The sequence below is a fragment of the Chitinophaga sp. OAE865 genome (genome assembly GCF_040546735.1).
Classification (GTDB): Bacteria; Bacteroidota; Bacteroidia; order Chitinophagales; family Chitinophagaceae; genus Chitinophaga; species Chitinophaga polysaccharea_A.
Window position 1 is genome coordinate 1,514,455 of sequence record NZ_JBEPOF010000001.1, and the last position, 230,686, is coordinate 1,745,140.

Below are 230,686 nucleotides of genomic sequence, written 5' to 3' on the forward strand. Positions count from 1 at the left end.
CTGATGTGCTGCAGTTTTTTCCGCATACTTTCCAGCAGGTTATACTCTGCTGCAGGATAACGGGCCAGTATATAACCGGTAACGCTTTGTGCAAGCATACACAATACAGAAGCAACCAGCAACAGGTTCAGGTAAAAAGGTTTTTTGTCGCCGTCAAAAAAATCGTAGTACACCAGGAGGAAAATACTGTACCCGATGGCTTCCAGTATTACCTGTTTCCTGATATCTTTTAATACGGGAGAAGTGTGCCGGCTCATAATAGCGGCAATGTTGCTGCTGGGAGTGGGAGTACTGTCCCAGGCTGATTTTAAAGGATCCATATAATTATAATTTTAAAATATTTTTGATCTTACTTTTAATCCTGTTGAGTTTTACGCCTACGTAATTTTCGTCTATCCCAATGATATCGGCAATTTCCTGGTAGCTCATATCTTCCAGGTATAGCGCGATGATGGCTTTCTCTGCATCGCTCAGCTGTTTGAGCGCGGCAAAAAGCTGGTCCTGCTGCACAGATGTAGGCTGTCCGCTGTTATCGGGTATATCGGGTAAGCTATCGGTATAGGTGATGCGCGGTTGTTTACGCCGGAAGTCCGCCAGCGCGGTATTGAGCGCCACCCGGTAGATCCATGTACTGATGCGTGCATTGCCTGCAAATGAAGGATAGGATTTCCACAGCTGGTAGATCATCTCCTGGAACAGATCCTCCCTGTCTTCCCGGCTGTCGCGGTACAGGCGGCACAACTTATGCAGAATGCCCTGGTGCTGCTGTATCGTATCGGGAAATGCGGATTGGTCCATACAGTTTATTTACCTGGTTAGTTGTATTGCGTGGAAAAAACTTACACTCTCACCAAAAAATATCTTCAATCCTTTACCAGATTACCTTGTTTACTGTTGCCCAGTTGCGGGTAGTGCAGGGGATGCCCAGTTTTTTTTCCAGTCGTGCAATCACATCAAGGGGTTTTATTTCCAGGTTTTTCCTGATCAGGGTATATACTTCCCTGTTGTTCATATGAAGGGTTTCTGCGGCTGATTGCAGCGAGGCTATTACGCCCGGTGCATGCGGGCCGGCATTGCCGGAAAGGAAAGTAATGTATACCTGTGTTGTCTTATCCGGAACTACACCGGGGAACGGCGTGTTTTTTATGACGTTTTCCAGTTCGGATACCTGCCGGATAATGGCGGGCACCTCAAAACCGTAAGTGGCCAGCAACAACTTTTCTATTTTCTCCGATAATGCAGCAGCATTATTGCTGCGGGAAGCAAACATCACATTCCCGCTTTGTATATAGGTGGTTATGTTTTTGAAGCCTGCTGCATCCAGCAGCTGTCGCAGGTGCTCCATCTTCACGATCCTTTTTCCGACATTCACCGCTCTTAAAAAAGCAACGTATCTGGTCATATGGTTATCAACTTTACTTTGTATGTTTGTTATCATGCACTATTTACAGATCATCCACAAATTATACAACTTACCGGAAGATGCCAATCAGGGGTATTCGGAAGCAGAAATTGCAGCACTGGAAAACCGCCTGAAGATTCAGTTACCTGCAACCCTGCGCCAATATTATCTTACCATAGGTAAAAACAAAATGGTGAACGATAGTTTTAACCGTTTAACTTCCCTGGGAGAGATAGGATTTTCGGAAGATGATCACCTGGTGTTTTACGAAGAGAACCAGGCAGTGGTGTTATGGGGGATTGAAAAGGCAGACCTGGGCATGCCAAATCCGCCGGTATACGGTACTTACGACAGTGCCCGGAGAGAATGGTTTACCGATGCTGATACCACCGAACATTTTTTATTGTCGATGGCCTGGTGGAACGGTGCTTTAGGCGGACTTGCCCATACGGCTTTCACCGACCTGGAAGAGGATCTTACACCGGAACGTATTGCCCTTGTTACCGCCAACTGGCAGGAGCAAACCGGTATTTCCAACCAGTTGCTGCGTTTTTTCACCAACGATTATGAAGATATCCTGGTATTCACTACGGAACAAAACGGGCAGGTGAATGGCATTTATACAGGCACTAACCGGGAAGAGAAATACAATGCTATTATGAGCACGCTGCAAATGGAATGGAGCTACCGCATCGACCGCGATGAATAAGTGACCCACCAATACCACCCAACGGTAAGCAGCAACCCGTAGAAAACGCCACCCAATGCGGTGGCCAGGTAATCCATGTTCTTACAGTCGATATGATGAAAATGCTCATTCAGCAATAACACCAGTCCGCTTAAAGCAGCCAGTATGGCCCAGAAGCGGGCTTTCAGCTGCAGGGGTACTTTTGGGAGATTATTTACCCTGGGCAGTTTCAGGAAGAAATAAAGCATCACCAGCAAACCTGCTAGGGAACTGATATATTGCATCAGGTACCACATTTTCATGGGATGACGCGCCACTGTAATATCCCTTTGTAAAAAGTGTATATGTAATACAAATTTTCCTTCCTGGTGTGTGAATGCATCCAGGAAGAAATGGGTAAGCACGCCAATGAGGATGGAGTAGATCACTACAGCATAATGTTCACGGAAATAGGCATCCCAGTTAAACGGCCTGAACAGGTATAACCGGTCGCTGGCCCATGCCGGCAGGTAAGGAATCACTACCGGTTTTACAATTCCGTGGTAGCCGTATGCCAGCAGGATGGCTAACGGTATGTCATATACGAAAATTCCCCACCATTGATGCCCGCCATTGAAATAAGGATTCAGTAAGATGAAGTATAAAAAATCGGGTACCATGCTGCCGATAATTAAACCAGTTGCTGACAGGTATTTGCGGGAGGTATTTGTAAAGGGAACAACAATCGCTGCGTGTGAAATCGTAAATGGCATCTTAGGGAATTGTCTTATAAATTTAATTCAATTTTAATAAATCTTATAACGAAATGTTAATGTTATAATCGTCCATCATTTCCGGTAAAATGTCCAACGCTGTTGCCGTGATTTACACTTATTTTTATTAAGTCTTTGAAAACATAAAAACAATGTGCTATGGCAAACTGGAAAATTGATGAATCACACAGCGAAATAGGATTCAAAGTTAAGCATCTCATGATTACAAACGTGAGCGGATATTTTACCCGTTTTACCGGGACCATTCAAACAGAGAGCGACGATTTTCGTGACGCCAGGATCTCTTTTGAAGCAGCAGCGGATAGTATTGATACACAGAACAAGCAACGAGACGAGCATTTACGCAATGGTGAATTTTTTGACGCTACCAATCACCCGAAGATCAGCTTCGTTTCTAAAAAAGTAAAGAAAATAGATGACGAGAAGTACAAATTACTTGGTGAGCTGACGATTAAAGGGGAAACACATCCCATTGAACTGGATGTATTGCATGGAGGAGTAACTGTAGATCCATATGGGCAAACGAAGGCAGGCTTTGCGCTCAAGGGCCGTCTTCACAGGGCGGATTACGGCTTACGCTGGAACGCCACCACTGAAGCCGGAGGAATTGTACTTAGTGATGAAGTAAAACTTAACATGGAAATACAGCTGGTGAAAGAATAATTTTCACCCATAAGTAAAAATGGCCGCGGAGAAGAAGGATTTCCTTTCTTCTCCGCGGCTATTTGGTTAAAAAAGGAAAGCTAACGCCTATTGGCTATCTTTGTGCTTTCCAATAGCAGCACATGAAATTTGAACAGTATAATATCTCCCCGGAAATAAAGGAAAGTTTAGCAGAAATGGGCTTTAAAAAGCCTACAGACATACAGTTTAAGGCAATTCCCTCCATCCTCAATGGGGACGATGTAATGGCCGTAGCCCAAACCGGTACCGGTAAAACGGCTGCTTTCGCCATTCCCATTCTGCACCGCCTGCAACAGCAGGACCGCCGCTACCGGAAGGGTAAATACGAGGTGAAATGCCTTGTTATGGTACCTACCCGGGAGCTTGCTATCCAGATCGCAGAAGTTTTCCAGTCAATCGCACAGTATACCGACCTCTCCATTCTCGCTCTCGTAGGAGGAGTGGACCAGGGGCCGCAAATTAAAGTACTGGAAAAAGGTGTGGATGTGCTTATTGCCACACCCGGCCGAATGTTCGACCAGATCAACCAGGGACATATTGACCTCAGCCAGGTACAGATCCTCGTGCTTGATGAGGCCGATCATATGCTGGACCTGGGTTTTATCCGGGATATCCGCGATGTGATCAAACACATTCCCCGCGAGCACCAGACCCTCTTCTTCTCTGCTACCCTGAATAAAGACATTAAGGACCTGGCATATTCCGTAGTGAATAATCCTATCCGCATACAAATATCTCCCAAAGATCCTGTTGCCAAAAATGTAAGCCATGCGGTAGCTTTTGTGGAAATGGATGATAAGCGTTTTTTCCTGGAAAGACTGATCAAAGAATTTCCTGAAAGCAAGATCCTCGTATTTGTACGCACCAAAGTGCGTGCAGAACGGGTAATGGCGGCTATGGCCCGTATCGGCATCAAATCCCTTACCATGCACGGTGGCAAGGAGCAGGGCGATCGCCTGGACGTAATGGAGGAGTTCAAAAAAGGTGATATCAAAGTGCTGGTTACCACAGATGTAAACGCCCGCGGTATTGATATTCCCAATGTAGACTATGTAGTGAATTACGACTTACCCGATGTGCCGGAAAATTACGTACACCGTGTAGGCCGTACCGGGCGCGGCGTACAGAAAGGCCAGGCTGTTTCTTTCTGCAGTACAGAAGAAAGGCCCATCCTTGATGAGATCCAGAAATTCCTTGGTAAAGAAATTACTGAAATGAAGATCAATAAAGATGATTACCGGGAAACCATCAGCTTCTCTGAAGATATCCCCAACGATAACTGGCAGCTATTGCTGGATGAGCATAATAAAGAGATGGAGCAGCTGCAGAAGAAAGTGAAGAAGAGAGCAGCGGCAAATTTGAAGAAGAAGGCAAAAAAGAAATAAACAAAACGGTCCCGGCTTAACGCCGGGACCGCCATTCAAACATATTCTCTAAACCTGTAACTATTGTTTTACTGCTTCCACGTTTACAGTGATATCAACAGTAGGTGCTACTGCCCATACACCGGAAGGTAATTTGTCTGCATATTTTACGCCGAAATCAAGACGGTTAATGGTGGTTTTTGCAGTGAAGCCTGCTCTTCTTAAACCCCATGGATCTTTAATCACACCATTGTAAGTAACGTCAAAGGTTACACGTTTTGTAGTGTTGCGGATAGTAAGGTCTGCTAACAATACATATTTATCTCCTGATACTTTTTTAAAAGACACGCTTTTCAGCGTGATGGATGGATATTCAGCTACATTAAAGAAGTCATCCGTTTTCAGGTGCCCGTCACGCTGATCAACACCGGTGGAGATGCTGGAGGCATCTACGGTGAAATCTACTTTTGCATTCTGGAAATTGGTGCTGTCGGCAGTTTCAATGGTACCATTGAATTTAGTGAAATGGCCCTGAACATAGCTCAGGCCTAAGTGCTTCACGCCAAAGATGATGCTGGTATGCGCGGGGTCCGCGTTCCATTTTACCTGTGCAAAGGTAGCGATGCTGGCCAGTACCAGGAAGGTGGTGAAAAAGAAACCTTTTTTCATGATTGTTTTTTTATTGAATTTAGTTAATTGTTTATTTGGAAAGCTGACGGTCAACAGACCAGCGTCCGGCGCCTTTGATGATCAGGGCAATGTTGATACCGATTACCAGTAGGTGATATTCAAATCCTTCTCCCGGTTGTGTACCGCCCCAGTTCATAAAGAATCCGTTGGCAGAGTGAATATTCATGGCTACCAGCATGATAACGGTCAGCATTGCTGCCCATATCCTGGTGGTAAATCCCAAAAGAAGCAGCAGGGAACCGATGCTCTCGGTAAAGATGACAAGAAACGCAAGGATGGCCGGGGTGCCCTGGGAAGTGAAGTAGCTCATAGTGGCTTTGAATCCATAGCCGCCGAACATGCCGAGTAATTTCTGTGCGCCGTGGGGCAACATTACCAGGGCCACGGTAATACGGATAATAAAGGATGTGAGATGATCGTCTGTGCGAAGTATTCTTTTGAACATAAAGGTATTTATTAGCGTTTGTACTTTTATTGTATATACAAGTGTTAGGGCAAAAAAAATCAGTCGCGTAGTTTATCCAGTAATTTGTTGATGGTATTCACTTCTGCTACAGTGAGCTTTTTTGTTAGTTCCAGGTGGCTTTTCTCCATTACAGGATCCAGTTCCTTTAACAAGGCTTGTCCTTTTTCGGTGATCTCAATTTCCACTTTCCTGCGGTTACTGTCGCACTGCTTACGGGTCAGCAATCCCTTTTGGCGGAGTTTTTCCACCAGCCGGGTGGCATTGCTCATCCTGTCCATCATTCGCTCCTGTATATCCAGGAGGTTTAAGGGGCTTGGGCTGCTTCCGCGAAGTATCCGTAATACATTGAATTGCTGGCTCGACAGGTCGTATTGCTTCAGTATCTGTGAAGTCCATACTTCCAGCCAATTGCCGGTAAATATGATATTCAGCATGGCTTTCTGGTATTCGTCCTTAAACCGGGTCTGCTTCAGTTCTTCTTCCAGTTTCATAATTACATTTACAACTGTTGTTTATACAACAAAGGTAGGTGTATTTTTCAAATTACCAAATTTGTGGGTGGAGAATTTGTCTTGGAACACTGATTATGATGATTAGTATGATTTTATTTTTTGGGTAGATAAAAGTGACTACCTGCTGTTGTTTTTTGGAAGCCAGCTTCAGCGGGGATTGGCCGGGAGCATTGAATGCGCTGATTAGTTTGACTTTACTTTTGGGTAGATAAAGAACTTATTTGCCAATCTATTTTGAAGCCGCCCACAGTGGGAAATTTGCCCTGAAACATTGATTACGTCGATTTGTTTGATTTTATCCCTGGTGAGAGAAAGTGATTATATTTTTTATAACCACTAAGGGAGATATAAGCGAATAAAAAGCTCATATCTCCCTTAGAATAAAAAGCCTGATGTTCTATCTCCCAATATCTCCCCTGATTTTACAAACAAAATCTAAAAATAAAATCAAGCTAATCATCATAATCAGTGTTCCAGGACAAACTCTGCTTAACTATTCAGTCCCCCGTCAATTGTCAGTGCAGAACCATTGATAAATCCACTTTCCGGGCCTGCCAGGAAACCTACCAGGTCGGCAACATCTGTGGCGGTGCCATAGTGGCCCAGTGCAATATGCTGGCGCTGATATTCTGCATGAGGGCCATCAGCGGGGTTCATGTCTGTATCTACCGGTCCGGGTTGTACCAGGTTGGTGGTGATGCCCCTTGCCCCCAGGTCGCGTGCCAGCCCTTTATTGAAAGCTGTAAGCGCGGACTTGCTCATGCTGTACAACGTACCTTGCGGCCCCACTACACGGTCGGCCATACAGCTGCCGATAGTGATGATCCTGCCGCCGCTGCTCATATGCCGCGTAGCTGCCTGGGTGGCCATAAATACTGCACGGGTGTTTACGGCCATTGTATGCTCGTAATCTTCCAGGGTATAATCTGAAAATTCTTTCATTACTGCAGTGCCGGCGTTGTTAACGAGTATGTCTATACGACCATAACTGTTAACAGTATGATCCACCGCCGCGATCACCGCGTTCACATCGGCGCTGTCTGCCGCTATTGCGGTCACTTTCTGCCCTTTGGCAGTTAGCTCTTCCACCAGCGCTGTAGCCGGCGCAGCACCTTTTACGTAGGTAAATACTACTGTGGCGCCATCTCCAGCCAAACGTTTTACAATGGCGGCGCCCATACCGCGACTACCTCCTGTTACCAGGGCTATCTTATTTTCCAGACGTTTCATAATAAATGATTTTATGCTGGCAAAACTAGACCGGTTAACCCAGGTAAAGAAGAGGAGTGATAATTGTTAAATACTAACCTTCATGTTAGAATTGGGCTGGAGGTACTTTTCACGGAGTATGTTCAGATGATGTGCCTGGTGCCCTGCTATCGCAAATCCAAGTGCAAGTACCGAAAGTTCCGTTTTCCAGCTCATACCGGTTCTTAACAGTGCTGCTTCTGAAAAATTGTTGAACTGCATAATACTGGCATTACGCACTGCTTTCAGCTCTGCCAGTATTTCTGCTACGCTCCGCTCGTCTATTTCCGCATTGTTGGCATAGTCGTCCTGTTCCATTCCCGGCGGCACCTGGGTGTCTTTCCGCGCAAATAACAAGGCTCGGAAAGAAAATACCCGCTCCGTATCGGTAATATGCTGGAGCACATTCTTCAGGGTCCATTTACCTGGTCCATAGGCGTAGTTACCCAATGGCTCCAGCGCCGCTGCATCTAATTCGTTCAGTGTTTGCAACGACTGCTCCAGCGCGGTTTTAAGGTCAATATCCGGTACAAGGTTGATATAAGTAGAGTAATATCCCGGGTCCGGTTTAATAGCGTTTTTTTTCATCTGGTGAGTTTTAAGGGAGGATGAATATACGAACATTTTCCACCGGTGGCAGACCCTTCGCACGACTTACTCATCTTAATAATATATTTAATATATTTGTATGCGATCGATATATCCTGACTACCTATAACCTCCTTCTATGAAATACCTGTTACGATGCCTGTTGTTGCCGGCACTCATGGGATTGGCCACCGCCCTGCCTGCGCAGGAAAAGAATGATAATATTCCCACCCGATGGGACGCCCGGTGGATCACGGCCGGCGACGCCACCCCTTCCGCCTGCGGCGTATTCCTTTTCCGGAAACAGTTCCAGTTGCTCAATTATTCCGGCCCCTTTATTATTCATCTCTCTGCGGATAACCGTTACCGTTTGTATGTAAACGGCCGGTTAGCCGGCATGGGGCCTGCACGATCCGACCTGGCCAACTGGTATTACGAAACTATTGATATCAGCGCTTACCTGAAATATGGCACCAACATCATTGCTGCGGAAGTAGTGAACTTCGGCCCGCATATGCCACGGGGCCAGTTCAGCAAAGCAACGGGCCTGCTGATCCAGGGACATACGCCCGGGGAGGCGGCTATTATCAACACCGGAACGACCTCCTGGAAGGTAATGGAAGATGAATCCTTACGCCCCGCCCCGGTAAAAACCGGGGATAATGTTTTCTACGGCGCTTACCCTGGTGATAGCATCACGGCACAGTATCATCCCTGGGGCTGGGAACAGCCTGCATATAATGATAGCGCCTGGGAGGCTGCCACAACTGCTGCCGGGGTGGCCCTGCAAGGTCATAGTGCCGGCAGCTGGCCTTTACTTATGCCATCGCCCATTGGCCGCCTGCACCAGGAACGGCAATCGTTCCCCGCTATTGTTTCACAACAGGGCGCAACCGCAGGCATGGGATTGCTGAAAGGCACATCTCCACTAACTATACCGGCTAAACGAAAAGTAACACTGCTGCTGGATGCCGGGCAGCAAACCATCGGCTTCCCTGAAATGCTGATCAGCGGCGGACTGGAAGCAGCCATCAGCATTACCTACCGGCCGGCATTTGCCAGCAGTACGGTGATAAAGGATATAATACACCCGGATGGCGGCACCCGTCGTAAATTCACGCCCTCGGGCTATAGAAGTTTCAGGTATGTGCAGCTGGATATCGAAACGGGGCGGTCGCCCCTCACATTGGTCGATTACTACAACGTATATACGCAGTACCTGTTGAACGACAGGTCGGCTTTCAACGCCGGCGCAATGGCCGATTCGCTGTGGGCGGCCGGCAAAAGAGCCGCACTTACCGGAGCGCAGGATAACCTGTACAATGATCCTTTCAGCGAGCAACTGCAATACATACAGGATGCCCGTATCCAGGGGCTTGCCATCAGTTTTTTTTCGGGAGATGATCGACTGTTCAGAAATGCGCTGGTACAAACGGATCAGTCGCGCATTCCGGAAGGACTGGTCCGTTCACGTTACCCGTCGAACGACCGGCTGGTATCAGTAACGGATGCACTGGCATGGATCGGTGCTGTTCAGGATTATTTACTTTACAGGGCGGATAAGGAATTAGCGAAACAATGTTTTCCCGGGATACGCAGCATCCTCGACTGGGTGGATCGCTACCAGGACCCGGCTACGGGCCTGCCTGGCAGTATGCCTTACGACGATAGTGTGGCATTGTCGCCAGCCACGGGTCAGTACCTGTATGCCCTCCGTCAGGCGGCTGTTATTGCTGGCTATTGCGATAAAACGACCGACTCGCTTACCTATACACGCACGGCCGATAAACTGAGGGAGGTATGGTACCAGCAATGTTATGATGCAGGGAAAGGATTGTATGCAGAAACCGCAGCAAAGAAAACATTTTCCCGCTATACCAATGCCATGGCTGTACTGGCGCAGGCTGTACCACCCCGGCAGGTGAAAAATGTAATGCAGCGGTTACTGGCTGAAAAAACGCCCGGGGAAGAATCGTTGCGCGAAAAGTATTATATTTTTAAAGCAATGCAGGAAACCGGTGTTACAGAAGCTTTCCCTGCCGAATTGCAGTCGCTCGCAACACTGCTGGAACAAAACAACACCGCAGCTTACCAGGCAAATGCTGCTGTGGCCAATCTTTTCCTGCTGGGTATCACCGCAGGTATACAACCGGCTTCCTATGGGTTCAGAACAGTATTGATTGCACCAGATCCCGGCACATCGCCGCAGGTAAAAGCTACTATGGTACACCCGGAGGGTTTAATTAAGGTAGACCTGGCATTTAAAAATAATCGTGTAACCGGCACCGTTATAGTCCCGTTCGGTATAACCGGCAAATTCCGCTGGCGTGGTAAAGAGATCACTTTGCATGGTGGCCCGCAGGAAATTTCGCTCTGATCGCGAATTTTGTCTTGGAACACTGATTACGCTGACTATACTGATTAGTTTGATTTTATTTTTTAATTTTATAAATTATTAAGGGAGATAAGAGCGAATACCACTCTTATCTCCCTTAATAACTATCGCTTTCATCGGATTATGCAGATTTGCCTTATTGCTATTTTTTAAGGAAAGGCATAAACGAACATATCCGCTTATCTCTAAAAATCCCAAAAAATAAAATCAAACTAATCAGTATAATCAGCGTAATCAGTGTCCAAGACAAAATTCGCATCGCCGAAGGCGATCTACGCGCGCTTTTTCTTCGCGTAGAAATAATTTATCGCCAATGCGCCAATGCAAATGAACAATCCAAAGAATTCCCGTGTTTCTTCAATCCAGGGTTTGGTAGCTTTCATGGTTTCGGCAAGGTTCTCTGCATTGTGTTTGGTGAACCAGTCTTCCACACCGTTCTGGTCAAAGAACTTATATATGGCGTAGGCCAGGTATACCAGTATACCCGCAATATACCATTTCGGGTAAAAGCGGTTACGCGAAGCCAGCCAGCAAAGCAGGGCACTGTAAAGGTAGATGGGCATCCATATGTAAGGATCAGGATCGTTATACTGTAAGCCTGCAAACAAAACAAACATCAGGCAAAACACAACATTCAATATTTTCATGACGCAAAAATTAGGGCTTAAACATACACAAAAGAATTTCAAAAGCATATTCCTTGTATTATTTTATCCCGGCAGTGTGGAATAGTGGAATAACAGTCTGCAATTTTGTCACTTTTAAAGAAAATGTTAAAAGACCACTTGTTTGGGCTAAAATAATGTTATATATTCGGTTCATTACATCGTTCCACGTGAGAACCAAAATCTGAGATTGAAATGTTTGTTACTAGAGCAAAAGATTCTCACTTATTTATTATTGTATTGAATTCACTATCGTAAACAATTAAACAACAGTCGGATGACCTAAATCAGCTTGACCATTAGTGTTTGTTTTATAGTTCATTCATTCTTTTAAAATCGTAGTTTTTGTTTAACTGTTGATCGGACACTATTTTCTTTTTTGACGCCGTGTAGCGCATCATGCACGGGTGATAAAAACTAATGCTTTGTATTTATTGAAAATTAACCTGCTGTAAAAATGGAATACAGCGGGAACGGGTTCTGTATGCAAAGTTGTGACTGTTCAATAAGGTGACATATAGATAGGAATCCTTATTTACTAACAATTTTTCTTAAACGTTTCCCTTAAATCACGTTATGAAAAAGCAATTTTACCAGGCACTCGCTGCACTATGCGGCCTCTTGTTGCTATTAGCCGGCAACAATGTATCAGCACAAACAAAAGTTACGGGTAAAGTAACCGACAAAGCCTCCGGCAATGCGCTGCCAGGCGTTACCGTGTTTGTGAAAGGCAGCAACCGGGGTACTGCCACAGATCCTTCCGGAGCCTTTTCCCTTATGGCCAAATCAGGTGAAACACTCGTGTTCTCCTTTGTAGGTTATGATCCGCTGGAAACAGTGATAGGATCCGGTCCGGTAAACGTTTCCCTAAGCGAAAAAGTAGGCTCGCTGGAAGAAGTAGTGGTAACCGGTTATGCCAGCCAGAAAAAGAAAGACCTTACCGGTTCGGTATCCATTGTAAAAGTGGAAAATCTTACCAAACAACCTACCTCCCAGATAGCCAATCAGCTGCAGGGACAGGTGTCGGGGGTAACCATTCTCGGCTCAGGCCAGCCGGGCCAGGAGCCACAGGTGAAGATCCGTGGTGTAAACACCTTCGGAAACAATACACCATTGTATGTGGTAGACGGAGTACCCATCTCCAACCTTACTGATGTAAATCCCAACGACGTACAAACCATGCAGGTACTTAAAGATGCAGGCGCTGCCTCCATCTACGGTGCCCGTGCTGCCAACGGCGTTATCATCATCACCACCAAAAGAGGAACCGGTAAAGTAAAGGTGTCCTACGATGGCTACTATGGTACACAACGTCCTAAAAGCGGAAATGTATGGAACATCCTCAGTCCGCAGGAACAAGCCAACCTGAAATGGATGGCCATTGCCAATACTACTCCGAATCCTGTATATAATGATGAACAATACGGCTCCGGCGCAACACCACGCCTGCCCGATTATATCGCTCCGCAGGGCGCAATGGAAGGTGACCCGGGCACTGATCCATCTACCTATTTCGTAAATCCGAATTATAAAGTAGCCAGTGATGTGGATGCGTTCCACCGTATCGTAAAGGCCAATAAATCAGGTACCGACTGGTTCCACGAAATATTTAAACCAGCCCCCATCACCAGCCACAATATTTCGGTAGCAGGTGGCGGCGATATCGGCAGTTACTTCTTCTCGTTCTATTACTTTAATCAGCAGGGTACTCTAACCAATACATATAATAAACGTTATGCTGTTCGCGCCAACAGTACCTATAACATTACCAATAATATACGCGTAGGCGAAAACCTGGAATACTCCCTTATCAATAACCCGCAGATCGGTGCTCTCACAGAAGGTAGCGGTATTGGTATGGCTTTCCGTGAAATGCCTATCATTCCTGTACATGATATTAAAGGCAACTATGCAGGTAGCTTTGGTAAAGGTTTGGGTAATGCCCGCAACCCCGTTGCCATCCAGGACCGCTTCGGTACTACCAAAACACTGGCTAACCGCTTGTTGGGTAACGTGTTTGCAGAAGCAGATATCCTGAAACACTTTACCCTCCGCACCAGCTTCGGTGGTGAGATCTATTCCTTCAATAATCATAGCTTCACTTTACCTGAATACGAAAATGCTGAAAACAATAAAGTGAATTCGTATACGGAAAATTCAGGAACCGGTTACGACTGGACCTGGACCAATACCCTCACCTATCACCAGAACTTTGACCAGGTACACGACCTCAAAGTGCTGATAGGCACAGAAGCATTCGATAACCAGGGCCGTACCGTTGGTGGTACCAACCTCGATTATTTCACCTTTGATCCCAACTTCACCAACCTCAGTACAGGTAGCGGCACGCCTACCAACTACAGCGGCCGTTTCTCTGATGGATTGTTTTCCCTCTTCGCAAGGGTAGACTACTCCTACAAAGACCGCTACCTCCTGGGCGCACTGATCCGCCGGGATGGTTCCTCCAGGTTTGGTTCCTCTAACAGGTATGGTAACTTCCCTGCCGTAAGCGCTGCATGGCGACTTTCACAGGAGGAATTCATGAAGGGTATCAGCTGGCTCTCCGATCTGAAGATCCGCGGAGGATGGGGTATCATGGGTAACCAGATCAACGTGGACCCGCAGAATGCCTTCACCGCTTACGGGTTTGAAAAAGGAAACTCCTTCTACGATCTGAAAGGTACCGGGAACTCCATTTTACAAGGCTTCTACCGTACCCGTATCGGTAACCCCGATGCAAAATGGGAAAGCAACGTGAACGCCAATATCGGTATAGATGCGACCCTCTTCAAAGGCGCCCTGGAAATAACAGCAGATTACTATCGCAAAGATGTAAGAGACCTGCTGTATAACCCTGAACTGCCAGGTGTTTACGGTATTGCCAATGCTCCTTATGTGAACGTGGCCCAGATGAAAAATAAAGGGTTCGACTTCTCCGCCACCGCTAACCTGAATCTTACCAAAGATCTCAAACTGGACCTGAACGGTAACCTCACTACCTATAATAATGAGATCGTGAAAATATCTGATGCTGCTCCTTATTTCGACCAGGAACAACGCAGGTTTAACGGTACTTTCATTATCCGTAATGCCGTTGGCCAGTCTATCAGCGAATTCTTCGGTTATAAGGTAGATGGATTCTGGAATAGCCAGGCAGAAATTGATGCAGCAAACGAGGCTACCAGGAAACAATATAATGATAACTCACTGGTATACCAGACAGACACTAAACCCGGCCGCTTCAAATATGCCGATGTGAACGGAGATGGAAGGATCACAGAAGCCGATCGTACTTATCTCGGTAATCCTAATCCAAAGTTCAGCTATGGCCTGAACATCGGTCTTACTTATAAAGCCTGGGATTTCAGCATGTTCATATATGGGGTGCAAGGTAACAAGATCTGGAACCAGGTGAAATGGTGGACAGACTTCTATCCTTCATTCGAAGGGGCAAAAAGCAAAACAGCACTGTATGATTCCTGGCTGCCAACACGTCAGAATGCAAAAGCGCCTATCCAGGAAACATCTCCTTCTTTCAGTACATCCAATGTACCTAACTCCTATTTCGTGGAAAACGGTTCTTACCTGCGTGCAAAGAATATCATGCTGGGATATACCATCCCAAGCAATGTGCTTCAGAGAGTGGGTATCACAAAATTCAGGGTTTATGCGCAGGCGGCTAACCTGTTTACCATCACCAAATACTCAGGTATAGATCCTGAAATTACCGGAGGTACCAGCAACTTCGGCGTGGATGAAGGAGCTTATCCCAATCAGCGTCAGTACCTGCTCGGTGTGAATGTAACATTCTGATAATTTTTTCCTGAAAAGCAAAATTGAGAAAAATGAAAACATTACGATATTTAAGTGTAACACTTGCGTTGGCTGCAATAGGGATCAGTGCCTGTAAAAAGAGTTTCCTGGAACGGGCGCCTCTTGGATCTCTCAGTGATGAAATAGTAGCAAATAAAGCCGGTATCAACTATTTGCTGATAGGCGCTTACGCGTCGCTCGACGGACAACAAACCGCACAGGCAGCCCTGGGTGGCGGTGGCCCATGGGAAGCTTCTCCTACTAACTGGATCTATGGCAGCGTGGCCGGTGGCGATTCCCATAAGGGTAGCTTCAGCGGCGACCAGCCAGGTATAGACCCTATCGCAAAATTTACAGTAGACCCAAGCAATGGTTTTTTCAATACAAAATGGAGGGCCGTATATGAAGGCGTGATCCGCTGTAATACCGTACTGGCAAAAATTCCACAGGCAACGGATATGAGCGATGCGGAAAAAACACAGGCAGCTGCGGAAGCCCGTTTCCTCCGTGGCCACTACTACTTTGAGCTGAAAAAAATGTTCAATAAAGTACCCTATATCACAGATACTACTGTGGAAGTGCGTGTTAAAAATGATAAAGATATCTGGCCCTTTATTGAAGCCGATTTTAAATTCGCCACAGATAACCTGCCGGCTACACAAAGCGACGTGGCAAGAGCAAATAAATGGGCTGCTCAGATCTATCTGGCTAAAACATATCTCTACCAGAAAAAATACACAGAGGCAATGCCGTTGTTCGACCAGGCTATCGCATCAGGTGTTACTTCCAATGGTCTGAAGTATAAGCTCACAGACAGATTTGAAGACAACTTCGATGCTGCTACAAAGAACAACTCAGAATCTGTATTCGCTATCCAGATGACAGCCAACGATGGTACCAATACCATCGCCAATGCAAACCAGGGCGAAATGCTGAACTTCCCCTACAACAGCCCCTTCGGCTGCTGCGGATTTTATCAGCCTACCCAGGACCTCGTAAACTCTTACCGCACGGACCCGGCTACAGGCCTGCCAAATCTCGATACCTGGAATGCTAACCCGGTAAAGAATGATCAGGGTATCGTTTCCACAACACCGTTTACACCGGAAACAGGAACGCTGGATCCACGCCTCGACTGGACCGTAGGCCGCCGCGGAATACCTTACCACGATTGGGGTAATCACCCTGGTGCCAACTGGATCAGGGACCAGAAATATGCTGGCCCTTATGCGCCCAAGAAAATGGTGTACTGGCAGTTTAACCAGGACAAATACAAAGATGCACACTCATGGGCGCCGGGATCTGCTATCAACGTATTGCTTATCCGCTTCGCAGACGTAATCCTTATGGCGGCTGAATGCCACGCCCAAACCGGTGATCTGCCGGGAGCCACTGCCCTCGTTAACCAGATCCGTGACAGGATGATCAATCACCCTGAATACTGGCTGCATAAATACCTGGATGATACCAAACCAATGTTAGGATTTGATCCTACCAAAATGGCTGCGAACTACAAAATAGGCAGGTACACTGCTACCTTCGGCAGTAAAGACCAGGCATTAAAAGCCATCTATTTTGAACGTAAACTGGAGCTGGCTACAGAAGGCCACCGTTTCTTTGATCTGGTACGCTGGGGCATTGCGGATGTGGCGCTGAACGCCTTCATCCAATATGAATCAGCTATCACCGACGACCTGAAAGGCGGGCATTTTACAAAAGGTAAGAATGAATACTTCCCCATTCCTCAGCGTCAGATCGACCTAACTATGGTAGGCGGACAAAGAGTACTGGAACAGAATCCGAATTATTAACAGCTATATCTGTCGCTTTTTTAATTGAACGAATGCAGCGGATCTTTTTCGCTGCATTCGTTTTTATACAACATTTTAGTACTTTACAATGCCCGTTAAAATATTCACCGATGACCAATCAACCAATGAGTAACCGGTATTGTCTCGCCGCTTTATTTTTTATCGTCACCAGTCTTGTCATCGGTATCAGTTGCCACACACCCACAAAGGAAGAAAAAGGAAAAGCACTGGCAGATAAATATTGCTCCGGTTGTCATTTACCCGTTTCCGCGGAACTGCTGGACAAGGAAACCTGGCTGAAACATGTGTTGCCTGCTATGGCCCCCAAGCTGGGCATAAAAGTGTGGGGAGAGAATTCCTATTATCCACCGATGCCCGGCGATAAACCAGGGCTTATTTCTATCCAGGACTGGGAGCTGTTGGTGGAGTACTATAAAAACACCGCTCCTGAAAAACTACCGCCTGCAAAAGCGCCGCAGCCGCTGCAACGCGACTGGTCCATTTTTACAGCAAAGTATCCCGTACTCAAAGATACAATCCCCGTAGCTACTACTATGGTGGCATTTAACCCGGATAACGGCCATCTTATGACCAGCGATGGGCTCTCCAATACCCTCACGCAATGGGACCAGGATTTACAAACCGTTAACATCCGCAATTTACCATCTCCCGCTGTCGATATACTCTTTGTAAAAGATACTGCCGGGCAGCAACAGGCCATCCTTACTGAAATAGGTAATATGCGGGCATTGGATGCGCCCGCTGGCATTATTACCAGTGTACAACCCAATGATCCGCAAAGCAGACAGCACGATCTCATGGCTTTTCTCAAACGGCCGGTGCAAACCCTGCAGGCTGATTTTGATAAAGATGGCCTGTCCGATTTGCTGGTATGCGCATTCGGCCATAACCAGGGGGGGCTTTACTGGCTGAAACAGCTGCCGGATCACAGTTACAGGCAGTTGCCTATCCGGGAAGTGCCCGGAGCTATTCACGCAGAAACAGGCGATTTTAACCACGACGGCTATACGGACTTCATGGTATTGTTTGCCGCCGGCGATGAAGGCATCTGGCTGTTTGAGAATGATAAGAAAGGAGGCTTCGTATCTACCAACCTGCTGAGATTCCCGCCACTCAATGGTTCTACCAGTTTCCAGCTGGCCGATTTTAATGGCGATGGTAAACCTGATATACTATATACCTGCGGTGATAACGCAGATTTTTCCATGGTGCTTAAACCTTATCACGGAATATTCGTCTACCTCAATGACGGGAATAATAAATACAGGGAAGCCTGGCATTACCCCGTGAATGGCTGTACAAAGGCGGTGGCTGCGGATTTCAATAAAGACGGTAAAACCGATATCGCCTCTATTGCCTTTTTTGCTGATTTCCGGCATCAGCCCGGGGAAAAATTTATTTTCTTTGAAGGTGGAAATAAAGCGCTCATGTTTACGCCCCATTCACCGCCGCTCGACAAAGAAGGCAGATGGATCTGTATGGACGTAAAGGATTATGATCACGATGGCGACCTGGATATTGTACTAGGAAACTACGCACAGGGTTTTATCATACTTGATGATTATAAGCCTGACTGGAAAGAATATCAGCCTTTTATAGTATTACAAAACAATGTCGCCCGTTAAATGCAACGTAAAAATCGTTTGTTTATTTGGAATGAAAGGAGACAATATGTATCTTACGGCCGTATTTATTGCTACGTGCATTGTTGCTTGTTACAGGTCTAAACTTATAGAGAAGAGAGCTCATATATTACAGATCTTTAAAGTACCATCGTTCTTGATCAGTGTTTTCCCAACATATACCTTATTGCATCGTGTCTGCCGTCAGAGACGCCGTGCTGTAAAGATATCCTGATGTATAATCAGGTTTTAGAATGGCGGAAGGAGAGGCAGTAATGCCTCTCTTTTATTTAGATGCCCTCCCTATCGTTCAACCATTGATGTGAACGGTTTTATCTTCTTTTTTTGCCATCTATCATAAAAAAGCGGCCCGATTCTGAAAATCCCATTATTACTGGTTAATTTTATTGGGAAATCAGCATTATTAGTTTAAATAGGATATGTCAGTGGCTGAATATGTATACGATCAGGATAAAGTGAGCAAGCTGCTTAGCACGGTCATAAGAAACAATGGAAACGAAAAAGCAAATAACTGGTTGCAACAGCGGTTGCAGCTACAACAGCAAACCGGTGCCATCCCGCAGTTTAATCAAACTTTCACAGCTATTCCGCGTTTCACAGGTAAAGAGATGATCCGTATTTCCACAACGGAAAGTGAACAGCTGCAGGCATTGTTGCCTTCATTTTTCGTACAGGGCTGGACGTTAGACCGCCTTGCGAGAGTATGGTGGCTGCTGCAATTGCCGGTAACCAACAAATCTGCGTACCTGGAAGTAGTGGAAAACCTCTTCAACGCGGCGGAAATGAATGAGCTGGCGGCCTTGTACAGTGCCCTGCCCCTGCTGCCATGGCCCGAAGAATGGACTGCGCGCACCTCGGAAGGCATCCGTTCCAATATAGGTATTGTGCAGGAGGCCATCATGCTCCGCAACCCTTACCCGGCAAAATACCTGTCGGAGGCCGCCTGGAACCAGCTGGTAATGAAAGCCATTTTTACCGATAAACCACTACACCTGATCATCGGCCTGGACGAAAGAGCTAATGCCGCACTGGCAGCGATCCTGGTCGACTTTGCCCATGAAAGATGGGCCGCCGGCCGGACGCTGGATCCTATGCAATGGCGGGTGCTGGTGAACTTTGTAGGAGAAGCCAACTTTGCAGATATCACCCGCGTATGGCATTCTGTGAACAGCACAGAGAAAGAAGCCGCCGCACTGGTGTGCGCCCAATGCCATTATCCGCCTGCTAAGGCTTTGCTGGCCACCGACCCGGCATTACAGGCTGAAATTCAGGCTGGTAGCATAACCTGGGATACGCTGGCCCAAAAAATAATTAAATAACCAACAATAAAATTGATCAGATTATGTGCGGAATCCATGATTTAACAGAGAAAGATCTCCAACCACTTACCTATAGCCCCGCTTATCTTAATAAAATAAAAGGCATGCGCTTCTTTGATCCGCATGTACATATGACGGCCCGTACTACAGACGATTACCAGGCAATGGCCGATGCCGGCGTGGTAGCCATTATTGAGCCCGCATTCTGGTTAGGACAGCCCCGCACAGGTGTTGATACCTTCCGCGATTATTTCAGCAGCCTCCTGGGGTGGGAGCGTTTCCGTGCTTCCCAGTTTGGTATCAAACACTATTGCACCATTGGCCTCAATTCCAAAGAAGCCAATAACGAAAAGCTCGCTGAAGCCGTAATGGAAATATTACCACAGTTCATTTATAAAGAAGGCGTAGTGGGCGTGGGCGAAATCGGTTTCGATGACCAAACCCCCCTGGAGGAAAAATACTATCGCGCCCAGCTGGAACTGGCCAAAGAAGCCGGTTTGCCCGTTCAGATACATACTCCTCACCGGGATAAGAAAAAAGGCACCCAGCGCAGTATGGACATCGCACTGGAGCACGGACTCGAACCTCACATGATCATTGTAGACCATAATAACGAAGAAACAGTCAAAGAAGTACTGGATCGTGGCTTCTGGGCTGCATTTACCATCTATCCTTTTACCAAAATGGGGAATGAGCGCATGGTAGCTGTAGTTAAACAGTACGGAAGTGAGCGTATTATGGTGAACTCCGCTGCCGACTGGGGCATCAGCGATCCCCTGGCCGTTCCTAAAACCGCCGCTTTAATGCACGAAAGTGGTATTGACTCGAATGACATTCATTTGGTAACTTACACCAATGCTGTAAAAGCCTTTGCGCAGAGCGGTCAGATAAACGAAGCGGATTTTGATGTAGCAGCAAATATTGATCAAAGTGAGAAATTTAACGGAAGCTCTATTTTGCGCGGAGGACAACAGCCTCGAATTGATAAAAACACAACCATCATCCGGTAACGGCCTGACAGCTTCGGTTCTGCTGGCAATGAACCATGAAAACCTAATTACACGGTGAGTTATATTGTTAGCAAATTGATCGGATATCTGCGCCTGATGCGACCAGCCAATATCGTAACTGCAATAGCAGATATATTGGCTGGCGTTGCTATTTCGGCCTATTTTATAAATGTTACGTTCAGTACTGTTACGCTGGATCTTATCCTCCCGGTTGTATGCCTTTGTCTTGCAACCATTGGCCTGTATGGCGGCGGTGTTGTTTTTAATGATGTATTTGATGCGGAACTGGATAGCACGGAACGTCCTGAAAGGCCCATTCCCAGCGGGGTTATCACAAAAACTCAAGCCGTTATACTTGGCAGCTACCTGCTCCTGGTGGGTATCCTCGCTGCCTTTTCGGTAGGCCGCCTCACGGGTTATGCCGGATGGCTCGCCATTGGAGTGGCCGCCTCGGCGCTCATTTATGATAAATGGGGAAAACACCATGCACTGCTCGGCCCGCTCAATATGGGCCTCTGCCGCGGGTTTAACCTTCTCCTGGGTATAAGTATTGTGCCCGGTATGCTGGAAATATACTGGTGGATGGGCTTTATCCCCATTCTCTATATTGCGGCAGTAACCAACATCAGCAGGGGAGAAGTGCACGGGGGCAGTGTTAAAAGTTTACGCCTTACCGCTGCCTGCTATGCCGCAGTATACATTACAATGGGTATCCTGGCCTGCATACATCATCATTTCTGGCCGGCACTCCCGTTTATCCTGCTGTTCATTATTATGATTAATGTACCGCTGTTCAGGGCTATGAAAAATCCTTCCGGGCCAAATATCGGGAAAGCGGTAAAGGGTGGCATCATTGCATTGATTGCCATGAACGCAGCCTGGGTGGCGGCTTTTGCTACCATTCCTTTTGCAATAGCAGTCATACTGCTGTTACCAATATCACTGGTGCTGGGAAAACTTTTTGCCGTTACCTGACAACAGCAGGCGGATACCGTGCAGCTGCACGGTATCCGCTGGTTGGCGCTGATTCATCCGGCTTCACAGTTCTCCAATCTTTTTCATGGCCTCAATATCCGGCGCTCTCATACCATCCTGTGGAAAGAAGTAGCGCAGGCCTGTCTATTCCACTATTCCCCTTTTCAGGGCCTCTTTCACTAGCCCCGCGGTATTCTTCACTGCCAGCTTTTGTGTAAGGTTTAACCGGTGTGTTTCTACCGTGCGCAAACTGATGAACAACAGGTCGGCAATCTCCTGGTTGGAATACTCCTCTGCAATCAGCTTCAGGATCTCCTCTTCCCTGCGGGTAAGCGGGATCTCATAGCTGCTGCGCTTCCGGCCGGCAATTGCTTCATTGAGTAACGGGTGTTTTACAGCATCGTCGAGGAACCGTTCACCGGCATGTACTTCCTCAATGGCGCGAAGAAGTGTTTCAGGATCTGTGCTCTTTAATAGGTAGCCTGCCGCGCCGTTACGCAACATCTGTTTGATATAGTGCGGGTCCATAAAGCTGCTCAGCGCAATCACTTTTATATGCGGGTGCTTTTTCTTCACCTGTCTGCAAAGCGATATGCCGTCTATTTCCGGCATCTGGATATCCAGTAACAGTACATCCGGCTGCACGGCCGGCAAAGCCGCCATGAGAGCCCCCGCCCGGTTACTTTCATATACTATGGAAATATGTGGAAAAGGCGCCAGCATCGCTTTAATACCGCTGATCACCAGCAGATGGGCGTCTGTTATAGCCAGTTTGATACGCATGTCAGGTAAAATTAAAAAGAGGCTGCATCTCCGCCGGTTGCATAATAGTAGTATTGAATTGCATGTAGGCGGTAGTGCCGCAACCCGGTATAGTCGTAGGGGTTAGATGCCCGTTCAATGAAAAGCCGGCCAGGGCTTTATGATAGCCCGGTCCGCTGCCTGTTTGAATACAACAAATAAAAAGTAATATTCTCAGCATTTCTGATTCACTTTTAATCATTACAATAAACAACCCGGCGGGAAATAGCTGGAAAAGCGATCACCCGCCATCGCAGTGCGTTGACGAAAGCTCAGCATGCAACAAAAGATGTGAAATACAACCGATGTTACAGGGTTAACAACACGGGTATCCCGTGTTTCTTTTTTGGTCAAACAATCTAATCTGGGCCTCTGGAACTGTCATTATTTTCCGCAGCGGCATAAAGTTCTGTATTTCTCTTTTAATACACAACAGCAAACGGGACGAATGAAAGTAGGAATGGGCATACGTATAATCCCGGCTGCCGGAATCGCCCGCCGGTAAGGATTTGACAGGCGCGCTATACAGACAGGTAGAACTACGCAATTTATAAAATAATGGTTTATACCGTAGGAGAAATCCCTTACCTCAGGCTTTTTGCGTGCCGTTGAATTGTTCTACCGGCTAACCCCAAAAAAACAGGCTCTGTTCCCCTGGGCCTTTTTCTTGTGAAAAATCACGTTTTTTCTATGTACTTTTAAAGGCTATAGTTTTTTTTAGTCAGATGATGCGGATTTAGCCATGGAATATATTCAACAAAACTTCGATGTCAACTTCTCTTACGGTGTTTTCTTCAGCAGCAATTTATTCGATCCTGCCAACACCTGTTTAGCTACCTTCCTGGAATCAAAAGCAGAGAGTGCATACGTAAAAAAATTACTGGTGATCCTGGATGGCGGCGTAGCCGCTCACCATCCGGAGCTAACCCAACAGATCAATCGTTATTTTCAACAGGTGCGCGGCTTTCAGCTTGCCCCTGAAATTATTACCATCAGTGGCGGAGAAGCTGTAAAAAATGACCTGCCCCTGCTGTTCAGCCTCGTGGATGCCATCGATAAATATGGTATCGACCGCCACTCTTACGTGATAGGCATTGGCGGGGGATCCCTGCTGGACCTGGTAGGATTTGCCGCCGCTATTTCACACCGCGGCGTAAAGCATATCAGGATCCCTACTACCGTGCTGTCGCAAAATGATTCCGGTGTAGGTGTGAAAAACGGTATAAACTATAAAGGGAAGAAAAATTTCCTCGGTTCCTTTGCCCCACCCGCTGCTGTATTCAATGACCCGGTGTTTTTAACTACGCTTGATCCGCGCGACTGGCGCTCCGGCATGGTGGAAGCCGTGAAAGTAGCGCTGATCAAAGACGCTGCATTCTTCAACAGCATTGAACAGAACGCAATAGCGCTTACTGCGGGAGATATGGCAGCTATGCACGACCTGATTTACCGCTGCGCCGAATTACATATTCAACATATCGGCGGTGCAGGCGATCCGTTTGAAAGCGGCTCCTCACGTCCGCTCGACTTTGGCCACTGGAGCGCACATAAGCTGGAACAGCTCACCAACTTTGAATTGCGCCACGGGGAAGCTGTGTCTATCGGTATTGCGGTAGATAGCGTGTATTCGTTCCTGTTAGGATGGCTACCCGAAGCTGATATGCATCGCATTCTTACCGTGTTGAAAAATATGAAGCTGCCGGTATGGCATCCGTTGCTGGAAATGCAGGATGGTAAACCTTCTCCGGTAGTAGCCGGATTGGAAGAATTCCGCGAACATCTCGGCGGCCGCTTAACCATTTCCCTGTTGCGCGCAGTTGGAAAAGGAGAAGAAGTACATGAAATGGATCTTAACTTATTATACAAGTCAGTAGACATCTGCAAAAATAATCAGTAATGAAAACAGCTGCGGGACATCTTACCTACTGTACAAATATTCACCCCGGCGAAAACTGGGTAGATCATTTTGCACAACTGAAAAAATTTATACCTGCCATTAAACAACAGGTATCGCCGGATCAGCCGTTTGGAATAGGATTGAGACTGGCTAATACCGCCAGCCTGGAGCTGAGTAAGGAAGCGGCTTTGAAGGAATTTCAGCAATGGCTGAAAGAAGAAGATTGCTATGTGTTCACGATGAACGGGTTTCCTTATGGCGGCTTTCATAATGTAGTGGTAAAAGACCAGGTACATGCGCCCGACTGGACCAGCGCCGATCGTGTGGCTTATACCATCCGCTTGTTCAGGATCCTGGCAGCGCTGCTGCCGGAAGGAATGGAAGGCGGTATTTCCACTAATCCACTTGGATATAAACACTGGTGCAACCGCTGTGAGGAGGAAAAGAATTCCTACACGGAAAGCGCTACGCTCAATATGCTGCTGGTACTGGAGCAACTGGTACGCACACACCGCAGCGGAGGACCGCTGATGCACCTCGATATTGAACCGGAGCCTGATGGCATGATGGAAAATACCAGCGAGTTTATCAACTGGTACTTCAATGACCTGCTGCCTGCCGGTATCCCGTTTGTCAAAGAGAAATTTAATCTGGAAGATGACCAGGCGGCGGCTGATATCATTAAAACGCATATTCAGCTGTGTTACGATGTTTGCCATTTTGCACTGGTATACGAAGCGCCCCAGCGGGTGATTGAACGGATGCAGCATCACGGCCTGAAGATCGGTAAGCTGCAGATCAGCGCCGCACTGAAAGCCGATATGCCGGCGGATACCGCCGCCCGTAGCATGGTAACAGATGCATTCCGTAAATTCAATGAGCCCGTCTACCTGCACCAGGTTATCGCAAAAAGAAATGATGGCACTTTTATTCATTATCCCGATCTGCCGGAAGCCCTGGCAGATGAAGGAAATCCGGCCGTAACAGAATGGCGCTCCCATTTTCATGTGCCGGTGTTCCTGGATAAGTTTGAAGTACTGCAATCCACACAGGAAGATATCAGGCAGGTGCTGGCTATACAACGTGAACAACCTTTTACCACGCATATGGAAGTGGAAACCTATACATGGGACGTATTACCGCCCGCATTAAAACAGGAGATGTCTTTGTCCGTTTCCCGTGAACTGAACTGGATAAGAACGCAACTGTAAGCCATCTTGGAATTGTGCGCCCGGAATTATAGCTTTATGCCGGAATTGCAACGGCGATCGAATTTATGAGAAAGACAGTAGTAATTGATGTAGTAGGGCTCTCCTCTTCTTTGCTGGAGCACCTGCCTTTTTTAAAGGCTTACACACAACAGCGCCACATGGCCACTGTGATGCCTATGTTACCCGCGGTTACCACGGTGGTACAAAGCACGTACCTTACCGGCGAATGGCCCAGTGAACATGGAATAGTAGGCAATGGCTGGTACGACAGAACCGATGCGGAAGTTAAATTCTGGAAACAATCCAACAAACTGGTGGATGCCCCAAAAATATGGGACCGCGCCAGGAAGCTGGATCCATCCTTTACTGTTTCGCAGATGTGCTGGTGGTACAACATGTATGCGAACGTTGATTACTCACTTACTCCCCGTCCCAATTACCTTTCCGATGGCCGCAAAGTGCCGGATTGCTACACAACCCCGTCTACGCTGCGGGATTACCTGACGGAACAACTGGGTAGGTTCCCGCTGTTTAATTACTGGGGCCCGACTGCCAGCATCAAATCAAGCCAGTGGATTGCTGATGCATCTATCCTCACCGATAAATTATACGATCCCACCCTCACTTTTATTTACCTGCCTCACCTGGATTACTGCCTGCAGAAATTCGGACAGGACCCGGTAAAAAATGCAAAGGAGCTGGCAGAGATAGACGCTGTATGCAAACAGCTGATCACTTATTACCAGCAAAAGAATTGCGATCCTATCGTACTGTCGGAATATGGTATCACCAATGTGAATAATCCCATTCATCTCAACAGGATACTGAGAAATGAAGGCCTGCTGGCACTGCGCGTGGAAAATGGCCTTGAACTGCTGGATGCAGGAGCCTCAAAAGCCTTCGCCGTGGCAGACCACCAGATCGCGCATATTTATATCAACGATCCTTCCTGCTATAAAAAAGTCCGTACCATCCTGGAAAATGTTCCGGGGGTAGAACTGGTGCTTGACAGGGAAGGCAAACGTCAGCATCACCTGCATCATGCCCGCAGCGGCGATCTCATTGCAGTTGCAGATGCCCGCAGCTGGTTCACCTATTACTACTGGCTGGACGATAACAAAGCCCCCGATTTTGCCAGGATCGTGGATATTTTCCGCAAACCCGGCTACGACCCGGTGGAAATGTTCATGGATCCCGCCGACCCGTTCATCAAGCTGAAAGCGGCAGGAAAATTGCTCAGGAAAAAGCTCGGTTTCCGCTACCTGATGAACGTGATCCCGCTGGATGCCACCCTTATCAAAGGCTCTCACGGCAGGTTGGAAGAGAACCCCGGCTACCACCCGGTGATAATCAGCCCCCAGCCCATTGCTACACCACAATTACAGGCAACGGACGTTTACGGTGTAATATGGAAGCAGCTCACCGGCGAATAGCTAACTATCTGGAATACAATCGTTTATCATTTTGCAAGTGATGTAACCGGGGTAGAAAAAGCACCCATCACTCAATGACAACCAATCAATAGCCGATCAAGTCCACCTCCGCACCACATAGTCTCTGCATTTACCGCATGCGCTAAGCATATGCCATTCATGCCCGGGGCATACGCGAAGTTTGTCTTGGAACACTGATTAGGATGATTACGATGATTAGCCTGATTTTTACTTCCTGAATTCTTTTATAAGATGCGATAAAAGCGGTCACACTTTCGTCTCCCTAACTATCTTCAAATGTTAAAACTAAATCAGGCTAATCATCGTAATCATCCTAATCAGTGTTCCAAGACAAATTTCGCGCTCATCAAAAAAACTACACATCCCTGATTTATTTTTCTACATTCATGCAACCGATTGTTTTTTATGCAAGAAAACGACAATAATAATAACGTTATGGAAAGAAGAGATTTCCTAAAAACCGGTAGCATGGCTGGTTTGGGAGCAGGATTAACTATTCTGAATTTCCCTGTATTCGGGAAAAATGCACCCAGCAATAAATTAGTGCTGGGAGTAATGGGGGTTAACTCCAGGGGCAACTGGCTGGCCCAATGCGCCGCCAAACTGCCCGGGGCCGAAATAGGCTATGTATGCGATGTGGAAGACGGCGCCATTGCCAAAGGCCTGAAAGCCATTGCAGGAGCGCAGAACCGTAAGCCGGAGGTGATCAAAGATATCCGCAAACTGCTGGAACGGAAGGATTTTGATGCGCTCCTCGTGGCAACCCCTGACCACTGGCACGCTCCTGCGGCAATTATGGCCACTGCTGCCGGCAAGCACGTGTACGTGGAAAAGCCCTGCGCCCATAATCCGGGCGAAGGCGAGATCCTGCTGGCAGCTGCAAAGAAGTATAACCGCCTCGTGCAAATGGGTAACCAGCGCCGCTCCTGGCCCAATCTTCAGCAGGCTGTAAAAGAAGTGAAAGAGCAAAACGTGTTAGGCAAAGTGTATTATGGCCGCGGGTGGTATGTGAATAACCGGGAGCCTATCGGTATCGGGAAAAAGATCCCGGTTCCTTCCACGCTCGACTGGAACCTGTGGCAGGGGCCCGCTCCCCGCCGTGATTACCTGGACAACATTGTTCACTATAACTGGCACTGGCGCTGGCATTGGGGCACCTCCGAAACCTGCAATAACGCCACCCACGAACTGGACTGCCTTCGCTGGTTTATGGATGTGGAATTCCCTACTAAGGTCACTTCTGCCGGCGGCCGTTATGCCTATGCTAAAGACGACTGGGAAACGCCGGACACCCAAACCCTGAACTTCGAATTTGAAGGAAATAAAGCCATCGCCTGGGAAGGACGCAGCTGCAGCCCCTTTAACCTGGAAGGAAGCGGCCGCGGATTTGCCTTGTTTGGTGAAAACGGCAGCCTGTACAACTCGGGTGGCGATAGCTACAAGCTCATCGATCCGAAAGGGAAAGTGATCAAGGAGGTAAAACAGGCCGCTAATCCCAACCAGAGCGTAACCAACACCGTAAGCCCGGCCGGCGAGTTTTACGACGCCGTGCATATCAACAACTTCCTGGAAAGTATCCGCGGCAATGCCACTCTTAATTCAGAGATCAATATAGGTTATCGCAGTACGCTGCTTTGCCTGCTGGGAAATATTGCGCAGCGTACCGGCCGTATCCTTCATACCGATCCATCAAACGGCCATATCCTGAACGATAAGGAAGCCATGAAAATGTGGGATAGGGAATATGAAAAAGGCTGGGCTCCCAAAGCATAAATAAACATCTTTCTTCCGGGTAATAGTCACAAAAAAACTGAGAAAAATACTTTGACTGTTACCCGGAATTCTTATCTTTGTCAAACTATAAACCCTTTCTCCTATTTGGTTTATAGGCTAACAATAAATATAATAAGTTGTTATCCCCCATAACTTTTAGTTATCACTACTATTAATTGCGATCCCCTAATTTTGGTCTACCTGTAATATTTATAACCAACCACACCAACCACGAAGTTGCGCATTCCCGGAGGGATGAATTGAATGGAATTTTTACAACAATCTCAGTACCTGCCAGTATTGCTGATAGGGCTTATAGTAGGTTATTTGTCCGGTTTATTGGGAAAAGGGGGGAGTGCTATCAGTACGCCAGCTCTGCAGATCTTTGCCGGCGTAAACCCGTTTTTTGCCCTGGCATCGCCGTTGCCGGCCTCCATTACCAGCACATTATCCGCCACGGCGGTATATAGTAAGGAAAAGCTGTTTAACAAACGCGTGATCCTGCTGAGCGCGGCTTTCGGCGTTCCTGCCACTATTTCCGGATCATGGCTCAGCAGCTACCTGCCCGGTAAAATGCTGATGATCATGACAGCCCTGTTTATTATGATAACGGGTATGTCGCTCATGTATTCCTTTATGCGGAACAAGCCTCATGATGAAACAACGGTATCATCTGAGCAGGTACCTGCGGGTAAACTGCTGATAGCCGCATTGTTTATCGGTTTTTTATCGGGGTTACTGGCAAATGCCGGGGGAATATTGTTCAGCTCCTTTTTTATAAAGAAATTAAAAATGCCTATAAAGCAGGCGCTGGCCTGTGCGGTGGTTTTATCAGCTATTTTATCGGTACCAGGCGCCTTAACTCACTGGTGGCTGGGGCATATAGATTGGAATATCGCACTGCTGCTGTCACTTACGGCATTCCCTGCTTCTTACCTCGGAGCTAAAACAGCCGTGAAAATGAAAACTCCTGCCCTCGAAAAATTATTTGCACTTACCCTTATCGTATTCGGTGTATACGACATCTTCTTTACCATCATGAAATAATCAGGCGTGGGCTTTCATCTTATGGATGGCTTCCTGTTCATATGGAGGAAGTGTGCTCACTATAATCTCGTAGGCATTCTGCAGGAAGTTTTCCAGTTCAGTGGCTGGCAGCGCATCCTCCTGTTTCAGCTGTACCCAGTGATAACGCGCCAGGTGAGGGGCCGGCACAATACCAGGTCTGGAGATCAATTGATGGAACTGGTGCTGGCTGCACTTAAAAGATACACTGTGGGGCGGCTCCAGGGAAATCATGCAGAATAACTTTTCGCCTACATAAAAGCGCAATTCATTGTCCCACTTTTGTTCAGTGATGACAGCCGGAAGTGACCGGCACAGATCAAGGGTATGATCAAACATAGCAGCAGGTTTTAAAGAATAATTATTAGGGCCGTTTTTTTAGGACGACTTGTGTCAATAGTTTACAGGCACAGACTAACATATCAAAATATGAAGTATGTGTGGTTAACGTAAATCTAAGCTGTAAATAGTGAATGAAACTGCACTATAAAAATAGGGAATAAAAACCAATCGCGAATGTTAAAAAGATTTTCCTTCCGGCAGGGAATTCTTATACCTGCAACCATTGCGGTTTTGAGGAGAAAATGGATTTCTTTCTTAATCGAAATTTAATCCGGTATATAAAAGGGCTTCCGGCTTGTACAGCTGCCTTTTTGAGTGGCGGTACAAGCCGGAAGTGAAGCCAGGTAAGCTTTTTTATGGCTGAGCCGCCGCCCAGCGCGCCATTTTCTGCTCCAGTACGGATAGCGGCACACAGCCGTCTTTCAACAGCTCATCATGAAAAGAGGACAGGCTGAACCGGTTGCCAAGCGAGGCTGTATACTGGTTCCGTAACCCGCGTATCTTCAGCTCCCCTATCTTATAGGAAAGCGCCTGCCCGGGAATAGCCATATAGCGCTCAATTTCAGCAGTAGCTTCCTGCGTGGACACGGGCTCATTGTCCATCATGTATTTGATGGCCTGCTCACGGGTCCAGCCCTTGGTGTGCATACCAACATCCACGACTAAACGAATAGCACGGTGAATTTCATCCGTTAAACGTCCAAAGTACACGTATGGATCAGTATACAGTCCCAGCTCTTTTCCCAGGCTCTCACAATAGAGGGCATAACCTTCGCCATAGGCGCCAATCCAGGAAAACCGCCGGAACTTAGGCAGGGAGTCATTTTCCTGTTGCAGTGAAATCTGGAAATGGTGACCGGGAATGGCTTCATGTAAAAACAAGCATTCCATACCGGTGTAAGGAAAGCTGTTTGCATCCAGGATAGGTACGTAAAATACACCTGGCCGGGTACCATCGGCGCTGCCCTGCATATATTCGGCAGATGCGGAAGCAGCCCGGTAAGCTTCGGTTTGACGGATCTCGAATTTTGTTTTGGGAAGATGACCATACATTTTTTTTACACCAGGCATGATCTTGTTTTCAATAGCTTTGAAGGAGTCCAGGATGGCCGCGGGTGTTTTAAAGATGCGCAGCTTTTTATCGCTGCGTACCGATGCAAAAAAGGCCGGCAGATCGCCTTTGAAACCCGTGCTGTTCTTCACTTCTTCCATTTCTCCTCTTATCCGGGCCACTTCTTTTTCTCCCAGGGCAAAAATTTCTTCCGGGGAAAGACTGGTAGTGGTCCAGCTTTTTATCAGGAAGGCATAATAGGCCTTGCCGTCGGGGATATCCCCAATGCCGCTGCTGTTGCGGGCCTTAGGCAGGTATTCGTGCTGCATGAAGTCGCGCAGTTTGGCAAACGAAGGCAGTATATATGTTTCAATGGCCGTATTGTAATCCTTTGCCAGGCTGGCTTTGGCCGCAGCGTCCAGTGAGTCGGGTATGGTTTTCAGCGGAGCATAGAATACATTGCCGGCGGTATCCTTTTTAGCAAGAGCCGCTACCTGTGGTATTACTTTTACCACCAGGCTTTTGGGCAATACATAGCCGGTGGCCATCCCCCGGCGCATATTGGCAATGGCCGTATCGGTCCATACTGCAAAGCGCTCCATACGATGCATAAAGTTCTGGTAGTCCTTTACGGTTTTAAAGGGCTGGGCGGAGGAGCCGGAACCCAGTTGCGCCAGGGTAAGGGGCAGGCAGGTGAACTGCTGCACAGGCATCAGGTGGTCATGAAAGGTAAGCGCCTCCCGGTTGATGCTGAATTCGCGCTGGAGCATATCGTACGTAATGCGGTCGTTGCCGGAAAGTGCAGCGGTATCAATCCCTTTAATAGCCTGTTGATAGCTGGTATAAAAAGAATCGAGTTTTGCGCGGTAGCCTTCACTGATGTCTATAGGCAACTGGTCGTTATATTGATTTTCCCCATTCTGGGTGGCCTGTAATGGATTGAGGGCCATACTTTCGTTGTAATACCGTTCGGCCAGGTGGCGCAGGGAGTCCTGCATGGCTTGCGGATTACCATGATTTTCCGGTTGCTGGCAGGCCCCGGCCATCAGGGTGGCCCACAGGAAAAGAGCCCCTTTTTGTTGTAACATTTTCATATTAATGTGTTGTGAACAGGTAGTAATTTACCGTTTTATCCAAGAAAAAAAGCATTCCGAAGAATCGGAATGCTTATTTAGAACAGTGAACAATGAAAAAAAAGATAAAAAATATTATTTAAGATTTTTTATACGAATGCTTTTGAAAGAAACTTCATTACCATGATCCTGTAAAAGGATGTGCCCTTCGGGCAACAGGCCAAAGTTTTTCCAGTTTTTATACTTGCTGATGGCCACCAGATCCTTGAAGGCCTGGGAGCCCCGCTCATATTCCAATACTTTAAATCCATTTAACCAGTGCTCAACGTGGTTATTTGGATACACAATAATACGACCTTTGTTCCATTCTCCAATAGGGTTGATGGCACGTTTTTCCTGTTTTCTTGTCATGAGGTCGTAAAGACTTGCCAAAGTACGGTTTCCGTCGCGTCCCAACTTGGCATCCGGGTGCCTTTCATCGTCCAGTACCTGGTACTCCAGCCCGATGGCCGACTTGCCGCCTGTCTCGTAGGCCTCGCTTACAAAGTATTTTACCCCGCTATTGGCGCCAGGCGTGAGCTTGAAGGAAAATTCCAGTTCAAAGGCACTGTATTGTTTTTCCGTAATGATATCGCCACCACTGCCTTCTTCATCTCCTGTAGAATGACCAATGGTAAGCACGCCATTCTGCATGGTCCAGCCGGCAGTAGGGAAGTTCTTTTTATACACACCCCTCCAGCCTTTGCTGGTTTTTCCGTCCCATAACAGCTGGTAGCCGTTTTTCTTTTCCTGGCCGGAAATAGTGTTATCCACATTGTTTACAACGTAAATATTGTCGTAGGGCGTATACTGGGAAGCTGCCGGATTTTCTATCAGGCGGATATTTTTCCAGTAGATATTTTTGTTTTCATCTGCCGCGTTTTTACCGATGCTGTGCACCTGTAAAGCAATGAAACCCTTTGGCAGCGCAGTGTCTACCAGGTGGGCGGCAGGCACTCCGTTTACCCAGGTACGCATTTCGTTGCCCCGGCATTCAATGCGGTATTTGTTCCAGCCGTCTTTTTTGAAGGCGTTCTGCCCTGCAGGATTCAGTTCCATAGGATATTGCCAGCCCCTGCGGCCTTCTTCATAAATACCACCGCTCCATTTACGGTCGGAGGGATCAATCTCCATCTGGTAGCCAAACACACGGCCATTCTGGTAATCCGCCCGGCTTTGGCTGCGGAACTGGATGCCAGAGTTGAACTCCTTACCCAGCTTGAATTCCAGCTCCAGGATAAAGTCGCCATACTCCTTGTCTGTAGCCAGGAAAGAGTTTGGCGTGTTCTGTACCGTGGTGCCCACGATTTCGCCGTTCTGCACATTATATTTTGCTTCTCCCCCCAGTTGTTTCCAGCCTTTCAGATCTTTACCGTTGAAAAGTTGCTGCCACTGGGCTTTCTGGGCGAAAAGGCCACCATACATACACAGTAGGGAGCCACATAAAAGGATCGTCTTTTTCATAACTAAAACGGAATAAGGTGACCAAAATAAACAATGAAAATGATTTTTACAACCGATTGCAAAAGATTAATCTTATTTTTTATTTTTTATGAACATGATAATCTGATCAATACGAGGTTTGACAGAATTATAATTAAAAATATTTCTGCAAACGATTGCAGCAATGTAAAAATATCTTATTTTGTTTCCCAATAGTCCACGTAGCGAAAACCAAAATCGTCAGGCCAATACTCTTTATCTACAATCATTATAAACTACGTTATGAAAAAAATTTTTTCACGTCTAACTTGTATAATAGCATGTTTGCTATTTTATCAACTCATCCAGGCACAAAGCAACCCGGTTACCGTAGAAGGTAATGTGCTGGACGCTCAGAAGCAACCACTGGTTGGTGTAACAGTGGCCATCAAAGGGAAAAATTCAGGTACCCAGTCGGATGGTAACGGGCATTTCCGCCTTAAAGTTGCAGATGCTGCCAATGCAACGCTCGTATTTACCTACATCGGATACACCACCTATGAAGAAGCTGTAAAAGGTCGTGCAATCGTTTCCGTAACTCTGCAGGAAGACAGGAAAAAACTGGAGGAAATAGTAGTAGTAGGATACGGTTCACAGAAGAAAAAAGATGTGACCGGGTCTATCTCCTCGGTGGGTACCAAAGCCATCCAGGATGTGCCGGTTACCAACCCCCAGCAGGCGCTACAGGGCCGTGCTCCAGGGGTGGAAGTACTTAATAACAGCAGCAAGCCCGGCGATGAGCCCACTGTGCGTATCCGCGGCAGCCGCTCTCTCAGGGCCGGCAACGATCCGCTCTACGTGGTAGACGGTATTCCTTACGCTGGTACCCTCAGCGATATCGGCACAGGAGTAATACAATCGATGGATATTTTGAAAGACGCCTCTGCAACAGCCATTTATGGTTCCAGGGGCGCCAACGGCGTAGTGCTCATTACCACCCAGAAAGGTAAGGAAGGAAAACCCGTGGTTTCCTACAGCGGCTCCTATGGTTATGTACAGCAGCTCGGTGAAACAGACATGATGGATGCCTCCCGCTTCATCGAAATGCGCCGCGAAGCCAACCGTACCATCGGCAAATACGATGATGCCAACCCCGATGCTTCCGACAAGAAAATTTTTAATGCCGTTGAATACGCCAATATCAAGAAAGGCACAAACGTGGATTGGCAGGACCTGATGATCTCTCCGGGATATCAGACAAACCATGGCCTCAGCGTAGCCGGCGGTACAGAAAGAACAAAATACACCGTGGGACTTGGCTACTTCAAAGACCAGGGCGTACTGAAACTGCAGGATTATGAGCGTTATAATTTCAATATAGGCATCGACCAGATGATCGGCAACCGCGTTCGTGTGGGAGCCACCCTGTTGGGCGCTTACAGCGAACGTAACGGCGAGACCTATAACGGTATCGATAATGCCCTGAAAATGCTGCCCATTGCCGCTCCTTACGATGATAACGGGAAACTGATCACTTATCCCACTGGCGACAGCCAGCAGCCTAACCCGTTACTGGATTATGTGCCTGGTAACCGCATTGAATTAATGAAACGCTTCCGCATCTTTACCAGCCTTTTTGCAGAAGTAGAGATCATAGACGGTCTGAAGTACCGCCTCAATGTAGGCCCGGATGTTCAGAATTACAACTATGGCCTTTTTCAGGGTAAAAACAATACCAACCTGCTGATCGGCGGCGGCGATGCTACGGCCTCCAAAGGGAACGCCGCTACCATGGCGTATACCATCGAAAACATCGTTACCTATAACAAGGAGATCAGGAAACATAACATAGGCTTCACCGGTTTATACAGCGTTCAGCGCCAGAACGTGGATATTTCTACTACCAACGTGAGAGGTATCCCTGTAGAAAGCCAGCAATATTATAACCTGGGCCAGTCGCTTAATGTAACAGGCGTAACCAGCAGTCTCAGCTCCTGGACCATCCTTTCCTATATGGGCCGTTTGAACTATGGATATGACGACCGTTACCTCCTTACCCTCACTCTACGTGCAGATGGATCTTCCAGGTTTGCACCCGGAAAGAAATGGGGTTACTTCCCTTCCGTTGCAGCAGCATGGAATATGGTAAATGAAAAATGGCTGAAAGGGCAAAAAGTACTGGATAACCTGAAGTTGCGCGCCAGCTTTGGGCGTATTGGTAACACCGGTATTAATCCCTACGCCACCCAGGGTAACCTGAGCAGGATCCCGTATTCCTTTGGCAACAAAGGTGTGCTGGGTTTTGTTCCCCTGGATCTGCGTAATCCCAATCTCACCTGGGAGTCTACCACTTCTACCGATATCGGCCTCGATTTCGGGTTCCTGAACGGCCGTATCACCGGTGTGGTGGAATGGTATAATCAACGCACCACCGACCTGCTCATGCCACAATCGCTTCCTTTCAGCAACGGGTTCAACGAAGTGCTGATGAACCTCGGTACTTCCCAGAACCGCGGTTTTGAATTTGGTCTTGGGGCTACCATCATCGACAATCCCAATGGATTCAGCTGGAAAATGGATGCTAACCTGTTCCTCAACCGGTCCAAGATCCTTTCGCTCGGCGATGGCAGAACAGCCGATATAGGCAATGCCTGGTTTGTTGGCCAGCCTACCTATGTGTACTATGATTTCAAGAAGATCGGCATATGGCAGGATAAAGATGCCGCACTGGCTAAACTGTACAATGTGAAGCCAGGTGAAATCAGGTTGGAAGATGTAAACAAGGATACGCTTATTGATGCCAAAAACGACCGGCAGATCCTGGGTTCACCTCAGCCTAAATGGTCGGCAGGCACCACTCAGCGCTTCTCCTACAAAGGATTTGAATTATCGATCGTAGCCTTCGCACGCATCGGAAGCATGATCAAAAGTGATTTCTACCAGAACTATAACACGCTGTTTGGCCGATATAACAACCTGAACATCGACTATAATACGCCAGCCAATCCAACCAACGATTTCCCGCGGCCCAATGCCAACCAGGAAAGACCGAGCAATTACCAGTCGCTCAGCTATTTCGACGGCTCGTTCTTTAAGATCAGGAACATTACACTGAGCTACGCCTTTTCAGACGCACTCGTGAAAAGCATGCACATGCAGGATTTTCGGGTGAATGTTGGGGTAAAGAACCCAATGATCCTGGCGCCTTACCGTCAAACCTGGAAAGGAGTTGACCCGGAAGACGTAAATGTGATCGGCATTGATGCCCCTGCCACCTGGATGCTGCAGTTCGGAATAAATGCCAAATTTTAAATCAACCATCTTTAAAAGAAAACGTTATGAGAAATATAATTCCTGTCATCATACTGCTGGCCCTTGCCGCCAGTTCCTGCAATAAAATGCTGGATGAAAAGATAATTACCAACGTAACAGATGATTTCTATAATACCAAGGCGGGTTTTCAGACGGCCGTAAATGGTTCCTATGTGTCTATGCGCAACTTCTACAGTACCGAACGCGGTATGACGCTCACCGAAACAGGCACAGATATCATCACCAATGGTTCTGATGGTAACTATAAATTCACCAGTCAGTATACTTCACAGCTGGATTCCCGCTACGATCATGTAAGGGAAGTGTGGAACAGTTTCTATCAAACCATCAACACCTGTAATGTGGCAATTGACAGGGCAGATAAGATCACCGACCTCGATGAAGCCACGAAGAAAAAGGGCGTGGCAGAAGCGAAGTTCTGCAGGGCACATTATCATTTTGTGCTGATGGAGATGTTTGGTGATATACCGTTACGCATGAAGGAGAACACAGAAATTATAAGAGAGGCGTACCGCGACTCGGTGTCTGCCGTTTATGATGCTGTGATCAGCGATCTGCAGGCCGCTGCCGCTGATTTACCCACCACACAGGCTGAATGGGGACGTGCTACCAAGCCAGCTGCAGAGCACTTGCTGTCGAGAGTATACCTGACCCGTGCTTCCTCTCCCCAGGCAAAGCCCGGCGATTATGCCAATGCCGCCAAATATGCCGATATGGTGATTAAGAACTATGGCTTTAAATTGCTGGCTGATGTTGGACAGGTATGGGCGCAGGGTAAAGAAAACAATGACGAAACCATCTGGGCGGCGCAGTATACTACCGATCCGCTGTATGGTTATCCCGATAACAATGCCTGCCGCTTTTTCCTGATGCAGTACGATGTGCTGAAAGGAATGAAGCGCGATTTGCCCAACGGTACGCCCTGGAAGCGTTTCAGACCTACAAAGTTCCTGCTGGATACGCTGTATAAAGACAGGGTTCACGATGTGCGTTATGAGAAATTTTATACCGTGCTGTGGAGAACCAATGCTCCCATCGATAACCTGAAAATGGGAGATACGGCAGTGTACCTCCCGGGTTATGATGTATCCGACGCCGTGATTGCCAGTAAGCCTTACATGCTGGTGCCACCAAGATTATACACAGAAAAACTGTATCCTTCCCTGAATAAATTTGCAGATGCCCTTCGTCCGGATAACCAGGCCTCCGGCGTAAGGCCCTTTATTGCTATGCGCCTGGCAGAAGCTTACCTGATAGAAGCAGAAGCGCTGATGATGGATGGCAAAAAACAGGAGGCTGCCGATCTCGTAAATGTGATCCGCTGGAGAGCTGCACGCATTGGCGCTACCCCGGCTGAAACACAGGCTAACCGTGATGCCATGACTGTATCAGCCGCCGATATGAATATCGATTTTATCCTGGATGAAAGAGGCCGTGAGCTTGTAGGCGAACAAATGCGCTGGTTTGACCTTACCCGCACTCATAAGCTGGTGGAAAGGGTAAAGCTGCATAACGAAGATGCCCGTAACAATATCAGGTTAACACATATGCTGCGTCCTATTCCACAGGATCAGATAGACAGATCAGTGAACGAATTCCGGCAGAACCCGGGCTACTAATCGTTTTCCTTTAAAAAAATGCAACGGAGATCATACCCATGGTCTCCGTTGCATTTTTTGCTAAATGCTAAATGCTTATCTTCAGTAAGCCTTTTTTAACACAATAAAACCCTCTTTCTATGGCACAGAAAAAGATATTATTACTGACAGGAGATTATGCAGAAGATTATGAAACAATGGTTCCGTTCCAGATGCTGCAGATGATTGGGCATGAAGTACACGCGGTTTGTCCCGATAAGGCAGCCGGTGAAAAAATTAAAACGGCGATCCACGATTTTGAAGGCGACCAGACCTATAGTGAAAAACCGGGACACGGCTTTGTGTTGAATGCTTCCTTCAATGATGTGGCCGGTGCTGATTATGATGCACTGGTGATAGCCGGTGGCCGGGCTCCGGAGTACCTGCGCCTGAACAAAAATGTGCTGGAACTGGTAAGGCATTTTTTCCTGGAAGATAAACCGGTGGCAGCTGTGTGTCATGGAATCCAGATCCTGACGGCAGCCGATGTGGTACGCGGGAAGAAACTCACGGCCTACCCCGCAGTGGCTCCTGAGGTTACTGCATCCGGAGGCACTTATGTATCTGTGAATGTGTACGAAGCGGTAGTGGATGGAAAGCTGGTAACAGCACCTGCATGGCCGGCTCATCCGCAATGGATCGCGGCATTCCTGCAGGTACTGGGAACCAGTATCACACTATAATTTTCCTGATGTATAAATAGCTGATTAAAAAGTAAATAAAGAAAATTTAAATTATCTTTCAGCGGATTTTCAAATTAAACTGCCATTGCTTACCTTTGCAGCCAAATTCAGGAGGCTATCCCTGCATTGGTCATTGATAATTTGTAATTCGTAATTGATTTTTATATATGTCCGGACAGCTTAAAGAAGTTCGTAACCGAATCAAGTCTATTCAATCTGGTCAGCAGATCACTAAAGCCATGAAAATGGTAAGTGCTGCTAAATTAAGACGTGCCCAGGACGCTATCATGCTGATGCGCCCTTACGCCGTGAAGCTCCAGGAAATGCTGCAGAACATCGTTTCCAACAGCGAAGGCAATATTGACACGCCACTGGCAGCACAGCGCCAGGTTGAAAAGGTATTGATTGTGGTCATTACTTCAGACAGGGGTTTGTGCGGAGCCTTCAACTCCAACCTGATCAAAACAGCAAAACGCGTGATCCGCGAAAAGTATGCGGAGCAGTTTGAACAGGGCCAGGTTGAAATCTTACCAATTGGTAAAAAAGGATATGATCATTTTGTACAGAACGGTTATAAAGTAAATGACAGGTTCTGGCAGCTTTTTGGCAATCTTACTTTTGATCATGTGAAAGAAGCGGCTGCCGTAGCCCTGCAGGGTTTTATAAACGGTACCTACGATGCTGTTGAAATTGTTTACAGCGAATTCAAAAATGCCGCTACCCAGATATTTGTAACAGAACAGTTCCTGCCGATTGCAAAAGTGGAAAGTACAGATAAAGGTGGTCTGAAAGCAGACTACATCTTTGAACCGGAAAAAGATACCCTGATCGCTGAACTGATGCCTAAAATACTGAACACCCAGTTCTTCAAAGCCATCCTGGATTCCCATGCTTCTGAGCACGGCGCCCGTATGACTGCGATGGATAAGGCTACGGAAAACGCCAGCGAATTGCTCCGTTCCCTGAAGATCTCTTACAACCGTGCCCGTCAGGCGGCCATCACCACCGAGCTGACAGAAATCGTGAGCGGTGCTGCGGCATTGGCGAACTAAGCTGTTGAAGGGTTTATTAACACTAAGTCAACAACTGAATTAATATTTTCAGATTAGGGTCAAAGACTGTATTTTCGGTCTTTGACCTTTTTTGTAAATCCACATCTCCTGTTTAACGTATGGAAATATCACAGATCATCCCGCACGTGGAAGCATTAATTTTTGCGGCCGACAGGCCGTTACCTTTGCTGGAAATAGTGGATCTGCTCAACAATGCGCTGGCTTTCCTGGAAGACCGCACCAACCTGGACCAGGTGGAAGCCGCTATGGAAGCCATCAGGGAAAAATACAGCTCTGAATTTTATGCTTTCGAAGTGCGCAACAGCGGGGGAGGCTACCAGTTCCTCACCAAAAAAGATTATTACCAGACAGTAGCCCAGCTCAACGGGGATAAGTTCCTGAAGCGCCTTTCTACTGCTGCCCTGGAAACCCTTGCTATTATCGCTTACCGGCAGCCGATTTCCAAAGGTGAAATTGAATATATCCGTGGGGTGAGCACCGATTATTCTATCCAGAAGCTTCTGGAAAAAGAACTGATCGTGATCACCGGCCGTAGCGAAGATCAGCCCGGAAAGCCTTTGCTGTATGCCGTTTCCCGCTCTTTTATGGACTATTTCGGGATCAGTTCCGTAGCAGACCTGCCCAAACTGAAAGAATTATTTGATGAGGAAATGGTGCAGCCTACGCTCATCAACGATGATACCGCCACCTTAGGACGAGGGGAACATGGTACTCATACCGCCGAAACTGCCCATTCGCTGATGGTATCGGAAGATGGGGAGCTCCTGGATCCCGATCGTCAGCTGGAACAGCTCACATCGCCTGATGCAGAAGAGGAACCACCGGCTTCGGAGGATGAAGAAGTGGAACCGGACGATGAGATTGTTCGCTTTGATGATATTATTGAAGAGGTGAATGAAGAATTGGGGGAGGAAAGCGAAACCAGCCTGGCAGAAACAGATGAGGCAGATGAAGATAGTGAAGATGAAGACCCTTATGCCGTAAAAGATACAGCTTCCCGTGCCAATGATGAAGAAAGCGAAGACCCGGATGGTATTGTTGAAGATATCATCTCCGGAAAAGAAGAAAAAGAAACAGAAGAAGTAGCAGAACAGGAAGAAGAAGAAGAAGAAGAAGAAGAAAAAGAACAGGAGGAAGAGGAGGATAGTGATGAGGAGGAACCTGACAGCACAATGGAAGATGCCATTTTAGGAGAAAAATTACTGGAAATAAGCGGGCCGGGCATAGAGTATGATGATGAGGAGGAAGAGGAAGATGATGAAGATGAGGATGATGACGACTACGATGACGAAGATGAAGACGAAGACGAAGAAGACGATGATGATGAAAACGACAAGAATTCCGGAAAATAAAAGCAATTCCAAATAAAAATAGCGGCTCAAAGGGCCGCTATTTTATTAAAAAAATCATTGTAATCATTGTAATCCTGAGTCAGACAACCTCCGCGGCTATTACCCGCGCAAAAAGCCCACTCAGCAGCTTATCGGCCTTACCCGCTACGGCAATAATTTCTTCTATGGAAACAGGGTGCAGGTTATCGGGATCGCATTCGTCTGTTACCACTGAAACGGCTGCACAGGGTAATTGCAGTTGGTTGGCCACAATTACTTCCGGTACGGTGCTCATGCCTACCAGGTCTGCGCCAATCATGCGGAGAAAGCGGTATTCCGCCCTTGTTTCCAGGTTGGGTCCCATAACGGAAACGTATATACCTTTTTTTAACGTGGTACCCATTGAAGCAGCAGCGCTTTGCAGTTTACTGCCCAGTTCCGGGTTGTAAGGGCGGCTCATATCCGGGAAGCGGGGACCATAGGCAGGTGCGTTGAGGCCACGGAGGGGATTTTCCGGCTGCATATTGATATGATCATCCAGCAGTACCAGGTCGCCTTTTTTAAAATCGGGGTTCATACCGCCGGCGGCATTGCTGAGCAGCAGCTGTTGGATGCCCATTGCTTTCATGACGCGTACGGGGAAAGTGATCTGTTGCATCGTATAGCCTTCATAGTAATGAAAGCGGCCCTGCATAGCTATTACCGGTGTATTATCAATATGTCCGAGGATCAGGTGACCTTTATGCGATTCCACGGTGGATTCCGGGAAATGGGGGATCTGTTGGTAGGGAATGGAATGCGCTATTTTGATATGATTTACCAGTTCCCCCAGGCCGGTGCCTAATACTACGCCAATGCGCGGCTGTTCAAAGGAAAAGGATTGCAGATAGGTGGTAGCCGCAGCTATTTGTTGCAGTAACAGGTCCATACGTTTGTTGAATTTGCTGCAAATTAATTCCCTTTGCGCGCAATCAGGTAAAACAGTGGTGGAAAATATCGTTTAAACCATAGCAGGATCTTTTCTTCCCGGGCAATCAGCACTATTTTTTTTCGTGTATGCATGGCCTTTAGGATCTTCCGGGCGCAGAGGTCAGCAGGAATACCGTTTGCCTGGCCGGGGTCCATTTGGCCGTAAGGTTCACCGTTGGCGGTAATAGCGGAATAGGTGATAGGAGTGTGGATGCGTCCGGGGCAAACGATGGTAGTATATAAGCCGGGGATGGGTTGTTCTGTTTGCAGTGTTTCGAAATAGCCCTGTAATGCGTGTTTGGCGGCATTGTAGCCGGAGCGCCAGGGATATCCCATAAGTCCGGCCATACTGCTGATCACGATGATCTGTCCGCTGCCTGTTTGCCTGAAATATGGCAACAGGGCTTTAGTGAGCATTACGGCGCCGAAGAAGTTCACTTCCATCAGCTGGCGGATGGCAGCTACGGAGGTATCTATCAGTTTGGAACGTTGTGTAACGCCGGCATTGTTAACAAGTACATCTATTTTCCCGAAAAACTGCAGGGCGCGTTGTGCGCCTTCATTTACCTGCGATTCGCTGGTAATGTCCATCAGGAGTATTTCGCAGTGAGGTGTATGCTCCAGGCATTGCCGGCGCACTGTTTCCAGGGCAGGCTGGTTCCGTGCGGCGAGGATCAGCCGGGCTTTTTCCTTTGCCAGCAAAAGCGCCAGCTCATGGCCTATACCCGAGCTGGCGCCTGTGATCAGTATTACTTTATCTGTAAAGTGCATTTAACCGGGTTACGATTTTAAAGGCACCAGTCTGATGTTTTTCCATCTTACCTTGATACCGCCACCGGAATGGATCTGCAGGGCTATCTGGCCGTTAGCTGCGCCAATCTTTTCATCTTTCAGGGTGATCATTTCGTGGCCATTGAGCCAGGTGGTCACATTATCGCCCTGTACACGCACTTTCATGGTGTTCCATTCTCCCATTTTCAGGTATTTTTCTTTTTCCTTGTCGGGTTGAATGAGCCATCCACGGCCATATGATTCGTAAATACCGCCGGTGTGCATATCAGGAGGGGCTACTTCTGCCTGCCAGCCGGTAATTTTGGTGCCTTCCAGTGAAGAGTGGAAGAATACGCCGCTATTGCCGTTGGCTTCCTGTTTGAATTGAACGGTTAGCTCAAAATCCTTGTACTGCCCATCGGTGGCCAGGTAGCCATATTCTTTATCCGGGCCGCTTTCGCATATCAGTTCGCCGTTTTCCACATACCATTTCTCTGTACCGTATACTTTCCAGCCATCGAGATTTTTACCATTGAATAAAGACTGTGCTTTTTGGGCAAAGGCACTGCCGGTTCCCAGTAACAGGGCGGCTCCAAGTAGACAATTGAAAAAGGTTTTTTTCATAACACTGCTAAAGTTTAGTGATTGTTCTGTAAAAAAAAGTCCCCCGGGTAAACCGGAGGACTCCAATATAAGTTCAAATTCCTGAATTATTAAATCAGAAAACTATCTTGCTATATTCACTGCTCTTTTTTCACGGATCACAGTTACTTTAATCTGGCCGGGATACTGCATTTCTGTTTGTATCTTATTGGCGATTTCGAAAGAAAGGCGATCAGCGTCTCCATCGGACACTTTATCGCTTTCTACGATAATACGCAGTTCCCTGCCGGCCTGGATAGCATAGGCTTTTTCCACACCATCGTGGGCAAGTGCCAGGTTTTCCAGGTCTTTGATACGTTGCAGGTAGCTCTGCATGATTTCACGGCGTGCGCCGGGGCGTGCACCACTGATAGCATCGCAGGCCTGAACGATGGGAGAAATCACATACTGCATTTCCATTTCATCGTGGTGGGCACCGATAGCATTTACCACGGCGGCGTGTTCCCCATATTTTTCAGCGAGCTTGGCGCCGAGGAGGGCGTGGCTCAGTTCAGTTTCTTCATCAGGTACTTTACCTATATCATGCAGCAATCCTGCACGTTTGGCTAATTTAGGGTTCAGTCCCAGTTCTGCTGCCATTACCCCGCAGAGGTTAGCGGTTTCCTTGGAGTGCATGAGCAGGTTCTGGCCATAGGAAGAGCGGAAACGCATCTTACCTACCAGGCGTACCAGTTCTTTATGCAGGCCGTGGATACCCAGTTCAATTACGGTTCTTTCACCGATATCCATTACCTGTTCTTCCAGTTGTTTCTTGGTTTTTTCCACCACTTCCTCGATACGTGCAGGGTGGATACGTCCGTCCTGTACCAGGCGTTGCAGCGATAAACGTGCAATTTCACGGCGCAGCGGGTCAAAAGAAGATAATACGATGGCTTCAGGGGTATCATCCACGATCAGGTCTACACCGGTAGCCGCTTCAATGGCGCGGATGTTACGGCCTTCACGGCCAATGATCTGGCCTTTGATCTCGTCGCTTTCCAGGGTAAATACAGTGATGGTATTTTCAATGGTTTGCTCTGCGGCAGTACGTTGAATGGATTGGATGATGATCTTCTTGGCTTCCTTGTTCGCTTTTAACTTGGCGTCTTCAATAATTTCCTGGATATGAGAGAGGGCCTGTGAGCGGGCTTCTTCTTTTAAACTCTCTACCAGTTGGTGCTTCGCTTCTTCTGCTGTTAAGCCGGCCACTTTTTCGAGGCGGCGGATATGCTCTTCCTGGTGTTTTTCCAGTTCGGTGCGTTTGATGGTTACCAGTTCCATCTGACGGTTCAGGGTTTCCTTGATAGCGTCATTTTCGTTTAATTGCTTCTGGATTTGCTCATTTTTCTGGTTTAATGCCTGTTCTTTCTGTTTGATACGGTTTTCCGATTCTCCCAGTTTCTGGTTACGCTGCAATACGTCTTTCTCGTATTCACTTTTTAGTTGCAGGTATTTTTCTTTGGCTTCCAGTAATCTGTCTTTCTTAAGATTCTCTGCACTGATCTGTGCATCTGCAATGATTTTCTTAGCCTGTAGTTCAGCTTCATCTATCTTATGCTGCGTATTTTTGGCAAAAATCACCTTACCTAGCACAATCCCAATGATCAATGCCACTACTGCAGCTATTGTCGTGATAAGTGTAACATCCATATGAATTATTTATACTTGATTTATGTAGTATTCTCCTACCCATATCGCTGCTAAAACACGACAGGGGCGAGAACTGACCCGCGAAAATACAAAAAAATAGCAGTTAAAGCGTCTTTGATACGTGATAATTAACCAATTAGCTAATTCATTGTTAAGCAATGGGTAACGTGATCAACCCAATGCCTGGTTGATAATTTCTTCCAGCTTTTCCAGCTTCTCCTGCAAAAAAGGTGCAGTGCTAGCCTGGGCTTTACCGCCGCTGGTTACAGGATGTGTGGCGTACATGATAAGGGCCATAGCAATATAGTCCTGCAGGTCTTTCCCTGCATATGCTGTTTTAAAATCGACGATCTTCTCATTCACTTCTTTCATAATACGACGTACTTCCGCTTCTTCTTCCGGTTTGATCTTGATCCGGTAAGAGCGGTCGGCTACTATGATGTTAACGGGAATGAGTTGCTCCATGATGTATGATTTTAGGTTAGCTGTTCAGCAAAGCAATGCAGCGGTCAATTTCTTTAATGTAGTCATTGATCTTGCCGCGGATCTCTTTTTTGAACGCTTCATCTTCTGCTATGGTGGTAGTGGTGCCCTGGGCAGTAGATGCAATTTTCATCAGTTGCAGTCTTTCTTCCAGTCCCTGTACCGCCTGTTGCTGCCGTTGCAGCTCCTGTTGCTGTATGCTTACTTCTTCTTTCAGCAATGCATTCTCGGCCTGCACCTGCTGGAGTTTTTTGACCAGCAGGTGCAATCTTTCTTCTACACGTTGAATGTATTGCTCCAGAACCATTTCAATATACTTATTTTCTTATCTCCGCCTGTAACTGTGTTTCAAACGTTTTGATAAGTTTGTCCATTACACCATCAATTTCCTTATCTGTAAGTGTTTTCTGAGGGTCCAGGAAGGTAAAGCTCACGGCGTACGACTTCTTATTAGCCCCCAGTTTTTCACTTTCAAATACATCGAACAGGTTTACCTGTTGTAACAGGCCGGATTTCACGCTGCGAGCTGCTGATTCCACTGCGGCAAATTTTACCTGTTTATCAAGCACCAGCGCCAGGTCTCTCCGTACTGCCTGGAATTTCGGTATTTCCTTGTAAAAGTTATCACTTTTTTGCAAGAGTCCCAGTATTTTATCCCAATTGAAGGTAGCATACCATACCGGCTGGCGGATATCAAACTGCTTCAGTTTAGCCGTGGGCACGCCTCCCAGTGTAACTACCACCTGGTTTTTTACCTTGATGTCCCACGACGGCATCAGGCCCGGTTCAGTGCTTTCTGCCCAGGTGAACTGCTTATAGCCCAGTTGCTGCAGGATATTGATCACAAATCCTTTCAGGAAATAGAAGTCGACCGGACTGGATTTGTGCATCCAGGTTTCCGCTGTTTTTTTACCGGTGAGATATAGTACAAGGTGATTATTTTCACCATAGCCTTTTTCCAGCACACGGTAGGTTTTACCGAATTCGAAGAAAAGGAGGTCTTCGTTTTTGCGGTTCAAGTTATGGGCAACGCTTTCCAGACCGGTTTCCAGCATGGAAGGGCGCATGATATCCAGTTCCACGGTAAGGCTGTTCATCATTTTTACCGCATGTTCCAGTACCTCCGGTGTATAGTATTTACTGTTGGTGATAGAGTTGGTGAATATTTCGTTAAACCCGTTGCCGGCAAGATAATCAGCAATTTTCTCCTTCACCCTTTCCGCATCCGGCTGGGCGGAGACGGCCGGGGAGATGGCAATTTTAGACGGGATCTCAATGTTATCAAGTCCGTCGATCCGCATTACTTCTTCCACCAGGTCGGCCGGCAGGCTGATGTCCGGTTTACTGAAGGGCACGGCTACACGCAGGCCTTCCTCGGTTTCGGACAGGATATCGAAGCCCAGGCTGCGCAGGATATTTTTGATCCTGGTATCAGGATAATTGCCACCGCTGAGTTTACGGATATAGTTATACGTAGTTTCCACCTGTGTTTTTACTTTAACAGAGGGATACACATCAATGATCTCAGAAGCTGCTTTACCGCCGCTGAGCTCACAGATGAGATCAGCCGCGCGTTGAAGGGCAAACACCACATTGGAAATATCCACCCCTTTTTCAAAACGGGTGGCGGCATCAGTCCTCAGCCCGTGCCGGAAAGAGGTAGTACGGATCCCGCCTGCACTGAAAAAGGCGCTTTCCAGGAAAATATTATGGGTGGCATCTGTTACGCCGGAATACAATCCGCCAAATACGCCTGCTATGCACATACCTTCGCCGGCGCCGTTGCAGATCATCAGGTCGGTAGCGTCCAGTTTCCTTTCTTTTTCATCCAGTGTAACAAAGGGAGTGCCCTGTGGCAGGTTTTTCACTACTATGGCATTGCCTTTTACAGCTGCAGCATCAAAGGCGTGCAGGGGCTGGCCGGTTTCATGCAAAATGAAGTTGGTGATATCCACGATGTTGTTGATAGGGCGAACACCGATGGCGGTGAGCCTGGCTTTCAGCCATTCCGGGGATGGGGCTACCTGTACGCCGGTAATTGAAATTCCGCTGTACCGGGGGCAGGCATCTGTGTTTTCAATGGTAACGCTGATGGCCAAAGGCGTATCTGCTTTAGGCAGGGCCTTTATTTCCGGCAGTTTTACCTGGTATTTATGTGTTTGTTCTATATTATTAAGGAAAGCGCAAACGTCTTTAGCCACGCCGATATGGCTCATGGCGTCCATGCGGTTGGGAGTAAGCCCTATTTCGAAGATGTGATCCTGTGCGGGTTTAAACACTTCGCTGGCGGGAGTGCCCGGTTGCAGGGAGGCATCGAGCACCAGTATGCCATCATGGCTGTTACCCAGGCCTATTTCGTCTTCTGCGCAAATCATTCCCTGGCTTTCTTCTCCACGGATCTTTGCTTTTTTCATGGTAAGCGGTTCGCCACCCAGCGGGTAGATGGTGGTACCAATGGGGGCTACCACTACTTTTTGCCCGGGGGCTACATTGGGAGCGCCGCAAACTATATGCAGGGGCTCACCGTTGCCGGTGTTGACGGTGGTGAGTTTCAGCTTGTCGGCGTTGGGGTGTTTTTCTGCCGTCAGTACTTCGCCGATCACTAATCCAGCCAGACTTCCCTTTACCGCCTCAAATTTCTCCAGGCTTTCCACCTCCAGTCCAATTCTGGTTAAAATGGTAGATAGTTCCTCCGGTGTAGGCTTTACCGGTAAATATTCACATAGCCAGTTGTATGAAATCGTCATTTATCTGCTCGGTTTATAAAGTGGCGTAAAGTTAACAACTAGAATTGATTTTCAGGCTTTGCGGCTTATCCACTTTGATTCTTTGGATTTAAAAACGCCAAAGAACCGCCATGGTGCTGTATTTTTGCAGGATGTGGAAAATCTTTTCTCACAATGTGTGTGAATAATCAGACCTTTGCATGGGAATTTCCTGTGTTTTGGTGGATAACCATATTGCTGTCAGTGGACAACTGACATTTTGCTTGTGGATAACCTGTGTATGGGGCTTAATAAATTTAATAACGAAAGAGAGGGCATTAATCGGAAAAATGCCTTTACCTTAGTTTGCTCGGCTTGAAAAAGTTTACAATTTCTTAACGTAGCTATCACCCTATAGAATGCGGGAAAATGCAGATATCGATTGTAAAAACAAAGGAAAGGCCCATTGACAGTAACCTTTTATTAACTTTTTTTAATACACTAACCATAAATGGATCTCAATCTTAAGAAGGACCGCAATGTGCGCAGAAAACCGTCCATTGATGTGTCATCCTTGGTGTATGGCAAGATACCACCACAGGCTAAAGAATTGGAAGAAGCTGTTTTGGGAGCCGTAATGCTGGAAAAAGGTGCATTCGACACCGTTATCGAGATATTGAAGGGAGAGTGTTTTTATGTAGAAGCACACCAGATTATTTTTAGTGCCATGACCCGCCTGGCGGGTAAGTCGATGCCGGTGGATATCCTCACCGTTACAGAAGAGCTGAAATCGATGGGCTTACTGGAACAGATCGGCGGACCATTTACCGTTATGAAGCTCACCAACATGGTGGTGTCTTCCGCAAATATTGAAGCGCATGCCCGTATCATCCTCCAGAAATTTATTCAAAGGGAACTGATCCGCATTTCAGGGGAAATCCTGACAGAGTCTTATGAAGACACGGCGGATGTGTTTGACCTACTGGACAGCGCGGAATCAAAACTATTTGAAGTCACGAATAATCACCTCCGTAAAAACTACGATTCCATCGACCGTGTACTGGTGAACACCATGAAGCGCATCGAGGACCTGCGGAATAAAGGAGATGATATCACCGGGGTACCCTCCGGTTTCCCATCACTGGATAAGGTAACCTATGGCTGGCAGTCTACGGATCTGATCATCATAGCAGCCCGTCCGTCGGTAGGTAAAACCGCTTTTGCGCTGAACCTTGCGCGCAACGCGGCCCTTCACCCCCGCTTCCCGAAAGGGGCAGCGGTATTCTCCCTTGAAATGTCATCCGGCCAGATCGTACAACGTATCCTCTCGGCCGAATCAGAAATAAAGCTGGAAAAGATTTCCCGTGGTAAGCTGGAAGAATATGAGATGAAGAAGCTGATGACCCATGGTATTGAACGCCTGGCAAAAGCCCCCATCTTCATTGACGATACCCCGGCCCTCAACATCTTTGAGCTGCGGGCCAAATGCCGCAGGCTGGTGCATAACCACGGTGTAGGTGTAATCATCATCGACTATCTCCAGCTCATGAGCGGCAGTGGCGATGGTAAAGGATCCAACCGTGAACAGGAGATCAGTAAAATTTCCCGTGATCTGAAAGGACTGGCAAAAGAGCTTCAGGTTCCGGTGATTGCCCTCTCGCAGCTGAGCCGTGATGTGGAAAAGCGTAAAGACGGTAACAAAATGCCCCAGCTGAGCGATCTCCGTGAATCGGGCGCCATCGAGCAGGATGCTGACATGGTAATGTTCCTGTACCGACCTGAATATTATGAAATCAATACCAATGAAATGGGCGAATCCAATAAAGGTGAAACCCACGTTCGTATAGCCAAGCACCGTAATGGTCAGCTGGATACTATCAAACTCAGGGCTGTACTGGAATATCAGCGCTTTGAAGATGATGGCAGCCTGGAAAACCCCGGCGGAGGCAGTCCATTCGCAGGAATCAACCGGCCGCAGCAGGGCGGAGGCAGCAACGACGAAGCGAAGCTGTATATCCAGAAGGGATCCAAGATGAATGACATGAACTTCGATGAAGGATTTGAAGATGCACCATTTTAGCGCATAAAAAAGATATTGCTAAAGGCCGGCATCGAGAAGATCGCCGGCCTTTTTTATACGCGCGCGGATTTTGTCTTGGAACACTGATTACACTGATTACGCTGATTATGATGATTTCGCTGATGTTTTTTTAAAGTCTTTTAGAACTAAATCAGCAGCTATTTTTTTGAACACTGATATGATGACTACGCTGATTTTTTTTAAAATCTTTTAGAACTAATTCAGCAACTATTTTTTGGAACACTGATATAATGATTTCACGGATTTTTTTTAATCTTTAAAACTAATTCAGCAGCTATTTTAAAGATCTTAAAAGGTGTTTCTTAAATTAAAAAAAACATCAGCGAAATCATCATAATCAGCGTAATCAGTGTTCCAAGACAAAATTCGCGCTTAATACCAGAACAATCAATGAAACAGCTGTATTTAAAGTACAAAGGACACTACAAAGACAATTTCAGTTTAGCCTATCCGGTAGTTATATCCCAGTTGGGACACACGTTAGTAGCATTATCAGATAGTATTATCATTGGTCATACCGGGAAGGTACCGCTGGCAGCGGTATCACTGGGTAATGGTTTGTTCTCCGTATTTATGGTGGCGGGTATAGGTATGTCTTATGGCCTTACCCCGCTGATTGCACAGGAAAACGGGCGTGGCAATAAAGGCGCCATCGGGCATTTATTGAGTCATAGTCTCATTATTAATATGATAGTGGGCGTGCTGTTGTCGGCTGTAATTTATGCAGGCAGCGGCCATTTATCTTTCCTGCACCAGGAGGGGGATGTGGCGGATCAGGCAAGGCCTTTCCTGCGTTTCCTGGGCTTTTCCTTTATTCCGCTGATGCTGTTCCTTTCCTTTAAGCAGTTTGCAGAAGGACTGGGCTTTACCCGCCAGGCCATGAACATCAGTATCATTGGGAATGTGCTCAATATCCTGATAGGGATCACCCTGGTGTACGGCTTGTTCGGCCTGCCCCGCATGGGTGTGATCGGCGTGGGGATTGCCACCTTTACAGACCGCCTGGTTATGGGGATCACCATGGCCATTTATGTGTTGCGCGCACCCCGTTTTAAACCCTACCTGCAATCGTTCGGGTTTAAAAACCTGCAGGCGGCTGCCATTAAAAAGATCCTGGGCATAGGCACGCCGGTGGCCATGCAATACCTTTTTGAAGTAAGCGCTTTCAGCGGCGCCGCCGTAATGGTAGGCTGGATGGGCGCTGCGGAACTGGCCGCCCACCAGATTGCGTTGAGCCTTGCTGCAATGACCTATATGATGGCCAGCGGTATCTCTGCAGCCGCCGGTATTAAAAGCGGCAATAATTTCGGGAAGAAAGATTTCCGGGAATTGCGTTTGTCTGCCATAGCCAGTTATCATATGGTGTTGTTGCTGATGGGAGCCGCTGCATTGTTGTTTACATTGGGTAACCGCCTGTTGCCATCTTTCTATATCCAGGATCCGCAGGTGATTGTGATCGCTTCCCGTTTACTGATCATTGCTGCGTTTTTCCAGTTGTTTGATGGTATGCAGGTAGTGGGGCTTGGTATACTGCGCGGTCTGGGCGATGTGCGTATCCCTACCGTGATCACCTTGCTGGCTTACTGGGTACTGGGTATTCCTTTGGGTTACCTGTTGGGCATCAAACTGGGCTATGGTGTGGAAGGCGTATGGTGGGCGCTGCTGCTGGGCTTACTGGTGGCTTCCCTGCTGTTGTTCGCACGGTTCCAGATCAAAACAAAGAAACTGTAACGCGGATATCAGTCTTCCTATATTATCTTCGCAGGTCAGGAGAATTAAAACCACCATATGTCAGTTTTTTATGCGCCGGAAATACAGCCGGATGCCACAGCATATACTATGAACGAGGATACATCCAAGTATTGTATCCAGGTGCTTCGTCATGAAAGGGGCGATGAGGTGATACTGGCAGATGGGCGGGGCCATAAATTTACCGCGGTGATTACCGACGATAACCGTAAGAAATGTGTAGTAAAGGTAATATCATTCGAAACGGTGCCTGTTCCTGCCAGGGCGTTGCGGATCGCTATCTCTTTCACGAAAAACGCGTCGCGTATAGAATGGTTCCTGGAGAAGGCTACGGAGATCGGTATTCAGACCATTATCCCGTTGGTGACCCAGCGTACGGAGAAAGAAAAGATAAAACCGGAACGGCTGCAGAATATCCTTGTATCAGCTATGCTGCAGTCGCAGCAGTTTTATTTACCGGAGCTGCAGGAGCCGCAGGCGTTTGATAAACTGGTGAAGCATAATAAAGACCCGCAACGGTTTGTTGCGCATTGTTTGCCGGAGCAGAAAACCCCGTTGCAACAGGTGATGCAGCCCGGGAAAGATACAATTATACTGATAGGACCGGAGGGGGATTTTACGCCGGAAGAAATAAAACTGGCGCTGGAAGAAGGTTTTGTTCCGGTATCACTGGGTGATACCCGCCTGCGTACAGAAACGGCGGGTATGGTGGCGGTAACGCTGATGAATGCCGGTTACTGACGTAAGCCTGCGCAGATCTTTTTCACAATAGTTGGGCCTTCATAAATAAAGCCGGTATAAACCTGTACCAGTGCGGCCCCTGCATCCAGCTTTTCCTGTGCGTCTTCAGCAGTGAAAATACCGCCCACTGCGATAATAGGAATACTGCCCTGGCTATGGGTATGAATATAGCGGATCACTTCTGTTGCTTTCTTTTTTACAGGCAGGCCGCTGAGTCCACCGGCACCGATATCATTTACTTCCGCAGCGGGTGTTTTTAATCCTGCCCTGCTGATGGTGGTGTTGATAGCTACAATACCTGCCAGCTTTGTTTCCTTTACAATTTCAATGATATCATCCAGCTGCTCGGTAGTAAGATCCGGTGCTATTTTAAGTAAAATGGGTTTGGGTTTTATTTTCTGTGCATTCAATACCTGCAGGTGATGCAACAGTTGTTTTAACGGCTCTTTTTCCTGCAAGGCGCGAAGGTTTGGCGTGTTGGGAGAACTTACGTTCACCACAAAATAATCTACGCCATCGTATAGTGCATGAAAGCATTTTTCATAATCGCTTACCGCTTCTTCATTCGGGGTCAGTTTATTTTTCCCGATGTTGCCGCCTACGATAATATTGGATTTTTTGCGTTGCAGTCTTTTTGCGGCGGCTACGGCTCCTTCATTGTTAAAGCCCATACGGTTAATAAGGGCCTTATCTTCCGGCAGGCGGAACAACCGTGGTTGCTCATTTCCCGGCTGGGGCAGCGGCGTTACAGTACCTATCTCCACAAAACCAAAACCGAGGCAGGTAAGTTCATCAATATACTTTGCATCCTTGTCGAAACCAGCCGCCAGTCCTACCGGGTTAGAAAATTTAAGCCCGAATACTTCGCGTTCCATGCCCGGGGTTTTAACGCCGCAAAAGGCATTCAGGATATTTTTTCCCAGCGGTAACGAATAAACTGTCTTAATACCACGCATTACGCTGTGGTGAATACTTTCCGGCGGATAGCGGAAGAGGAATTTTTTGATCAGGTTGTACATTGCGGGAACAAAGATAAGCATTACCCGGTTGGGAGCAAGAAGGGAGGCGAATTTTGTGGATGCAGGTGCAAGAACAAAATTCGCGCAAGTAAAAATCCTTCCTATATTTGCCGTTCATCATGCTCGAACTCCAGACATTTGAAGCATTATTTAAGGAAAACCATGCTCATTGCCTGGCCTTTGCCACCCACTACACCGGGGATTCCCATGTAGCGGAAGAGATAGTACAACAGGTATTCCTGCGTTTGTGGGAAAAAAGGGATACTATCACTATTACCGGGCCGGTAAAAGCATATTTGTTTTCTGCCATCCGTAATACCGCCATCAGCCAGTGGCGCAAGGATGTTGTGCGTTCTGAAAAGGAGAACGGGTACGGGAAGAGCAAAGAGGTCACTGTTGGTGCAGGGGAAGAAGTAAAAGAGCTGGAACGGCTGTACCGGCAGGCACTGGAAAGGTTGCCGGAGCGCTGTCGCGAAGTATTTATTCTCAGCCGCCAGCAGCATATGAAATATGCAGAAATAGCGGAGGCAATGAATATCTCCGTAAAAACGGTGGAAAACCAGATGGGCAAAGCATTGAAGATCCTCCATGAGGAATTGAAAGAATACCTGCCATTGCTGACAGGGTTCCTGTTTTGAAAATATTTCCGGACGCATAGGGGCATCGTTATTTCCCGCGCGTCTTATTAATATATTACCGCCCCGGGGCGACGACTGTAAAAACTTACAACAACAGATGACACCATCTTTTCCTAACGAGGCACTGCCCGACGAGGCGCTGTACACCTTGCTCTGCAAGTATCTGCTCGATGAAGCGGACGCGGAGGAGCGTGCGTGGGTGGAAGAATGGAAGGAAAGGGATCCCGGTAATATGGCCCTGCTGGTATCATTGGGAAAGGTGCTCGATACAGCTGCCGCCAGTGAAAAAACGGTGGCTGCAGATACCGGCTACGCCTGGTCGCAGCTCAGGGAAAAAATAGATGACAAGCCGGCACTGATCGCCATTAAGCCCAAACCACGTTTTACCTGGCTGAAAGTGGCCGCTGTATTACTGGTGGCTTTGAGCACAGGATGGTGGTTCCTCGCACGCAGCAAGCCGGAACAGGTATATGCCGGCCCCATAAGCGCAGTTTTAAGCGATGGTAGCCAGGTGCAGCTGTCCGGCGGTGCGAAGCTGGCGCTTGCAAAGGGCTTCAGCAGCAATAACCGGAAAGTAACACTTACCGGTGCCGCCAGTTTTGATGTACAGGGCAGCGCGGAAAACCCGTTTGTGATCATCCTCGGGCATAATGAAGTAAAAGTGCTGGGCACCCGGTTTATGATCAACTATGAACCTGGCGCCGCCACCCTGAAAGTGCATGTAAGCAGTGGAAAGGTAATGGTGATCAATCATGATAAGAAAGACAGCGTATTGCTTACCGATGGTATGTTGCTGCAGAGCGATGATAACAGACCTTCTTTCCGTATCGCATCTCATGTAACTGATATGGGTAAAAGGTCATTGTCTTTTCATGATACGCCGCTGGAAGAAGTATTGCATACTATTACCGAAGTATATGATATCAAAGTGGAAGTAATGGATACCGACCTGCTGAAGCTCCCGGTACAGGCTAACTTCACGGATGAGTCGACAGAAGAGGTGATGAAATCGCTGGCACTTATGCTGAATGCTTCATATGAAAAAGTAAACGACCGTCAATACAAATTAAAATAGGTTTTAGTCCTCAGCCAGAGCTGTAGTCACACTTTCAATTTAGCTATATTATGTCGTTAGCCTTAAAACTGCTGACGGGAATATTGATATTAAGTTTTCCCCTCTCTGCATTTGGGTGGGACTGGCAAACAAGAGTAACGGTAGTAGTAAAAGATCAGCCCATTGAGGCGGTATGTGGATTACTGGAAAAAGAATATGGTATTCATTTTTCATACAGCAGGGAACTTGTTAACCTGTCACGGAAAGTTACCTTAACCATCCATCAGCAACGTCTTAAAAAGGTACTGGATGAACTGTTTGCCCCCGATGATATCCGGTTTGCCCGTGTAGGCGAACAGGTTGTGCTATCGCCAGCCCAACACAGCAGCCGTACCATCAGCGGCTTTATCAAAGATGCGGTAAGTGGTGAGAACCTGATCGGCGCCACAGTATATTCGCCTGTGCTCAAACAGGGCACTACTGCCAACCAGTATGGATTTTATAGTTTAACCACGGTAAAAGATACCAACAGCCTCGTGATTTCTTACATAGGTTACCAGCCTTTCGTGCAAAAGGTTGCTGCAAAAGGTAACCAGATGATCAATATTCACCTGCAGCCCCTGGGTAGTTTAAAGGAAGTAGTGATCAGCGCAAAGGAAAATGTAAAATTGCAGGAGCAAACCCAGATGAGCAAGGTAAACCTGAACACCTCTGAGCTGCAGGCCATGCCCCGCTTACTCGGAGAAGTGGATGTGATGCGCACACTGCAATCATTGCCAGGTGTGAGTGGTGGTGCGGATGGCGCCGGTGGCCTGTATGTACGGGGCGGGGGCCCTGATCAGAACCTGGTGCTGATAGACGGCTCCCCGGTATTTAATTTCTCACATTTCTTTGGGGTATACTCCCTGCTGAATGCCAATGTGGTAAAAACAACCGATCTGTATAAAGGCGCCTTCCCGGCGCGTTTCGGCGGCAGGATCTCTTCCGTAGTGGATATTGCCATGAAGGAAGGCGATATGAAAAACTATCACGGAGATGCCTCTATAGGGCTGATCGCCGCCAAGTTTAATATAGAAGGACCTATTGTAAAAGATAAAACCTCGTTCATGTTATCTGCCCGCCGCTCATATCCCGATCTCTTTATAAATGCAGCTTTTCAGGCAGATAATACACTGGGCTCCGGTGGCAATTTCCAGGCTTTTTTTTATGATATCAACGCGAAGGTGAATCATATTTTTTCCTCCAAAGACCGCCTGTTCCTCAGCTTTTACCGGGGAGAAGATAACCTGTTACTTAAACAAACGGTGGATGATACTTCATATGCCAGTAACCCATCGAAGTATGTTGGCGAGAAAATGAAATTTCATGTGGGCTGGGGCAATACCATTGCGGCTATACGATGGAATCATATCTATGGGCCCAAACTGTTTTCCAATATCACGTTGAATTATTCGCAGTACAAATTTTTCACGGAGCTGGAACATAAATATACGCTGGCGGTTTCCGGTGAAAAGTCGGATGTATATGGAAGATACAGTTCCCGTATGGCCAACAGCGGCGGGCGTATAGATTTTGATTACCGGCCTGATCCCCGCCACTCTATCTGTTTCGGAGCCATCTCCACTATGCATAATTTCAAGCCGGGGAGCTCCGTATTTGAAGATAAAGACAGCCACGTTACACCCCTGGATAGGCTGGATGAATCGCCGGAAGTAACTGGCCTGGAATTGTCGTTGTACGCAGAAGACAACTGGCAGATCAAGCCCGACCTCTATGCAAGCATCGGGTTGCATGCGTCGGGGTTCCTGGTGGAAGGGCGTTCTTACTATTCGCTGCAACCCAGGCTGGGGCTGCGTTACCTGCTTCCGCGCAATTGGGCGGTAAAGGCGGCATACACGCATATGAACCAGTATATCCATTTACTTTCCAGTAACGGTACCTCATTGCCTACCGATATATGGGTGCCTTCCACGCAGAATGTGGCGCCTATGTTTTCGAAACAGGTAGCCGCGGGTGTGGCAAAAACAACGGCTAACCTGAAGTATGAATTTTCATTGGAGGGATATTTCAAATCCATGCACAACATGATTGAAAGTAAGGAGAGCAACAGCATTCTTGTCCCGGTTGAAACGCGCTGGGATGAAAATGTAACGGTGGGTAAAGGCTGGAGTTACGGTGCAGAGCTGATGCTGCAGAAAAAGAAAGGAAGCACCACAGGATGGGTGGGATATACGCTGGCCTGGTCTACCCGGCGGTTTCCGGGTATAAACAACGGGGAAATTTATCCTTACAGGTACGATACGCGCCACGATATTGAACTGGTATTGGTGCAGCAACTGGGACCGCACTGGGAGTTTTCCGCTTCCTGGCATTTTAACAGCGGAATGCCGTTTACCTTGCCTGTATCGGGGTATGCAGGCACAGATGGCGCCTCGCCCTGGGAGCCCGGCACAGGTAATACGGGCATCGACCGGTACGATAACCGGAACAATTACCGGGGAGCAGCCGTACACCGGCTGGATGTAGGCATTACATGGAGCAGGCAGAAAAAGCGGTGGACCAGGAGCTGGAACCTGAGCGTGTTTAACGTATACAACCGGAAGAACCCATATTACTATTATATCAGTGCAGATCCTGTGCAACAGCAGCGTTATTTGTCTAAAGTAACTATCCTGCCCATATTGCCCAGTATCACTTATGCGATTAAGTTTTAAAGAGATGTGTATGAAGCAGTTTTTCGTAGGTGCGATCGGGTTATCCATGCTGTTAAGCGCATGTGAAAAAAGGGAAGAGATCAGTTTGCCTTATGAAGGCGATAAAATTGTAGTGAACACGTTGATACAACCGGATAGCGTGGTGTATATCCGTGTAACGCGCAGCGTGCCTTCCAGTGTGTATGACGATGACGGGTATAAAGATATTCCCGGCGCCGCTGTGACCCTTACGGCCGGTGATGAGTCTGCATGGCCCCTGCAAACACAGGTAATAAAAGGACTTTCTTATTATGTGTCGGACCGGAAAGCGGTGCTGGGGCTGCAATACAAGGTAGCGGTAACGGCTCCGGGCCTGCAGCCGGTAACGGGCGCCGATACCCTGCCGGCGGCGCCACTGGCCTATAATGCCGGCGCACAGCGCGGCAGCAGCCGGGTAGAGTTTACCTTGAAAGATCATCCCTCCTCAGCGGATTACTACCGGGTAAGGATCTATATGACCGATGCCGCCACCGGGCGGGGTACATTCCTGTTGTTCAGGCTGGACCCCGCCTTCAATAACAGCCTGGCCGATTTCTTCTCCAAAGACAATTACAACAGCCTTATCATGAATGATAAACGCTTTAATGGAAAACAGGTAACCTTTGTTTTGCAAACAGTGGAGCCTATCATAAATGCCGGTGAAATGACAGTGGAAGTAAGTGCGCTTACCTATGGCACTTACCAGTATCTCAATACACTCTTCGCCCAGCGGGAATCCGGTAATGTTATTACCGGTTCGCCTGTAAGGGTGTTCAGTAATGTTACAAATGGCTATGGTATTGTAGGAGGCATCAATACCCGGAAGATGGTGTTTAAAATAGAGTAACAGCCGGTTAAAAATAAAGCCCCCTTCTTCCAATGATATTTGTAAATAAGATAATATCACGGTAAAAGGCTTCTTTGTTTATGGAAAGAAGTATGCTTTAAGCGTTTTCTTCCCTTATATTAATACTTCGCTATATTTTTGTTACCCCGTTTTTTCTTTTAAAAACCTCCCTATTTTTAGGATATATATTTTTGTATGCCTGAACAATTCCCCGTTGATCTTATTCATCGGCTACGTACTGGTGATTTTAAACTATTTGAGCTGATTTTCAATACTTACTGGGAAGAACTGTATGCCTATGCAGCTAAAGTAACAGGTAGTGAAGAGGATGCACGGGACATCATACAGGACTTGTTCACCAGTATCTGGGAGCGCCGGCAGCAGCTGGAGCTGCATACCCATGTCCGTTATTACCTGTTTAGCGCTGTGAGGAAGCAGATCCTCCGTAAGTTCCGCGATGACGGATTAAAGGAAAAGCACCTGGAAAAATTTGTTACCCATAGCGAGCTGCGCTCAGAGCTTACTCTTAATACCCTGATCCATAAAGACATCCTGAACCAGTTGCAGCAGGATCTTCAGCATTTACCTGAAAAAGAAAGACAGGTATTTGAGTGGTACCATTTTGATGAGCTGAGCATCAGGGAAATAGCCATGATGCATGGTACGGCCGAGCAAACGGTACGTAACCAGCTGGGAAATGCCTATAAGAAAGCCCGGCCGTTGCTGAACCGCCTGTTAATGTTCCTATGATTTTCTCCTCCCGTGTTACCATAATGTTAAGCCGTTAATCCCAATAGTTAAAAAGGGTGGTTTGTGGAACTTAGTTATAAAACACCACACCTTGATCCGATCAAAAATAAATGCACTCATCAGCAAATACCTGGATAGCAAAGCTACCCCGGAAGAAGAGCATTTGCTTGACAGCTGGCTGGATGTACTGGCGGAAGATGCCGGTCCGGTAAATGAGCAGGATGCACGCAGCAGGGAACAGCTGCGCCGCAGCATTTTAAAGGTCATAAAAGAGCGTACAGGTCAACCTGCTACTATCCATACCCTGTGGAGGAAAATAGCCGTTGCTGCGGCTGTATTGCTCGTAATGGGCATAGGCGGCTGGTGGGTAATGAATAACAGGGCAGCACAAAAAGTAGCATGGCTGGAATTGCATACGGCCATAGGGGAAAAGAAAATGTTGTTGCTGCCGGACAGTAGCTGTATCTGGCTGGGGGCCAATGCCATACTGAAATATCCCGATCATTTTACGGGCGACCGGCAGGTGCAGCTGGTAACAGGAGAAGCTTTTTTTGATATAGCACCGGCTCCGGGCCACCCGTTCAGCGTTATTACCGACAGTTTACAGGTGCAGGTACTGGGCACCTCGTTCCATATCAGGGCCTATCCTCAGCAGTTGCTGGAAATAGGTGTGAGCACCGGGAAAGTGAGCGTTCACAAAGATGGCCAGGTAATGGGCATCTTAACCGCTAATCAGCTGTTGCAGGTTAACAGGAATAACTATACTTTCTCCAGGCTGTCGGTATCTTCGCCGGATATCAATGGCTGGAAGCAGGATAAAATTGTGTTCGATAATATGCCGGTGGAGGATGTCTTAATGTTACTTGAAAATTATTACCCGGTGAAGTTCCACGTTAAAAGGCCTGTTGACAGGCAAATTAGCGGATCGCTCAATATGCACTTAACGATTACGCAGATCATAAATGTACTGGAAGATCTTACGGATCATCAGCTGAAAATAACATCTGCCGGCGCAGGAAATTACTCTATAGACCAATAAATATTTATTCCCTGAACTGAAATTAAAACATCCGTTTATGAATGTACGTAGTACTCACTTGCGTACAAGAAGCTCTGTGAAACAGATTTTTCTTGTAGCGCTTATGCTGTCGCTATGCGGTAGCGTCATGTCCCAGCAGAAAACGGCCACTGTGCAGGAGCTGCACATTAATGCAGGCCCGCTTGCAGATGCGCTGAAACTGCTGCAGCAACAAAGCGGCGCCGATATTGTGTACGACGCAGCTTTATTAAAGAACCTGTCGGTGAAAACACAGGACTTCCGTTCACAGCCAATAGAGGAAGTGCTGCGTGCTTTACTGAAAGGAAGCGGTTTCCAGTTCTCCGCAACGGAAGGCGTATACATCATTAAAAAAGAAAAGAGTAAAACCACTATCACCGGTAAGGTATCCGATGAAGAAACCGGTGTGGGCTTACCAGGTGTAAGCGTAATGGTAAAAGGAAATACACAGGGCAGTATCACTGATCCCAACGGGGCTTTTACCCTGCAGGCTGATAATACCGGCGATACCCTGCTATTTACTTCCCTTGGATATAAATCTACCCGTATAATTTTAAACGGGCAGCAACGGGTGGCTGTTAAACTGAAATCAGATGCCAGCCTGCTAAGCAGCGTAGTGGTAGTAGGATATGGCTCTACTACCAAAGGTGATCTTACCGGCGCGGTGTCGCATGTGGGCGCAGAGAATTTCAACACCGGTGTGTTCAGCTCACCGGAGCAGTTGCTGCAGGGAAAAGTGCCCGGCCTTAATATTACCCGCAGCGGTGATCCTAATGCCACGCCAGCGGTGATCCTGCGCGGTCCTTCTACTTTCCGTGAAGGAGAGGCGCAGCAGCCTTTCTATGTAATTGATGGTGTTCCCGGCGCCAATATTCAATTGGTATCGCCTTCAGACATTGTATCGATGGATGTGCTGAAAGATGCAGCCTCCACGGCTATTTACGGCGCCCGCGCTGCCAATGGCGTGATCATGATCACCACCCGCCGCGCAAAGCCCGGCCAAAGCTGGATCAGTTACAATGCCTATGTAGCCAGCGAACGTATCTCCAATTCCATTGGCATGATGTCGAGCAGTGAGCTTACCAAATACCTGCAGGACAATGGAAAAACGATCACACCTGCATACGACGATAAAGCCAACAACAACTGGCAAAAACTGGTAACCCGCAATGGCTTGTCGCACAGCCACAACATCTCCTTCGGAGGCGGCAACGAAAAAACGGTATTCGACGGAAGCGTGAACTACCTGCAGAATAATGGTATCATGAAAACGTCGTCACTGGAACGGCTAAACGTAAGAGCCAACCTGGAACAGCGTGCTTTCAACGACCTGTTAAAACTGAACCTATCTATCAGCAACAGTTTAAGCACACAGAACCAGATCCCTGAGCTGGTGTTTATGAACATGCTGAACTATATGCCTACCGTGAATATATTCAACCCGGACGGCACTTATAAGGAAGATTTTTCACGTACCCGCAACTATCTGAACCCTGTGTCGCTGATAGATAATAACAGCGACCGTACCAAAAACAAGATCATGCTGGGAAATGCCCGCGCTGAACTGAAACTATTGCCAGGATTGCGTTATACCCTGAACGTATCCATGCAGGATGAACAGATCAACCGCGATATTTATAACAACCGTGCATCCGGCCTCGCACAGGGCGTTAAAGGAAGGGCTACCCGCAGCGCCTATACGAATTCAAGGAAAGTACTGGAAACTTATTTTAACTACGACCTGCTCACCGGGAAACATGATCTGCGCTTACTGGCCGGTTACTCCTGGCAGGAAGACCGCCGTGGCGACGGGTTTCAGACCTCCAACCAGGGATTTGTATCAGACGCTACACAAGGCGATAACCTCGGACTGGGAAGCCCTGTAGATGGATTCCTGCCCAATTTTGGCACTACCCGTATCCAGACGCTGCGCTTTATCTCTTTCTATGCAAGAGCCAATTACCAGTACAATGAAAAATATCTCCTCACCGCTTCTGTGAGAAGGGACGGCTCTTCTGCCTTTGGCGCCAATAATCGCTGGGGCTATTTTCCCGCTATATCCGGCGCATGGAAAATCAATAAGGAAAGCTTCCTATCCGGTGCTTCCTGGGTAGATGACCTGAAACTTCGTGCAGGCTATGGCGTTACCGGTAACTCCCTCGGGTTTGATCCGCTGATCGCTATTCTCCGGTATGACATCACCGGAAAATTCTATAACGATGGTAAACTGATAAATGGGATCGGCCCGGTACAGAATGATAACCCGGACCTGAAGTGGGAACGCACAGGTATGGCGAATATCGGGATCGACTTCAGTACACTGAAAGGCCGACTGGGACTGTCTTTAGATGTTTATGACAAGCGCACCACGGACCTGATCTATTCCTACAACGTGCCTACTACACAGTATTTTGTTCCTACCATGCTGGCCAACGTAGGATCTATGAGTAATAAAGGCATTGAGCTGCAGGTGAATGCAGTACCGGTGAAAACAGCGCATTTTACATGGACTTCCTCCGCCAACATTGCACATAACAAAAACAGGGTATTATCTCTCTCCAACGATATCTTCTCCGTAAAATACCTTGAAACTGCTGAACTGGGCGGTCGCGGGCAATCCGGCAATAAATCACAACGGGTAGAAGCCGGTTATGCACTGGGCTCATTCTACCTGTGGCAGTACCTCGGTAAAAATGCCGATGGATTGTCGCAGTACCAGGGCTCCAAAGGAAACGTGATCACCGACCCTGCTTCCACCGACCGTGTATACAGCGGAGATGCACAACCTGCTTTCACTTATGGCTGGAGCAACAGCTTTACCTGGCGTAATTTTGATGCCAATATCTTTTTGCGCGGCGTATCGGGCAACAAGATACTGAACGCCACCCTGGCCAACCTGAATGCACCTAATGAGGCAGGAAGCATCAATATCCCGCAGTATTCACAGGGCGAATCGCCCAATGATACCAAAGCCTCTTTTATTTCTTCCCGGTTCCTGGAAAACGGTTCTTACCTGCGGCTGGATAATGCTACCATTGGTTACAGTATTCCAATGGAAAACAAGTATATCCGTAAACTGCGTTTATACGTTACCGGTAATAACCTTTTCGTGATCACGAACTATTCGGGCATTGATCCGGAAATCAATATGGGCGGACTTACACCTGGCATTGACAACAGCAATTTTTATCCAAAGACCCGTTCTTTCCTCTTTGGCTTAAATGCAACATTCTAAAAACTGACGGTTAAAAACAGCTACATGAAAAATATTTTTATCACTGGAATGACAATTGGTTTTACGTTACTTTCAGCATGTACCAAGCTGGATGTGGATGTGGAATCCGAATACATAAAAGAAAATTTTCCTACTACGGCGGATGCATTCATCTCCGCCTCCGGGCCTATTTATACGCAGCTCAGCAGCGGTTATGCGGTGGATTACTGGCGTATGCAGGAACTGTCGACCGATGAGGCAATTATCCCCGCACGCGGCGGTAACTATGTGGATGGTGGTGTGTATATGCAGCTGCACCGGCATTCCTGGACACAGGACCATATCACCGTGAAAAATGTATGGCAATGGGCTTTTGGCGGCGTAAATACCTGCAACCGCATTATCACGCTTTTTGAAAAGGCACCCGACAGCGATTCTAAACCACGAGCCATAGCAGAAGCAAAAGCAATGCGTGCCTTATATTATTTCTACCTGATGGACCTGTACGCCAAAGTACCCATCATTACTACCTTTGGAGATCCTACGCCACCGGAACAATCGACCCGTGAGCAGGTGTTTGATTTTATAGAGAAAGAACTGAAAGATGTATTACCATTGCTGAGAGCTGAAACAGGACAGGTTACCTATTCCAAGCCTACCAAATGGTTCGCTTTTGCACTGCTGGAAAAATTATACCTTAATTCAGTTGTGTACACCGGCAAACCAAGATATACTGAAACCGTAGCCATGGCAGATAGTATTCTTGTTGGTAAGAAATATACGCTGGATGCTGATTACGCCAGCATTTTTATGCCGGATAACGGGCCTAAAATCACTGAAACCATTTTTGCTATTCCCTATGATGGAAACGTGATCAAAGGCAACCAGTTCTCCCGCTTTGGTCTGCATCCTAACCTGGTGGTGAAGTATTCCCTGCCCTTCCGCCCCAGTATTGCCATGAGCACTATTGGTTCCTTCTATGAAAAGTTCAATTTAACCGATGATGTACGCAATAATACCTGGCTGGAAGGACCACAGTTTAATCCCGATGGGTCGCCTATTATGATTAGCACTACTAACAAAGGTCTGAACGATAAGTACACCGGGCCTGAACCGGATAAAAAGATAAACTGGCAGCTTTCCTTTTCAAAAGAGATGGTGCTGCGGGTGGATTCTTCTATGGATATCGGGAATGATGAACTGGCTAAGGCGGCCGGGGTAAGATCCATCAAATATTATCCTGATAAAAATACCGAGCCTTCCGAACGGAACTCCAATAATGATGTGCCCGTTTTCAGGCTGGCAGATGTGTTGCTGATGAAAGCGGAAGCCATCCTGAGAGGCGCCGCAGCCACTGCTGTAAATGGAGAAATGCAGGATGCTGATGTATTGGTGAACAAGATCCGTACCCGTGCGCATGCCCCGCAGGTAAGTGGTATCAACCTCAACAGCCTGCTGGAAGAGCGCGCCCGGGAAATGGCCTGGGAAGCGTGGCGCAGGAATGACATGATCCGTTTCGGTGCTTTTGAAGGCACCTGGGGCTTTAAAAAAGATGCCAATACCCTGCACCGCATTTATCCAATTCCGGTAGATGAAATAACGCTGAACCCCAAGCTGGTGCAGAATGCGGGCTACTAAGCCGCCTTCGGCGATTGTCTTAGAACACTGATTTTGATGATTTCGCCGATTTTTTATAAAAACCAGGAGGCTGTATCATAAATAACTTTTACCCGATTTTACTCGGGTACTGGGTGGAGCAAATTGTCGTATATGCGATTCTCACACCCATTAAGTTAGTTATGATACAGCCTCTTAACTATTACAACACAAAAGAATAAAATCGGCGAAATCATCAAAATCATCAAAATCAGTGTTCCAGGACAACCGCCGGAGACGATTTTCCCTTTTGCGTAAGTCGTTTTCCTGATCCGATCATTCTACCCCGATTTCCTGCTATATTTTTGTGAGATGTAATAATACCCCGGAGTTATTAGCTGTATATAGTTTATGCATCCGTTGTTTGCTACCTCCATTTTCAGAGGTAAAGAGTGATGAATTTAAGTCCTGACAGCGGCCCTGAACCGGCCGCTGGAGGCACAAACCCATAGCCCATGTGTAATTACCAGACATTATACCACGGTGCTGCAGGATATGTAATCCGCTGCCCGCATTGCAAAGGTATCCAGTTGGCCTTTGGCACCACGGTTGTTAACCTTGATATCACTGAGTTTGAGTGCTTCAAAAAAATGGTCGGCCGCTTATCAGAAGATCATTATCATGCGTCAGAAAACGAAAAGATGATTTGTTTGCCCCTGCCGGCCGATCATGTAATGATGCTGGTAACTCCCGCTGAAATTACTGCGCTGGCAAATATAACAGCGGAGGTACAGGCATTGATCGATGCTTACAATATCCTGGAAACTTCCTCCGGATGCGAATCTGCAGGTTAATGATGAAAGCCGCCGCCTTCTTTCCGTGAAAGCGGTTTCCTCACCGGATTTTCTTCCAAATATTTCACGCAGCGCGTGCAGCATATCCGGACGAATTAAAAAGACCGGCAGGCATATGCATGCACCTGTGCCGTGATGACATTGGGCTCCGCCGGCATGGTGCCCGGTAAATACGCTATTGCTGTATTTTCATCTCCCAGGATAAGACAGGGCAACAGCGTAAGGGCGCAGAAAGCCATCCAGTATATTTCCGATAAACTGAACGCCAACATTTACGCCGGAAAATAGTCCATATCACTGGAAAGGTAATTGGTGAACAGCGCCCGTACTGCCGGGGCTGTTCACCAATTACTTTTTCCCCGTTAATTCGTAAATTCATAAAACAAGTTATCACTTTAACATGTTTTAGAGCTATGGACGTAAAGGATTATTATAAGATACTGGGAGTAGAGAAAGCGGCAACAGCTGAACAGATTAAGAAAGCCTACCGTAAACTGGCGGTAAAATATCACCCCGACAAGAATCCCGGTGATAAAGCTGCTGAAGACAAATTCAAAGAGATCAATGAAGCCTACGAAGTGCTGAGCGATCCCGAGAAGCGGAAGAAGTATGACCAGTTCGGGGAAAATTATAAATATTATGAGCAGCACGGGGGCCGGCCGGAAGATTATGACTGGTCGCAGTTCGGTGGTGGCGGCGGACAGCGCCGCACATACTCCTATGGCAGCGGCGACATGAACGATATGTTCGGCGGCGGGGAAGGCAATTTTTCCGATTTCTTTGAACAGCTTTTTGGCAGCCGGTTTTCAGGGGGTGGTGGCCGCCGGCAGCAACAGGGGCCGGGCAGGGGCCGTGATGTACAGGCAACAATGGAAGTATCCCTGGAAGATGCATACACCGGCGCAACCCGGCAAGTGGAAGTAGGGGGCAGCAGGCTCAATATTAAGCTGAAACCCGGACTGTATGAGGGCCAGGTGATCCGCTTAAAAGGAAAAGGGCATCCCGGTCGTAAAGGCGGTGAAAATGGCGACCTGCTCATTACCATTCAACTGTCAGCAAATCCGCAGTATGAACTGAAAGGGAAAGATATTTATACAGATTTGGCAGTGCCTTTGTATACAGCTGTACTGGGAGGCAAGCTAACCGTCAATACACCGGGCGCATCCCTGAACATGAATATCCCGGCAGGAACAGACAGTGGCAAGGTTTTCCGTTTAAAAGGCAAAGGGATGCCTGCTTACGACAACAGCGGACCCGCAGGGGATCTATATATTAAGGCAGTCGTACATATTCCGTCGAAACTTTCCGACAAGGAAAAAGAATTGTTTCAGCAACTTTCACAATTAAATGAGAATGGTCATGCTTAAACTTTTTGATTATCTGGAAGAAGTGATTTCCACCGAAAGAATCTCACAACTTAATAATCCACGCCTGCTGTATACCGCCAGCGAAATTATGCAGGAACTGGGATACGGGCAATCGGGTATGGAACAGGAACCGCTTGACAGGGCCATGCATGCCTGTGCCGCCCTGAACATACCGGTGGACTATAATTTCAAAAAAGTATACTGCTTCAGGGACGGTGAGCTAACCACCGACTGGCAGCTGTCTGAACTGGCTACCTACCTGTTCATGATCAACTGTAACCCACTGAATCCTTTTGTGGCGAAAGCCCAGCTGATATTTATGATGAAAGACCGGGTATGAGAGACATCAACCGGACAGGCATCCTCATAGTGGTGATAATGGGCACTACTATGGCAGGGATAGACTCGAGCATCGTTAATATATCCCTTCCCGTTATGAGTAAGCAGTTCAACTGTACGCTCGACGAAATTGAATGGGTAATTACCGTATACATGCTGAGCTTTTCCATATTGATGCCGCTTACCAACTGGCTGAAGAACAGGATCGGCTTTTTTAATCTCTATATTGGCGCCATTTCCCTTTTTACCTTAGGGTCTTTAATGTGCGCCTTGTCTACCAGCCTGGATTCCCTGCTTACTGCAAGAGTGGTTCAGGCCCTGGGAGGCGGGGCCATGGCGCCCACTTCTATGGCCATCATTTCCTATGTGTTCCCCGCCAGGGTGCGGGGGACAGTGCTGGGATGGTGGGGCCTCGGCAACCTGGTAGGTCCGGCTATAGGCCCAACGCTGGGAGGAATCCTCACTGAAAAATTCGGCTGGCCCTCTATTTTTTATATTAATCTTCCTATCGGGATCCTTACTGTGGCGCTGGCTTTCCGTTACCTGGGTGTGCTGCGGAAGCAACCCAGGCTGAAACTGCCTTTTGATCTTACGGGGTTTGTAGCGCTTACCATCTTCCTGGTTTGCCTGCAGTATGGAGTGGCGCGGGCGGAGGTAGTAGGCATTACCTCTCCCGGGATACTGGCCACTCTGGGTGTGGCAGTAATAGCGCTTGCTTTTTTTATCTGGATAGATAAACATAAAAAAGAGCCGATCATCAACCTTAATCTGTTCGCCAATTATTCTTTTGTGAGTTGTATCCTTGTTACTATATCGCGGGCTGCTGCACTGTATGGCGGGTTATTTCTTATGCCCTTCCTGTTGCAGGAGCAGATGGGCTTTTCTGAGGGAATGTCCGGCCTGCTGATATTACCTAACTCTGTATTTATGGCCGCCATGATGCCTTTCGCAGGACGCTGGTCTGATAAACATGGCTCCCGGGAAATATCCATGCTGGGAATAGCCCTGCTGGCTGTGTCCATGTACCTGTTTGCCTTATTGGATAAAGGAAGCAACCTTACCGCAGTGATCATTGCCATGACGGTGAGAGGCTTTGGTATGGGGCTTTTACTTGCCCCGCTGAATGCCGCTACATTGAGCGCCGTGCGGCCAAGCGAGGTAACCATGGCTTCTTCTGTCAGTACTTTGATGCAGCAGGTAGGCGGGGCCATTGGTATTGCCGTACTGGCCATTGTTACCCAGGCTGCCTATAATAAACATGTGCTGGCAGGACAGGAAGGGCATTACGCGCATCATCTTGCCCTGAAGCAGGGTTTTCATATTTCCCTTTTTATATTACTGATAACCCTGATCCCCGCCTGGTTCCTGCCCCGCAGGAATGTGGTGTTGAAAGATATGGACACTCATATTGATACCTGATACTTTAGTGCATGATTATTGGTGGAGATAGGTTAACTTTTCCGGCACTTATGGCAATAAATGGTAAGAAGCACATATTGATGATCGATGATGATGAAGATGACTTTTTCCTTGTAAACGCTTTATTACAGGACATTTCACCCGATCAATACGTTTTACAGTGGGTTTCTTCGTATAAAGAAGGCTTGCTGGCAATTGAAGCCCGGGCGCATGATCTATACCTGGTTGATTACCGTCTTGGTGCCTACACAGGTATTGATGTGTTGCATCATTTCCGCAACCTGGGATATAAAGCCCCCGTTATTTTATTTACAGGCAAAGGCGATTATCTTATAGATAAGGAAGCCATGCAGGCAGGTGCATCCGATTACCTGGTAAAAAGCGAGATCAATGCGGCCCTGCTGGAGAGGGCCATCCGTTATACGCTCGATAAATTCAGCCATCTGCAGACAATCGAAAAAAGCGAGAAACGGTATTTCAGCATCTTCGAAAAATCCAACGATCTAATCCTGCTGGCAGACTGTGAGCACAAGATAGTAGCTGCCAACCCGGCAGCCCTTAACGTGCTGAAATATGAAGAAACGGAGCTGTATAACACCCATCTCCGTGGCCTGTTTGCAGACCAGGGGGTAATCAGTGATTTCCTGGATCAGCTTTGCGGGGAAGGAGGAGTGGTGCAAAAGGAGTATGTATTCCGCAGTAAATCAGGGCAGCAGCTGGATGTAATGATCAACGCCTCATTGCTGGATGAGAAAAAACAATTATACCTGTGCATCATCCAGGATATTACAGCCCGTAAAAGGAAAGAAAGAGAAAAGCAGCAACAGGAAAAATTTGTGATTACCGGCCGCATTGCACGGCTTATTGCACATGAAGTGCGCAATCCGCTCACCAATATCCTGCTGGCAGTTTCCCAGCTGAAAACAGAACCAGTGGCTGAAACAGAAGATGCCGCGCTGTACCTGGACATCATGGAGCGCAACTGCCACCGTATCAACCAGCTGGTAACAGAACTGCTCCAGTCGACACGCATGTCTGAGCTGAATATGGTGCCACTTGGCCTGAACACGCTGGTGGAAAAGGCGCTGGACCTTGCGGCAGACAGGTTGCAGCTGAATGCTGTTACGGTGACTAAGGAAATATGTGAACCGGATTGTATGATCCTGGCAGATGAAGACAAGATCCTCATTGCTTTCCTGAATATTATCATCAATGGTATTGAAGCAATGAAAGCGGGGGAAGGAAAGCTCGGTATTAAAACATGGCAGGATACCGAAAAGGTATTCGTTCGTATAGCCGATAACGGTAGCGGTATTTCCCCACAGAACCTGGCTAAACTGTTTGAGCCATTTTTTACCAATAAAACAAAGGGAACAGGGCTTGGACTAACCGCTACCCAGAATATTATACTTCAGCACAAGGGCACCATTGCTGTGGACAGCGAATTGGGAGAGGGAACCAGCTTCCTGATGAGCTTCCCGATAGCGGGGGCGAACGAGAGCGAGTAATGTTGCAGCCGGCAAATACGCAGAAGTATCTACCGGCTGCAGCTATTTATATATCTTCTTCTTCCGACTTAATACCTGTTTGTGTAAACACGATCTTCCGTTGTTTATACAGGTTGCCGATCGTCATTTTGAATGTTTTCTTGCTCATACCAAAAAACTCCTGTATCTCTTCCGGGGAGGATTTATCATGATACGGCAGGTAGCCGTTATTTTCCTGCAGCAGGCGAAGGATTTTTTCCGATTCATCTTCCACTTTATTAAACCCGGGTTTACCGGCAATCACATCTATTTTATTATCTTTGATCTGTCGGATAAAGCCTGTTAATTTTTCGCCTGTTTCCATAGGGCGGAATATATCGCTGTGATGCAGTATCCCTGTATGCTGATTGTTGATGATCACCACGTACCCGATATCTGTGCGGCGGTATACCACCATGTTTACCTGATCTTTTTCCTTTACGGTAAGGTTTTCATTGCTGAGGTAACGGTCAATTTTTTCTGTAGCAGCAATGCGGCCGGTCAGCTCATCGATATATATTTTCACCAGGTATTCCTGCCCGGGCACCATGCGGGTGAGCTGCTGCGACGACGCCACAAAGAGGTCTTTCATCAATCCCCAATCCAGGAAAGCGCCCTGTTTGGTAACACTCACTGCTTTCAGCATCACAATGTCCCCTGCAATCCCGTACGGGCGCTGGGTAGTGGCAATCAGCCGGTTTTCAGAATCGTGGTAAAGAAATACTTCCAGTTCATCACCCACACGGGTACCATGAGGCACAAACCTTGCCGGCAGCAGGATTTCCTGGTCCACGCCTTCGAGGTATACCCCAAAATCAGCTTCTTTTTTTACCCTTAACAGGTTGTATTCACCCACCTTTATCATAAAAAACGATTAATTGTCCGGCTGCAAGTTACTTATAGATTGCCGGATTACGGGAATCATATTCTGCTTACTTTTGCAAACACCAGATATCAGGCAATCCTTGTAATTCCCGGGTATCCGGTCTAAACCAACCAAACCATCTTATGACGATTTTATCATTCACCCTGATCCTCCTCTGCGGGGCCTTTATGGCCGGGCTGCTGGGGTCGCTGACCGGGCTTGGCGGCGGCGTTGTGATCATTCCCCTGCTAACCCTGGTGTTTCATGCCGATATCCGGTACGCCATTGGTACTGCTTTGGTGGCTTCCATTGCTACTTCCTCCGGCTCTGCTTCTGCCTATGTAAAAGAAGGTATTACAAATATCCGGCTCGGTATGTTCCTGGAAATTGCCACTACCACCGGAGCTGTTGTGGGCGCACTGATAGCGGTGTATATGCCCACCAATGTAGTGGCTATCATTTTTGGCCTGGTCCTCATTTTTTCTTCCCTGATGTCGTTCCGTAAAAAAGTGGAATTCACCGCAGAAAAGGACGATAGCAAAGCAGCGGAGCAGCTGCGGCTCAATGGCAGCTACCCTTCTGCCGGCGGGATAGTTGATTATAAGGTGCATCATGTGCCTGGCGGCTATTTTATGATGACCTTCGCCGGTGTAATGTCGGGGTTGCTGGGTATAGGTTCCGGCGCGTTGAAAGTGCTGGCAATGGATAACATTATGCGTATCCCCTTTAAGGTGTCTACCACTACCAGCAATTTTATGATTGGTGTTACAGCTGCCGCCAGCGCGGTGGTATACCTGCAGCGGGGATATATTTCCCCCGGGCTGTGTATGCCGGTTGTGTTGGGCGTGCTGGCAGGCGCTTTTGCAGGCTCACGTTTGCTTGCCCGCGCCAATGTAAAATGGTTACGTATAGTCTTCAGCGTAGTGATCGGTCTCCTGGCGCTGCAGATGATCTACAATGGTGTCACCGGAAAACTATAAGCTATGAAACAGGTATTATCAAAATATTTCCGCGATAAGGATGTTCAGCAGCTTATTGGTAAGCAACTTCGTATAGGCGTTATAGTTTCCAGCATTATCGTATTTATCGGCGGAGCGATCTATCTTGTTCGTCACGGGCATGAGCAGCCCTCCTATGCCGATTTTACCGGTGTAAGGGAAGGACTGACCAGCCTTCCCGGCATCTGGCAGGGCGTAATGGAAAACAAAGGTATGAACATCATTCAGCTGGGAATTGTGCTGCTGATTGCTACTCCTATTATTCGTATAGCCTTTTCAGTGATTGCTTTTTTAGTGGAGAAGGATTTCCTTTACGTTGGTATTACCCTCCTGGTGCTGGGCATCATTCTCTTCAGCATGCTGGGCGGAATAGCGGGATAAAATCCGCATCGCCGCTAAAGCGTAACAGCTATTACTGTATCGATGCTGTCAACAGCGGAGGCTGGAACGTTGATGACAAGCTCGTCGCCGCTGGTGGCGGAGGTAAGCTGCCTGTTGTTGGCCAGCAGGCGGATGCTGGTTACTTTGCCCTTTATACCGGGAACATGGAGCTTCCCGTCAGCGGGCCAGTTGAAAACATGCAGGTACAGCGTGGTAGTGTTACCTTTCACCTTTTGCGTACAACGTCCCCAGGATAAGGCTGGTAGCGGGCTTCCTTGGGTTTCATATATAGAAGCGCCGTTTACTTTCATCCAGCGGCCAATACTTTTCAGTGCGGTTATGCTGCCTTCGGGGAACCGGCCCAGTGCGTCCGGGCCCACATTCAGGAGGTAGTTACCGTTTTTGGAAGCGATGTCTGCCAGGTTTCGTATAAGCGTTTCCGTGCTTTTCCATTTCTGATCGTAATCTTTATATCCCCAGGTACCGTTCATGGTCATACAGGTTTCCCAGTCGCGGCCATCCAGCTCCGACTGATTGGGAATCTTCTGTTCAGGTGTTTTATAGTCGCCGGGAAAGTTGGGGCGCTTTAAACGGTCGTTTGTAATGATATTGGGTTGCAGTTTCAGCACTTCCTGCAGTTTTTGTGCATATTCGTCGGTCATATTGGTAGGAGTATCCCACCAGAGCACAGCCACTTCGCCGTAGTTGGTGAGGAGCTCTTTTACCTGCGGCACGGCTACTTTATCTATGTAGTCTGACATGGTAGCGGAGGTTTGCAAAGGATCCCAGTGGCCGGTATGCGCCTGCGTGTAGGCGTCTATCTGAGCAGAGTCTGGGTTGGGCCAGCCTTCTGTGGCTACTTTGCGGGCAGCGGCCCCGCCGGGATTATTCCAGTCCTGCGCCTGTGAGTAATAAAACCCGAGTTTGATGCCGTATTTCTTACAGGCGGCGGCCAGCGGCGCCAGTATATCTTTGCCGTATGGCGTGGCATCAACGATGTTCCATTTGCTGGCGGCAGATTTGAACATGGCAAAACCATCATGGTGCTTGGCCGTGATCACAATATATTTCATGCCAGCGTCTCGGGCTGTTTTTACCCATGCGTCTGCATCATATTTAACAGGATTGAATTGTTTGGCGAATTGCTGGTATTCCAGCACCGGTATTTTACCGCGGTTCATGATCCATTCTCCGCCGCGTCCCACCTGGTGGCCTTTGTAGTTACCGGCCAGTACGGCATAGTCGCCCCAGTGAATGAACATACCGAAGCGGGCGTCCCGCCACCACTGCATGCGCTGGTCGCGGGTAAGGGTGTGCTGCGCGTGCAGAAGCGCTGTGGATAGGAGCATCATCAGGAATAGCATCACTTTTTTCATAAACATATGTGGAAATTGACATTGTTATTGCAAACGATTGCATAATCTATGTAAAAATAAGCGCTTGGCGCGCCGGTCTTTTTCAATTCACATAAATATCTATAAAAAAAATGGTCCCGGATGGGCTGATTTTACCGGAAACTGGTAGTTTTTTAGTTGGCTCTTTTATCCCGGGAAGGAATAAAAGAGCCAACCGGGGAATATATTTATTGGGCCGCTTCCATTTCGCGGAGTTCCAGTACCTGGGTGGTCCATGCACGCAGCTCATCGCAGAGTGCCGGATTGTTCAGGAGTGATTGTCCGTAGGAAGGGATCATTTTCTTTAATTTTATCTGCCATGCTTCTGTTTCCACGTCTTCATTAAAGCAGCGTTTCAGCAGGTTAAGCATAATGGAAACAGCGGTAGAAGCACCGGGAGAGGCGCCCAGCAGGGCAGCAATGGAGCCGTCGGCAGCACTCACCACTTCAGTACCAAATTCCAGGATGCCACCATGTTCAGGATCTTTTTTAATCACCTGTACACGCTGACCGGCAATTTCCAGTTCCCAGTCTTCCATTTTGGCCTCGGGGAAATATTCCCTCAATGCCTCCAGTCTGTCTTCCGGCTTCTGCCTTACCTGTGCAATCAGGTATTTGGTGAGCGGAATATTATCGAGGCCGGCAGACACCATTGGTACAATGTTGTTGGCTTTGATGGATAGAGGCAGGTCCATAAAGGAGCCGTTCTTCAGGAACTTGGTGGAGAACCCTGCATAAGGGCCAAACAGCAATGCCCGCTGTCCGTCGATCATACGGGTATCAAGATGCGGCACAGACATAGGAGGCGCGCCCACAGAGGCTTTGCCATACACTTTTGCGCGGTGCTGTTCAATTATTTCGGGATTATTGCAACGCAGCCATTGTCCGCTTACCGGGAAACCGCCGAAACCTTTTCCTTCCGGGATATCTGATTTCTCCAGCAACGGCAGGGAACCGCCGCCGGCGCCAATGAATACGAATTTGGTGTTGACGGATTGTTTTTCGCGGGTACCACGGTTCTTTACCTTGATGGTCCAGCTGCCGTCGTCTTCTTTTTTGAAGTCGCGCACATCATGGTTGAAGTGCATGGTTACGCCTTCCATTTTTTCGAGGTGACCGAACAAGGCACGGGTCAGAGCGCCAAAGTTCACGTCTGTACCCATTTCCATGTGTGTGGCCGCTACTTTCTGGGAGGCATCGCGGCCTTTCATTACCAGGGGCATCCAGTTCTTCAGCTTCTCCGGATCTTCAGAATACTCCATCGTTTTAAACAGATGGCACTGCTGCAGGGCATTGTAACGTTTTCTGAGGTAATCCACATTCTCTTCTCCCCAAACAAAACTCATATGGGGAACGGATTGTATAAAATCGTGCGGATTGGAAATGATGTTATTTTCTACCAGGTATGACCAAAACTGGCGTGACACTTCAAACTGCTCTGCAATGTTCACCGCTTTTTTAATATCTACTGATCCATCCTGTTTCTGTGGCGTGTAGTTCAACTCGCAAAATGCAGAGTGCCCTGTGCCTGCATTGTTCCACGCATCGGAGCTTTCCGCAGCTGCCACGTCCAGTCGTTCAAAAATTGCAATGGTTAACCCGGGTTCCAGCTCTTTCAGGAGCATTCCAAGTGTGGCGCTCATGATCCCGGCGCCGATTAAAACCACATCCGGACCTGTTCCAGCTGTACTCTTGCTTCTAAACATAACCCCATTTTTATTCGAGGTGCAAAGTTACAATCAAAACATTTATGCGGGTAGAATAAATTGATCGTTTTACTACACTTTAACAATATTATTACAATTCTTTCTGAACGGATTGAAAGTTTTGAATTTGTTACATGGATATATATTTTTATCTTTTGGTTAAGCATTTGGCAATGAAATAATTGACTACCCGGAAAGTTTATTTTTATTCTATGATGAACAGACGCCTGTTTTTAAAAGGAGTATCCGCAGCAGTAGTTATTTCTGCCTGCGGCAAGATAGTAAAGGCCGTAACTCCCCGGCACTTCGACAGTAAAACCGTTTTTCGCTTTGCCGTAGGGTCCGACTGGCACTACGGAGAGCCCAAAACCAATTACGACCAGTACTTCCTGGACCTTCAAACAGCTTTCAGCCAATTCCACCGGCAATACCCCTGCGAGTTTTTTACGCTCAACGGAGATGTGATCCATAATGATCCTGCCCTGTTGCTACCCGCAGCAGCCAAACTGAAACAGCTGCATCCCAGACTGCTGGTAACCCACGGGAACCACGACATGGTGCCGGCTGCTGCCTGGGAACAGGCCTGGGGAATGCCTCTCAATCATGATATGGTAATTGGCAACCACGTGATCCTGCTTGGTAATACCGCAGACGAGAAGGGAAAGTATATCTGTCCCGATGTTGACTGGTTCGCCCGTAAACTGGAGGAATATAAAACAGCTCAAAATATATTCATCTTCCTGCATATTACCCCGGTAAAATGGACAGACAACGGCCTGGATTGTGCAGAATTCCAGTCGCTGATCCGCAAATACCCTAATATCAGGGCCATTTTCAACGGGCATGATCATGACCAGGATAGCGTGAAGATGCTCGACAACTGCCCCATTCCCTTCTTGTTCGACGGCCATGTTGGCGGTAGCTGGGGCGTAGGCTATCACGGGTTCCGGGTAGTGGAGCTCAAAGAAGATGGCAGCCTGCTCTCCTTCATCATGAATCCGCTGAAGCGACAGAATGAACAGGTTTTTCCGAAAGTTTAGCTATTTTGCCGGACATTCGGGATGCTAAAAGAAAATCTATGCTGGAGGAAATTGAAAAGGACTACGGGTTTACCTATCCAACGCTGTACAAACAATTGTATAAGGATGGTATGCTGAACTGGGGTGAATTCGGGGAAGACTGGCTGGATAAGGTATATCCCGCGATCAAAACTGCGCCTCCATTACTGCTATACGCCAATGATCTTGAAATAATGTCTCTTTCCACAGTGGAGGAGGAAATGGATGAAGGGCTGCTCTTTGCAGACCCGGTACACCGTTTTGTTCCCTTTGCCATGAGTGGCGCCGGCGACTGGTTTGCTTTTTACTATAACCTGCAAAACGGTGATGATGTGCCCATTGTGCAGGTGTTTCATGATTCCAATGAAGCCTGCATCCTTGCCAAGAACCTGCAGGATTTTATTTTCCTGCAGATGCTGGAAGCTGTAACAGACCTGGATCCCAGGAATCCTTCCCTGATTGCCCATGGCAACATGAAAGAAAATTGCCGCAACTTCCTGCGTACACACGCCCCTTATCTGACGCCGAAACAGGCCGGGATTGTAGAAGCTGTATATGATTTTGGAAGACTGACCAATGTGGCCCTGCATGAAATTGTAGAGAAAGAAATGAATTTTGAATGGCTGGATAGCAGCTTCCCGTACCAGACAAGAGAATAACAGTTCTGCCCAGCATGTGAGCGCATGCTGAGCAGGCCCTGTATATTCTAATCTTTGTAAAAATCTATCAGCGAGCCGAAATACTGTTCATTCCAGCCGGCAATAATATCTTCATAAGCTTCATCCGGGATATTCACATGTTTCAGCTCCACATCTGTTCCCTTGGGAGATGGATGCAGCTTGATGGTTACTATGGAAGGGTTTTCTTCTTCCTCTTCCTCATCTTCCATAAAATACCATTGCTGCACAATCTTTTTATCCTGTTCAAACTCCAGGTTCTTACCCACGATGCTCCCTTCCCATAAAGAGAATTCAGTGCCCGGCTCTGTCGACATTTCCGCTACTTCGCCTGTCCATAACTGGATAGTGGCGGGATTGGTAAGTGCAGCATACACTTCCTCGGGCGGCGCTGCGAGCATAAAATGTTTTTTGTAGTCTTTCATGCTTTCAAAGCTACTGAATTGACGAATTATTATTTACTTTCCTGTAAAATTTGATCATATGCAATTAACCAAACTGATCCCGAATATCTTTTATTCGGATATGAATGTGGGCTTGCAACTATTTGTGGATACGTTGGGTTTTTCAATGGCTTACCGGGATGATAATGCAGAGCAGCCTTTTTGTATTATCAAGCGGGATACACTGGTGATCCACCTGGTGGAAAGCCATGAATGGGCGATCAAAGACAGGCCCCAGATAAGATTGGAAACAGATGATATAGAAGCAGCATACGCGCTGGTGAAGGGAAGTCACCCCGAACTGCTGCACCCCAACTTATCCGAGATAAAGCTGCAACCCTGGGGGGCGCTTGAATTTGCCCTGAGAGATGCCGAAGATGTGTGTGTTATCCTTCAACAACCTTCCTGATGTTCATTTCCGGCCGTTTATTGTCCATTTCCGGACGGGGAAAGCCGTGTGTATGCCCCGAAATCCTTTGTGGATAAGGGGGTGCAACTATGGCGGCCTTCTTGTGTCTTTAGGGTGTCCATTAAATCAGCCTAGCCATGATCAGGAATTATCTGAAAATCGCCTTTAGAAACCTGTTGAAGAACAGGAGTACCTCCTTTATCAACATTTTCGGCTTATCTGCCGGTATGGCTGTTACGATGCTCATCGGGCTGTGGATATGGAATGAGCTGTCGTACGATAAGTACCACGCCAATTACGACCGTATTGCTTCGGTGTGGCAACGGATGACGAAGGGCGACGAAGGAGGAGCCTTTAATTCATTGCCCATTCCTCTGGCAGCTCATTTACGCAGCACCTATCCCGACGATTTCAAACAGGTGGTAATGTCGGCAGACGGTATACATACTCTTTCAGCGGGCGATAAAAAGTTTACCAGAAGCGGTGTGTTTACAGAGCCTGGTGGTCCTGAAATGTATAGTATTAAAATGTTGAAAGGCACGCGCAACGGCCTGAAAGAACCAGCATCTATATTGCTCTCCGCCAGCCTGGCGAGCGCTTTGTTTGGCGACAAAGACCCGATGGACCAGCTGGTGAAGATGGATAATAACCGTCACCTTGTGCTGAAGGTAACCGGTGTATATGAAGATCTCCCCGAAAATACGTCTATCAGCGGCACCGACTATATTGCGCCATGGGCACTGTTTATTAATAACTGGACCTGGATTGGCGATATGAAAGATAAGTGGGACTTCAATGCCGTAAAGCTACAGGTACAGATAGCCGATAATGCCGACATGGATAAGGTATCCGCAAAAATCAGCAATGCACTGGCCTCTCACATCACCCTGGACCCGGGTGTGAAAGAAGAACTGTTTCTTCACCCGATGAGCAAATGGCATTTGTATTCTTCTTTTGAAAATGGTGTGAACACAGGCGGACAAATACGTTATGTGAGACTATTTGGCATCATCGGGCTGTTTGTATTGATGCTTGCCTGCATCAACTTTATGAACCTCAGCACCGCCAGGTCTGAGAAACGGGCAAAGGAAGTGGGGATCCGCAAGGCTATTGGCTCCATGCGCCGGCAGCTGATCTGGCAGTTCTTAAGTGAATCTGTACTGGTGGCATTCTTTTCTTTTGTTTTATCTATACTGATCGTATTGATAGTACTACCCTGGTTTAACCAGGTGGCCAATAAGCATATTGGCATTTTATGGGGAAGCCTGGTATTCTGGTGCATAGGTATTGGCTTCACCCTGTTCACGGGCTTACTGGCCGGCAGCTATCCCGCGCTTTACCTGTCGTCTTTTCAACCGTTAAAAGTATTAAAAGGCACTTTCAGGGCCGGCCGCTTTTCTGCCCTGCCACGTAAAGCCCTGATAGTGGTACAGTTTACAGTATCTATTATTTTAATCATCGGTACTATTGTTATATACCGGCAGATCCAGTTTGCGAAAAATCTCCCTGTGGGATACACCCGTAACGGGCTGCTTTCCATACAAATGACCACCCCTGAAATTTACCGGAATTATAACGTGATCAAGCGCGAACTGATAGCTTCAGGCATGGTTACCGCAGTGGCAGAGTCGCAGGGGCCGCTTACAGATATATGGGCAAGCGCAGGCGATTATAAATGGAGAGGGCAGCGACCCGATCAGATGGGTGGGTTTAACGTGATCGGAGGCAGAATGGATTATGGTAAAACGGTGGACTGGAAATTTATTGCGGGCCGGGATTTTTCTGAAGAATTTGCTACTGATTCCATGGGACTGATCCTGAATGAAGCTGCTGCAAAGTATATGGGATTTGATAACCCAGTAGGAGAGATTATCCGTAAAGACAGCCTGGAGTATCATGTACTTGGCGTAGTACATGATATGATCATGGCCTCTCCATACGAAAAAGTTCAACCCGCACTTTATTACCTGCTGAAAGAGCCCGGTAACTTTGTGAATATAAGGATCAATCCTGAAGTGAGCACTGGTAAGGCAATGGCCGCTATTCAGAACATCATGCAGAAATATAATCCTGCTGCACCGTTTGAATACAAATTTGCCGATGAAGAATATGCAAAGAAGTTCAGTGAAGAAGAACGTATTGGTCAGCTGTCTACCTTCTTTGCCCTGCTGGCTATCCTCATCAGCTGCCTGGGCCTGTTTGGCCTTGCTTCCTATCTTGCAGAACAACGTACCAAGGAAATAGGCATCCGCAAAATACTGGGCGCTACTGTATTCCAGTTGTGGAAAATGTTGTCAAAAGATTTTGTGGTGCTGGTAAGTATCTCCTGCTGCCTTGCTATTCCCGTGGCCTGGTATGCGTTAAATAAATGGTTGTTGAAATACGAGTATCATACTACGATTGTATGGGAGATATTTGCATTCACCATGCTGGGAGCTTTGCTGATAGCTTTGCTCACGGTGAGTTACCAGGCGGCAAAAGCCGCGCTGGCCAACCCGGTAAAGAGCCTCCGGGCAGAATAATTTTTCTTTTCCCTGTGCGTTAAAAAGGGTATTTTTATTGAATATCCTCAACCTGCATTGAATAATGAAAAACGCCCGGCTGTTTGTTGCATACCTGTTCAACTTACTGTTCATAGCTACTAACGGCCATGCACAAACGCCTGCGGCATGGATACGCATTAACCAGCTCGGATACCTTCCGGGTGGCGTTAAAGTAGCTGTATGGGGCAGTAAAGGAATAGAGCAACCCCGCACATTTGAGCTGGTGGCTGCCGGTTCGGATAAAGTGGTTTTTACCGGTAGTACAGGTAAGCCTTTTGGTGCTTACGGTCCGTTTGATCAAACCTGCCGGCTGGATTTCTCCGCGTATTCATCTCCCGGAAAATATTACCTGAAAACAGGCAGTACCATTTCTCCTGCTTTTCGTATAGGCGATAACGTTTATGCCGGCGCGCCTGATTTTTTACTGCGTTATATGCGACAGCAGAGAAGCGGCTTCAACCCAACGCTCATGGATTCCTGCCATACGCACGACGGGTATACCATGTATGGCCCTATGCCCGACAGTACGCATATTGATGTAGCAGGCGGCTGGCATGATGCTACTGATTACCTGCAGTATGTAACCACTTCTGCTAACGCCACCTTTCATTTACTGGCCGCTTATCGTGATTTTCCTGGTGTTTTTGAAGATAGATATTCAGCCAATGGCCTGCCTGGCAGCAATCATATCAGTGATGTGATGGATGAAGCAAAATGGGGGCTCCACTGGTTACTGAAAATGCATCCGTCGGATCACCTGATGTTTAACCAGGTGGCCGACGACCGCGATCATAAAGGTCTTCGCCTGCCGGGAGAAGATAATTTTTATGGTAAAGGCTTTGAACGGCCTGTATACTTTTGTACGGGCACGCCGCAGGGATTGGGTAAATACAAAAACAAAAGCACGGGTGTGGCTTCCACAGCCGGAAAATTTTCCAGCGCATTTGCATTGGGATATGAGCTGCTGAAAAACACTTCGCCCGGTTATGCAGCGTTGTTGAAAACGCGCGCGTTATCTGCCTGGCAAATGGGAAGGAAACAACCGGGTGTATGTCAAACCGCATCGGTATTGTCGCCCTACATTTATGCAGAAGATAACTGGACGGATGATATGGAACTGGCGGCTGCACAGTTGTACAGGATCACCCGGGAAACACAGTACCGCCAGGCTGCCAGTGATTATGCCGCCGGGGAAAAAGTAACGCCCTGGCTGGGCGCCGATACCGCCAATCATTACCAGTGGTATCCCTTTATCAACCTTGGGCATTATGCACTGGCGCAACAGGATGCAGCAGAAAAGGCACGACTCACTGCCTATTACGAAACCGGTATTCAAAGAGTTTGGAGTAAAGCAAAACAGAATGCTTTTTACCGCGGTATTCCATTTATCTGGTGCAGTAATAATCTCACCACGGCATTTGCCATCCAATGTTACTGGTACCGGCAACTGAGCAATAAAAATACTTTTGAGGCCCTGGAGCAGGCGAATATCGACTGGCTCTTCGGCTGTAATCCCTGGGGCACCAGCATGGTGTATGGATTGCCAGCCAATGGAGATTTTCCATCAGACCCGCATGCCGCTTTTTCTGCTATTGGCCACTATCCGGTGGATGGAGGACTGGTAGATGGCCCGGTGTATACCAACATCTATAAAAACCTGATCGGTATCCGCTTATCGGCGCGTGATGAATATGCTGCTTTCCAGAGTGGCCTTGCTGTGTATCACGATGACACAGGCGATTACAGCACCAATGAGCCCACTATGGATGGCACGGCTTCCCTGGTATACCTGATGGCGGCCAAAGCGCAGGAAGGGGCGGGGAAACGCCAATACGATCACGGAGGCCTGATCCGGGGAGATAGCAGTAAAAAACAACTGGTACTTGTTTTTACAGGAGATGAATACACGGACGGTGCGCAAGTGATCCGGCATACATTGCAACAGCAGCATATAAAGGCAGCATTCTTCTTTACGGGGAAATTTTATCAGCAACCCGCTAACCAGGCGCTCATCAGGCAATTGAAAGCAGATGGCCATTACTTAGGCGCGCACGGTGATCAGCATCTTTTGTATTGCGACTGGCAGCGCAGGGACAGTTTGCTGGTCACAGAAAAACAATTTACGGATGACCTGCAGGCCAACTACGCGAAAATGGCAGCAGCAGGAATTTCAAAAGAAGAAGCACCCTGGTTCTTGCCGGCATATGAATGGTACAACGACAGCATTGCTGCCTGGACTGCCAATGCAGGTTTGCGGCTGATCAACTTTACTCCGGGAACACGTTCCAATGCAGATTACACCTACCCTGAGCTGGGAAAACAATACCGTACATCAACGGAGATTTATCAATCCGTTCTGCAGTTCGAAGCCAGCCATCCTGCAGGATTGAATGGGTTCCTGTTGCTTATGCACATCGGTACAGATCCCCGCAGAAAGGATAAGTTTTATAAGCGCCTGGATGCGCTGATCACCGTGTTGAAGCAGCGGGGATATCATTTCAATTCATTGAGCCAGGTGTTGCAATAACATTATGCTCTTTTGGTGGCCTGCTGATTTTTAGCGAACTTAATGTATTGAGAATACACATAAATGCAGGAATCAAAACAAAGGTAAAGACAACCAAAAACCAAGAACTGGTAGTAATTGAATACTACATGTGACTGTAAATCGACCAAACTTAAACCCGCTAAATTTTTTCTATGAGCTTGTTTCTATTGAAAATGGCTAAAGGCCGGTCCTTTTTGCTGTTTCTGTTCATGAACGTACTGGCTGTCACTGCCTATGCGCAGGTGAAGATTTCCGGCCAGGTTACAGATAACCAGCAATCGCCTATTCCCGGTATAACTGTGGTGGTGAGAAATACAAAACTGGGCGCCCAAACAGATGGCGAAGGGCGTTACACCATCAGCGGTAACCTGCCGCCGGGTAACTACACGCTGGCTTATACGGGAATTGGTTTTGCACCTGGTGAAAGGGTATTGGTGGTAAGCGCCGGTACGGCCAGTTATACGCAGAACATCCAGCTGACCGCGGAAGTATCCAAACTGGATGAAATTGTGGTAACCGGTACTTCCGAAGGTACTACCCGCAGGCAGCTGGGTAACTACATCAGCACAGTAAAAGCCGATGAGCTCAGTAAGAGCGGTTCCGGCAATGTGCTGGCAGCCCTGCAAGGTAAAACTGCTGGTGCACAGATTTCCCAGAACTCGGGAGACCCTGCCGGTGGCATCTCCGTAAAGCTCCGTGGTATCAGTACTATATCCGGTTCTACAGAGCCTTTGTATATCATCGACGGAGTTATTATCGATAACTCTACCACGCGTGTAACCAATGCCGATCCGAGCTACAGTGTTGGCGGCGCTGCTGATCCGGCGGGAGGCGCAGGGAACAACTTTGTAGGGAACGTAGGACAAAGCCGGATTTCAGACATTAACCCGGCAGATATTGAGCGTATAGAGGTATTGAATGGCGCCGCAGCCGCAGCTATTTACGGTTCCCGCGCCAATGCCGGTGTGGTACAGATCTTCACAAAAAGAGGTAGCGCAGGCGCGCCGGTAGTTAATTTTTCCACCTCCTTTTCAGTGAACCAGCTACGTAAAAAACTGGATGTAAACCGGGCGCCGGTCAAGTTTGGCGGATCGCCGGACGATTCCACACAAAATATCCTGACACCCGCCGTTCTGAGCACTACACCGGTGAACAGGTACGACTACCAGGATTACATTTTCCGCACGGGAGTGGGAACTGACAATAATATATCCGTGGCCGGTGGAAAAGACAAAACAAAATATTATGCTTCCGGCAGTTATTTCTATAACCAGGGCATTATCAATAAAACGGATTTCAGCCGGTTTAGTTTCCGCCTGAATCTCGACCAGGAGCTGGCCAGCTGGATCAGCTTTAACGCCAGCCTGAACTATGTGTACAGCAAAGCCAACGAAAAGCCTGATGGAAATACTTTTTATTCTCCCATGAATGGCGTTACCATTATTGGTAACTACTACGATATACAAAAACGTAATGCCCTGGGACAATTGATGAAAGTAGGGGAACGTGGCCGTGTAAATCCTGTTTCCATTATGGAAGACTTTAAACAACAGCAACATGTAGGCAGGGTAATTGCCGGTGCAGGAGTTAAGCTGCGGCCAATTAAAAATCTTACGGTAGATTACCGGCTCGGCATTGATAACTACAACCAGGAAGGCACCACCTTTATGCCTGCATTCTCTTATTTTGTGAGCCCCGGTTTTTACGGCGGCGGACCTACCCTGGATCCTGCACAAAATGGTTATGCCAGCGCGGGTAATAACAATTCTTTCCTGATCAACCATGATCTTAATGCTACTTACAACTGGGATATCAGTGATAAGCTCAGTTCTGTAACACAGTTAGGTTACTCTGTACAATACCAGCGCATGCACTATACCCTGGAACAGGGAAGAGGGTTGCCACCTTTTGTGCAAACGGCAGATAAGGCAACTACTATTATGCCCGGTGCAGATCAACGCACGGAACTGTCCATTTCCGGTGAGTATATCCAGCAGAACTTTAAATACCGTAACCAGCTGTTTCTTACCGGTGCGCTGCGTGTAGACGGATCATCCGTATTTGGAGTGGATGAAAGGAATCAGCTGTATGCAAAGGTGAGCGGCAGTTATGTAATATCCGGTACCGATTTCTGGGAAAAATCAGCGGTATCCAAATGGTGGAACCTGTTGAAGCTAAGGGCTGCCTATGGCGAATCAGGTAACCTAACCGGTATCCCGGCATATGGCCGTTATAATACCTATAATGCCACCGCTTTTATAGGAGCCGCGGCTTTCCAGTCGCCCTCCACCTATACCAATCCCGATGTGAAGCCAGAGAAGCAAAAAGAATTGGAAGTGGGTACGGACCTGGCATTCTGGGACAATCGTATAGGCCTCTCCGTTAACTATTATCACAAGCGGGTGGAAAACCTCCTGATCAGTCGGGCTGTGGCGCCTACCAAAGGTTACTCTTTCTACCAGGACAATATTGGCACCTTACAGAATACCGGTGTGGAAGCAATATTGAATATCATGCCGGTGAAAACCCCCAACTTTACCTGGAATCTTACTGCTATCTATAACCGCAACCGCAATAAAGCGGTAGATATAGGGCAGGCGCTCATCCTGTACAATACGGTAGGCGGCGCCCCGGTAGGTATTGCTGCCGGGGAACCGATCGGGTTTTTCTATGGCACCTTTTTCGCCAGGGATGAAAATGGGAATCAACTGAAAACGCCCGCCGGTATACCAGTTACAGAAGCCGGCAAGCAAAACACGCCGCTCACCTATACAGTAGCACGCGACCCTGCCACCGGGTTACCACCGGTCGGCGCTACTGCACTGAATAAAAAGATCGGTGATCCCAACCCCGATTGGACCGGTACGCTCACCAGTGATTTCCAGTATAAAAAACTCGGGCTTCATATACAGGTAGATGCTGTACAGGGAGGAGATGTGTTCAATGCCGATTGGAGAACCAGGCAAGGAGTGGATAACGGAAAAGTAGCAGAACAGGAAGACCTGGGGCTGCTTCCGCGTGGCTTTATCGCAGGTAATTATAACATCCAGGAATGGAGGATTGACGATGGCTCCTTTGTGAAGCTGCGGGAAGTAGCTTTCAGTTACAGCTTTGGTAAGCTGAAAGGACTAAGTGATCTTACAATTAGTCTTGGTGGCAGGAATCTTATTTCCTGGGACAACTATAAAGGATATGATCCGGAATTGAATGCAGCAGGGCAAAGTACCGTATTGCGCGGTATTGATTTTGGTGCGGTGCCGGTACCACGAAGTTATAACCTTGCTATCCGTGCAAAATTCTAATCACAAAAAAAGAACAACATGAAACGACATATTCAATATAGCACTATCGCCATCGCTTTACTCTGCACTTTCACAGCGTGTAAGAAAGATTACCAGGACCCCTCAGGACCCTCATCGGAAGGCGCTTACAGCTCACCCACTACATTAGCCAATGTAGCAGTAGGATTACAGACCTGGTACTCAAAGAACCGGGAAAGCCTCTTATACACCACCGTCACTTCCGGTAGTTTGCTGGTAGGGGAAACTTTTGTTACCAATCCGGGCAATACAGATGAAGCACAAATTGGAGCAGGGGGAAGTAAGATTCTGACCACTAATGTAGTGGTAACCGGGATGTGGAATGTTTCCAATAAGATCAGGTATGAAGCAGACAGTGTTTTACGCCGTACGGCGGCCATTGTTGAAGATAAAAGCTTTGCCAGCGGTTTGATTGCCTACACCACTATCTTTAAGGCACTGGCCATTGGTGTACAGGCCAATTTCTGGGAGCAGGTACCGGAAAATACCAGTACGCCTGTATTGTCGTCCGGTGGTGTAAAATTTGTGCCAGCGAAACAGGGGTATATAATGGCTGTTGCGGCGCTGGACAATGCCATCAGTACTGTAACGGCCACGCCCATAGGAAGCAGCTTTTTAGCCAATATACCCAAAAACGTGGACATCATTAATACTTTGTATGCCCTGAAGGCACGATATGCATTGTGTGCCGGCGATTATGCGGCAGCCATCAGCGCAGCTGATAAAGTGGACCTGAATGTAATCTCGACTCTTTCTTTTAATCCGCAGATCACCAACCCGATCTTTGCATTGGTAACAGCTACGAATAATATCTATAACGTGGTCGACTCTACGATGGGTTTACCGGTGCCCATCCAGCCGGATCTTGCCGACAAACGGATACCATTCTATATTGCGAGGCCTGCAAAGCCAAGGTTCAATATCAATGGTTTTTTTGCGGGCAACCTTACCGCTGTTCCTATTTATCTTCCCGGTGAAATGTTGCTTATTAAAGCGGAAAGTTATGCCAGGCAGCATGATATTGTTAATGGATTGCTTTACCTGAATAAAGTTGTAACCAAAACAGCTTCCGGAGATATCTATGGCGTTGGCGCATCACTGCCTCCCGTAACTGCAGCCACTGAAGCAGAATTGCTGACATTGATCTATAAGCACCGGAGAATAGAATTGTTTATGAACGGCCAGGAGCTGGAAGATAGCCGCCGGTTTGGCAGGCCCGTGGCAGAAAGGAAACGGAACTATTTCCCTTACCCGTTTGTGGAACGGAATGATAATCCAAATACACCGGATGATCCGGCGTTTTAGTAAAGCGCAGTTCTGGTTGCCGGGGGAGGTGGCAACCAGAACTGGTTTTTTATAGAAAGATATCTATGCCTTTAAAACTAATGATGTGTTTTTCGTTTTTGTTGGCAGTTATATCAGCTGATGGACAGCGACCGGAGGATAGTATATATTCATTTGTAGAAGTGCCACCGGCTTTTCCGGGCGGAGAAGCTGCATTGATAAACTACCTGGCAAAGAACATAAAATATCCACCCATATCAAAAGAGAAAGAGGTTGCGGGCCGTTCCCACATACGGTTTATCATTGATGCACAAGGTTGTATTTATGATGTAAAGCCTACAGATGCAAATAAAGTAAGCGCGTTGGATATTGAAGTAATGAAGGCCATAACAATGATGCCTGCATGGAGACCAGGGACGAACAAAGGAAAGAAGGTGGCAGTGCAATATTTCCTTCCGGTTTTTATTGATCCTCGGGAAGAATAGATTTATTAATCCTCTATATGGATTATTTCCATAAAAGCATCTCATATCTGATTAATTAATCCGGTATGAGATGCTTTTATTTTTTGTTTTATTATACTGATACTATATGCTTGCAGACAACAAATTAAATATTGTGATTACCCGACACCGGATGAGCGATTAAATGCTTATAATGATATATTAAACGAGTTAATAGAAGCAAGATTTTATAATTTCTGTTTAGGAGCAGAAGCAGAAAAATTATCGTTAAAATATAATTATGAGAATAATGATATTGTAGCTGAAAGAAAGGAGATGTTAAAACAGAGAGACAAGTTGTTTGGGAATAGTTCCAGGTTGGGCGTATTGTATCCTGATACCGCATTACGTCCATGTTTTTCCCCGGTTAGTGTGTATAGAGCCTCAATAGACTCCTGCTCCCGTTCATTCTTACAAGAGATATTCTCTTTCTCAGATCAGCCGGAATTCATTATTGATAGTTTAAATCGCCTGCAGCAAACTTACAGGGCTGCTGATTTTAAGAGTTGTTTTGCCATGATCAGAAGTATCAGGGAGATAGACACTACAAGGTTTTGTATTGGCCGGATAAGGTTATCGGCCATCTGCTTTGACAGACAATATACCCGGGGAATTTTATACTATGAATTCCGTTGTGGCTGGTTATGTGCCAAAGGTGAGGTATTGGCCATTGAAAGAAAAGCCGGCCGTTAGCGGATTGGAAATAGCTATGCGAAGTGGTTTTTCCGAAACTGCCAAAGCAAACTGAGGAACACAATCCACCGTTGTGGTGTAGTTTTTGATTTGGCGTTTTGCTATTAGTGAATAGCATTCATCCTAAAAAACTGATGTCATGAATAGAAACAGACTTTCAGCCAGTTTACAGGCAGGACTTAATAATCAAATGACCCAGGAGGCACTTGCAGCGCAGATATATTTGTCGTATGGCGCCTGGGCTGCAAGCGCAGGATACAATGGAATTGCCAATTTCCTTTTTCGTCATGCAAACGAAGAACGTAATCATATGATGAAATTCCTGGAGTATATCCTGGAAAGGGGCGGGAAGGTTGAGATAGCTGCTATCCCACAACCACCTGCTGATCCAACCAGTGTACAGCATTGTTTTGAGCAGGTGTTTCAGCAGGAAATCAATAATACTGCCGGCATTTATAAACTAGTAAAGATGAGTTTCGATGAAGGAGACTGGGCTTCATGGAATTTCCTGCAGTGGTTTGTGAAAGAACAAACGGAAGAAGAAACCCTTGCATTGGGCTTGTTGGATAAGATTAAAGTAGCAGGTGGTGAACGGGCTACAGACGAGGCGTTGTATGCGTTAGACCGTGACCTGGAGAAACAGCCGGATGAGGCCGAACTGGCAGAAACAAAAACTGTAGAGAACCCATAACGAAAGGGCTAATCATAATGTTATAAAGCAGGGGCAACAATGTAACCCCTGCTTTATAATTTATTGTACCCTGCAGGACGACATCTTATCGTTTGCCGAAGGGCTTAATGCTGTAAAGTCGGGAGTGTCGCTGGTGCGTGTCCAGGAGCTGCCCGAAAAGTTATCATCTCCATACATAATCAATGTTCGGCCGGCGGGTATTTTAACAGAAGAGGCCCAGTCGTTGGGAACTCCCAACGCAGCCAATTGAGACATGGTATAATTGCCAACAGGCAATATCTGGCTGGCAGTACCGCCATAATTGGTATTCTGGTAAAAAGTTACGCCGCCTGTATTTACCACATGAGGAGTGGGATGTGCCCATACCAACGGTGTTTGTCCTTTGATCATTTTTGCGGCGTCACCCACCAGCCGTAAGTAGAAGTCGGATGATACATGTACCCCATCCGCATCCAGTGTCAGGAAGTATTGATTGGTAGGAATCATCGACGCATCTTCCGCAGCTTTGGCAATAGCAGTAGCTTCATCGTATTCATCAAACATACCCACATATACACTTGGTATTCCCTGGTTCCTGATATTGGCGAATTGCTGCCATATGAAATCTCCATGCAATCTTGGGATCTGGTTGGGTGCACCGCCTTTCCAGTTGGACCATGCGAAGCCAGGAAACGCTTCGGCCTGATAATCAATTCCATTACTGTTGCAGTATGCAAAATCGGCTGCAATGGTGGATACATAATTATTGGCGCCGGTAATATTGCTGAAGGTGCCGGTTGCCCAGGGCATGATCATATTGCTGGCGTTATAGGCGGGTAAGTTTGCCGTTTGGGTACGCCAGTCGCGCGGTCCGCCAACAATCACGTAACAACCCTGATCTTTGAACCAGTTAATTACATCTGTCCAGGAAGTAACGTTACCCGGACGGTTCGTTACACCTACACCCCATATGCAAACTACGGGTTTGCCATTTTGTTTGGCATAGGCTGGAGAGGAGGTAAGGTGAAGGGTATTTACGATCACATTTGTCCAGTCGGGTTTTATTTCTGTCTGAAAATTTGTCCATCCGGAGATATCGTACATCACATAAAACTTGCGTCCGTAGGTTTGTGCGGCAGCCATTACCTTACCGGCAATCCCGTCTTTTTGCGGGGTACTTTTACCAAATCGTTGCATAGCTGCACAGTCAATACCGTATTGCTGCATCCACATGAAATGCGTATTCACGGTTTGATCGGTCCAGGACGAGAATAACTTCGCAGGCTGACCATTGCCCAGGTTGGCATAACCGGTTTGAAAAGTAGCGGTATATTCTCTTGTATCGGGCCACAGCTCGAATGTTTGATTACCTGGTGAAGGAGGGAGGCCGCCGGGAGTACTGCCCCAGTGTATCCAGTTATTGGAAGGGGAGCCATCATTTTTGCAGGCAAACCATCCCTGGTAGCCAACTACCAGTTTTCCTACCACATCGCCTACCGGCGAAACGGCCATGGTACGGATACCGCTTTGGGTATGCGGGTTGGCAGGATCATCAGGTTGTTTTAGCATGTCTTTATTGGAACAGGCTATACTGGTCAACAGGAGGCAATGGTACCCCAGCTTTTGCATAACACCGGGCAGGGTGTTGAATAAGGAAATCATTTGTTTCATGAATTTGATTTTGATGATGGTTTATAAGTGGAATTGTATAGTACAGTTTGTTCAGGATGCCGGGTAAGGCAACACGTTATACGGAACATGGAATTTGCATCAGGATAGCCTGTATTTTTAAGAGAGGAAAATTAGCTATAGCCTGTTGGCAGGCCTAATAATATAACCGGAAAATAATGGTGCAGTAAGGTAGAATGCCAGTGGTAGCGGAATTAATAAGAAATATATTTTTCTGCTATATAATGCTGTCAGACCCGCTTTTACGCTATTAATATATTTGTTAGCAGCTGTGTTAATTTGTTTGTTAATTGGAGTTTAATCCGTAACTTATCTATATAATAATAAATGAAAACACCCAATCCCTCAATAATAATAATATGATACAGGATCCGGTTAAATCCCAGCCTGCCGCCACCTCCAGCGCAGCTGCGCATAGCCATAATACTGCTGGCATTGCCCGGCATGCACCTAAGGAACAACCTGCAGCCTCCGGCCCCTTTGCAGTAAATCCGGGCGAAAAATTAATTACCTCTCCCTTTCAGCTGAAGCCCGCCGGAAAAGAAATATTCAAGGCAACTCAGTTGCAGGCGGCGCCTTTCCAGCTGCCAGTAAATACGGCCGCGGTGGTACAGCGGATAGAAACGATCACTGAAAAACAGATACCAGTGCAAACGCATGGCAACTGTGGCCTGTTTTCAATTATTGCGGTAATGCGGGCAATGGGATTTGATGAAGCCGTGCAGCAAAAGATGACAAAAACAATGGATAAATTCACCTCCCAATCACCGGATACATTTGTAGGGGAGATTTTTAACATTGATCTTATGTTGCAACTTATTAATAGTAATCTTAAATATGAAGGTAAGCAACTACTGACTGCAAGAACTGTTAGTTTTAAATCCCATAAAGAGCTTAAAAAAATACTGCATACCTATAATGCCATTCCGCAGGTTTCTTTGCTGATAGGTTATTCGAAGCCGGATGAATATGATGAGTATTATAGAAAGAGAGGAGAGTGGATAGGTAAGCTCAACGAAGGCGGAGAAAAATTGGAAATAGCTAAAAGTGAGATGGATGCAGCATTGGAAACAAAAGTATCGCACAAGGATTTTATTCCCCAACATGCTCATTGGGGAATGATCAACGGTATGGAAGGCCCCGAAATGGTAAAGATTGCAGACACTATTGAAGAACATTCTCCTGACGCAAAACATGGATATAACACAAATTTCCGTACTGATAAGCTCTTTAATTCAAACATGAGCCTTGCATCCGGAAAGTTTGACTGGTCAAAGTTTTTAGATTCGGATAGGAATAGAGTTGAGTATAGAAAAATGAAAGGTACAGAGAAGGTCAAAGATCTTTCGCACAATGAACGTTATAAAAAGATTAAAGGAGATAAAATGGAGGAGTCCATGGATCTGAGCGGAAAGCTTGTAGTGGTGGAACTTACCGCGGAAGGACGGGAACTACTGGCTGCAAAGCCGGTTGCCGGTGAAAAAGGGGCGAAATAATTATGACTAGAGCAGTCCATGCTGGCTGGCAGCCTTGATAAGCGCTGCTACATTTTTTACCTGTAATTTCTGCAGCAGGTTTTTACGATGATTTTCCACAGTGAATTTGCTTAAAAAAAGCATTTCTGCAATACGCCTGGTGGTGATGCCGGAAGCAATGAGTTTTAAAATTTCCTGCTCTCTCGCGGTAAGCACCGGAGCATCATTCATATTCTTTAATCCCGGCCTGGCGATAATTTCTTTCACAGCGTTGCTGAATACGATCTGGTGCTGCAGGGCATCGTGGATGCCACGGACCAGCTCCTCTATAGATGCATTTTTGAGAAGGTAACCACTCGCGCCGTTTTCCAGCATTTTCATAACAGCGCTGCGTTGATCATGGTTGCTCAATGCCAGCACAATAGTATCGGGTGCTTTTGTTTTGATGTCCTTACACAGGTCCATCCCGTTACCGTCCGGAAGGATAATATCCAGTAACACCACATGAACAGGGTTACTATTGAAAAATTGAAGAAAGTCATGGACGTTGGTAAACGTACCTGCAATTTCAAATGCTTCTTCCCCTGAAAGCACATTCACCAGTCCCTGAAGCACTACGGGATGATCGTCAAGAATGGCCAGCCTGTATTTCGGTTGTAACATACACTTCAATGTTTATGGAAGTACCAGGTTGATTGCCATTGGAAAGGATATCTATTTTACCATTCAGATAGGCGACCCGGTTTTTAATACTGATAAAGCCCATGCCCTGGTTTTCATGCAGAACACTTTCATTGAAACCGTTGCCATCATCTTCTACAGTAATAAAAAATCTGTTGCTCCGCTGGTTACATTGCAACAGTATATTTTTCGCATCGGCATGTTTTATTGCATTGGTTAATAGTTCCTGGGCAATGCGGTAAATGATCACCTGTTCTGCCTGCGGAATATTTGGCTGGATGTCAAAGCAAAGGAAGCGGACGGTTGTTTTTTCTGATTCAAATGTATTGCAAAGATCCTTCAATGCAGCTTCCAGCCCCAGTCGTAATAACATTTCAGGCATCATATTGTGGGCAATCCTCCTTAGTTCTGCCACAGATGTATCCATCTGACCGATAACATTGTCCAGCTCCGGCCGTTGACTGCTATTTGCGCTGCCGGCAATTTTGGAAAGATTGATCTTCGTTGACGCCAATAACCCTCCCAGGCTGTCGTGAAGATCCCGCGCTACCCGTTTCCGCTCTTCTTCCTGGCCTTGCAGCATTGCATGCGAGATCTTTATCTGTTCCTGCTGGAGGGCTGTCCTCTTTTTGTTTTTATAAAAGAAATATCCCAATAGTAAAACTGCCAGTAAAAGTACACTTATCAAGCCCAGCGACCAGCTTAACAGGACGGTTCGCTTTAAGGCATAGCTTACTTTATCATTGGATGCGTTTAATTCCACAATTTTCCGTTGATTTTCTGCATTCCTGAATTTTATTTCAAGCGCATTGATCTTTGTTGTCAGGTTGCTTTGCGCAACACTGTCGCTTAAATAACTATAACGTTTCAGCCATACGAAGGCTTCAGGAATATTTTTCAGATCTTCATAGGTAGCCATCATGCCATAGTACAATAAGAGCCGGTTAGCAGAGGTATTCATAAATGGCAGCCTGCTGTAAAGATCAAGACCTACACGGCGGGCCTGGACCAGGTCTTTCTTATTATACAGCGCATAAAATTTTTGCAGCAATAGGCGTTGTTCGGGATATGCCTGATGCAGTTGCTGCGCAAGCGCAATACCTTTTTCTGCCACTGCAAGCGACTGGTCAAATTTTTCGGCAATGGTAAGCCGCATACTTTCTCCTGCATAGTAATCCAGCCACTCACTTGCCTGTGGATAAGGCGCCAGCAGTACCCTCATGCTGTCTATGTACAAAGCGGCATTAGCTGAATCGCCCGATAACGAATAGTTCTCTGATAAGGTATGATAAGCAGTAGCGAGGTAGCTGGTATTTCCTTGCCTGTTCCGTAACGTTTCAATAGCAAGTTGCAGGTATATTTTAGCTTTGGCATGCTCTCTCAGGTTTTTAAACCCATAGGAAAGATCGAGGTAATTCTTCCCCAGGTAAAGCTGGTCGCCTGACTTTTGCGCCAGTGGTATTGCCTGGGTTACAAGCAGGTTCACATAGGTTTCAGGGTCATCTTTATCGAAGTGGAATACCCGTGCGTAATCGTGCCAGCACATAGAACGGAAAAGTAAAGCCTCTTTGCCGGGAAACCTCTTTAATATACTTTCCGCCTGCATGAAAAGTTTAGCGGCTGAATCGGGCGCTGTGGTGGCAAGTTGCCGCCCTTTGTAGTATACAGAAATGCCTTCCAGGAAGGGGTGCCCTTTACTGAACCCTATTCCAAGCTGCGCATATTTTTTTGATAGCGTGGAGTCTTCATCTGCCCATTCATCAGACAGGAGAAAGCTCACACGGGCTTTGGTACTATCATTTACTGCCCGCTCAAGAATATGGGCAAGACTGTCTTTATCAAATCTTCCCGGCGCTTGTTGGGCGTTGCCCCGGGTAACAGACAGCATAAGAATAAATACGAGGGTAAAAAGTTTCATAACAATTCGCAAGTTGTTACATATAACCATAATAATAAAGATACATCAGAAGAATGACTGAAAACAGCTATATACAAAATGACCATTTCACGGCATTGCCTGCTCTTGTTTTCGTAAGTAATTTCGTTCCACGCACTGGCATAAAAGGTTTGAAGCGATTGTTCTCTAGCTTTTAAAGATTCATCTTATAACGCCAGGCGCCTAATTTAGTCAGCTTGCGCTGCACATAAACAAACGGGGTAGCCGAAAACCGGGTTAATTCAGAGTAGGCTAATTACAAATTATAGCATATGTACAGAAAATTATCCATTGTAAGTATCCTGTTCGCTGCAATGCTCACATCATCCTGCTCTAAAGATAAGGATGATAATCCAACATCCGTTACACACAAGGTACAGTTTAAAGCTACAGCTACGGCTGGGGGGAGTATTAGCACTGCTTCCTATGGGGTAGATGGCGACGCTCATACCGCCACCAATCTTAGTGGTACTTCATGGACCAGCCCTGAGCTTACAGCTCCCGCCGGCGCATATAATGCTAACATTGTGGTAAATGGAACCGGTACCGGTAATGCTTCCACGCTGAAGGTGGGAATTTATGTAGATGATGTATTGAAGAAAGAAGAAACGGCCAGTCCGGGTACGGTATTATCTGTTCTTCTTACGTATAAATTTTAATGCGACAAAACAGCTTTTCATGCAATACCTGAAATATATATCCGCTGTAATTGTTCTGATGTTTTTTTCTTTTACCGGAGGTGCACAGGCAAAGTTAGAGAAGAGAATGAAAGAAGCGCTGGAGCAGCGTTATAAGGATGATAAATATTATGCGGATTTTCAAAGAGGTATTTATAATAGGGAGAACTGGAAGAATTCATGGGTGGGAGTAAGCCTGACTGATATTTACAAAAAATGGGGCGCTCCTACAAAAGCTTTCCCCGATGGAAGCGGGGGCCAGGTGGTGGTGTATGAAAAAGTATCCAATTATTCGGGAGGTAGCTATACCCCGGGATATACCATTACAGGATATAATGTTTTCGGACAGGCCGTGAACTCGGAAACAGTGCAGACAAAAGATACACGGTGGGCCAGCCAGTATGTTGAAACCACTACTTTATATGTAGATAAAAACGGCATTGTTACTAAAGTAGACAATAACATAAACAGCTCTCGGTCCGGTAACTACTTCTGATATGAACAACGTATTTAAAGCAATATTTACAGTTACACTGTTGATCTTAACTTTTTCCGGGCACTCACAGGGTAAGTACTTTGAGGTGGTTATTGAGAAAGGAACATATGGAAATTATGGGATGATAAAGCCCCTCAATGGCCAGTATGATGTGAAGCTTTCCTATAATGGCAAAAAACAACGGCAGCTTTTGGAAGGTATCCTGGAGTACCTGAAAAACCGTCCCACTCTGAAGATTGATACGATACTCAACGGTGGTACCGTTGTGGTTTACCGCGATTTTGCCACCATCGGTAACAAGCAAAACTGCTTTGCCGATCTCACCGGGCTTATCTATATGTTTGCGGTACCCGAAGAAGGATATATTTCCATCCGCGCCGGAGGTAACTCCAAAATATATGCTTCTGTTTTCGATGCAAAATTGCGTATCAGCCCCGGAGATGACGTAGTTTCCGAACAGGATGTACCGTTTAATGAATTTAAATTTATACAGCCCACTGATGGCCGTACACAAAGCGCTGTTTCGCCGCATGGCGGCCTTTTAGGACAGGCAACTTCACGTAAAATCAATTATAAGCTGGCTTATCCCGACAGCATCTTTGATCCGGATGGAAAGGTCGTAAATGCAAATAATAAAAAAATCATTGAAACTTTCTTTGATGGATATATAGCAGACCTGGATCAGTTTCTTAAATCGAAGTTTAGTATGAAGTAACCGGGTGGTAATTATCTTACCTGATTAGAAGTTATCAATCAGGAATATTAATACTAATGTTTTTGCTTAGATTTTCTACTTATCCAGTAGAAAATCCTTTTCTATTTTTTCCGGGTTTTAATTAGTTTCGTTTCACTGAAATCATGATATCGTTAACCTTACCACATGCCTTATGTGGTCTATTGATGCAGTATTTAATAACCCAATAGAACTTTTATTTACTAATTAAAACCCAAACCCCTCAAACATGAAAAAACTGTTTGTACTGATCCTCGGAGGATCACTGGCATTTGTTAACCAGTCCTGCCAGAAAAGCAACATGAAAGATTCGTTATCTACAGAAACAGCCACTACATTAAAGTCGGGTGTTAGCACCAAGGCAGCAGGTTCCTGTTATAGTGCTACTTATGTTGATACCTGGCATTACGCCACACCACAGTTGTATATTTTCCATGACAACCAGTATGCCCGTTATGATGTGCTGACGAATACCTATAAAAGCCTTAATGGTATTGGCAATGGCTATCCAGGTGTACCTTTCAGTAGTTTTGATGCTACTTACGTTGATACGTGGCATTATGCAACGCCGCAGCTGTACATCTTTAAAGGTAATCAATATGCACGGTATGATATCCTGACGAATACTTACCAAGGCCTTAACAGTATTGCCAATGGTTATCCTGGCGTTCCATTCAGCTCCATCGACGCTGCTTATGTTGATACATGGCATTATGCAACGCCGCAGCTGTACCTGTTCAGCGGCGCGCAGTATGCCCGTTACGACATCCCGACAAATACTTTCATGGGTTTAAACAGCATTGCGAATGGTTATCCGGGAGTGCCTTTCAGTACCTTCGATGCAACTTATGTTGATACCTGGCATTATCCTACACCGCAATTATACATCTTTAACGGTAGCCAGTATGCCCGTTACGACATCCTCACCAATACCTTTATGGGTGTTAACAGCAATGCCAACGGATATCCTGGTGTGCCTTTCTGCCAGTAATCCATGCCGGTAGAATGAAGAAGAAAGCCTCTGCCATTGGGTAGAGGCTTTCTATCAATCAATGATCATCATCTCCGTTTAAAGCAATTATCAGTAGAGCAGCTGAGATATGCTCCGCCAGGATTGTTTGTCTTGGGTATGAGTACCTGGCCGCAAAAGAAGCCATCACAAATGCAGCGATAGACCATGAATCAATAGGTCTTTTAATGGTTGTCAATAATTATGAAGATATGAAACACCCGGAAGCGCTATGATTGCCCGTGATCCGGCCGAAAGAATTTCAACCCCGTTAAAACCATTTCTTACCAAATGACAAGTCCTCCGTCTATTTTATTATTGTCTTTTGTAATAGAAATTAAAATCACTTAAAATGAACAGGACAATTTTTATTACAGGAGCATCATCGGGATTGGGAAGAGCTACGGCAAGGTTGTTTTCAAAAAAAGGTTGGACGGTAATTGCAACCATGAGAAATATTGAAGGGACAGAACTTGCGCAGTTGCCCAACGTATACCTTTTGGAGTTAGACGTTAATAACCCGGAACAAGTTATTGAAGTGATAAGAAAAGCTGAAAAAATCAGTCCCATAGATGTATTGTTCAATAATGCGGGTTATGTTTTGGCAGGAGCATTAGAAGCTATAACAGATGAACAATTAGATCATCAGCTCAACACCAACCTGCAAGGTACAATCCGAGTTACAAGAGCTTTACTTCCCTATTTCAGAGGAAGGAAAGAAGGATTAGTTATTACGACAACATCTTTGGGCGCCTATATCCCCGAACCATTCATGGCTGTATACAGTGCAACTAAATCTGCATTGGAAGCCTGGACAGAAGGAATGTATTATGAATTAGATCGCATAGGGATCAGGATTAAAACTATAGTCCCCAGCTTTATGAATACTAATTTTGTTGAAAATGCCAAAATTGCACTTCATCCTGCTTACCAGGAAAACCTGGAGAAAGTCATTAACACATTTTCTAACTCAGAAGCAGGAACAAACGCAGATAATCCGGAAGATATTGCAATAATTGTTTATGAGGCTGTGACCGACGGGAAAAAACAATTGCATTACTTTGCAGGTGATGACGCAAATACAAGATATCAATCGTTGAAAGAAGACGGAATAGATGTTCTAATTGATGCAAGGAGTAAATCCATTTTTGAACAGTAGGAGCTATGGAACAGTTAATTAACTATTTATTGCAATTCGGGCAACTGAATCAAAAACAAATAGATCTGATTGAAACCCGGGCCTCAGAAAAATTATTATCTAAGAATGAATATTTTTCCGAGGCGTGGAAAATAGCCCGACAAATTGCTTTTGTTCAGGAAGGCGTTTTAATGATTTGTTATTATAATAACAAAGGGGAAGAAACTGTTCACCATTTTATATGTGAGGATCATTTTGTGGTTGATTTGGAAAGTTTCAACCACAAAATTCTTTCAATGATCTATATACGGGCTGTTACAGACTGCAGATTGATTACATTTACTTTTGAAGATTGGCAGGAGCTCTCTACGACTATTATTGACTGGAATGCGATTATCAATAAAATTACCATCAAAACATTATTGGATAAAGTTCATATGGTGCAGCCAATGGTCATGCTGGACGGGAAAACAAAATACTTGAATTTCCTTAAAAACTTTCCGAATCTGGCCAATAGAATTCCGCTTATATATCTTGCCTCATATTTGGGAATTACGCCAACTTCGTTAAGCAGAATAAGAAGAAATATTCGCTAGAAACTATGGAGTCCTGGCGTGGGAGAATGGTATCGTTACAAAAATTATAGTTAATCAGAACGGACAATTTGAATGGAAGGGATTTAAGTAAAAGTCGGATCAGCACCTCATGCCAATGCAATGAGGTTAGCAAATGTATGTTGTATATCTGCTGACCATAACGCTCACTTTTTAAAGTTTATCTATCTGAAAAAAACAAGAAACCCGTGCAAATACCAGATTTACGCGGGTTTCTTTACTTAAACATTCTTAGCTGAATGCTGTGTGAATAGCCCTATGGATCAAAACCCGAATCACTTTATATGTGAAAGATATGAGCGAGTAACAAGGGTTATATTTTCTTGCCAAAATGAATATACAACTCCATATACACTAACTTAATAGCCTTGGATCAACGCCACGGTTTTTCCTACTACCTAAAGAAGATGATTAAGCAACGGGCAATGCCCCTCCGTCGATGAGATAATTTGCACCGGTAAGATAAGCAGCGGCAGGTGATACTAGAAAATATACCAACGATGCAACCTCGTTTGGCTCTGCCATCCTGCCCATCGGTATGCCTCCAATTTCACGCATTAAATGCTGGAGAGCCTCATCAGGTGTCAGTCCTGAGGAGCTGGCAATTTGCTGTATGAATTTTTCCATTGGCGGTGTTTTAGTTGCTCCCGGAGATACTGTTAATACCCTTATTCCCTTACCGGCAAGTTCATTCGCCAATGCTTTGCTATAGCTATTCAGGGCGGCCTTGGCAACTGCATAGGCCATATTATGCTGCCACAGAGGAAGCATACCGGAAACGGAAGACATATGAATGACAACACCGCTTTTTTGCTCAAGCATTTTAGGCAACAGGGCTCTGTCCAGCCGTATAGCAGCGAGCAGATTCAATTGAAGCTCACTCTCCCAATGCTGATCGGTCAAAGCACTGAATCCGCCACCCGGAGTGGTAAGTCCGCCGATATTATCAACCAATATATCAATCCCTCCAAACTTTTCATTAATGTCCTGTGCCAGCTTCGTTACCTGCTCCGCTTGTGTTAGATCCGCTGCAATAAAATGATGATCAGAATTGCTTTCTTCTGGCGGGTTTCTGGCCGTGACAATAATTTTAGCCCCTGCCTGTTGTAATCTGTCTGCAATTGCTTTTCCGATACCTTTTGTTCCTCCTGTTACTAAAGCCGTTTTGCCTGTGAGGTCCTTGTGCTCATTTTGTTTGTTTTGCATTTTGTTGTCTTTGCTGATGTGATACAATGAACTAATGAAGCAAAGGTCGTTTGCAAACAACAAAGCAGGGTAACGAAAAACAATGCAATTGTTACAAAAATCAAATACTCCTGAATTGGGTAGGGGTAAGCTGCGTATATTTTTTAAAGAAGTTATTGAAGTGTGTTTTCTCCTTGAACCCCAAAGCAAATGCAATTTCTGAAACAGCTTTATCTGTATGCTTCAATAATATTTTGGCCTCTAACAAAATCCTTTCCTGTATGATCACTGAGGTCGGCTTATGCAGCACTTCCTGGGATACCTTGTTCAGGTGGTTCACATGAATTAACAGCCGCTTGGCAAAATCGGAGGAAGAACGCAGGCGCATCGGAGCATTACCATCGTCTATTGGGAACTGCTGTTCCAAAAGTTCGATAAACTGCCTGGCAATCTTTTCAGAAGCACTGGAAAGCCTACGCTCAGCACTTTTAATTGGTTGCGCTTTTACGGCGAGGTGTATCAGCTCATAGACTAAAACCCGCATTCTGTCGTATTTGTATGCGTAGTCAGATATCCAGTCAGTATACATGTCTTCAAAAAGTTGAGCTGCCTTATGCGCCTGCTCGTCACTAAGTTCAATGACGGGCATTCCATCTGGCTTGAATACCGAATAATCTTCCGGATTGCCAAAATGATGGAAAAAATTTGCCGTAAAAATGCAGAAATGACCCCGCTGTTCCTCGGTAATATGTTTCCAGTTGTAAGGAACGCGGGGATTGGAAAACAGCAGGGCCTGCTTTTCGATGTTAAAATTTTTGTCAGAGTAATGAACCTGGTTTCTCCCTGCTATCAGACAGATTTTGAAATATGCTCTTATATTGTACGGAATAGGTTTCAAACCACAGCCTTCCACCGAGTCAAATTTGAATACGTTAAAATGACCTATTTCTGCTTTGAAACTATCCGGAATTGATTCGAACCGTTCTTTATAAAAATCTTCTATGGTCTGCAACTGGATCATAATATGATATTACGAAAATAAAATCATAGTAGGCAATGTGCAGGATAGCAAAAACAGATGAGGTTACCAGGGAAACTTACGGTACAAAACCTGAAACATCTGCTAAGGTATCTGAAGAGATTAAGCGAAATTTAAACTGTGCAATGTAGCTGTCGATATTATAAGTATGAATTTCTGGGGTAATAATTTACCAGGGAATTTCCCCTGTTCCAGGATTAGTTTCTTCACTGAAAAATTTACCGGTTGGACCGTTCTGGTCAATCAATGCGTACTTTACAATCCGGCTTGCCACGGCATCTAGGGGGCCACCATTGTTAAAGGCAAAATCAGTACTGGTATATCCCGGGCAAACTGCATTTACTTTGAAGGGTGTATCACACAGTTCGTAAGCCAAATGAACGGTATACATATTCAGCGCCGCTTTTGATGCCCCATAAACCGCATATTTTGCATAATCGTATGCTGGCCAGTTCGGATCACTTTGCAATGAAAGAGAGCCTACCCTGGTAATACGCTTTTAGGATTGCTTGTCACTTCCTTTAAGCGATTTTACATAGTTTCAAGCAAATACTAAAAAAAGTACCCTCAGTATCCAGGAAAAGATTTAACTCATTAAGTGCTGTTGTGCGGAAAGGTCGGTAATGAAACAAAACCTGGTAGTGCTGGTCTTCCTGCAGGTAAGAGGTGCTGGTCACTTTCACGGGGATGACCTGCCCATTTTTGCAACGCAGCGATGACCAGATATCCCTGCCAGCAGGCTGTCTGTCGGCTTGTTCAGCACTTTTTCGGGCGTATGGCCGCTCCATTCCAGGAAACATGGATTGGCGGCCTTTATCAGGCCGGCCCCGTCTGCCAGGAGTATGCCCTGGGTAGCATGGTTGAAGAGCAGCTCAAAAGCTGGTATGTGTGCCGTGCTTATGATGGCCATGGGTCTGAAGGGGGCTGTTATAAAAATAAGGGATCCATGGTTATAAAAATACAGATTGTCCGATTTTGGACAATCTCTTTGCGTAACTGGACAAGTTTATCTTAATTAGTAAAATTATTATTTTGAAATAATTGCGAGTGATCGTATTGATCACCGGCAGTCTTACCGTGTTGATACTTCTAATTATCTTAACTATGAAATCCAATCCTTCAAGCTTTAAAATGTGGTTCATAAAAAAATCATGATTCAGGAGGGTAAAAAATCGATATGGAGGTCTCTTTACGGTGATGTTCGATTAACCTGATTTGTATATTATTATTTTGATATATTTAACTCTATTATTCATGAAAAAAATATACTTCTATGGACCTTTTTATGGTTGCAGGAAGTGTTCTGTTTTATAACTGTAAAAGAATGATGTTCCTGATACACAAAAGAAGGTCAGGTAATGAGTGTAGCATAATATGAGGATTTAACCCCCTTTAACCCATTTTAACAACCATAATTAATCTTCCATATAAACCCATCATAAAAAATGAAACTAAAAGCACTTTTTGCAACCATCTCCATAGGATGTATTGTTGTTACATCATGTTCGAAGAAAATGGACTTTAGGAATTCTGAAACTCCCATAACATCAGCTGCGGAAAGTGATCTTCTTTCACAGTTTAGCCATTTGAAAAAATTTCCGGAAAGTCCAATTCAAATTTATTCTTCTCCGACACAATTTCAATCGCTATTGAGTCTTGTAAATCAAGGTAAAAAAAGTTCAACAATTGTTGGAGATAGTATGTGGGCAAACGGTACAGGCCAGTCGTTGTTAGCAGAATCCATTAAACAAACGGTGACTGAAGGAAGTAAAGATATTGTATTTCCAGGGAGTATTTTTAAAGGGAGAATCGCTATCAACGCTGTTGTATACGCCATTTCAACCCGATTGGGATTATACCCCTCTGCCGGTAGTAGTTAGTGTTCCATTTCCGACAAAGAACGTTTCAGATACGTTACTCCCAAGTACAGCCACTACTCAAGAATTTATCAATAGTGCGCTTGAGCAAAGTGATATGTTGGGCAAGCAATTCCAAAGTTTCAGTTATGAAATGAGCCAAATTACAAATTATAGTCAGCTGAAGCTGTCTTTCGGTATCAATTTTAACCTTGGTACATTCCTGACTGTAGGCGCCAAATTTGATAAAGAGAAGGTGAAGAAAACGACTGCTTTAACGGCGAAATTCCTCCAGGAAAATTTTACATTGACTATGAATTTGCCACGTAAAGGGCAATTAATAGATAAAGTTGCTGATCAAAGTATTTTTAAATATTCTCCTGTTTACATTAATAGCGTTACTTATGGCCGCTTGGGTATAATGTTGGCAGAATCGAATTATTCTTATGACTCGTTAAGTGTTGCATTTAAAGCGGCTATAAAATTTGGTAAAGACAAAGCAAATGGAATAAGCGCCAATATTGATGTGAATAAAGTGAAAATGATTGACGAAGCTGAGATTAAAATCTTTATAGCCGGCGGCGATGGAACCTATGCTGTTAAAGCTATAGATGGATTTCAGGGTTTCGTAGATTTTATCAAGCTCGGAGGTGCTTTTGCAAGAGATAATTATGGAATTCCTATTTCTTTTACAGCCAGATATTTAAGTGATCTGTCACCTTATAAATCAATATTCAAAATTGATATGAATAATTAATGGGCTGTACTATGTATCATCGATATGTCTTTTTAATTTCTGTAGCACTCACGATGTTTTTTTTGACCAGTTGTCAAAAAAAGACAATAGATAAAGAAGGGTATAATAGACAAAACACCTGGTTGATGGCGATGGTTCAGCCACCTGCTACTGCTACTGAGGGCCCGCGGATCCGGCAATACGTGACTGATGAGAATAGTGATTTTATATACCTGGGAGCGATCTTAAATGGACAGGAGCTTATACAAAATGAGAGCTATATTCCAATTGGCAGCTATACGAAGCTGCCAATCGTTATAACAGGAACATTCAATGCAAAAGCGATGGCCGGAACTATCTTAGAAAGACCACGCCTGTCAACATACAGACAGAAAATAAGAGATCTGTTTTATGAAGACCCAACTATAATTCAATCTGGTAGTTTTGAATATTCCTATAGGCCGTTTACTAACTATGACAGCTTGAATAATGAATTTGCAACGTCAAAAAAAACATCCAAATTCTTTTCTAGTTCAAGTAGCAGCATAACTAATACTGAAAAAAGTATTTCTAAACAAACGGGGTTGGTATTACAGTTTATTCAGACATACTATTCAACTACAACCAATTTGCCCAGGGCAAATGAATTGTTGTCAAAAATAAGTATTGATAGCATGGTTGCTGCTCACATGGATCCAGTATATATTAATAGTATTACTTATGGCAGAATGGGAGTTATAACAGTTGAGTCTAATTACTCCTACGAAGAATTGTCAAGTGTTTATAGTTCTGTAACTAAAAAGCTATTTAAAAAAATGACGGAGACGGTTACAAAACATGAAATTGATGTAATCAATGAATCAATAATCAGGATATATATTATCGGTGGAAGTGGATCCTCAGGCGCACTTTCAGTTATAGGGTACAATAGCTTATCCTCTATTATTACAAGTGGAGATATTCAACCAAGCGTAGATAATCCTGGAGTGCCCATTTTCTTTTCAATGCGTTATTTAAAGAATTTTTCGCCTGTTACATTTTTGTATTAAGATAAAAATTACTTGTATGTTAAAGTTCTTTATGAAAAACATGATAGTAGTTGGCGGGCTCGTTTCGCTGATGAGTTGTGGGAGAGAGAATGACCGCATCGAGCCAGTAATATCTCCATTGCCTATAGATTCAGTAACAATGTTATCACCAATTACAGAATTGATTAATGCCGATGAGTTAATAAAAGACTCGGTTTGGAAAGATGGTATTAACCATACGGTTCAAATAAAAATTGGGCCGAAATTTGTTTTGCATTCTTTATCCAAAGAAAAGATATTTCCCGGAGCCATTGTAAGTAATAGTAAACTGTTGGCAATAGAGTGGCAGAATAATTATTTTGAATATCAACCTGTAGTTTTATCCATTGCTGACATTGGCAGTGAGGAATTTAATCCATCGTATGAAAATTTTATATCTGTAATAAATTACTACAAAGCGAAGAATACTAAGCCGTTCATAAGCGCCTCTATAGATGGTGAAGGGAGGGCGTTCTCAACTTATAGTGACCTTGTTTTAGTAAACGGTTATAAAAAACAACCTGTGGAAAACTGGCTTACGATTAATAATAGGCAATCTAAACGTAGAAAAACCGGCATAGTATATCTTTTTAAAACGGTGGATTGTAGTGTTTCCATTGGAGTACCAAGAAAAGGTCAGCTGATTGATAAGGAGAAATATGCACAACAAATAGAAGCAGATACTTTGAGCTATGTCAATCAGATTGATATTGGGAAAAGAGGAGTTCTTACTTTTATGTGCGATGCCGCATATGATGTGGCTCAAGCTATTATTGTAAAGCTGAGAAAAGGGGAATCGCTTAGTTTAGAAGAACAAAAGGTTTTGCAAGATGGAGAAATTGGATATTTCCTACAAGGCTATCAAGATGCCAAAATACCCACAACGAATAATGCTGAAATTGTTAAAGAAGTTTACAATACTATTAGGACTACTACTTCATTGGGAGATCCAATAGCATTTTTTGTTCGAGGCGTTAAGGATCTTTCTCCGTATAAGGGAGTTGCTCAAATTGATATAATAAGACAGTGATTTAAAAAAGTAATAAAAGGCACTTATGGAGGATTCTCCCGGCTATAATTAGCCAGATAGAGTGCGTGCGCTTAAACCCTATAATCTACAATGGAAAAAAAAGTAGTCTTTTGTCTTTGTTTCGTACTAATTTCTCTTTTTTCTTGTCATAAACAAGAATTGGTTGGTGATATTCAACCCGACAACATGCCAGGTTTGCGTGCAGTGGTTCCGTCTGTTGTGAGGATAGATGCAAGTCCGCTTCTGGCAGGAAGTATACAGCCCATAACGAAGAGTACCTCCGGCCTTAATAAATTAAGTTCAAGCTTTGGTGGTCCGCTTGCGACAACTAATGCAATAGGGCACACGATTGGGTTAGTGCATATTGATAATGATTATTTTTGGAATGAAGACAAAGCTGGTAGAACTTTTGAGGGTCTTTCAGACGAGCAGGTAATTTTACCCGAAACGGCTCTTGATATTATTTATCCCGGCTCAATACTTAAAGGTAATACGGTAGATGATCAATCGTCGATCGTTCCAGTTGATCCATCCAGCTATACCCCCAAGCCGATTGAAGTTTCTGCTACCATTGCTGCACGCAAGGTTTATGATCAAATAGCTCCAGACTATGCTTCTTTTGAAAACTTTAAGCAGCGTACCCTGGCACAAGAGGTTCCTTCCGAGCAGAATATGTCCTTTAAAGTGGATATCAAAACCTTTATGAACTATAATGAACTTAAATATTTGTTCGGTTCAAATGCTAAAGTGAATGCATTGTTCTTTTCAAATACTTCAGGATCATCTGCAGATACTTATAAAGTTACCAGGAAAACAGGTTTGATGATGAAATATACGCAGGAGAATTTTACTGTTGATATATCTACCCCCGAACCGGGGGAGCTTTATGAGCACCTGGACCCATCGGGCTTAAATGGTGCATCACCGGTGTATGTTAGTACTGTTACTTATGGGAGAATGGGTATCCTGGTTGCGGAGTCAGACAACACTTCTGAAGATGTGGCAAAAGCCTTTCAATCGGCATTTAATGCTTTTGGTATTGTTGGGGGTAGTAAGAGCATAACTGAAAGCGAGAGGAGTATTATTAATAGTGCTACCATGAAAGTATACCTTGCGGGAGTACGAGGAGGAGATGCTGTAAAAGTAATCAACGGATTTGAGGAGTTCGTGTCGCTCATCAAGAATGGAAAATTCTCAAAAAATGCACCGGGGGTACCTATCAGTTTTAAAATGAGATACCTTACCAATCATCAAATTGTTAAAACTCCCTTCCAAATTAATATTGCTTTTGACCAGGTGTTTTTAGAAGTAAAAGGATTGGTACAAAATAAGTTGGGAGCCATATTTTTTGCTTATGCAGACATTAATAAAAACATACCTGTTATGCTTCCCTCCAAATTTGAAGTTAAACATAAATTCCTTTTCTTCTGGAGTCCAGGAGGCACTTCTTCTCCGCAGGATTCATATGTGCGAAGTATTGTAGGCTCTGCGTTTAATATCCCTCGTCTTTTATATATAAAGAGTATGGATTATCCAGCAATGGTAATAAATATTAGTTTACTTGAATCACCACAATATAAAATAATAGGGGAACCAACTGTTCAATATTGGAACGGGACGAGCATTGTATATCCTTCAAACGCTATTTTGCCTCCTGCCTCATATGAGTATTAATGTTACACAACGGTATGTTGATTTTTTAAGTTTCATATCCTGAAAATGATGAAATATGGCATAAAATTGGTATATTTACTGATTGTATTGATAAATTTTAACTGTACAAAAAATGACATTTCGAAGCCTCTTCAAAATTATTCCAAATTAAATGACTCTCTCTACAAATATGCTCAGGACGTTTATCTATGGAACGATAAATTACCTCACTATAGTGTGTTTTTAAGTCAAAATACAATAAAGGGCAATACAGAAGAGGACATTTTACGAAATGAAATCTTTGCCATTTCAAAATATGCTATTAATAATAGTACTGACAAATCGTACGAGTTTTTCGGCAAATTACCACTTGAGCCAAAGTATTCGAGAATTGTGGCACATCAAGTAAGTTCTCAAAGTGAAAGAAATTTTGGAATTTCTTTAGTGGCATACAACGATAGTCTCTTTGTTCAATACGTAATTCCAGGTTCTCCAGCAGATAATGAGGCCCTTAAAAGAGGAGATAAGATATTGAAAATAAATACACAAGCAGTGTCATTCAACCTTTCTTTTGAAGCATATTTAGAGCAAAGCTTAAAAGATGACCGGCTGGAATTAACTGTTGTAAGAAATGGTGTCGAAGCTGATATTTTGCTTTTTAAAGAATATTATAATGCATCACCTATAAACCATCTCTCGCTCTTAAATGAACAAACAGGGTATATCTCACTGCTCCAATTTTCTAATATTTCGGCAGCACAACTTCAGGATAAGATTAATTTTTTAGGCGGCATAAGTAGCTTGATTATTGATTTGCGATATAATAACGGCGGCTTTGTGAATTTGGTAGAAGAGTTAGCCAATCTTTTAATACCATACTCATTCAATAAACAAATTATGCGAAAGGAGAGGTACAATACAGTTATGCAATCAGGCTTGGCATTCTCTCTGTTAAGCCAACCTTTAGTGAAAGATGATGGTACACCGATTTATATTAACGGGCATGCCGCCAGCCTTTTTGATATTGATTATTCAATAGATGCAAATACTTATTTCTTTAATAAGAAAACTGGTATCCCCGATTTGAAAAAAATCGTATTTATTGTAAGCGATAAAACGGCATCTGCAAGTGAATTGTTAATATCCATTTTGAAGCCATACATTAAAACTAAAATTATAGGGGTTTCCTCCTCTGGCGAAAGTAATGTCAGAACTTTTGGAAAGCCTGTTGGGTTCTTTAAGCTAATGCTCGGAAGGTTTGACCTGTATTTATCTATGTTTCAAAATTTCAACAAAGATGATGAAGGAGGATACTATGACGGAATACCGGCGGACGTAACTGTAATAGATAATGTGAGGTATGACTTCGGAAGTATCGCTGATGAGTCTGTTAAAATGGCTTTACATTTTATTGAGGGTGTAAAAATTGATTCCTTAAAGCAAAACTCCCGCTCCAGCATTGGACTGAAAGAAATGAAATCAGTTGCCCCCGGACCTGAACTGTTAATTAGAAGCTTCTAAAATTTGACTATGAATGACTTAAACTACATAAAAGATTATACAAATAAGGATCAACATTAATAGCCTTTTGTCTTTATTTTACTGCTATAGAAACTGGGTTGTAGTATACACACATTCATTTCTACTCTTTATTAGAAAAAAGAAAAGCCTGGCTATTAGCCAAGCCTTTCATAAAGGAAAACTTAATAATTATTTTGATATAGTTAAGCAGTCATCACATTGGTTGATATTGTTTAAGATCACTCATGATTTTTTCCATCATTTTATTCTGATCCATAAATTCATCAAAATCCCACTCCAGTCTATGTTTTCCATAGATAGGGCTTTCTACTGTCCATGCAATAGTAACCTTACCAAAGGTTTGTAATAGCCTATAAAGAGTAGTACCACCACTACTATGTATTCCTAATAAAACAGAATCTGCTGTAACTTGAAATATTTTAGTGTTTGTATGACCACTTAATAGAAGGTTAAGCAAAACCCTGTATTTAAGTGGATGTAAAAACAGGAAAAAGCTGCCTGTAATGAAACAAGCAGCCTCTAATATTTTTAGTTAGAGTTCTTAAACTCTTTGTGGTTGTGATCTGCTGGCTAATGCCTCAGGTCTGTACTCATAAGTATGTGCTAAGGTCATTATTTCTCCAGTAGATTGTACTGTGTATTCATAAGGCTCACACTCAACTTTTTCAATAGTTCCTTTCATTGTTGTTCCAATTAAGGTCTGTGCCATATCTTCATCAAAAGTTGATGGAATACTACACTTCTTAGCAGAAAGAAAGAATTTACCTGTAGTCTGTGATTGTATCATTTCAACATCTCCTTGTAAGGTCAATGCCATAAAGGCTTTACCATCTTTTTTCCTCTGTGTAGCAGAAATAATTGTTACCATAAAAAATGATTTTAATGATTTAAGTGATAGGATTAGGAGGACAGTGGTATGCCCAAGCCCAGAGGAAGGAATGGGAGGTGATTATAACTAAGGTTGTAGGGTGAGGTCCCCCCATTTGTCGGGTCAGTGTGAGATAGAGAAAGCCGGGCTATTGAGGTCCCCCCATTTGTCGGGTCAGTGTGAGATAGAGAAAGCCGGGCTATTGAGGTCCCCCCATTTGTCGGGTCAGTGTGAGATAGAGAAAGCCGGGCTATCTAAAGATACAAAACTGATGGGAAAAAGATGTCCTTTCTGATGCCGTTGGTTTATATTCTACTGCCGCAAAAGACGTCTTTTTATCATCAGGATTTATTTTTATTTCTACCATCTCAATATTCGTTCTGTTTGCAATTGGCTACAAACTGAGCAGGTGTTAGCTCGTTTAATGAGCTATGTGGTCTAAAGGTATTATACTCTTGTACCCAGTTGCTAATTTTCTCATAGGCATCATCCAAGGATAAGAACCAGTTTACGTTTAAGCACTCATCCCTGAATGAACCGTTGAAGGATTCTATGAAAGGGTTGTCTGTAGGTTTACCTGGTCTAGAATAGTCCAGGACAACCTTGTTTTCATATGCCCATCGATCAAAATCCTTCGAGATAAATTCACTTCCATTATCGACTTGTATCCGTTTTGGGACGGTGCCATTCTCCCGCTTAAGAGTTTCCAGAGCCTCCACTACATCTATCCCCTTGATGGATTTCCCGACCCGGATCGCATGGCAGTAGCGACTAAAATTATCGACTATAGTTAACGACCTGAATTTACGTCCGTCGAAGAGAGCATCGGCTACGAAATCCATGCTCCAACATTGGTGTAAATTAGTGATATTGGGTCTTTCCAGACGGTGTGCCGCTGATTTATTCCTTCGTGGTCTTTTGCTGCGTAGGTTAAGCCCTTCTTCTTTGTAGATCCTATGAATCCTTTTATGATTGTCCTTAAACCCCTCTCTGCGTAACAGTATGTAAATCCGCCACATCCCATATCTGACCCTCGCCTCTGCAATCTCGCGCATTCGTTGGCGAAGGTGCCGATCTTCTCGGCGGCGCGAACGGTAATGCCAATTGGACCAGGGCATGCAAACTACGCGGCAGGCTCTTCGAAGGGATACCTGGTAGTCGGCAGTTAAATGGGTTACCAACTGCCGTAGTTGACGGGTTTTCAAAGATTTTTTTTTAGCACATCCTGCAACATCTGTTTGTCCAGGCTTAAATCTGCGACAATCTGCTTCAGCTTCGCATTTTCGTCCTGAAGTTGCTTCAGTTGCCTTAGCTCACTCATTCCAAGTCCTCCATACTTTTTCTTCCAGTTGTAAAAAGTAGCTTCGCTGACACCCATTTGCCGGCATACTTCTTGGATCTTTACACCACTGTCCGCCTGCTTAAGCGCAAACACAATCTGGCTTTCGGTAAATTTTGTTTTTTTCATGAGCAATCTTTCATGTTTAAATTATGAATTATTGCCCGATTTCTCTACTTTTCAATGGCCCGATTTATTGGGGGGAGGTCACTATCTAAAGATACAAAACTGATGGGAAAAAGATGTCCTTTCTGATGCCGTTGGTTTATATTCTACTGCCGCAAAAGACGTCTTTTTATCATCAGGATTTATTTTTATTTCTACCATCTCAATATTCGTTCTGTTTGCAATTGGCTACAAACTGAGCAGGTGTTAGCTCGTTTAATGAGCTATGTGGTCTAAAGGTATTATACTCTTGTACCCAGTTGCTAATTTTCTCATAGGCATCATCCAAGGATAAGAACCAGTTTACGTTTAAGCACTCATCCCTGAATGAACCGTTGAAGGATTCTATGAAAGGGTTGTCTGTAGGTTTACCTGGTCTAGAATAGTCCAGGACAACCTTGTTTTCATATGCCCATCGATCAAAATCCTTCGAGATAAATTCACTTCCATTATCGACTTGTATCCGTTTTGGGACGGTGCCATTCTCCCGCTTAAGAGTTTCCAGAGCCTCCACTACATCTATCCCCTTGATGGATTTCCCGACCCGGATCGCATGGCAGTAGCGACTAAAATTATCGACTATAGTTAACGACCTGAATTTACGTCCGTCGAAGAGAGCATCGGCTACGAAATCCATGCTCCAACATTGGTGTAAATTAGTGATATTGGGTCTTTCCAGACGGTGTGCCGCTGATTTATTCCTTCGTGGTCTTTTGCTGCGTAGGTTAAGCCCTTCTTCTTTGTAGATCCTATGAATCCTTTTATGATTGTCCTTAAACCCCTCTCTGCGTAACAGTATGTAAATCCGCCACATCCCATATCTGACCCTCGCCTCTGCAATCTCGCGCATTCGTTGGCGAAGGTGCCGATCTTCTCGGCGGCGCGAACGGTAATGCCAATTGGACCAGGGCATGCAAACTACGCGGCAGGCTCTTCGAAGGGATACCTGGTAGTCGGCAGTTAAATGGGTTACCAACTGCCGTAGTTGACGGGTTTTCAAAGATTTTTTTTTAGCACATCCTGCAACATCTGTTTGTCCAGGCTTAAATCTGCGACAATCTGCTTCAGCTTCGCATTTTCGTCCTGAAGTTGCTTCAGTTGCCTTAGCTCACTCATTCCAAGTCCTCCATACTTTTTCTTCCAGTTGTAAAAAGTAGCTTCGCTGACACCCATTTGCCGGCATACTTCTTGGATCTTTACACCACTGTCCGCCTGCTTAAGCGCAAACACAATCTGGCTTTCGGTAAATTTTGTTTTTTTCATGAGCAATCTTTCATGTTTAAATTATGAATTATTGCCCGATTTCTCTACTTTTCAATGGCCCGATTTATTGGGGGGAGGTCAATATAGTTATTAATTAAAACAGCTTGCTGGCTGTCTCCTGAAACCTTTACAGCTTTGCCATTCCAGAGTTTTTCATCAATAGAAAACCCAGTGGAAAATTCATATCTATCATGGTTTACTACAAGTCTTGCATATATAGGAGCAAGGTTTTTCTTGTTTTTCTTTTTCAGTTTGGCAAAAAACAAAATGTCCACTCTGTTTTCCATGTTTTTAAATTTTTGGAGTGAGGAATAAATGTGTAAAAAATTAGAAGTGAGGAAGTTAGGGGCAATAAAAAGTCCACCAGAGATTTTGGGTATGTCCACCAGATTTTCCATCAGAGTGATAGGAAAATCATATAAGATAGGAGAGGTTAAAAACAAAAAAGCCCTACCAGACTTGTATCTGATAGAGCAATTCATTTGTTAAGTGACCCCTTCGGTACGTTTTTCGAACTTTTTTATGGAAGATTTAAAGAGGCTTGCAAGCATGGTTGTGTAGTAAACAGCCCTGCCTGCGGGCCTTTTCTGTATATGATTATTTGTGAACCTGAAAAATTGTGCAGTATGGCAAAGTTATCATGTGAAAGAGCCAGACGGATGGATCTGGTCGATTACCTGGCCTCCCTTGGTCATCATCCCCAAAAGATTAATAATTACGATTATTGGTATTTATCCCCACTGAGGACGGAACGAACGCCTTCTTTTAAGATCAATCGCCGGCAGAATAACTGGTTTGACCATGGAATGGGCAAAGGAGGGAATCTTATCGATTTTGGAATCCTATACTTTAACTGCTCCGTTTCGGATCTGTTACAACGATTGACCTTAGGCGGCGCGCCGGATTTTTCTTTTCACCAGCCTACTTCTTTTGCTAATGAAAAGAAAGAAGATAAAATTATACTGCTAACCACCCGCCAGTTGACTAGCCCCACCTTATTGGACTATATACAGAAACGGCGTATACCCTTGGAGGTTGCCCGGCATTTTTGTGAGGAGGTGGATTTTCTTCTATACGGTAAGAAGCATACCGTAATCGGATTCCGTAATGATACCGGCGGCTATGAGCTGCGAAGTGAACATTTTAAGGGCAGCAGCTCTCCCAAAGATGTAATCTTTATTAATAACCATACAGAGCAGGTTTCCGTATTTGAAGGCTTTTTTAGTTTCCTGTCTTTTGTTGCAGCCACCGATCACGCGGTATTACTGTCAAATTGTCTTGTTCTTAACTCACTTTCTTTTTTTGAAAGGTGCCGCCCACTTATGGAACGGCACAGGCAAATTCAACTGTTTTTAGATCGTGATGCCGCTGGTTCCGCCCATACCCAATTATCCCTGAATTGGAATAGTAGCCTTTATGTAGATCGCAGTGATTTTTATCAGGGACATAAGGATTTCAACGATTGGCTTATCAGCCATCACCACACCCCAAAAGAAAGCCACCGAAAAAGTAAACGGCTTTAAATCGCGTAGGTAGCCAGCTATGTTTTGGTAAAACCAAAACTACTGGCTCACCTCATGCTACCGCATTCAGTGAGTAGCTTTTTTCATGCTATCGCATTCAAAAATCTAAAGTGAAGTTGACTATGACGCAGGAGAATAAACAAACCAAAAAGAAAGTTGGCAGACCCTCAAAAGGGATCAAAAAAGATCAATTTCTGGCCATCAAATGCAATCAATGGGAACGATCCATTATTGAAGCTAAAGCTAGTGCCTCTAATCTAACCATATCAGAATACCTACGGAAAATGGGTGTTACCGGCAAAATTGACAGACGGGAAAAGGTGCTTCCTAAGGAAGTATTAGAGTTAACCGGCACACTAAACCACCTTGCTGCTAACCTCAATCAAATTGCCAGAATACGGAACGGAATAGAGCAATTATCCCTAAAAGAACTATCGGAATTGAAAGCACAATCTGGTGATCTAAAGACATTGGCGGAGCAGATTAAAACACATTTCTTATGATAGGTTATGTAGGTACGGGAGGTTCTTTCCTGGGCTGTATTCAATATTGCCTGAATGATAAAAAGGAACTTTCTGAAAAACAAAAGGCCGATCTCTCACAGAAAGACGGCCTAAAACATCATGGCCGGGCGGAAATTCTATCTTATAACCGGTGCTTTGGCAACCCTAAAGAGTTGGCCCAACAGTTCAGAGATGTGGCTAAATTAAGTAAGCGGGTAGAGAAACCGGTGTTCCATTTTTCGCTTCGCCTGGCTCCAGGTGAATCCCTTAGCCGTAACCAACTCGAGGAAATTGGGCATGAATGTGCAAAGGAATTCGGGGTGGCTAATAACCAATATATCTGCGTATTGCATAAGGATACCAGCGAACAGCATATACATATAGTGGCTAACCGGGTTGGTCTTGACGGCAAAGCAGCCAGCGATAGTAATAGTTATAAGCGGATGGCGGCTCTTTGCCGGAGGTTGGAAAAGCAATATCAGCTACGGGAAGTACTAAGCCCCAAGGCTTTTTTAACTCCCAATGAGCGGTTATTACCCCGGAATGATTCACGAAAAATTCAACTACAAAAAGATATACGCCAAGCTTTGATTGAGGTTAATAGCTTTGATCAGTTTACCACAAGGATGAAAGAATTGGGTTATACCATTCTGAAAGGCCGGGGTATTGCCTTTATTGACAGTAAGAAAGTGAAGATTAAAGGTAGCGAAGTGGGGTTTTCTTTATCCAAGATTGAGCATGTACTGGCTTTAAAACAAAAGCTAAATAACAATCTGGCAGAGCATGAGAAGTATAAAAAGGCTACAGAAGAGAGAGTAAAAAAGCATAAATCTACCGGGTATCGGTTGTCATTAGATGTAAAGTTTGAATCAATGATCGGGCAGTCACCCTTTATTCCGACCATAATGGAAGCAGCTAGCTTATTGAGTGTACTTTTAAAGTCAGAACTGCCTTTTGAGTTGATACCCTATGAGTTGACAATGGAAGGGTATAGAAATAGGAAAAGAAAAGAACGCTCTAAGGGCAGAAGATTGCACAATTAACTCCTGAGAGGGACAAATATTATAAACTTGATTTATATAGTGTAACGATAAAATGCTCAACGTAATATTTGCCAATAAGGGCAAAAATTCTTAATTTCACGGTAAGAAAAACTACGCTTGAAAATAATGAACGTGTCCAAACGGTAACGCATACTTTATGCTAAATCCAGGCGGACACATTTTTTTTGTTCCTTAATATAGAATTTTAAAATACTATGAATTGAACATATTCTTTATATGAAGAACTTTTGTATTCCAATAAGAGTTTTTCTTTCGAAATTTGATAAATTTCAAGTATAACTTTAGGATCTTAAAATCTAGCTCGTTCCGTGACTTTGTGCTTAATTTGTTAATGAAAGTGGAATATCTGTTTCTTGTGAGAATATGTTTAGGATCGAAGTAATCTATAAAGTATTTAAGCAATATTCCAAATAAAATTATTTTCTGTCTATTTTTCCTATTGCCGGAATTTGCCAGGACCTCGTCAAGTTTCAACATTATTTTTCTTAGCCCGGAATCAGCCTTAGATAACTCATTACTAAATTCATATAGTGATAGGATACTAAGCCCTTGTGAGGTATATTTTAGCATAGCATCGCCAATTATTCGTTGTGTGGAACGGTCAATAATGCGATTGTTTCCTTTCGATTCAAAAGCTATTAAGAACTTCAGGAACCGCTTCCCAATTCGTACTTTGGCTATTTTGCTAAAGCTGCTTTCATGCCTCATTACTGCGATATTGCCCCAAAAGGAAGCAAAAAGATATAGCGTATAGATTCGCTCGTTATTGTCCATTTCTTGATCAAGCCTTACAGAATAAGTTCCCTTAAAATCTGTCTTAATCATATCAAATAACTTGCTTAGCAATTCGTCACTTGTTATGAGAATAGCGTCTATATTTTCAAAAAATACTTTTTTGGCTCTAATCCTGTCAGAAAAATATTTCTTTAAGTCTGGATATAGGAACTGCGCTATTGGGAATATAGCTGTGCCTACTAGTATCCAAAAGGGTTCCTTGTGATTCGAGATAAGATCCGATAAAATTGATTTCAAATGATATTTTTTTATTCAGAAAACCAGCTTTCTGGAATAAGGGCATTGTCCTTATCCCATCTAGCATTATCAATCAATTGAGTGCCTTTAATATCCCCCCAGATATCGTGGCTGGCATGTTCTAATATGATAACCTGGACTTTTCTGTTGGTTCTTTTTCTGAATTCAGCAACCGCTTGAAAAATAGCTTTAACCCGTACTAGGTCATCAGAGTCCTTTTGAGCTTGCTCGTTATCTTTAATTGCCTCGGGGAAATAGGCTTGACTAGGTTGATCTAAGAATATAAAGGAGGGAACATGATTGTTCAATTTTAGAGATAGGCAAAACTCATGTATAGCTAACAACGTGGAAATGTGGAAGCCCATCCAATTCGATCCACTACCAATTTCCCACAGATAATCTTCCTTTCCGGTCTTAGGAGACGAGATCCTTAATGTTAATTCTTTTATATCCAGCCTGGTAGGATTAGAAAAATTTTCAACTTTTAATATTTCCTTGTAAAGGATAATATTTTGTGAAATTCGTTTTAAAACATCCTCTTCCAGATGTTTATTATTTGTTTGATTTATTAATATTTGTAGGCGTTCTATTTCCAGTGATAGTTCCTGCAAACGCATCATTAGGTTACTATCTTCATTTATTTCATTAAGGTTTTTTAAATTTTGCTCAATTCTCCCAATATACCTATATGTATTTTCAATACTTCTCTGTTGCTTTTCTATTTGTTCGTTTTGTCTACCAAGATTTTCAAGCTCATTCCTTACGTTATTTAATGTTTTTTCTACTTCAGCAATTTCCCTCTCAAGTATTGTCGCTTCTTTATCTAATAGACCTCGAGTCTCATTTAAATTAGCAAGCTTGGAGTTCAAGTTCTCCGAAATTTTTATTAGTTGGTGGATATCTTTATTGCCTTTTTCATGGATAGACCCACAAACAGGACAGGTATTTTCCGATTTTAATTTTTCCTTTAACCAGCCATTGTATGCTAATTCTAAGCGGCCTCTTTGACTTTGGACTGCAGATCTATAGCCCAAAGTAATTTCATTGAAATTTCTTATCTGATGAAGTCGATATTTTCTATCGTCAATGTCGTCGAGTAGTCCTTTTTCCTTTTTCTCAAGCCTGGTTTTATAAGCAATTATTCTTGAGGAAAGCCCTTCTGTATATTGAGGGGATAGAATTTGATTAGGTCTAAGAATTTGACTTAGGTGAAATACGTAGTCCTCCAATTTCCAGTCATCTTCAGGAAATGGTACGTTTTTTAGGATACCGAGTTCTAATGCTTGTAAATAGTTGGCCTTTATTTCTGCGTCCCATGCATTTTTTATTTTCTTTTTTTCCTCTAAGATTCCTTGAAGTCTTCTATATTCATCTTTTAATAGTTTTTGCCTTTTCTGATGTTCAAGAGTTTCATTCCTTATTAGGCCTAATGCAAGGGGGAATATTGTTTGGAGTTTAAATCTATGCTCTATTGTATCTGCCTTATAAAATAAAGTATAGGGATTGGCTATTATATGCTGTGGTTGAAAGCAAAATGCTAGAAAATCCTTAAAGCTTGGACGTTCCTCATATGCTTTTTTGTCTAGTTCGTTATCCGAGAAGTCTAAATTAGGAAGGCGACTCAATTGATTTAGTCTATTTACAACTTCTTTACTAGTTCTATTGGATTGTAGTATTTGCTGAGGAATGTTCAATTTAGTTCCTTCATCATAATACATTTCAGATGTTGAGTAGTTTACTCCTGGTTCTTTCCTACATAGTAATATATGTGTATTGTTGTGTTTGACTAGTATGCCAAACCATTGAGTACAATCTCTAATAGGGCCAACAGGAATAGCGCATTTATTACTCCCAAAGCAGTAGTCTACTATTGGGATAATTGAAGATTTTCCTGTTTGACTATCGCCTACAATGACATTTATTTTGTTGCCGTTAAAGTTGATTTCGCGCCTTGTTTCACCCAATTTTTTAGGCCACAGAATAACCTTTACTATTTTTATATCCATTTTAGAACGAGATGTTTAGGGATAAGCACAATTCATTTATAGGATAGAGAGCAAACCATTTTCCAATTATACGCGAGGCTCTGATGATTTGTTGATTCTCTGCAAAAAGGAAGTCGGGAATCGCCTGTCTTTTGTTTGACGGTATTATTTCTCCGGAGGCCTTATTGTATTGCAGAATATTTGTTGAAAAGCCAAGGTTTAGTGATCTTAAAGTCTGAGGATACATATCAATCATTCGACCTTGTAAACCTACAGGAATATCTCTGTTTTCTGAAAGTATGGTAAGAAATCTGGGCTTCGTTATGCTCTTTACTTGCGTAATGGCTGCGATACAATTTTCATTAAATATTAGGGGTAATACTGGTAAAGTCAATGGAATTGTGGGGCCTTCTTTACGGTCAGTAGTTGAATAATATGAGCGAGTAAACGAAAGCAGAGCTGCTGCTCCTATAGCGTAATTCTGAATGGTATAGAATTCATTCATAGGGATTATTATTAAAATAAGTTAGTGTTATAGGAGGGATACCAACCGACAATAAGATCATCAGCAAGTGTATGATAGCTACCCCTGGTAAGGAAATAATTACTTGTTTCTACACCCCCGATTTTGGCATTATGGTCCATTGTTTCCAGATAAATGATTTTGCCAATGTCAACAGAAGTTTTGCCCGAATATGTGAGTTGAGATTTTTTATAAATGATTTCCCATCTCTTTTTTAATGAATCGTGCATGTCGTCAATTTCTGTTTGAGTGACAAATCCTTTTCTAGCTAATTGGGTTTTTTTCCTCGTGCTATTAATGTAGTCTGTTATAGCCTCTTTGATTTCATCAGGTGTACTATCAATTAATTGTAATTGCTTTACATATATGTTGCTATTGTGGCTGTTCTGTACTTCCAATGTAATAGATGATGCATTTATAACCACTTCGTTTATCATTTTTTGTCTGATAAAGGAAATTGCATTGTTTTTTACTCTGATGAAAGCATCTCGTTCCACCAAGGCAGGTCTTCTATTTTTCCAGGCGCTTACTACTTCCTGGAATAGCCAGCCTAAACATTTGTGAATTATGAAGTCGATTAGTTCTGGGTCGTTCTCGACTATTTGTAGATCGGAAATTAACTGGTTTCTGAATCCAGGGTCGCAGATATTTGCACCGGAGCTAAACTCTATATGTTTGATTACAGACTTTAGGACATTATCATTAAAGCTAAATATTTTTGTGGCTAGTTGTTTCACGTCGCCATTCAAAGAGTCAACTGTTTCCCTTATAAGATTTATGCAGACATCAATTTCTATTGGAGATTTGGCATTACCTATTTTTTCCGCCAGTGAGTTATTAGAGGTCCGGTTTGTAACTAAGTAAAATTTAGTCATGTTAATATCTAGTTCTCCTGCTTCAACTGCTTTTAGCCAGATCAATAAAGTTTTCCAGAGGTCCGGTCTCGAGGGTGCAAATGGAAAACTTGTAGTGGAACTTTTGTCTTGTTCATGTATTTTTCCTCCATTAGATAAAGTAATCACTACATCATCCTCAGTTTCGATGCCAATAATAGTATTACTTGGAGAACTAGCTAACCAAGACATTGCTCGTTCTAGTTGGAAAAAATATCCGAGTGCTTGTCCTGAAGCAGTGTGATCAGATAATGCCATAGATACAGATTAGTAGATGAGGTTGACTTTACCAAATATAGCTAGAATATATATGTTTTTTAATATTAATTGCTTATTTATATTTTATAATGTATATATACATGCTATTGAAAATAAATAACATTTATGACATTGCCTTGCTATCTGGAAATTTAACTATTGTACCTAACTGCTGTTTGATAGCATTCCTACATTGAATTTTATAGTCCTCGTCTTTTGATTCTTGGATGTATCGTGTGATCGTAAATAGGTCACTTGTTTTTACTAAAGCTATTTTTTCCCTCTCAGCCCCTCGTTTACATTTGTCTGTAAAATCTAAAGTTCTTGAGGATGGATCCATAAGCCTTTGCGGATTGCCGAATAAGATTCCAAATGCTTTCTCGCTAACCTCTTCGCGGGCAAAGTCTTCATTCAAGGCATCTTGTAGTTGTCGGAATTTGGAGATGTCAATGTGATTTGAATCTTTTCCCTCACATTCTCCAATAAAACGATCGCCTTCGGGAGAGATGATTATTTGATCAAGCTCCAATTTTCCATCATCATAGCCTTCTGCGGAGTATCCTAATATTTTTAGTGCTTTTGTTACAGCATGCTCCAAAGCATGTCCGGATTCAAAAAGTAAATCCTTTATTACCTCTTGCTCCGCCAAACTTTGCTGCAATTCAGTGATGTCTTTTTGTATTTTAAGTAGCTTTTCTTCATTCTTAAGTATCAAATTTTTTGTTGCTGTTGCCTCAATTAGATTAAATGTTTCATTGAATACCCAAGCAGGAGTAGGTGTTTTTTCTCTGTCGGACTTCATAGCCTTACTTATTTCAGCCAATATTTGCGTAAATCTTCTCCCCCAAATTATGGCCTCTGCGGTCCATTCGTCATCGTTGTCATAAAATTCGTCAGGAAAGGTAATGGATGGAATTAGAACAAGGTTGCCTTTCCCTATTTTTACCGTATGACCTAAAATTTTGTCTTTACTCTTTGTCGTAAATAATGGAGCCTTTGCATTTTCATTGGGAGTAATGCTGATTTCATATTTGAGCAGATTTTTGCAGTGCTTAAATAGATTAACCACAATCTCTGAGCTTGGAAAAATAGCTTTTCCGGTTACAGAAGTAAAGTTAAAGTTGCTAACAGGTAAGAATTTATAATTATGACACAACTCTACGGTGTGAGTAGTTTTCTGATTCTTCCCTGCTCCACTAAATAGCTTTTGGCCCGTATGAATGAAGAATTCACTTTTTTCTGTTAATACTATGAATATAGTTTTCCCTGAATTTAGCCCCGTTAGAATCTCACTTTGCCAATGTGCTAGATGATCTAATATTTGGAATGAGGAATTAGAACTATATAAAGGTTTTCCTTGATAGCTCGGAGGATAATCCAGTTGGTAACTATATTTGCTGAGATTTGGGTCAATGATTATTATATCGCCATCAGACAACGAACTTTTACTATTAAAGGGTATATAGTTGTCTTCATCCGATGGAAAATAGAAGCCTACACTTACGATTGTCTCCATGATTATTTTGCTATGCTAAGTGAGAATTAATTAAATTATTATTTCCCCTTTAATCGATTTGACTTTTTATCATATTGTACTTTGGTAGCGTTGATTAATAAGACTGCTATAATAGTATCCTCCACTCCAATCAACTCCGCCATCTTCATTATCTCCTTCACCGTAAACCTTCCGCAATCAGCCTGCCTTTTCGTAAAATTATTATAATTAATCCCCATGTGCCTGGCCATCGTCGACGGCGGCATAATATCAAAGATTTTGTTGAAATCCGTGATGCCACCGCGTTCTATCAATTCCTTGATCGCATTATATCGTTTATCTTTCGCCATACATTTAAAGTAGCAAAAAATATCCTAAAGCATAATGATTTGGTTATTAATAGTAATCAATTTGTTTAATTTTAATTATCAAAATGATTATCATTAGTAGCATTTCATTTGAAATGTTCCCTATCTTTGTTCTGTTATTGCGCCTGAAAACACCATTTTAGGCATAACTGATAAAAATATTAGCTTTGCGGGGCTTCTTAAAGAATATCCGCATTGCCATCGTTCTCATTCTCTTACGCCTTCGGAAGCCAGGGAATCGAGTAGGGCGGTGCCTGCACCATATTGGCGCAGGCTCGCTTGTTGGTTACCTGGGCTTCCGAAGGCGTACAGGTACCGCAAGTTGAGTTCTGCGCTAATTTTTTTGCGCAGTGGTCAACTATTGCCTAACCATCAACCACTCTCTTTATGCAACGGATGATAGGACCACAACGGGATAATATTCTAGGTGAAATTTATTCAAAGCTAATTGCACTGTCCCATACCTTTCGTGAGAAAGTGGAGGAAGAGTGTGGCTGGAGTACGCCAACTTTTTACCGCAAACAAAGGCTAATTACAGGTTTAAGCAATGCTGAAAAGGAAAAGATTGCAGAGGTGTTTGCAGATGTGATTGACAGTATAGCAGAAAACCGGGATAAGTATCGCCGCGCCAATTGGTAATTTCAAAAGCAAGATTGTTGTTAATAGGACTATTCCCATAAAGGGGAGTAGCGGGAGTTCTTTGACATATTGAGAATAGGATACCTGCGGAGTGGGCCTCCGTAGGAAAGGACTATATGCGTTCTATATATCGTTCGATACTCTTCTTTACCTCTGTAATTTTATATTCAGGGAAGGAGGTGGATAGGAATTTTTCCAGCGCTGCTGCTGTTCCTGGCTGCCTCCATTCGAAAACGGGAAAGCTGATTAAGCCTGTAGGATGCTGTTGTTGGATGAAAGCAACTAAGGGAATATAAGGAGGAGCCAAGTAGATAGCGTTTTCAATCATTTTATCATAGAGTTCAGGTTTGAAGCTTTTTTTAAAAGTTCCAATGATCTGCATCGCTGTTAAGCTCTCATATATCGCCCTTACCATTCCTGCATAACTGGAAATGCCCTCATCCATAAAGAAGTCTACAAGGTAGTCTTTAAAACGTTCGTCCATTGGGTCCAATAGGTCGGTCGCTAAATACTTATACTCCTGGGCAAACTGGTCAAGGGAGAACGTATCGGTGTGTTTATCGACAATATATTCAATCAGGCGGCTTTCCTGTTCTTTGATCTGTTCTATGCTTGTTTCCAGTTCCGCATATTTGGGACGGCTAAATAGATCAAAGTAGTAGCTTTTAAAGAAGATAGACTTGCGGTCAAAGGTCACCTGCATGTACAAGGGATGAACATCTTTGCCTTGAAAACGGACCGGCTTAATCCGTTCATTGAAATACGGTTTGTAAGTGACTTTATATGTCTTTGCCAATGTTTACTTCATTTTACCTTCCTACACGAATTTAAGAAAAAAGTTTTACCAAAACTATATTTTCATCAAAACTTTCGTATATTAGTATTCATAGCCCTGCTCTATGGGGAAATTGTGGTGGTTAGTAATGTGAAAATGAAAATGGGTTATGGAAAGAATGAAGCCGGACACGGCAGTAGAAATACTGCGAAAGCATGGATTACAGGTAAGCAGGGAACAGGCCGTATTGATCTTAGAATTTATGTACGCTATGGCAAAAATTGCGATAGCTCAATGTTTACGTGATGAAGACAGCAGACATTTACATTCGGGTAAGTACAGACGAACAGGCGGAGAAGGGTTATAGCCAGCGTAATCAGGAAGAAATGCTTCGCAGGTATTGCGAATTGAATGCTATCCAGGTACGCAAGACTATATACGAAGATCATTCCGCCAAAACCTTTAACCGCCCGGAGTGGCAAAAGTTGCTGGTTGACTTACGCAAACATAGAGGTCAGGCGGATTTAATTCTGTTTACAAAATGGGACAGGTTCAGCCGGAACGCTGGTGACGCCTACCAAATGATTAGCCTGTTAAGAAAAGTAGGAGTAGAACCGCAGGCTATAGAACAACCTTTAGACTTATCTGTTCCGGAAAACAAAATGATGCTGGCGTTTTATCTCGCGGCACCAGAGGTGGAAAATGACCGCAGGGCATTAAATACCTTTTCAGGTATGCGCCGTGCAAAGAAGGAAGGCAGATGGATGGGAACAGCGCCCTTTGGTTACGCCAATAAGGTTACAGAAGTCGGCAACAAAAAATATATCTCCCCTAAGCAGCCACACGCTGAAATTATCCAATGGGTATTTGAAACATTAGCGAAAGGTATATTTACTACGGAACAGGTTTGGAAGCAAGCCAAGGCAAAAGGACTAGCTATTTGTAAGAATGGCTTTTGGGTGCTGGTGCGTAACCCGGTTTATTGCGGACAAATTTTTATTCCAAAGTACAAAGAGGAAGAAGCGCATTTCGTGAAAGGACAACATGAACCAGTTATATCAGAGGCTCTTTTTTACGAAGTACAGGATGTATTAGACGGAAGGAAGAAGAAACAGCGGTTACAAATTGAAGTAGATGAAAATCTGCCGCTTCGTGGTTTCCTTGTTTGCCCTCGTTGTGGAAGGGTGTTAACTGGCAGTGCGTCTAAAGGGAAACGCAAGTATTACCATTACTATCACTGTTCCTCGTCTTGTGGTTCCCGATTTAGGACAGATGCGGTCAACAGCCTATTCATAGTAGAGCTGAAGAAACTGGTACCACACCCAGGCATGATAGAGATATATAAATCAGCTATTATTAGTGAGTATAACAGCCAGACTAAAGACCAAATGAATGGCCGCCGGTTGCTATTAGAACGACTGGAAGAGTTAAACAAGCAGTTGGCAATAGCAAGGCGCTTAATGCTAAAGGAAGAAATTACCGCTGCGGATTACCGTGAAACAAAAGCAGAGTATCAACCTGAAATAACATCCTTAGAGGCACAAATTTCGAACTACTCAACTTCTTCAAACAAGATTGACGATCTGATTAACAAGGCCGTGGATAACGTTTCCAGAATGGACTGCCTGTATGAAAATGGCACCATAAAAGAAAAACGTCAGATCGTGTGTTCGATCTATCCCGAAAAATTGATTTTTGACGGATTTAGTTATCGAACACCCCGCATCAATGAAGCGGTTAGTCTGATATGTACGCTGGACGCAGCTTTCGGGGAAATAAAAAAAGGACATTTCAGTAATAATACCGAAATGTCCTTTAAGGTGACCCCCCTGGGGCTCGAACCCAGGACCTACTGATTAAGAGTCAGTAGCTCTAACCAACTGAGCTAGGGAGTCTTTCCACCGTCTTTGTTAAAAAACGTGAGCGCAAATTTAACGGATCTTCTGAATATTTGTGTACTTTATTTAATTAAATTTGAGAAGAAGGACGAAATGTGGATAAATATCAATTATGTTGATAATCTAACCGTTAGCTCATTATAAAATTTTTTTTCATGCAAGAAGCGTATATAGTTGCCGGCTACCGCACCGCGGTGGGAAAATCCAAAAGAGGAGGATTTCGCTTTTACAGGCCCGATGATCTGGCTGTAGATGTCATCACCGGGTTGTTGAAGTCCTTGCCTCAGCTGGATCCTAAGCGGGTCGACGATCTGATTGTAGGAAATGCGGTACCGGAGGCAGAGCAGGGTTTACAGATTGGCCGTATGATTTCTGTAAGGGCTTTGGGTATTGATGTGCCGGGAATGACGGTGAATCGCTACTGCGCATCCGGCCTGGAAACAATTGCTATTGCTACTGCCAAAATACAAACCGGGATGGCCGATTGTATTATTGCAGGAGGTACTGAAAGTATGAGCCTGGTACCGGTGGCGGGTTGGAAAACAGTGCCCAACTACACTGTGGCCAGTACTAATCCTGATTATTATATTGGTATGGGACTCACCGCTGAAGCAGTGGCTAATGAATTCAAAGTAAGCCGCCAGGACCAGGATGAGTTCTCTTATAAATCACATCAGAAAGCGTTGAACGCTATTCAGAACGGCTATTTCAAGCCAGGTATACTGCCCATTTCCGTAGAAGAGGTCTATGTTGATGAAAAAGGTAAAAAGCAGAAACGTTCCTATATCGTTGATACCGACGAAGGGCCGCGTGCAGATACTTCCCTGGAAGCGCTGGCAAAGCTGAAACCTGTTTTCGCTGCCGGTGGTTCCGTTACAGCAGGTAATTCTTCCCAAACTTCTGATGGAGCCGCATTCGTGGTAGTAATGAGCGAGCGCATGGTGAATGAGCTGGGACTGAAGCCGATCGGGCGTTTGGTAGCATGTGTTTCCGCCGGGGTGCATCCGCGGATCATGGGAATAGGCCCTGTAGCCGCAGTGCCAAAAGTATTGCAACGTGCAGGCAAATCATTGCAGGATATCGACCTGGTAGAGCTGAACGAGGCCTTTGCTTCACAGTCTATTGCCGTTATCCGTGAGCTGGGCATCAATCCGGATATTGTAAATATCAATGGCGGGGCTATTGCCTTAGGACATCCGCTTGGATGTACAGGGGCCAAATTAACTGTACAGTTGCTGGGCGATTTAAAAAGATTAAATAAGAAGTATGGCATTGTTACTGCCTGTGTGGGCGGTGGACAAGGCATTGCAGGTATCATTGAAAATATCAACTGATAATACCGGTCAACTCACCTTAATACTAAAAAAGGAGCCATTGGCTCCTTTCTTTTTTTATGTTTCATTTATTTCCAATGTACTCAGGTATTGATATACCGGCAATGGAACCCGTGTGCAGTCCACAAACACGATACGGTGCGGATTATCAGGCCGGCGCAGATCAATACCGAATTGCGCAATCATTCTTTCAAAAAAGAAATCACGTATTCCTTTCGATCTCCCGTTCTCATATGTATTAAGGCAGGCCCGCGATATTCCCAGCATATTACTCATTTCATGTTGTGTTAGTTTTAGCGATTTGCGGATTATTTTTATTACATGGTGATTGTACAATTGCATGGATTAGGTTTAAAAATGTTACAAAAATGTGCCACTGTAACAATTATTGACTATATTTGTATTGTAATGTGTAAGTGATTGATCTTAATAGTGTTGAATTGATACAGGTAACAAATTTTTGAGAAATAGATTTTCATTTTGAGCATTGCATGCCCGTTACCGGAATACCGGTAAAAAAGTAGTGGAAAGGCAATCACATTAATTACAGATACTAACAACTATTGGAATAACCCGGTGTAGAAAAAAGAAGCGTGGGATAGCGGGGTGCGAGTACCAACCGGCAGGTCGCCGGATCTTTAAAAAAATCCATCATTGATATTTTTTGTTGTAAGACAAAAAAACCAAAGGGGCTGTCTTTCTTTGCAGGAACGGGCAGCTCCCTTTAGGTTATAGTATATTTTCAAAATTAATGGATTTTAACGGATGAAGCAAATAAAATATTTTGTAAATAATTGATTCAGAATGATATAAATATTGTTTAAATGATAATTTAAATATCAGGATGATATAAAAAATATCATCCTGATTCTTTTAATTAAGATAATATCACTTTCTTTTTTATTAGATTAAAGTTTTTATTAATTTGGCGGTATAAACGGCCCCTAAGCCATCAACCATATCGCTTTATGGATCGCAGACAATTCCTTACCTTATCACCTGATCGCCATCAAACGCGGACTGCCACTGCTATTGCCCGTACTGCCACCGGAATTACTCCATATACCGGCGCCTGGGATACACTGCAACGCATTCACCTGCTGAAACGTACCCTGTTCGGGGTTACACCCGCAAACGTCAATGCCTTCAGCAGTCTCTCTATGCAACAGGCGGTAGATACTCTCCTGACCGCACAGCCAGATCCATTACCGCCCGTTAATAACTATGGTATCGATGATACCGGCGTTACACCCGGCGCAACATGGGTCAAAGCTCCACTCGGCGATGAAATGCTTGAAAGGAAAAGGATTGCGTCCTATAAAGCATGGTGGACAGGCCAGATGATTAACCAACAGGCAAGCATACACGAAAAGATGGTGCTCTTCTGGCATAATCATTTTGTTACAGAAACAGGCATGGTAAACGATAGCCGTTTTCTCTATCAATATAATCTGACCCTGCGCCAACATGCCCTCGGTAATTTCAAGGCGCTTACCAAAGCTATCACCCTGGATCCCGCTATGCTGGTGTATCTCAACGGATACCTCAACTCCAAGGGAGCTGCTGATGAAAACTACGCAAGGGAACTGCATGAACTTTTCACCGTAGGAAAAGGGCCCGATTCACATTATACGGAAGACGACGTAAGAGCTACCGCACGCGTGCTCACCGGCTTCCGGGTCGACAGGGCCAACATCGTAAGCCTGTTCGATACTACTCAACATGATCTTGGCAATAAAGAATTTTCAGGGTTCTATCTTAATAAAGTTATCTCTGGGAAAACAGGCCAGGAAGGCGCTAAAGAACTTGATGATCTCCTGACGATCATCTTCCTGCAACCGGAAGTAGCAAAGTTTATCTGCCGCAAACTGTACCGCTTCTTTGTATATTATGATATTGATGCAGCCACGGAACAAAACGTCATAACACCCCTGGCAGATATTTTCCGCAGCAGCGGTTACGATATTAAAGTAACGCTCAATGCACTGTTTACCAGCGAGCACTTCTTCGACCCGCTCAATATGGCCTGTCTTATTAAAAGCCCGGCCGACTTCTGCGTGGGTATCTGCCGCGAATATGGCATTCCCTTTCCGTCGGACTATACCAATCAATATAAAGCATGGGCAGTGGTGCACGACAGGGCCGCCGCTATGCTGCAGGATTTCGGAGATCCCCCATTAGTGGCTGGGTGGGACGCCTATTACCAGGCCCCCGCATTTCATGAACTATGGATCAATACAGACACCCTGCCCAAACGCAACCGTTTCAGCGATGGCCTTGTAAGCGCCGGCGGGTTCAACGGACTTCGTATAGATACACTCGCTTTTGCCAGCCGGCTTCCGCACCCGGAAGACCCGGTAGCGCTGGTCAATGATTCTCTCGATATACTTTATCGTGTAGGCGTTTCCGATACTGTGAAAGGATTCCTGAAAAATAAGATTCTCCTGAGCGACCAAAGTCCCGATAGCAACTATTACTGGACCCAGGCCTGGAACGCCTGGAAAGCCTCACCTACAGACGCCTCCCTGAAAGATAACGTGGAAAGCCGCCTCCAGGCACTGTATAAATACATTATGGACCTGTCTGAATATCAATTATCCTGATAGCAGAAAAACCTTTTTATGAAAAGAAGAGACTTCCTGAAATATACAGCGCCAGCTGCTATCCTGCCAACTTTAATCAATGGCTTTGCTGTTAAAGCCTTCGGTTCATCTCCTATGCTGGATGCACTTAGTACCGCGTCTGCCGATAATGATCACGTACTGGTGATGATCCAGATGACCGGTGGCAATGATGGGCTTAACATGGTTGTCCCACTGGATATCTATGGTAAATACCAGGCTGCACGTTCAAACATCGCCATACAGGAGGGGAAGGTGCTCCGGCTCGATAACTACACCAAATCCGGCCTGCATCCTGCTATGACGGGCATACAGAAATTATACAACGACGGAAAAGTAAGTATCGTTCAAAGTGTGGGATACCCTTCTCCCAATTTTTCGCATTTCCGCGCTACAGATATATGGCTCACCGGCTCTAACTCCAACGAAGTGCTTACTACCGGTTGGGCAGGCCGCTATCTTGATACACAATACGAAGGATTTCCTGATGGATACCCTAACGACAAAGCGCCGGATCCACTGGCTGTTCAGATAGGCTCTATCGTATCACCCGCTTTCCAGGGACCGTATGCCAGCATGGGCATCGCTATTACCAGCGCTACAGATTTCTATAACCTGATAGATGGTGTTACAGACCCGGTTCCCAATACCAAATGGGGAAAAGAGCTGGAATATATCCGCCTGATTGCAAAACAAACCAATAGCTATGAAAAAGCTATTACTGCTGCTGCTAAAAAAGTAACCTCACAAGGCGCTTATCCCGCCAATAACAGCCTGGCCGAACAACTGAAAATAGTGGCGCGCCTGGTGGCAGGCGGACTAAAAACAAAGCTCTATATGGTAAGCACCGGCGGTTTCGATACCCATGCCAACCAAACAGAGGGCGGAGATACCAGTAAAGGCGGGCACGCCAACCTGCTTGGTGGCGTTTCAGATGCTATCAAAGCCTTTATGGACGACCTGAAAGGACTACACGCTTCCCGCAGGGTAGTGGGCATGACCTTCTCCGAGTTCGGCCGCCGTATTAAATCAAATTACAGTATGGGTACGGATCATGGCGCTGCTGCTCCCATTATCATTTTTGGAGATTATGTAAACCAGGGAGTGCTGGGAAATTCTCCGGCACTGCCAGATGCATCCTCTGTAATAGATAATATTCCTATGCAGTACGACTTCCGCTCTATCTACGCATCTATCCTGGAACAATGGTTCTGCGTGGATCAGACGGTATTGAAAACTATTCTCCGGGACGATTACCAGCGCCTGCCTCTTATCAGCGGCGTAGCCTGCGGTACCATTACCGGCCTGCCGGACCTCGATACGGAAGATAAAAAGCTCATCACCAACTCACCAAACCCTTTCGCAAATTATACTACGGTTACCTATGTTACCGGCAGCGGCAACACATTGGTTCAGATCTTTGACACTACAGGCCGCCTCATTGGCATCCCCGTGAATAAAGTGCATACCCCCGGTACCTATACCTTCACCTTTGATGCGCATAACCTGCCCAACGGCATTTATTATGCCCGCTTCCAGAATGGCCCGGTACAACAGGTTCGCCCTATGCTCAAAGTAAACTGACCTTATAATTTCATTAATATTCGTGCAACGCTGTTGCAAATAGATGGATTTTGCTACCTTTGCCTCCGTGTACAAACGCTATCTGCATAAAATATTAGCAATTATTCTCCTGGGAGTATTTATTGTAAATACCGTCCCAAGGGAGTTTATACACGAATTTGCAGGTCACCACGATACGGCAGACGCCCTCCATCAACATGGCGGGCTTAGCATCTCTGAACAACACCGGCACTGCGATTTTCTGCAGATTGGCGTAGAGCCCTACGAGTTATTTGTTACTATATACATACCACCGGTCCAAAAAGTAATCTGGATATTTTCACCGCTTACGTTACCGGAAACCACTCACGTACCATACTTCAATCTCACACCCAGAGCACCGCCTGCCTCCCTGGCCTAGCTTTTTTATTGCAGCGTGAACCACCTGTTCACGTTGGGTATTCATTTTTACAGATTCTATACTTTTCAGATATGCATTATTTGCGTGTATTTATACTCGGGCTTTGGAGTGTAATGTTACTGGCGTTACCAGCTGCCTATGCCGGTACTAACCCCGAAGATGGGGAATATTCAAATTCACTGACCGGTAAAGTAGTGGACAAGTCAACCCATATGCCACTGCCGGGCGCTACAGTTTACCTGCCGGATCTTCGCGTGGGCGCTGCTGCCGATGCACAGGGAAATTATACCATCAAAAATCTGCCAAAAGGAAAATATGTGGTAGATGTACACTACATCGGTTATGCCGCTTATAGCGCTCCTGTAGCGATATCTGGCGCTACCACCCAGGATTTCGAGCTTGGTGAAACACTGATAGAAAAAAATGAAATCGTTATCACAGGCGCCAACCTGGCTACATCTGCCAGGAAAACACCTACGCCCATCAGCGTGATCCGCCGCGATTATCTCGACGACAACATCTCTACAAATATTATAGATGCGATAGCAAAAGTGCCGGGTGTTACACAACTCTCTACCGGGCCAGCTATCTCCAAACCTTTTATCCGCGGTCTTGGTTATAACCGAGTAGTGGTAGTAGGAGACGGTGTGCGCCAGGAAGGCCAGCAATGGGGAGATGAGCACGGTATCGAAATAGACGACTACAATGTAAGCAGGATAGAAGTACTGAAAGGCCCGGCTTCCCTGATCTATGGATCTGATGCGCTGGCAGGTGTGGTGAACATTGTTCCGCCGGCACCGCTGCCTTTGGGAAAAATAAAAGGTAATGTGGAAGCCAACTATCAGACCAATAACGGGCTGATGGCATACCATGCAGATATTGCCGGTAATAACAATGGCTTTAGCTGGGGCGCCTTCGTTACACAAAAGCAAGCGCACGATTATAAAAATAAATACGACGGCTACGTATTTAATTCCCGCTTTAACAATACCAACTTCGGCGCTAATATCGGTATCAACAAGCAATGGGGATATTCTCACCTTTCCTTCTCATCCTTTAACCAGCACTTGGGCCTGGTAGAAGGTGACCGCGACAGCAACGGCGATTTTGTGAAACTGATCAATAACAACGGCACAGAGGAAGAAGTACCGGTAACTGGCAGCGATAATAAATCCTACAGTATGACGGTGCCCAAGCAGCAGATCAATCACCAGAAAATAGTATGGGACAATAGCCTGTACCTGCATAATGGTGGCCGTATTGGTCTTACTCTGGGATATCAGCTGAACCAGCGCCGCGAATTTGGCGATGTGCTGGCGCCATCTACACCGGAACTGTACCTGCACCTGCAAACTTTTAACTATGCGTTGAAGTATTACCTGCCCGAAATGAACGGCTGGCAAACAACCGTAGGTGTAAATGGGATGCAGCAAACCAATCAGAATAAAGGAGAAGAATTCCTGATCCCCGCATACGACCTGTTCGATTTTGGCGCATTTGCAGTAACCAGCAAAACATTCAATAAGCTCACCCTGACCGGAGGCGTACGTTTCGATAACCGCTCGTTGAATTCCAAATCACTGCTTCTGGACGCAGATGGCAAACCTGCCAATACCGGTGATACAAAGTTTGACGCCTTTAAGCGCAACTTCAATAATGTATCCGCCAGCGTTGGGCTCAGCTATGAGGCCAGTGATCAGGTGGTGCTGAAGCTCAATGCAGCAAGAGGTTTCCGCGCTCCGAACATTGCAGAACTTTCCGCCAACGGCGTGCATGAAGGAACCATCAAGTATGAATATGGCAACCAGGATCTCAAACCGGAGGTAAGCACACAGGTAGATGCGGGCGTGGATTTTAACACCGAACACGTTTCCCTGTCGGCCAGCCTGTTTTACAACCATATCAATAACTTCATCTTCTCCCGCAAACTGTTCAATGCAGCCGGCACGGACTCCATTCCTGCCACAGATAACGATGAAGGATATGCTGCGTTTAAATATCAGCAAACAGATGCCAACCTTTATGGTGGAGAGCTGATGCTGGATATTCACCCGCACCCGATCGACTGGCTCCATTTTGAGAACACTTTTTCTTATGTAAGAGCTACTACTGCTAACAGTTCCGACTCTACGAAATATCTTCCTAATATCCCGGCAGCACACTGGTTGTCTGAATTAAAGGGAAGATTTAAGAACGTAGGAAAAAGCCCGCTGAAGAATGCCTATATAGGTGTGCAGATGGATCTGAATTTTGCACAGAATGACGTGTTCTCTGCTTATGAAACAGAAACCCCCACTTCCGGTTATACTCTCTTTAACGCCGGGTTGGGCAGTGATTTTGTAAACAGGAAGAATAAAACATTGTTCTCCCTGCATTTCGCAGTCAATAACTTAACAGATGTGGCTTACCAGAATCACCTGAGCAGGTTGAAATATGCGCCCATCAATGAGGTAACCGGCAGATCTGGTGTATATAATGTTGGCCGGAATTTCAGTGTGAAACTCGCAATCCCGATTGATTTTAAATAGTGTTAATGGTTTCTTTTAAAAGGCTCCTGCATCCGCAGGGGCTTTTTTTATGCCGGTTGCTGTTTCTTTTACGGAATCTGCTATCCTGGTATAGGTAGCCTTGTTATTTTTTATTTTAAAGAAGATCTTCCGGGATGTTGCAGGTATTGTATTGATTCCTACTGCAGTATCCGTTCCCGTTATTATCAGTTGGGGGACGGGGATAACGGTATCGCTGGTATCTATAGCCCGCATATAATTGATCAGCCGCCTGCCTTCCCTGGTAATATGAATGGTTTGCATACCTGTTCCGGAATTGGCAATAGATGCAGTTATCCCCGCCGCCTCAAATATGGCGCTATCGCTGTTAATATTTCCACTGGTAAGGGTAAAGGGCGCTGGCTCCGCCTGTACATCCGATATAGCAGCAGAAGCAGCTCCGGAAGAGGTTTTGGTGGCCGGCTGCTTGCAGCTCAGTATTAACACAGGGAGCAGTAATAAGGTTCTTTGCACGATGAGTAACTTATTTGAAAAGATAAAGCTATTAAATTTTATGGAACCGGTCATTGTCCACCGACTATATATAAAGGTTACTTATGTATTAATTATAGCAATAACATTATAATATTTGATGATTTGTATAATTTTACAGGGCCGGAGGCAAACTCCCTGCAGGCGGGCTTGATAAGTAAAATCGTTTTTCCGGTACAAATACCGCCTGGTTTTACCATTGATGTAAAAATTTAGTTGAAATATTGATAGATTTTGTAGTTTAGAGGATCATTACTTAAGTAAGTGTCAGATTGAATGTCCTGCCAGGAGGAACAGTTCCCTCAGTTTTCAAAAATTGGTTTTTGTATTAAGATTTTTCTGACCACCATTGGTTCAGATTTTGGTTGAAAAAGAAAGGGGCTGTTTTCACAGCCCCATATTTTTTTCGGTTATCTTATTTTAATGTTGATGTGTGGGCTTATTCAGCTTTGCCGTTTCCTCATCATAGTATACAAAGAAATACAGATAAATAGCTCTGGACAACCGCATCAGCCATGGTTGTATAAGCACCAGCAACACCCCGTTCACGCCAAGCCATATAAAAATGCTGTTATCTCTCCAGGTTAATCCAAAAAACAACCAGAACCAGATCAGGTTAAATACACTGAACGCCACTGATAAAGCATAACTAACATAGCCTGTTCCAAACCAGAAGCCCGTTTCCAGCTCATATTTCTGTCCGCATACAGGGCAGTTATCGTACATGTTGAAGATCTTCGAAAACCTGAGGTGAAACGGGTTCTGATCCCTGAACATATCTCCTTTCCTGCATCTGGGGCATTTCATAGTCAGCATGCTAACAAAATAATTAGGGCGCCTGGGCTGTTGTGTACTCATCTTACAAAATTAATCAATTACTTCTTAGTCACCCAAAGCGCACTATACCGCTTCTGTTTTGCGCTCGCCGATCTGTTGTCTCCACATGGCATAATACAGGCCTTTTTCAGCCACCAGGTCTGCATGTTTGCCCACTTCTACGATATGTCCTTTTTCCAGTACATAAATACGGTCGGCATGCATAATAGTGCTGAGGCGGTGTGCAATCATCACGGTAATATGTTGCTTGGTGGCCGTTACTTCACGTACCGTTTTGGTAATTTCTTCTTCTGTAATGGAATCCAGCGCTGATGTAGCTTCATCAAATACCAGCAGGCGTGGTTTTCGCAGCAGTGCCCTGGCAATGGATAAACGTTGTTTTTCACCGCCGGAAATTTTAATGCCGCCTTCACCAATTACTGTTTCAAGTCCTTTGTCGGCCCTGGCCAGTAAGGAATAGCAGGAGGCTTTATCCAGGGCTTCCATGATGTCTGCATCGCTGGCTCCGGGATTTACAAATAACAGGTTTTCGCGGATGGTGCCTGCAAAAAGCTGGGTATCCTGCGTAACAAAACCTACCTGATGGCGCAGGTCTTCCATGTCTACGTCGTTGGCATCTACCCCGTTGTAGTAAATATGCCCTTCATTTGGTTTGTACAAGCCAACCAACAGCTTTACCAGCGTGGTTTTACCGGATCCTGAGGGTCCTACGAAAGCAATGGTTTCCCCTACATTTACGGAGAAGTTCACCTTATCCAGGGCTTTGGTGGCCGCAGTGAGGTGTTTAAACCCTACCTGTTTGAACAGCAGTTCATCAATATGCGTCACCTTTACAGGGTTGGCGGGCATTTCCTCTACCGGCGTGTTCAGGATGCTCTGGAAATTCAGCAGCGACACCTGTGCCTCGCGGTAATTCAGGATAATATTGCCAAGTTCCTGTAGCGGCCCGAAAATGAAGAAGGAATACAGCTGTAGTGTCATCAGCTGTCCTATGCTCACTACATCACGGTAAATGTAAAACAGGAGCAGGAACAGGATGGCTGAGCGCATCAGGTTCACAAAAGTGCCCTGTACAAAACTGATACTGCGGATGCTCCGCACTTTTTTCAGCTCCAGTAACAGGATCTTCATGGTAGTGGAGTTTAAGCGCCTGATCTCCTGATTGGAGAGGCCCAGGCTCTTTACCAGCTCGATGTTCCGGAGTGATTCTGTGGTAGATCCTGCCAGTGCGGTGGTTTCCTTTACAATTGTTTTCTGTATCACCTTGATTTTCCTGCTCAGTACACTCATAAGGATGGTTAGCAGGATACAGCCGGTGAGGTACACAAAAGGCAGGCTCCAGTGCACCGTGATGGCGTATACCATCACAAATACCACACCTATCAGCGATACAAAAAGCACGTTTACAAAGGCGGTTATGAATTTTTCACAGTCAACCCGTACCTTCTGGAGGATAGCCAGCGTTTCACCACTGCGCTGGTCTTCGAACTGCTGGTAAGGCAGGCGGAGTGAGTGTTTCAACCCATCGGTATACACCTGGGCGCCGAATTTCTGCACAATAACATTCACAAAGTAATCCTGGAAAGCCTTGGCTATCCTGGACACCATTGCCACACCTATGGCTGCGGCCACCAGTAACAGTACCCCTGTAAGGTACTCGTTCTCCGGCCGGAATAGCCCGTCTTTAAAAGTTTTTGGATGAGAAGCGAACCTGTCAATGATCCATCCGAAGATCATAGGGTCCATCAGTGAGAAAAGCTGGTTAATACTGGCCAGAGCCATTGCTAATACGACCAACCATTTATATCTCTTCAAATAATGCAGTAATAGTTTCATATATCCGTTTTCCTGAGGTGCAAAGTTACTGTATGTTGCCACATATTTCGGGGAAAAGTACTGGCTATTTTAGTCAAAAAACGCTAACTTAATATTAAGTTCTTTGTAAAGACACAGGTGAGATATCTATTATCTAAATAAATCTCCACATATGAAAACGTATGATGAAAAACATATCAAAAACATCGTACTGTTAGGTGCACCCAAAAGCGGCAAAACTACCCTCTCTGAAACCATGTTATTTGAAGCCGGCATCATCAGTAAACGAGGCTCAATTGAAGAGAAAAATACCGTGTCCGACTACCACGATATTGAGCATGAACGGGGAAACTCCGTATATGCTACCCTGATGCACACTGAATGGAAAGATTATAAGATCAATATTATAGACACCCCCGGACTGGAAGATTTCATAGGGGAGGTAATTGCAGCCATCCGCGTATCTGATACAGCTGTTCTCCTGCTTAATGCCCAATACGGGGTAGAAGTGGGAACGGAGCTGGTATGGGATTATGTGGATAAATACCGGAAACCCACCATACTGGCCGTTAATCAGCTGGATGCGGAACTCGCCAACTTTAATAAAACAGTGGAAGATGCCGTTCGGGTGCTCGGCAGCCCTGTTACTATTATGCAGTATCCCGTTAATACCGGTCCCGGGTTCAATGCCATCATCGATCTGCTGAAAATGACTATGTACCGCTTCCCGGAAAGTGGTGGTAAACCCGAAAAACTCCCCATCCCCGATAGCGAAAGGGAAAGGGCTGATAAGCTGCACAATGAGCTGGTGGAGAAAGCCGCTGAAAATGATGATACCCTGATGGAGCTGTATTTTGAAAAAGGTAGTCTTGATGAAGATGAGCTTCGCCAGGGTATCAAGATAGGTATGCTCAATCATCATGTATTTCCCCTGTTCTGCTTATCCGCTAAAAATAATATGGGCAGCGGCCGCCTGATGGGATTTATCGATAATGTAGCCCCCGGTGCAGTGGAAATGCCTGCGGAAACCACTACCGGAGGCAAATCTGTTCCCTGTGATCCTGCAGGTCCGGCGGGATTATTTGTTTTTAAAACTTTACAGGAGCCGCATATCGGCAGACTTACCTATTTTAAAGTGATGTCGGGAGAAGTAAAAGGCGGTATGGAGCTGTTCAACGAAGCAGGCAATACTACCGAGCGTATCAGCCAGCTGTTTATTGCAGACGGGAAAAACCGCAATAATATAGAACGCCTCCGGGCGGGGGATATAGGCTGCACACTGAAAATGAAAAACACGGTCACCAATCAGACACTGGCAGAGAAAAATTTCCCCGGGCAAATTGCTCCTATCGATTTTCCTGTCCCTAAAGTGCGTGTAGCCATTGAAGCGAAGAACAAGGCCGACGATGAAAAGCTCAGCGAGGTACTGGCGGAAATTCACATGGAAGACCCGACGCTGATTGTGGAGTTTAACCGGGAACTGAAACAGGTGATCCTCCACGGACAGGGAGAACTGCATTTACTTGTTACCAAATGGCGGCTCGAAAATATTTATAAAATGCAGGTGGCATTCCATGCGGCAAAAATACCCTACCGTGAAACCATTCAGAAGCCTGCCCAGGCTTCCTATCGCCATAAAAAGCAATCCGGTGGCGCGGGCCAGTTCGGAGAGGTATTTATGAAAATAGAGCCCTGGTATGAGGGTATGCCGCCCTATAAAGAGCACACCGTGCGCGAATCTGAAGAGATAGCGTTGAACTGGGGCGGCAAACTGGTATTCAACAACTGTATCGTAGGGGGCGCTATTGATAGCCGCTTCCTGCCATCCATTCTCAAAGGGGTGATGGAGAAAATGCAGGAAGGGCCACTTACCGGCTCGTACGTACGCGATATACGTGTGAGCGTATACGATGGTAAAATGCACCCGGTGGACAGTAACGATATTTCCTTTAAAATAGCCGGGATGATGGCTTTCCGCGAAGCCTTCCACCAGGCGGCCCCGCAGCTGCTGGAGCCGGTTTACGACCTGGAGGCGGTGGCTCCGGATGTTATGATGGGCGATATTATGAGCGAACTGCAAACGCATCGGAGCATTATAACGGGAATGGATACACTGAATGGTTACCAGGTTATCAAAGCACGAACGCCACAGGCGGAAATAGACAAGCTGTTTGCAGCGCTGCGTAATGTTACCCAGGGCAAAGCCAAGCTAAAGTCCCGGTTCGCCGAATACGCGCCCGTTCCCGCAGAAATGCAGCGGAAACTGAGTGAAAGTTATAAAGAAGATCTGGGTGTGTAACCGCCACAGGCGCGGATTTCATTTCAGGAAGAAGACCTGGATGTAATCGCCTGATAATTGCAGGGAAGATTGCTCCTGCCGAACTTTTGTTGGCCGAATGGTGAAAGGAACATTGCTGCTTTGCATCAATGCCACCATAGGCCACATTCCCAGCAGTGTTTATTTGTACCCAGGATTATGTTGGTTATAATTTTGGATTTTACTGTATTCTTTTCACCCTGTCCTAACTTAGTTCCCCCAATTTTCCCTGTCAAGGCTTCTGAACTGTATGGCTTCGGCCATATGCACAGGTTCTACGCTACGACTTCCTTCAAGGTCGGCAATTGTTCTGCTTACTTTCAGTATCCGGTCGTAAGCACGGGCGGATAGCTTTAGTTTCTCCATGGCCTGCCCCAGTTGTTCCCTGCATTTATCACTGATCACGCACACCGTTGCCAGCAGGCGGCTATGCATTTGCGCATTGCAGTAAATCCCTTCATAAGCGGCAAACCTGCTGGCCTGGATAGCCCTCGCAGCAATCACACGTTCACGTATATACGTACTTTTCTCTGCGGCATTGGTCGACGACAGGTCCGCAAACTTCACCGGCGTTACTTCCACGTGGAGGTCTATACGATCCAGCAGCGGCCCCGATACTTTATTCAGGTATTCCTGTACCTGCCCGGGAGCACAGGAACATTCCTTATCCGGATGGTTGAAATAACCGCAGGGACAGGGATTCATAGATGCCAGCAACATGAAACTGGCGGGAAAGTCGATAGCCGTTCTTGCCCGGGAAATGGTCACTCTTCTTTCTTCTACCGGTTGCCGCATTACTTCCAGCACCTTCCGTTTAAACTCAGGCAGCTCATCAAGGAACAGTACACCGTGATGTGCCAGTGAAATCTCTCCCGGCTGCGGGATGCTGCCGCCGCCTACCAATGCGGCATCACTGATGGTGTGATGCGGGGAACGGAACGGGCGGTGGGTGATCAGTGAAGTGTGCTCCGGCAACTTACCGGCCACGGAATGAATTTTAGTGGTTTCCAGTGCTTCCTGTAAGGTGAGTGGCGGCAGTATGGTAGGCAGTCGCTTTGCCAGCATGGTTTTGCCGGCTCCGGGCGGTCCTATCAGTATTGCGTTGTGACCACCGGCAGCGGCAATTTCAAGGGCACGCTTGATCTGTTGCTGGCCTTTAACTTCACTGAAATCCATACTGAAGCCGGCCTGCGTGGAATAGAACTCATCACGCCGTGCTGAAACAGGCGTAAGACTACCAGGATCATTCAAAAAGTTAATGGCTTCGGAAATATGTGAAATGCCATATACTTTCAAACCATCCACCATAGCCGCTTCCAGTGCATTTTGTTTGGGCAGTATAAAGCCCCGGAAGCCGTCTTTCAACGCCTGCATAGCTATGGGCAGCGCGCCTTTAACAGGCTGGATGGTGCCATCCAGCGAAAGCTCTCCCATAAGCACATAGTGCTCCAGGTGAATGGGCGATACCTGCCCGGAAGCGGCAATAATACCGGCGGCAATGGGCAGGTCGTACGCTGCGCCGGCCTTGCGTATAGCCGCAGGCGCCATATTTACCACGGTCCGCGTTCTGGGCATGCGCAGTCCCATGCACTGGATAGTGGACTCTATACGCCGTTCGCTTTCCTTTACAGCATTGTCCGGCAGTCCGACAATGAATAATTTATTGCCTTTGGAAGATACATTTACCTCTATGGTAATGGTAATGGCATTTACGCCAAGGATGGCGCTGCCGTAGGTTTTAACAATCATATGGATATCTGGGTTAACAGGTACGAATATAAGCATTTAACTGTTGGAAAACGTTGTTAAGCTCCCGGCAGTTAAATGCTTCCTGTTATTTTATCTGCGTAAGCAGATCCAGTACCTTCTCTCTTTTAAGGATCAGGTAACCAATTTTTTCTTTGGCGATTCCATCTTTCAGCAGGTAAGTAAAATGAAGGTCATCATCAATAACGGTCGACTCAAAATACTTGAACTGGATCCGTTTTTCATTGCTCAGTTCTTCCGCTACTTCATACAGGTGTGTGGAAAGGATGAACAGGCAGTTGGTGCTTTGAAGGAACCCCCTGATCACGGCCAGGGAACAATTCCGGGCGTCTTCCACATTAGTGCCTTTAAACATTTCATCGATCAGTACCAGCCAGTTTTTACCGTTGCTGATTTGAAGGATGGTATTTTTGATGCGTTGTACTTCACTGTAAAAATAACTTTCTCCCTTAAAAATATTATCCTGTACCTGGATGTTACTGAAGATGCCGTGAAAGAAGCTCAGCTCCATATCTTTTGCAGGCACGCCCATGCCTATATGTGCCAGGAACACGGCCACTCCTGCGGCTTTGATAAAGGTAGTTTTGCCGGCCATATTGGCGCCGGTAAGAAACATGAAATGAGCTGCTTCATCGAGCTTTACATCATATGCCACGGGCTCGGGAAGAATGATATGATAAAGTTGTGTGGCTTTAATAACCGGTCTGCTGCTGCCGGAAAAAACAGGGAACTGCAGGTTGAAATGCTTAATGGCCTTGGCCATCGCATAGAAGGCATCCAGCTGCTGGTAAAGGGTTACCAGTTCCTGGATCACTTTCCTATGTTTCTTCCGGATATAATTATCATAACGGAGGATCTCTACAAAATTCAGCTTGCCTTCTTCATCAGCTTTTAAAATATCATAAAATTCTTTTTTGGTGAGCAGCTGCTGTGCCCTGTCCAGCAACACTTTCAGCACAGTTGGCGTTTCATCGGAATTGAAGGCATTGATAAATGTGCGGAAGCCTTTCAGTAATATTACCAGTTGCGTGAAAGAGAATTTGATATAGCCATAATCAGGCGCATAGATAGTTTTATTGAGTACCGCATGAAGGTATAAAGCAATGCCTTCGGTACTGGAAATAGGCTCAATCTGCGCATCCATATAGTTTTCCACCACTACTATGGTTCCGTTGGAGATGATAGACGGCCAGTTGCTCTCCCGTTCCAGGATGTATTGCAATGCACGCTGCCTGTTCTTAATGGCATTGATATCGGATAAAGGATTGCTGTAGAGTTGCCGCAGGTATTCACGGCCGCCGGCTGTGGTAGTGAAATCAAGGCGGTGGAACAGGGAGAATTCTTCGTCGCGGTTAAAAATAGACAGGTCGTAGTAGGATGTTTTGTCCAGTTGCATGCAGCATCTTTTTGGTGAATATACGGTGGAAGATGCAAGGATAGAAAAATTCCATAAGAATTGAAAGGCTGTGCCGGCATTACCGTAAATGCAGCCATCCCGGCTGCATTTACGGTAGCAAAAATATTATCGGCTGAAGGCCAGTCGCTGCCCCAATACGTTCTCATTAAAAACGCCGTTGGCATAGGCGAGGTGGCCGCTTACAAAAGTATGTGTTACCGCAGCCGGGAAAGTATGACCTTCAAACGGGCTCCAGGCGCATTTATAATGAATATTCTCTTTGGTAACATTGGTCTGGTCCTGCAGATCCACTATTACGCAATCGGCATAATATCCTTCTCTCAGAAACCCTCTTTCCTTTATCTGGAAGCAGATAGCGGGAGCATGGCTCATTTTCTCCACCACTTTTTCCAGGGAGAGGTTACCTTTCTTTACATATTCCAGCATCAGCAGCAGGCTGTGTTGCACCAGCGGAACGCCGGAAGGGGCCTGCAGGTAAGGCTGTTGTTTTTCCTCCCAGGTGTGGGGGGCATGATCGGTGGCAATAATATCCAGCCGGTCGTCCAGGAGTCCCTGCCAGAGTGCGGTTTTGTTGTCGGCTGATTTAATGGCAGGGTTGCATTTGATCAGGTTGCCATATTGGGCATAATCATCTGCGGTGAAGTGAAGGTGATGAACACATACTTCTGCCGTAATCCGTTTTTCAGCCAGCGGCAGCATATTACCAAACAGCTGGAGCTCCCTTGCTGTGGAGATATGCAGGATATGCAGGCGGGCATTGTGTTTTTGTGCAAACTGGATCGCTACCAGGGAAGATTCAAAACAGGCTTCTACGTTGCGTATCAACGGATGATCCGCTGCGGTGAGGCGATCCCCTTTTTCCCGCTGGTAGGCTTCCATGTTGGCGCGGATAATTTTTTCATCTTCGCAATGGGTGGCGATCAGCAACTCACTGTTCGAAAATACGGTTTCTAGGGTGAGGTAGTTATCTACCAGCATGTTGCCGGTGGAAGACCCCATGAATATTTTTACGCCGCAAACACTTTCTTTTTTGGCGTTTGTTTTCAGTATTTCTTCCACATTATCATTGGCGGCTCCCATAAAGAAGGAGTAGTTGGCCAGCGAATGTTGTTGGGCAATGCTGTATTTATCTTCCAGCAGTTCCTGTGTGAGCGCAGCTGGTTTGGTATTGGGCATTTCCATAAAGCTGGTGGTACCGCCGGCTACTGCAGCGCGCGCTTCAGTATAAATATTGGCTTTATGGGTTAAGCCCGGTTCCCGGAAATGCACCTGGTCGTCTATAACGCCCGGTAACAGGTGTTTGCCTTCCCCGTTAATTTCAGTGTAGTTACCGCTGATGGTGATATTTGGCGCTATTTTTTCAATGCGGTGGTCTTTGATCCATACATCCTGTACCGTGGTGCGCCCTTCGTTTACCACGGCTATATTCCTGATGAGGTAGTTTTGCATGGCGCAAAGGTAAAAAAATCAGCGTAATCACGGTTGATCAGTCTGATCCTGAACAAGACAAGCCGCCGGAGGCGATCATAGATCTATCCCTCCAAATGAATCGAAAACACGATCATTCTTGATTGCAGTTTCTCCACCACATTGGAATACCGCAGGTTGGGGTCTTTCACGTGTACATTGCCAAAACCGTTGCTGATCTTAAACTCCGGGGCAAAAATGAAGCTCTCGAAATAAAATTCAAAGCCGGCGCCGGCTTCATAGCCATAATCGCTCTTCCTGATCTTTACAAGATCTTCTGCCCGGCGTAAACGGGCATTGGAAGCAAGGTCATAATCATATTTAAGGCCCGCAATAGTATAAACGCGCATATTGCCTATGCGGTCTGATTTAAACTTGATCTGCAGGGGGAAGCTCAGTAATATAGACTCGATCTTTTTATCCGTATCCTGGGGTTTCGGGTAAGTCTCCCGGTAGTAAAGGTTTTTGGAAGCAAATATAAGCTGCGGGTTGAAGCGCAGGTCAAAATGCTCACTCAGCCTGGCATTGGCCAGCAGCCCCAGGTTAAACCCCATAGTTTTCAGCGGCTCCGCTATCATTATAGAGTCATCGGCCAGGAAAGCGGGGGAATGCTCCAGTTTGAAATACGACTGGTTTGCGGCCAGCGTAATACCAAAATAATAGGGTTTTGCATCGTGTTCCAACATATTCATCTGGGTTTGCGCCCTTGCAGGAAGTACCCCGAATATAATGAATATCAGCGCGTAGCGCAATAAATGGAACATATGCCGAATGTTAGCGTTTTGCATGTAACGGCCTGGAAACGGGTATTGGTTAAAATAGTTCGCATTGCTTCACCCTGGGGAAACGCTTTCACAGATTCCGGCAGGTAACTGTAAGCCGCCTGGCTTTTGGCTACCCACTTCCCGATCAGGGGAGTAACATAACGAAAATACGAATTATATAATTGTTTAATAGGAAAAACTGTGGGATTCGAAAACTCAAGTATCACCAATTTACCACCCGGCTTTAAAACCCTGTACATCTCAGACAATCCTTTCTCCAGGTTCTCAAAATTACGCACACCGAATGCCACTGTTATGGCATCAAACGTTTGATCGGGAAAACTTATTGTTTCGCTATCGCCGGCTTGCAGGGTTATTTTGTTGCTTAACCCCGCTTTCAGGATCTTTTCCCGCCCGTGGCTCAGCATTCCCTCAGAAATGTCAATTCCCACAATTTTGTCGGGATGCAGCCGCTTTTCCGCCATAATAGCAAAGTCGCCCGTACCGGTAGCCACGTCCAGCATGAGTTTGGGCTGAAGCGATTTCAGGTACGCCAGTGCCTTTTTGCGCCATATAATGTCGATCCCGAGCGACATAAAGTGATTAAGAAAGTCGTAGCGGTAAGCAATATCATCAAACATGGTCGCTATCTGCTCCTTCTTGCTTAATTTTGATCCTTCAAAGGGAACGATCTTCTGAACATTTGCATTTTCTGACATAGTGCGCAAAGTTAAAGAAATGTAGTCATGTGACAGTATGCAAAAACAGGGATACGGGATTTTTAATGGAACAAAGCAATATCATTATGATTATTAAATCAGCAGAATATCTTATCAGCAGCCCCAGTTGGGAGAAATGCCCCAACCCCATATGGCCGGAATACGCATTCATCGGCCGTTCAAACGTTGGTAAATCTTCGTTGATCAATATACTGGCTAACAATGAAAAACTGGCCAAAACTTCCGGAACACCGGGTAAAACACAAATGATTAATCATTTTGCCATCAATAACGCCTGGTACCTGGTAGACCTGCCCGGCTACGGATTTGCCAAAAGAAGTTTGTCGCAGCGCCGCCAGTGGGAACAGATGATCGAAAATTACCTGCGTAAACGGCCCAACCTCGCCAGCGTATTTGTGTTGATCGACAGCCGCCATCAACCACAGAAAATTGATATTGATTTTATTAACCAGCTGGGAGAATGGAATGTGCCGTTCAGCCTTGTGTTCACTAAGGCAGATAAAAGTACCCAGGCGGAAGTCAGTAAAAATGTAAAAGCATTCCTCAATAAAATGAGGGAAACCTGGCAGTTCCTCCCCCCTAACTTTATTACTTCTACCGTGAAGAAAACCGGCAGGGATGCTATCCTCACTTACATCGATGAGCTGAATGCACAATTCCGGGCCATCGCTTAGTAATGCTTTCTTATATACACATTATTGTTACCCCGGTATTCCGGGGTAATTTTTTATATTTATTTGTTTATCTCAGCCAGTGATGGTATTTTTTGCTTAAATACTGTTGGAATGCCGGATATCGCAGATGAAATACTGTGTAAAAAGATAATAGAGCAGGATGAAGATGCCTTCAGGGTGCTATACGAAAAATACCGGGATCACATATATGGCTATACCATGAAGCTTTGCGGGTTACCGGAAGTAGCATCCGACGCAGTTCAGGAAGTATTTATGAAGATATGGGTAAAAAAAGATACCCTGAACCCGGAGCTATCTATCAAATCTTACCTCTATACTACTACCCGCAATTATGTATTTGATTACCTGAGAAAAGCAGTACATGACCAGAAATTCCGTGAATATTTTCTGCAGATCTATACAGAAGATACCGGCCTTATGGACGATATCCTTTACACCAGGCAACTGGAAGTCATTAAAATGAATGCCATTGCCCGGCTACCGGCCCAGCGTCAGCTGATTTTCAGAATGAGCAAAGTACAGGGCTGCTCTAACCAGGAAATAGCAGATCAGCTGGGCATTTCCGTTAACACCGTGAGAGATCAGCTGGTAAAAGCCTCCCGCTTTGTAAGACACTATCTCTGCCAACACGCCGATATTTCGATTATCGTTACCGCCTTTTGCCATATCATCCGTTTCTGAAAAAATATTTTCAGGAACGATCGTCTTTTAATGTTATCCGATCGTATTAGTGTTATGTCAACCGTGAACAATGGAAGAAAGTAAGGAACGGATCAGGGTTCTCTTTATTAAATTAACCAAAAAGGAATGTACCCGGGAAGAGCGGCAGGAGCTTCTCGCCTGGTTACAGGAAAACCCTGCGCCGGAGTATTTGCCGGAGGTGGAGGATTTACTGCAGCAGGAAAACTGGCCCGTAATGCCGGCAGATACAGCCAACCGGGTTTTCACCGCCATTATGCAGCATACACCATCCAAACCGGTGATCCCGCTGTGGAGAAGAACCGCGTTCAGGGTGGCGGCGACCCTGGTACCGCTTGTTGGCCTGGCAGCCCTCGTATTGTTCTTTTACAGGGATAAAGATAAACGCCACTTTGCGAATAACACCCGCCAGGTGCAGATCATACGGCTGGAGGATGGTACCGTGATAAATCTTAACCAGCGCAGCAGCCTCACCGTAAGCACATCTCCCGGTAAAAATAAACGCAGGGAAGTATGGCTGAAAGGAGAAGCCTTCTTTACCGTGATGCACCAGGCTGGTAATCCGTTTGTAGTACATACTGCCAGTGGTATCGATGTAAATGTACTGGGCACTGCCTTTAATGTGAGCAGCATAGACAACAACGCTGCGGTAGTGCTGAACGAAGGAAGCGTAAAAGTTAACACCAGCACAGGAGACGCACTGCAGCTACATCCCGGTGAAATGGCCGATTACAGCGCAAGTACCAGAATGCTCACCAGGCTGAAAGTAGATACCCTCTTCCAGACATCCTGGAGATACAACCTGATGGCATTCAAAGGAGAACCCCTGAGAACAGTGATGCAAAAACTCGGTGAACAATATGACTATGAAATAACATTTGATCAGGAAGAAACAGAAGAATTACTGTTTACAGGTTACATACCGTCTGATAACCTGCAACAGGCCATTGCTACGATAGAACAGTCCTTTAATTTAAAATTCATTTTACAACACAGAATCATCCGTGTAAGCAACAAAAAAATCCTTTAGAGACAACCAAAACTTAGTTATGAAAAGAGTTAAATCAATCAGTACCCTACTGATAATGGTCACCGCTTTGCTATGCTGTTTGCAATGGTCAGAAGCACAGAAATTAAAAGCGGGTACCCCTGAAAACAAAGTAAACGCTGTACCACTTATTACCGTGATCAATGAACTGGAAGCAAAATTTGATGTACGCTTTAGTTACAACACCAACCTGCTGAAAGGAAAAAATGTGCTCCTGCCAAACACAAATACCTTCCAGGCGGATAATATTGAAAGTAACCTTAACAAGTGTATGGCGCGCGCTTGGATTGGTATGCAGGAAAATCAACGGAAAACTATACGTGGTAAAAGCGGAAGATGCCACTGATGCAAAGTCCGTACAGGCTGCAGCCGCTAACACCGCGCCATTGCAAAGTATTAAAGGTTCGGTAAGGGATTCTCTGGGTAATGCATTGCCAGGCGTTATTGTTCAGGTGAAAGGTACTTCCAAAGCCGCAATTACAGATAAAGACGGCAATTTTTCCATCGATAATGTAAATGATGGCGATGTACTGTTGTTCAGCTTCATGGGCTATACGCCAAAAGAATATACCGTGAAAGGAGAACAGTCTGTTCACATTGTGCTCAGCGATCAGGCCATCAGTATTGACCAGGTGGTGGTTACTGCGCTCGGTATCAAACGCCAGGAAAAAGCCCTGGGATACGCTGTGCAACGGGTAAAAGGAGAAGCGGTACAAACCGTGAAAGGAGTAGATATAGCTACTTCCCTTACCGGCCAGGTATCCGGCCTTGTGATCAAGAACTCCACGGAATTTTTTGCGAAACCTACTATTGAACTAAGAGGGGAAAGCGCTTTACTGGTAGTAGATGGTGTACCCTATGGTAATATGACTTTACGCGATATTCCTACAGATGATATAGAAAGCCTCGATATCCTCAAAGGGCCCACTGCCTCGGCATTATATGGCTCCAGGGCTGCCGGTGGCGTAATCCTCATCACCACAAAAAAGGGAACAGGTACAGGGTTATCTGTAAACGTGAACAGCAATACCATGTTCCAGAGCGGCTTCCTTGCCATACCTAAATCACAAACTTCTTACGGCCGTGGTCAGAACGGGAAAATTGATAACGACTATGTATGGGGGCCCAGGCTGGATGCAGGAAATACGGCCAGGGACTGGAATCCGGTTACCAAACAGTTTGAAGACAACAGGCCGCTGAACTCCATAGGCAAAGATAACCTGAAGAATTTTATGGAACTGGGCATTGTTACCAATAACAACATCAACGTGTCTCAAAGTGGTAAATACGGCAGCTTCCGCGCTTCCCTGAACCATATTTACAATAAAGGACAGTTCCCCAATGCCAAACTGAATATGTATAATTTCACCCTGGGCGGAGAATTGAAGGCTTCCGAAAAATTCAGCCTCGAAGGACATATGGGCGTAAGCAAGCGGATGGCCCCACAGATATGGGGAACCGGCTATGGTAACCAGGGATATATTTACCAGCTCACCATGTGGACCGGCCCCGAATACGATATCCGCCAGTACCGCGATTACTGGAAAACTCCCAATCAGACGCAGAACTGGATGTACACCAATTGGTACGATAATCCCTACCTCATTGCCTACGAAAAACTGGATGCCATTCAGCAGAATACTACCAATGCAAGTCTTACCGCCAATTATAAATTCACCCCGGATCTGAACCTGCTGGTGCGCATCGGTTATGATGTTTACAACAACAAAGAGACCTTTACCAACCCAACCGCCAATATCTATTCTACCCGCGGCGGATGGAATGCCCGGGGATTATACAGTATCAATAATACCTGGGGCTGGAGCACCAACGATGATGCCATGCTTAGTTACAATAAAAAGGCGGGCGACTGGAACTTCGAAGCAATGGTGGGCGGAACTATTTATTACTGGGTGGATGAAGGACTGAAAGCCTCCACGAAAAACGGGTTAACAAGCCCTACTTTCTTTTCGCTCAACGGCTCTGTAGAACCGCCTACCTTCACGCCCGCCTATAACAGCAGGCAGGTGAACAGTTTGTATGGAAGAGCTGCTGTAAGCTGGCGTAATACAGTGTTTATTGACGCTACAGGGCGTAACGACTGGAACTCTGCACAACCGGCAGACAACAGGGCATATTTTTATCCGTCCGTTGGTTCCAGTGTGGTATTGTCTGAGTTATTTAAGATGCCTGCATTTACTGACATGTGGAAAATACGCGGTTCCTGGGCCACGTTTAAAACTCCCGCAGATGTGTACGACATCAACCGCCTGTACTCTACTGTTACGGGCGCCTGGAATGGCACCAATTCCGCCAGTTATCCCAGCAATCTGCTGGGCATAAACCTGCTGCCCAGTTCACAACGCACCTGGGAAATTGGTACTGTCGCTTACCTGTTTAAAAAGCGCCTGAATATAGACGTTGCCTATTTTAATAAGTATTATTACAACCGGCAAACTTCCGTTTCTATTCCCAGCTCCTCGGGCTTCCTCAGCACACTGGTAAATACATCTGAAACCTATGTAAGGAAAGGCCTGGAAATTACTGTTGGCGGTACTATAATGAAGAAGAAAGATTTTCAATGGTTATCTACCATCAACTGGTCCAACCAACACCGTTATTATGTAGACCTCGATCCTGTATACTCCGCGCAAAGCCCCTGGGTGAAGAAAAAGGAAAGACTGGATACCTATACAGATTATTACTGGCTGAGAGATCCGGATGGCAATGTAATACACAACAGCGGCTATCCCGTGAAAAGCGATTACAAGAAAAAGTACGGTTACAGTGATCCGGATTTCAGCTTCGGTTTTATCAACACCTTCTCCTATAAGAATTTTACCGCATCACTCAATATAGATGGCCGTATCGGCGGATTGATGTACAACTATATCTATGATAAAATGTGGGACTCCGGCACCAATCCTGAATCCGATAACCAGTACCGTTATGATGAAGTAGTAAACGGTCTTACCAACTATGTAGGACAGGGTGTAAAGGTTACTTCAGGAAGCGTGACTTACGATAACTTCGGCAACATTACCAGTGATACCCGTAAGTATGCCGTAAACGATACCGAAGTATCTTACCAGAACTATGCACAGAACTTCAGAGGCGGTGATTATGGCGTGCAAAAGAAAACCTTTGTAAAGGTGCGTGAAATATCCGTTGGATACCGGTTTCCTGTCACTATGCTGGCGAAGAGCGGTATAAAAAATGCATCTGTTTCACTCACTGCACAGAACCTGTTCCTATTCACCGCTTTCAAATTTTCAGATCCCGATGTGGATGATGAAAACCTGAACTCGCCATCGCAACGGATGCTGGGTATCAATTTCAGAGTAGGGTTCTGATATCTTTCAACATCAAAATAAATCTCATGAAAAATAATTCATTGAAATATATACTGGCAGTATCCTTTACAGCCGCGTTGACTGCAGGCTGCTCAAAATTTGACAAGATCAATACCAACCCCAATAAAACCACACAGGTGAGCTCCGCTATGCTGGCCACCAATATGATCCTGAGCATTACCAGGTCTGATATCAGTACCACCAAAAGCTTTATGCAGCCTTACCTGCTGGGCAAATATCTTACCTGGGGAGAAGGACAGGAGAGCTTCCAGTATAACCGGTTGGGCAGAACCAATTTTAACCGGATCGCATTGCTGCGTAACGTACCACCCATGATAGGTTATGCGCCGGATGAACAACTCCGGAAATCCTATAATGCCTTGGGACATTTTATCAGGGCCTGGCAATTTTTTCAGACCACCATACAGGTAGGCGATATTCCTTATTCACAAGCAGTAAAAGGAGAGTCTGAGAATCTTATTCAACCTGAGTATGATACACAGAAAGCAGTGTTCCTCGGTATACTGAATGAACTGGATAGCGCTAACCTGCTTTTTGCAGAGGGTAACGACTTTAGCGGCGATCCTGTTTATAACGGTAAAGTAGATAACTGGCGCCGGCTGGCCAACAGCTTCGAATTACATGTGCTGATGAACCTGTACAGGAAAACAACTGATGCGGATCTGAAAGTTATAGAACGGTTTAAAGATATAGTGGCCAACAGACCGCTGATGCGTTCCTATGCAGATAATTTTGCGCTCACCTATACCGCTGCAGCCGGGCAAAACTATCCCTGGTCTGATGTACCGGCTGGTTCAGGTAACTCCTTTGTGAAATCCAATTACACCATGCTTACTGCCACGCTGATAGATCCGCTGAAGGCATTGCATGATCGTCGTTTGTTTTACTATGCCAAACCTTCGCCAGTTAAAATTGCAGCAGGTAAAACGGCAGATGATTATGATGCCTATGTAGGCGCAGAACCGTCTGATGCGTTTCCTGCTTTGCAATCTGTTCGGTTGTCTAAAGATTATTCCGATCTGAACAACCGCTATGTGAACCTGGTAAATGCAGAACCGGTAAGTGTTTTCAGCTATTCCGAATTACAGTTTGTATTGGCAGAAGCAGCGCTGCGCGGATGGATTACCGGCACACCTGCGCAAAACTATTATGCAGCCGGCATCACTAATTCCATGAAATTTACAGCAGCATATACACCGGATGTAGAAGACTATCATCACAATATGAAAATGGACGACAGTTATATCCAGGGCTACGTAACATCGGTGGCGCTCACGGGCAGTATGCAGCAGCAGTTGTCGCAGATCATTACACAAAAATATCTCGCAGGGTTCCTGCAGGGAGCAAACTACAATGCCTGGTACGAGCAGAGAAGAACAGGTTATCCTGTATTCAAACTGAATGCAACCACTAACCTGAATACGCCTGCCACGCAGTTTCCCGTAAGATGGCTTTACCCTGATAATGAGCTGAGCTATAACAATGCGAATCTCAACAATGCTATCCAGCGGCAGTTCAGTGGCAGCGATAATGTGAACAGCGTGATGTGGTTATTGAAAGATTAAAGCAAGAAGGGGGATGAAAGCGATATTCGTTTTCATCCCCCTTCTTAATAATAATTTTTTCATCAGTAAGCTACTTTACCATACGTCATTATGCAGGCATCTGAAAGATTGGGGGTTAGAATGATCGCATCGCTTTTAAAAGTGACGAAGAACTGATTGCTTTCGCCGATTGTCAGCACAGTTTCGTTGTTAACCTGCTTAATATGAAACGTGTCGGCGTTTTCTTTTACGTCATTGACAAATAATGTATACTGATTGCCATGGAAAACTATTTCCTGCTTATTGGTAACAGCTGCGCCTTGTCCGCTGAAACATCCTTCAACTTTTGCCAGCCGCCATTTTCCTTCTACGGAAGTAAGCAGAGGAGCGTCTTTCTTTTTACAGGCAGAAAAAACAGTTATTAAAAACAGGACAGGGAGGAAATAATAAAATTTCATAACAGGAGATTTGGATGTTATTAAAACAACAATTTCCAGATAGTGTGATCAGTTAAATATTTTATTGTTGATGATCGTTTGATTGATCTTTTTTTCAAAATCTGCAAAATAAGCAGGGACTGGTCCAAGGGGTATATCTAAATAAATTTCAGTGCTGTCTGTTGGATTTTTTTGTACATATATAAATGCCCGGTAAGGAGCATCAGTTGCGCCACGCGAAGAGTAAATATTTGGATCGGCTTTGATAGCTGTTCTTGGAAAGCTGTTTAGATAAGGCTTCAGGCTGTCATGCACATTACGGGGCAATTCCCTGGTGCTTTTCTCATTGTTTTTTTGAGTAATCACGTAGCTGCCATTTGCTGTGATTTGCAGGGTTTGGCTTTCCACATTGGGAACGCTCCAGCCTCCGTCAAAAACAAACAATGAGGTGGTATCAGGTGCTTCCACCATATCTTTTTTGCAGGAAAGCGCGCAGAGAGACGCCAGCAGCAATACGGCTGCCAATGATTTTGGTAGTATCATATAGAATGGGTGTTTATTGAATGTATAGCGTAGAAACCAGCGAAAAGTTACAATGGAAAGAGGGGATTGTATAGCTTGATAAGGGGAGAAAACGCCACCTGACGTGGTAGCACGTCAAAAAATTGGAGAGAGGTACAAAAAACGGGGCGCCTTAGTTCACTATCTTATTGGCGCAGCTGCTGCTGGCAAAGGCTTCGGGTTTGGCTTTAAAGGCAAAGCCCATCCCCAGGATATAGCCCATTGCTTCCCGCAGCGCCAGGTTGCTTTTGAACTGAGGGTTGGTATTGATGTCTGCGTGCACTTCCATGTCTACATCATATTCTGTAAACAGGTCGCACAGTTCATACGCAATTTCAATACTCTTGGCTACTTCTACCAGCATGCGCTCTTTGATAGAATAGCGGTCTTTGGTTTTTTCATTGTGAATAAACATAAATCCGCCATGACCTTCACGGAGGAATACGATCACAGTGGCGAATTCCGTATCTACTCCTTTTACCTGGGAATCGGTTCCGATGCACACTTTCAGCCGGAATCCCTTTGCGGTTTCGCGGACGATGGCTTGTCGTACTTCTTCCTTTACCGGAAGGTGGATAACCTCTCCATTAAATCTTCTCCATTGCATACATGTATATATTAAGGGTGAACATGCGTAATTGGGTTATGCTATAATGCCTGCCTGCTGAAGTAATGCCATGCGCTAATTGGGTCAACAATATGGAATGCGTTCATCGGGGATAACAGCAATATATACGAATATACGAAAAAGCTGTTAGCAATAACCAACAGCTATATATTAAAAAAAACAAGAAGATCCAGAGTGGAGGAGGGCTAGAATTGTCCCGTGCTGAGCATTACAAGGGTACATGCCTCAACCGGACGGATATTATGCTGCCGGGCAATATCTTCCAGCTCCGGGTTTTCTGCACCTGGATTGAAGATAATGCGGTTGGGCTGCAACTGTAATATATAGTCGTAATATTCTTTCTGTGCCAGCGGGTTCAGGTACATGGTCACAGTATCTACTTTTTCAAGCGGCGGATGTTCGGTGATTATCGGCGTATCACCAATGGCAGCCGCACGTTTTCCGATCGCTACTACCGGGTGCCCTTTGGCCTTCAGCCGGTTCACGGCCAGGTGGCTGTATCTTTCCGGGTTAGGCGATGCGCCCAGTACCACGGTGAGCTTTTTATCATTATTGGTTTCCATACTGCTAATTTACGAAATTCAGGGCAGGTGATAAGCGCTCCGGGCTTTTACAGGGGAAACGCTGATATGGCTGTTTTCGTATAGACGGGAGGGTGATTACAACTGAAGGGGAACCGCTTTTTCCCGTAAGGCAATAATGCTTCTTCGTATAGCTAACACGGTTATTGCCAAGTATCAGTCCCGGAAGAAGGAGAAACGTACTGATTGCAGCAAACCCCTGCAAAACATCTGTACATGCAGGTGTATGGATAGGCAGCCACTTCTCTTGCCCGGACCAGTAATACAAACAGTGCCACATTGCATAGTAAAAGGGTAAATATCGACTGTGCAAATCACTGTCAGTATTCCCTGGATAATACCGTCTGCTATGTAAAACGGTTTCATCTTTTTGGTATTCCGGATTTTCGGAGAAATGGAAATATATTTCCAAATATTATTTGATCAGCTTTAGCAGGCTGCTATAGAACCAGCTTTCTTCTGATTTGATAAATGCGCCGATGGTTTTATCTGTTTGCTGCGCAAATTTGGTGATGTTGGAGATGGAATCCTTAAAGGCTTTCATTTCTTTGTCTTTGGGATCACCCTCTGCCTGCTGCAGCTGTAACAGCACTTTCATAATGGGATCCAGCTCGCGTTTCTTTCTTTCACGGGCTATATAGGTAGCTACTTTCCAGATATCTTTTTCTGCTACAAAGAACTCCTTTCTTTCCCCCGGGATCAGGATACGTTCTACCAGGCCCCAGTTAATCAGTTCCCGCACATTCATATTGGTATTTCCCCGGGAGATGTTCAGTTCCTCCATGATATCATCGGCACTTAAGGGATCAGGCATTACCAGCAATAAAGCGTGAATCTGGGCCATTGTACGGTTAATGCCCCATTGGGCGCCCAAAGAGCCCCATGTTTGGATAAACTGCGCTTTTGCTTCCACTAAATTCATGTAGGTCGTTATTTTATAGCGTTTGACGGTTTACAGGATCAAATGTATACCAGGTTTTTGAACTTTCAAAATATAATGAAACATTTTACCGGTGAATGACGGGGCGATCAGCGGTAGGCATCAATGATATTCCCGTTGTTCAGGGCACAAAAAAGGCGGAGTATTCACTCCGCCTTTCGTATAGCTATTACAATTTTTTATACCAGCATGGTCACCGGGTTTTCCAGGAAACCTTTCAGGGTAGCCAGGAAGCGGGCGCCTACAGCTCCATCCACGCTTCTGTGGTCGCAGCTCAGGGTCAGTTTCATAATGTTGGCAGTTTTTATCTGGCCTTTTTCCACTACCGCAGTTTCTGTGATGTTACCAACCGCGAGGATCGCTGAATCCGGCGGGTTAATGATCGCAGTGAATTCGTCGATGCCCAGCATACCCAGGTTGGAGATGCTGAAAGTATTACCGCTGAATTCCTGTGGTTGCAGTTTCTTGTTTTTGGCTTTATCGTACAGGCCCTTTGCATCACTGGCAATCTGGCTCAGTGTTTTCTGATCTGCAAAGCGGATCACCGGTACTATCAGGCCTTCTTCAATGGCTACCGCAGAACCAATATGTATGTGCTGGTTTTCGCGGATAAAGTCGCCCATCCAGCTGCTGTTCACGGCAGGATGCTGACGCAGTGCCATGGCAGCGGCCTTGATCACCATATCATTGAAGGAAATCTTAACAGGGGAAATTTCGTTGATGGATTTACGGGCTTCTATCGCCTTATCCATATTCACATCTATTTTCAGATAGAAGTGAGGCGCACTGAATTTGCTTTCGCTGAGGCGTCTGGCAATCGTCTGGCGCATTTTGGTCAGCGGAATATCTTTGAAGCCTTCCTGGCCGGCAGGTACAAAGGCCGGAGCAGCTGGCGCTGTACCGGCTTGTGCAGCAGGAGCCGCTTTGGCAGCAGGAACATAGCTATCCACATCTTTTTTGATGATACGGCCACCATCGCCGGAACCCGGAACCTGGCTGATATCAATACCTTTCTCTTCTGCCAGTTTCTTTGCCAGCGGGGACGCTTTTACGCGGCCATCAGTAGTGGCAGTTGCAGCGGGGGCCTGGGCTGGCGCCGGAGCAGGAGTACCGTTCTGGGAAGGGGCCGGAGCGGATGCAGCCTGGGCTGGTGCAGCGGGGGCTGCGCCTTCAGCTGCCAGGATCGCGTCTACATTAGTACCCGCTTTACCCACAATGGCTATAATACCATTCACTTTGGCGGCATCGCCTTCTTTTACACCTATGTATAATAAAGTACCGTCGGCATAGCCTATAACTTCCATGGTCGCTTTATCAGTTTCCACTTCAGCCAGTACATCATCGCTTTTTACAACGTCGCCTACTTTTTTATTCCAGGCAACTATTTTACCTTCTGTCATGGTATCGCTCAGGAGCGGCATCCGGATAACAGTAGCATTTTTCAGTGCTTCTTTTAATGCAGCATCATCAGCCGGAGCGGCAGCGGCCGGAGCAGCCTGTGGAGCAGGCGCCGGTGCGGCGGCAGCGGGTGCAGGAGCGGCAGCATCTTTTTTACCTTCGCCTTCCAGCAGGGAGCTGTAATCTTCTCCAGGTTTACCTACAATGGCAATGATCCCGTTTACCTTAGCTGCTTTCCCTTTCTCAACACCTATATAAAGGAGGGTTCCTTCTACATAACCCATCACTTCCATAGTAGCCTTGTCTGTTTCCACTTCAGCTATAACATCGTCTGCTTTTACTGTATCGCCCACCTTTTTATGCCATTCCGCAATCACCCCTTCCGTCATCGTATCACTCAAAAGGGGCATTCTGATAACTTCTGCCATAGTGCTTTATTCAAAATTTTGTTCAAACCTACATGTTTTTGCGCAAAAACGCAAAGAAGGAATTGTAAACTGTTTAAAAATGTCTGTCTATCCTTAATATTTAATCAGCGTATGTACGCTAGAAATCCAATTCCATGTTAAGCCGGTCTTTCAGCTCTTTTACCAACGGGTATTTCTCTGCCATCTGCTGGAACTGCTCCCGGCTGGAAAGCGGGGCCGGACCAATATCCTGTACCTGTTGGCTTTCATCCAGCTGCAGGGTGAGCACAATGGCGGGATTGTTGAATTTCTTCTTCAGGAACTCTGCAATCACCAGCTTTTCTTCTTCCATAAACCGGAACTGTACAATGTTCCGGCTTACTATTCCTACTTCGGCAATACCCAGTAGCTTCAGCTGGGCCAGCTGCAAATTGCTTACCACCGTCATTTTGTTGGCCTGCCGGTACAGATCAATAAATTCTTCCCAGTACACATGGATAGCTCCCATGGTAATAGGGGTGGATTGCACCTGGGTGGTGCCCTGCTGTTTGGCAGCCATTGCCTCTTTCATAGCGGCAAGCCCGGTCAGTTTGCCTGCCGGGGCCGTGGCGGCTGCTGAACCGGAAGTCCCGGCAGCAGGGGAGGCCACAGGAGCCGTGGCCTGAGCTGTTCCCGGTGAACTGGTAGCGGGTATACTAGCGGAAGGCGCCATAGCAGGCGTATTAATCACTCCCGTATTTCCATTGGAAGAAGGTGTAGCGGGCACAGGGGCCGGTGGCGGCGTTTGGGCAACCGGCGCAGCCTGAACCGGCGGAGTTTGTACCGGTGTTTTTTGCACCGGTGCTGCCACCGGTATGTCTACCGTTAAACGGGGGCCTGCTGCTGCAATGCTTTCTGTAGTGGCCGGAATACCGGTAATGGTTTTAGCGGTTACCGGCTGGGGCTGGGCAACAGGTGCCCGCAGTTTTTGCGGCGGAGAGCCATCAGCTACCAGCTTTTTTTTTGAGACCTCCCCGTTGCTGTCGTCACTCACCAGCGTTACAGCCTGTTGCAGGAAACACAGCCTGATCAGGGCCATTTCCACATGCAAACGCTTATTACGTGCCATGCGGTAATTGATCTCGGTTTCATTCAGCAGGTGCAGGGCGGTGATCAGGTAAGCGGGGCTTACCTGGCCCGACAGCTGTTTATAACGCTCTTTCAGGTTACCGGAAACCTCTACCAGGTGAAGGGCCTTATCTTCTTTACATAACAACAGGTTACGTAAAAATTCCGCCCATCCGTTCAGAAAATTATCTCCTTCAAAACCCTTCTGTAAAATTTCATCAAATATCAGCAGGGCATTGGCTACGTCCTGTTGCAACACAGCCGTCATTACCCGGAAAAAATAATCGTAATCAAGGATATTGAGATGTTCCAGGGTATTCTGGTAGGTAAGATGCCCGCTTGTAAAACTTACGATCTTATCCAGCGTACTCAGGGAATCACGCATACACCCGTCGGTTTTCTGCGCTACCAGGTGCAGGGCATCAGCTTCTGCCTGGATATGCTCCTTATTACATATCTCCTGCAAATGGTCTACCGTATCCTGTATGGTAATACGCTTGAAGTCGAAGATCTGGCAACGGCTCAGGATGGTCGGCAATATTTTATGCTTTTCCGTAGTAGCCAGGATGAAGATCGCATAAGACGGCGGCTCCTCCAGGGTTTTAAGAAAAGCATTGAAAGCCGAGGAACTGAGCATGTGTACCTCATCTATGATATAGATCTTGTACTTTCCTGCCTGCGGCGCAAAGCGCACCTGTTCCACCAGGGTGCGGATGTCATCTACAGAGTTATTGGAGGCAGCGTCCAGTTCATGAATGTTGAATGAACTGCCCTCATTAAACGATTTGCAGGAATGACACTCATTACAGGCTTCCCCATCCGGCTGCAGGTTTTCGCAGTTAATGGTTTTAGCCAGGATACGGGCACAGGTGGTTTTCCCTACTCCACGCGGACCGCAAAACAGGAAGGCATGTGCCAGCTGTTTATTGCGGATGGCATTTTTGAGTGTGGTGGTAATATGTGCCTGTCCTACTACTGTTGAAAAGTTCTGTGGACGGTATTTACGGGCTGAAACGATAAAATTCTCCATATGAGTGCTACGCTTTCGCGAGCGCCGAAAATACGCACAAATTCAGTAAGAGAAAAATGCGCAGCAGTAACGGCGCTTTAACGGGTCTATTCTCCCGGTTCCAATGATAAAACAAACTCCAGATATGACTTTTTTAGTAATATGATGCTGTTGCTAAAATATTCCATCGTGGCTGAACTGATTTCATGTAGCTCCTGGATGGCTGCATAATCCGGTACCATATCCTGCATAAAAGTGCAATCACGCTCATTGAACCACTTTAATCTTTCTTCCATGTCTTCAGGGAAATTCAGAAACAGCTTCCCCTGCCGGATGTTTTCCATAACCATCCGGAATCCCCAGCACTCGGCCGACAATTCATCAAACAATGCCTGCAACGATTCCATTTCTTGTCCGCCGGAATTAAACAACAGGCTGATACAATGAATGATCCGTATCACCTGTTCATTCAGCTGCCGACTGGCTTGCTGGTACTGCAGGATTTCTGTGTATTTTTCCATAAGCAGAACGGCCGTAGCCTGGCTGCGCTGCATAGCTATGTTGTAGTGATATTGAAACGCCTGCTGGTCGTGCTGCTGAAGCCACATCTCTTCAGCGGCAACATGTGTGGATAACATCCTCGCCAGCTGCCTGGCGCGTGCTGCGCTGTATTTTTGCCCGTCAAATTCAAAATAACTGGTCTGGAACTGCCCATTGCTGATGGCCTGAAGGGTTTCTGCATCCTGGCGGTCGCGGTAAAAAGCCCGCATTCTTGTAATGTTATCCGGATGATAGAGGTCCTGGAAGCTACCTGTCTTTATTTCCGCGGGCGTAAGCATCCGGGTGAACTCCCCGCTAATGCCGGCGAACTCCCTGTTATCATAGTACTCATTAAATGCCCTGGGATACTCGTACAACCGGTGACGGTGAGAAAGTTCTTCAATATACGTGGCCGGCGATATCTCAGTAAGCGGCGCTTCACCGGCATGCGTCGTAAAATTATACACCAGTGAAGTCATTTGTTCCTGGATATTTTCCGGCTCGTTAAACAGGTCCCAGGCGCTGGTGCTCACAGGTTTGCACTGTACCCCCGCTGCCAGATAATGCGCTTCCCGCGCTTCCCGCGAAAGATGTGAGGTCCATTGTTCCCTCAGCTGTACCCGGCTCTTGAGAAATGTCTGGAAATAATTGTCGGTAATAACCGGCAGCCCGGCAGCATCCAATGCCAGGTGGTTCTGGGAGGCATGATACCGGATCATGGCGCGTTGTGCCATAAAAATATTGGAAAAGCGGAGTGTCCTTTCTGCAAGGTCCGGTAATTTATGAAAACAGTGATCCAGGCAATAACCGCCCATTTCCTGCCTTCGCAAACCGCTTACCGCTGTTTCTGTACTGGTAAGACCTACAGCTACCGTATCTGCATAGTGCTCCATTTCCCCGCTCAGCTCCAGGTACTGCCGGTTGATGACAGCATATATTTTCCGCAATACATATTGCATACCGTTCAGGATCCCTGTAGTAATGTGCGCAAAAAAATTCAGCGGGCTGCTCCCCCTGCTCCAGCGCAGTTCTATTTCATTCCAGCGGTCATTTTCATACAGCATGCTATATAACATTTTGTTCAGCGCATAGATATAGCTGCCAAGCTTCATACTACGCTGCGAAAAATGCGCAAATTCGTGCGCCAGCAGCATTTTGAACTCACTCACATTTACGCTGTTGATCAACCCTAAACCAATTTCCAGGTTTTTTCCCGCCGGCCAGAACAAACTCAGGAAGCTCGAATGATAGAACACCGCGGTATTCATGTCGGGTACAACGAATATCTTTTTAGGAAAACTGATGCGCGTATCTTTTACCAGCCGCGTAATAAAGTCAAATAAACGGGGATGATGATCCGGAAAGATCTGTGTACGGTAAGGACTAACTGGGGGACGCTTGTTAAACAGAAATTTTATCAGAAAAAATAAGACCATGCCACCCAGTACAATAAAACTGAACCCGGTGATGCCGGTACTCCAGGCCGGATAGGCACGGAATAACATGATCCCTCCCCATATGCAGGCAACAGCCAGGGCGATGGCTGCAAATAATAATACCACGTAGAGAATAAAGAACAACACAACGTAGCTGATGGCTTTCATTACTTGTTGCCTAAATAATAACGTGGGCTCAATAAGTGCCAGATCCGCGTTATCAGGGCACTCAGGGTATAAGTTGGTCATAACAAAATGTCAGGTTAGATGCGGTCGTAACAGCAAAAGGGATTTAAATGTAGACAGTATCATAAAATTATTCATCTCCCAAAGGATATCGGATATTGATACGAGACATATTATTCCCCCTTATTGTAATGGATCCATAGCAATTACTTTTTAATATTATATTATGGCTGATATATTGATCCACATGCTCTGAAAGAGCACTGTCTGCCCGAAGACAGTACCCTTTTACTGTTAAAAATATACTTATCTTCTTATCCAAGTATCGGGTGTCTTTTATAGGGAGCCGTACGGTCAAATAAATAGCGGTAGGTGACCAGTCTGCGGGAAGGAACAGCGCCGAGGCTTTCTGCCACATTTTGCATTCTCGGATTAAAATCGCCGATCCATTGCATTTCATATTCTTCGTAGTTCGACTTTCCGCCCTGGATTAATTTTGCGCCTTCCACGATCATATAGGCATCTACGCCCTTTCCCTGGAATTCAGGGATGATACCAAATATAATCCCTACCATCTTTTTGCAGTAGCCGGTTTGTTTCAGCCACAGGAATTTCAGCTTTTGTAACAAACCAAACCTGCCGTTCATATGCTTAATATACTGGTTCAGATCCGGTAGGTTCAGCCAGATAGCAATGGGATCTTCGTTATAGTAAACAAACCAGGCAATTTTTTCATCCAGCAGTGGCTTCATCTGTTTAAACAATACCAAAGCCTGTCCTTTTGCCATTTCCTTACCACCCATATGCTGTGCCCATGCCTTGTTGTATACGATGCTAAAGGCTTCTGCAAAACGCGGTAGTTCGTTTTTACGGATATGCACCGCCCTGAATGCAGGATCCGCTTTAATTGCAGCATGCCGGCTGAAAAATTTCGGTTGCAGCTGATCGCTTACCTTCATTCCGTAACAGATCTGGTTGAAAAAAAGCTGGAAGCCGTACTCCTCAAATAAACGTATATAGTAGGGAGGATTGAAGTTCATGCAGTATAATGGCTCATGAAACCCTTCTGTGAGCAACCCCCACCAGTTATTCCGTTCCCCGAAATTGATGGGGCCATCCATCGCGCCCATCCCTCTTTCCTGCAACCACTGCCTGGCAGTATCAAAAAGCAGGTTGGCGGCTTCCTGCTGATCTATACAATCAAAGAAACCCACGCCACCTACCAGGCATTCGTCTCCTTTGGTCTTATATTTTTTATTAACAAAAGCGGCAATCCTGCCGGCTAACCTGCCTTTGTCATCTTTTAAAATCCATCTGATGCATTCACCATGACGGAATGCCTTGTTCTTTTCAGGATCAAAAACACTGTTAATATCCTTATCCAGCGGCCTTATCCATCCGGGTACATTCTTGTTTAATTCCACATGCACGTCGAGAAATTGCCGGGCTGTCCGTTCGTCATTTACAATAATCAATTGCATTGAAACCGTTTATACAAATGTAATAAAAATGCATTGGCATTATTTTTTCTTCTTTCCCCGGTATGAAAAGAAGCTACATTTATCCCGCTATCCTGTTCCTGCTTATTGTGGTATTCAGCCTGGGGTACTGCCAGCAGCAACGTTATGTCCGTAAAGTACTGTCTGAAAACCAGCGCCTGTGGAACGAGAACCGCGATCTACGTAAAAACCTTGACCAGTCCGGGGCCGTGTCTCAGCAAATTACCAACCACCAGGAGCTCCGTCAGCGGGTAGCCGGCCAGTTTATTGAGCGCAGGGCGTATTACCGCCGGAATTGGCAGCAATTTATCGCCGTTACCGCCGGGGATTACCGCACCGGGCTGCTTGGCGGGATCAAAGATCTGGACATTATTGTGAGAAATCAAACGGAATATGCGCTTGATAATGTGGTTGTCAGTGTATCCTATATGCGTAACAACAACGAGGTTTTTAAAACGGAAAGATACACCATCACCAATATCCCCGGGAAAGGCACCCGCAGCATTGCCGCCTCCAACAGCCGCAAAGGCAGCAAGGTAGCTGTAAAACTGGTGAGTATTACCAGTCAGCCGATGAACTTCTGCTGGGCGGCTGATAAGCCCGTTCCCGCAGGTAATCCGGATCCGTACGAATGTGTGCCATCCGTGAAAAATGCAACCGAATAGCCACCTGTACCACACGGGATAATCAGTAACTTCACCGCATGATCCGGCTAATACCTACTACCATCGCCAGTGAAGCGATAAAGAATTTATATGAAGAAGCTTTCCCAGAAGAGGAAAGAAGGCCCTGGGATCAGCAATTGATGCTGATAGCGTCAGGAAAGTTACGGTTACTGCATATTGTAAATGACGATACATTCGCGGGCTTTATATTTTTCTGGCGTCTTCCCGGTTTCAGTTTTATAGAGCATTTTGCCATTCACCCCGGAGCGAGGGGAGGTGGTGCAGGCACGCAGGTAATGTTGCTGATGGAAGCTGAGCTGGGAGGGATTGTACTGGAAGTGGAACCGCCGGTAACGGAGCAGGCTATACGTAGAATTGGCTTTTATGAGCGGCTCGGTTACCAGGCATTTACAGAGCCTTATCACCAGCCTTCATATTATCCTCAATATCCGCCATTGGAATTGCGCCTGATGCAAAAGGGATTATCGCCAGGTACGGCCACTTTTCAAACTGTAAGGGACCGGTTATATAAATACGTTTATAATAAATAAAAAAGTACGGATAATATCCAGGGCATTAATGATGTAATCTCACAAACATCTTTGCCGCTGTTATCATCCGTACTTTCGTCATATATCCAAAGGTGGTTTATCCTACACGTGAAGGACGTTCACCCTGCTGTCTTTCCTGTGGTTGCCTTTGCTGCTGCTGTTGTTGTTGCTGTATTCTTTGCTGTTGCTGTTGTTGCTGTTGTTCCCTTACTCTCTGCTGTTGTTGCTGTTGTATCCTTTGCTGTTGCTGTTGCTGCTGTTGTATCCTTTGCTGTTGCTGTTGCTGCTGTTGTATCCTTTGCTGTTGTTGTTGTTGCTGTTGTTCTCTTTGTACCCTTTGTTGCTGTTGTTGTATCCTCTGCTGTTGTTGCTGTTGCTGTTGTTCTCTCACCCTTTGCTGCTGTTGTTGCTGCTGTATCCTTTGTTGGTCTTGTTGCTGTTGTTGTTCTCTTTGAACCCTTTGCTGTTGCTGTTGTTGCTGCTGCTGAATTCTCTGCTGCTGTTGTTGCTGTTGTATCTGTTGTTGTTCGGCAGTTCTGTCTGGTGTTATTCTCGATGGCCTGTTAAAGTTGCCTGGATTATTATTGTTATTAGCCGGATTCACCGGTTGTGTAGTACCTGTTCTCACCCTTCCGTTATTGTTACCAGGGAAGTTATTACCGGTATTGTTATTGGCCGGCTGATTCACTTCACCGGGGCGTACCCTGTTACCTCCATTATTATTGTTGTTGCCCGGTTGGGTAACAGTATTTCCGGGTGTAACACGGCCGGGACGGTTGTTATTATTGTTATTTATTGGTTGTACCGGTCTTGTACGGTCTATCTCACGTCCTCTCTGGATAGCGGCAGCATCCGGGCGGTAAATACGTAACTGGTTATTTTCAACCCTGCCACCAATTGGTCTGCTGGTGTTTTCCACTCTCACAGGGCGTATAGCCTGGCCTGAATAACGTTGTACCTCGTTGGCACTCGGGCCGGCATATACTCTTCTGCCACCGTAATTATTGGTGTTATTGATAACAGTGGTGTTGTTGATAATAGTTACATTCCTGCTGTTATTAACATAGTAGTTATTGATCCGTGGGCTGTTAATGTACTGTCGTGGTACAAACGCCCAATAATTGGCTGGTGCATTATAAGTATACTGTGGCCCCATTGGCGCCCATCCATAGTAGTCGCCGCCGGATCTCCAGCTTACCCATGCCGGTGCCCAGTCGTAGCCTGGTACCCACATCCATCCCTGGAAGTCGTCATATAACCAGCGACCATAGTGGAACGCTGCCCAACCCCATGCGAAATCAGATGCCCAGGTCCAGCCGTAGTCGGTGTATACCCAGTGCCCGTTTGTATAGTAAGGCCTGAAGTCTGGCCCTGCATTAGGGATCCACACCCGGTCGTACCCGGGGTAGCTTGCCCAGCGGCCATAAGGGCTCAATTCGTCGTAAAAGGAAATAGATCCGCCCACCTGTACCTGCGGTCCGCTGGCATAGGAAGAGCCATATTGATCATCGTATGCCGGTGCATATGTAGATGCACAACTGCTGACGAAAAAGCCCAAAAATAAAAGTGATATTCCTGTATGTTTTAATAAACTGTTCATAACTCCTGTTTTTTAGTCCTGTAGGTATTGTTTTTTGTAAGACCCTGGAGATGTAATGAATGCTTTGTAAAGATTGTCTTTATATCAACAAGCATTTTTAAATGGTTTGTGAAAAAGTATTAGAAGGCGGAATCATTTTAAATTGTTAAAGGATTATGTTAAAATTTTTATAACGCGCTTTGCTGCAGTTACAGCGCTATATATGCTATCAGACAAAAATGGTTCCAAATTCGTAATCGCTGTAATAGCTTGCGTTCCAGCGGATAACAGAAGCATATATGGAATAATAAAACATTCCTGTAATATTCCATCGGTTGCATTGATATATGCTTAGCTTTTAACTGGGATCTTGTCGTACAGTCGTTACGTTTAGTGTGTTTCACAGTAATGTTTCATGTACAGGATAACATGTATAAACGCAGGCGGGGAGAGGGATAAGAAGGAAATGATAATTTTGGGGCGATGCGGGGCAGTAGAGGCACTGATGTGCCGAAGTAAAATGCCGGAGCTCTCACCCCGGCATTTTGTACTTACACGGTGTATTCGCCCACTTTAGTGCCGTCATCTTTCAGCATGGTGAGCACCAGTTTCTGCTGATCGGCTTTTATTTTTATCAGTGTACGATAACCATCTTTTGGTCCGCCGCCAATAATAAGCGGGTATTCATGCTCTCCTTTTACAGGCGCATATACGCCATATTTGTGGGTATGGCCGCAAATAAGGATATCAATTTTATGTTTGTTGAACAGGCTGCCAAACATCTCGCGGCAATGTTTCACGCCGTGCCAGTCGCCGGAATGGTAATGCGGAATATGCATCATTACAACTTTATGCTTTGCCTTTCTGAAAGCAGGACTTTGCAGTTGTTGCTCCAGCCAGCGCGCCTGTTGCTCGCGGTAGGCATCAAAATCAACGATGCCTGCATATACCGGGTGCCCGTCTTCCTTATCTTCTCCTGTGTCCAGTACAATGGCCGACACAGGGCCTATGTTAAAAGTGAAATAATTGTTGTGGCCGGGATTGTCGAAGTACTGGTGCCATTCCCTGGCGTATTTCCCGCGGGTTTCATGGTTGCCCCGTACATACATGAACGGCGTTTGCGTGGAAAAGGTATCGCCGCAGGGAGTGAGCATATGGTCAATGATCTGTTGCTCGTCTGATTGGTAATCGAATACATCTCCGTTAAAAAACACGAAATCGTAAGGGTCGTTGCCGTTCAGCTTCATCAGGTGGGGAATAGAAGCAGGACGGTCGTGGATGTCGTTGATAATCACCCAGGAAACTTCCTTTTTCTGCGGATCGGGCGCGGTAAAGGTATAGGTGGCGCTTTCTATGGTATCGCCATAGGTAAGCTTATAAGGTTCAAACGACACAATATCTTTTGAGCAAACCTTGTAACTGTACTTTTTTCCGGGCTCCAGCTGTTCCAGTTCTATGCGGTGCAGGCGGTTATTGGCATCTACCAGCCCGTTTGTAACGCGGTGAGCCTTTTTATTCAGCTGGCCATCTGTTCCGTATTCCACCCAGCTGTAGCAGGGACGGCTGGTAAGCCACATCACTGAAATGGTATGCGGCCCGGGATACTGAAGATAAGGTTTACAGAGGAAGGCATGCTCAGGCCCTGCCGTAGGGGTAGTTCCCGGAAGTATAGCCGCTTTGGCCGCAGCCGGTACAATGCCGGTGATGCCCAGTAATCCTGCTTTGGAAAGGTTGCCCAGGAATGATCTCCTGGATTGTTCACTGTTTGACTTTATCATATTTGTATATTATGTATATATCAGGATAGCGGCTAAAAATAGCAAAGGAATTAAGAAAAGAAAGCTATTTTTATATGAATGGCGCCTGTAGCTTCACGTTATTTATGAATAATGAAAAAATATAATTTGATAGACTGCGCTTTACATTGCCGGGGCATAAAACTTTATTAATGATAAAATCGGTGAAAAATGCGGTGGGAAAAGGTTTTTTTTCGTCGTTAGCGTTTTGATTTTCATCCATTAACTATTACCTTTGCGGCAAATTTGGGAACTGTACGCTATAAATTGCTGCCGTTTTTGAACTATTACATTTTAGTATTTTTATAAACCTCTTTAAAAATATGCCTAACACAGGTAAGATCAAACAAATAATCGGTCCCGTGGTGGACGTGCACTTTGATGACAAATTGCCCGAAATCTACAGCGCATTGGAAATTACCCGCGAAAATGGTCAGAAAGTAGTATTGGAAGTACAGCAGCACCTGGGTGAAGACAGTGTTCGTACAGTGGCGATGGACTCTACAGACGGTATGGTTCGTGGCATGACCGTAGTTGATAAAGGCGCGCCTATTAAAATGCCAATTGGCGACCAGGTTAAAGGACGTTTGTTCAATGTGGTAGGTGAAGCAATTGACGGCTTGGGTGATGTTGATGCTTCAAACGGTTACCCGATTCACCGTGAACCGCCTAAATTTGAAGATCTCGCTACTGAAACAGAAGTACTGTTCACTGGTATTAAGGTAATCGACCTCATCGAGCCATATGCAAAAGGTGGTAAGATCGGTTTGTTCGGTGGTGCCGGTGTAGGTAAAACAGTATTGATCCAGGAACTGATCAACAACATCGCAAAAGGTTACGAAGGTTTGTCTGTATTCGCCGGCGTCGGTGAGCGTACCCGTGAAGGGAACGACCTGATGCGCGAAATGATCGAAGCGAACATCGTTAAGTACGGCGATAAGTTTAAAGAATCAATGGAACACGGCGACTGGGATGTTGCCGCTGTAGATAAAGAATTACTGAAACAATCACAGGCTACGTTTGTGTTTGGTCAGATGAACGAACCACCGGGAGCACGTGCGCGTGTAGCCCTGTCCGGTTTAACACTGGCAGAATATTTCCGTGATGGAGATGGTTCCGCAGGTGGTGGTAGAGATATCCTCTTCTTCGTAGATAACATCTTCCGTTTCACACAGGCAGGTTCTGAAGTATCCGCACTGTTAGGCCGTATGCCTTCTGCGGTGGGCTATCAGCCAACACTGGCTACTGAAATGGGTCTGATGCAGGAACGTATCACCTCCACTAAAAATGGTTCCATCACTTCCGTACAGGCGGTTTACGTACCTGCGGATGACTTAACGGATCCGGCTCCGGCAACAACCTTCTCCCACCTGGATGCTACCACCGTATTGGATCGTAAGATCTCCGATCTTGGTATCTATCCTGCTGTGAGCCCGCTGGACTCTACCTCCCGTATCCTCACACCGGCTATCGTAGGTGAAGCTCACTATAACTGTGCACAACGCGTGAAAATGATCCTGCAACGTTATAAAGAGCTCCAGGATATCATCGCCATCCTCGGTCTGGATGAACTGAGCGACGAAGATAAGCTGACAGTATCCCGTGCACGTCGTGTACAGCGTTTCCTGTCACAACCTTTCCACGTAGCAGAACAGTTTACCGGTCTGAAAGGCGTACTGGTGCCCATCGAAGAAACTATCCGTGGCTTTAACATGATCATGGACGGTGAAGTAGATGAGTATCCGGAAGCAGCTTTCAACCTGGTAGGTAACATCGAAGCAGCTATTGAAAAAGGTAAGAAATTACTGGAAGCAGCGAATAACTAATTAAGTCAATGATCCCGGTATTGCCGGGATCATTACCCTTCACCATTTACGATCATAACATGCTATTAGAAGTATTAACACCTGAAAGAAAAATATATGCCGGAGAAGTGTACGGAGTACAGCTGCCGGGCATTGACGGTTCTTTTGAAATACTGGATAAACATGCGCCATTAATTGCAGCCCTCGGAAATGGTAAAATGAAAGTGCTGAAAGATAAAGCTCACTCCGAGTTTTTTACCATCAGCGGCGGATTTGTGGAAGTGTTGCGCAATAAGGCTACCGTACTCGTAGAAGGCGCTGTAGCAGTGGAAAAATAAGCATACCAGCAAAAATATAATAACCGGGCCGGGTAAGAATACCCGGCCTTCGTTTTGTCCTAACTATTCCAATCTTAGATGACCCGGTGAAGGACAGGATTGCCCACCGGGATTTCCTCTCTATTCATTATGTACAATACATTACCGGTACGGCTATACGAGACATCCGCAGTAACTACATGTACATCAATAGACAACCCTATCAAGGCTGTATATATTACCTAATGAATATGCCTTTGACGATAATCAGTTAGTGATCAGGTAAAATTCTGGTATCGGTCTATAGAAGGAGCAAAAAATTTCATGGGTTTTGCCTTCATAGGTGTATCTTATCGGTTATTTACTTACCTGAAAACGGGCTATGTAGCTGGTTTGACCTGCCAATTACTTTAGCAAGATATTTAATTTGTTTTAAATAAACAGCATTCATCCTGTTCATTTTTCACTTTAAATAACGGCCCCAGCCCATGTTGTTCTTTTTCAGAATATTACCATTAATTTAAGGAAGGATCAATTGGGTAGTTTGCCATCATGGCAAAGGTACTGCCAAGATTTTTAAGGGATTGCTGCCATATTTGCTGCTCTCTGCGCTCAAATATCAGGGAAGTATCGCTGTCAGACAAGATCCAGGATTTGTCCTTCACCTCCTCATCCAGCTGCCCTTCGGTCCAGCCGGAATAACCAATAAAGAACTTTACCCTGTTGGGCTCCAGTAAACCCTTATTGATAGCATTCACCACCTGGTCAAATTTACCTCCCCAGAACACCCCAGGCAATATCTCCTGCCCGCCGCTGATCAGCTCCGGGTGCCGGTGCACAAAATGAATGGTATCCGTTTGTACAGGGCCTCCATAGTAAACAGGAATATTAGTGATCAATACCTCCGGCACAAGATCACTAAGCGTTTGATCAAACAACTTGTTAATTACAAAACCAAAACTGCCTTTTTCCTGGTATTCACAAAGAAGTACTACCGCGCGCGCAAAATTCGGATCTTTCAAAAATGGATCAGCTATCAGCAAAATGCCGGGCGACAAAGTTACCATAGACAAACAATTTTATAGCCTGTTCAAATTTAACTAAATGATTGAATAGTAAAGAAAAAAGAAAATAAGGAGGAAAAAAAGTAGGGAAAATAAAAAAGGAGGCTAGAAAACCTCCTTACCATTTTATCAACCAAAATCTAAATCGCTTATGGAACGAATCCACATCGATGTATGTAGAAAGTTTAATTACTTTGTTATGATCCTTAACTAATCAAAATTAGTACCAGATTCTGAAGCAAAGGTAAGGAAAGAAGCAATAATAAAATCAGCAATACCCAGTTAAAATTACGTTAAAGTGATATTGTATTGCGAAAATAACGCACAGAGGCAGGATACGGCCTGGAATTTTGTATCATAGTTGCTATAGCAAACATCTTTTTTAACATATTTTAATATTTCTATGCACTTATCTTTGAGATAATTAAAGCCTGATAAAAACTTACATGATACCACTGAAGAAGATTTTCCCCGTTATCGTTGTACTGATCACACTGTCACTGTTAGGCATTATCTATATTCAGGTCAGTTGGATCAGAAGTGCTGTTCTCATCAAACAGGAGCAGCTTTTTCAGCGCGCTATCAATATGACCCAGGATGTATACAACGACATGATGTACCGCCGGCAGGCTGCAGTGATGTTTAAACTGGACGCCAAAGAGCCACCGGCTACTACAAAAGGATTCAGCCTGGATATTAACCGCGTGCCTTACCAGCCACCGGCAGTGAGCGACTTTTTTACCGTGCAGGAAGTGAGGCGTTGTATCCAGTCCAATATGAGGAAAAATCACCTCGATTCCACCAACTTTGAGTTCGCCATTCTTGGGATAGTGCCCGGATCCGATCTGGCCAATATCAAGATGCAATCTGCCGGCTTTGTGCAGATGTACCAGAAAAGCCAGGAAGACAGCCTGAAGAGGCTCAACGACTATAAAGTACAGGTAATCAATCTTACTGAACAAACTGATTTCAGCCCAAGAGTGGAACGGCTGATGATTGTTATGCCTGCCGATGATTCTATTGCCAAACAGTTAGGGATCATGATCTCCGGAGGTGTACTGTTCACCATGATCATTATTACCGCTTTTGCGCTTACCATCCGCACCCTGCTGAATCAGAAAAAACTTTCGGAAATCAAATCCGATTTTATCAATAACATGACCCATGAACTGAAAACACCGCTGGCTACTATTTCACTGGCCATCGACGCTATCAGGAATGAGAAAGTCATGTCAAAACCGGAAAAAATCCAGTATTTCTCCGGCATCATCAAGGAAGAAAATAAACGGATGAACAAACAGGTAGAAAGCATCCTGCAGTCTGCCCTCCTGGAGAAAGATGAAATAGCGCTGAAACTGCAGGCTACAGATGTACACCAGGTGATTGAAAATACCGCCAACAACCTGCAGCTGCAGCTGGCTGCAAAGAACGGCTCGGTAAGCCTCCAGCTGGATGCCATCAATCCCGTTATTATGGCAGACGATGTTCACTTCTCCAACCTCATCTTCAACCTGATGGATAACGCGATCAAATATTCCAATGATCAGCTGGAGATAAGGATTCAAACTTATAATACCCGTAAAAGCCTGTTCATCGTGATTGCCGACAACGGTATCGGTATGAGCCGCGATACTATTTCACGTATCTTTGAAAAGTTTTACCGCGCACATACCGGCAATGTACATAACGTGAAAGGTTTCGGCCTTGGGCTTACTTATGTTAAAGCCATTGTAGATGCACATAAGGGAAAAATTAAAGTGGAAAGCGTGGTAGGTAAAGGCAGTAAATTTACCCTCGAATTTCCACAGGAATTAGATAAAGGCTAAAGCATATGATACTGAGTGAAAAAGAAATACAGCATTTTAAAAATCCTATTGCAGTTCCGGGCCTGGGCATCACCATGCAGGAAAAACTGAAAGAAGCCCGCGTACTGGTAGTAGGCGCCGGCGGGCTCGGAAGCCCGGTGGTACAATATCTCAGCGCCAGCGGGGTAGGAGTGATCGGCATTGCAGATTATGGAGTGATCAATGATGAAGACATGCATCGGCAGCCTATTTATCAGATGCAGGATATCCGCAAACACAAAGCGAAAATGGCAGCCAGCCGGTTGTGGGCAGTCAACCCGTATACAAAACATTATCCCATTCTCATGCAGGTAAAACCTGAAAGCATTAACATGATGCTGGTGGGATTTGACCTGGTGATCGACTGTACCCAGCACCTGCCTACCCACCTGGTGATCAACGATGCCTGCCTGGTACATAATAAACCGTTTATTACCGGGGAAGTGCATAACTGGATGGCGTGGTTCGCCGGTTTTAATATGCCTTTGCCGGATGGCACCACCTCCGCTTCTTACCGTTGTGCATTACCACTTACGGAAGAATACCGCAATTTCGATGCAGGCGCCCTCGGAGCTACTCACGGCGCCCTCGGCACCCAGATCGTTTGCGAAGTGATCAAATACCTGATCGGTGTTCCGCTGGGTATTGCCGGTAAATTTTATGGTATCGACTACCTGCATAACCAAACCATCGTGCACGACCTGCAACCCGACACCGCGTTGATTGACAGCACCCGTGCAGCCGGTGTTCTCACCGCAGAAGAATATGGTCTGGAAATAGTCCCCGATGTGGAGGACTAAGGATACTGCCCGCCTTCGGCGGGGAAATTGTCTTGGAGCAGGATTACGCTGATTATACTGATTAGTTTGATTCTAGTTTTTATAAAAGATTAAGGGAGATAAAAGCGAATCAGCTTATATCTCCCTTAATCTTTTATAAAAAATAAATAAAAAACAAAATCAAACTAATCAGTATAATCAGCGTAATCCTGCTCCAGGACAATTTAAATCGCCGAAGGCGATCCCCTCCGCTGCATTAAACTTCCGCAAGTACCGTTTTGGCGCCTATTTTCAGTTCATGCTTCACGCCCAGTTTAAGGGAGTAGTTCTCCGCCTGGTGCCCACTGGGAAAGCCAAAGCAAACGGGGAAGTCGTAATCTTTAACGAGGTTGCTGATAATTTCATACTCCGACTGCCCGAAAGGCGTATCCGTTTCCTGACCATCTGTGAAAGCGCCTACCACAAGCCCGGCCAGGTTATCCAGCCAACCGGCGCGTTTCAGGTTATACATCATACGGTCCACATTATACCGGTATTCACCGATATCTTCCAGCAGCAGGATCTTTCCTTTTGTATTGATCTGTGATGGTGTACCTGAAAGGTTGGCGAGGATAGACAAATTACCGCCCACCAGTATGCCGGTGGCCCTTCCTTCCCTGTTCAGCGGATGTGCCGGTGCGGAATAACGGTAGGTTTTGCCCCGCAATGCTGCCGCCAGACTTTCGGTATATTCATTGTCAACTGTAGCGGGAGTAATACCGCTGCACATCATGGAATGCAGTGTGGCAATGCCTAAACGCCTTTGTACATGCGCATGCAGTGTAGTAATATCGCTGTAGCCGCAAAGCCATTTGGGGTGCTTCCTGAAACGAGTGAAATCCAGTTTATCTATGATGCACACCATGCCATAACCACCACGGCCAAATATAATCGCTTTTATTTCAGGATCGTTTAGCATATCCTGCAGCTCTTCCAGCCGCAGCTCGTCCGGTGCGGAGAAATTGTGAAAGCTGGTTCCCACAGTAATCCCCAGATGCACCCGGTACCCCCAGGAAGTGAGTACGCCACGTGCATACTCCGCCGCCTGCAGATCCATTTTGCTGCTGGAGCAGGTAATTCCGATCAGATCACCTTTTTTCAAATATGGCGGAATTTTTACCATTGTTCCTTTTGTTTACCTTTGCAGATTAGTTAGCGTAAATTCATTCTTTTTTCGCCGACTAAGGTGATAAATTGTTATGGTGATTCCAAAAACAATCATCGATTTAAAGTTTATTTAAGCATTCGTTAAGAGAATATGGCAAAATTTAATAGATATTTAATAACTGCGGCATTACCGTATGCCAATGGCCCGGTGCACATCGGACACCTTGCCGGCTGCTATCTGCCTGCAGATATTTACGTACGTTATTTACGCGCAAAGAAAGCAGATGTAAAGTTTGTTTGCGGTACAGATGAGCACGGAGTTCCCATCACCATCAAAGCAATGAAGGAAGGAGTAAGCCCCCAGGATGTGGTAGATAAATACCACAAAGTGATTGGCGACAGCTTTGCTGCAATGGGTATTTCCTTCGACATTTTTGCCCGTACCAGTGCCCCTGTACACCATCAGACCTCGCAGGATTTTTTCCTGAAGATGTACAACGATGGCTTGTTTGAGGAAAAAGAAAGCGAACAGTTTTTTGACCCGGAAAAGGAAATGTTCCTGGCAGACAGGTACATTATAGGCACCTGCCCCAACTGCGGTAACGATAAAGCATATGGCGACCAGTGTGAGCGCTGCGGCAGAACCCTCAGCCCCGACGAACTGATTAACCCGCATTCCGCACTGAGCAATGCGCCACTGGTGAAAAAGAAAACCAAACACTGGTACATGCCACTGCAGAATTATGAGCCGTGGCTGAAGGAGTATATCATTGACGGGCATAAAGAGTGGAAGAATAACGTATACGGTCAGTGCAAAAGCTGGCTGGACAGCGGCCTGCAAAGTCGCGCTATGACCCGCGACAGCAACTGGGGTATCAAAGTACCCCTGCCAGATGCAGACGGGAAAGTATTGTATGTATGGTTTGATGCACCTATTGGTTATATCTCCGCTACAAAGGAACTGACCGAAAACTGGGCTGACTACTGGTGTAAAGACGATACCAAGCTGGTACACTTCATTGGTAAAGACAACATCGTTTTCCACTGTATCATTTTCCCCGCCATGCTGAAGGCGCACGGCGGATTTGTATTGCCCGATAATGTACCGGCCAACGAATTCCTTAATATTGAGGGAGAAAAAGTATCTACCTCCCGTAACTGGGCAGTTTGGGTAAATGATTATATCCAGGACTTTCCTGATCAGCAGGATGTGCTGCGCTATGTATTATGCGCTACTGCTCCGGAAACAAAAGACAACGACTTCACCTGGAAAGATTTCCAGGACCGGAATAACAGCGAGCTGGTAGCCGTATTTGGCAACTTCGTGAACCGCGCCATGGTGCTGATGCATAAACTGTGCGGAGGGAAAGTGCCGCCGTTACATCCGGAGTTCATCAACGACGGCGACACGGAAATACTGAAAGAATTTGCCCTGGCAAAAGAGAAGATAGAAACCAGTATCGAAACTTACCGCTTCCGGGAAGCATTGTCTGAAGTGATTGAATTTGCGCGTAAAGGCAACCAGTACCTCCAGAAGAATGAGCCCTGGATCCTGGCCAGTGTACTTGATAAGCTGAAGGCAGGGGAACAGCATTCGAAATACCCGCAATACGAAGAAAAGGATATGGCTTACTTACAGGGACGTATCAACATCTGCCTGCACATCGCATTGCAGATGACCGCTAACCTGGCCATCTTCTCTCATCCGTTCCTGCCGTTTACAGCTAAAAAGATCTGTCACATGCTGAAGGTGGTAGACCGTATGCTCGAATGGGACAATGCAGGCAGCGACAAACTGCTGAGTGTAGGCTATTCCCTGCGTCCGCCGGAACTGCTGTTCAAACAGGTGGAAAATGAGCAGGTCACTGCACAGGTGGAAAAACTCCATGCCGGTTTAAAACAGGCGATGGATGCAGCTGCAGCAGCGGCTCCTGTTGTGGAGGAAACACCACCGGCCCCTGCAAAACCCGAAATTCAATACGATGATTTTGCCAAGCTTGACCTGCGTGTAGGCACCATCCTGCAGGCGGAGAAAGTAGCCAAGGCAGATAAGTTACTTAAATTGCTGGTAGACATCGGCACAGAACAACGTACTGTTGTTTCCGGTATCGCCATGCACTTCAACCCGGAAGATATTGTAGGCAAACAGGTAACCCTGGTGGCCAACCTGGCCCCCCGCAAAATGCGCGGCATTGAAAGCCAGGGCATGATCCTCATGGCAGAAGATAACGGGAAGCTTATTTTCGTGAACCCCGCTGAAGCGGTAAAGCCAGGCAGTGGAGTAAGCTGAAACCAGCCAGGGTAGCTTGATTCCCGATCAAGTCCACCTTCCCTCCGCATCACCTCAATGTATACAGCAACGGATACGCCGTGTGCAAGCAAGTGTAAAGCAGGTGTACACCGGGTGCAAAGCAATGACAAAGAAAGCAATGACAAAGAAAAGATTAAGGGAGATAAAAGCGAGTATATATTCGCTTTTATCTCCCTTAATCTTTAAAAATCCAAAGTAATCAAATCAGCTTAATCAGTTTAATCCTGAGTCAGACAAAATCCGCATCGCTGAAGGCGATCGCCGGTACAATTTTGTATCGGCTTTATTTTTATATGTGGATTATTATATGTTTATCTCCCTGCACCTGAAATATCCCTCAAATTGTTAAGCTCCTGCCCATTTTAACCGCCTTTACAAAAAAGTATTACAGAAATCGTATGTCCCCTGATGGTGGAACTCCAAAAAATGCTAAATTCAGGGATCGGTAAATTTAAGTTACAAATGCTGGAAGCTCCGCGTAAGCCGACAGCTAAAAGCCAAAGCAATGAGACACATCAACAAAGTAGCCGTTTTAGGTTCGGGGGTAATGGGATCAAGGATCGCCTGTCATTTTGCAGGTATAGGCGTACAGGTGTTACTGCTGGACATAGCGCCAAAGGAACTCAATGAGGCGGAAAAGAAAAAGAACCTGCCACTGGATCATCCGGCCGTGAAGAACCGGATTGTAAACGAGGCACTGCAGGCAGCTGTTAAATCCAACCCTTCGCCCGTTTTTACCAAAGATGTGATCAAACGCATTAAAACAGGCAACTTTACTGATGATATGAAACGCCTGGCGGATGCAGACTGGATCATTGAAGTAGTGGTGGAAAACCTGGATGTGAAGAAAAGCGTGTTTACCCAGGTGGAACAATTCCGGAAACCGGGTACACTCATTACCTCCAACACTTCCGGTATCCCCATACACCTGATGACGGAAGGCCGCAGCGAAGATTTTCAAAAACATTTCTGCGGTACCCACTTCTTTAACCCACCCCGCTATCTCCGTTTACTCGAAATAATTCCAACACCACATACAGATCCCGCCGTGGTTGATTTCCTCATGCACTACGGTGATCTTTTCCTCGGAAAAACAACCGTACTGTGTAAAGATACCCCGGCATTCATCGCCAACAGGGTAGGTGTATTCTCTATCATGGCCATTTTTCACATCATGCAGGAAATGGGCCTGGGCATCGACGAAATTGACGCACTCACCGGCCCGGTAATAGGCCGTCCCAAATCCGCGACGTTCCGCACCGCCGATGTGGTAGGAATAGACACCCTGGTGAAAGTTGCCAAAGGCGTGATGGAAAACTGCCCGCAGGATGAAGCCATCGGCATCTTTAAAATACCTCCATTCCTCCAGAAAGTAGTGGAGAACAACTGGCTGGGAGATAAAACAGGCCAGGGATTTTATAAGAAAACAAAAGGCGAAGGCGGCAGCAAGGAAATTCTTACGCTGAACCTTCAAACAATGGAATACGGCCCCAAGCAACGGGCAAAATTTTCCAGCATTGATGCTGCCAAACCCATTGAAGACCTGAAACAACGTATTAAAGCACTGGCGGGAGCTTCAGACAAAGCCGGTGAATTCTACCAGCAGTTCCATGCCTTCCTTTTCTCTTATGTATCACACCGCATCCCTGAGATAGCAGACGACCTCTATAAAGTAGACGACGCTATGAAGGCGGGTTTCGGCTGGGAAATTGGTCCCTTTGAAACCTGGGACCTGCTCGGTGTGGAAGCATCCGTAAAACTTATTGAAGCCAAAGGGCTCACCGTGGCTCAATGGGTAAAAGATATGCTGACAAAAGGCATCAACAGCTTCTACAAAGCAGATAACGGCAAGAAATTATATTACGATATAAGTACGCAGGCCTATAAATCATTACCCGGGGAAGGACAGTTCATTATCCTGGAAAACTTCTCCAATAATATAATCTGGAAAAACAGTGCCTGCAGTCTTATTGATATAGGCGATGGCGTAGTTTGTTTCGACTGGAAAACAAAAATGAATACCATTGGCGGGGAAGTGCTGGAAGGTTTGAATAAGGCGGTAGACCGCGCTGAGAAAGACTTTCGAGGACTGGTAGTAGGCAACGAAGGCACTAACTTTTCTGCCGGCGCCAATGTGGGTATGATCTTTATGCTGGCGGCAGAACAGGAATATGATGAACTGGACATGGCCGTGCGCCTTTTCCAGCGCAGCACTATGCGTCTCCGTTATTCCTCCGTACCGGTAGTGGTGGCGCCACATGCGCTTACTTTGGGCGGTGGTTGTGAAATGTGCCTGCATGCGGATAAAGTACAGGCTGCGGCCGAAACCTATATAGGGCTGGTGGAGCTGGGCGTGGGCCTGATTCCCGGCGGCGGTGGCACCAAGGAAATGACGCTCCGCGCCAGCCTGGAATTCAAAGAAGGGCGTATAGAAGAAGAGCCCCTGAAAGATTATTTTATGACCGTTGCCACCGCTAAAGTGGCCACTTCCGGTTTTGAAGGGTTTGATATGGGCGTACTGAAAAAAGGACATGATGAAGTAACCATGAACCTCAGCCGCCTCATCGCCGATGCCAAACGCAGCGTAATAGCGCTGGCCGACGAAGGATACACCCGCCCCGTGGAAAGAACAGATATCAAAGTAATGGGCCGCGGTGCTTTAGGAGCCTTACTGGCTGGCGTATACGCCATGAAGTTCGGTAACTATATTTCAGAACATGATCAGAAAGTGGCCAATAAACTGGCTTATGTAATGTGTGGCGGGGATCTTACAGAAGCTTCTTTTGTAAGCGAACAATACCTGCTGGATCTCGAAAGGGAAGCCTTCCTGAGTTTGTGCGGTGAACGCAAAACGCTGGAACGCTTACAAAGCGTGATCAAAACCGGCAAACCGGTACGAAATTAAAAACTGTTATTTCAATGTATGGGAAATGTAGTGAAGATTAGCCATAAGATCATTCGCTGCATTTCCCTTTTATTTTCATCTTTTTAGATTAATTCCCGTGCCAATTCTATCCTTACAGAATATTTCCAAAAGATATGGAGCCGTACAGGCATTGTCAGGTGTATCCTTTGATGTGCCGGCTGGTAGCGTGTTCGGTATCCTTGGGCCTAACGGCAGCGGTAAAACCACCCTGCTGGGTATCGTTACCGATGTGCTCAGGCCGGATACAGGCAGTTTCACTCTTTTCGACAGGGTTCCTTCTGCCGCAGAACGCCGGCAGATAGGTACGCTGCTGGAAACGCCTAATTTCTATCACTATCTCAGCGCATATAAAAACCTGGAGATATCCGCTGCTATTAAACAACGCGGTAAAGACGACATTGCAAGGGTACTGGAAATCTGTGGCCTCACGCAACGGCAGCACTCTGCTTTTAAAACCTATTCGCTGGGTATGAAACAGCGGTTGGCCATTGCCGCTGTACTGCTCGGTGATCCGGACGTATTGATCCTTGATGAACCTACCAACGGCCTCGATCCCTCTGGCATTGCCGAAGTGAGGGAACTGGTGCGCAAACTGGCAGATAGTGGCAAAACCATTATCCTGGCCAGTCACCTGCTCGATGAAGTGGAAAAGGTATGCACGCATGTGGCCATTTTAAGAAGCGGTAAATTATTGTTGTCGGGGCCCGTAGATACAGTGATCAGCCGGAACGATTTCGTAGAAATGGCCGCGGCGGATCTTCCCGCGCTCTGCGCGGTAATGCTGAGGTACCCGGGTTGTACGGGCGCCATTATACAGGGTAGTATCGTGAAGGCTTCGTTTGCAGAACTACCCAATCCTGCGGCTATCAACAATTATTGTGCAGAGCAGGGCATCTGGCTCGGCTACCTGCAGCTCCGTAAGAAAAGTCTTGAAACCGCATTCCTGGAAATCACTAACATCAGCGCATCATGAAACAGATCATCTATACCGAATGGCTCAAAGTAAAGAGTTACCGCACATTTTGGGTAATGCTGCTGCTGGCGCTGGTGATTATTCCCGCAGGCAATTTCATGGTGGCCGATAAGTTCAGCGAAAACCTGGAACAGGTGAGCAAAATGTTTGGCAATCCCTTCAGCTTCCCGGAAGTGTGGCTCACCATGGCTTCCATGAACAGTTATATTTCCATATTGTTTGGGCTGTTGCTGATCATACTGGTAACCAATGAATACACTTACCGCACCAATCGCCAGAACGTAATTGACGGATGGGAGAGGAGTCAGTTTGTATACGCAAAGTTATTCTGGCTGGCAGCTATCTCTGTGCTCACATTGGTAGTGGCTACCATCAGCGCCACTCTGATAGGAGTTATATACGGCAATAAGCCTTTTAGCCTGGAAGGATACCAGTACATGCTGTATTACTTCCTGCAGTTTAATGTGATGCTTATCATTGCCCTGTTGATAAGCGTGCTGGTAAAGCGGGCGGGGCTTGCTATTGTGCTGTTTATTGCCTACAATATGATGCTGGATCAGCTGTTGTCTTTTCTCGTGAAAAGATACATAGGGCCGGTAGGAGGCTTGCTGCCGCTGCAAAGCGGCGATGAATTGCTGCCGTTTCCGCTGGTAGGTAAAATGGTGTCTGCCAGCGATCAGTATGAAACCTCTGTATACATAACGGCCATGATTGCCTACATCGCTTTAGGCATCTACCTGGTTTTCAGGAAAATATTAAAATCCGATCTGTAGAAATATCCATATATTTCACATTCTTTTAAAGCGAAATGTTTAGCAGAGAGCTTAAATTTGTTGAGTAAAGCTAAAAGGTGAATTATGGCAAAACAAGAGCGGATCATACTGGTAACAAACGATGATGGCATCACGGCGCCGGGTATACGGGCGTTGATAGAAGCAGTGAAACCTTTAGGCAAAGTAGTAGTGGTAGCACCCGACAGTCCCCAATCGGGCAAGGGGCACGCCATTACCATCGGTATTCCGCTGCGTCTGGAAAAGGTGGATATCTTTGATGGGATAGAGGCATGGCAGTGCTCAGGCACACCGGTAGATTGTGTAAAGCTGGCCCGTGATAAGATCCTGCATGGTAAAAAAGCAGATATCTGTGTAAGCGGTATCAACCACGGCGCCAATCACTCTATCAATGTGATCTATTCCGGTACAATGTCGGCAGCCATGGAAGCAGCTATTGAAGGTATTCCCTCTGTAGGCTTCTCCTTCCTGGAATACAGCTATGATGCAGACTTTTCGCTGCCCAAAAAAGTGGCGCAGGAGGTCACTAAAAAAATGCTGGCATCCGACCTGCCCCCGGGTACCTTGTTTAATGTGAATATCCCGATAGTAAGTGAAAAGGAATTTAAAGGACTGAAGATATGCCGTCAGGCTGATGCTAAATGGGTAGAGGAATTTGATGAGCGCCGGGATCCGCATGGTAAAAAATACTACTGGCTCACAGGAGAATTTAAAAACCGCGATAACGGACAGGATACGGATGTATGGGCATTGGATAATAACTATGCCTCTATTGTACCGGTGCAGTTTGATCTGACTAATTATACATTGAAAAAGAAGCTGGAAGAAGACTGGAAAGATCTGTGAACATTCGTTATATCGCCATTATAATTACAGTATGTTAAAAAAAGACAATCTTCCGTTAGGAATTTTACTGGGGTTTTTAACACCCCTGTTCGCGTTTTTCCTGTACTATTTCTTTGTTATCAAACCGCATAACAATGTGGGGCTGGGACAATTCCTCGGTATCCTGAAAGATAATAAGCAGATGATCCCGAAGCTTACCAGCATCTGCCTGTTACTGAACGGACTGGTGTTTTTCCTGTACACAAGGAAACGGCTGGATATTACTGCCAAAGGTATATTCCTGATGACCATGCTGTATGCCATTGGCATATTATTACTTAAACTGATCAGATAATTTTAATCAGACAATATTGAAATATTACATTATTGCAGGAGAAGCGTCAGGTGATTTGCATGGCGGTAATCTTGTAAAACAATTAAGACAATTAGATACGTCTGCGGATATACGCAGTTGGGGGGGCGACCTGATGGAAGCTGCAGGAGCCAAAGTGGTAAAGCATTACAAGGAACTGGCCTTTATGGGTTTCGTGGAAGTGGTGATGAACCTGCGCACTATCTTAAAGAATATAGAGATCTGTAAAAAAGATATTACCGCTTTTAAGCCCGATGTGCTGGTACTGGTAGATTACCCCGGGTTTAATATGCGCATCGCCGAATGGGGAAAGCAGCAGGGTTTTAAAATTGTGTATTATATCTCCCCGCAGGTGTGGGCCTGGAAAGAAAACCGGGTGAAAAAGCTCCGGCAATATGTAGACAAGATGTTGTGCATCCTTCCTTTTGAACCGGAGTTTTATCATAAATGGAATTATGTAACAGAGTATGTAGGACACCCTTTGGTAGAAGTAATTAAAGCGGCCAAAGAACAGCCTACAGATGCCCCTTTATCAGATAAACCGGTTATAGCTGTGCTGCCGGGTAGCCGTAAACAGGAAGTAAGTGTAAAGCTGCCTATTATGCTCACTATGGCCAAACATTTCCCGCAGTACCAGTTTGTAGTGGCACAGGCGCCCAGTTTGGATGATCATTTCCTGGAAAGCCTCACCGGGCAGCATCCCAATGTATCCATGGTAAAAGGACAAACCTATAAGCTATTGCGACAGGCAAAAGCTGCACTGGTTACTTCCGGAACCGCTACACTGGAAACAGCTTTGTTCGGCGTTCCTGAAGTAGTATGTTACAAAGGAAATCCTATTTCTTACTTCTTCGCAAAACACCTCATCAAAGTAAAATATATTTCCCTGGTAAACCTGGTAATGGATAAACTGGTGGTGAAAGAACTGATCCAGCACGATCTTACAGAAGAAAACCTGTTGAAGGAATTAAATGCGTTACTGAACGATGAAGCTGCCAGGAGCCGCGTCATGAAAGACTATGCGGAACTGTGGCATAAACTGGGCGAGAAAGATGCTTCCCGCCGCGCTGCGGAAGTGATCTACGAATACGCAGTTGCCTAGTGTCTCCTGATAAGCCTGATCACCATAATGATAATGGCGATTATAAAAAGTAACAGGGAAATTCTGTTCATCCCGTGCATCATGGCCACGTAACGTGTTTTTGGTGCATTGGGATCTTTTTTGCCTATATACAGGTACCTCAATATTTGTTTCCAGATACTTTTCATCTCCCAAAGATCGAAAAATCAATGCTATTTTTGGTCCTTCTGAAAAAATAGGACATGAAATATTTACTGTTAACAGTGGTACTGTTTTTAACCCTGTTTACCAATGGAATAGCGCAAACCAACCCCATGCTCAGCGGCTGGGAATTTTCCCGGGCCGATGAGGGCATCTGGCGGCCGGCCACCGTACCAGGTACCGTTCATACCGATTTGTTGGCACAGCATTTAATTCCTGATCCTTTTGTGGGTACCAATGAGAAAGCCGTACAGTGGGTAGATAAGAAAGACTGGCAATACCGCAAAAGATGGCATATTAAAAAACAGGAGCTGAGCGCAGAAGTAATAGAACTGGAGTTTAAAGGGTTGGATACTTATGCAGATGTATACCTGAATGAGCATTTAATCCTGCAATCGGCAAACATGTTTGTTTCGCATACGGTAAATGTGAAAGAGTGGCTGGTGGCCGGCGACAATGAATTGCGCATCCTCTTTAAAAGCCCTATCAGAACAGATATGCCGAAATTTCTGCAAGACAGCATCATTTATCCTGCAGGTAACGATGCCAGCGATATTCCTTTAAGTATTTATGCCCGTAAAGCTCCTTATCATTACGGCTGGGATTGGGGCCCGCGATTGGTTACATCTGGTATCTGGCGTCCGGTAGTGCTGCGGAGCTGGAATAAGGCAGTGATCCGCGATGTATACTGGCAGCAGCTGCAACTGGATTCTGCCAATGCAGACATGCAGGCGGAAGTAATCATTGAAGCTGCTGTTGGCGGGGATTATACCCTGCAGGTAACACAGGGAAAAAACACAGCTGCACTGGCCAAACTGCCTGTTAGCCTGCAGGCAGGCACCAATGTGATAAAAGTACCTTTCTCCATAAAAAAACCAATATTATGGTGGCCCGCCGGCATGGGCGATCCTTACCGTTATGAGCTGCAGGCAAGCCTGCTCAGTAATAAGAAAGTACTGGCGGCACAAAGCAATACGTTAGGGCTGCGCACTATTGAAATAGTGAACAAACCGGATAGCTTGGGTGAATCTTTTTATGTGAAAGTAAACGGGCGCCCTGTGTTTATGAAAGGCGCCAACTATATTCCCCAGGATAATTTCCTGCCGCGCGTTACAGCAGCAAAGCAGGAAAAACTGTTCCATGATATATTGATTTCCAACTTTAACATGGTACGTGTATGGGGTGGTGGAATTTATGAAGATGATAATTTTTACAGGTTGGCAGATCAGTATGGGATACTGGTTTGGCAGGATTTTATGTTTGCCTGTACCCTTTATCCTTCCGATCCGGCGTTCCTGGAAAATGTAAAACAGGAAGCGGCAGATAACATTAAACGTTTGCGCAATCATCCTTCGCTGGCGTTGTGGTGCGGCAACAACGAAATTGCAGTAGCCATTAAAAACTGGGGCTGGCAAAGCGGTTATGCCTATACAAATATGCAGTGGCAAAGTTTGCAGCAGGGGTATGATAAATTGTTTAAAGAAGTGCTGCCTCAGCAGGTAGCTACGTATCAGCCGGGGGCTTTTTATTTTCATTCTTCCCCCATCAGCAACTGGGGCAAACCGGAAGACTTCACCAAAGGCGACAACCACTACTGGGGTGTATGGCATGGCATGGAATGGTTTGAAGCATTCAATACGCATATACCGCGCTTCATGAGCGAGTATGGCTTCCAGTCCTTCCCCTCTATGGAAAGCATCCGCACATTTGCCACGAAAGACGACTATGATATTTTTTCCAACGTGATGCAGGCCCACCAGAAAAGCCCGGCAAAAGGCAATACCGCCATTAAAACATATATGCTGCATTACTACCGTGAGCCAAAGGATTTTCCCTCGTTTGTTTATCTCAGCCAGGTATTACAGGCCGAAGGAATGAAAGTAGCCATAGAAGCTCATCGCAGGGCCATGCCATATTGTATGGGCACCCTCTACTGGCAGCTGAACGACTGCTGGCCGGGCGCTTCCTGGTCCGGCAGGGACTACGACGGTCGCTGGAAAGCATTGCAGTACTATGTAAAAGAAGCTTTTAAGCCACGGCTGGTATCCAGCGTTATTGAAAACGGGCAGCTGTGTACCTGGCTGGTAACAGATGAGTATGAAGGTAAAGCTGATCTGCTGATGAAAGCCGTGGATATAAATGGAAAGCTGATCTGGCAGAGAGAATTAAAAGACATCTCCGTAAAAGCGAATACCAGTGAAAAATTGCATGCCATCGATACCGCTGCTGTTTTGCAGGGAAATAACCCGGCAAGGGTAATATTCTATGCGCAACTGCGAATAGACAATAAGGATATGGAGCGGAATATCTTTTACTTTGCTCCGGCGAAGGAGATGAACCTGGAAGTGCCCCACCTAGATATTGTAACCAGTAAGGTGGCTAAAGACAAAGGCATTGTTTATATCCGTTTGAAAACAGACAAGCTGGCAAGAAATGTTTACCTGTCGCTGGACAATGCCGCAGCAACAGATCATTTTGAAGAAAATTATTTTGATCTGCTGCCGGGTGAAACCCGGACCATCCGGCTGCAAACAGGGCAATTGCCCGAAATCGTTCACCAGGGTTTGAAAGTAACTACTTTAGTATCGTCTTATAAAAACTAACAATGAAAAAGAAATACCTTCTCTTACTGGGATTTGCGCTACTGGGCTTCAACAGCCTTCAGGCACAGCATGAAGAACCGCCTTATGTGCCTGAAACAGACCAGGCGGTGGTAAAAAAACTGGACGAGTGGCAGGACTGGAAATTCGGGATGATCATGCACTGGGGCCCATACTCCCAATGGGGCGTGGTGGAATCCTGGAGCATCTGCCCGGAAGATGAAGGTTGGACACAGCGTAAGCCGGCAGGCATTCCTTATTACGACTATCTGCAGAAATATGAGGCGCTGGGGAAAACTTTTAACCCGGTTCATTTCAACCCTGAGAAGTGGGCAAAAGCAGCCAAAGATGCAGGGATGAAATACCTGGTGTTCACTACCAAGCACCACGATGGCTTCTGTATGTTTGATACGAAGCAAACCGATTATAAGATAACAGCGGCAGACGGAGCTTTCAGCAACAACCCACGGGCTAACCTTGCCAAAGAGGTGTTCCAGGCTTTCCGTGAAGAGGGGATCCATGCCGGGGCATATTTTTCCAAGCCCGACTGGCATACGGAATACTACTGGTGGAGCTATTTCCCGCCAAAAGACCGTAACCCTAATTACGATCTGAAGAAGTATCCTGAAAGATGGAACCAGTTCAAACAGTACACCTATAACCAGATTGAAGAGCTGATGACCGGCTACGGCAAACTGGATATCCTCTGGCTGGATGGCGGCTGGGTACGCCCTTTGAAACAGCAAACCAAAGAATCATTGTCCTGGAGCCAAACCGCTCCGCAGGACCAGGATATAGACATGGGTAAAATTGCATCCATGGCCCGTAGTCATCAGCCAGGGCTTATTGTGGTAGACCGTAGTGTGCATGGCCCTTACGAGAACTACCGCACTCCTGAGCAGCAGATCCCTGATAAGCCGCTTAGCTATCCCTGGGAAACCTGTATGACCATGGGTAGTTCCTGGTCGTATGTACCGGGCGACAAGTACAAATCCGTAAATGTGCTGATCCATAACCTGGTTGATATTGTGGCCAAAGGCGGTAACTACCTGCTGAATGTGGCGCCCGGTCCGGACGGGGAGCTGCACAACGATGCTTACACCACCATGAAACATATCGGCGAATGGATCCATATAAACGGGGATGCTATTTATGGCACCCGTGCAGTAGCGCCTTATAAAGATGGTAAAGTATGCTTCACCCGTAAAAAGGATGGCAGCGTGTATGCTATTTACCTGCTGGATGAAAATGAGCCATTGCCTGCCACGATCTCTTTCAAAGGCCTTACGCCTGCCAGAGGCGCCCGCCTGCAACTGCTGGGAGCCAATAACAAGCTGGTGTGGAAAACTACAGCGGCGGGGGTGGAAGTGAAAATCCCTGCATCTCTCCGTAATAAAGGGTTTCAGCATGCGGTAGCTATTAAAATACCGGCTGTGGAAAAGATGTGATTATGATGTGAATTAGTGTTGGTAAAACAAAAAAGAGATGGGCGCATTACCCGCGCCCATCTCTTTTTTGTTTTATAGTCGAACTGATCACAAATGGTAGCTATATGAACAGAAACCCAAAAGTCTTGCTTGTTGAGGATGATAAGGCATTCGGCGGTATTGTCAAACAGCACCTGGAACAAGCCGGTTACACCGTTGAGCATTGTTTTGATGGCGTGGATGCCTGGAACCTTTATTCAAGGTCCAAATACGATATCTGCCTGATCGACATTGTACTTCCGAAAATGAACGGTTTTGAACTGGCAAAGGAGATCCGGAATGTTACCATGCTTACGCCCATTTTTTTCCTGTCGGCCGAAAAAACCGGGGAAGAAGACCGTATCAGCGGTTTCCAGCTGGGAGGGGATGGTTACCTCGTAAAACCATTCAGTTTTGAAGAGCTGGTAAAAAGAATGAAGGTGATCCTGAAATGGACCCGGCCCAACCGCACCGAGTTGCTGGTAGGGCATACTGTCGACAACATCACTTTCCATTACCGGAAAATGAAGATTTTTGAAGCCAACAGCAAGCTGGCCAGGGGGAGAATTTCTCCCATTGAGGCTAAAATGCTGCGGTATTTCCTCAGCCGCCCCAATATCATCGTACAAAAAGACGAGGTGTTGCTCCGGGTATGGGGGAAAGAAGATTTTTATGCCAGCAGGAGTATGGACGTATTCATTGGCCGCGTCCGCAGGTTACTCAAACTGGTGCCCCGCCTTGAGCTGGAAACTGTTTATAACGTAGGTCTCCGGCTGAATGTGCCGGAAGACATTCTGCCGGTAAAGATCACTGTGCCCCTTCATTGATTTATTTTTTCCCTGCTGAATAATCATCTGTCCACTCTTCCCGGTATCCGCCGGGTAAGGGTGGCTGTTTTTTGTCAGACACTGCTTTTTTCTTTCAGATTATATTAAATCGTAACTTTATAGTAATGGAAACAGTGGTTGTACAAAAATATAATTTAGACGAAGAGCAGGAAAAGAAGGAAATCGTTCGGCATTACCGTGCTTTATTGAGGGCGTTGAAACCCCGTTTGAAAAAAGGCGATAGGGAGCTGGTACGTACTGCTTTTGAAATGGCAGCAGATGCACACAAGGAAATGCGGCGTAAATCCGGGGAGCCTTACATATTGCATCCGCTGGCCGTAGCGCAGATCTGCGTAGAGGAAATAGGCCTGGGCGTACGTTCCGCCATATGTGCCCTGCTCCACGATACCGTGGAAGATACCGAAGTAACACTGGAAGATGTGTCGCGCGAGTTCGGGAATGAGATCGCACATATCGTTGACGGTCTCACAAAAATATCTACCGTAATAGATTCCAGTACCAGTACCGCACAGGCAGAGAATTTCAAGAAGATATTACTGACGCTGGCGGATGACCCGCGGGTAATCCTTATCAAGCTGGCAGACAGGCTGCATAACATGCGCACGCTCGATAGCATGAGCCGGGAAAAACAGCTGAAAATAGCTTCTGAAACCGTGTTCATCTATGCGCCGCTGGCTCACCGTCTCGGGTTATACAATATCAAATCCGAACTGGAAGACCTGGCGATGAAATATACAGAGCAGCAAACCTACCGTGAAATAGCCAAACGACTCAAGGAAACCAAACGTGAGCGTACCCGCTATATCAACGAATTTATCAAGCCTATCAAGGAAGTGCTGCAGGAAGAAGGATTTGAATTCGAGATTTACGGCCGTCCGAAATCAATCCATTCCATTCATAACAAGATCAAAACAAAAGGCGTTGCCTTTGAAGAAGTATACGATCTTTTTGCCATCCGTATCATCCTGGACTCTCCTATAGAAAAGGAAAAGGCGGATTGCTGGAAGGTATATTCCATTATTACTGATTTTTATCACCCCAGCCCCGAAAGGACCCGCGACTGGCTCAGCAACCCGAAATCCAACGGCTACGAAGCGCTGCATGTAACGGTAATGGGCCCCAGCGGTAAATGGGTGGAAGTGCAGATCCGCTCCAAACGCATGAACGATTATGCGGAAAAAGGAGTGGCCGCCCACTGGCGGTACAAGGAAGGCAGCAATGCCTCCGCCCAGCAGGAATCCAAATTCGATCAGTGGTTTACCCAGATCAGGGAAATCCTGAACAATCCCGATTCCAATACGCTCGATTTCCTGGCCGATTTTAAGAGCAACCTCTTCACAGAGGAAATTTATGTATATACCCCCAAAGGGGACCTCAAAATATTGCCCGTAAATTCTACTGCACTGGATTTTGCCTACTCTATCCACAGTGCCGTGGGCAACAAATGTATTGGCGCCAAGGTGAACTACAAACTGGTGCCCCTGAGCCATAAACTGCGCAGTGGCGACCAGGTAGAGATCATTACCTCCAATAAGCAGAAGCCTTCGGAAGACTGGCTCAACTTTGTGCTTACAGCCAAAGCCAAATCCAAGATCAAGGATGCGCTGAAGGAAGAAAAGCGTAAAGTGGCCATGGACGGGAAGGCTGCGCTGGAGCGTAAGTTGTCGCATATGAATATTTCTGCCAGTCAGCATAATATCAATGAGCTGGTTCAGTTCTACAAACAGCCCTCCCCGCTGGATCTGTATTACCAGGTGGCAGTGAGGAACATTGACCTGAAAGAGCTGAAACAGTTTTCTGTACTGGGCGATAAACTGGAGCCGCCAAAACCGGTGAAAGTGCCGGAGCATGTACCGGAAGAACATGTGAAACATCAGCTGCCTTCTAAAAAAGATGCAGAGCTGATCATTTTCGGGGAAAGCTCAGATAAGATCGCCTATAAACTGGCGAACTGCTGCCGCCCCATTCCCGGCGACGACGTATTTGGCTTTATCACAGCCAGCGAAGGATTGAAGATACACCGTACCAATTGCCCCAATGCCGCCCAGTTACTGGCTAATTATGGCCATCGCGTGGTAAAGACCAAGTGGGTGAAAAACCGCGAAATTTCCTTTCTTACCGGTTTGCGCATCATCGGTATGGATGATGTAGGTGTAATCCATAAGATCACCAATATTATTTCCGGTGAACTGAAGATCAATATTTCCGCCCTCAGCATTGAGTCGAAAGAAGGCTTATTTGAGGGGCTGATCAAGGTATATGTGCACGACAAGGAAGAACTGGATGAGCTGGTAGAAAGGCTTAAAAAGCTCGATGGCATACAATCCATCCAGCGCCTGGAGGAATCTTAGTCAGACCTGTAAACAACGGATAAAGAATTATTGGCCATGGGAAGGTTTCTTGCTGAAATCTTCCCATTTCTCTGTAATTACGCCGGGGAATTAGTAATTTGTTTGTAATTCTTAATATTCGCCTTAATTTTGCGACTTCTTTTAAAGCAACAAACCTCCGATATTTAATTAAATCATTATGGTAGACGTTTTGTTAGGCCTGCAATGGGGCGACGAAGGCAAAGGTAAGATTGTGGACTATTTTGCCGGCAGGTACGACGTGATTGCCCGTTTCCAGGGTGGACCAAATGCTGGTCATACTTTGTATGTAAACGGTCAGAAAGTAGTATTGCGCACCATCCCGTCAGGTGTATTTCATGATAAGACCATTAACCTGATCGGTAACGGTGTGGTGCTGGACCCTGTAGCTTTCAAGAAAGAAAGTGAAGATATTTCAGCTCTGGGAGTAGATCTGACAAAAAATCTGTTTATTGCTGAAAAAACGCATATCATTGTTCCTACTCACCGTGCACTGGACAAAGCTTCTGAAATAGCAAAAGGAAATGATAAAATAGGTTCTACTTTAAAAGGTATAGGCCCCGCTTACATGGATAAAACCGGTAGAAACGGTTTGCGTGTAGGTGATGTGTTATCCCCTGATTTTAAGGTACACTACGAGAAACTGAAGCAGAAACACCTGCAGCTGTTATGCCAGTATGATATAAATGAATTTTCAGAAGATATTGCCAACTGGGAAGCTGAGTTCTTTGAAGCTATTCCTTTCCTGCAGAAAATGAATGTGGTAAGCGGTGAATATTTCCTGAACGAACAATTGAAAGCAGGTAAAAAGGTTTTGGCCGAAGGCGCCCAGGGAAGTATGCTGGACGTGGATTTTGGAACTTATCCTTTTGTTACTTCTTCCAATACCATTTCTGCCGGCGTTTGCACCGGTTTAGGTATTGCACCACAGTGGATCAAAGAGGTAATCGGCGTTACCAAAGCGTATTGCACCCGTGTTGGCAGTGGTCCTTTCCCTACCGAGCTGCATGATGCTACCGGTGAACAGCTGCGCTCCGCAGGTCATGAATTTGGCGCAGTAACCGGCCGTCCGCGCCGCTGCGGCTGGATTGACCTGGTTGCACTGAATTATACCTGCATGCTGAGCGGCGTTACCCAACTGGTAATGACAAAAAGCGATGTACTCGACGAATTTGATGAAGTGCTGGCCTGCACTGCTTACGAAATTGACGGAAAACAAACAAAGCAATTGCCCTTCCAGCTTAACGGTCTGGACATTAAACCGGTATGGGAAACGTTTAAAGGATGGAGTGATAAAACTTCTACCTGCCAGCAGTTCAACGAGTTACCGGCTGAAATGAAAGCATTTGTTGCAGCAGTAGATACCTACCTGGGGGTTCCCGTGAAATACGTTTCCAACGGACCTGGACGCGATCAGATCCTTGAAAAGTAAAAGCAAAAAAGTAAGGAAAAAAAACAGCAAAAAAAATTTGGCGAATAAAAAAAACTATTAAAACTTTACGGCAAAGAAATAAGGTAACCTATTATGAAATCAAAATCTGATAAAGAGAAAGAGACCAAAAAAACTACTTCTCCTAAGACTGCAAAAGACGCTCCCAAAGCTGCGGCCAAGCCTAAGAAAGAGGTGGATGACGATGATGATGAGGAAGATGATGAAGATGTGAAACCTTCCAAATCTGCCTCAAAGAAATCAGATAAGTCTGCATCCAAATCCAAACGCAAAGACGACGATGAGGAGGATGATGACGATGCAGATGATGATGACGACCTGGATGATGCCTGGGAAAAAGGAGAGGATGATGATTATGATCCTGATTTTGAAGAATTTGACATGCCTAAGTCAAAAGGTAAACGCGGCCGTCCGAGCACCGGCAGCAAGAAAACCGATGACGACGATGATCTGGGTATCGATGATGAATTCAAAGATATGGATCTGTTCAACGATCGTTTTGATGATGACGATGACGATTTTTAGTTGTGATCTGATTGGAAATTGCTCTTTTGCAAACTCTTGACGCGAGATTTTTAAGTACTAAAAACACGATTGTTATCAGGATTTTCCACACTTTTCCGGTTGATGATCAGAAAATATTTAAGCAACAAATGTTGGATTGGGGAAACCAGTTCAACATTTGTTGTTTTTTAGACAATAATAACTACTCCTCCCCTTGGGGCCGGTATGAAGCCGTACTCGCCGCAGATGCGTTGCATAGCCTCGAAATAAACGCCGGTAACGCTTTCCCCGCTTTACAGCAGTTTCATCAAACACATGGCGACTGGCTCTTCGGGCATCTTGCCTACGATCTTAAGAACGAAACAGTACCGGGCCTTCAATCCGGGCATTACGATGGCATCGGGTTCCCGGATATGCATTTCTTCGTGCCCCGTGTGATCATACAACTGCAAAATGAACAGGTGCATATCGGTGGGGAATCTTTCACCAGAGAACAGGCACAGGAAATACTCACCGACGTTTTACAGACACCTCCGGGTGCAGCACAGGTGGTTACCTCCTCAGTACAACCGCTGCAAAGCCGCCTGGATCACCAACACTATATTACCGCAGTGAAAAACCTGCAGCAGCATATTCTGCAGGGCGACTGCTACGAGGTTAATTTCTGCCGCGAGAACTTTGTCGAAAATATAAGCGTACATCCCCCTGCCTTATTCACCCGGTTGAATAATCTTTCGCCATCGCCTTTCGCCGCATACTACCGCCTGCATCAATGTTACCTGGCCTGCTCCAGCCCTGAGCGGTTTATCCGCAAAGAGGGAAGTACCGTTATCTCCCAGCCTATTAAAGGCACCAGCAGGAAAGATGCGGATCCAGTTAAAGACAGGCAGTTGCAGCATGACCTGCTGAACAGCGCAAAAGAACGTGCGGAAAATGTAATGGTGGTAGATCTTGTACGCAATGATTTGTCGCGCACGGCCATGCAGGGAACAGTGGAAGTAATTGAGCTTTTTGGCATCTATTCCTTTGCACAAGTACATCACATGATCTCTACAGTTTCTGCGCAGATATCTCCCGGAACCCCTTTCACAGAAGTTTTGCGCAACGCTTTCCCAATGGGCTCTATGACGGGCGCGCCAAAGATCAGGGTGATGCAGTTGATTGAACAATATGAGCAAACCCGCCGGGGACTGTATTCAGGCGCCGTAGGATATATTACGCCGGCAGGTGATTTCGACTTCAACGTGGTGATCCGCAGTATGCTGTATAACGCCGGCAACCGTTATCTCTCTTTCCAGACCGGCTCCGCTATCACTTTTTACAGTGATCCCGAAAAAGAATGGGAAGAGTGCTTACTGAAAGCCGCTGCTATGGAAAAAACCATTACCGGCTGAATAACTGTTCCATCGCCTCGTTGATGGTAGGATAAGAATACTGGAAACCGGTCCGTTGTATTTTGTCGGCGGAAGCCTTTACACTTTTCAACACTTCCACACTCATTTCTCCCAATGCCAGTTTAAGGGCAAAAGAAGGCACATAAGTGGTCATAAAGCTCTTGCCTTTGGCCATCCGGGCCATGCTGAGAATCAGCTCACGGTTGGTAACGGGGTTAGGTGCCACTGCGTTGTAGATCCCTTCCAGCCGGTCGTTTACAATGGCGTTGAAGTATAGCCGTACAATATCGTGGATATGTATCCAGGGAACAAACTGTTCACCGGATCCAAGTATGGTGGCAAATCCGAAGCGCAGCGGTTTGTAGAACTCCTTTAAGGCGCCGCCATCCTGGCTGAGCACAATGCCTGTCCGGAAAATTACCAGCTTTTTATCAAGCCCGGTTACTTTGGATATACTTTGTTCCCAGGCCTGGGTAGTAGTGGCCAGGTAGTCTGTTGCAGGAGGGTCTGTTTCTGTGAAAATATGATCTGAGTACTCTCCATAGAACCCGGTTGCCGACGCGCTGATCACTTTTTTTACCTTGTTGGGGAAGTTTTTCAGTGCGGTATAGATCAGTTCACTGCTTTTGGTGCGGCTGTCAGTAATTTCCTGTTTGCGTGCCGCTGTCCAGCGTTTTTCACCCACATTGGCGCCCGCCAGGTGTACAATATAGTCTGCCTGTTGAATGGCTTCTTTGTCTATTGTTTGCGTTTCTACATCCCAATGGGCATATGTAACACCCCTGTTGCTGCGTTTATCAGGGCGCCTGCTGAGGATAATCACTTTATAGCCGCGCTCCAGCAACAGCCGGGTTAATGCCGTCCCTATAAGCCCCGTTCCACCGGTTATAATAACGGTATCCATTCAATAATAGCTGCTTTTAAAAAATAATTTAATAAAAATACACAATAAATCGGGCCTTTTGGAATTTATGTAAAAGCAGGGCTTACCGGCTTTAAATAGACAAGTTAATTTCTGAATTTTAATGTAAGTTTGAAAATGGCATCAACAAACGGGCCATCTGCATTATCATAAAAATAATCTGAAATCTATATTACCGCATGCATACGCTATACCGCCTACAATTATTATTGCTGCTGCTTTTCGCCGGCACAGTAGCAATGGCACAGAAAATAACCTATTCTGAACCGGAGAAGGACGACTATAAAAGCACCGAATTTGAGATTATAGGTAAAGTAGCAGGCAATATACTGGTGTATAAAACAGACCGCGGCGACTATGTAGTGTCTGTTTATGATAACGGGATGCAGCTGAAAGAAAGGGTGAAACTGGACTTTCTGCCACGTAAAGTGATCAGTATGGACTTTGTGGCCTATCCAGACAGGGTGCTGATGATTTACCAGTTTCAGCGTAAAGACGCTGTATATAGTTTCTGCGCTACCATGTCGCCCGATGCAAAATTTGCAGATGCACCCCTCCTGATCGATTCCACCCGCATTGGTATGTATTCCAAAGAAAATAAGGTATATTCTGTGGAAGTGTCGGAAGATAAAAGCCGTATCATGGTATATAAGATCAACCAGGATAACGAGAACAACAATATATTCTACACCTTCCTGTACGATAGCGCCATGAGCCTGGTGAACAACAGCCGGCTCTCCATGCCCATGCAAAAAAGGCAATTCCTCAGCAATTTTAATCTTACCAATACCGGTGACCTGATCTTTAACAAACTGGAACGTACCTCCAACCGCGACTATGTCATCAGCGGAAGCATGATAGTGAAACGCCCGCTGGTCGACAGCTTTGAGGCATCTCCTATGGCGCTAAAGGCACAGCTGCTGGATGAAGTGAAAATGAAGCTTGATAACAATAAGCAAACGGCGCTTGTTACCGCTTTTTATTATAAACAGAAGAGGGGTAACGTGGAAGGGCTTTACCTGTATAAGTATGACTACGCCAACTATAAAACCATATACGAAAAATCGCAGGTATTCCCCGACGATCTGAAAGCCAATGCCCGCGGTGAATCCAGCACTAACGCTGCTTTTAATGATTATTTCATCCGTAAGATCATTAACACCAGCAACGGCGGGTTCCTGCTTACGGCAGAATCATTTTCCACTTCTTCCCGCTACCAGCCCTGGAACCGGTGGAATTACATGTATGGCAGTCCCTATGGCGGTATGTATGCCCCTTATTATTACTCACCCTATTCTTCCATGTATTACAACCCGTACTACTGGAACAATTCGCAGGGATTACGCTACCATTACGATAATGTAGCGGTGCTTTCCTTTGATGATGAAGGCAACATGCAGTGGAATAACTTTGTACATAAAAGCCAGTTTGATGATAATGCAGACCTTTACTTGTCGTACCTGATGGTAAACGTGGGCAGCGAATTACGTTTTCTGTATAATGAACTGGACAGGAGAAGTTATATGTTAACAGATGTTAGTCTGGCCCCGGGAGGTAAAGTGAATCGCATGCCTACCCTGCGTAACCTGGACAAAGGTTTCACCTGGATGCCCCGGTATGGCAAACAAATCAGCGCCCGTACTGTGGTGATACCATGCATTTACAGGAATTATATTTGCTTTGCTAAAATTGACTTTTAATCACACCTTTGCACTGTGATAAAATTTTTTCGCTCAGGCAATCCGTTAACGGTATTGCTGTTGTTAATATACACGCTGGTTGTTAAGTTTTACTATCTGATCCATCCGTCCACTTACATGGCAGACGGATCAGAAGGGCTTTTGTATCACCTCCTGGTGAAATGGATGGCAACATTTACCGGCGGCAGCCCGCTGGTATTTACCTCGCTGGCAATATTGCTGCTGTTTTTACAGTCGCTGCTCTTTACCCGTATCATTAATCATCACCGGTTATTTCCCAAGCCCACCTACCTGCCGGCCATGTGTTACCTGCTGTTTACTTCCATGCTGCAGAGCTGGAATGTATTTTCGCCGGCACTGATCGTGAACCTGATCATGTTATGGGTATTTACAAGTATAACGGAATTGTATACACGCACCTCTGCCCGTGATGTGGTGTTTAATATCGGGTTTGCCCTGGGAATAGGCGGGCTCTTTTATTTCCCGTCTGTTATATTCTGTTTCCTGTTGCTGGCCAGCATGCTCATTATGCGTGCCTTCCGGCTGGCAGAATGGATCATCGCCGTGCTGGGGCTGATTTGTCCCCTGTACCTGATGGGTACCTACCTTTTTCTTACCGGCCAGATGACCCTGCTCCGGAAGATCCCGAATATGGGAGCTTCCCTGCCTATGATCAGTGATTACAAGGTGTGGGGAGCCATGGTCGCATGTTTGCTCTTTTTTGTGATAGGATGGCTGCTGTTGCAGCGCCCGCTTAAAAAAATGCTGATACAGGGCCGTAAAATATGGGCCGCATTGATCATATATGTACTGGTAGCCATCACGGTACCCTTCTTTAATGTTCACTTTTCGGCAGCGTACTGGGTCCTGGCAGTTTTGCCGATCTCCATGTTTGCCGGCAACGTATTCTGGTCGGTCACCAACGACACATTTGCCAACATTATCCACTTCATTGCCCTGGCATATGTTATCGTAATGCAATATTTCAGCTGATTTCCTCATTTTAAGGGCCTGAGTACCAGTATTTTGTTAAATCAGGACAAACGGCAATGGAAAATTGCGAACGGCGAAGTAATTTTGTCCTTTCCCATTAGTTTTGTCATTCGTAAAAATGGTGGCAAAAACGAAGGAAAAAACGTTTTAAAAGCATTATTTACATATAAACACAAAACATTTTCAGATGAAATTTGGCGTTGTCACCTTTCCCGGTTCTAATTGTGATCATGATATGATTGATTCCCTGCGTAACGACCTCGGGCAGGAGGTTATAGAACTGTGGCATAAGGATAAAGACCTGAGCGCATTCGGTACGGAAGATTGCATCGTATTACCCGGCGGTTTTTCCTTTGGCGACTATCTGCGTTGCGGCGCTATTGCGAAGTTCAGCCCTATGATGCAGAGTGTGATCGAATTTGCCAACAAAGGTGGCCGTGTAATTGGTGTTTGTAACGGTTTCCAGGTGTTATGCGAGGCAGGTTTGCTGCCAGGCGTATTATTACAGAACCAGCACCAGCAGTTCATCTGCAAAAATGTATACCTGAAAAGTGAAAACACCACTGCATCCCTTACCAAAGATGTAGCAGGCAGGCCGTTAATCATCCCTATCGCACACGGAGAAGGCCGTTACTATGCAGACGATGCCACCCTGGATGAGCTGTTTAAGAACAACCAGGTATTATTCCGCTATTGCGATGAGTTTGGCAACATTATTGAAACTGCTAACCATAACGGCGCCATCCGTAACATAGCCGGCATCTGTAACAAAGCAAGAAATGTTTTTGGTATGATGCCCCACCCGGAAAGAGCTACAAGTCTCGCCCTGGGAAATACAGACGGTCAGCTGATTTTACAAAGTCTTATTAATAATAACTAGATAGATCAAATCAACCAACCAATTAAAAAGAAAAGCATGAAAAAATTATTAACAGCACTGGCTTTATTTGCCCTGCCTATCCTGGCAAGCGCGCAGATAGAGAACCCGGTAAAATGGAGCTTTACAGCGAAGAAGGTGAATGCCACTACCTACGAAGTACACGCTACTGCCACTATCGATGCCGGCTGGCATCTGTATGCACAGGAAGCAGGGGAAGGCCCGGTACCAACCTCGTTTAAATTTGCTAAAAACCCACTGGCCACTTCTGTAGGAAAAGTGGAAGAAGTAGGCAAATTGCATAAATCGTTCGACAAAAACTTTAACTCAGAACTGAAGTTCTACGAAAACACTGTCGACTTCATACAAAAAGTAACGGTAAAAGGTAAAGCCGCTACCAAAGTAAAAGGTTCAGTAGAGTTTATGGTGTGCGACGATCATCAGTGTTTGCCTCCCAAGGAAGTGGAATTTGCAGTAAGTGTTGGAGGAAAATAAATTGAATCCGGTAACTGATAACAATACTCGCAAAACGAGTTCCTCAAAAGGAACTCGTTTCTTGTTTTCTCAGATTTATATTATTTAAAGCCTATTGACTATATGAAGCATTTGCTTTCATTTCTGATACCTGTCTTTGCCCTCTTTGCATTTCATGCAAACGCGCAGGACGCAGACCCGAAGCCTGTTAAATGGCAGTTTTCTGCAGAAAAGAAAAACGACCAGGAATATGCGCTGCATCTGAAGGGCACCATAGATAAAGGTTGGCTCCTGTTTTCCACTACCATGGGAAACGATGATCCCAATACCAGGGTAGCGCTGGATAGCAGCATTAAAGCCACTATTACCGGTATCACGGAAAATGGCAAACTGGAGAACCGTAAAGAACCATTATTCGATAATCTCGAGATCAGATATTTTGAGAACGAAGTGGAACTGGTAGCGGCGGTAAAAGCCACCGGCCCCGTATCAAAACTTTCCGGCACCATTACCTACATGGTATTGAAAGGAGAGGATGCAGTACCGGAAGAATCTACTTTCAGTGTACCGGTAGAAGCCCCAGCCACTGCCAAAGCAGCTGCTGATACTACAGGCGCCCCGGCCGCAAACGATGATATAGCCGATGATGATGCTTCCAATAAATCTTTGTGGTGGATCTTCCTGGCCAGTTTTGGCGGCGGGTTTATTGCACTGATCACCCCTTGCGTATTCTCCATGATCCCTATTACAGTGAGCTTCTTCACCAAGCGTAGTGAAACCAGGGCACAGGGGATTAAAAATGCATTTACTTATTCCCTGTCTATTATTGTCATTTATACACTGCTGGGTTTCCTGATCACAAAAATTTTCGGGGCAAGTGCGCTGAACTCACTGGCCAGCAATGGTGTTGCCAATATGATCTTCTTTGTGATCTTCCTGTTGTTTGGATTCTCGTTCCTGGGGGCTTTTGAAATAAGCCTGCCCAGTTCCTGGGCTAATGTGTCGGACTCAAAAGCAGGTATGGGCAGCATGTTAGGTATTTTCTTCATGGCGCTCACACTGGCCATTGTGTCTTTCTCCTGCACGGGTCCTATTTTAGGCAACCTGCTGGTACTGGCTGCCAAAGGAGGTAACTCCGGGCCGCTGATAGGAATGTTTGGTTTCTCACTGGCACTGGCTATACCATTTTCCTTATTTGCGCTGTTCCCCAGTTTGCTGAATAAGATCGGTAAATCCGGAGGCTGGCTCAATGCCGTGAAGGTAACATTGGGCTTCCTGGAACTGGCACTGGCGCTGAAATTCCTGTCGAATGTGGATATGGCTTATCACTGGAACCTGCTCGACAGGGAAATATTCCTTGCGCTGTGGATTGCCATTTTTGCGCTGCTCACGCTGTACCTGGTGGGTAAGCTGAAGCTGAGCCACGACAGTGATGTTCCTTTCCTCACCGTTACCCGTCTTTGTTTTGCCATTGCAGCCTTCACCTTCACCATTTACATGGTGCCTGGTATGTGGGGCGCGCCGCTGAAAGGGATCAGCGGATTCCTGCCGCATGAAGGCTCACAGGATTTTAATCTCAATAAATCACTGGTCGATATCCAGGCATCCCTGGAAAGTGGTGCCGGAAGCGGCGCCGGCGGCAATAATGTGAATGTGGTGAAGCCAAAGAAACTGGTAGATATCCTGCATTCGGAAATTCCGGGTGTCGAAAACCTGTTCTTCAATTATGAAGAGGCCCTGGAAGCCGCTAAGGTGGCCAATAAGCCGTTGATGCTCGACTTTACGGGTCATACCTGTGTGAACTGCCGTAAGTTTGAAAAATCGGTATTGTCTGCACCTGCGGTAATGAAAATCCTGCGCAACGATTTCGTGGTGGCTTCCCTGTATACCGATGAGAAAACCTCCCTGCCGGATGAAGAGAAGTATGTGTCTAAAGCAACCGGTGAAAAGGTGAATAACGTGGGGCAGCGGAACCAGGATATTGAGGTAACTAACTTCAACCGTAACTCACAGCCTTACTACATCCCGGTAGACCTGGAAGGTAAGCCGCTGGCAAAGAAGGGCTATGGTTATGATCCGAAGGAAGACGTAGATGCTTTCGTAAAATATCTCGAAGACGCAAAAGCAGAATTTGCAAAACGTCATGCGAAATAGATAACTGTTTAAAAAAAGAAGGCCGTTTGTATCATACAAACGGCCTTCTTTTTTTAAACAGTTATCAGAATGCATAGCTGATAAGTTCTGCGCCGCTAACTTTCTCCTGCTGGCCGGTGGTAAGGTTTTTAACGCTTACCAGGTTTTCCTGTAGTTCAGATTCACCGAGGATAATCACATAGGGGATGGCTCTTTTGTCAGCATATTTCATCTGTTTATCCATCTTGGCCGGTTCATGAAATAATTCGGCTGCAATTCCCTGCCGGCGCAATTGCATCATGTAGTTGAAAGCTGCGCGGGCGCTGGCTTCTCCCAGATTAAGGAATAATACTTTGGTAGATTGTTGCGCGGTTTGCGGGAATAATTTCAGTTCTTCCAGTACATCGTAAATACGGTCAACGCCAAAGGAGATGCCAACACCGGAAATACCAGGAAGCCCGAAAAGGCCCGTCAGATCATCGTATCGGCCGCCGCCGCCAATGCTGCCCATTTTCACGGCAGGCGGTGCTTTTACTTCCACGATCATACCGGTGTAGTAATTGAGGCCGCGTGCCAGTGTTACATCAATGATAGGGGCGGTATTGAAAGTGGCATAGCCGGAATTGAGCACAAATGACAGTTCTTCAATACCTTTCAATGCAGTTGCGGAAGATTGCAGGAGTGTTGTCAGCTGCGCCAGTTTTTCTTCGCTGCTTCCGTCGATGGCCAGGAACTTTTCGATGGTATCAATATCAGCACCAGTTAACCCCCGTTCCTGTAATTCTTTTCTTACGCCGTCTGCGCCTATTTTATCCAGTTTATCTATGGAGATGGTAATATCGGTAAGCAATTCAGTTTTGCCGATCACTTCCGCGAGGCCAAATAATATTTTACGGTTATTGATGCGGAGCTCATATCCCTGCAGGCCTAATTTAGTAAGTACAGTATCGTAGATCAGCAGTAATTCTACTTCATTAAGTAAGGAGTTGCTGCCTACCACATCAGCGTCGCACTGGTAGAATTCGCGGTAGCGGCCTTTCTGTGGCCGGTCTGCCCGCCATACCGGTTGCATCTGGTAGCGTTTGAAGGGAAGGGCCAGTTCGTGCTGATTCATTACCACATAACGTGCAAAGGGAATGGTGAGATCGTAGCGCAGGGCTTTTTCGGTGATAGCGGCCACCAGTTCCCTGTTGTCGTTGGCTTGCCGGGCTTCGTCAAAAATCTCTCCGTTGTTCAGTACTTTGAACATCAGTTTATCCCCTTCCTCCCCGTATTTCCCGGTGAGGGTGGACAAATTTTCCATCGCGGGTGTTTCCAGCGGCTGAAAGCCGAATACTTCGAAAGTTTCGCGGATGGTCTGGAAAATATAGTTACGTTTTCTTACTACTACGGGGCCAAAATCACGGGTGCCTTTAGGAATACCGGGCTTTATCATCTCAAAAAAATATTAAAAGTTTTATGGTTGCTGGTCTGCGATGTTTTCGCAGGCCTCATATATCATTTTATAAACAGGAGCAAACAGTGCATCATCAAACCAGGGATCAGGAACATCCTGCTGATCCGGTAACAGGAAGGCTACTTTTGCTTTATCAGCGTTGTTACGGGCCTGCCGCAATACATCAGCATAATTATTCCGGTCCATAACATAAATGCGGTCAAAGGTATCAAAGTCGGTGGTCCGGAACTGCCTGCCCCGTAACCCGGTGATGTCTACACCATTTTTCCTGGCTTCCTTTACGGACCGGTGATCCGGCGGATGGCCCACGTGCCAGTTACCGGTGCCGGCGGAGTCAATTTCCCATTCCAGTCCCCTTGCTGCTGCGAGGTGCCTCATGATCCCCTCTGCCAGCGGGGAGCGGCAAATATTGCCCAGGCAAACCATCAGTATCTTCATGCGGATGAATATTTGAATATCAGGCCGCAAACCTACAAGATATTATGGAAATGTGCGTCTATTTGCATCTTTTAACGGTAACAGGGAAAAAAAACAGAGATTTTCAAGTTATAGAGAAATATTTACTGCAAACTGTAATAATCAGTAAATGATCATATTTTAAATCAAGAAATTACAACATGTTGAAAAAATGCCTCAGATTGCGGTTGGACAAGTAAAAGAGTGCGGTTTTAAGGCAGTTTTTTAACATTCTTCTAAAATTCTCTATACCCGATTAAAAAATTATTTTTTGTATAATTGTAATTCGCAACATGGAAACACACGAAGAACAAACAAGCAGACGGCAGGAAAACAGGTATCGGCCAATGGGTGAGCTGATCAGGGGAATATTCTTTATACTCTTTGGCTTGTTCGCAATTTTTGCGGAAAAGCTGGGACTGGGAGAATTCAGATTATCCCCGCAGATGATGAGTATTGTTGGCGCGGTTTTAATAGTCTACGGCCTCTTTAGGGTTTATAACGGAGTGAGAAAACTTTTTTTTAACAGGAACTAAAGAGGTGTGATATGTTTTTCAGTTTAGAAAGAATGAATGCTGTATATTTAGCAGCTATTATATTGGTGATGGCCTCGTGCGGGCCAAATCCCAATGCGAAAAAACTGGATACGGCAACAGAAGGCACCATCCATATCAGTGTGGATGAAACATACAAGCCGCTGATTGATTCAGAGATAAAGGTTTTTGAATCGCTGTACCCGAAAGCACATATCATCCCTACCTATAAACCGGAGGCTGATTGCTTTAAAGATCTTTTAAATGATAGTGCCCGTTTGGTAATCGTTACCCGCGATTTCAACCAGCAGGAACGCGACTACTTCAAGCAGATTAAAATTACGCCTAACAGCCTTTTACTTGCCTGGGACGCACTTGCGCTGGTAGTAAATAAAGATAATCCTGATTCTGTGCTGAACATGGAACAGGTGAGAGGGATCATGGATGGCACCAACGATGAAAGGAAATGGCAGCTGGTGTTTGATAATGCCAACTCAAGCACTGTGCGGTATATCATGGATTCCATTAATAAGGGTAAGCCTTTGCCAACCAATACAATGGCTGCGAAAACAAACCCGGAAGTGGTGGATTATGTAACAAAAAACAAGGACGCGATTGGTGTAATAGGTGTTAGCTGGATCTCCGATCCTAACGATTCATTGTCAATGGCTTTTACACGTGAAGTATCTGTAGTAAGACTAAGGGCAGATAATGGTTCGGAATTTGTTAAGCCATACCAGGCCTATATTGGTATTGGCACCTATCCGTTAAAACGCGGCTTCTTCTATTGCCTGAAAGAACCATATCATGGTCTTGGCAGTGGATTTGCAACCTTTCTCGGTAGTTATGAAGGGCAGCTTGTAATGAAGCAGTTCCGGTTATTCCCGGCGAGATTGAATGTAGTATTCAGGGAAGCCAACCTAAAGTAGAAGAAAAACACAACTAAAACTAAAAAACCAGATTGCATGAACAAACGGAAAAGTTTAATCGTAGCATTGCTTTGCGCCGCCTCAAGCGGTGTGATGGCCCAATCTGTGGAAGACGGACTGAAAGACCTGTATTACGGTAAGTACCTGTCTGCCAAGCAGAATTTAGAGAAAGTGATTGCGGCAAAGCCTACGGAAGACAAAGCGTATTATTACCTCGGTATAGCCCAACTTGGTATGGAGGACGTTGCCGGTGCAACAGCCACTTTCCAGAAGGGTTTACAGGCGGTTCCTACCTCTGCTTTACTGCAGGTTGGTATGGGGCGTATTGACCTGCTGAAGGGAGATGCTGCTGCCGCTAAAGCCAAATTTGAAGGTGCCAGCACTGCCACACAGGGCCGCGACGGAGATGTTGCCCGTGCTATTGCCGATGCCAACACCGAAATCAAAGGTGGCGACCGTGCATATGCACTCACTGTAATGGAAAAACTCCTGAACAATGAGGGCCGTAAGAAAAAAGAACAATACACGCCAACTGCAGCCGACTATATTGAACTGGGAGATGCTTACCGCTTCCTGGGTGGTGAAAACGGTGGTAAAGCCATCACTACTTATGAGAAAGCACTGGAGCTTGATCCTAACAACGCTGAAGCAGTAATGAAGCAGGGTTTGGTGAACTATAATGCCAGGCTGAAAGCTGAAGCAGTGGCAGATTATACCAAAGCTACCAACATGGACCCTAAATATGGCCCGGCTTTGTATGAACTGTTCCTGTTCTATACTACTCCTAAGAAAGATCAGCTTTCCTGGGAAAATGCAGCACAATACCTGGAAAAATACATGGCGGTAGCCGATCCTGCCGATAAAACCAAGAATGAGCTGCTGGCAGCTTCTATCTCTTTCTTCAAGAAAGATTATGACGGCGCTATCAGCAAAGGTCAGGCAGCATTGGCAGGCGCCAGTGATGCCTATAAGAACCAGTTGGTACTGCTGATCGGTGACTCTTACCTCCAGAAAGGTGATTCCCTGAATGCGCAGAAAACAATGGATGCTTATGCGCAGCAAGTTGGAGAAAGCAAACTGGATTCTGCAGATTACAAACTGTTGTCAGCCATCTACATGAAGCTGAAATCTTCTGATTCTGCTACCCAGGAAGGTTACACCAATAAAGCGTTGGGTTACCTGGAAAAATATGCTAACTCAATCACTGCAAAAGATCCAGAAACATTCCTCCAGATCGCCGATCAGCTGAAAGCAGCTAAAAAATATACTGCTGCTGCAGAATGGTATGAAAAAGCGAATGCACTTAGCGTTGCAAATAAGGAACAATTACAGGCAATCGACTACTTTAACGTAGGTATTAACTACTACTATGGCGCTGTAACCGCAAAACCAATTGATACTGTTCTCCTCGCCAAAGCAGATTCTGCTTTCCAGAAGGTAATCGAAGTAAAACCAGACCTGGGAACTGGTTACTACTGGAGAGGTCAGAGCAATTTTGCGAAAGATCAACAGGCACAGGCTGGTGTTGCGAAGCCTTTCTATGACAAATACATAGAAATGTCTGAAGGAGATCCTGCCAAAAACAGGAGCACCCTGATCAATGCTTACACCTATGAGCTGTTATACTACTACTTTAAGGAGGATAAAGCCAATGTTAAGGTTTATGCAGATAAACTGACTGCTATCGATCCTAATAACATTTCTGTTAAGCAGATCACCGAAAACATGGCCGCCCGCGAAAAACCAGCCGCTAAGCCAGCTGCTAAGCAGGGCCAGAACAAGAAATAAGCATTATTTGCATATAATTGCTAAAAAACCTCCTGTACTCACAGGAGGTTTTTTAGTTTCCGTTTGGTGAAAAAAGATAATATTTTAACTCTTAATAGATTTGATAATTGGTCAACTTACAGTATTTTTGCGCATTCGGACACTGTTTTTATCGGGAAGCTTATGTATACAGAAACTGTATTTTTGTCAGCAACGACTACTCCTTTTAGCTATTTCCCTATAGTACTGCAATTAATTGCTGCTTTAGGTTTCGTTGGGATCACGATGTTAGCTACTCACTTTTTAGGTCCTAAACGCAAAACCAGCGACAAGCTTATTAACTTTGAAAGTGGTATCGAGCAAAAGGGCAATGCCCGTCAGCCGGTGGCCATCAAGTACTTTCTGACCGCTATTCTTTTCGTGTTATTTGATGTGGAAGTAATCTTTTTCTACCCTTATGCGGTTAATTTCAGGGAATTGGGATGGGAAGGCTTTACCGCTGTGCTGATGTTTGTAGGCTTCTTTTTATGTGGGTTTATCTACATTACAAAGAAGGGTGCACTGAAATGGGAAGATTAATTAACTCTTTAAATTAAAACCAATGGCTCGTCCGGTTCAATATAATAACAAGGTGAAGATGGTGGAAATCCCCGAGGGATATTCCGGTGAAGGGTTTTATGCCACCTCTTTTGACAAGGTGATAGGTTTGGCGCGTAAAAACTCTATCTGGCCTTTACCATTTGCTACCTCCTGCTGTGGTATCGAATTTATGGCTACCATGGCCGCTACTTACGATATGGCCCGTTTTGGGGCTGAACGTATGGCCTTTACGCCGCGCCAGTGCGATTTGCTGATGGTAATGGGTACCATTTCCAAAAAAATGGGACCTATTGTACGCCAGGTGTACCTGCAAATGGCAGAACCACGCTGGGTAATGGCCGTGGGCGCCTGCGCTTCCAGCGGTGGTATATTTGACACCTATTCTGTATTACAGGGGATCGACCAGGTGATTCCGGTAGATGTGTATGTGCCGGGATGCCCTCCAAGACCGGAAGGTATCATTGATGGCTTCATGAAAATACAAGCCCTGGTAGGCCAGGAAAGTCTGCGCCGCCGTAACTCCGACAGGTATAAAGAACTGATGGAGTCTTACGGGATCAAGTAAGCAGAGGGGAATGGTTAATTGTAAATCGTAAATTTCAAATTGTTAATGTCTTTAACAAACGAACGCATACAGCAACGCCTGACGGAGAAGTTTGGAGATGTGCTAACCGGCTTTGAAGAGCCGTTTGGGCTGCTTACCCTCACCGCACAGAAAGATTATAACCTGAAAGTAATGCAATTCCTGTTTGATGATGAGGAATTGCGTTTTCGTTTTTTAACGGATATCACTGCTGTGCATTATCCCGAACGGAAGAACGAAGAACTGGCAGTAGTATATCACCTGCATAACCTGCAGGATAATATCAGGCTCCGTCTGAAAGTTTTTGCACCCGTAGCCAAACCAGACGTTTTTACAGCTACCAAACTGTATGAATCTGCCAACTGGATGGAAAGGGAAACTTACGATTTCTTCGGGGTCAACTTTGTAGGGCATCCTAACCTGATCCGTGTACTGAATGTAGACGAAATGACCTATTTCCCCATGAGAAAGGAATTTCCGCTGGAAGACTCCATGCGCATCGATAAAGATGATGAGATGTTTGGAAGGGGAGGAAATCTTTAATACAACGAGGTTATGTTAGATCAGAAACAACATATAAAACTGCCGGAAGGCTCTATAGAAAAAGATACGCAAACGCTTAACCTGGGCCCTACACACCCGGCCACGCATGGCGTATTTCAAAACATTCTGGAAATCGATGGCGAACGTATCGTAAGCGCTGTTTCTACCGTTGGGTATATTCACCGTGCGTTTGAGAAAATTGCAGAACGCCGCCCTTATTACCAGATCACACCACTCACAGACCGCCTGAACTATTGCTCAGCCCCCATCAATAATATGGGCTGGCTGCTCACAGTAGAAAAGCTCCTCGGCATTGAAACGCCTAAAAGAGTGGATTACCTCCGCGTAATCATCATGGAGCTGGCCCGTATAGCCGATCACCTGATCTGTAGCTCCGTAATGGGAGTAGATACCGGTGCATTAACCGGTTTCGTATACGTGATGACCTACCGCGAACTGATCTACGAAATTTACGAAGAGATCTGCGGTTCCCGCCTTACCACCAACATCGGCCGTATTGGCGGATTTGAAAGGAATTTCACACCGGCTGCCTTTGCAAAAATAGAACGCTTCCTGAACGAATATCCCGCTGTGCTGAAAGAGTTTGAAACCCTGCTTACCCGTAACCGTATTTTTATGGAACGTACACAGGGTGTAGGCGCTATCTCCGCAGAAAGAGCACTCAGCTACGGCTTTACCGGTCCTAACCTGCGCGCTGCCGGTGTGGACTATGATGTACGCGTGGCCAATCCATACAGCTCTTACCAGGATTTCGACTTTTCTATACCGGTAGGTACTACCGGCGACAGCTACGACCGTTTCCAGGTGCGTAATGCCGAAATGTGGGAAAGCATCAGCATTATCCGCCAGGCGATGGATAAACTGAAAAGCCTGCCGGCAGATGTATACCACGCAGATGTACCTGCTTATTACCTGCCTGAAAAACAGGATGTTTATACAAAAATGGAGGCGCTCATCTATCACTTTAAAATAGTGATGGGAGAAGCAGATATGCTTCCCGGTGAAGTGTACAACGCAGTGGAAGGCGCGAATGGGGAACTTGGATTTTACCTGATCAGCGATGGTGGCCGCAGCCCTTACCGGTTGCACTTCCGCCGTCCCTGCTTCATTTACTACCAGGCCTACGCCGAACTGGTACAAGGCTCTATGCTGAGCGATGCGATCGTTTGTATGAGTAGCCTGAACCTGATTGCAGGTGAACTGGATGCGTAGTTGCACTATTGAATATTTCGAAGATTAAAGCTGAATAAAAAATGGCTGTGGTTCAATTTTCTGAAGAGAAACTGAATAAAGTAAAAGAAATCATTGCACGCTACCCGGAAGGGAAGCAGAAAAGTGCGTTGATACCGGTGTTGCACCTGGCTCAGGAAGCATTTGGTGGATGGCTGAGTGCAGAAACAATGGACTACGTTGCTACTTTACTGCAACTGAAATCAATTGAAGTGTATGAAGTAGCTACCTTCTACAGCATGTTTAACCTGAAACCAGTAGGCACCTATTTATTTGAGGTATGCCAAACAGGTCCATGCATGGTAAGTGGCTCCGATCAGATCATTGATTACATTAAAAGCAAGCTGGGTATCGGCGTAGGTGAAACTACCGCCGATGGGCTGTTTACCCTTAAAACGGTTGAATGCCTCGGCGCCTGCGGTTATGCTCCTATGATGCAATTGGGCAAACATTACAGGGAACACCTTACGCCGGCCAAAGTAGATGAAATCATTGCAGAATGCAGGTCTAAAGCAAACGCGAACTGATGCATCCTAAAAACAACATGATCGTGCGTGTAAAGGAAATGTATCAGCGCCACAAATTATTAATAGCGGAAGCTATACTGCTGATGTTGTTACTCACAGCACTGTGGCGGATCGATAACTGGCTTGTTTCCGTTATTTGTGGGGTCAGTGCAGGACTCCTGTTCTACAGGCTGGCAGAACGCATTTCGCAACACGGCATACGTAAGGCATAAAAGATATACACAAATCTGGTAATGGCGCCGGGAATACCGGTAACATTACACCATAAGGAAGACAATGGGACGCAAATTACTGTTAGATAAAGCACATATTGAAGGCATCCGGTACTTTGATACCTACCGGAGCAACGGCGGTTATGCTGCAGCTGAAAAAGCGCTGAAAACCCTGGGGCCGGACGGCGTACTGGATGAAGTGAAGAAGAGCGGCCTTAGAGGTCGTGGCGGTGCGGGGTTCCCTACCGGCCTGAAATGGAGTTTCATTGCCAAACCGGAAGGCGTGCCACGCTACCTGGTTTGCAATGCCGATGAATCGGAACCAGGTACGTTCAAAGACCGCTACCTCATGGAATTCATTCCTCACCTCCTCATTGAAGGATTACTGATCTCCAGCTTTGCCCTCGGCGCTAACAGTTGCTATATCTACATCCGCGGCGAATACGCCTGGATCCCGGATATCCTGGAACAGGCCATTGCAGAAGCAAAAAATAAAGGCTGGCTGGGTAAAAATATCCAGGGCAGCGGTTTTGATCTTGAAATATATGTACAACGCGGCGCCGGCGCCTATATCTGCGGTGAAGAAACAGCCCTGATAGAATCCCTGGAAGGCAAACGCGGTAATCCCCGTATTAAACCGCCATTCCCCGCGGTGAAAGGCCTGTGGCAGTCGCCCACCGTGGTAAACAATGTGGAAACACTGGCTGCAGTAGTGCCTATTATCAATATTGGCGGCGACGAATATATTAAATACGGCACCGGCAAATCTACAGGTACCAAGCTTATCTCTGCCTGTGGTAATATCAACAAACCCGGTGTTTATGAAATCGAAATGAATATATCCGTAGAGGAATTCATCTACTCTGATGAATATTGTGGAGGTATCAAAAATAATAAAAGGCTGAAAGCCTGTATCCCCGGCGGTTCTTCCGTACCGGTATTACCTGCTAACCTGCTGCTGAAAACTGCAAAAGGCGAAACCCGGATGATGACCTATGAAAGCCTTGCCGACGGCGGGTTTGCAACAGGATCTATGCTGGGTTCCGGCGGATTTATTGTAATGGACGAAGACCAGTGTATTGTTCGTAACACCCTTACCTTCGCACGCTTTTATCACCATGAAAGCTGCGGCCAGTGCAGCCCTTGCCGTGAAGGCACCGGATGGATGAAGAAAGTGCTGCACAACATCGAGTATGGTAAAGGCAAAATGAGCGACATCGATTTACTGTGGGATATCCAGCGTAAAATAGAAGGAAACACGATCTGCCCGCTTGGCGATGCAGCAGCATGGCCGGTAGCAGCAGCCATCCGTCACTTCCGTGATGAATTTGAATGGCATGTGGCAAATCCCGAAGAATCACAGACCCGTAACTTCGGCCTGGCCCATTACGCAGATCCGTTGCCGGTACCAACTCCAGCAGCGGTATAACGGGTATGTATCTACTGAAAAAAAGAATCTATATATAACAAACGTTGCTCCCCGCGAGCACAAAAGATATTAAGATGGCGGAGGAAATAAAATTATTTAAGGTTAAGATCGATAACATCTCTGTTGAGGTGGAACCCGGTACAACCATACTGAATGCGGCCCGGAAGATAGGAGGAGAAGTAGTGCCGCCGGCCATGTGTTACTATTCCAAACTGCAGGGCAGCGGCGGTAAATGCCGTACCTGCCTGGTAAAAGTATCCAAAGGCTCCGATGCCGATCCGCGCCCCATGCCTAAACTGGTGGCCAGCTGCCGTACTACCGTAATGGATGGTATGGAAGTGGCCAACATCACTTCCCCGGAAGTGTTGGATGCACGTAAGGGCGTGGTGGAATTCCTGCTGCTCAATCACCCGCTGGACTGCCCGGTTTGTGATCAGGCGGGAGAGTGCCACCTGCAGGACCTGAGCTACGAGCACGGCGCCGACAGCACCCGTTACGAGTTCAAACGAAGAACATTTGATAAAGTAGATCTCGGCGATCATATCAAACTGCATATGACACGCTGTATCCTTTGCTACCGTTGCGTATACACAGCCGATCAGCTCACAGAAAAACGTGAACATGGTATCCTGGGCCGTGGCGATGCTTCAGAAATCAGCACCTACATCTCCCAGTCGCTCGATAACGACTTTATCGGTAACGTCATCGACGTTTGCCCGGTAGGCGCGTTAACCGATCAAACCTTCCGCTTTAAAAACCGCGTGTGGTTCCTGAAACCGGTAGATGCGCACCGTAACTGCGAAAATCCGAAATGCTGCGGTAAAACCGTATTGTGGATGCGTGGTGATGAAGTGTTCCGCGTAACTGCCCGTAAAGATAAATACGGGGAAGTGGAAGATTTTATCTGCGATACCTGCCGTTTCGATAAGAAAGATGCAAAAGACTGGATCATTGAAGGTCCGCGCAAAATAGAACGTAACAGCGTTATTTCCCAGGGTCACTACGTAAATACCGTAAAACCTAAAGATCCGCTGGTGGAAGTACTGGATGGAAGACAACCACGGTTGTTATTTGATATCCACTCTGAAAGCAAGGTAAACAGGCCTGATATCGAACTGTCGAAGATCGACGGACCTGCTCACTCTGATGATTTTAAGAAGTAACAATCGTAATTACGTGTAAGTATGACCTTATTAAGCATAGATTGGTTTTTTATAATTGAAAAAGTGCTCCTGATATCGGGAGTGCTGGTACTTTCACTGGTAGTGGCCATGTATTCTACCTGGGGCGAAAGAAAGGTAGCTGCCTGGATCCAGGACCGCTTAGGCCCTAACCGCGCAGGTTTCATGGGATTGCTGCAACCGCTGGCGGATGGTGGTAAGCTCTTCTTTAAAGAAGAAATCATTCCCGCCAATTCCAACCGCTTTCTCTTTATACTGGGGCCCTCCATCGCTATGCTGGTAGCCTGTATGACCAGCGCCGTGATCCCCTGGGGCGATTCGCTGGTAATTGCCGGCCGCACCGTTTCCCTGCAGATCGCAGATGTGAACATCGGGATACTTTTCATCTTCGGCGTAGTGAGTATGGGCGTATATGGTATTATGATAGGCGGCTGGGCATCCAATAATAAATATTCCCTGCTGGCCTCTGTTCGCGCAGCTTCGCAGATCATTTCCTACGAATTGCCAATGGGACTGGCACTGATCGCATTACTGATGCTCACCGGTTCCCTGAGCCTGAAAGATATTGTAGAGCAACAGCGTCATGGTTTATGGAACGTGGTGTATCAGCCATTAGGATTTTTTATTTTCCTGGTATGCGCTTTTGCAGAGTGTAACCGCGCTCCGTTCGATTTACCGGAAGCAGAAAACGAACTGAATGGTGGTTATCACCTGGAATACTCTTCCATGAAACTCGGTTTCTTCCTGTTTGCGGAATATATCAACATGTTCATCAGCTCCGCGCTCATCTCCACCATGTACTTTGGAGGCTACGCCTTCCCTTACATGGATAAACTGGGCCTGGATCCGAACATGGTGACTATCCTCGGGTTCCTGGCATTGTTTGTAAAAACACTGTTGTTCATTTTCTTCTTTATGTGGGTACGCTGGACGGTTCCAAGATTCCGTTACGACCAGCTGATGCGCCTGGGATGGAAGGTGATGATCCCGCTGGCACTGGTAAATATGTTGATCACCGGCGCCCTTGTATTGGCCCGTCAACACTAATTATTATCTGATCAAATACACACAGAACGTGTGGATTAAATAAAGCATTCATTATGCAAGCATTAACTAACAGGGCAAAAGCAGTAGACCGCCGGCCAATGACATTGGCCGAGAAGATGTATATCCCTGCTATTGCCAAAGGTATGGGTATCACTTTTAAGCACCTTTTTCAGAAGAAAGCGACTGTTAGCTTTCCTGAAAAAAAGCGTGATTTCAGCCCCGTATTCCGCGGGTTACATGTGCTGAACCGGGATGAGGAAGGACGCGAAAGATGCACCGCCTGCGGATTATGCGCAGTGGCCTGTCCTGCTGAAGCTATCACCATGGAAGCAGCAGAAAGAAAAGAAGGGGAAGAGCACCTGTACAGGGAAGAGAAGTATGCAGCGAAATATGAGATCAATATGCTCCGTTGCATTTTCTGTGGTTTTTGTGAAGAAGCTTGTCCGAAAGATGCTGTTTATATGTCTGAAACATTTGCCCCGGCAAACTATCAGCGTAAAGGCTTTATCTATGGAAAAGATGATCTGCTGATTCCTCATCCGAAAGAAGGCAAATAATATTATTCACAGCGCACATTTAGCTAAAAATACAATAGTCAAACATAGCAGAGATGGGAATGAGTATACAACAAATAATTTTCATGGTGCTGTCGGTCGTAGCGCTGGTATCAGCGTTGGGCGTGGTATTGAGTAAAAATCCTGTAACGAGCGTGTTGTGCCTGATCGTAACATTCTTTACCATAGCGGGGCACTACATCATGATGAACGCTCAGTTCCTGGCAGTAGTACATATCATTGTATACGCGGGGGCTATCATGGTATTGTTCCTGTATGTACTGATGCTCATGAACCTGAATGCTGAACTGGAGCCCCAGAAACGGAACTGGCTGAAATATGCCGGCGCTATCAGCGGCGGTGCATTACTGGTGGTACTGGTAGCTGCATTGCGCGATGCCAGCATGCCGGCCCTGAGCACAAATGCTACTGATATCGGGTTGATCAAAAATCTCGGTATGATCCTGTTCAAACAATATGTGGTGCCGTTTGAAGTGAGCAGTATCCTGTTCCTCAGTGCAATGATCGGCGCCGTGGTAATCGGTAAAAAAGAATAGCCATACGGATTGATGATCCGTAATTTCTAACTCGTAATTTATTTTATGCCTGTTCAATATTACATATTCCTGAGTATCGCCTTGTTTTGTATAGGTGTGATGGGTGTTCTGATGCGCAGAAATGCGATTATTATTTTTATGTGCATAGAGCTGATGCTAAATGCAGTGAACCTGCTGATGGTATCATTTTCCAAGATGTGGGCAGATGCAGGCAGGGTTGATGCCGGTTCTGCACAACTCTTCGTATTCTTTATAATGGTGGTAGCGGCTGCGGAAGTAGCGGTTGGACTGGCTATCATTACAATGGTGTACAGAAACACACACTCAGTAGATATTAACATTCTTAACAGGCTGAAAAATTAATAATTCTGCTTTCTCAATTATTAAATTTTTCGACGTCGTAAATAGAATTGATAAATGATTAATCTTGTTTGGCTGGTACCATTTTTACCATTATTGGGTTTCCTGGTGAATGGATTGGGACGCAGATTTTTATCCAAGTCCCTGGTAGGATTTGTTGGCAGCGGCGCCGTACTGGCGTCCTTTGTGATTAGCTTATTAATATTTCTGGAAGTTAAAGCCCCGGGATTTTCTGCACAAACAGTTCACCTGTTTGATTTCATATCTGTAGGCTCCCTGCAGATTCCTTTCGCCTTCCAGGTAGACCAGTTAAGTGCCCTGTTCCTGCTGGTGATCACCGGCGTTGGTACACTGATCCATATCTACTCTACTTCTTACATGCACGAAGAGAGCGATGAGAGCTTCGCAAGATATTTCGCTTATCTCAACCTGTTCGTCTTTTCCATGTTAATACTGGTGCTGGGCGCCAACTACGTGATGATGTTCATAGGCTGGGAAGGTGTTGGTCTTTGTTCTTATCTCCTCATCGGTTTCTGGTTTAAAAATACCAGCTATAACAACGCTGCTAAAAAAGCATTTGTGATGAACCGCATCGGCGACCTTGGTTTCCTGATCGCCATCTTCTTTATGATCATGCAGTTTGGAACAGTTACTTTTCCGGAAGTATTTGCCAAAGCAGCGCCACTGGGTATGAACAACGGCATTATCACTGCTATTGCCATGCTGATGTTTGTAGGTGCAATGGGTAAATCTGCACAGATTCCTTTATACACCTGGTTGCCGGATGCAATGGCCGGTCCTACGCCGGTATCTGCCCTGATCCACGCCGCTACAATGGTTACAGCGGGTATTTACATGATTGCACGCAGCAACGTGATCTATACCCTGGCGCCGCATATCCAGACGGTGATCGCCGTTATCGGTCTTGCTACTGCCTTGTTTGCAGCCTCTATTGCACTAAAGCAGAATGATATTAAGAAAGTGCTGGCTTATTCCACCGTGAGCCAGTTAGGTTATATGTTCCTTGCCCTGGGTGTGGGCGCTTACGGAGCTGCCGTGTTTCACGTAATGACACACGCTTTCTTCAAAGCCCTCCTGTTCCTCGGTTCCGGTTCCGTGATCCACGCAATGGGCGGTGAACAGGATATCAGGAAAATGGGCGGACTCAGAAAATTTATGCCTACCACTGCCTGGACATTCTTTGTAGGATGTCTGGCCATTGCAGGTATTCCAGGTTTCTCTGGCTTCTTCTCCAAGGATGAGATCCTGGCAGAAGCGTTTGCCAACAACCCCGTTCTATATGTACTGGGGCTGATAGGTGCGCTGATGACGGCTTTCTATATGTTCCGTTTATATTATATCACCTTCAGCGGTAAATTCCGTGGCACGCACGAACAGGAGCATCACCTGCATGAAAGCCCCGCTGCCATTACCATTCCATTGGTGATCCTGGCAGTACTTTCCGTAATCGGCGGTTATGTTGGTTTACCGGAAGTTTTTGGAACAAAGAATATGCTGGCAGAATACCTGGCGCCGGTGTTTGCACCGTCTGCGCCTTTTGCTGTGGAACATCACCTGTCGCACAACACTGAATGGTTGCTGATGGGCGTGAGCAGTGTACTGGTGATTGTATTTATCCTGCTGGCACGGCAGAAATTCACGAAGTTTGAAGATGCAGGTCAGGAAAGCACTGGTTTGGCAAAAGTGCTCGAAAACAAATGGTATATAGATGAACTGTATGATACTATTATCGTAAAACCATTGTATGAATTGTCCCGTTTCTTCCGCGATGTTGTGGAAAAAGCAGGTATCGACAAACTGGTAAACGGTGTAGGCCGCGGCGTACAATGGGGCGGTCAGCAGATCCGCCTGGTACAGAACGGACAGGTAGGTTTTTACATCTTTGCGATGGTCATCGGTATGATCTTATTATTTGTGATCGGATTCTTATTATAAACCAATAGCAGAAGTTACAAGCGCAGATAAATTATGTTGACAGTTTTATTAATATTGATTCCTTTCATAGCGGGCCTTATTGCATTTGGTCTGAAGGGATCCGGGCCAAAAGTGCTGGGCATGATCTCATCGCTGGCAACAGTGGTGATAGCAATTGGATCGTGGTGCCGCTTTCGTACTGCTCCCGACAGCCTGAACTTTGTTGCCAACTGGATTCCACAGCTGGGGAGTCAGTTCCATGTTGGATTAGATGGAATGGGTGTGATGCTTTGCTTACTTACAGCGATTGCTTCCCTGCTTGTTTTCATTACTATTTATAACCGTAACTACGAAAAGGCGAATGTCTTTTATGGTTTGATGTTATTATCGCAGGCCGGCTTAACCGGTGTATTCACCGCTTTTGATGCCCTGCAGTTTTATATATTCTGGGAACTGGCCCTGATACCTGTTTATTTCCTCTGCTCTTTGTGGGGTGGTGAAAAACGGATCGCCGTTACCTTTAAATTCTTTGTGTACACTTTCCTGGGCTCGCTGCTGATGCTGGTAGGTATTATCTACCTTTATTCGCAAACCCCGGATCACTCTTTCAGCTGGGCTTCCTTCACCTCCATGCAGGTGAACCCGGAAGACCAGAAATGGCTGTTCTGGTTGTTCTTCGTGGCTTTTGCCATTAAGATGCCGGTATTTCCGTTTCACACCTGGCAGCCAGATACCTACGAGCAATCGCCCACGCCTGTAACCATGATCCTTTCCGGTGTAATGGTGAAAATGGGTTTGTTTGGCGTGATCCGCTGGCTGCTGCCCGTATTGCCGCAGGGTGCAGCTATGTGGTCTGATGTGGCTATTGTACTCTGTATCATCGGCATTATCTACGCTTCCTGCATCGCCATGGTACAAAACGACCTGAAACGGTTAATCGCTTATTCTTCCATCGCCCACATCGGTTTGATGTGCGCAGCTATTTTCGCCAATAACGAACAAAGTCTCCAGGGGATCATGGTACAGATGTTTAACCATGGTATCAATATCATCGGCTTGTGGATCATCGTGGAAGTAATCCAAAACCGCCTGGGTATTAAGAACCTGGACCAGATGGGTGGCATGGCGCAGAAAGCGCCGCGCATGGCTATTTTCCTCGTTATTATCAGTTTGGCTAACATCGGTTTACCACTCACCAACGGTTTCATTGGGGAGTTCCTGATGTTTAGCGGGTTGTTCCAATATAATCACTGGTTTATGGCATTTGCCGGGTTAGGTATCATCCTTTCTGCTGTATATACCCTGGGTATGATTCAGAAGGTGATATTTGGCGAGGGAAATGAACTGACCGCAACTACTACAGATCTGCAGCCGGGTGAAACACTGGCTCTGAGCCTGGTAGTGATCATGATCATAGTGCTGGGCGTTTATCCCAAACCTATGCTGGACCTGGTGAGCGGCACATCTGAAGTGGTAAGTAAATTATTCTGATCTTCAGCTGTTAGCTGAATACCGGAATGGAAAAATTTGTAACGGGGTTTTGTAACGCAAAAATATGAATGCACTAATTTCTACTGCTTTATCGGGCGTTGTACTGATGTTTGTTGGTTTATTTGTACGCAATAAGCAGCATATTAAATTTTTTGCCATCGCGGCCATCCTCATAGCATTTATTGCTAACCTGGCGCAATATCCGGCCGTAGAGCATGGCGGGTATATCATGTATGGCATGATTGAAGTGACCAAATTTGGTGTGTTGTTCAATGCTGTAGCATTGGGCGCCACCTTGCTATATTTCCTGTTATCAGGCAGTGAGTTTGAAAAGGTAGGAGAGCATGTGGCCGATTATTTCGCCCTGATATTTTTCATACTGGCGGGTATTTCGCTGGCCACCTCATTCAGCAACCTGCTCATGTTGTTCCTGGCGATTGAAATTATGTCTATCCCGCAGTATATCCTCGCGGGCGCTGATAAAAAAAGCCTGAAAAGTAATGAAGCTTCCCTGAAGTATTTCCTGATGGGCTCCTTCTCTACCGGTATCCTGCTCATGGGTATTACCCTGATTTATGGCGCTGCCGGCACTTTCGATATTTCGGGGTTGGGACTGGGCGCGGAAAGCGTACATCCGTTGGCGTTATGCGGTATCATCCTGATGGTATTTGCACTTGCTTTTAAGGTATCTGCGGTTCCATTCCATTTCTGGACACCGGATGTATATGATGGTTCTCCCACTGTGTTCACTTCTTTTATGTCTACCGTTGTAAAAGCAGGTGGATTTGTGGCTTTCCTGCGGATGTTCCACAGCAGCTTTGCCGGCGGTAACATCAGCGAGCACTGGACACTGATCCTTTCCATTATCACTGCTGCTACCCTGGTACTTGGTAACTTCAGCGCAGTATTCCAGCAAAGTGTGAAACGCATGCTGGCTTATTCCAGTATCGCACAGGCAGGCTTTATGTTGTTTGCCATAGTGGCAATGAACAACAGGGGCGCAGAAGGAATTATCCTTTACGCTGCTGCCTACAGTATTGCCACCATTGGTGTGTTTGCAGTGCTGATGAAACTGAAAGATTACACCTTCGAAGGGTTCAACGGCCTGGCCCGCAAACAGCCTTTACTGGCCGGAGCGGTGGCAGTGTTCCTGTTTTCCCTGGCAGGTATCCCGGTAACCGCTGGTTTCTTCGCCAAATACTTTGTTTTATCTGCAGCTATTGAGCACGGTCATATTCTATGGCTGGTGCTTATCGCGGTATTGTGCGCCGCCATCAGCGTATACTATTATTTCCGCGTGATCATCGCCATGTATTTTAAACAGGGCGAACCGGAAGTAGAAGCTGTTTCCGGTGGCTTTAAAGCAGCCCTGGTGCTGGCTATAGCCCTGGTGCTGGTATTGGGCCTGTTCCCTAACCTGTTATTATGCTGGCTGTAAAAGCCGTTAGCTTATAAATTAACCGGGAAGACCGAAGCGATTTAAATGATCCGCTTCGGTCTTCTCTTTTATACAACACGCCGTTCATCCCAAATTGAATGGATTAAATAGGTATATTACGTTAACTTTATAGGTAACCCGTTATTATGCAATCAAGAGATATTTTTTCCCTGGCATACCGTTCTGTAACCAGCAACAAGTTGCGCACAGGCCTTACTGTGTCTATCATTGCATTGGGTATCACGGTGCTTGTAGGGATCCTTACGGCAATCGACAGCATGAAGAGCAGTATCTACAGCAGTTTTGCAAGTATGGGCGCCAACAGTTTTTCTATCCGTAACCGCGGGATGCAGGTGCATATCGGGGATGACGACAGGAAGGCTTCTAAAGGAAACAAGAATATAAAAAAGGTAAAAAAATCCAACAGCAATAAAATTATCCGTTACCAGGAAGCCGTAGCATTCCGCGACCGTTATACGTTTCCTGCTACCGTTAGTGTGTCTTTCCAGGCTACCGGTATTGCCACCGTTTACAAGGATGATAAGAAAACCAATCCAAATGTACAGGTAATAGGAGGTGATGAGCACTATCTCCAGATCTCCAATTATGAAATTTCACAGGGAAGGGATTTTAACCAGCTGGATGTACAATCCGGAAGAAATGTAGCGATACTGGGAGTTGATGTAGCGGAAAAACTCTTTGGTAAGCAATTAAAGAATATAGTGAATAATACCATCCGGGTAGGGGATATCCGCTACCGGGTAATAGGTGTACTGGCGTCTAAGGGCAGCAGTAAAATGATGAGTGCAGATAACGTGGTGATCACCACGGTGAATAATACCCGCAGGGTATTTAACCGCCCCAATGCCAGTTACCAGATCGCAGTGGCCGTGAAAGATATTAAGCAGATGGATGCCGCCCAGGGAGAAGCCATTGGGCTTTTCCGCATTATACGGGGATTGAATATCAATGAAGAAGATAATTTTGAGATCAGCAAGAGCGATAGTATCGCAGAAATGCTCTTTTCCAGTTTGGGTAAGGTAAACCTCTTTGCTATTGTGATAGCTTTTATTACACTGTTTGGTTCTGCTATCGGGCTGATGAATATAATGCTGGTGTCTGTAGCGGAAAGAACGCGTGAAATAGGCGTTACCAAAGCGCTGGGAGCTACCAGTCATGTGGTACGCACCCAGTTTCTGTATGAGTCCATCATTATCAGTGTGATGGGGGGACTGATCGGGGTATTTGTGGGAATGCTGCTGGGAAATATCGTTTCTGCCCTATTGGAATCTTCCTTTATTGTGCCCTGGTTCTGGATTTTTGTGGGAGTATCTATTTGTGCTGCAGTAGGGCTCGTTTCCGGTTTATACCCTGCCTATAAGGCTTCTAAATTAGATCCTATCATTGCCTTGAGATACGAATAATATTTTATTATCTTGTTGTTTTCCATGTTCATGTAAAACAACAGCTGTATGCCCTTATTAATTGTTATTGCGGCCATTCTTTTGCTGGTAATACTGGTTGCCTGGTGGCGTTTAAATACTTTCCTCTCTTTCCTTATAGTGTCTTTGCTGATGGGGCTTGCGTTGCATATGAACGTAACAGACATCACGCAGTCTATTCAAACCGGTATTGGTAAAACACTTGGTTCCCTGATTGTTGTCATTGTTTTCGGCAGTATGCTTGGAAAGCTGGTGGCGGAAAGTGGCGCGGGGCAAAAGATTGCCGGTGGTTTGATGAACCTGTTCGGGCCAAAGTATGTGCAATGGTCGCTGATGCTTACGGGTTTTATAGTAGGCATTCCTTTATTTTACAACATAGGGTTTGTATTGATGGTGCCCCTGATCTTTACAGTAGCAGCACGTACAAAATTGCCGGTAGTGTACCTGGGCATCCCCATGTTGGCGTCTCTGTCAGTTACACACGGGTATTTACCGCCGCATCCTTCTCCTACTGCTTTGATACAGCAGTTCCATGCAAATATGGGGCTTACTTTGTTATATGGCTTTATAGTAGCTGTTCCTGCTATCATCCTGGCAGGACCGGTGTTTTCACGTTTTCTGAAACACTATACCAATCCCCCGGGGCAAATGTTTGTGGCGCCTCCCATTCCTGAAGAGCAGTTACCAGGCATGTTTGTAAGTCTTTTTGCCGCGTTGCTGCCGGTATTTTTGCTGGCCATTACCGCTTTGATGAAATTATGGATATCTGCAGATACATTCTTTTTCAGGTTGGCTAACTGGTTGGGAGAGCCATTGATAGTGATGTTGCTGGCAGTACTTAACGGCATGTATTTACTGGGGTTAAGAAGAGGCATGCCCGCAAAAAAAGTAATGGTGATAATGGATGATGCCGTACGTGATGTAGCCGTTATTATCCTGGTAATAGGAGGCTCCGGTGCGCTTACGCAATTGCTGCACGACAGTAAGGTTAGCAGTTACATTGCAGCCACATTGCAGAATATGCACCTGCACCCGTTAATACTTGCCTGGGGAATAGCCGCCATTATCAGGGTGTGCATTGGATCTGCAACAGTGGCAGGCCTTACCACTGCAGGAATTGTTGCGCCAATGATAGCTGCTTCCGGTGTAAATGCCAACCTGATGGTATTGGCTACGGGAGCGGGCAGCCTGATGTTTTCACATGTGAATGACGCCGGTTTCTGGATGTTCAAGGAATACTTTAACTTAACTGTAAAAGATACGATCAAAACCTGGTCGGTAATGGAAACCATTGTGTCGGTAACCGGATTGATAGGATGCCTGATCTTAAGTTTGTTCGTATAACTTCAAAGAATATACGTAGTTAAAAAAATATTTCTTATGGAATGGTACCGGCTTACAAATATAGCGCAGGTTGATTCTCCTGCGATCGTTATTTATGAAGACAGGATAAAGGAGAATATCTCATTGTTAAAAACAATGATCGACGACGTACAACGTTTACGTATACACGTGAAAACGAGTAAGATCGCCGAAGTGGTGCAGCTGATCATGGAAGCAGGAATAACAAAGTTCAAATTTGCCACCATTGCGGAAGGAGAGATGCTGGGGATGGTAAATGCAAAGGACGCATTAATGGCTTACCAGCCGGTAGGACCAAAGATAGTACGTTTACTTGAGCTGGTGCAGAAGTATCCGCAAACTGCGTTTTCATGTGTTACAGATAACGTTGATGCCGCGCTGGCTATCAGTACGGTTTTCTCCGCACAGGGCCGCCGTTTGCCGGTGTACCTGGATCTGAATGTTGGGATGAACCGGACTGGTATTAAACCCGGAGGGGAAGCGCTGGAACTGTACAAATACCTGGATACATTACCAGGTGTGGTACCGGTAGGGCTGCATGCCTACGACGGTCACCTGCATGATACGGATATGGATATACGAAAGGAACGCTGCGATGCAGCATATGCACCCGTTGCCGAATTGGCGGAATCTATTGTAAATAATGGTTTTCCACAACCGGAAATTGTTGCGGGCGGCACGCCTACTTTTCCGGTGCATGCGGCAAGAAAAAGTGTTATCTGTGGCCCCGGTACTTTTGTTTTCTGGGATGCGGGTTACGCGGCCAACCTTCCGGAGCAAGCCTTTAAATGGGCTGCACTGGTGATCAGCCGTGTGATTTCAGTGATTGATGATGAGCATATCTGTATTGACCTTGGTCATAAATCGGTGGCAGCGGAGAACCCTCAACCGCGGGTGCAATTCCTGAATGCACCGGAGGCTATACCTGTATCACAAAGTGAAGAGCACCTGGTATTGAAGGTGGAGAATGCTGCCTTATACCCGGTAGGTACCGTGTTTTATGGAGTGCCAAAACATATTTGTCCCACGGTGGCATTATATGAAAAAGCCTACGTAGCTGCGCATAACGCGGTAACGGCTAACTGGCGTGTAATAGCGCGCGACAGGCAAATTATCATCTGAAGAAAATACAAACAAAAAAGCTATTTAAAGGAATTTTAAATAGCTTTTTTGTTTAGTAATATAATTGCGATAAAACGTTTGTATCATCAAAGGTTTTGGGCTTTAATCCCAGGAACTCTGTGTATTGTGAAAGGGTGAGCAGTGGTTTCAGTTTGGCATGTAATCCATTCTGCATACTGTTCATCTTGGTGGTATATGCTTTCAGGTTACTTTGCTGTAAGGGTTGGATATTGACTTTTTGCCGCAGGTAACTGGTCACTATATTGAGCATCCGTGGTTTCTGTGCATCTGTCAGCATCAATGATTTATCCAGTTTACTGACAATGGAGCTGGCAGTGCCTTCTATATTCATGGTGGGCGCCTGGAATGCCATAGTGATGGATGAAGGCGTAGCAAAAGCCGTATAGCAACAAGCCAGTGCCATTAATAAACCAGCGGTGAACAGTTTTTTCATGAGACGTGGATTTGATGTTATTGATCTCTCTAAATATACTGAATAGTGTTATTGCATCACCATTTTTACATAGCGTATTTGTGTATTTCCTTCTTCATCGATGGTAATGTATTCAGACAGAACAGTTTTGTTATTGATCCAGTGTACAAGACCGGGACCCCAGTCGTCAATACTGGCTTCTCCCACTGCTTTTATGTCGTTACCACTTACGGAAAACAATTGAAACCCATTCGGGTCAAAGGCGGCTACCAGGTCCATTGATGCGGTGAGGATATATTTTTTATCCGGTGAAATTGCAGGGGCAGACCAGGTTACCATGGAATCGCCATTCAGGACATTCACCAGTTCGAAGGCGCTGCCTTCATAGTACGAAACAAAAAAGCCTTTTCTTTTAATTGAAGGATAGTTGCCGGCATAGGTGTAACCTATATAATCCTCCCCATCGCTGTTATTATTGGCCATGATCCTTTGTTTTCCATTTTCCAGCAGGATGGTCAGTTTATTGCCTTCTCTTTTCACAAGGGTATCCTTTGCCAGCACATCTGTTTCGTTGGAATCAACAGGTGCCAGCGGAAACTTATCGAAATCTGCTTTTTCGATAAAGTATACGAAGAAAGTTTTATCACCCAGCTGAACAGTATCGTCAGGAGTATTATTAATAGCAGGAGGTGTGGAATCGTTGGCAGCGGTGCTGGTTTTATCTGCTGTTTTGCTTTTGCAGCTCAATATTAGTATTGTGCATACACACAGCAGAAACCATAACTTATTCATCATCTTTTTTGTTGCGTTTGAGTATACAAATGTAAGTAATTAGAATTTCGAAAGAGGCTCAGCGGGAGAGTCTTTCTCCATCTGCTTTGGTTAAAGTAAAAAAGAAAAGATACCCGGTAAGGGCGCCGCTTAAAAATCCTGCCAGGTGCGCGGCATTATCCACACCTTGTGAAACTGCGGCGGCAATTATATTCAGCGCTATAAATAAGCCGATGTAAGCCAGGAATGCCTTCCGTATCTCGCCAGGGAAGAGGGGAGTGGTTAGTAGCGCCAGGAATACGCCGTAAATACCAAAAATAGCTCCCGATGCACCCACACCTACTGCGCTTTTATGATACCAGATGCTGACATAGTCGGATATTAATCCTGTGATCACATAGGCCAGGCCATAACGGAAACTGCGTAATACCGGTTCCAGGAATATGCCGCCAATAAATAGTCCCAGCATATTTGTAAAAAGATGTACTAGGCCCGCATGGAGGAACATACTGGTAAACAGCCGCCAATACTGATGTTGCCCGATGGTAAGTGGCCAGTAATTGGCACCGGCATGCAGCAGATGGGCTCCATCCCCCCACCATATATCCATTCCTGTTAGTATGGTGTAAAAAAACACCAGTGCGTT

The 230,686-nt window shown here is 45.7% G+C and carries 197 protein-coding genes and 1 tRNA gene (2 of these 198 running past the window's edge); 123 read left to right on the forward strand and 75 right to left on the reverse strand.

Translation table 11 applies throughout. The annotated features are described in order from the left end of the window. The 3 genes from ABIE50_RS06370 to ABIE50_RS06380 all read right to left on the reverse strand — a co-directional run. A protein-coding gene (locus ABIE50_RS06370) for a hypothetical protein (RefSeq protein WP_209866576.1) crosses the window boundary here: on the reverse strand, positions 1-320 show its 5' portion. The gene continues 211 nt to the left of window position 1, outside the view; only the first 320 of its 531 coding nucleotides appear in the window; it begins with the start codon at positions 318-320; the stop codon falls past the left edge of the window. A gap of 4 nt (positions 321-324) precedes the next feature. Continuing rightward, entirely contained in the window at positions 325-798 is a 474-nt protein-coding gene (locus ABIE50_RS06375) for an RNA polymerase sigma factor (protein WP_142683954.1), read from the reverse strand. Positions 799-871: 73 nt separating this feature from the next. Further along, positions 872-1,402, reverse strand: a complete 531-nt coding sequence (locus ABIE50_RS06380; protein WP_209866577.1) for a DUF1697 domain-containing protein — start codon at positions 1,400-1,402, stop codon at positions 872-874. Positions 1,403-1,424: 22 nt separating this feature from the next. Here ABIE50_RS06380 and ABIE50_RS06385 point away from each other — a divergent pair, with 22 nt between their 5' ends. After that, entirely contained in the window at positions 1,425-2,111 is a 687-nt protein-coding gene (locus ABIE50_RS06385) for an SMI1/KNR4 family protein (RefSeq protein WP_209866579.1), read from the forward strand. On the opposite strand, the gene ABIE50_RS06390 is transcribed toward ABIE50_RS06385, so the two are convergent. Further along, positions 2,087-2,842, reverse strand: a complete 756-nt coding sequence (locus ABIE50_RS06390; protein ID WP_209866581.1) for a DUF4184 family protein — start codon at positions 2,840-2,842, stop codon at positions 2,087-2,089. The genes ABIE50_RS06385 and ABIE50_RS06390 overlap by 25 nt on opposite strands. A 159-nt stretch (positions 2,843-3,001) precedes the next feature. Here ABIE50_RS06390 and ABIE50_RS06395 point away from each other — a divergent pair, with 159 nt between their 5' ends. Together ABIE50_RS06395 and ABIE50_RS06400 are read left to right on the forward strand one after the other, a co-directional pair. Beyond that, complete coding sequence (locus ABIE50_RS06395) at positions 3,002-3,526, forward strand: YceI family protein (protein ID WP_209866583.1); 525 nt, start codon at positions 3,002-3,004, stop codon at positions 3,524-3,526. A gap of 122 nt (positions 3,527-3,648) precedes the next feature. Continuing rightward, complete coding sequence (locus ABIE50_RS06400) at positions 3,649-4,932, forward strand: DEAD/DEAH box helicase (protein ID WP_209866585.1); 1,284 nt, start codon at positions 3,649-3,651, stop codon at positions 4,930-4,932. A 60-nt stretch (positions 4,933-4,992) separates the two neighbouring features. Here ABIE50_RS06400 and ABIE50_RS06405 read toward each other — a convergent pair whose 3' ends face one another. From ABIE50_RS06405 to ABIE50_RS06425, 5 genes are all read right to left on the reverse strand, one after another. Then, complete coding sequence (locus ABIE50_RS06405; RefSeq protein ID WP_209866587.1) at positions 4,993-5,580, reverse strand: YceI family protein; 588 nt, start codon at positions 5,578-5,580, stop codon at positions 4,993-4,995. 31 nt (positions 5,581-5,611) lie between these two features. Continuing rightward, positions 5,612-6,046 carry a DoxX family protein gene (locus ABIE50_RS06410; protein WP_142683947.1) on the reverse strand — a complete coding sequence of 145 codons (435 nt, stop codon included), beginning with the start codon at positions 6,044-6,046 and terminating at the stop codon, positions 5,612-5,614. Positions 6,047-6,105: 59 nt separating this feature from the next. Then, a complete protein-coding gene (locus ABIE50_RS06415) occupies positions 6,106-6,558 on the reverse strand; it encodes a MarR family winged helix-turn-helix transcriptional regulator (RefSeq protein ID WP_209866589.1) in 453 nt (150 codons plus the stop codon). Between the two features lie 510 nt (positions 6,559-7,068). Further along, positions 7,069-7,809 carry an SDR family NAD(P)-dependent oxidoreductase gene (locus ABIE50_RS06420; RefSeq protein ID WP_209866591.1) on the reverse strand — a complete coding sequence of 247 codons (741 nt, stop codon included), beginning with the start codon at positions 7,807-7,809 and terminating at the stop codon, positions 7,069-7,071. A 66-nt stretch (positions 7,810-7,875) separates the two neighbouring features. Then, entirely contained in the window at positions 7,876-8,415 is a 540-nt protein-coding gene (locus tag ABIE50_RS06425; RefSeq protein ID WP_209866593.1) for a DinB family protein, read from the reverse strand. Between the two features lie 139 nt (positions 8,416-8,554). Here ABIE50_RS06425 and ABIE50_RS06430 point away from each other — a divergent pair, with 139 nt between their 5' ends. After that, on the forward strand, positions 8,555-10,792 hold the full coding sequence (locus ABIE50_RS06430) for an alpha-L-rhamnosidase-related protein (RefSeq protein ID WP_209866595.1): 2,238 nt from the start codon (positions 8,555-8,557) through the stop codon (positions 10,790-10,792). Between the two features lie 290 nt (positions 10,793-11,082). Here the strand turns inward: ABIE50_RS06430 and ABIE50_RS06435 are convergent, their stop codons facing one another. Continuing rightward, positions 11,083-11,457 (reverse strand): transmembrane 220 family protein, encoded by a 375-nt coding sequence (locus tag ABIE50_RS06435; protein ID WP_209866597.1) that lies wholly within the window; start codon positions 11,455-11,457, stop codon positions 11,083-11,085. 594 nt (positions 11,458-12,051) lie between these two features. Between ABIE50_RS06435 and ABIE50_RS06440 the strand changes: the two genes are divergently transcribed. The 6 genes from ABIE50_RS06440 (at position 12,052) to eboC (ending at position 22,067) form a co-directional block, all read left to right on the forward strand. Continuing rightward, positions 12,052-15,288 carry a SusC/RagA family TonB-linked outer membrane protein gene (locus ABIE50_RS06440; protein ID WP_209866599.1) on the forward strand — a complete coding sequence of 1,079 codons (3,237 nt, stop codon included), beginning with the start codon at positions 12,052-12,054 and terminating at the stop codon, positions 15,286-15,288. A 32-nt stretch (positions 15,289-15,320) separates the two neighbouring features. Further along, positions 15,321-17,099, forward strand: a complete 1,779-nt coding sequence (locus tag ABIE50_RS06445) for a RagB/SusD family nutrient uptake outer membrane protein (protein ID WP_209866601.1) — start codon at positions 15,321-15,323, stop codon at positions 17,097-17,099. A gap of 110 nt (positions 17,100-17,209) precedes the next feature. After that, positions 17,210-18,745, forward strand: a complete 1,536-nt coding sequence (locus ABIE50_RS06450) for an FG-GAP repeat domain-containing protein (RefSeq protein ID WP_209866603.1) — start codon at positions 17,210-17,212, stop codon at positions 18,743-18,745. Between the two features lie 437 nt (positions 18,746-19,182). Continuing rightward, a complete protein-coding gene (locus ABIE50_RS06455) occupies positions 19,183-20,082 on the forward strand; it encodes an EboA domain-containing protein (protein WP_209866605.1) in 900 nt (299 codons plus the stop codon). Positions 20,083-20,105: 23 nt separating this feature from the next. Then, positions 20,106-21,092: a TatD family hydrolase gene (locus ABIE50_RS06460; protein ID WP_142683938.1), complete on the forward strand. Its 987-nt coding sequence runs from the start codon at positions 20,106-20,108 to the stop codon at positions 21,090-21,092. 96 nt (positions 21,093-21,188) lie between these two features. Then, positions 21,189-22,067, forward strand: coding sequence for a UbiA-like protein EboC (eboC, locus tag ABIE50_RS06465; RefSeq protein ID WP_354027897.1), 879 nt, complete (start codon positions 21,189-21,191; stop codon positions 22,065-22,067). 144 nt (positions 22,068-22,211) lie between these two features. On the opposite strand, the gene ABIE50_RS06470 is transcribed toward eboC, so the two are convergent. Further along, positions 22,212-22,850: a response regulator gene (locus ABIE50_RS06470; protein WP_209866610.1), complete on the reverse strand. Its 639-nt coding sequence runs from the start codon at positions 22,848-22,850 to the stop codon at positions 22,212-22,214. Between the two features lies 1 nt (position 22,851). Continuing rightward, positions 22,852-23,049 (reverse strand): hypothetical protein, encoded by a 198-nt coding sequence (locus ABIE50_RS06475; RefSeq protein ID WP_209866612.1) that lies wholly within the window; start codon positions 23,047-23,049, stop codon positions 22,852-22,854. Between the two features lie 561 nt (positions 23,050-23,610). On the opposite strand from ABIE50_RS06475, the gene ABIE50_RS06480 reads away from it, so the two are divergent. The 5 genes from ABIE50_RS06480 to ABIE50_RS06500 all read left to right on the forward strand — a co-directional run bounded on the left by ABIE50_RS06480 (position 23,611) and on the right by ABIE50_RS06500 (position 30,250). Then, complete coding sequence (locus tag ABIE50_RS06480; RefSeq protein WP_209866614.1) at positions 23,611-24,765, forward strand: 3-dehydroquinate synthase; 1,155 nt, start codon at positions 23,611-23,613, stop codon at positions 24,763-24,765. Then, the gene (eboE, locus tag ABIE50_RS06485) at positions 24,765-25,976 is read left to right on the forward strand and encodes a metabolite traffic protein EboE (protein ID WP_209866616.1); all 1,212 of its coding nucleotides are present in this window, start codon (positions 24,765-24,767) and stop codon (positions 25,974-25,976) included. Before ABIE50_RS06480 ends, eboE begins: the two co-directional genes overlap by 1 nt. A 65-nt stretch (positions 25,977-26,041) precedes the next feature. Next, positions 26,042-27,409 (forward strand): alkaline phosphatase family protein, encoded by a 1,368-nt coding sequence (locus ABIE50_RS06490; RefSeq protein WP_209866618.1) that lies wholly within the window; start codon positions 26,042-26,044, stop codon positions 27,407-27,409. 456 nt (positions 27,410-27,865) lie between these two features. Beyond that, positions 27,866-29,203: a Gfo/Idh/MocA family protein gene (locus ABIE50_RS06495; protein WP_209866620.1), complete on the forward strand. Its 1,338-nt coding sequence runs from the start codon at positions 27,866-27,868 to the stop codon at positions 29,201-29,203. A 264-nt stretch (positions 29,204-29,467) separates the two neighbouring features. Continuing rightward, entirely contained in the window at positions 29,468-30,250 is a 783-nt protein-coding gene (locus ABIE50_RS06500; protein ID WP_209866622.1) for a sulfite exporter TauE/SafE family protein, read from the forward strand. Here the strand turns inward: ABIE50_RS06500 and ABIE50_RS06505 are convergent, their stop codons facing one another. The 3 genes from ABIE50_RS06505 to ABIE50_RS06515 all read right to left on the reverse strand — a co-directional run bounded on the left by ABIE50_RS06505 (position 30,251) and on the right by ABIE50_RS06515 (position 34,237). Beyond that, a complete protein-coding gene (locus ABIE50_RS06505; protein ID WP_209866624.1) occupies positions 30,251-30,607 on the reverse strand; it encodes an MmcQ/YjbR family DNA-binding protein in 357 nt (118 codons plus the stop codon). Between the two features lie 357 nt (positions 30,608-30,964). Then, positions 30,965-32,755, reverse strand: a complete 1,791-nt coding sequence (locus ABIE50_RS06510) for a DUF885 domain-containing protein (RefSeq protein ID WP_354027898.1) — start codon at positions 32,753-32,755, stop codon at positions 30,965-30,967. Between the two features lie 114 nt (positions 32,756-32,869). Continuing rightward, positions 32,870-34,237 (reverse strand): 3-keto-disaccharide hydrolase, encoded by a 1,368-nt coding sequence (locus ABIE50_RS06515; RefSeq protein ID WP_142683931.1) that lies wholly within the window; start codon positions 34,235-34,237, stop codon positions 32,870-32,872. Between the two features lie 303 nt (positions 34,238-34,540). Here ABIE50_RS06515 and ABIE50_RS06520 point away from each other — a divergent pair, with 303 nt between their 5' ends. From ABIE50_RS06520 to scpB, 5 genes are all read left to right on the forward strand, one after another. Further along, a complete protein-coding gene (locus tag ABIE50_RS06520; protein WP_209866626.1) occupies positions 34,541-37,507 on the forward strand; it encodes a SusC/RagA family TonB-linked outer membrane protein in 2,967 nt (988 codons plus the stop codon). A gap of 26 nt (positions 37,508-37,533) precedes the next feature. Beyond that, positions 37,534-39,147, forward strand: a complete 1,614-nt coding sequence (locus tag ABIE50_RS06525) for a RagB/SusD family nutrient uptake outer membrane protein (RefSeq protein WP_209866628.1) — start codon at positions 37,534-37,536, stop codon at positions 39,145-39,147. Positions 39,148-39,266: 119 nt separating this feature from the next. After that, positions 39,267-39,848, forward strand: a complete 582-nt coding sequence (locus ABIE50_RS06530; RefSeq protein ID WP_142683928.1) for a DJ-1/PfpI family protein — start codon at positions 39,267-39,269, stop codon at positions 39,846-39,848. Positions 39,849-40,015: 167 nt separating this feature from the next. Beyond that, positions 40,016-40,900 (forward strand): ATP synthase F1 subunit gamma, encoded by an 885-nt coding sequence (gene atpG, locus ABIE50_RS06535; protein ID WP_209866630.1) that lies wholly within the window; start codon positions 40,016-40,018, stop codon positions 40,898-40,900. Between the two features lie 119 nt (positions 40,901-41,019). Continuing rightward, on the forward strand, positions 41,020-42,273 hold the full coding sequence (scpB, locus tag ABIE50_RS06540) for an SMC-Scp complex subunit ScpB (RefSeq protein ID WP_209866632.1): 1,254 nt from the start codon (positions 41,020-41,022) through the stop codon (positions 42,271-42,273). 79 nt (positions 42,274-42,352) lie between these two features. On the opposite strand, the gene ABIE50_RS06545 is transcribed toward scpB, so the two are convergent. The 7 genes from ABIE50_RS06545 to pheT form a co-directional block, all read right to left on the reverse strand. Beyond that, positions 42,353-43,180, reverse strand: coding sequence for a purine-nucleoside phosphorylase (locus ABIE50_RS06545; protein ID WP_209866633.1), 828 nt, complete (start codon positions 43,178-43,180; stop codon positions 42,353-42,355). Between the two features lie 23 nt (positions 43,181-43,203). Then, positions 43,204-43,992 (reverse strand): SDR family oxidoreductase, encoded by a 789-nt coding sequence (locus ABIE50_RS06550; protein WP_209866635.1) that lies wholly within the window; start codon positions 43,990-43,992, stop codon positions 43,204-43,206. Positions 43,993-44,001: 9 nt separating this feature from the next. Next, the gene (locus ABIE50_RS06555; RefSeq protein ID WP_142683923.1) at positions 44,002-44,616 is read right to left on the reverse strand and encodes a 3-keto-disaccharide hydrolase; all 615 of its coding nucleotides are present in this window, start codon (positions 44,614-44,616) and stop codon (positions 44,002-44,004) included. Between the two features lie 102 nt (positions 44,617-44,718). Then, complete coding sequence (rny, locus tag ABIE50_RS06560) at positions 44,719-46,284, reverse strand: ribonuclease Y (protein WP_142683922.1); 1,566 nt, start codon at positions 46,282-46,284, stop codon at positions 44,719-44,721. 171 nt (positions 46,285-46,455) lie between these two features. After that, positions 46,456-46,749 (reverse strand): cell division protein ZapA, encoded by a 294-nt coding sequence (locus tag ABIE50_RS06565; protein ID WP_142683921.1) that lies wholly within the window; start codon positions 46,747-46,749, stop codon positions 46,456-46,458. A 16-nt stretch (positions 46,750-46,765) separates the two neighbouring features. Further along, the gene (locus ABIE50_RS06570; RefSeq protein WP_142683920.1) at positions 46,766-47,074 is read right to left on the reverse strand and encodes a hypothetical protein; all 309 of its coding nucleotides are present in this window, start codon (positions 47,072-47,074) and stop codon (positions 46,766-46,768) included. Between the two features lie 10 nt (positions 47,075-47,084). Beyond that, positions 47,085-49,514: a phenylalanine--tRNA ligase subunit beta gene (gene pheT / locus ABIE50_RS06575; protein ID WP_209866636.1), complete on the reverse strand. Its 2,430-nt coding sequence runs from the start codon at positions 49,512-49,514 to the stop codon at positions 47,085-47,087. Positions 49,515-49,983: 469 nt separating this feature from the next. On the opposite strand from pheT, the gene dnaB reads away from it, so the two are divergent. From dnaB to ABIE50_RS06590, 3 genes are all read left to right on the forward strand, one after another. Then, positions 49,984-51,552, forward strand: a complete 1,569-nt coding sequence (dnaB, locus tag ABIE50_RS06580) for a replicative DNA helicase (protein WP_142683918.1) — start codon at positions 49,984-49,986, stop codon at positions 51,550-51,552. Positions 51,553-51,963: 411 nt separating this feature from the next. Beyond that, entirely contained in the window at positions 51,964-53,304 is a 1,341-nt protein-coding gene (locus ABIE50_RS06585; protein ID WP_354027899.1) for an MATE family efflux transporter, read from the forward strand. Between the two features lie 57 nt (positions 53,305-53,361). Then, complete coding sequence (locus tag ABIE50_RS06590) at positions 53,362-54,063, forward strand: 16S rRNA (uracil(1498)-N(3))-methyltransferase (RefSeq protein WP_209866637.1); 702 nt, start codon at positions 53,362-53,364, stop codon at positions 54,061-54,063. Here the strand turns inward: ABIE50_RS06590 and ABIE50_RS06595 are convergent. Then, positions 54,057-55,082, reverse strand: coding sequence for a quinone-dependent dihydroorotate dehydrogenase (locus ABIE50_RS06595; RefSeq protein ID WP_209866639.1), 1,026 nt, complete (start codon positions 55,080-55,082; stop codon positions 54,057-54,059). The genes ABIE50_RS06590 and ABIE50_RS06595 overlap by 7 nt on opposite strands. A 119-nt stretch (positions 55,083-55,201) precedes the next feature. On the opposite strand from ABIE50_RS06595, the gene ABIE50_RS06600 reads away from it, so the two are divergent. The 14 genes from ABIE50_RS06600 to ABIE50_RS06665 all read left to right on the forward strand — a co-directional run bounded on the left by ABIE50_RS06600 (position 55,202) and on the right by ABIE50_RS06665 (position 72,457). Then, positions 55,202-55,720: an RNA polymerase sigma-70 factor gene (locus ABIE50_RS06600; RefSeq protein ID WP_209866640.1), complete on the forward strand. Its 519-nt coding sequence runs from the start codon at positions 55,202-55,204 to the stop codon at positions 55,718-55,720. Between the two features lie 97 nt (positions 55,721-55,817). After that, positions 55,818-56,795: a FecR domain-containing protein gene (locus ABIE50_RS06605; protein WP_209866641.1), complete on the forward strand. Its 978-nt coding sequence runs from the start codon at positions 55,818-55,820 to the stop codon at positions 56,793-56,795. A 50-nt stretch (positions 56,796-56,845) separates the two neighbouring features. Next, positions 56,846-59,488, forward strand: coding sequence for a carboxypeptidase-like regulatory domain-containing protein (locus ABIE50_RS06610; protein ID WP_209866643.1), 2,643 nt, complete (start codon positions 56,846-56,848; stop codon positions 59,486-59,488). A 10-nt stretch (positions 59,489-59,498) separates the two neighbouring features. Further along, the gene (locus ABIE50_RS06615; protein WP_209866644.1) at positions 59,499-60,353 is read left to right on the forward strand and encodes a DUF4249 domain-containing protein; all 855 of its coding nucleotides are present in this window, start codon (positions 59,499-59,501) and stop codon (positions 60,351-60,353) included. A gap of 195 nt (positions 60,354-60,548) precedes the next feature. Continuing rightward, positions 60,549-61,103: an RNA polymerase sigma factor gene (locus ABIE50_RS06620; protein ID WP_209866645.1), complete on the forward strand. Its 555-nt coding sequence runs from the start codon at positions 60,549-60,551 to the stop codon at positions 61,101-61,103. Between the two features lie 91 nt (positions 61,104-61,194). After that, positions 61,195-62,142 (forward strand): FecR family protein, encoded by a 948-nt coding sequence (locus tag ABIE50_RS06625; protein WP_209866647.1) that lies wholly within the window; start codon positions 61,195-61,197, stop codon positions 62,140-62,142. Between the two features lie 37 nt (positions 62,143-62,179). After that, complete coding sequence (locus tag ABIE50_RS06630) at positions 62,180-65,395, forward strand: SusC/RagA family TonB-linked outer membrane protein (RefSeq protein ID WP_209866648.1); 3,216 nt, start codon at positions 62,180-62,182, stop codon at positions 65,393-65,395. A 24-nt stretch (positions 65,396-65,419) separates the two neighbouring features. After that, complete coding sequence (locus tag ABIE50_RS06635; RefSeq protein ID WP_209866650.1) at positions 65,420-67,012, forward strand: RagB/SusD family nutrient uptake outer membrane protein; 1,593 nt, start codon at positions 65,420-65,422, stop codon at positions 67,010-67,012. A 473-nt stretch (positions 67,013-67,485) separates the two neighbouring features. Further along, entirely contained in the window at positions 67,486-67,824 is a 339-nt protein-coding gene (locus ABIE50_RS06640; protein ID WP_209866651.1) for a DUF6686 family protein, read from the forward strand. 135 nt (positions 67,825-67,959) lie between these two features. Next, entirely contained in the window at positions 67,960-68,112 is a 153-nt protein-coding gene (locus ABIE50_RS06645) for a glutaminase (RefSeq protein WP_209866653.1), read from the forward strand. A 125-nt stretch (positions 68,113-68,237) separates the two neighbouring features. Continuing rightward, positions 68,238-69,191: a DnaJ C-terminal domain-containing protein gene (locus ABIE50_RS06650; protein WP_209866655.1), complete on the forward strand. Its 954-nt coding sequence runs from the start codon at positions 68,238-68,240 to the stop codon at positions 69,189-69,191. Continuing rightward, positions 69,184-69,531 (forward strand): damage-inducible protein D, encoded by a 348-nt coding sequence (locus tag ABIE50_RS06655; protein WP_142683904.1) that lies wholly within the window; start codon positions 69,184-69,186, stop codon positions 69,529-69,531. The genes ABIE50_RS06650 and ABIE50_RS06655 overlap by 8 nt, the downstream gene beginning before the upstream one ends. After that, positions 69,528-70,949 (forward strand): DHA2 family efflux MFS transporter permease subunit, encoded by a 1,422-nt coding sequence (locus ABIE50_RS06660; protein ID WP_209866658.1) that lies wholly within the window; start codon positions 69,528-69,530, stop codon positions 70,947-70,949. Before ABIE50_RS06655 ends, ABIE50_RS06660 begins: the two co-directional genes overlap by 4 nt. 50 nt (positions 70,950-70,999) lie before the next feature. Further along, complete coding sequence (locus ABIE50_RS06665) at positions 71,000-72,457, forward strand: hybrid sensor histidine kinase/response regulator (RefSeq protein WP_209866660.1); 1,458 nt, start codon at positions 71,000-71,002, stop codon at positions 72,455-72,457. A gap of 46 nt (positions 72,458-72,503) precedes the next feature. Here ABIE50_RS06665 and ABIE50_RS06670 read toward each other — a convergent pair whose 3' ends face one another. Further along, complete coding sequence (locus ABIE50_RS06670) at positions 72,504-73,340, reverse strand: CvfB family protein (RefSeq protein ID WP_142683901.1); 837 nt, start codon at positions 73,338-73,340, stop codon at positions 72,504-72,506. 143 nt (positions 73,341-73,483) lie between these two features. On the opposite strand from ABIE50_RS06670, the gene ABIE50_RS06675 reads away from it, so the two are divergent. Together ABIE50_RS06675 and ABIE50_RS06680 are read left to right on the forward strand one after the other, a co-directional pair. Next, entirely contained in the window at positions 73,484-74,320 is an 837-nt protein-coding gene (locus ABIE50_RS06675; RefSeq protein WP_209866662.1) for a sulfite exporter TauE/SafE family protein, read from the forward strand. 3 nt (positions 74,321-74,323) lie between these two features. Next, on the forward strand, positions 74,324-74,719 hold the full coding sequence (locus ABIE50_RS06680; RefSeq protein WP_209866664.1) for a DUF1634 domain-containing protein: 396 nt from the start codon (positions 74,324-74,326) through the stop codon (positions 74,717-74,719). Between the two features lie 14 nt (positions 74,720-74,733). On the opposite strand, the gene ABIE50_RS06685 is transcribed toward ABIE50_RS06680, so the two are convergent. Next, a complete protein-coding gene (locus tag ABIE50_RS06685) occupies positions 74,734-76,101 on the reverse strand; it encodes an alpha-L-fucosidase (protein ID WP_354027900.1) in 1,368 nt (455 codons plus the stop codon). 200 nt (positions 76,102-76,301) lie between these two features. Beyond that, positions 76,302-77,819, reverse strand: coding sequence for a malate:quinone oxidoreductase (locus ABIE50_RS06690; RefSeq protein ID WP_209866666.1), 1,518 nt, complete (start codon positions 77,817-77,819; stop codon positions 76,302-76,304). Between the two features lie 212 nt (positions 77,820-78,031). Between ABIE50_RS06690 and ABIE50_RS06695 the strand changes: the two genes are divergently transcribed. Beyond that, the gene (locus ABIE50_RS06695; protein WP_209866668.1) at positions 78,032-78,859 is read left to right on the forward strand and encodes a metallophosphoesterase family protein; all 828 of its coding nucleotides are present in this window, start codon (positions 78,032-78,034) and stop codon (positions 78,857-78,859) included. Positions 78,860-78,897: 38 nt separating this feature from the next. Beyond that, complete coding sequence (locus tag ABIE50_RS06700; protein ID WP_142683896.1) at positions 78,898-79,536, forward strand: SMI1/KNR4 family protein; 639 nt, start codon at positions 78,898-78,900, stop codon at positions 79,534-79,536. 47 nt (positions 79,537-79,583) lie between these two features. Here ABIE50_RS06700 and ABIE50_RS06705 read toward each other — a convergent pair whose 3' ends face one another. After that, a complete protein-coding gene (locus ABIE50_RS06705; RefSeq protein ID WP_354027901.1) occupies positions 79,584-79,955 on the reverse strand; it encodes an SRPBCC domain-containing protein in 372 nt (123 codons plus the stop codon). A gap of 82 nt (positions 79,956-80,037) precedes the next feature. Here ABIE50_RS06705 and ABIE50_RS06710 point away from each other — a divergent pair, with 82 nt between their 5' ends. From ABIE50_RS06710 to ABIE50_RS06740, 7 genes are all read left to right on the forward strand, one after another. Beyond that, positions 80,038-80,406, forward strand: a complete 369-nt coding sequence (locus ABIE50_RS06710) for a VOC family protein (RefSeq protein WP_142683894.1) — start codon at positions 80,038-80,040, stop codon at positions 80,404-80,406. 137 nt (positions 80,407-80,543) lie between these two features. After that, a complete protein-coding gene (locus tag ABIE50_RS06715) occupies positions 80,544-82,928 on the forward strand; it encodes an ABC transporter permease (RefSeq protein ID WP_209866670.1) in 2,385 nt (794 codons plus the stop codon). Positions 82,929-82,992: 64 nt separating this feature from the next. Continuing rightward, positions 82,993-85,476, forward strand: coding sequence for a bifunctional glycoside hydrolase family 9 protein/polysaccharide deacetylase (locus ABIE50_RS06720; protein ID WP_209866671.1), 2,484 nt, complete (start codon positions 82,993-82,995; stop codon positions 85,474-85,476). A 173-nt stretch (positions 85,477-85,649) separates the two neighbouring features. After that, a complete protein-coding gene (locus ABIE50_RS06725) occupies positions 85,650-88,799 on the forward strand; it encodes a SusC/RagA family TonB-linked outer membrane protein (protein ID WP_209866673.1) in 3,150 nt (1,049 codons plus the stop codon). 18 nt (positions 88,800-88,817) lie between these two features. Continuing rightward, a complete protein-coding gene (locus tag ABIE50_RS06730; RefSeq protein ID WP_209866675.1) occupies positions 88,818-90,122 on the forward strand; it encodes a RagB/SusD family nutrient uptake outer membrane protein in 1,305 nt (434 codons plus the stop codon). A gap of 65 nt (positions 90,123-90,187) precedes the next feature. After that, positions 90,188-90,586 (forward strand): energy transducer TonB, encoded by a 399-nt coding sequence (locus ABIE50_RS06735; RefSeq protein WP_209866677.1) that lies wholly within the window; start codon positions 90,188-90,190, stop codon positions 90,584-90,586. A gap of 850 nt (positions 90,587-91,436) precedes the next feature. After that, entirely contained in the window at positions 91,437-91,988 is a 552-nt protein-coding gene (locus ABIE50_RS06740; protein ID WP_209866679.1) for a ferritin, read from the forward strand. A gap of 60 nt (positions 91,989-92,048) precedes the next feature. Here the strand turns inward: ABIE50_RS06740 and ABIE50_RS06745 are convergent, their stop codons facing one another. Then, positions 92,049-93,638, reverse strand: a complete 1,590-nt coding sequence (locus ABIE50_RS06745; RefSeq protein ID WP_209866680.1) for a hypothetical protein — start codon at positions 93,636-93,638, stop codon at positions 92,049-92,051. 377 nt (positions 93,639-94,015) lie between these two features. On the opposite strand from ABIE50_RS06745, the gene ABIE50_RS06750 reads away from it, so the two are divergent. Then, entirely contained in the window at positions 94,016-95,152 is a 1,137-nt protein-coding gene (locus ABIE50_RS06750) for a hypothetical protein (RefSeq protein WP_209866682.1), read from the forward strand. 6 nt (positions 95,153-95,158) lie between these two features. On the opposite strand, the gene ABIE50_RS06755 is transcribed toward ABIE50_RS06750, so the two are convergent. Together ABIE50_RS06755 and ABIE50_RS06760 are read right to left on the reverse strand one after the other, a co-directional pair. Then, positions 95,159-95,794: a response regulator gene (locus ABIE50_RS06755; RefSeq protein ID WP_209866683.1), complete on the reverse strand. Its 636-nt coding sequence runs from the start codon at positions 95,792-95,794 to the stop codon at positions 95,159-95,161. Then, the gene (locus ABIE50_RS06760) at positions 95,760-97,730 is read right to left on the reverse strand and encodes a sensor histidine kinase (RefSeq protein ID WP_209866685.1); all 1,971 of its coding nucleotides are present in this window, start codon (positions 97,728-97,730) and stop codon (positions 95,760-95,762) included. The genes ABIE50_RS06755 and ABIE50_RS06760 overlap by 35 nt, the downstream gene beginning before the upstream one ends. A gap of 290 nt (positions 97,731-98,020) precedes the next feature. Between ABIE50_RS06760 and ABIE50_RS06765 the strand changes: the two genes are divergently transcribed. The 6 genes from ABIE50_RS06765 to ABIE50_RS06790 all read left to right on the forward strand — a co-directional run bounded on the left by ABIE50_RS06765 (position 98,021) and on the right by ABIE50_RS06790 (position 102,397). After that, positions 98,021-98,407: a hypothetical protein gene (locus tag ABIE50_RS06765; protein WP_209866687.1), complete on the forward strand. Its 387-nt coding sequence runs from the start codon at positions 98,021-98,023 to the stop codon at positions 98,405-98,407. Between the two features lie 19 nt (positions 98,408-98,426). After that, complete coding sequence (locus ABIE50_RS06770) at positions 98,427-98,921, forward strand: hypothetical protein (RefSeq protein WP_209866689.1); 495 nt, start codon at positions 98,427-98,429, stop codon at positions 98,919-98,921. Position 98,922: 1 nt separating this feature from the next. Continuing rightward, the gene (locus ABIE50_RS06775; RefSeq protein WP_209866691.1) at positions 98,923-99,636 is read left to right on the forward strand and encodes a hypothetical protein; all 714 of its coding nucleotides are present in this window, start codon (positions 98,923-98,925) and stop codon (positions 99,634-99,636) included. 247 nt (positions 99,637-99,883) lie between these two features. Further along, complete coding sequence (locus ABIE50_RS06780; protein ID WP_209866693.1) at positions 99,884-100,645, forward strand: hypothetical protein; 762 nt, start codon at positions 99,884-99,886, stop codon at positions 100,643-100,645. 370 nt (positions 100,646-101,015) lie between these two features. After that, positions 101,016-101,822, forward strand: a complete 807-nt coding sequence (locus ABIE50_RS06785; RefSeq protein WP_209866695.1) for an SDR family oxidoreductase — start codon at positions 101,016-101,018, stop codon at positions 101,820-101,822. Positions 101,823-101,827: 5 nt separating this feature from the next. Next, on the forward strand, positions 101,828-102,397 hold the full coding sequence (locus ABIE50_RS06790) for a Crp/Fnr family transcriptional regulator (protein WP_209866697.1): 570 nt from the start codon (positions 101,828-101,830) through the stop codon (positions 102,395-102,397). A 429-nt stretch (positions 102,398-102,826) separates the two neighbouring features. Here the strand turns inward: ABIE50_RS06790 and ABIE50_RS06795 are convergent, their stop codons facing one another. From ABIE50_RS06795 to ABIE50_RS06810, 4 genes are all read right to left on the reverse strand, one after another. After that, positions 102,827-103,621 (reverse strand): SDR family oxidoreductase, encoded by a 795-nt coding sequence (locus tag ABIE50_RS06795; RefSeq protein ID WP_209866698.1) that lies wholly within the window; start codon positions 103,619-103,621, stop codon positions 102,827-102,829. A gap of 100 nt (positions 103,622-103,721) precedes the next feature. Further along, positions 103,722-104,621 carry a helix-turn-helix domain-containing protein gene (locus ABIE50_RS06800; protein WP_209866700.1) on the reverse strand — a complete coding sequence of 300 codons (900 nt, stop codon included), beginning with the start codon at positions 104,619-104,621 and terminating at the stop codon, positions 103,722-103,724. 187 nt (positions 104,622-104,808) lie between these two features. Then, on the reverse strand, positions 104,809-105,108 hold the full coding sequence (locus ABIE50_RS06805; protein WP_354027902.1) for an SDR family NAD(P)-dependent oxidoreductase: 300 nt from the start codon (positions 105,106-105,108) through the stop codon (positions 104,809-104,811). Between the two features lie 210 nt (positions 105,109-105,318). After that, on the reverse strand, positions 105,319-105,549 hold the full coding sequence (locus tag ABIE50_RS06810) for a PAS domain-containing protein (protein ID WP_209866703.1): 231 nt from the start codon (positions 105,547-105,549) through the stop codon (positions 105,319-105,321). A 535-nt stretch (positions 105,550-106,084) separates the two neighbouring features. On the opposite strand from ABIE50_RS06810, the gene ABIE50_RS06815 reads away from it, so the two are divergent. From ABIE50_RS06815 to ABIE50_RS06840, 6 genes are all read left to right on the forward strand, one after another. Next, positions 106,085-106,519 (forward strand): hypothetical protein, encoded by a 435-nt coding sequence (locus tag ABIE50_RS06815; protein WP_354027903.1) that lies wholly within the window; start codon positions 106,085-106,087, stop codon positions 106,517-106,519. Next, complete coding sequence (locus tag ABIE50_RS06820; RefSeq protein ID WP_354027904.1) at positions 106,464-107,252, forward strand: thiol-activated cytolysin family protein; 789 nt, start codon at positions 106,464-106,466, stop codon at positions 107,250-107,252. The genes ABIE50_RS06815 and ABIE50_RS06820 overlap by 56 nt, the downstream gene beginning before the upstream one ends. A gap of 11 nt (positions 107,253-107,263) precedes the next feature. After that, positions 107,264-108,280 carry a thiol-activated cytolysin family protein gene (locus ABIE50_RS06825; protein ID WP_209866707.1) on the forward strand — a complete coding sequence of 339 codons (1,017 nt, stop codon included), beginning with the start codon at positions 107,264-107,266 and terminating at the stop codon, positions 108,278-108,280. Positions 108,281-108,296: 16 nt separating this feature from the next. Beyond that, the gene (locus ABIE50_RS06830) at positions 108,297-109,328 is read left to right on the forward strand and encodes a hypothetical protein (protein ID WP_209866709.1); all 1,032 of its coding nucleotides are present in this window, start codon (positions 108,297-108,299) and stop codon (positions 109,326-109,328) included. 90 nt (positions 109,329-109,418) lie between these two features. After that, positions 109,419-111,002 (forward strand): thiol-activated cytolysin family protein, encoded by a 1,584-nt coding sequence (locus ABIE50_RS06835; protein WP_209866711.1) that lies wholly within the window; start codon positions 109,419-109,421, stop codon positions 111,000-111,002. Positions 111,003-111,047: 45 nt separating this feature from the next. Beyond that, positions 111,048-112,502 carry a S41 family peptidase gene (locus tag ABIE50_RS06840; RefSeq protein ID WP_209866713.1) on the forward strand — a complete coding sequence of 485 codons (1,455 nt, stop codon included), beginning with the start codon at positions 111,048-111,050 and terminating at the stop codon, positions 112,500-112,502. A 214-nt stretch (positions 112,503-112,716) separates the two neighbouring features. On the opposite strand, the gene ABIE50_RS06845 is transcribed toward ABIE50_RS06840, so the two are convergent. From ABIE50_RS06845 to ABIE50_RS06865, 5 genes are all read right to left on the reverse strand, one after another. Then, entirely contained in the window at positions 112,717-112,980 is a 264-nt protein-coding gene (locus tag ABIE50_RS06845) for a hypothetical protein (RefSeq protein ID WP_209866715.1), read from the reverse strand. A gap of 84 nt (positions 112,981-113,064) precedes the next feature. Beyond that, positions 113,065-113,391, reverse strand: coding sequence for a hypothetical protein (locus tag ABIE50_RS06850; RefSeq protein WP_209866716.1), 327 nt, complete (start codon positions 113,389-113,391; stop codon positions 113,065-113,067). A 368-nt stretch (positions 113,392-113,759) separates the two neighbouring features. After that, positions 113,760-114,859 (reverse strand): IS3 family transposase gene (locus ABIE50_RS06855; protein WP_205686011.1). Its coding sequence is split into 2 segments (ribosomal slippage): positions 113,760-114,604 and positions 114,604-114,859, totalling 1,101 coding nucleotides; the frame shifts between segments, so codons are not numbered across the junction. 199 nt (positions 114,860-115,058) lie between these two features. Next, a protein-coding gene (locus ABIE50_RS06860) for an IS3 family transposase (RefSeq protein WP_205686011.1) occupies positions 115,059-116,158 on the reverse strand; the annotation gives its coding sequence in 2 pieces (ribosomal slippage) (positions 115,059-115,903 and positions 115,903-116,158; 1,101 coding nt in all). 44 nt (positions 116,159-116,202) lie between these two features. Beyond that, positions 116,203-116,445 (reverse strand): Arm DNA-binding domain-containing protein, encoded by a 243-nt coding sequence (locus ABIE50_RS06865; protein WP_209866718.1) that lies wholly within the window; start codon positions 116,443-116,445, stop codon positions 116,203-116,205. A 339-nt stretch (positions 116,446-116,784) separates the two neighbouring features. Between ABIE50_RS06865 and ABIE50_RS06870 the strand changes: the two genes are divergently transcribed. The 3 genes from ABIE50_RS06870 (at position 116,785) to ABIE50_RS06880 (ending at position 119,227) form a co-directional block, all read left to right on the forward strand. Beyond that, the gene (locus ABIE50_RS06870; RefSeq protein WP_209866723.1) at positions 116,785-117,681 is read left to right on the forward strand and encodes a DUF8464 domain-containing protein; all 897 of its coding nucleotides are present in this window, start codon (positions 116,785-116,787) and stop codon (positions 117,679-117,681) included. A gap of 122 nt (positions 117,682-117,803) precedes the next feature. After that, a complete protein-coding gene (locus ABIE50_RS06875) occupies positions 117,804-118,184 on the forward strand; it encodes a plasmid mobilization protein (RefSeq protein WP_209866725.1) in 381 nt (126 codons plus the stop codon). Next, a complete protein-coding gene (locus ABIE50_RS06880) occupies positions 118,181-119,227 on the forward strand; it encodes a relaxase/mobilization nuclease domain-containing protein (protein WP_209866727.1) in 1,047 nt (348 codons plus the stop codon). The genes ABIE50_RS06875 and ABIE50_RS06880 overlap by 4 nt, the downstream gene beginning before the upstream one ends. 1,064 nt (positions 119,228-120,291) lie before the next feature. Here ABIE50_RS06880 and ABIE50_RS06885 read toward each other — a convergent pair. The 5 genes from ABIE50_RS06885 to ABIE50_RS06905 form a co-directional block, all read right to left on the reverse strand. Further along, positions 120,292-122,286, reverse strand: a complete 1,995-nt coding sequence (locus ABIE50_RS06885; protein WP_209866728.1) for a DUF3732 domain-containing protein — start codon at positions 122,284-122,286, stop codon at positions 120,292-120,294. A gap of 1 nt (position 122,287) precedes the next feature. Then, positions 122,288-122,770, reverse strand: coding sequence for a three component ABC system middle component (locus ABIE50_RS06890; RefSeq protein WP_209866729.1), 483 nt, complete (start codon positions 122,768-122,770; stop codon positions 122,288-122,290). Positions 122,771-122,781: 11 nt separating this feature from the next. After that, positions 122,782-123,939, reverse strand: a complete 1,158-nt coding sequence (locus ABIE50_RS06895) for an ABC-three component system protein (protein ID WP_209866731.1) — start codon at positions 123,937-123,939, stop codon at positions 122,782-122,784. A 124-nt stretch (positions 123,940-124,063) separates the two neighbouring features. Further along, positions 124,064-125,455 carry a hypothetical protein gene (locus ABIE50_RS06900; RefSeq protein WP_209866733.1) on the reverse strand — a complete coding sequence of 464 codons (1,392 nt, stop codon included), beginning with the start codon at positions 125,453-125,455 and terminating at the stop codon, positions 124,064-124,066. Between the two features lie 38 nt (positions 125,456-125,493). Then, on the reverse strand, positions 125,494-125,784 hold the full coding sequence (locus ABIE50_RS06905; RefSeq protein WP_209866734.1) for a hypothetical protein: 291 nt from the start codon (positions 125,782-125,784) through the stop codon (positions 125,494-125,496). Positions 125,785-126,189: 405 nt separating this feature from the next. On the opposite strand from ABIE50_RS06905, the gene ABIE50_RS06910 reads away from it, so the two are divergent. Beyond that, complete coding sequence (locus ABIE50_RS06910) at positions 126,190-126,441, forward strand: hypothetical protein (protein ID WP_209866736.1); 252 nt, start codon at positions 126,190-126,192, stop codon at positions 126,439-126,441. A 112-nt stretch (positions 126,442-126,553) separates the two neighbouring features. Here ABIE50_RS06910 and ABIE50_RS06915 read toward each other — a convergent pair whose 3' ends face one another. Then, entirely contained in the window at positions 126,554-127,237 is a 684-nt protein-coding gene (locus ABIE50_RS06915) for a hypothetical protein (protein WP_209866737.1), read from the reverse strand. Between the two features lie 284 nt (positions 127,238-127,521). Here ABIE50_RS06915 and ABIE50_RS06920 point away from each other — a divergent pair, with 284 nt between their 5' ends. Next, positions 127,522-129,072 carry a recombinase family protein gene (locus ABIE50_RS06920; protein WP_209866739.1) on the forward strand — a complete coding sequence of 517 codons (1,551 nt, stop codon included), beginning with the start codon at positions 127,522-127,524 and terminating at the stop codon, positions 129,070-129,072. On the opposite strand, the gene ABIE50_RS06925 is transcribed toward ABIE50_RS06920, so the two are convergent. Beyond that, positions 129,038-129,111, reverse strand: a tRNA-Lys gene (locus ABIE50_RS06925). The two genes, ABIE50_RS06920 and ABIE50_RS06925, sit on opposite strands and share 35 nt — an antisense overlap. A gap of 158 nt (positions 129,112-129,269) precedes the next feature. Here ABIE50_RS06925 and ABIE50_RS06930 point away from each other — a divergent pair. Continuing rightward, complete coding sequence (locus ABIE50_RS06930) at positions 129,270-130,448, forward strand: thiolase family protein (protein ID WP_209866741.1); 1,179 nt, start codon at positions 129,270-129,272, stop codon at positions 130,446-130,448. Between the two features lie 57 nt (positions 130,449-130,505). On the opposite strand, the gene ABIE50_RS06935 is transcribed toward ABIE50_RS06930, so the two are convergent. Continuing rightward, positions 130,506-130,790: a helix-turn-helix domain-containing protein gene (locus ABIE50_RS06935; RefSeq protein WP_209866743.1), complete on the reverse strand. Its 285-nt coding sequence runs from the start codon at positions 130,788-130,790 to the stop codon at positions 130,506-130,508. A 626-nt stretch (positions 130,791-131,416) separates the two neighbouring features. Here ABIE50_RS06935 and ABIE50_RS06940 point away from each other — a divergent pair. The 4 genes from ABIE50_RS06940 to ABIE50_RS06955 all read left to right on the forward strand — a co-directional run bounded on the left by ABIE50_RS06940 (position 131,417) and on the right by ABIE50_RS06955 (position 137,581). Next, positions 131,417-133,051 carry a DUF1800 domain-containing protein gene (locus ABIE50_RS06940; RefSeq protein ID WP_209866745.1) on the forward strand — a complete coding sequence of 545 codons (1,635 nt, stop codon included), beginning with the start codon at positions 131,417-131,419 and terminating at the stop codon, positions 133,049-133,051. 18 nt (positions 133,052-133,069) lie between these two features. Continuing rightward, positions 133,070-134,653: a DUF1501 domain-containing protein gene (locus tag ABIE50_RS06945; protein WP_209866747.1), complete on the forward strand. Its 1,584-nt coding sequence runs from the start codon at positions 133,070-133,072 to the stop codon at positions 134,651-134,653. A gap of 43 nt (positions 134,654-134,696) precedes the next feature. Next, positions 134,697-135,053 (forward strand): hypothetical protein, encoded by a 357-nt coding sequence (locus tag ABIE50_RS06950; protein ID WP_209866748.1) that lies wholly within the window; start codon positions 134,697-134,699, stop codon positions 135,051-135,053. Positions 135,054-135,124: 71 nt separating this feature from the next. Further along, a complete protein-coding gene (locus tag ABIE50_RS06955; protein ID WP_209866750.1) occupies positions 135,125-137,581 on the forward strand; it encodes a TonB-dependent receptor in 2,457 nt (818 codons plus the stop codon). Positions 137,582-137,596: 15 nt separating this feature from the next. Here ABIE50_RS06955 and ABIE50_RS06960 read toward each other — a convergent pair whose 3' ends face one another. From ABIE50_RS06960 to ABIE50_RS06970, 3 genes are all read right to left on the reverse strand, one after another. Then, a complete protein-coding gene (locus ABIE50_RS06960) occupies positions 137,597-138,073 on the reverse strand; it encodes a hypothetical protein (protein ID WP_209866751.1) in 477 nt (158 codons plus the stop codon). Between the two features lie 438 nt (positions 138,074-138,511). Beyond that, positions 138,512-138,949 (reverse strand): DUF983 domain-containing protein, encoded by a 438-nt coding sequence (locus tag ABIE50_RS06965; RefSeq protein ID WP_142683839.1) that lies wholly within the window; start codon positions 138,947-138,949, stop codon positions 138,512-138,514. A gap of 42 nt (positions 138,950-138,991) precedes the next feature. Then, positions 138,992-140,764, reverse strand: a complete 1,773-nt coding sequence (locus ABIE50_RS06970) for an ABC transporter ATP-binding protein (protein ID WP_209866753.1) — start codon at positions 140,762-140,764, stop codon at positions 138,992-138,994. Positions 140,765-140,915: 151 nt separating this feature from the next. Between ABIE50_RS06970 and fusA2 the strand changes: the two genes are divergently transcribed. Beyond that, positions 140,916-143,042: an elongation factor G2 gene (gene fusA2, locus ABIE50_RS06975; protein ID WP_209866754.1), complete on the forward strand. Its 2,127-nt coding sequence runs from the start codon at positions 140,916-140,918 to the stop codon at positions 143,040-143,042. 228 nt (positions 143,043-143,270) lie between these two features. Here the strand turns inward: fusA2 and ABIE50_RS06980 are convergent, their stop codons facing one another. The 5 genes from ABIE50_RS06980 to ubiE form a co-directional block, all read right to left on the reverse strand. Next, the gene (locus ABIE50_RS06980) at positions 143,271-144,809 is read right to left on the reverse strand and encodes a YifB family Mg chelatase-like AAA ATPase (RefSeq protein ID WP_209866756.1); all 1,539 of its coding nucleotides are present in this window, start codon (positions 144,807-144,809) and stop codon (positions 143,271-143,273) included. Between the two features lie 85 nt (positions 144,810-144,894). Continuing rightward, the gene (locus ABIE50_RS06985) at positions 144,895-146,223 is read right to left on the reverse strand and encodes a MutS-related protein (RefSeq protein ID WP_209866758.1); all 1,329 of its coding nucleotides are present in this window, start codon (positions 146,221-146,223) and stop codon (positions 144,895-144,897) included. Between the two features lie 126 nt (positions 146,224-146,349). Then, on the reverse strand, positions 146,350-147,693 hold the full coding sequence (locus tag ABIE50_RS06990) for a dihydroorotase (RefSeq protein ID WP_142683830.1): 1,344 nt from the start codon (positions 147,691-147,693) through the stop codon (positions 146,350-146,352). An 83-nt stretch (positions 147,694-147,776) separates the two neighbouring features. Beyond that, complete coding sequence (gene porT / locus ABIE50_RS06995) at positions 147,777-148,475, reverse strand: type IX secretion/gliding motility protein PorT/SprT (protein WP_209866760.1); 699 nt, start codon at positions 148,473-148,475, stop codon at positions 147,777-147,779. After that, entirely contained in the window at positions 148,448-149,194 is a 747-nt protein-coding gene (gene ubiE / locus ABIE50_RS07000; protein WP_209866761.1) for a bifunctional demethylmenaquinone methyltransferase/2-methoxy-6-polyprenyl-1,4-benzoquinol methylase UbiE, read from the reverse strand. The genes porT and ubiE overlap by 28 nt, the downstream gene beginning before the upstream one ends. Before the next feature lie 86 nt (positions 149,195-149,280). Here ubiE and yihA point away from each other — a divergent pair, with 86 nt between their 5' ends. The 6 genes from yihA to ABIE50_RS07030 all read left to right on the forward strand — a co-directional run bounded on the left by yihA (position 149,281) and on the right by ABIE50_RS07030 (position 156,596). Beyond that, positions 149,281-149,889: a ribosome biogenesis GTP-binding protein YihA/YsxC gene (yihA, locus tag ABIE50_RS07005; RefSeq protein WP_142683827.1), complete on the forward strand. Its 609-nt coding sequence runs from the start codon at positions 149,281-149,283 to the stop codon at positions 149,887-149,889. A gap of 111 nt (positions 149,890-150,000) precedes the next feature. Further along, positions 150,001-150,591, forward strand: a complete 591-nt coding sequence (locus tag ABIE50_RS07010) for an RNA polymerase sigma-70 factor (RefSeq protein WP_209866763.1) — start codon at positions 150,001-150,003, stop codon at positions 150,589-150,591. 70 nt (positions 150,592-150,661) lie between these two features. After that, positions 150,662-151,639 (forward strand): FecR family protein, encoded by a 978-nt coding sequence (locus tag ABIE50_RS07015; protein ID WP_209866764.1) that lies wholly within the window; start codon positions 150,662-150,664, stop codon positions 151,637-151,639. 19 nt (positions 151,640-151,658) lie between these two features. After that, positions 151,659-152,003, forward strand: coding sequence for a hypothetical protein (locus ABIE50_RS07020; protein WP_354027905.1), 345 nt, complete (start codon positions 151,659-151,661; stop codon positions 152,001-152,003). Then, a complete protein-coding gene (locus ABIE50_RS07025) occupies positions 151,978-155,010 on the forward strand; it encodes a SusC/RagA family TonB-linked outer membrane protein (RefSeq protein WP_354027906.1) in 3,033 nt (1,010 codons plus the stop codon). The genes ABIE50_RS07020 and ABIE50_RS07025 overlap by 26 nt, the downstream gene beginning before the upstream one ends. Positions 155,011-155,036: 26 nt before the next feature. Continuing rightward, positions 155,037-156,596 carry a SusD/RagB family nutrient-binding outer membrane lipoprotein gene (locus tag ABIE50_RS07030; RefSeq protein ID WP_209866767.1) on the forward strand — a complete coding sequence of 520 codons (1,560 nt, stop codon included), beginning with the start codon at positions 155,037-155,039 and terminating at the stop codon, positions 156,594-156,596. 62 nt (positions 156,597-156,658) lie between these two features. Here the strand turns inward: ABIE50_RS07030 and ABIE50_RS07035 are convergent, their stop codons facing one another. From ABIE50_RS07035 to ABIE50_RS07075, 9 genes are all read right to left on the reverse strand, one after another. Next, positions 156,659-157,033 carry a hypothetical protein gene (locus ABIE50_RS07035; RefSeq protein WP_209866769.1) on the reverse strand — a complete coding sequence of 125 codons (375 nt, stop codon included), beginning with the start codon at positions 157,031-157,033 and terminating at the stop codon, positions 156,659-156,661. Positions 157,034-157,081: 48 nt separating this feature from the next. Continuing rightward, positions 157,082-157,555, reverse strand: coding sequence for a hypothetical protein (locus ABIE50_RS07040; protein WP_209866770.1), 474 nt, complete (start codon positions 157,553-157,555; stop codon positions 157,082-157,084). Between the two features lie 151 nt (positions 157,556-157,706). Beyond that, complete coding sequence (locus tag ABIE50_RS07045; RefSeq protein WP_079470056.1) at positions 157,707-158,180, reverse strand: ribonuclease H-like YkuK family protein; 474 nt, start codon at positions 158,178-158,180, stop codon at positions 157,707-157,709. Between the two features lie 206 nt (positions 158,181-158,386). Further along, positions 158,387-158,764 carry a CoA-binding protein gene (locus ABIE50_RS07050; RefSeq protein ID WP_209866772.1) on the reverse strand — a complete coding sequence of 126 codons (378 nt, stop codon included), beginning with the start codon at positions 158,762-158,764 and terminating at the stop codon, positions 158,387-158,389. A 433-nt stretch (positions 158,765-159,197) separates the two neighbouring features. Next, on the reverse strand, positions 159,198-159,704 hold the full coding sequence (locus ABIE50_RS07055) for a GbsR/MarR family transcriptional regulator (RefSeq protein ID WP_142683818.1): 507 nt from the start codon (positions 159,702-159,704) through the stop codon (positions 159,198-159,200). A 197-nt stretch (positions 159,705-159,901) separates the two neighbouring features. Continuing rightward, positions 159,902-161,548 (reverse strand): pyruvate dehydrogenase complex dihydrolipoamide acetyltransferase, encoded by a 1,647-nt coding sequence (locus ABIE50_RS07060; RefSeq protein ID WP_209866773.1) that lies wholly within the window; start codon positions 161,546-161,548, stop codon positions 159,902-159,904. A 118-nt stretch (positions 161,549-161,666) separates the two neighbouring features. Continuing rightward, complete coding sequence (locus ABIE50_RS07065) at positions 161,667-163,664, reverse strand: DNA polymerase III subunit gamma/tau (protein WP_209866775.1); 1,998 nt, start codon at positions 163,662-163,664, stop codon at positions 161,667-161,669. An 86-nt stretch (positions 163,665-163,750) separates the two neighbouring features. Then, on the reverse strand, positions 163,751-165,868 hold the full coding sequence (locus tag ABIE50_RS07070) for a M48 family metalloprotease (RefSeq protein WP_209866777.1): 2,118 nt from the start codon (positions 165,866-165,868) through the stop codon (positions 163,751-163,753). A gap of 251 nt (positions 165,869-166,119) precedes the next feature. Beyond that, on the reverse strand, positions 166,120-167,286 hold the full coding sequence (locus tag ABIE50_RS07075) for a hypothetical protein (RefSeq protein ID WP_209866778.1): 1,167 nt from the start codon (positions 167,284-167,286) through the stop codon (positions 166,120-166,122). Positions 167,287-167,348: 62 nt separating this feature from the next. Between ABIE50_RS07075 and ABIE50_RS07080 the strand changes: the two genes are divergently transcribed. Next, on the forward strand, positions 167,349-167,969 hold the full coding sequence (locus ABIE50_RS07080) for a hypothetical protein (RefSeq protein WP_209866780.1): 621 nt from the start codon (positions 167,349-167,351) through the stop codon (positions 167,967-167,969). Positions 167,970-168,007: 38 nt separating this feature from the next. Next, positions 168,008-168,520 carry a GNAT family N-acetyltransferase gene (locus ABIE50_RS07085; protein WP_209866782.1) on the forward strand — a complete coding sequence of 171 codons (513 nt, stop codon included), beginning with the start codon at positions 168,008-168,010 and terminating at the stop codon, positions 168,518-168,520. Between the two features lie 97 nt (positions 168,521-168,617). Here the strand turns inward: ABIE50_RS07085 and ABIE50_RS07090 are convergent, their stop codons facing one another. Then, entirely contained in the window at positions 168,618-170,120 is a 1,503-nt protein-coding gene (locus tag ABIE50_RS07090; RefSeq protein ID WP_209866784.1) for a DUF6600 domain-containing protein, read from the reverse strand. A 530-nt stretch (positions 170,121-170,650) separates the two neighbouring features. Next, positions 170,651-171,877 (reverse strand): purple acid phosphatase family protein, encoded by a 1,227-nt coding sequence (locus tag ABIE50_RS07095; RefSeq protein WP_209866786.1) that lies wholly within the window; start codon positions 171,875-171,877, stop codon positions 170,651-170,653. 341 nt (positions 171,878-172,218) lie between these two features. Between ABIE50_RS07095 and atpD the strand changes: the two genes are divergently transcribed. Together atpD and atpC are read left to right on the forward strand one after the other, a co-directional pair. Then, a complete protein-coding gene (atpD, locus tag ABIE50_RS07100) occupies positions 172,219-173,721 on the forward strand; it encodes a F0F1 ATP synthase subunit beta (protein ID WP_209866788.1) in 1,503 nt (500 codons plus the stop codon). Positions 173,722-173,780: 59 nt separating this feature from the next. After that, positions 173,781-174,038 (forward strand): ATP synthase F1 subunit epsilon, encoded by a 258-nt coding sequence (gene atpC / locus ABIE50_RS07105; RefSeq protein ID WP_142683809.1) that lies wholly within the window; start codon positions 173,781-173,783, stop codon positions 174,036-174,038. A gap of 494 nt (positions 174,039-174,532) precedes the next feature. Here the strand turns inward: atpC and ABIE50_RS07110 are convergent, their stop codons facing one another. After that, a complete protein-coding gene (locus ABIE50_RS07110; protein ID WP_142683808.1) occupies positions 174,533-175,084 on the reverse strand; it encodes a YqgE/AlgH family protein in 552 nt (183 codons plus the stop codon). Positions 175,085-175,527: 443 nt separating this feature from the next. Between ABIE50_RS07110 and ABIE50_RS07115 the strand changes: the two genes are divergently transcribed. Next, the gene (locus ABIE50_RS07115) at positions 175,528-176,907 is read left to right on the forward strand and encodes a sensor histidine kinase (protein WP_260607343.1); all 1,380 of its coding nucleotides are present in this window, start codon (positions 175,528-175,530) and stop codon (positions 176,905-176,907) included. A 5-nt stretch (positions 176,908-176,912) separates the two neighbouring features. Further along, positions 176,913-177,725, forward strand: a complete 813-nt coding sequence (locus ABIE50_RS07120) for a HesA/MoeB/ThiF family protein (protein ID WP_209866789.1) — start codon at positions 176,913-176,915, stop codon at positions 177,723-177,725. Positions 177,726-177,960: 235 nt separating this feature from the next. On the opposite strand, the gene ABIE50_RS07125 is transcribed toward ABIE50_RS07120, so the two are convergent. Next, positions 177,961-178,845: a S66 peptidase family protein gene (locus ABIE50_RS07125; RefSeq protein WP_354027907.1), complete on the reverse strand. Its 885-nt coding sequence runs from the start codon at positions 178,843-178,845 to the stop codon at positions 177,961-177,963. A 156-nt stretch (positions 178,846-179,001) separates the two neighbouring features. On the opposite strand from ABIE50_RS07125, the gene metG reads away from it, so the two are divergent. The 7 genes from metG to lpxB all read left to right on the forward strand — a co-directional run bounded on the left by metG (position 179,002) and on the right by lpxB (position 188,151). Beyond that, positions 179,002-181,140, forward strand: coding sequence for a methionine--tRNA ligase (metG, locus tag ABIE50_RS07130; RefSeq protein WP_209866798.1), 2,139 nt, complete (start codon positions 179,002-179,004; stop codon positions 181,138-181,140). A gap of 526 nt (positions 181,141-181,666) precedes the next feature. Then, positions 181,667-184,066: a 3-hydroxyacyl-CoA dehydrogenase/enoyl-CoA hydratase family protein gene (locus ABIE50_RS07135; protein WP_209866801.1), complete on the forward strand. Its 2,400-nt coding sequence runs from the start codon at positions 181,667-181,669 to the stop codon at positions 184,064-184,066. A 97-nt stretch (positions 184,067-184,163) separates the two neighbouring features. Further along, positions 184,164-185,060, forward strand: a complete 897-nt coding sequence (locus tag ABIE50_RS07140; protein WP_209866802.1) for an ABC transporter ATP-binding protein — start codon at positions 184,164-184,166, stop codon at positions 185,058-185,060. After that, the gene (locus tag ABIE50_RS07145; protein WP_209866804.1) at positions 185,057-185,833 is read left to right on the forward strand and encodes an ABC transporter permease; all 777 of its coding nucleotides are present in this window, start codon (positions 185,057-185,059) and stop codon (positions 185,831-185,833) included. Before ABIE50_RS07140 ends, ABIE50_RS07145 begins: the two co-directional genes overlap by 4 nt. Positions 185,834-185,917: 84 nt before the next feature. After that, on the forward strand, positions 185,918-186,697 hold the full coding sequence (gene surE / locus ABIE50_RS07150) for a 5'/3'-nucleotidase SurE (protein ID WP_209866806.1): 780 nt from the start codon (positions 185,918-185,920) through the stop codon (positions 186,695-186,697). 31 nt (positions 186,698-186,728) lie between these two features. Continuing rightward, complete coding sequence (locus ABIE50_RS07155) at positions 186,729-187,031, forward strand: hypothetical protein (RefSeq protein WP_079469450.1); 303 nt, start codon at positions 186,729-186,731, stop codon at positions 187,029-187,031. Positions 187,032-187,047: 16 nt separating this feature from the next. Beyond that, positions 187,048-188,151: a lipid-A-disaccharide synthase gene (lpxB, locus tag ABIE50_RS07160; RefSeq protein WP_209866808.1), complete on the forward strand. Its 1,104-nt coding sequence runs from the start codon at positions 187,048-187,050 to the stop codon at positions 188,149-188,151. Here the strand turns inward: lpxB and ABIE50_RS07165 are convergent. Then, entirely contained in the window at positions 188,148-188,318 is a 171-nt protein-coding gene (locus ABIE50_RS07165; RefSeq protein ID WP_312847214.1) for a DUF6728 family protein, read from the reverse strand. The two genes, lpxB and ABIE50_RS07165, sit on opposite strands and share 4 nt — an antisense overlap. Before the next feature lie 54 nt (positions 188,319-188,372). On the opposite strand from ABIE50_RS07165, the gene ABIE50_RS07170 reads away from it, so the two are divergent. The 7 genes from ABIE50_RS07170 to ABIE50_RS07200 all read left to right on the forward strand — a co-directional run bounded on the left by ABIE50_RS07170 (position 188,373) and on the right by ABIE50_RS07200 (position 198,962). Further along, the gene (locus ABIE50_RS07170; protein ID WP_354027908.1) at positions 188,373-190,934 is read left to right on the forward strand and encodes a beta-mannosidase; all 2,562 of its coding nucleotides are present in this window, start codon (positions 188,373-188,375) and stop codon (positions 190,932-190,934) included. A 2-nt stretch (positions 190,935-190,936) separates the two neighbouring features. Next, a complete protein-coding gene (locus tag ABIE50_RS07175; RefSeq protein WP_209866809.1) occupies positions 190,937-192,379 on the forward strand; it encodes an alpha-L-fucosidase in 1,443 nt (480 codons plus the stop codon). Positions 192,380-192,483: 104 nt separating this feature from the next. Further along, a complete protein-coding gene (locus ABIE50_RS07180) occupies positions 192,484-193,224 on the forward strand; it encodes a response regulator transcription factor (RefSeq protein ID WP_209866811.1) in 741 nt (246 codons plus the stop codon). A gap of 125 nt (positions 193,225-193,349) precedes the next feature. Continuing rightward, positions 193,350-195,596 (forward strand): RelA/SpoT family protein, encoded by a 2,247-nt coding sequence (locus tag ABIE50_RS07185; protein ID WP_209866813.1) that lies wholly within the window; start codon positions 193,350-193,352, stop codon positions 195,594-195,596. A 178-nt stretch (positions 195,597-195,774) separates the two neighbouring features. Next, positions 195,775-197,046, forward strand: a complete 1,272-nt coding sequence (locus ABIE50_RS07190) for an adenylosuccinate synthase (RefSeq protein ID WP_209866815.1) — start codon at positions 195,775-195,777, stop codon at positions 197,044-197,046. Between the two features lie 93 nt (positions 197,047-197,139). Continuing rightward, positions 197,140-197,589, forward strand: a complete 450-nt coding sequence (locus tag ABIE50_RS07195; protein ID WP_209866817.1) for a hypothetical protein — start codon at positions 197,140-197,142, stop codon at positions 197,587-197,589. Positions 197,590-197,717: 128 nt separating this feature from the next. After that, entirely contained in the window at positions 197,718-198,962 is a 1,245-nt protein-coding gene (locus tag ABIE50_RS07200; RefSeq protein ID WP_209866818.1) for an anthranilate synthase component I family protein, read from the forward strand. Here the strand turns inward: ABIE50_RS07200 and ABIE50_RS07205 are convergent. Beyond that, positions 198,952-199,866: a TIGR01777 family oxidoreductase gene (locus ABIE50_RS07205; protein ID WP_209866820.1), complete on the reverse strand. Its 915-nt coding sequence runs from the start codon at positions 199,864-199,866 to the stop codon at positions 198,952-198,954. The two genes, ABIE50_RS07200 and ABIE50_RS07205, sit on opposite strands and share 11 nt — an antisense overlap. A gap of 197 nt (positions 199,867-200,063) precedes the next feature. Between ABIE50_RS07205 and ABIE50_RS07210 the strand changes: the two genes are divergently transcribed. The 5 genes from ABIE50_RS07210 to ABIE50_RS07230 all read left to right on the forward strand — a co-directional run bounded on the left by ABIE50_RS07210 (position 200,064) and on the right by ABIE50_RS07230 (position 206,082). After that, complete coding sequence (locus ABIE50_RS07210; RefSeq protein WP_209866822.1) at positions 200,064-201,584, forward strand: hypothetical protein; 1,521 nt, start codon at positions 200,064-200,066, stop codon at positions 201,582-201,584. Between the two features lie 15 nt (positions 201,585-201,599). Beyond that, positions 201,600-202,577: a hypothetical protein gene (locus ABIE50_RS07215; protein WP_209866824.1), complete on the forward strand. Its 978-nt coding sequence runs from the start codon at positions 201,600-201,602 to the stop codon at positions 202,575-202,577. 187 nt (positions 202,578-202,764) lie between these two features. After that, a complete protein-coding gene (gene purQ / locus ABIE50_RS07220; RefSeq protein WP_209866826.1) occupies positions 202,765-203,457 on the forward strand; it encodes a phosphoribosylformylglycinamidine synthase subunit PurQ in 693 nt (230 codons plus the stop codon). Between the two features lie 36 nt (positions 203,458-203,493). Next, the gene (locus ABIE50_RS07225) at positions 203,494-203,949 is read left to right on the forward strand and encodes a protein-disulfide reductase DsbD domain-containing protein (protein WP_209866828.1); all 456 of its coding nucleotides are present in this window, start codon (positions 203,494-203,496) and stop codon (positions 203,947-203,949) included. 102 nt (positions 203,950-204,051) lie between these two features. Further along, positions 204,052-206,082, forward strand: coding sequence for a protein-disulfide reductase DsbD family protein (locus ABIE50_RS07230; RefSeq protein WP_209866829.1), 2,031 nt, complete (start codon positions 204,052-204,054; stop codon positions 206,080-206,082). A 64-nt stretch (positions 206,083-206,146) separates the two neighbouring features. Here ABIE50_RS07230 and hisS read toward each other — a convergent pair whose 3' ends face one another. Both hisS and ABIE50_RS07240 read right to left on the reverse strand, forming a co-directional pair. Then, positions 206,147-207,496, reverse strand: coding sequence for a histidine--tRNA ligase (gene hisS, locus ABIE50_RS07235; RefSeq protein ID WP_209866831.1), 1,350 nt, complete (start codon positions 207,494-207,496; stop codon positions 206,147-206,149). Positions 207,497-207,517: 21 nt separating this feature from the next. Further along, positions 207,518-207,955: a low molecular weight protein-tyrosine-phosphatase gene (locus ABIE50_RS07240; RefSeq protein ID WP_354027909.1), complete on the reverse strand. Its 438-nt coding sequence runs from the start codon at positions 207,953-207,955 to the stop codon at positions 207,518-207,520. A gap of 565 nt (positions 207,956-208,520) precedes the next feature. Between ABIE50_RS07240 and ABIE50_RS07245 the strand changes: the two genes are divergently transcribed. From ABIE50_RS07245 to ABIE50_RS07340, 20 genes are all read left to right on the forward strand, one after another. Continuing rightward, complete coding sequence (locus tag ABIE50_RS07245; RefSeq protein WP_209866833.1) at positions 208,521-209,435, forward strand: substrate-binding domain-containing protein; 915 nt, start codon at positions 208,521-208,523, stop codon at positions 209,433-209,435. A 36-nt stretch (positions 209,436-209,471) separates the two neighbouring features. Next, a complete protein-coding gene (locus ABIE50_RS07250; RefSeq protein ID WP_142683786.1) occupies positions 209,472-211,223 on the forward strand; it encodes a tetratricopeptide repeat protein in 1,752 nt (583 codons plus the stop codon). Between the two features lie 66 nt (positions 211,224-211,289). Continuing rightward, entirely contained in the window at positions 211,290-211,781 is a 492-nt protein-coding gene (locus ABIE50_RS07255; RefSeq protein WP_260607340.1) for an NADH-quinone oxidoreductase subunit A, read from the forward strand. A 22-nt stretch (positions 211,782-211,803) separates the two neighbouring features. Beyond that, the gene (locus tag ABIE50_RS07260) at positions 211,804-212,367 is read left to right on the forward strand and encodes an NADH-quinone oxidoreductase subunit B (protein WP_142683785.1); all 564 of its coding nucleotides are present in this window, start codon (positions 211,804-211,806) and stop codon (positions 212,365-212,367) included. Positions 212,368-212,412: 45 nt separating this feature from the next. Further along, a complete protein-coding gene (locus tag ABIE50_RS07265) occupies positions 212,413-212,928 on the forward strand; it encodes an NADH-quinone oxidoreductase subunit C (protein WP_209866835.1) in 516 nt (171 codons plus the stop codon). A gap of 12 nt (positions 212,929-212,940) precedes the next feature. Further along, on the forward strand, positions 212,941-214,161 hold the full coding sequence (locus tag ABIE50_RS07270; RefSeq protein ID WP_209866837.1) for an NADH-quinone oxidoreductase subunit D: 1,221 nt from the start codon (positions 212,941-212,943) through the stop codon (positions 214,159-214,161). Positions 214,162-214,202: 41 nt separating this feature from the next. After that, positions 214,203-214,706: an NADH-quinone oxidoreductase subunit NuoE family protein gene (locus tag ABIE50_RS07275; protein WP_332005937.1), complete on the forward strand. Its 504-nt coding sequence runs from the start codon at positions 214,203-214,205 to the stop codon at positions 214,704-214,706. Then, a complete protein-coding gene (locus tag ABIE50_RS07280) occupies positions 214,706-214,918 on the forward strand; it encodes a hypothetical protein (RefSeq protein WP_209866839.1) in 213 nt (70 codons plus the stop codon). The genes ABIE50_RS07275 and ABIE50_RS07280 overlap by 1 nt, the downstream gene beginning before the upstream one ends. 64 nt (positions 214,919-214,982) lie before the next feature. Beyond that, positions 214,983-216,347 carry an NADH-quinone oxidoreductase subunit NuoF gene (nuoF, locus tag ABIE50_RS07285; protein ID WP_142683780.1) on the forward strand — a complete coding sequence of 455 codons (1,365 nt, stop codon included), beginning with the start codon at positions 214,983-214,985 and terminating at the stop codon, positions 216,345-216,347. A gap of 74 nt (positions 216,348-216,421) precedes the next feature. Then, positions 216,422-217,510 carry an NADH-quinone oxidoreductase subunit G gene (locus tag ABIE50_RS07290; RefSeq protein ID WP_209866840.1) on the forward strand — a complete coding sequence of 363 codons (1,089 nt, stop codon included), beginning with the start codon at positions 216,422-216,424 and terminating at the stop codon, positions 217,508-217,510. Positions 217,511-217,531: 21 nt separating this feature from the next. After that, complete coding sequence (nuoH, locus tag ABIE50_RS07295) at positions 217,532-218,575, forward strand: NADH-quinone oxidoreductase subunit NuoH (RefSeq protein ID WP_209866842.1); 1,044 nt, start codon at positions 217,532-217,534, stop codon at positions 218,573-218,575. 53 nt (positions 218,576-218,628) lie between these two features. Further along, positions 218,629-219,132: an NADH-quinone oxidoreductase subunit NuoI gene (gene nuoI, locus ABIE50_RS07300; protein ID WP_142683778.1), complete on the forward strand. Its 504-nt coding sequence runs from the start codon at positions 218,629-218,631 to the stop codon at positions 219,130-219,132. A gap of 59 nt (positions 219,133-219,191) precedes the next feature. After that, positions 219,192-219,686, forward strand: a complete 495-nt coding sequence (locus ABIE50_RS07305) for an NADH-quinone oxidoreductase subunit J family protein (protein WP_142683777.1) — start codon at positions 219,192-219,194, stop codon at positions 219,684-219,686. Positions 219,687-219,731: 45 nt separating this feature from the next. Beyond that, a complete protein-coding gene (gene nuoK, locus ABIE50_RS07310) occupies positions 219,732-220,049 on the forward strand; it encodes an NADH-quinone oxidoreductase subunit NuoK (protein WP_079469422.1) in 318 nt (105 codons plus the stop codon). A 54-nt stretch (positions 220,050-220,103) separates the two neighbouring features. Then, positions 220,104-222,002: an NADH-quinone oxidoreductase subunit L gene (nuoL, locus tag ABIE50_RS07315; protein ID WP_142683776.1), complete on the forward strand. Its 1,899-nt coding sequence runs from the start codon at positions 220,104-220,106 to the stop codon at positions 222,000-222,002. 33 nt (positions 222,003-222,035) lie between these two features. Beyond that, positions 222,036-223,472: a complex I subunit 4 family protein gene (locus ABIE50_RS07320; protein WP_209866844.1), complete on the forward strand. Its 1,437-nt coding sequence runs from the start codon at positions 222,036-222,038 to the stop codon at positions 223,470-223,472. Positions 223,473-223,536: 64 nt separating this feature from the next. Beyond that, positions 223,537-224,910 carry an NADH-quinone oxidoreductase subunit N gene (locus ABIE50_RS07325; RefSeq protein ID WP_142683774.1) on the forward strand — a complete coding sequence of 458 codons (1,374 nt, stop codon included), beginning with the start codon at positions 223,537-223,539 and terminating at the stop codon, positions 224,908-224,910. Between the two features lie 146 nt (positions 224,911-225,056). Further along, positions 225,057-226,334, forward strand: coding sequence for an ABC transporter permease (locus tag ABIE50_RS07330; protein ID WP_209866845.1), 1,278 nt, complete (start codon positions 225,057-225,059; stop codon positions 226,332-226,334). A 48-nt stretch (positions 226,335-226,382) separates the two neighbouring features. After that, complete coding sequence (locus tag ABIE50_RS07335; RefSeq protein ID WP_209866847.1) at positions 226,383-227,696, forward strand: gluconate:H+ symporter; 1,314 nt, start codon at positions 226,383-226,385, stop codon at positions 227,694-227,696. 36 nt (positions 227,697-227,732) lie between these two features. After that, positions 227,733-228,836: a D-TA family PLP-dependent enzyme gene (locus ABIE50_RS07340; RefSeq protein ID WP_209866849.1), complete on the forward strand. Its 1,104-nt coding sequence runs from the start codon at positions 227,733-227,735 to the stop codon at positions 228,834-228,836. A 52-nt stretch (positions 228,837-228,888) separates the two neighbouring features. Here ABIE50_RS07340 and ABIE50_RS07345 read toward each other — a convergent pair whose 3' ends face one another. From ABIE50_RS07345 to ABIE50_RS07355, 3 genes are all read right to left on the reverse strand, one after another. Further along, complete coding sequence (locus ABIE50_RS07345; RefSeq protein WP_209866850.1) at positions 228,889-229,290, reverse strand: hypothetical protein; 402 nt, start codon at positions 229,288-229,290, stop codon at positions 228,889-228,891. Positions 229,291-229,338: 48 nt separating this feature from the next. After that, positions 229,339-230,016: a hypothetical protein gene (locus tag ABIE50_RS07350; RefSeq protein ID WP_209866852.1), complete on the reverse strand. Its 678-nt coding sequence runs from the start codon at positions 230,014-230,016 to the stop codon at positions 229,339-229,341. Positions 230,017-230,119: 103 nt separating this feature from the next. Then, positions 230,120-230,686 carry the 3' portion of a rhomboid family intramembrane serine protease gene (locus ABIE50_RS07355; RefSeq protein ID WP_209866854.1) on the reverse strand. It continues 57 nt past the right edge of the window, so the window shows 567 of its 624 coding nt (coding positions 58-624); its start codon lies beyond the right edge, outside the window; it ends in the stop codon at positions 230,120-230,122.

What these genes read in the sequence shown, in the direction of transcription:
- ABIE50_RS06375 (WP_142683954.1), bottom strand. Translation starts at nt 798, where the DNA reads ATGGACCAATCCGCATTTCCCGATACGATACAGCAGCACCAGGGCATT.
- ABIE50_RS06380 (WP_209866577.1), bottom strand. Translation starts at nt 1,402, where the DNA reads ATGACCAGATACGTTGCTTTTTTAAGAGCGGTGAATGTCGGAAAAAGG.
- ABIE50_RS06385 (WP_209866579.1), top strand. Translation starts at nt 1,425, where the DNA reads ATGTTTGTTATCATGCACTATTTACAGATCATCCACAAATTATACAAC.
- ABIE50_RS06390 (WP_209866581.1), bottom strand. Translation starts at nt 2,842, where the DNA reads ATGCCATTTACGATTTCACACGCAGCGATTGTTGTTCCCTTTACAAAT.
- ABIE50_RS06395 (WP_209866583.1), top strand. Translation starts at nt 3,002, where the DNA reads ATGGCAAACTGGAAAATTGATGAATCACACAGCGAAATAGGATTCAAA.
- ABIE50_RS06400 (WP_209866585.1), top strand. Translation starts at nt 3,649, where the DNA reads ATGAAATTTGAACAGTATAATATCTCCCCGGAAATAAAGGAAAGTTTA.
- ABIE50_RS06405 (WP_209866587.1), bottom strand. Translation starts at nt 5,580, where the DNA reads ATGAAAAAAGGTTTCTTTTTCACCACCTTCCTGGTACTGGCCAGCATC.
- ABIE50_RS06410 (WP_142683947.1), bottom strand. Translation starts at nt 6,046, where the DNA reads ATGTTCAAAAGAATACTTCGCACAGACGATCATCTCACATCCTTTATT.
- ABIE50_RS06415 (WP_209866589.1), bottom strand. Translation starts at nt 6,558, where the DNA reads ATGAAACTGGAAGAAGAACTGAAGCAGACCCGGTTTAAGGACGAATAC.
- ABIE50_RS06420 (WP_209866591.1), bottom strand. Translation starts at nt 7,809, where the DNA reads ATGAAACGTCTGGAAAATAAGATAGCCCTGGTAACAGGAGGTAGTCGC.
- ABIE50_RS06425 (WP_209866593.1), bottom strand. Translation starts at nt 8,415, where the DNA reads ATGAAAAAAAACGCTATTAAACCGGACCCGGGATATTACTCTACTTAT.
- ABIE50_RS06430 (WP_209866595.1), top strand. Translation starts at nt 8,555, where the DNA reads ATGAAATACCTGTTACGATGCCTGTTGTTGCCGGCACTCATGGGATTG.
- ABIE50_RS06435 (WP_209866597.1), bottom strand. Translation starts at nt 11,457, where the DNA reads ATGAAAATATTGAATGTTGTGTTTTGCCTGATGTTTGTTTTGTTTGCA.
- ABIE50_RS06440 (WP_209866599.1), top strand. Translation starts at nt 12,052, where the DNA reads ATGAAAAAGCAATTTTACCAGGCACTCGCTGCACTATGCGGCCTCTTG.
- ABIE50_RS06445 (WP_209866601.1), top strand. Translation starts at nt 15,321, where the DNA reads ATGAAAACATTACGATATTTAAGTGTAACACTTGCGTTGGCTGCAATA.
- ABIE50_RS06450 (WP_209866603.1), top strand. Translation starts at nt 17,210, where the DNA reads ATGACCAATCAACCAATGAGTAACCGGTATTGTCTCGCCGCTTTATTT.
- ABIE50_RS06455 (WP_209866605.1), top strand. Translation starts at nt 19,183, where the DNA reads ATGTCAGTGGCTGAATATGTATACGATCAGGATAAAGTGAGCAAGCTG.
- ABIE50_RS06460 (WP_142683938.1), top strand. Translation starts at nt 20,106, where the DNA reads ATGTGCGGAATCCATGATTTAACAGAGAAAGATCTCCAACCACTTACC.
- eboC (WP_354027897.1), top strand. Translation starts at nt 21,189, where the DNA reads ATGCGACCAGCCAATATCGTAACTGCAATAGCAGATATATTGGCTGGC.
- ABIE50_RS06470 (WP_209866610.1), bottom strand. Translation starts at nt 22,850, where the DNA reads ATGCGTATCAAACTGGCTATAACAGACGCCCATCTGCTGGTGATCAGC.
- ABIE50_RS06475 (WP_209866612.1), bottom strand. Translation starts at nt 23,049, where the DNA reads ATGCTGAGAATATTACTTTTTATTTGTTGTATTCAAACAGGCAGCGGA.
- ABIE50_RS06480 (WP_209866614.1), top strand. Translation starts at nt 23,611, where the DNA reads ATGGAATATATTCAACAAAACTTCGATGTCAACTTCTCTTACGGTGTT.
- eboE (WP_209866616.1), top strand. Translation starts at nt 24,765, where the DNA reads ATGAAAACAGCTGCGGGACATCTTACCTACTGTACAAATATTCACCCC.
- ABIE50_RS06490 (WP_209866618.1), top strand. Translation starts at nt 26,042, where the DNA reads ATGAGAAAGACAGTAGTAATTGATGTAGTAGGGCTCTCCTCTTCTTTG.
- ABIE50_RS06495 (WP_209866620.1), top strand. Translation starts at nt 27,866, where the DNA reads ATGGAAAGAAGAGATTTCCTAAAAACCGGTAGCATGGCTGGTTTGGGA.
- ABIE50_RS06500 (WP_209866622.1), top strand. Translation starts at nt 29,468, where the DNA reads ATGGAATTTTTACAACAATCTCAGTACCTGCCAGTATTGCTGATAGGG.
- ABIE50_RS06505 (WP_209866624.1), bottom strand. Translation starts at nt 30,607, where the DNA reads ATGTTTGATCATACCCTTGATCTGTGCCGGTCACTTCCGGCTGTCATC.
- ABIE50_RS06510 (WP_354027898.1), bottom strand. Translation starts at nt 32,755, where the DNA reads ATGAAAATGTTACAACAAAAAGGGGCTCTTTTCCTGTGGGCCACCCTG.
- ABIE50_RS06515 (WP_142683931.1), bottom strand. Translation starts at nt 34,237, where the DNA reads ATGAAAAAGACGATCCTTTTATGTGGCTCCCTACTGTGTATGTATGGT.
- ABIE50_RS06525 (WP_209866628.1), top strand. Translation starts at nt 37,534, where the DNA reads ATGAGAAATATAATTCCTGTCATCATACTGCTGGCCCTTGCCGCCAGT.
- ABIE50_RS06530 (WP_142683928.1), top strand. Translation starts at nt 39,267, where the DNA reads ATGGCACAGAAAAAGATATTATTACTGACAGGAGATTATGCAGAAGAT.
- atpG (WP_209866630.1), top strand. Translation starts at nt 40,016, where the DNA reads ATGTCCGGACAGCTTAAAGAAGTTCGTAACCGAATCAAGTCTATTCAA.
- scpB (WP_209866632.1), top strand. Translation starts at nt 41,020, where the DNA reads ATGGAAATATCACAGATCATCCCGCACGTGGAAGCATTAATTTTTGCG.
- ABIE50_RS06545 (WP_209866633.1), bottom strand. Translation starts at nt 43,180, where the DNA reads ATGGACCTGTTACTGCAACAAATAGCTGCGGCTACCACCTATCTGCAA.
- ABIE50_RS06550 (WP_209866635.1), bottom strand. Translation starts at nt 43,992, where the DNA reads ATGCACTTTACAGATAAAGTAATACTGATCACAGGCGCCAGCTCGGGT.
- ABIE50_RS06555 (WP_142683923.1), bottom strand. Translation starts at nt 44,616, where the DNA reads ATGAAAAAAACCTTTTTCAATTGTCTACTTGGAGCCGCCCTGTTACTG.
- rny (WP_142683922.1), bottom strand. Translation starts at nt 46,284, where the DNA reads ATGGATGTTACACTTATCACGACAATAGCTGCAGTAGTGGCATTGATC.
- ABIE50_RS06565 (WP_142683921.1), bottom strand. Translation starts at nt 46,749, where the DNA reads ATGGAGCAACTCATTCCCGTTAACATCATAGTAGCCGACCGCTCTTAC.
- ABIE50_RS06570 (WP_142683920.1), bottom strand. Translation starts at nt 47,074, where the DNA reads ATGGTTCTGGAGCAATACATTCAACGTGTAGAAGAAAGATTGCACCTG.
- pheT (WP_209866636.1), bottom strand. Translation starts at nt 49,514, where the DNA reads ATGACGATTTCATACAACTGGCTATGTGAATATTTACCGGTAAAGCCT.
- dnaB (WP_142683918.1), top strand. Translation starts at nt 49,984, where the DNA reads ATGGATCTCAATCTTAAGAAGGACCGCAATGTGCGCAGAAAACCGTCC.
- ABIE50_RS06585 (WP_354027899.1), top strand. Translation starts at nt 51,964, where the DNA reads ATGAAACAGCTGTATTTAAAGTACAAAGGACACTACAAAGACAATTTC.
- ABIE50_RS06590 (WP_209866637.1), top strand. Translation starts at nt 53,362, where the DNA reads ATGTCAGTTTTTTATGCGCCGGAAATACAGCCGGATGCCACAGCATAT.
- ABIE50_RS06595 (WP_209866639.1), bottom strand. Translation starts at nt 55,082, where the DNA reads ATGTACAACCTGATCAAAAAATTCCTCTTCCGCTATCCGCCGGAAAGT.
- ABIE50_RS06600 (WP_209866640.1), top strand. Translation starts at nt 55,202, where the DNA reads ATGCTCGAACTCCAGACATTTGAAGCATTATTTAAGGAAAACCATGCT.
- ABIE50_RS06605 (WP_209866641.1), top strand. Translation starts at nt 55,818, where the DNA reads ATGACACCATCTTTTCCTAACGAGGCACTGCCCGACGAGGCGCTGTAC.
- ABIE50_RS06610 (WP_209866643.1), top strand. Translation starts at nt 56,846, where the DNA reads ATGTCGTTAGCCTTAAAACTGCTGACGGGAATATTGATATTAAGTTTT.
- ABIE50_RS06615 (WP_209866644.1), top strand. Translation starts at nt 59,499, where the DNA reads ATGAAGCAGTTTTTCGTAGGTGCGATCGGGTTATCCATGCTGTTAAGC.
- ABIE50_RS06620 (WP_209866645.1), top strand. Translation starts at nt 60,549, where the DNA reads ATGCCTGAACAATTCCCCGTTGATCTTATTCATCGGCTACGTACTGGT.
- ABIE50_RS06630 (WP_209866648.1), top strand. Translation starts at nt 62,180, where the DNA reads ATGAATGTACGTAGTACTCACTTGCGTACAAGAAGCTCTGTGAAACAG.
- ABIE50_RS06635 (WP_209866650.1), top strand. Translation starts at nt 65,420, where the DNA reads ATGAAAAATATTTTTATCACTGGAATGACAATTGGTTTTACGTTACTT.
- ABIE50_RS06640 (WP_209866651.1), top strand. Translation starts at nt 67,486, where the DNA reads ATGTGTAATTACCAGACATTATACCACGGTGCTGCAGGATATGTAATC.
- ABIE50_RS06645 (WP_209866653.1), top strand. Translation starts at nt 67,960, where the DNA reads ATGACATTGGGCTCCGCCGGCATGGTGCCCGGTAAATACGCTATTGCT.
- ABIE50_RS06650 (WP_209866655.1), top strand. Translation starts at nt 68,238, where the DNA reads ATGGACGTAAAGGATTATTATAAGATACTGGGAGTAGAGAAAGCGGCA.
- ABIE50_RS06655 (WP_142683904.1), top strand. Translation starts at nt 69,184, where the DNA reads ATGCTTAAACTTTTTGATTATCTGGAAGAAGTGATTTCCACCGAAAGA.
- ABIE50_RS06660 (WP_209866658.1), top strand. Translation starts at nt 69,528, where the DNA reads ATGAGAGACATCAACCGGACAGGCATCCTCATAGTGGTGATAATGGGC.
- ABIE50_RS06665 (WP_209866660.1), top strand. Translation starts at nt 71,000, where the DNA reads ATGGCAATAAATGGTAAGAAGCACATATTGATGATCGATGATGATGAA.
- ABIE50_RS06670 (WP_142683901.1), bottom strand. Translation starts at nt 73,340, where the DNA reads ATGATAAAGGTGGGTGAATACAACCTGTTAAGGGTAAAAAAAGAAGCT.
- ABIE50_RS06675 (WP_209866662.1), top strand. Translation starts at nt 73,484, where the DNA reads ATGACGATTTTATCATTCACCCTGATCCTCCTCTGCGGGGCCTTTATG.
- ABIE50_RS06680 (WP_209866664.1), top strand. Translation starts at nt 74,324, where the DNA reads ATGAAACAGGTATTATCAAAATATTTCCGCGATAAGGATGTTCAGCAG.
- ABIE50_RS06685 (WP_354027900.1), bottom strand. Translation starts at nt 76,101, where the DNA reads ATGTTTATGAAAAAAGTGATGCTATTCCTGATGATGCTCCTATCCACA.
- ABIE50_RS06690 (WP_209866666.1), bottom strand. Translation starts at nt 77,819, where the DNA reads ATGTTTAGAAGCAAGAGTACAGCTGGAACAGGTCCGGATGTGGTTTTA.
- ABIE50_RS06695 (WP_209866668.1), top strand. Translation starts at nt 78,032, where the DNA reads ATGATGAACAGACGCCTGTTTTTAAAAGGAGTATCCGCAGCAGTAGTT.
- ABIE50_RS06700 (WP_142683896.1), top strand. Translation starts at nt 78,898, where the DNA reads ATGCTGGAGGAAATTGAAAAGGACTACGGGTTTACCTATCCAACGCTG.
- ABIE50_RS06705 (WP_354027901.1), bottom strand. Translation starts at nt 79,955, where the DNA reads ATGCTCGCAGCGCCGCCCGAGGAAGTGTATGCTGCACTTACCAATCCC.
- ABIE50_RS06710 (WP_142683894.1), top strand. Translation starts at nt 80,038, where the DNA reads ATGCAATTAACCAAACTGATCCCGAATATCTTTTATTCGGATATGAAT.
- ABIE50_RS06715 (WP_209866670.1), top strand. Translation starts at nt 80,544, where the DNA reads ATGATCAGGAATTATCTGAAAATCGCCTTTAGAAACCTGTTGAAGAAC.
- ABIE50_RS06720 (WP_209866671.1), top strand. Translation starts at nt 82,993, where the DNA reads ATGAAAAACGCCCGGCTGTTTGTTGCATACCTGTTCAACTTACTGTTC.
- ABIE50_RS06725 (WP_209866673.1), top strand. Translation starts at nt 85,650, where the DNA reads ATGAGCTTGTTTCTATTGAAAATGGCTAAAGGCCGGTCCTTTTTGCTG.
- ABIE50_RS06730 (WP_209866675.1), top strand. Translation starts at nt 88,818, where the DNA reads ATGAAACGACATATTCAATATAGCACTATCGCCATCGCTTTACTCTGC.
- ABIE50_RS06735 (WP_209866677.1), top strand. Translation starts at nt 90,188, where the DNA reads ATGCCTTTAAAACTAATGATGTGTTTTTCGTTTTTGTTGGCAGTTATA.
- ABIE50_RS06740 (WP_209866679.1), top strand. Translation starts at nt 91,437, where the DNA reads ATGAATAGAAACAGACTTTCAGCCAGTTTACAGGCAGGACTTAATAAT.
- ABIE50_RS06745 (WP_209866680.1), bottom strand. Translation starts at nt 93,638, where the DNA reads ATGAAACAAATGATTTCCTTATTCAACACCCTGCCCGGTGTTATGCAA.
- ABIE50_RS06750 (WP_209866682.1), top strand. Translation starts at nt 94,016, where the DNA reads ATGATACAGGATCCGGTTAAATCCCAGCCTGCCGCCACCTCCAGCGCA.
- ABIE50_RS06755 (WP_209866683.1), bottom strand. Translation starts at nt 95,794, where the DNA reads ATGTTACAACCGAAATACAGGCTGGCCATTCTTGACGATCATCCCGTA.
- ABIE50_RS06760 (WP_209866685.1), bottom strand. Translation starts at nt 97,730, where the DNA reads ATGAAACTTTTTACCCTCGTATTTATTCTTATGCTGTCTGTTACCCGG.
- ABIE50_RS06765 (WP_209866687.1), top strand. Translation starts at nt 98,021, where the DNA reads ATGTACAGAAAATTATCCATTGTAAGTATCCTGTTCGCTGCAATGCTC.
- ABIE50_RS06770 (WP_209866689.1), top strand. Translation starts at nt 98,427, where the DNA reads ATGCAATACCTGAAATATATATCCGCTGTAATTGTTCTGATGTTTTTT.
- ABIE50_RS06775 (WP_209866691.1), top strand. Translation starts at nt 98,923, where the DNA reads ATGAACAACGTATTTAAAGCAATATTTACAGTTACACTGTTGATCTTA.
- ABIE50_RS06780 (WP_209866693.1), top strand. Translation starts at nt 99,884, where the DNA reads ATGAAAAAACTGTTTGTACTGATCCTCGGAGGATCACTGGCATTTGTT.
- ABIE50_RS06785 (WP_209866695.1), top strand. Translation starts at nt 101,016, where the DNA reads ATGAACAGGACAATTTTTATTACAGGAGCATCATCGGGATTGGGAAGA.
- ABIE50_RS06790 (WP_209866697.1), top strand. Translation starts at nt 101,828, where the DNA reads ATGGAACAGTTAATTAACTATTTATTGCAATTCGGGCAACTGAATCAA.
- ABIE50_RS06795 (WP_209866698.1), bottom strand. Translation starts at nt 103,621, where the DNA reads ATGCAAAACAAACAAAATGAGCACAAGGACCTCACAGGCAAAACGGCT.
- ABIE50_RS06800 (WP_209866700.1), bottom strand. Translation starts at nt 104,621, where the DNA reads ATGATCCAGTTGCAGACCATAGAAGATTTTTATAAAGAACGGTTCGAA.
- ABIE50_RS06810 (WP_209866703.1), bottom strand. Translation starts at nt 105,549, where the DNA reads ATGGCCATCATAAGCACGGCACACATACCAGCTTTTGAGCTGCTCTTC.
- ABIE50_RS06815 (WP_354027903.1), top strand. Translation starts at nt 106,085, where the DNA reads ATGAAACTAAAAGCACTTTTTGCAACCATCTCCATAGGATGTATTGTT.
- ABIE50_RS06825 (WP_209866707.1), top strand. Translation starts at nt 107,264, where the DNA reads ATGTATCATCGATATGTCTTTTTAATTTCTGTAGCACTCACGATGTTT.
- ABIE50_RS06830 (WP_209866709.1), top strand. Translation starts at nt 108,297, where the DNA reads ATGTTAAAGTTCTTTATGAAAAACATGATAGTAGTTGGCGGGCTCGTT.
- ABIE50_RS06835 (WP_209866711.1), top strand. Translation starts at nt 109,419, where the DNA reads ATGGAAAAAAAAGTAGTCTTTTGTCTTTGTTTCGTACTAATTTCTCTT.
- ABIE50_RS06840 (WP_209866713.1), top strand. Translation starts at nt 111,048, where the DNA reads ATGATGAAATATGGCATAAAATTGGTATATTTACTGATTGTATTGATA.
- ABIE50_RS06850 (WP_209866716.1), bottom strand. Translation starts at nt 113,391, where the DNA reads ATGGTAACAATTATTTCTGCTACACAGAGGAAAAAAGATGGTAAAGCC.
- ABIE50_RS06865 (WP_209866718.1), bottom strand. Translation starts at nt 116,445, where the DNA reads ATGGAAAACAGAGTGGACATTTTGTTTTTTGCCAAACTGAAAAAGAAA.
- ABIE50_RS06870 (WP_209866723.1), top strand. Translation starts at nt 116,785, where the DNA reads ATGGCAAAGTTATCATGTGAAAGAGCCAGACGGATGGATCTGGTCGAT.
- ABIE50_RS06875 (WP_209866725.1), top strand. Translation starts at nt 117,804, where the DNA reads ATGACGCAGGAGAATAAACAAACCAAAAAGAAAGTTGGCAGACCCTCA.
- ABIE50_RS06880 (WP_209866727.1), top strand. Translation starts at nt 118,181, where the DNA reads ATGATAGGTTATGTAGGTACGGGAGGTTCTTTCCTGGGCTGTATTCAA.
- ABIE50_RS06885 (WP_209866728.1), bottom strand. Translation starts at nt 122,286, where the DNA reads ATGGATATAAAAATAGTAAAGGTTATTCTGTGGCCTAAAAAATTGGGT.
- ABIE50_RS06890 (WP_209866729.1), bottom strand. Translation starts at nt 122,770, where the DNA reads ATGAATGAATTCTATACCATTCAGAATTACGCTATAGGAGCAGCAGCT.
- ABIE50_RS06895 (WP_209866731.1), bottom strand. Translation starts at nt 123,939, where the DNA reads ATGGCATTATCTGATCACACTGCTTCAGGACAAGCACTCGGATATTTT.
- ABIE50_RS06900 (WP_209866733.1), bottom strand. Translation starts at nt 125,455, where the DNA reads ATGGAGACAATCGTAAGTGTAGGCTTCTATTTTCCATCGGATGAAGAC.
- ABIE50_RS06905 (WP_209866734.1), bottom strand. Translation starts at nt 125,784, where the DNA reads ATGGCGAAAGATAAACGATATAATGCGATCAAGGAATTGATAGAACGC.
- ABIE50_RS06910 (WP_209866736.1), top strand. Translation starts at nt 126,190, where the DNA reads ATGCAACGGATGATAGGACCACAACGGGATAATATTCTAGGTGAAATT.
- ABIE50_RS06920 (WP_209866739.1), top strand. Translation starts at nt 127,522, where the DNA reads ATGAAGACAGCAGACATTTACATTCGGGTAAGTACAGACGAACAGGCG.
- ABIE50_RS06930 (WP_209866741.1), top strand. Translation starts at nt 129,270, where the DNA reads ATGCAAGAAGCGTATATAGTTGCCGGCTACCGCACCGCGGTGGGAAAA.
- ABIE50_RS06935 (WP_209866743.1), bottom strand. Translation starts at nt 130,790, where the DNA reads ATGCAATTGTACAATCACCATGTAATAAAAATAATCCGCAAATCGCTA.
- ABIE50_RS06940 (WP_209866745.1), top strand. Translation starts at nt 131,417, where the DNA reads ATGGATCGCAGACAATTCCTTACCTTATCACCTGATCGCCATCAAACG.
- ABIE50_RS06945 (WP_209866747.1), top strand. Translation starts at nt 133,070, where the DNA reads ATGAAAAGAAGAGACTTCCTGAAATATACAGCGCCAGCTGCTATCCTG.
- ABIE50_RS06950 (WP_209866748.1), top strand. Translation starts at nt 134,697, where the DNA reads ATGGATTTTGCTACCTTTGCCTCCGTGTACAAACGCTATCTGCATAAA.
- ABIE50_RS06955 (WP_209866750.1), top strand. Translation starts at nt 135,125, where the DNA reads ATGCATTATTTGCGTGTATTTATACTCGGGCTTTGGAGTGTAATGTTA.
- ABIE50_RS06965 (WP_142683839.1), bottom strand. Translation starts at nt 138,949, where the DNA reads ATGAGTACACAACAGCCCAGGCGCCCTAATTATTTTGTTAGCATGCTG.
- ABIE50_RS06970 (WP_209866753.1), bottom strand. Translation starts at nt 140,764, where the DNA reads ATGAAACTATTACTGCATTATTTGAAGAGATATAAATGGTTGGTCGTA.
- fusA2 (WP_209866754.1), top strand. Translation starts at nt 140,916, where the DNA reads ATGAAAACGTATGATGAAAAACATATCAAAAACATCGTACTGTTAGGT.
- ABIE50_RS06980 (WP_209866756.1), bottom strand. Translation starts at nt 144,809, where the DNA reads ATGATTGTTAAAACCTACGGCAGCGCCATCCTTGGCGTAAATGCCATT.
- ABIE50_RS06985 (WP_209866758.1), bottom strand. Translation starts at nt 146,223, where the DNA reads ATGCAACTGGACAAAACATCCTACTACGACCTGTCTATTTTTAACCGC.
- ABIE50_RS06990 (WP_142683830.1), bottom strand. Translation starts at nt 147,693, where the DNA reads ATGCAAAACTACCTCATCAGGAATATAGCCGTGGTAAACGAAGGGCGC.
- porT (WP_209866760.1), bottom strand. Translation starts at nt 148,475, where the DNA reads ATGTTCCATTTATTGCGCTACGCGCTGATATTCATTATATTCGGGGTA.
- ubiE (WP_209866761.1), bottom strand. Translation starts at nt 149,194, where the DNA reads ATGTCAGAAAATGCAAATGTTCAGAAGATCGTTCCCTTTGAAGGATCA.
- yihA (WP_142683827.1), top strand. Translation starts at nt 149,281, where the DNA reads ATGATTATTAAATCAGCAGAATATCTTATCAGCAGCCCCAGTTGGGAG.
- ABIE50_RS07010 (WP_209866763.1), top strand. Translation starts at nt 150,001, where the DNA reads ATGCCGGATATCGCAGATGAAATACTGTGTAAAAAGATAATAGAGCAG.
- ABIE50_RS07015 (WP_209866764.1), top strand. Translation starts at nt 150,662, where the DNA reads ATGGAAGAAAGTAAGGAACGGATCAGGGTTCTCTTTATTAAATTAACC.
- ABIE50_RS07020 (WP_354027905.1), top strand. Translation starts at nt 151,659, where the DNA reads ATGAAAAGAGTTAAATCAATCAGTACCCTACTGATAATGGTCACCGCT.
- ABIE50_RS07030 (WP_209866767.1), top strand. Translation starts at nt 155,037, where the DNA reads ATGAAAAATAATTCATTGAAATATATACTGGCAGTATCCTTTACAGCC.
- ABIE50_RS07035 (WP_209866769.1), bottom strand. Translation starts at nt 157,033, where the DNA reads ATGAAATTTTATTATTTCCTCCCTGTCCTGTTTTTAATAACTGTTTTT.
- ABIE50_RS07040 (WP_209866770.1), bottom strand. Translation starts at nt 157,555, where the DNA reads ATGATACTACCAAAATCATTGGCAGCCGTATTGCTGCTGGCGTCTCTC.
- ABIE50_RS07045 (WP_079470056.1), bottom strand. Translation starts at nt 158,180, where the DNA reads ATGCAATGGAGAAGATTTAATGGAGAGGTTATCCACCTTCCGGTAAAG.
- ABIE50_RS07050 (WP_209866772.1), bottom strand. Translation starts at nt 158,764, where the DNA reads ATGGAAACCAATAATGATAAAAAGCTCACCGTGGTACTGGGCGCATCG.
- ABIE50_RS07055 (WP_142683818.1), bottom strand. Translation starts at nt 159,704, where the DNA reads ATGAATTTAGTGGAAGCAAAAGCGCAGTTTATCCAAACATGGGGCTCT.
- ABIE50_RS07060 (WP_209866773.1), bottom strand. Translation starts at nt 161,548, where the DNA reads ATGGCAGAAGTTATCAGAATGCCCCTTTTGAGTGATACGATGACGGAA.
- ABIE50_RS07065 (WP_209866775.1), bottom strand. Translation starts at nt 163,664, where the DNA reads ATGGAGAATTTTATCGTTTCAGCCCGTAAATACCGTCCACAGAACTTT.
- ABIE50_RS07070 (WP_209866777.1), bottom strand. Translation starts at nt 165,868, where the DNA reads ATGACCAACTTATACCCTGAGTGCCCTGATAACGCGGATCTGGCACTT.
- ABIE50_RS07075 (WP_209866778.1), bottom strand. Translation starts at nt 167,286, where the DNA reads ATGCAATTGATTATTGTAAATGACGAACGGACAGCCCGGCAATTTCTC.
- ABIE50_RS07080 (WP_209866780.1), top strand. Translation starts at nt 167,349, where the DNA reads ATGAAAAGAAGCTACATTTATCCCGCTATCCTGTTCCTGCTTATTGTG.
- ABIE50_RS07085 (WP_209866782.1), top strand. Translation starts at nt 168,008, where the DNA reads ATGATCCGGCTAATACCTACTACCATCGCCAGTGAAGCGATAAAGAAT.
- ABIE50_RS07090 (WP_209866784.1), bottom strand. Translation starts at nt 170,120, where the DNA reads ATGAACAGTTTATTAAAACATACAGGAATATCACTTTTATTTTTGGGC.
- ABIE50_RS07095 (WP_209866786.1), bottom strand. Translation starts at nt 171,877, where the DNA reads ATGATAAAGTCAAACAGTGAACAATCCAGGAGATCATTCCTGGGCAAC.
- atpD (WP_209866788.1), top strand. Translation starts at nt 172,219, where the DNA reads ATGCCTAACACAGGTAAGATCAAACAAATAATCGGTCCCGTGGTGGAC.
- atpC (WP_142683809.1), top strand. Translation starts at nt 173,781, where the DNA reads ATGCTATTAGAAGTATTAACACCTGAAAGAAAAATATATGCCGGAGAA.
- ABIE50_RS07110 (WP_142683808.1), bottom strand. Translation starts at nt 175,084, where the DNA reads ATGGTAACTTTGTCGCCCGGCATTTTGCTGATAGCTGATCCATTTTTG.
- ABIE50_RS07115 (WP_260607343.1), top strand. Translation starts at nt 175,528, where the DNA reads ATGATACCACTGAAGAAGATTTTCCCCGTTATCGTTGTACTGATCACA.
- ABIE50_RS07120 (WP_209866789.1), top strand. Translation starts at nt 176,913, where the DNA reads ATGATACTGAGTGAAAAAGAAATACAGCATTTTAAAAATCCTATTGCA.
- metG (WP_209866798.1), top strand. Translation starts at nt 179,002, where the DNA reads ATGGCAAAATTTAATAGATATTTAATAACTGCGGCATTACCGTATGCC.
- ABIE50_RS07135 (WP_209866801.1), top strand. Translation starts at nt 181,667, where the DNA reads ATGAGACACATCAACAAAGTAGCCGTTTTAGGTTCGGGGGTAATGGGA.
- ABIE50_RS07145 (WP_209866804.1), top strand. Translation starts at nt 185,057, where the DNA reads ATGAAACAGATCATCTATACCGAATGGCTCAAAGTAAAGAGTTACCGC.
- surE (WP_209866806.1), top strand. Translation starts at nt 185,918, where the DNA reads ATGGCAAAACAAGAGCGGATCATACTGGTAACAAACGATGATGGCATC.
- ABIE50_RS07155 (WP_079469450.1), top strand. Translation starts at nt 186,729, where the DNA reads ATGTTAAAAAAAGACAATCTTCCGTTAGGAATTTTACTGGGGTTTTTA.
- ABIE50_RS07165 (WP_312847214.1), bottom strand. Translation starts at nt 188,318, where the DNA reads ATGAAAAGTATCTGGAAACAAATATTGAGGTACCTGTATATAGGCAAA.
- ABIE50_RS07170 (WP_354027908.1), top strand. Translation starts at nt 188,373, where the DNA reads ATGAAATATTTACTGTTAACAGTGGTACTGTTTTTAACCCTGTTTACC.
- ABIE50_RS07175 (WP_209866809.1), top strand. Translation starts at nt 190,937, where the DNA reads ATGAAAAAGAAATACCTTCTCTTACTGGGATTTGCGCTACTGGGCTTC.
- ABIE50_RS07180 (WP_209866811.1), top strand. Translation starts at nt 192,484, where the DNA reads ATGAACAGAAACCCAAAAGTCTTGCTTGTTGAGGATGATAAGGCATTC.
- ABIE50_RS07185 (WP_209866813.1), top strand. Translation starts at nt 193,350, where the DNA reads ATGGAAACAGTGGTTGTACAAAAATATAATTTAGACGAAGAGCAGGAA.
- ABIE50_RS07190 (WP_209866815.1), top strand. Translation starts at nt 195,775, where the DNA reads ATGGTAGACGTTTTGTTAGGCCTGCAATGGGGCGACGAAGGCAAAGGT.
- ABIE50_RS07195 (WP_209866817.1), top strand. Translation starts at nt 197,140, where the DNA reads ATGAAATCAAAATCTGATAAAGAGAAAGAGACCAAAAAAACTACTTCT.
- ABIE50_RS07200 (WP_209866818.1), top strand. Translation starts at nt 197,718, where the DNA reads ATGTTGGATTGGGGAAACCAGTTCAACATTTGTTGTTTTTTAGACAAT.
- ABIE50_RS07205 (WP_209866820.1), bottom strand. Translation starts at nt 199,866, where the DNA reads ATGGATACCGTTATTATAACCGGTGGAACGGGGCTTATAGGGACGGCA.
- ABIE50_RS07210 (WP_209866822.1), top strand. Translation starts at nt 200,064, where the DNA reads ATGCATACGCTATACCGCCTACAATTATTATTGCTGCTGCTTTTCGCC.
- purQ (WP_209866826.1), top strand. Translation starts at nt 202,765, where the DNA reads ATGAAATTTGGCGTTGTCACCTTTCCCGGTTCTAATTGTGATCATGAT.
- ABIE50_RS07225 (WP_209866828.1), top strand. Translation starts at nt 203,494, where the DNA reads ATGAAAAAATTATTAACAGCACTGGCTTTATTTGCCCTGCCTATCCTG.
- ABIE50_RS07230 (WP_209866829.1), top strand. Translation starts at nt 204,052, where the DNA reads ATGAAGCATTTGCTTTCATTTCTGATACCTGTCTTTGCCCTCTTTGCA.
- hisS (WP_209866831.1), bottom strand. Translation starts at nt 207,496, where the DNA reads ATGATAAAGCCCGGTATTCCTAAAGGCACCCGTGATTTTGGCCCCGTA.
- ABIE50_RS07240 (WP_354027909.1), bottom strand. Translation starts at nt 207,955, where the DNA reads ATGAAGATACTGATGGTTTGCCTGGGCAATATTTGCCGCTCCCCGCTG.
- ABIE50_RS07245 (WP_209866833.1), top strand. Translation starts at nt 208,521, where the DNA reads ATGTTTTTCAGTTTAGAAAGAATGAATGCTGTATATTTAGCAGCTATT.
- ABIE50_RS07250 (WP_142683786.1), top strand. Translation starts at nt 209,472, where the DNA reads ATGAACAAACGGAAAAGTTTAATCGTAGCATTGCTTTGCGCCGCCTCA.
- ABIE50_RS07260 (WP_142683785.1), top strand. Translation starts at nt 211,804, where the DNA reads ATGGCTCGTCCGGTTCAATATAATAACAAGGTGAAGATGGTGGAAATC.
- ABIE50_RS07265 (WP_209866835.1), top strand. Translation starts at nt 212,413, where the DNA reads ATGTCTTTAACAAACGAACGCATACAGCAACGCCTGACGGAGAAGTTT.
- ABIE50_RS07270 (WP_209866837.1), top strand. Translation starts at nt 212,941, where the DNA reads ATGTTAGATCAGAAACAACATATAAAACTGCCGGAAGGCTCTATAGAA.
- ABIE50_RS07275 (WP_332005937.1), top strand. Translation starts at nt 214,203, where the DNA reads ATGGCTGTGGTTCAATTTTCTGAAGAGAAACTGAATAAAGTAAAAGAA.
- ABIE50_RS07280 (WP_209866839.1), top strand. Translation starts at nt 214,706, where the DNA reads ATGCATCCTAAAAACAACATGATCGTGCGTGTAAAGGAAATGTATCAG.
- nuoF (WP_142683780.1), top strand. Translation starts at nt 214,983, where the DNA reads ATGGGACGCAAATTACTGTTAGATAAAGCACATATTGAAGGCATCCGG.
- ABIE50_RS07290 (WP_209866840.1), top strand. Translation starts at nt 216,422, where the DNA reads ATGGCGGAGGAAATAAAATTATTTAAGGTTAAGATCGATAACATCTCT.
- nuoH (WP_209866842.1), top strand. Translation starts at nt 217,532, where the DNA reads ATGACCTTATTAAGCATAGATTGGTTTTTTATAATTGAAAAAGTGCTC.
- nuoI (WP_142683778.1), top strand. Translation starts at nt 218,629, where the DNA reads ATGCAAGCATTAACTAACAGGGCAAAAGCAGTAGACCGCCGGCCAATG.
- ABIE50_RS07305 (WP_142683777.1), top strand. Translation starts at nt 219,192, where the DNA reads ATGAGTATACAACAAATAATTTTCATGGTGCTGTCGGTCGTAGCGCTG.
- nuoK (WP_079469422.1), top strand. Translation starts at nt 219,732, where the DNA reads ATGCCTGTTCAATATTACATATTCCTGAGTATCGCCTTGTTTTGTATA.
- nuoL (WP_142683776.1), top strand. Translation starts at nt 220,104, where the DNA reads ATGATTAATCTTGTTTGGCTGGTACCATTTTTACCATTATTGGGTTTC.
- ABIE50_RS07320 (WP_209866844.1), top strand. Translation starts at nt 222,036, where the DNA reads ATGTTGACAGTTTTATTAATATTGATTCCTTTCATAGCGGGCCTTATT.
- ABIE50_RS07325 (WP_142683774.1), top strand. Translation starts at nt 223,537, where the DNA reads ATGAATGCACTAATTTCTACTGCTTTATCGGGCGTTGTACTGATGTTT.
- ABIE50_RS07330 (WP_209866845.1), top strand. Translation starts at nt 225,057, where the DNA reads ATGCAATCAAGAGATATTTTTTCCCTGGCATACCGTTCTGTAACCAGC.
- ABIE50_RS07335 (WP_209866847.1), top strand. Translation starts at nt 226,383, where the DNA reads ATGCCCTTATTAATTGTTATTGCGGCCATTCTTTTGCTGGTAATACTG.
- ABIE50_RS07340 (WP_209866849.1), top strand. Translation starts at nt 227,733, where the DNA reads ATGGAATGGTACCGGCTTACAAATATAGCGCAGGTTGATTCTCCTGCG.
- ABIE50_RS07345 (WP_209866850.1), bottom strand. Translation starts at nt 229,290, where the DNA reads ATGAAAAAACTGTTCACCGCTGGTTTATTAATGGCACTGGCTTGTTGC.